Annotated in this window: 238 protein-coding genes, 4 tRNA genes and 3 pseudogenes (1 of these 245 cut by a window edge); 113 read left to right on the top strand and 132 right to left on the bottom strand. The window is 67.1% G+C overall.

Annotation, left to right across the window (positions count from 1 at the left end; translation table 11 throughout):
- The 13 genes from tssM to aroC form a co-directional block, all read right to left on the bottom strand.
- On the bottom strand, nt 1-2,915 hold the 5' portion of the coding sequence (tssM, locus tag YU1_RS0103570) for a type VI secretion system membrane subunit TssM (RefSeq protein WP_029002894.1). It extends 661 nt beyond the left edge of the window; the window shows 2,915 of its 3,576 coding nt (coding positions 1-2,915); its start codon is at nt 2,913-2,915; its stop codon lies off the left edge, out of view.
- A 9-nt stretch (nt 2,916-2,924) separates the two neighbouring features.
- Complete coding sequence (gene icmH, locus YU1_RS27785) at nt 2,925-3,833, bottom strand: type IVB secretion system protein IcmH/DotU (RefSeq protein WP_051356452.1); 909 nt, start codon at nt 3,831-3,833, stop codon at nt 2,925-2,927.
- Nucleotides 3,830-5,170, bottom strand: a complete 1,341-nt coding sequence (gene tssK / locus YU1_RS0103560) for a type VI secretion system baseplate subunit TssK (RefSeq protein WP_029002893.1) — start codon at nt 5,168-5,170, stop codon at nt 3,830-3,832. Before tssK ends, icmH begins: the two co-directional genes overlap by 4 nt.
- Before the next feature lie 43 nt (nt 5,171-5,213).
- Entirely contained in the window at nt 5,214-5,756 is a 543-nt protein-coding gene (gene tssJ / locus YU1_RS27780; protein ID WP_051356450.1) for a type VI secretion system lipoprotein TssJ, read from the bottom strand.
- Entirely contained in the window at nt 5,756-7,696 is a 1,941-nt protein-coding gene (gene tagH / locus YU1_RS34685) for a type VI secretion system-associated FHA domain protein TagH (protein ID WP_029002892.1), read from the bottom strand. The genes tssJ and tagH overlap by 1 nt, the downstream gene beginning before the upstream one ends.
- Nucleotides 7,697-7,955: 259 nt before the next feature.
- The gene (gene tssG, locus YU1_RS27775; protein ID WP_051356449.1) at nt 7,956-8,966 is read right to left on the bottom strand and encodes a type VI secretion system baseplate subunit TssG; all 1,011 of its coding nucleotides are present in this window, start codon (nt 8,964-8,966) and stop codon (nt 7,956-7,958) included.
- Nucleotides 8,963-10,741: a type VI secretion system baseplate subunit TssF gene (gene tssF / locus YU1_RS0103540; protein WP_029002891.1), complete on the bottom strand. Its 1,779-nt coding sequence runs from the start codon at nt 10,739-10,741 to the stop codon at nt 8,963-8,965. The genes tssG and tssF overlap by 4 nt, the downstream gene beginning before the upstream one ends.
- A gap of 3 nt (nt 10,742-10,744) precedes the next feature.
- Nucleotides 10,745-11,176 carry a type VI secretion system baseplate subunit TssE gene (gene tssE, locus YU1_RS0103535; protein ID WP_029002890.1) on the bottom strand — a complete coding sequence of 144 codons (432 nt, stop codon included), beginning with the start codon at nt 11,174-11,176 and terminating at the stop codon, nt 10,745-10,747.
- A 159-nt stretch (nt 11,177-11,335) separates the two neighbouring features.
- Entirely contained in the window at nt 11,336-12,823 is a 1,488-nt protein-coding gene (gene tssC / locus YU1_RS0103530; RefSeq protein WP_029002889.1) for a type VI secretion system contractile sheath large subunit, read from the bottom strand.
- A 64-nt stretch (nt 12,824-12,887) separates the two neighbouring features.
- A complete protein-coding gene (gene tssB / locus YU1_RS0103525) occupies nt 12,888-13,391 on the bottom strand; it encodes a type VI secretion system contractile sheath small subunit (RefSeq protein WP_029002888.1) in 504 nt (167 codons plus the stop codon).
- A gap of 38 nt (nt 13,392-13,429) precedes the next feature.
- Nucleotides 13,430-15,115 carry a type VI secretion system protein TssA gene (gene tssA, locus YU1_RS0103520; protein ID WP_029002887.1) on the bottom strand — a complete coding sequence of 562 codons (1,686 nt, stop codon included), beginning with the start codon at nt 15,113-15,115 and terminating at the stop codon, nt 13,430-13,432.
- Between the two features lie 179 nt (nt 15,116-15,294).
- Nucleotides 15,295-16,230 (bottom strand): bestrophin family protein, encoded by a 936-nt coding sequence (locus YU1_RS0103515; RefSeq protein ID WP_029002886.1) that lies wholly within the window; start codon nt 16,228-16,230, stop codon nt 15,295-15,297.
- A 50-nt stretch (nt 16,231-16,280) separates the two neighbouring features.
- Nucleotides 16,281-17,393: a chorismate synthase gene (aroC, locus tag YU1_RS0103510; RefSeq protein ID WP_029002885.1), complete on the bottom strand. Its 1,113-nt coding sequence runs from the start codon at nt 17,391-17,393 to the stop codon at nt 16,281-16,283.
- Between the two features lie 226 nt (nt 17,394-17,619).
- Between aroC and YU1_RS0103505 the strand changes: the two genes are divergently transcribed.
- Nucleotides 17,620-18,957, top strand: coding sequence for a hemolysin family protein (locus tag YU1_RS0103505; protein ID WP_029002884.1), 1,338 nt, complete (start codon nt 17,620-17,622; stop codon nt 18,955-18,957).
- 30 nt (nt 18,958-18,987) lie between these two features.
- Here the strand turns inward: YU1_RS0103505 and YU1_RS0103500 are convergent, their stop codons facing one another.
- The 4 genes from YU1_RS0103500 to fabI form a co-directional block, all read right to left on the bottom strand.
- Nucleotides 18,988-19,578 carry a histidine phosphatase family protein gene (locus YU1_RS0103500; protein ID WP_029002883.1) on the bottom strand — a complete coding sequence of 197 codons (591 nt, stop codon included), beginning with the start codon at nt 19,576-19,578 and terminating at the stop codon, nt 18,988-18,990.
- Nucleotides 19,575-20,030, bottom strand: coding sequence for a hypothetical protein (locus YU1_RS27770; protein ID WP_156921946.1), 456 nt, complete (start codon nt 20,028-20,030; stop codon nt 19,575-19,577). The genes YU1_RS0103500 and YU1_RS27770 overlap by 4 nt, the downstream gene beginning before the upstream one ends.
- Before the next feature lie 38 nt (nt 20,031-20,068).
- Nucleotides 20,069-20,614: a hypothetical protein gene (locus YU1_RS27765; RefSeq protein WP_051356447.1), complete on the bottom strand. Its 546-nt coding sequence runs from the start codon at nt 20,612-20,614 to the stop codon at nt 20,069-20,071.
- Nucleotides 20,615-20,695: 81 nt separating this feature from the next.
- The gene (gene fabI, locus YU1_RS0103485) at nt 20,696-21,523 is read right to left on the bottom strand and encodes an enoyl-ACP reductase FabI (RefSeq protein ID WP_029002882.1); all 828 of its coding nucleotides are present in this window, start codon (nt 21,521-21,523) and stop codon (nt 20,696-20,698) included.
- Between the two features lie 147 nt (nt 21,524-21,670).
- On the opposite strand from fabI, the gene YU1_RS0103480 reads away from it, so the two are divergent.
- Nucleotides 21,671-21,747, top strand: a tRNA-Pro gene (locus YU1_RS0103480).
- 327 nt (nt 21,748-22,074) lie between these two features.
- Nucleotides 22,075-22,151 (top strand) — tRNA-Pro (locus YU1_RS0103475).
- A 109-nt stretch (nt 22,152-22,260) separates the two neighbouring features.
- Here the strand turns inward: YU1_RS0103475 and YU1_RS0103470 are convergent.
- The 4 genes from YU1_RS0103470 to YU1_RS27760 all read right to left on the bottom strand — a co-directional run bounded on the left by YU1_RS0103470 (nt 22,261) and on the right by YU1_RS27760 (nt 25,104).
- Nucleotides 22,261-22,923 carry a DUF3313 domain-containing protein gene (locus YU1_RS0103470; RefSeq protein WP_051356446.1) on the bottom strand — a complete coding sequence of 221 codons (663 nt, stop codon included), beginning with the start codon at nt 22,921-22,923 and terminating at the stop codon, nt 22,261-22,263.
- Nucleotides 22,924-23,404: 481 nt separating this feature from the next.
- Nucleotides 23,405-24,013: a TetR/AcrR family transcriptional regulator gene (locus tag YU1_RS0103465; RefSeq protein WP_029002880.1), complete on the bottom strand. Its 609-nt coding sequence runs from the start codon at nt 24,011-24,013 to the stop codon at nt 23,405-23,407.
- Nucleotides 24,014-24,209: 196 nt separating this feature from the next.
- A complete protein-coding gene (locus YU1_RS33930) occupies nt 24,210-24,446 on the bottom strand; it encodes a hypothetical protein (RefSeq protein WP_029002879.1) in 237 nt (78 codons plus the stop codon).
- A 133-nt stretch (nt 24,447-24,579) separates the two neighbouring features.
- Nucleotides 24,580-25,104, bottom strand: a complete 525-nt coding sequence (locus YU1_RS27760) for a hypothetical protein (protein WP_051356445.1) — start codon at nt 25,102-25,104, stop codon at nt 24,580-24,582.
- 180 nt (nt 25,105-25,284) lie between these two features.
- On the opposite strand from YU1_RS27760, the gene YU1_RS0103450 reads away from it, so the two are divergent.
- Nucleotides 25,285-25,536: a Nif11 family protein gene (locus tag YU1_RS0103450; protein ID WP_029002878.1), complete on the top strand. Its 252-nt coding sequence runs from the start codon at nt 25,285-25,287 to the stop codon at nt 25,534-25,536.
- Nucleotides 25,537-25,554: 18 nt separating this feature from the next.
- Here the strand turns inward: YU1_RS0103450 and mgtE are convergent, their stop codons facing one another.
- Both mgtE and YU1_RS27755 read right to left on the bottom strand, forming a co-directional pair.
- Entirely contained in the window at nt 25,555-26,916 is a 1,362-nt protein-coding gene (mgtE, locus tag YU1_RS0103445) for a magnesium transporter (protein ID WP_035713546.1), read from the bottom strand.
- Nucleotides 26,917-27,342: 426 nt separating this feature from the next.
- A complete protein-coding gene (locus tag YU1_RS27755; RefSeq protein ID WP_051356444.1) occupies nt 27,343-28,497 on the bottom strand; it encodes a glycosyltransferase family A protein in 1,155 nt (384 codons plus the stop codon).
- Nucleotides 28,498-28,998: 501 nt separating this feature from the next.
- Here YU1_RS27755 and urtA point away from each other — a divergent pair.
- From urtA to YU1_RS0103375, 13 genes are all read left to right on the top strand, one after another.
- A complete protein-coding gene (gene urtA / locus YU1_RS0103435; protein ID WP_051356443.1) occupies nt 28,999-30,297 on the top strand; it encodes an urea ABC transporter substrate-binding protein in 1,299 nt (432 codons plus the stop codon).
- Between the two features lie 219 nt (nt 30,298-30,516).
- Nucleotides 30,517-32,151, top strand: coding sequence for an urea ABC transporter permease subunit UrtB (gene urtB, locus YU1_RS0103430; protein ID WP_051356442.1), 1,635 nt, complete (start codon nt 30,517-30,519; stop codon nt 32,149-32,151).
- Between the two features lie 8 nt (nt 32,152-32,159).
- Nucleotides 32,160-33,284 carry an urea ABC transporter permease subunit UrtC gene (gene urtC, locus YU1_RS0103425; RefSeq protein ID WP_035713544.1) on the top strand — a complete coding sequence of 375 codons (1,125 nt, stop codon included), beginning with the start codon at nt 32,160-32,162 and terminating at the stop codon, nt 33,282-33,284.
- 5 nt (nt 33,285-33,289) lie between these two features.
- A complete protein-coding gene (gene urtD, locus YU1_RS0103420; protein ID WP_029002873.1) occupies nt 33,290-34,039 on the top strand; it encodes an urea ABC transporter ATP-binding protein UrtD in 750 nt (249 codons plus the stop codon).
- A 228-nt stretch (nt 34,040-34,267) separates the two neighbouring features.
- Complete coding sequence (gene urtE, locus YU1_RS0103415) at nt 34,268-34,963, top strand: urea ABC transporter ATP-binding subunit UrtE (RefSeq protein ID WP_029002872.1); 696 nt, start codon at nt 34,268-34,270, stop codon at nt 34,961-34,963.
- Nucleotides 34,929-35,822, top strand: coding sequence for an urease accessory protein UreD (locus YU1_RS0103410; RefSeq protein ID WP_084539633.1), 894 nt, complete (start codon nt 34,929-34,931; stop codon nt 35,820-35,822). The genes urtE and YU1_RS0103410 overlap by 35 nt, the downstream gene beginning before the upstream one ends.
- 10 nt (nt 35,823-35,832) lie before the next feature.
- Nucleotides 35,833-36,456: an urease subunit gamma gene (locus YU1_RS27750; protein ID WP_084539632.1), complete on the top strand. Its 624-nt coding sequence runs from the start codon at nt 35,833-35,835 to the stop codon at nt 36,454-36,456.
- On the top strand, nt 36,453-36,809 hold the full coding sequence (locus tag YU1_RS0103400; RefSeq protein ID WP_029002870.1) for a GFA family protein: 357 nt from the start codon (nt 36,453-36,455) through the stop codon (nt 36,807-36,809). The genes YU1_RS27750 and YU1_RS0103400 overlap by 4 nt, the downstream gene beginning before the upstream one ends.
- A gap of 9 nt (nt 36,810-36,818) precedes the next feature.
- Nucleotides 36,819-38,534, top strand: coding sequence for an urease subunit alpha (gene ureC, locus YU1_RS0103395; RefSeq protein WP_156921945.1), 1,716 nt, complete (start codon nt 36,819-36,821; stop codon nt 38,532-38,534).
- 105 nt (nt 38,535-38,639) lie between these two features.
- Nucleotides 38,640-39,239: an urease accessory protein UreE gene (locus YU1_RS0103390; RefSeq protein ID WP_245263214.1), complete on the top strand. Its 600-nt coding sequence runs from the start codon at nt 38,640-38,642 to the stop codon at nt 39,237-39,239.
- Nucleotides 39,232-39,939: an urease accessory protein UreF gene (locus tag YU1_RS0103385; RefSeq protein WP_029002867.1), complete on the top strand. Its 708-nt coding sequence runs from the start codon at nt 39,232-39,234 to the stop codon at nt 39,937-39,939. The genes YU1_RS0103390 and YU1_RS0103385 overlap by 8 nt, the downstream gene beginning before the upstream one ends.
- Nucleotides 39,936-40,574 carry an urease accessory protein UreG gene (ureG, locus tag YU1_RS0103380; RefSeq protein ID WP_029002866.1) on the top strand — a complete coding sequence of 213 codons (639 nt, stop codon included), beginning with the start codon at nt 39,936-39,938 and terminating at the stop codon, nt 40,572-40,574. The genes YU1_RS0103385 and ureG overlap by 4 nt, the downstream gene beginning before the upstream one ends.
- 67 nt (nt 40,575-40,641) lie before the next feature.
- Entirely contained in the window at nt 40,642-41,280 is a 639-nt protein-coding gene (locus YU1_RS0103375; protein WP_035713540.1) for a DUF938 domain-containing protein, read from the top strand.
- On the opposite strand, the gene YU1_RS0103370 is transcribed toward YU1_RS0103375, so the two are convergent.
- From YU1_RS0103370 to YU1_RS0103350, 5 genes are all read right to left on the bottom strand, one after another.
- The gene (locus YU1_RS0103370) at nt 41,275-42,174 is read right to left on the bottom strand and encodes an MBL fold metallo-hydrolase (RefSeq protein ID WP_029002864.1); all 900 of its coding nucleotides are present in this window, start codon (nt 42,172-42,174) and stop codon (nt 41,275-41,277) included. The genes YU1_RS0103375 and YU1_RS0103370 overlap by 6 nt on opposite strands.
- A gap of 21 nt (nt 42,175-42,195) precedes the next feature.
- Nucleotides 42,196-44,352 (bottom strand): methylmalonyl-CoA mutase, encoded by a 2,157-nt coding sequence (gene scpA, locus YU1_RS0103365; RefSeq protein ID WP_029002863.1) that lies wholly within the window; start codon nt 44,350-44,352, stop codon nt 42,196-42,198.
- Nucleotides 44,353-44,443: 91 nt separating this feature from the next.
- A complete protein-coding gene (locus YU1_RS0103360) occupies nt 44,444-46,282 on the bottom strand; it encodes a methylmalonyl-CoA mutase family protein (RefSeq protein WP_029002862.1) in 1,839 nt (612 codons plus the stop codon).
- Nucleotides 46,283-46,307: 25 nt separating this feature from the next.
- The gene (locus tag YU1_RS0103355; protein WP_029002861.1) at nt 46,308-48,335 is read right to left on the bottom strand and encodes an acetyl-CoA carboxylase biotin carboxylase subunit; all 2,028 of its coding nucleotides are present in this window, start codon (nt 48,333-48,335) and stop codon (nt 46,308-46,310) included.
- Between the two features lie 120 nt (nt 48,336-48,455).
- Nucleotides 48,456-49,988, bottom strand: a complete 1,533-nt coding sequence (locus YU1_RS0103350; protein WP_029002860.1) for an acyl-CoA carboxylase subunit beta — start codon at nt 49,986-49,988, stop codon at nt 48,456-48,458.
- Between the two features lie 215 nt (nt 49,989-50,203).
- On the opposite strand from YU1_RS0103350, the gene YU1_RS0103345 reads away from it, so the two are divergent.
- On the top strand, nt 50,204-51,625 hold the full coding sequence (locus tag YU1_RS0103345; protein ID WP_029002859.1) for a helix-turn-helix domain-containing protein: 1,422 nt from the start codon (nt 50,204-50,206) through the stop codon (nt 51,623-51,625).
- A 3-nt stretch (nt 51,626-51,628) separates the two neighbouring features.
- On the opposite strand, the gene YU1_RS27745 is transcribed toward YU1_RS0103345, so the two are convergent.
- Complete coding sequence (locus YU1_RS27745; protein ID WP_051356441.1) at nt 51,629-52,777, bottom strand: glycosyltransferase family 2 protein; 1,149 nt, start codon at nt 52,775-52,777, stop codon at nt 51,629-51,631.
- Nucleotides 52,778-53,241: 464 nt separating this feature from the next.
- Between YU1_RS27745 and YU1_RS27740 the strand changes: the two genes are divergently transcribed.
- Both YU1_RS27740 and YU1_RS0103330 read left to right on the top strand, forming a co-directional pair.
- Nucleotides 53,242-53,751 carry an SH3 domain-containing protein gene (locus tag YU1_RS27740; protein ID WP_051356439.1) on the top strand — a complete coding sequence of 170 codons (510 nt, stop codon included), beginning with the start codon at nt 53,242-53,244 and terminating at the stop codon, nt 53,749-53,751.
- Nucleotides 53,752-53,959: 208 nt separating this feature from the next.
- Nucleotides 53,960-55,315, top strand: a complete 1,356-nt coding sequence (locus YU1_RS0103330) for a glutamate--tRNA ligase (protein WP_035713537.1) — start codon at nt 53,960-53,962, stop codon at nt 55,313-55,315.
- A gap of 85 nt (nt 55,316-55,400) precedes the next feature.
- On the opposite strand, the gene YU1_RS27735 is transcribed toward YU1_RS0103330, so the two are convergent.
- Nucleotides 55,401-56,573, bottom strand: coding sequence for a DUF2865 domain-containing protein (locus YU1_RS27735; RefSeq protein WP_156921943.1), 1,173 nt, complete (start codon nt 56,571-56,573; stop codon nt 55,401-55,403).
- A gap of 106 nt (nt 56,574-56,679) precedes the next feature.
- Nucleotides 56,680-57,777, bottom strand: a complete 1,098-nt coding sequence (locus YU1_RS0103320; protein ID WP_029002857.1) for a TRAP transporter substrate-binding protein — start codon at nt 57,775-57,777, stop codon at nt 56,680-56,682.
- Nucleotides 57,778-57,952: 175 nt separating this feature from the next.
- Between YU1_RS0103320 and YU1_RS0103315 the strand changes: the two genes are divergently transcribed.
- Complete coding sequence (locus tag YU1_RS0103315; RefSeq protein ID WP_035713536.1) at nt 57,953-58,492, top strand: CreA family protein; 540 nt, start codon at nt 57,953-57,955, stop codon at nt 58,490-58,492.
- Nucleotides 58,493-58,517: 25 nt separating this feature from the next.
- On the opposite strand, the gene YU1_RS0103310 is transcribed toward YU1_RS0103315, so the two are convergent.
- Nucleotides 58,518-58,868 carry a hypothetical protein gene (locus YU1_RS0103310; protein ID WP_051356434.1) on the bottom strand — a complete coding sequence of 117 codons (351 nt, stop codon included), beginning with the start codon at nt 58,866-58,868 and terminating at the stop codon, nt 58,518-58,520.
- Between the two features lie 447 nt (nt 58,869-59,315).
- Between YU1_RS0103310 and cysS the strand changes: the two genes are divergently transcribed.
- The 3 genes from cysS to cimA are packed head-to-tail and all read left to right on the top strand — an operon-like array spanning nt 59,316 to nt 62,850.
- A complete protein-coding gene (cysS, locus tag YU1_RS0103305; RefSeq protein WP_029002854.1) occupies nt 59,316-60,704 on the top strand; it encodes a cysteine--tRNA ligase in 1,389 nt (462 codons plus the stop codon).
- A complete protein-coding gene (locus YU1_RS0103300) occupies nt 60,701-61,204 on the top strand; it encodes a GNAT family N-acetyltransferase (RefSeq protein ID WP_029002853.1) in 504 nt (167 codons plus the stop codon). Before cysS ends, YU1_RS0103300 begins: the two co-directional genes overlap by 4 nt.
- Nucleotides 61,201-62,850 carry a citramalate synthase gene (cimA, locus tag YU1_RS0103295; RefSeq protein ID WP_051356432.1) on the top strand — a complete coding sequence of 550 codons (1,650 nt, stop codon included), beginning with the start codon at nt 61,201-61,203 and terminating at the stop codon, nt 62,848-62,850. Before YU1_RS0103300 ends, cimA begins: the two co-directional genes overlap by 4 nt.
- Before the next feature lie 12 nt (nt 62,851-62,862).
- On the opposite strand, the gene YU1_RS0103290 is transcribed toward cimA, so the two are convergent.
- From YU1_RS0103290 to YU1_RS0103275, 4 genes are all read right to left on the bottom strand, one after another.
- Complete coding sequence (locus YU1_RS0103290; RefSeq protein ID WP_029002851.1) at nt 62,863-63,495, bottom strand: hypothetical protein; 633 nt, start codon at nt 63,493-63,495, stop codon at nt 62,863-62,865.
- Between the two features lie 206 nt (nt 63,496-63,701).
- The gene (locus tag YU1_RS0103285) at nt 63,702-64,394 is read right to left on the bottom strand and encodes a hypothetical protein (protein WP_156921942.1); all 693 of its coding nucleotides are present in this window, start codon (nt 64,392-64,394) and stop codon (nt 63,702-63,704) included.
- Entirely contained in the window at nt 64,391-65,530 is a 1,140-nt protein-coding gene (locus tag YU1_RS0103280) for a hypothetical protein (protein WP_029002849.1), read from the bottom strand. Before YU1_RS0103280 ends, YU1_RS0103285 begins: the two co-directional genes overlap by 4 nt.
- A 157-nt stretch (nt 65,531-65,687) precedes the next feature.
- Nucleotides 65,688-66,299, bottom strand: coding sequence for an LOG family protein (locus YU1_RS0103275; protein WP_029002848.1), 612 nt, complete (start codon nt 66,297-66,299; stop codon nt 65,688-65,690).
- 144 nt (nt 66,300-66,443) lie between these two features.
- On the opposite strand from YU1_RS0103275, the gene YU1_RS27730 reads away from it, so the two are divergent.
- The 13 genes from YU1_RS27730 (at nt 66,444) to YU1_RS0103210 (ending at nt 80,883) form a co-directional block, all read left to right on the top strand.
- Nucleotides 66,444-66,827 (top strand): ArsR/SmtB family transcription factor, encoded by a 384-nt coding sequence (locus YU1_RS27730; RefSeq protein ID WP_051356430.1) that lies wholly within the window; start codon nt 66,444-66,446, stop codon nt 66,825-66,827.
- Nucleotides 66,820-68,793, top strand: coding sequence for an ABCB family ABC transporter ATP-binding protein/permease (locus YU1_RS0103265; RefSeq protein ID WP_035713532.1), 1,974 nt, complete (start codon nt 66,820-66,822; stop codon nt 68,791-68,793). The genes YU1_RS27730 and YU1_RS0103265 overlap by 8 nt, the downstream gene beginning before the upstream one ends.
- Before the next feature lie 199 nt (nt 68,794-68,992).
- Entirely contained in the window at nt 68,993-70,747 is a 1,755-nt protein-coding gene (locus tag YU1_RS31745) for a glucosamine inositolphosphorylceramide transferase family protein (protein ID WP_051356426.1), read from the top strand.
- Between the two features lie 69 nt (nt 70,748-70,816).
- Nucleotides 70,817-71,557: a phosphatidylserine decarboxylase gene (locus tag YU1_RS0103255; protein WP_280790687.1), complete on the top strand. Its 741-nt coding sequence runs from the start codon at nt 70,817-70,819 to the stop codon at nt 71,555-71,557.
- Nucleotides 71,558-71,564: 7 nt separating this feature from the next.
- Nucleotides 71,565-72,407 (top strand): CDP-diacylglycerol--serine O-phosphatidyltransferase, encoded by an 843-nt coding sequence (gene pssA, locus YU1_RS0103250; protein ID WP_029002845.1) that lies wholly within the window; start codon nt 71,565-71,567, stop codon nt 72,405-72,407.
- Between the two features lie 221 nt (nt 72,408-72,628).
- Nucleotides 72,629-74,251, top strand: a complete 1,623-nt coding sequence (locus YU1_RS0103245; RefSeq protein ID WP_029002844.1) for an ABC transporter substrate-binding protein — start codon at nt 72,629-72,631, stop codon at nt 74,249-74,251.
- Between the two features lie 101 nt (nt 74,252-74,352).
- Nucleotides 74,353-75,366 (top strand): ABC transporter permease, encoded by a 1,014-nt coding sequence (locus YU1_RS0103240; RefSeq protein WP_029002843.1) that lies wholly within the window; start codon nt 74,353-74,355, stop codon nt 75,364-75,366.
- Nucleotides 75,363-76,256: an ABC transporter permease gene (locus YU1_RS0103235; RefSeq protein ID WP_029002842.1), complete on the top strand. Its 894-nt coding sequence runs from the start codon at nt 75,363-75,365 to the stop codon at nt 76,254-76,256. Before YU1_RS0103240 ends, YU1_RS0103235 begins: the two co-directional genes overlap by 4 nt.
- 11 nt (nt 76,257-76,267) lie before the next feature.
- Nucleotides 76,268-78,049: a dipeptide ABC transporter ATP-binding protein gene (locus YU1_RS0103230; RefSeq protein WP_051356425.1), complete on the top strand. Its 1,782-nt coding sequence runs from the start codon at nt 76,268-76,270 to the stop codon at nt 78,047-78,049.
- An 8-nt stretch (nt 78,050-78,057) separates the two neighbouring features.
- A complete protein-coding gene (locus YU1_RS0103225; protein WP_029002840.1) occupies nt 78,058-78,300 on the top strand; it encodes a DUF4089 domain-containing protein in 243 nt (80 codons plus the stop codon).
- Complete coding sequence (locus YU1_RS0103220; protein ID WP_029002839.1) at nt 78,297-79,718, top strand: AtzE family amidohydrolase; 1,422 nt, start codon at nt 78,297-78,299, stop codon at nt 79,716-79,718. The genes YU1_RS0103225 and YU1_RS0103220 overlap by 4 nt, the downstream gene beginning before the upstream one ends.
- Before the next feature lie 13 nt (nt 79,719-79,731).
- Nucleotides 79,732-80,121, top strand: a complete 390-nt coding sequence (gene hpxZ / locus YU1_RS0103215; RefSeq protein WP_029002838.1) for an oxalurate catabolism protein HpxZ — start codon at nt 79,732-79,734, stop codon at nt 80,119-80,121.
- A gap of 48 nt (nt 80,122-80,169) precedes the next feature.
- Nucleotides 80,170-80,883, top strand: a complete 714-nt coding sequence (locus tag YU1_RS0103210; RefSeq protein WP_029002837.1) for a GntR family transcriptional regulator — start codon at nt 80,170-80,172, stop codon at nt 80,881-80,883.
- A 103-nt stretch (nt 80,884-80,986) separates the two neighbouring features.
- Here YU1_RS0103210 and YU1_RS27720 read toward each other — a convergent pair whose 3' ends face one another.
- Together YU1_RS27720 and atzF are read right to left on the bottom strand one after the other, a co-directional pair.
- Entirely contained in the window at nt 80,987-83,071 is a 2,085-nt protein-coding gene (locus YU1_RS27720; RefSeq protein ID WP_051356422.1) for a glycosyltransferase family 2 protein, read from the bottom strand.
- A gap of 192 nt (nt 83,072-83,263) precedes the next feature.
- Nucleotides 83,264-85,075 carry an allophanate hydrolase gene (atzF, locus tag YU1_RS27715; RefSeq protein ID WP_051356416.1) on the bottom strand — a complete coding sequence of 604 codons (1,812 nt, stop codon included), beginning with the start codon at nt 85,073-85,075 and terminating at the stop codon, nt 83,264-83,266.
- 349 nt (nt 85,076-85,424) lie between these two features.
- Here atzF and YU1_RS0103195 point away from each other — a divergent pair, with 349 nt between their 5' ends.
- From YU1_RS0103195 to YU1_RS31730, 7 genes are all read left to right on the top strand, one after another.
- Nucleotides 85,425-86,432, top strand: coding sequence for an LLM class flavin-dependent oxidoreductase (locus tag YU1_RS0103195; protein WP_029002836.1), 1,008 nt, complete (start codon nt 85,425-85,427; stop codon nt 86,430-86,432).
- An 80-nt stretch (nt 86,433-86,512) separates the two neighbouring features.
- Nucleotides 86,513-87,190, top strand: a complete 678-nt coding sequence (locus YU1_RS0103190; protein ID WP_029002835.1) for a sulfite oxidase-like oxidoreductase — start codon at nt 86,513-86,515, stop codon at nt 87,188-87,190.
- Nucleotides 87,191-87,516: 326 nt separating this feature from the next.
- Complete coding sequence (locus YU1_RS31740; protein WP_198018809.1) at nt 87,517-91,599, top strand: methyltransferase domain-containing protein; 4,083 nt, start codon at nt 87,517-87,519, stop codon at nt 91,597-91,599.
- A 134-nt stretch (nt 91,600-91,733) separates the two neighbouring features.
- Nucleotides 91,734-92,720, top strand: a complete 987-nt coding sequence (locus tag YU1_RS27705) for a glycosyltransferase family 2 protein (protein ID WP_084539648.1) — start codon at nt 91,734-91,736, stop codon at nt 92,718-92,720.
- Nucleotides 92,721-92,822: 102 nt separating this feature from the next.
- Nucleotides 92,823-93,944: a hypothetical protein gene (locus YU1_RS0103175; protein ID WP_029002833.1), complete on the top strand. Its 1,122-nt coding sequence runs from the start codon at nt 92,823-92,825 to the stop codon at nt 93,942-93,944.
- A 7-nt stretch (nt 93,945-93,951) separates the two neighbouring features.
- Entirely contained in the window at nt 93,952-94,431 is a 480-nt protein-coding gene (locus YU1_RS31735) for an MBOAT family O-acyltransferase (protein ID WP_051356412.1), read from the top strand.
- Entirely contained in the window at nt 94,425-95,357 is a 933-nt protein-coding gene (locus YU1_RS31730) for an MBOAT family O-acyltransferase (protein WP_198018808.1), read from the top strand. The genes YU1_RS31735 and YU1_RS31730 overlap by 7 nt, the downstream gene beginning before the upstream one ends.
- 83 nt (nt 95,358-95,440) lie before the next feature.
- Here YU1_RS31730 and YU1_RS0103165 read toward each other — a convergent pair whose 3' ends face one another.
- The 7 genes from YU1_RS0103165 to meaB form a co-directional block, all read right to left on the bottom strand.
- Nucleotides 95,441-97,165, bottom strand: coding sequence for a hypothetical protein (locus tag YU1_RS0103165; protein ID WP_210163751.1), 1,725 nt, complete (start codon nt 97,163-97,165; stop codon nt 95,441-95,443).
- Between the two features lie 464 nt (nt 97,166-97,629).
- Nucleotides 97,630-97,704 (bottom strand) — tRNA-Gln (locus tag YU1_RS0103160).
- A 191-nt stretch (nt 97,705-97,895) separates the two neighbouring features.
- On the bottom strand, nt 97,896-98,678 hold the full coding sequence (locus YU1_RS0103155; protein WP_029002831.1) for an enoyl-CoA hydratase-related protein: 783 nt from the start codon (nt 98,676-98,678) through the stop codon (nt 97,896-97,898).
- Nucleotides 98,679-99,221: 543 nt separating this feature from the next.
- Entirely contained in the window at nt 99,222-100,022 is an 801-nt protein-coding gene (locus YU1_RS0103150) for a TIGR02186 family protein (protein ID WP_084539627.1), read from the bottom strand.
- Nucleotides 100,019-100,972: a sulfite exporter TauE/SafE family protein gene (locus YU1_RS27695; protein ID WP_035713527.1), complete on the bottom strand. Its 954-nt coding sequence runs from the start codon at nt 100,970-100,972 to the stop codon at nt 100,019-100,021. Before YU1_RS27695 ends, YU1_RS0103150 begins: the two co-directional genes overlap by 4 nt.
- Nucleotides 100,969-101,640 carry a pyroglutamyl-peptidase I gene (locus tag YU1_RS27690; RefSeq protein WP_051356409.1) on the bottom strand — a complete coding sequence of 224 codons (672 nt, stop codon included), beginning with the start codon at nt 101,638-101,640 and terminating at the stop codon, nt 100,969-100,971. The genes YU1_RS27695 and YU1_RS27690 overlap by 4 nt, the downstream gene beginning before the upstream one ends.
- Entirely contained in the window at nt 101,640-102,659 is a 1,020-nt protein-coding gene (gene meaB, locus YU1_RS0103135) for a methylmalonyl Co-A mutase-associated GTPase MeaB (RefSeq protein WP_084539626.1), read from the bottom strand. The genes YU1_RS27690 and meaB overlap by 1 nt, the downstream gene beginning before the upstream one ends.
- Nucleotides 102,660-102,824: 165 nt before the next feature.
- Between meaB and YU1_RS0103130 the strand changes: the two genes are divergently transcribed.
- Nucleotides 102,825-103,025, top strand: a complete 201-nt coding sequence (locus YU1_RS0103130) for a CsbD family protein (protein WP_029002828.1) — start codon at nt 102,825-102,827, stop codon at nt 103,023-103,025.
- A gap of 76 nt (nt 103,026-103,101) precedes the next feature.
- On the opposite strand, the gene folK is transcribed toward YU1_RS0103130, so the two are convergent.
- The 3 genes from folK to YU1_RS0103115 all read right to left on the bottom strand — a co-directional run bounded on the left by folK (nt 103,102) and on the right by YU1_RS0103115 (nt 104,894).
- On the bottom strand, nt 103,102-103,578 hold the full coding sequence (gene folK / locus YU1_RS0103125) for a 2-amino-4-hydroxy-6-hydroxymethyldihydropteridine diphosphokinase (protein WP_029002827.1): 477 nt from the start codon (nt 103,576-103,578) through the stop codon (nt 103,102-103,104).
- Nucleotides 103,575-104,417, bottom strand: a complete 843-nt coding sequence (gene folP, locus YU1_RS0103120) for a dihydropteroate synthase (protein ID WP_029002826.1) — start codon at nt 104,415-104,417, stop codon at nt 103,575-103,577. Before folP ends, folK begins: the two co-directional genes overlap by 4 nt.
- Before the next feature lie 93 nt (nt 104,418-104,510).
- The gene (locus YU1_RS0103115; RefSeq protein ID WP_029002825.1) at nt 104,511-104,894 is read right to left on the bottom strand and encodes a hypothetical protein; all 384 of its coding nucleotides are present in this window, start codon (nt 104,892-104,894) and stop codon (nt 104,511-104,513) included.
- A 146-nt stretch (nt 104,895-105,040) separates the two neighbouring features.
- Here YU1_RS0103115 and YU1_RS0103110 point away from each other — a divergent pair, with 146 nt between their 5' ends.
- The 5 genes from YU1_RS0103110 to YU1_RS0103090 all read left to right on the top strand — a co-directional run bounded on the left by YU1_RS0103110 (nt 105,041) and on the right by YU1_RS0103090 (nt 111,305).
- Nucleotides 105,041-106,591: a helicase HerA-like domain-containing protein gene (locus YU1_RS0103110; protein WP_029002824.1), complete on the top strand. Its 1,551-nt coding sequence runs from the start codon at nt 105,041-105,043 to the stop codon at nt 106,589-106,591.
- A gap of 158 nt (nt 106,592-106,749) precedes the next feature.
- Entirely contained in the window at nt 106,750-107,184 is a 435-nt protein-coding gene (locus YU1_RS0103105) for an ANTAR domain-containing protein (protein ID WP_029002823.1), read from the top strand.
- Between the two features lie 177 nt (nt 107,185-107,361).
- A complete protein-coding gene (locus YU1_RS0103100; RefSeq protein ID WP_029002822.1) occupies nt 107,362-108,741 on the top strand; it encodes a dipeptidase in 1,380 nt (459 codons plus the stop codon).
- A gap of 83 nt (nt 108,742-108,824) precedes the next feature.
- A complete protein-coding gene (locus tag YU1_RS0103095; protein ID WP_035713522.1) occupies nt 108,825-109,808 on the top strand; it encodes a zinc transporter ZntB in 984 nt (327 codons plus the stop codon).
- A 108-nt stretch (nt 109,809-109,916) separates the two neighbouring features.
- Complete coding sequence (locus tag YU1_RS0103090; RefSeq protein WP_029002820.1) at nt 109,917-111,305, top strand: esterase-like activity of phytase family protein; 1,389 nt, start codon at nt 109,917-109,919, stop codon at nt 111,303-111,305.
- Between the two features lie 136 nt (nt 111,306-111,441).
- Here the strand turns inward: YU1_RS0103090 and YU1_RS0103085 are convergent, their stop codons facing one another.
- Nucleotides 111,442-113,070, bottom strand: a complete 1,629-nt coding sequence (locus YU1_RS0103085) for an ArnT family glycosyltransferase (protein WP_051356408.1) — start codon at nt 113,068-113,070, stop codon at nt 111,442-111,444.
- 347 nt (nt 113,071-113,417) lie between these two features.
- Nucleotides 113,418-114,014 (bottom strand): superoxide dismutase, encoded by a 597-nt coding sequence (locus YU1_RS0103080; protein ID WP_029002818.1) that lies wholly within the window; start codon nt 114,012-114,014, stop codon nt 113,418-113,420.
- A 191-nt stretch (nt 114,015-114,205) separates the two neighbouring features.
- Between YU1_RS0103080 and YU1_RS0103075 the strand changes: the two genes are divergently transcribed.
- Complete coding sequence (locus YU1_RS0103075; protein WP_156921940.1) at nt 114,206-115,132, top strand: hypothetical protein; 927 nt, start codon at nt 114,206-114,208, stop codon at nt 115,130-115,132.
- A 142-nt stretch (nt 115,133-115,274) separates the two neighbouring features.
- Here YU1_RS0103075 and purU read toward each other — a convergent pair whose 3' ends face one another.
- The 5 genes from purU to YU1_RS0103050 form a co-directional block, all read right to left on the bottom strand.
- Nucleotides 115,275-116,144: a formyltetrahydrofolate deformylase gene (gene purU / locus YU1_RS0103070; protein ID WP_029002816.1), complete on the bottom strand. Its 870-nt coding sequence runs from the start codon at nt 116,142-116,144 to the stop codon at nt 115,275-115,277.
- Nucleotides 116,145-116,244: 100 nt separating this feature from the next.
- Complete coding sequence (locus YU1_RS0103065) at nt 116,245-116,853, bottom strand: sarcosine oxidase subunit gamma (protein WP_029002815.1); 609 nt, start codon at nt 116,851-116,853, stop codon at nt 116,245-116,247.
- On the bottom strand, nt 116,846-119,809 hold the full coding sequence (locus YU1_RS0103060) for a sarcosine oxidase subunit alpha family protein (RefSeq protein WP_029002814.1): 2,964 nt from the start codon (nt 119,807-119,809) through the stop codon (nt 116,846-116,848). The genes YU1_RS0103065 and YU1_RS0103060 overlap by 8 nt, the downstream gene beginning before the upstream one ends.
- Nucleotides 119,806-120,072: a sarcosine oxidase subunit delta gene (locus YU1_RS0103055; RefSeq protein ID WP_029002813.1), complete on the bottom strand. Its 267-nt coding sequence runs from the start codon at nt 120,070-120,072 to the stop codon at nt 119,806-119,808. The genes YU1_RS0103060 and YU1_RS0103055 overlap by 4 nt, the downstream gene beginning before the upstream one ends.
- 7 nt (nt 120,073-120,079) lie before the next feature.
- On the bottom strand, nt 120,080-121,333 hold the full coding sequence (locus YU1_RS0103050) for a sarcosine oxidase subunit beta family protein (protein WP_029002812.1): 1,254 nt from the start codon (nt 121,331-121,333) through the stop codon (nt 120,080-120,082).
- Nucleotides 121,334-121,482: 149 nt separating this feature from the next.
- Between YU1_RS0103050 and YU1_RS27685 the strand changes: the two genes are divergently transcribed.
- Nucleotides 121,483-122,448 carry a GlxA family transcriptional regulator gene (locus YU1_RS27685; RefSeq protein WP_035713513.1) on the top strand — a complete coding sequence of 322 codons (966 nt, stop codon included), beginning with the start codon at nt 121,483-121,485 and terminating at the stop codon, nt 122,446-122,448.
- Between the two features lie 199 nt (nt 122,449-122,647).
- The gene (locus YU1_RS0103040) at nt 122,648-123,055 is read left to right on the top strand and encodes a cupin domain-containing protein (RefSeq protein ID WP_029002811.1); all 408 of its coding nucleotides are present in this window, start codon (nt 122,648-122,650) and stop codon (nt 123,053-123,055) included.
- A 53-nt stretch (nt 123,056-123,108) separates the two neighbouring features.
- Here YU1_RS0103040 and glnT read toward each other — a convergent pair whose 3' ends face one another.
- From glnT to YU1_RS27675, 6 genes are all read right to left on the bottom strand, one after another.
- The gene (gene glnT, locus YU1_RS0103035; protein ID WP_051356407.1) at nt 123,109-124,458 is read right to left on the bottom strand and encodes a type III glutamate--ammonia ligase; all 1,350 of its coding nucleotides are present in this window, start codon (nt 124,456-124,458) and stop codon (nt 123,109-123,111) included.
- A gap of 92 nt (nt 124,459-124,550) precedes the next feature.
- Nucleotides 124,551-125,888 carry an FMN-binding glutamate synthase family protein gene (locus YU1_RS0103030; protein ID WP_029002809.1) on the bottom strand — a complete coding sequence of 446 codons (1,338 nt, stop codon included), beginning with the start codon at nt 125,886-125,888 and terminating at the stop codon, nt 124,551-124,553.
- A gap of 14 nt (nt 125,889-125,902) precedes the next feature.
- Complete coding sequence (locus tag YU1_RS0103025) at nt 125,903-126,625, bottom strand: protein glxC (protein WP_051356406.1); 723 nt, start codon at nt 126,623-126,625, stop codon at nt 125,903-125,905.
- The gene (locus YU1_RS0103020) at nt 126,622-127,521 is read right to left on the bottom strand and encodes a class II glutamine amidotransferase (protein ID WP_029002807.1); all 900 of its coding nucleotides are present in this window, start codon (nt 127,519-127,521) and stop codon (nt 126,622-126,624) included. The genes YU1_RS0103025 and YU1_RS0103020 overlap by 4 nt, the downstream gene beginning before the upstream one ends.
- A gap of 100 nt (nt 127,522-127,621) precedes the next feature.
- Entirely contained in the window at nt 127,622-128,281 is a 660-nt protein-coding gene (locus YU1_RS27680; protein ID WP_051356405.1) for a helix-turn-helix domain-containing protein, read from the bottom strand.
- A 256-nt stretch (nt 128,282-128,537) separates the two neighbouring features.
- Nucleotides 128,538-131,399: an autotransporter serine protease gene (locus YU1_RS27675; RefSeq protein WP_198018807.1), complete on the bottom strand. Its 2,862-nt coding sequence runs from the start codon at nt 131,397-131,399 to the stop codon at nt 128,538-128,540.
- A gap of 194 nt (nt 131,400-131,593) precedes the next feature.
- On the opposite strand from YU1_RS27675, the gene YU1_RS33925 reads away from it, so the two are divergent.
- Both YU1_RS33925 and YU1_RS0103000 read left to right on the top strand, forming a co-directional pair.
- Entirely contained in the window at nt 131,594-132,610 is a 1,017-nt protein-coding gene (locus tag YU1_RS33925; protein WP_051356403.1) for a helix-turn-helix domain-containing protein, read from the top strand.
- Between the two features lie 161 nt (nt 132,611-132,771).
- Nucleotides 132,772-132,847 (top strand) — tRNA-Phe (locus tag YU1_RS0103000).
- Nucleotides 132,848-132,874: 27 nt separating this feature from the next.
- Here the strand turns inward: YU1_RS0103000 and YU1_RS27665 are convergent.
- The 51 genes from YU1_RS27665 to YU1_RS32530 all read right to left on the bottom strand — a co-directional run bounded on the left by YU1_RS27665 (nt 132,875) and on the right by YU1_RS32530 (nt 165,114).
- Entirely contained in the window at nt 132,875-134,095 is a 1,221-nt protein-coding gene (locus YU1_RS27665) for a tyrosine-type recombinase/integrase (RefSeq protein ID WP_245263213.1), read from the bottom strand.
- A 14-nt stretch (nt 134,096-134,109) separates the two neighbouring features.
- On the bottom strand, nt 134,110-134,391 hold the full coding sequence (locus tag YU1_RS27660) for a helix-turn-helix transcriptional regulator (protein WP_035713511.1): 282 nt from the start codon (nt 134,389-134,391) through the stop codon (nt 134,110-134,112).
- Entirely contained in the window at nt 134,388-135,011 is a 624-nt protein-coding gene (locus YU1_RS0102985) for a hypothetical protein (RefSeq protein WP_156921939.1), read from the bottom strand. Before YU1_RS0102985 ends, YU1_RS27660 begins: the two co-directional genes overlap by 4 nt.
- Nucleotides 135,008-135,454: a thermonuclease family protein gene (locus YU1_RS27655; RefSeq protein ID WP_051356402.1), complete on the bottom strand. Its 447-nt coding sequence runs from the start codon at nt 135,452-135,454 to the stop codon at nt 135,008-135,010. Before YU1_RS27655 ends, YU1_RS0102985 begins: the two co-directional genes overlap by 4 nt.
- The gene (locus tag YU1_RS0102975) at nt 135,454-135,747 is read right to left on the bottom strand and encodes a hypothetical protein (RefSeq protein ID WP_029002805.1); all 294 of its coding nucleotides are present in this window, start codon (nt 135,745-135,747) and stop codon (nt 135,454-135,456) included. Before YU1_RS0102975 ends, YU1_RS27655 begins: the two co-directional genes overlap by 1 nt.
- On the bottom strand, nt 135,744-136,187 hold the full coding sequence (locus YU1_RS0102970; protein WP_029002804.1) for a hypothetical protein: 444 nt from the start codon (nt 136,185-136,187) through the stop codon (nt 135,744-135,746). Before YU1_RS0102970 ends, YU1_RS0102975 begins: the two co-directional genes overlap by 4 nt.
- Nucleotide 136,188: 1 nt before the next feature.
- A complete protein-coding gene (locus YU1_RS27650; protein WP_156921938.1) occupies nt 136,189-137,700 on the bottom strand; it encodes a hypothetical protein in 1,512 nt (503 codons plus the stop codon).
- Nucleotides 137,697-138,767: a hypothetical protein gene (locus tag YU1_RS0102960; protein WP_029002802.1), complete on the bottom strand. Its 1,071-nt coding sequence runs from the start codon at nt 138,765-138,767 to the stop codon at nt 137,697-137,699. The genes YU1_RS27650 and YU1_RS0102960 overlap by 4 nt, the downstream gene beginning before the upstream one ends.
- A complete protein-coding gene (locus YU1_RS0102955; protein ID WP_029002801.1) occupies nt 138,757-139,353 on the bottom strand; it encodes a hypothetical protein in 597 nt (198 codons plus the stop codon). Before YU1_RS0102955 ends, YU1_RS0102960 begins: the two co-directional genes overlap by 11 nt.
- A 254-nt stretch (nt 139,354-139,607) precedes the next feature.
- The gene (locus YU1_RS0102945; protein WP_029002800.1) at nt 139,608-140,234 is read right to left on the bottom strand and encodes a J domain-containing protein; all 627 of its coding nucleotides are present in this window, start codon (nt 140,232-140,234) and stop codon (nt 139,608-139,610) included.
- A complete protein-coding gene (locus YU1_RS27640) occupies nt 140,231-140,716 on the bottom strand; it encodes a hypothetical protein (protein WP_156921937.1) in 486 nt (161 codons plus the stop codon). Before YU1_RS27640 ends, YU1_RS0102945 begins: the two co-directional genes overlap by 4 nt.
- Nucleotides 140,716-141,090 carry a DUF4326 domain-containing protein gene (locus YU1_RS0102935; RefSeq protein WP_051356400.1) on the bottom strand — a complete coding sequence of 125 codons (375 nt, stop codon included), beginning with the start codon at nt 141,088-141,090 and terminating at the stop codon, nt 140,716-140,718. Before YU1_RS0102935 ends, YU1_RS27640 begins: the two co-directional genes overlap by 1 nt.
- Nucleotides 141,083-141,601 (bottom strand): ASCH domain-containing protein, encoded by a 519-nt coding sequence (locus tag YU1_RS0102930; RefSeq protein WP_245263212.1) that lies wholly within the window; start codon nt 141,599-141,601, stop codon nt 141,083-141,085. Before YU1_RS0102930 ends, YU1_RS0102935 begins: the two co-directional genes overlap by 8 nt.
- Nucleotides 141,602-141,732: 131 nt before the next feature.
- Nucleotides 141,733-142,092 carry a hypothetical protein gene (locus YU1_RS0102925; RefSeq protein WP_029002797.1) on the bottom strand — a complete coding sequence of 120 codons (360 nt, stop codon included), beginning with the start codon at nt 142,090-142,092 and terminating at the stop codon, nt 141,733-141,735.
- Nucleotides 142,089-142,535 (bottom strand): DUF2493 domain-containing protein, encoded by a 447-nt coding sequence (locus YU1_RS0102920; protein WP_051356399.1) that lies wholly within the window; start codon nt 142,533-142,535, stop codon nt 142,089-142,091. The genes YU1_RS0102925 and YU1_RS0102920 overlap by 4 nt, the downstream gene beginning before the upstream one ends.
- The gene (locus tag YU1_RS27635; protein ID WP_084539622.1) at nt 142,535-143,044 is read right to left on the bottom strand and encodes a zinc-finger-containing protein; all 510 of its coding nucleotides are present in this window, start codon (nt 143,042-143,044) and stop codon (nt 142,535-142,537) included. Before YU1_RS27635 ends, YU1_RS0102920 begins: the two co-directional genes overlap by 1 nt.
- On the bottom strand, nt 143,041-143,436 hold the full coding sequence (locus YU1_RS0102910; RefSeq protein WP_035713502.1) for a dihydrofolate reductase: 396 nt from the start codon (nt 143,434-143,436) through the stop codon (nt 143,041-143,043). The genes YU1_RS27635 and YU1_RS0102910 overlap by 4 nt, the downstream gene beginning before the upstream one ends.
- Entirely contained in the window at nt 143,433-144,266 is an 834-nt protein-coding gene (locus YU1_RS31725) for a hypothetical protein (RefSeq protein ID WP_051356397.1), read from the bottom strand. The genes YU1_RS0102910 and YU1_RS31725 overlap by 4 nt, the downstream gene beginning before the upstream one ends.
- The gene (locus tag YU1_RS0102900) at nt 144,263-145,369 is read right to left on the bottom strand and encodes a phage Gp37/Gp68 family protein (RefSeq protein ID WP_029002794.1); all 1,107 of its coding nucleotides are present in this window, start codon (nt 145,367-145,369) and stop codon (nt 144,263-144,265) included. Before YU1_RS0102900 ends, YU1_RS31725 begins: the two co-directional genes overlap by 4 nt.
- A complete protein-coding gene (locus YU1_RS0102895) occupies nt 145,369-145,722 on the bottom strand; it encodes a hypothetical protein (RefSeq protein WP_035713499.1) in 354 nt (117 codons plus the stop codon). Before YU1_RS0102895 ends, YU1_RS0102900 begins: the two co-directional genes overlap by 1 nt.
- On the bottom strand, nt 145,715-146,071 hold the full coding sequence (locus YU1_RS27625) for a DUF7736 domain-containing protein (protein ID WP_035713496.1): 357 nt from the start codon (nt 146,069-146,071) through the stop codon (nt 145,715-145,717). Before YU1_RS27625 ends, YU1_RS0102895 begins: the two co-directional genes overlap by 8 nt.
- Nucleotides 146,064-146,330: a hypothetical protein gene (locus YU1_RS0102890; RefSeq protein WP_029002792.1), complete on the bottom strand. Its 267-nt coding sequence runs from the start codon at nt 146,328-146,330 to the stop codon at nt 146,064-146,066. The genes YU1_RS27625 and YU1_RS0102890 overlap by 8 nt, the downstream gene beginning before the upstream one ends.
- Nucleotides 146,331-146,348: 18 nt before the next feature.
- Nucleotides 146,349-146,969 carry a hypothetical protein gene (locus YU1_RS0102885; RefSeq protein WP_029002791.1) on the bottom strand — a complete coding sequence of 207 codons (621 nt, stop codon included), beginning with the start codon at nt 146,967-146,969 and terminating at the stop codon, nt 146,349-146,351.
- A 258-nt stretch (nt 146,970-147,227) separates the two neighbouring features.
- Complete coding sequence (locus YU1_RS0102880) at nt 147,228-147,650, bottom strand: hypothetical protein (RefSeq protein WP_029002790.1); 423 nt, start codon at nt 147,648-147,650, stop codon at nt 147,228-147,230.
- 11 nt (nt 147,651-147,661) lie between these two features.
- Nucleotides 147,662-149,707, bottom strand: a complete 2,046-nt coding sequence (locus YU1_RS27620) for a YfaP family protein (RefSeq protein WP_051356396.1) — start codon at nt 149,705-149,707, stop codon at nt 147,662-147,664.
- The gene (locus YU1_RS0102870) at nt 149,707-149,919 is read right to left on the bottom strand and encodes a hypothetical protein (RefSeq protein WP_029002789.1); all 213 of its coding nucleotides are present in this window, start codon (nt 149,917-149,919) and stop codon (nt 149,707-149,709) included. The genes YU1_RS27620 and YU1_RS0102870 overlap by 1 nt, the downstream gene beginning before the upstream one ends.
- Nucleotides 149,919-150,110, bottom strand: a complete 192-nt coding sequence (locus tag YU1_RS33345) for a hypothetical protein (RefSeq protein WP_156921936.1) — start codon at nt 150,108-150,110, stop codon at nt 149,919-149,921. Before YU1_RS33345 ends, YU1_RS0102870 begins: the two co-directional genes overlap by 1 nt.
- A gap of 3 nt (nt 150,111-150,113) precedes the next feature.
- Complete coding sequence (locus YU1_RS0102860) at nt 150,114-150,314, bottom strand: hypothetical protein (protein WP_029002788.1); 201 nt, start codon at nt 150,312-150,314, stop codon at nt 150,114-150,116.
- A 2-nt stretch (nt 150,315-150,316) separates the two neighbouring features.
- Nucleotides 150,317-151,441, bottom strand: a complete 1,125-nt coding sequence (gene dnaN, locus YU1_RS0102855; protein ID WP_029002787.1) for a DNA polymerase III subunit beta — start codon at nt 151,439-151,441, stop codon at nt 150,317-150,319.
- 9 nt (nt 151,442-151,450) lie between these two features.
- Nucleotides 151,451-152,860 carry an AAA family ATPase gene (locus YU1_RS0102850; RefSeq protein ID WP_198018806.1) on the bottom strand — a complete coding sequence of 470 codons (1,410 nt, stop codon included), beginning with the start codon at nt 152,858-152,860 and terminating at the stop codon, nt 151,451-151,453.
- A complete protein-coding gene (locus YU1_RS0102845; protein WP_029002785.1) occupies nt 152,857-153,456 on the bottom strand; it encodes a 3'-5' exonuclease in 600 nt (199 codons plus the stop codon). Before YU1_RS0102845 ends, YU1_RS0102850 begins: the two co-directional genes overlap by 4 nt.
- The gene (locus tag YU1_RS0102840) at nt 153,453-154,862 is read right to left on the bottom strand and encodes a hypothetical protein (protein WP_029002784.1); all 1,410 of its coding nucleotides are present in this window, start codon (nt 154,860-154,862) and stop codon (nt 153,453-153,455) included. The genes YU1_RS0102845 and YU1_RS0102840 overlap by 4 nt, the downstream gene beginning before the upstream one ends.
- Nucleotides 154,859-155,782, bottom strand: coding sequence for a PD-(D/E)XK nuclease-like domain-containing protein (locus tag YU1_RS27615; RefSeq protein WP_051356395.1), 924 nt, complete (start codon nt 155,780-155,782; stop codon nt 154,859-154,861). Before YU1_RS27615 ends, YU1_RS0102840 begins: the two co-directional genes overlap by 4 nt.
- Nucleotides 155,779-156,006 (bottom strand): hypothetical protein, encoded by a 228-nt coding sequence (locus YU1_RS33340; protein WP_156921935.1) that lies wholly within the window; start codon nt 156,004-156,006, stop codon nt 155,779-155,781. The genes YU1_RS27615 and YU1_RS33340 overlap by 4 nt, the downstream gene beginning before the upstream one ends.
- Nucleotides 156,003-156,239 (bottom strand): hypothetical protein, encoded by a 237-nt coding sequence (locus tag YU1_RS0102830; RefSeq protein WP_029002783.1) that lies wholly within the window; start codon nt 156,237-156,239, stop codon nt 156,003-156,005. The genes YU1_RS33340 and YU1_RS0102830 overlap by 4 nt, the downstream gene beginning before the upstream one ends.
- Nucleotides 156,236-156,757 (bottom strand): hypothetical protein, encoded by a 522-nt coding sequence (locus YU1_RS27610; protein ID WP_084539620.1) that lies wholly within the window; start codon nt 156,755-156,757, stop codon nt 156,236-156,238. Before YU1_RS27610 ends, YU1_RS0102830 begins: the two co-directional genes overlap by 4 nt.
- 5 nt (nt 156,758-156,762) lie before the next feature.
- Entirely contained in the window at nt 156,763-158,097 is a 1,335-nt protein-coding gene (locus YU1_RS0102820; RefSeq protein WP_029002782.1) for an AAA family ATPase, read from the bottom strand.
- 36 nt (nt 158,098-158,133) lie between these two features.
- A complete protein-coding gene (locus YU1_RS0102815) occupies nt 158,134-158,571 on the bottom strand; it encodes a hypothetical protein (protein WP_029002781.1) in 438 nt (145 codons plus the stop codon).
- Nucleotides 158,558-158,746: a hypothetical protein gene (locus YU1_RS0102810; RefSeq protein WP_029002780.1), complete on the bottom strand. Its 189-nt coding sequence runs from the start codon at nt 158,744-158,746 to the stop codon at nt 158,558-158,560. The genes YU1_RS0102815 and YU1_RS0102810 overlap by 14 nt, the downstream gene beginning before the upstream one ends.
- Entirely contained in the window at nt 158,746-158,892 is a 147-nt protein-coding gene (locus YU1_RS33335; RefSeq protein WP_156921934.1) for a hypothetical protein, read from the bottom strand. Before YU1_RS33335 ends, YU1_RS0102810 begins: the two co-directional genes overlap by 1 nt.
- On the bottom strand, nt 158,893-159,126 hold the full coding sequence (locus tag YU1_RS0102800) for a hypothetical protein (RefSeq protein ID WP_029002779.1): 234 nt from the start codon (nt 159,124-159,126) through the stop codon (nt 158,893-158,895).
- Complete coding sequence (locus YU1_RS0102795) at nt 159,126-159,461, bottom strand: hypothetical protein (RefSeq protein ID WP_029002778.1); 336 nt, start codon at nt 159,459-159,461, stop codon at nt 159,126-159,128. The genes YU1_RS0102800 and YU1_RS0102795 overlap by 1 nt, the downstream gene beginning before the upstream one ends.
- On the bottom strand, nt 159,455-159,604 hold the full coding sequence (locus YU1_RS33330) for a hypothetical protein (protein WP_156921933.1): 150 nt from the start codon (nt 159,602-159,604) through the stop codon (nt 159,455-159,457). Before YU1_RS33330 ends, YU1_RS0102795 begins: the two co-directional genes overlap by 7 nt.
- A complete protein-coding gene (locus YU1_RS0102785; protein ID WP_210163750.1) occupies nt 159,604-159,873 on the bottom strand; it encodes a hypothetical protein in 270 nt (89 codons plus the stop codon). The genes YU1_RS33330 and YU1_RS0102785 overlap by 1 nt, the downstream gene beginning before the upstream one ends.
- Before the next feature lie 2 nt (nt 159,874-159,875).
- A complete protein-coding gene (locus tag YU1_RS0102780) occupies nt 159,876-160,655 on the bottom strand; it encodes a methyltransferase (RefSeq protein WP_198018805.1) in 780 nt (259 codons plus the stop codon).
- Between the two features lie 5 nt (nt 160,656-160,660).
- Nucleotides 160,661-160,858, bottom strand: a complete 198-nt coding sequence (locus tag YU1_RS0102775) for a hypothetical protein (protein WP_156921932.1) — start codon at nt 160,856-160,858, stop codon at nt 160,661-160,663.
- On the bottom strand, nt 160,855-161,052 hold the full coding sequence (locus tag YU1_RS0102770; protein ID WP_029002774.1) for a hypothetical protein: 198 nt from the start codon (nt 161,050-161,052) through the stop codon (nt 160,855-160,857). Before YU1_RS0102770 ends, YU1_RS0102775 begins: the two co-directional genes overlap by 4 nt.
- A 789-nt stretch (nt 161,053-161,841) precedes the next feature.
- The gene (locus tag YU1_RS34205; protein WP_156921931.1) at nt 161,842-162,876 is read right to left on the bottom strand and encodes an FkbM family methyltransferase; all 1,035 of its coding nucleotides are present in this window, start codon (nt 162,874-162,876) and stop codon (nt 161,842-161,844) included.
- A 41-nt stretch (nt 162,877-162,917) separates the two neighbouring features.
- Nucleotides 162,918-163,709: a class I SAM-dependent methyltransferase gene (locus tag YU1_RS27605; RefSeq protein ID WP_198018804.1), complete on the bottom strand. Its 792-nt coding sequence runs from the start codon at nt 163,707-163,709 to the stop codon at nt 162,918-162,920.
- Nucleotides 163,710-163,782: 73 nt separating this feature from the next.
- A complete protein-coding gene (locus YU1_RS0102750; protein ID WP_029002772.1) occupies nt 163,783-164,040 on the bottom strand; it encodes a hypothetical protein in 258 nt (85 codons plus the stop codon).
- A 339-nt stretch (nt 164,041-164,379) separates the two neighbouring features.
- Nucleotides 164,380-165,114, bottom strand: coding sequence for a LexA family transcriptional regulator (locus YU1_RS32530; protein ID WP_084539617.1), 735 nt, complete (start codon nt 165,112-165,114; stop codon nt 164,380-164,382).
- Nucleotides 165,115-165,187: 73 nt separating this feature from the next.
- Between YU1_RS32530 and YU1_RS0102735 the strand changes: the two genes are divergently transcribed.
- Nucleotides 165,188-165,430 carry a hypothetical protein gene (locus YU1_RS0102735; protein ID WP_029002771.1) on the top strand — a complete coding sequence of 81 codons (243 nt, stop codon included), beginning with the start codon at nt 165,188-165,190 and terminating at the stop codon, nt 165,428-165,430.
- A gap of 63 nt (nt 165,431-165,493) precedes the next feature.
- Here YU1_RS0102735 and YU1_RS0102730 read toward each other — a convergent pair whose 3' ends face one another.
- On the bottom strand, nt 165,494-165,835 hold the full coding sequence (locus YU1_RS0102730) for a hypothetical protein (protein ID WP_156921930.1): 342 nt from the start codon (nt 165,833-165,835) through the stop codon (nt 165,494-165,496).
- 126 nt (nt 165,836-165,961) lie between these two features.
- On the opposite strand from YU1_RS0102730, the gene YU1_RS0102725 reads away from it, so the two are divergent.
- The 16 genes from YU1_RS0102725 to YU1_RS33320 are packed head-to-tail and all read left to right on the top strand — an operon-like array spanning nt 165,962 to nt 176,441.
- On the top strand, nt 165,962-166,465 hold the full coding sequence (locus tag YU1_RS0102725; protein WP_029002769.1) for a hypothetical protein: 504 nt from the start codon (nt 165,962-165,964) through the stop codon (nt 166,463-166,465).
- Entirely contained in the window at nt 166,462-166,791 is a 330-nt protein-coding gene (locus YU1_RS0102720; RefSeq protein ID WP_029002768.1) for a LexA family protein, read from the top strand. Before YU1_RS0102725 ends, YU1_RS0102720 begins: the two co-directional genes overlap by 4 nt.
- Nucleotides 166,788-167,300 carry a GcrA family cell cycle regulator gene (locus YU1_RS34880; RefSeq protein WP_156921929.1) on the top strand — a complete coding sequence of 171 codons (513 nt, stop codon included), beginning with the start codon at nt 166,788-166,790 and terminating at the stop codon, nt 167,298-167,300. Before YU1_RS0102720 ends, YU1_RS34880 begins: the two co-directional genes overlap by 4 nt.
- A complete protein-coding gene (locus tag YU1_RS0102710) occupies nt 167,294-167,482 on the top strand; it encodes a hypothetical protein (RefSeq protein ID WP_029002766.1) in 189 nt (62 codons plus the stop codon). Before YU1_RS34880 ends, YU1_RS0102710 begins: the two co-directional genes overlap by 7 nt.
- Nucleotides 167,479-168,192: an MT-A70 family methyltransferase gene (locus YU1_RS27595; protein ID WP_342446982.1), complete on the top strand. Its 714-nt coding sequence runs from the start codon at nt 167,479-167,481 to the stop codon at nt 168,190-168,192. The genes YU1_RS0102710 and YU1_RS27595 overlap by 4 nt, the downstream gene beginning before the upstream one ends.
- A 9-nt stretch (nt 168,193-168,201) precedes the next feature.
- Nucleotides 168,202-168,861, top strand: coding sequence for a hypothetical protein (locus YU1_RS31715; RefSeq protein ID WP_029002765.1), 660 nt, complete (start codon nt 168,202-168,204; stop codon nt 168,859-168,861).
- The gene (locus YU1_RS0102695) at nt 168,861-169,460 is read left to right on the top strand and encodes a hypothetical protein (protein WP_029002764.1); all 600 of its coding nucleotides are present in this window, start codon (nt 168,861-168,863) and stop codon (nt 169,458-169,460) included. The genes YU1_RS31715 and YU1_RS0102695 overlap by 1 nt, the downstream gene beginning before the upstream one ends.
- Nucleotides 169,457-169,693, top strand: a complete 237-nt coding sequence (locus tag YU1_RS0102690; protein WP_029002763.1) for a hypothetical protein — start codon at nt 169,457-169,459, stop codon at nt 169,691-169,693. The genes YU1_RS0102695 and YU1_RS0102690 overlap by 4 nt, the downstream gene beginning before the upstream one ends.
- Nucleotides 169,690-170,142, top strand: a complete 453-nt coding sequence (locus YU1_RS27585; RefSeq protein WP_051356392.1) for a hypothetical protein — start codon at nt 169,690-169,692, stop codon at nt 170,140-170,142. The genes YU1_RS0102690 and YU1_RS27585 overlap by 4 nt, the downstream gene beginning before the upstream one ends.
- Nucleotides 170,139-170,327 (top strand): hypothetical protein, encoded by a 189-nt coding sequence (locus tag YU1_RS0102680; protein ID WP_029002762.1) that lies wholly within the window; start codon nt 170,139-170,141, stop codon nt 170,325-170,327. The genes YU1_RS27585 and YU1_RS0102680 overlap by 4 nt, the downstream gene beginning before the upstream one ends.
- The gene (locus tag YU1_RS0102675) at nt 170,324-171,316 is read left to right on the top strand and encodes a hypothetical protein (RefSeq protein ID WP_029002761.1); all 993 of its coding nucleotides are present in this window, start codon (nt 170,324-170,326) and stop codon (nt 171,314-171,316) included. The genes YU1_RS0102680 and YU1_RS0102675 overlap by 4 nt, the downstream gene beginning before the upstream one ends.
- 25 nt (nt 171,317-171,341) lie before the next feature.
- Nucleotides 171,342-173,456 carry a DNA cytosine methyltransferase gene (locus YU1_RS0102670; RefSeq protein WP_029002760.1) on the top strand — a complete coding sequence of 705 codons (2,115 nt, stop codon included), beginning with the start codon at nt 171,342-171,344 and terminating at the stop codon, nt 173,454-173,456.
- Nucleotides 173,453-174,289, top strand: a complete 837-nt coding sequence (locus YU1_RS0102665; protein ID WP_029002759.1) for a DUF6551 family protein — start codon at nt 173,453-173,455, stop codon at nt 174,287-174,289. The genes YU1_RS0102670 and YU1_RS0102665 overlap by 4 nt, the downstream gene beginning before the upstream one ends.
- Nucleotides 174,267-174,653 carry a winged helix-turn-helix domain-containing protein gene (locus tag YU1_RS34680; RefSeq protein WP_029002758.1) on the top strand — a complete coding sequence of 129 codons (387 nt, stop codon included), beginning with the start codon at nt 174,267-174,269 and terminating at the stop codon, nt 174,651-174,653. Before YU1_RS0102665 ends, YU1_RS34680 begins: the two co-directional genes overlap by 23 nt.
- On the top strand, nt 174,650-175,864 hold the full coding sequence (locus YU1_RS0102655; RefSeq protein WP_029002757.1) for a phosphoadenosine phosphosulfate reductase domain-containing protein: 1,215 nt from the start codon (nt 174,650-174,652) through the stop codon (nt 175,862-175,864). The genes YU1_RS34680 and YU1_RS0102655 overlap by 4 nt, the downstream gene beginning before the upstream one ends.
- A 10-nt stretch (nt 175,865-175,874) precedes the next feature.
- Nucleotides 175,875-176,441: a hypothetical protein gene (locus YU1_RS33320; protein ID WP_156921927.1), complete on the top strand. Its 567-nt coding sequence runs from the start codon at nt 175,875-175,877 to the stop codon at nt 176,439-176,441.
- 116 nt (nt 176,442-176,557) lie between these two features.
- Here the strand turns inward: YU1_RS33320 and YU1_RS0102650 are convergent, their stop codons facing one another.
- Nucleotides 176,558-177,226, bottom strand: a complete 669-nt coding sequence (locus tag YU1_RS0102650; RefSeq protein ID WP_156921926.1) for a hypothetical protein — start codon at nt 177,224-177,226, stop codon at nt 176,558-176,560.
- A 63-nt stretch (nt 177,227-177,289) separates the two neighbouring features.
- Nucleotides 177,290-177,526 carry a hypothetical protein gene (locus YU1_RS0102645; RefSeq protein ID WP_029002755.1) on the bottom strand — a complete coding sequence of 79 codons (237 nt, stop codon included), beginning with the start codon at nt 177,524-177,526 and terminating at the stop codon, nt 177,290-177,292.
- A 53-nt stretch (nt 177,527-177,579) separates the two neighbouring features.
- Between YU1_RS0102645 and YU1_RS27580 the strand changes: the two genes are divergently transcribed.
- From YU1_RS27580 to YU1_RS0102575, 13 genes are all read left to right on the top strand, one after another.
- Nucleotides 177,580-177,933, top strand: a complete 354-nt coding sequence (locus YU1_RS27580; protein ID WP_051356391.1) for a hypothetical protein — start codon at nt 177,580-177,582, stop codon at nt 177,931-177,933.
- Nucleotides 177,924-179,630 (top strand): SNF2-related protein, encoded by a 1,707-nt coding sequence (locus tag YU1_RS0102635; RefSeq protein WP_051356390.1) that lies wholly within the window; start codon nt 177,924-177,926, stop codon nt 179,628-179,630. Before YU1_RS27580 ends, YU1_RS0102635 begins: the two co-directional genes overlap by 10 nt.
- On the top strand, nt 179,627-180,094 hold the full coding sequence (locus tag YU1_RS0102630; protein WP_029002753.1) for a hypothetical protein: 468 nt from the start codon (nt 179,627-179,629) through the stop codon (nt 180,092-180,094). Before YU1_RS0102635 ends, YU1_RS0102630 begins: the two co-directional genes overlap by 4 nt.
- 17 nt (nt 180,095-180,111) lie before the next feature.
- The gene (locus tag YU1_RS0102625) at nt 180,112-180,330 is read left to right on the top strand and encodes a hypothetical protein (protein ID WP_029002752.1); all 219 of its coding nucleotides are present in this window, start codon (nt 180,112-180,114) and stop codon (nt 180,328-180,330) included.
- The gene (locus tag YU1_RS31710) at nt 180,327-181,439 is read left to right on the top strand and encodes a DUF7146 domain-containing protein (RefSeq protein WP_029002751.1); all 1,113 of its coding nucleotides are present in this window, start codon (nt 180,327-180,329) and stop codon (nt 181,437-181,439) included. The genes YU1_RS0102625 and YU1_RS31710 overlap by 4 nt, the downstream gene beginning before the upstream one ends.
- Entirely contained in the window at nt 181,426-182,784 is a 1,359-nt protein-coding gene (locus YU1_RS0102615; protein ID WP_029002750.1) for a replicative DNA helicase, read from the top strand. Before YU1_RS31710 ends, YU1_RS0102615 begins: the two co-directional genes overlap by 14 nt.
- Before the next feature lies 1 nt (nt 182,785).
- Nucleotides 182,786-183,847 (top strand): hypothetical protein, encoded by a 1,062-nt coding sequence (locus YU1_RS0102610; RefSeq protein ID WP_029002749.1) that lies wholly within the window; start codon nt 182,786-182,788, stop codon nt 183,845-183,847.
- A 189-nt stretch (nt 183,848-184,036) separates the two neighbouring features.
- Nucleotides 184,037-184,327, top strand: coding sequence for a hypothetical protein (locus YU1_RS0102605; RefSeq protein ID WP_029002748.1), 291 nt, complete (start codon nt 184,037-184,039; stop codon nt 184,325-184,327).
- Between the two features lie 91 nt (nt 184,328-184,418).
- Entirely contained in the window at nt 184,419-184,562 is a 144-nt protein-coding gene (locus tag YU1_RS33315; RefSeq protein ID WP_156921925.1) for a hypothetical protein, read from the top strand.
- Between the two features lie 65 nt (nt 184,563-184,627).
- On the top strand, nt 184,628-184,768 hold the full coding sequence (locus tag YU1_RS0102595; protein ID WP_245263211.1) for a hypothetical protein: 141 nt from the start codon (nt 184,628-184,630) through the stop codon (nt 184,766-184,768).
- Nucleotides 184,769-184,817: 49 nt separating this feature from the next.
- Nucleotides 184,818-184,985, top strand: coding sequence for a hypothetical protein (locus YU1_RS33310; RefSeq protein WP_156921924.1), 168 nt, complete (start codon nt 184,818-184,820; stop codon nt 184,983-184,985).
- Between the two features lie 378 nt (nt 184,986-185,363).
- Entirely contained in the window at nt 185,364-185,612 is a 249-nt protein-coding gene (locus YU1_RS0102580; protein ID WP_029002745.1) for a hypothetical protein, read from the top strand.
- Nucleotides 185,609-185,824 carry a hypothetical protein gene (locus tag YU1_RS0102575; protein WP_029002744.1) on the top strand — a complete coding sequence of 72 codons (216 nt, stop codon included), beginning with the start codon at nt 185,609-185,611 and terminating at the stop codon, nt 185,822-185,824. Before YU1_RS0102580 ends, YU1_RS0102575 begins: the two co-directional genes overlap by 4 nt.
- Nucleotides 185,825-185,885: 61 nt before the next feature.
- Here the strand turns inward: YU1_RS0102575 and YU1_RS0102570 are convergent, their stop codons facing one another.
- The 12 genes from YU1_RS0102570 to YU1_RS33305 all read right to left on the bottom strand — a co-directional run bounded on the left by YU1_RS0102570 (nt 185,886) and on the right by YU1_RS33305 (nt 192,216).
- On the bottom strand, nt 185,886-186,206 hold the full coding sequence (locus YU1_RS0102570) for a hypothetical protein (protein WP_029002743.1): 321 nt from the start codon (nt 186,204-186,206) through the stop codon (nt 185,886-185,888).
- Nucleotides 186,207-186,208: 2 nt separating this feature from the next.
- Nucleotides 186,209-186,664 carry a hypothetical protein gene (locus tag YU1_RS0102565; RefSeq protein ID WP_029002742.1) on the bottom strand — a complete coding sequence of 152 codons (456 nt, stop codon included), beginning with the start codon at nt 186,662-186,664 and terminating at the stop codon, nt 186,209-186,211.
- The gene (locus tag YU1_RS0102560; RefSeq protein WP_029002741.1) at nt 186,661-187,059 is read right to left on the bottom strand and encodes a hypothetical protein; all 399 of its coding nucleotides are present in this window, start codon (nt 187,057-187,059) and stop codon (nt 186,661-186,663) included. The genes YU1_RS0102565 and YU1_RS0102560 overlap by 4 nt, the downstream gene beginning before the upstream one ends.
- A complete protein-coding gene (locus YU1_RS27570; protein WP_051356389.1) occupies nt 187,056-187,490 on the bottom strand; it encodes a hypothetical protein in 435 nt (144 codons plus the stop codon). Before YU1_RS27570 ends, YU1_RS0102560 begins: the two co-directional genes overlap by 4 nt.
- Before the next feature lie 210 nt (nt 187,491-187,700).
- The gene (locus YU1_RS0102550; protein WP_029002740.1) at nt 187,701-187,958 is read right to left on the bottom strand and encodes a transcriptional regulator; all 258 of its coding nucleotides are present in this window, start codon (nt 187,956-187,958) and stop codon (nt 187,701-187,703) included.
- A 372-nt stretch (nt 187,959-188,330) separates the two neighbouring features.
- Nucleotides 188,331-188,822 (bottom strand): hypothetical protein, encoded by a 492-nt coding sequence (locus YU1_RS0102540; protein ID WP_029002739.1) that lies wholly within the window; start codon nt 188,820-188,822, stop codon nt 188,331-188,333.
- Nucleotides 188,819-189,391, bottom strand: a complete 573-nt coding sequence (locus YU1_RS31705; protein ID WP_051356388.1) for a hypothetical protein — start codon at nt 189,389-189,391, stop codon at nt 188,819-188,821. Before YU1_RS31705 ends, YU1_RS0102540 begins: the two co-directional genes overlap by 4 nt.
- On the bottom strand, nt 189,388-190,245 hold the full coding sequence (locus tag YU1_RS0102530) for a hypothetical protein (protein WP_029002738.1): 858 nt from the start codon (nt 190,243-190,245) through the stop codon (nt 189,388-189,390). Before YU1_RS0102530 ends, YU1_RS31705 begins: the two co-directional genes overlap by 4 nt.
- A 58-nt stretch (nt 190,246-190,303) precedes the next feature.
- Entirely contained in the window at nt 190,304-190,606 is a 303-nt protein-coding gene (locus YU1_RS0102525) for a hypothetical protein (RefSeq protein WP_029002737.1), read from the bottom strand.
- Between the two features lie 4 nt (nt 190,607-190,610).
- Nucleotides 190,611-191,612, bottom strand: coding sequence for a hypothetical protein (locus YU1_RS0102520; RefSeq protein ID WP_035713483.1), 1,002 nt, complete (start codon nt 191,610-191,612; stop codon nt 190,611-190,613).
- Complete coding sequence (locus YU1_RS0102515; RefSeq protein WP_029002735.1) at nt 191,609-191,962, bottom strand: hypothetical protein; 354 nt, start codon at nt 191,960-191,962, stop codon at nt 191,609-191,611. Before YU1_RS0102515 ends, YU1_RS0102520 begins: the two co-directional genes overlap by 4 nt.
- A gap of 110 nt (nt 191,963-192,072) precedes the next feature.
- Nucleotides 192,073-192,216 carry a hypothetical protein gene (locus YU1_RS33305; protein ID WP_156921923.1) on the bottom strand — a complete coding sequence of 48 codons (144 nt, stop codon included), beginning with the start codon at nt 192,214-192,216 and terminating at the stop codon, nt 192,073-192,075.
- Between the two features lie 312 nt (nt 192,217-192,528).
- Here YU1_RS33305 and YU1_RS0102505 point away from each other — a divergent pair, with 312 nt between their 5' ends.
- The 28 genes from YU1_RS0102505 to YU1_RS0102375 all read left to right on the top strand — a co-directional run bounded on the left by YU1_RS0102505 (nt 192,529) and on the right by YU1_RS0102375 (nt 218,601).
- Nucleotides 192,529-193,104, top strand: coding sequence for a hypothetical protein (locus tag YU1_RS0102505; protein WP_156921922.1), 576 nt, complete (start codon nt 192,529-192,531; stop codon nt 193,102-193,104).
- A complete protein-coding gene (locus tag YU1_RS34815) occupies nt 193,104-193,310 on the top strand; it encodes a hypothetical protein (protein WP_342446981.1) in 207 nt (68 codons plus the stop codon). Before YU1_RS0102505 ends, YU1_RS34815 begins: the two co-directional genes overlap by 1 nt.
- Nucleotides 193,311-193,328: 18 nt before the next feature.
- Nucleotides 193,329-194,825 (top strand): terminase TerL endonuclease subunit, encoded by a 1,497-nt coding sequence (locus YU1_RS27560; protein ID WP_342446980.1) that lies wholly within the window; start codon nt 193,329-193,331, stop codon nt 194,823-194,825.
- Nucleotides 194,826-194,839: 14 nt separating this feature from the next.
- On the top strand, nt 194,840-196,171 hold the full coding sequence (locus YU1_RS27555; RefSeq protein ID WP_084539614.1) for a phage portal protein: 1,332 nt from the start codon (nt 194,840-194,842) through the stop codon (nt 196,169-196,171).
- Between the two features lie 11 nt (nt 196,172-196,182).
- The gene (locus YU1_RS0102490) at nt 196,183-197,106 is read left to right on the top strand and encodes a head maturation protease, ClpP-related (RefSeq protein ID WP_084539613.1); all 924 of its coding nucleotides are present in this window, start codon (nt 196,183-196,185) and stop codon (nt 197,104-197,106) included.
- A gap of 25 nt (nt 197,107-197,131) precedes the next feature.
- Nucleotides 197,132-198,553 (top strand): phage major capsid protein, encoded by a 1,422-nt coding sequence (locus YU1_RS0102485; RefSeq protein ID WP_084539612.1) that lies wholly within the window; start codon nt 197,132-197,134, stop codon nt 198,551-198,553.
- A gap of 54 nt (nt 198,554-198,607) precedes the next feature.
- On the top strand, nt 198,608-199,000 hold the full coding sequence (locus YU1_RS0102480; protein ID WP_029002731.1) for a hypothetical protein: 393 nt from the start codon (nt 198,608-198,610) through the stop codon (nt 198,998-199,000).
- Between the two features lie 3 nt (nt 199,001-199,003).
- Entirely contained in the window at nt 199,004-199,984 is a 981-nt protein-coding gene (locus YU1_RS0102475) for a glycosyltransferase family 9 protein (RefSeq protein WP_029002730.1), read from the top strand.
- Nucleotides 199,981-200,280 (top strand): hypothetical protein, encoded by a 300-nt coding sequence (locus YU1_RS0102470; protein ID WP_029002729.1) that lies wholly within the window; start codon nt 199,981-199,983, stop codon nt 200,278-200,280. Before YU1_RS0102475 ends, YU1_RS0102470 begins: the two co-directional genes overlap by 4 nt.
- Entirely contained in the window at nt 200,277-200,909 is a 633-nt protein-coding gene (locus YU1_RS0102465; protein ID WP_029002728.1) for a hypothetical protein, read from the top strand. Before YU1_RS0102470 ends, YU1_RS0102465 begins: the two co-directional genes overlap by 4 nt.
- Nucleotides 200,909-201,295: a hypothetical protein gene (locus YU1_RS0102460; protein ID WP_029002727.1), complete on the top strand. Its 387-nt coding sequence runs from the start codon at nt 200,909-200,911 to the stop codon at nt 201,293-201,295. The genes YU1_RS0102465 and YU1_RS0102460 overlap by 1 nt, the downstream gene beginning before the upstream one ends.
- Nucleotides 201,295-201,951: a hypothetical protein gene (locus YU1_RS0102455; RefSeq protein ID WP_035713478.1), complete on the top strand. Its 657-nt coding sequence runs from the start codon at nt 201,295-201,297 to the stop codon at nt 201,949-201,951. Before YU1_RS0102460 ends, YU1_RS0102455 begins: the two co-directional genes overlap by 1 nt.
- Before the next feature lie 3 nt (nt 201,952-201,954).
- A complete protein-coding gene (locus YU1_RS0102450) occupies nt 201,955-202,242 on the top strand; it encodes a hypothetical protein (RefSeq protein ID WP_029002725.1) in 288 nt (95 codons plus the stop codon).
- On the top strand, nt 202,242-202,655 hold the full coding sequence (locus YU1_RS0102445; protein WP_029002724.1) for a phage tail terminator-like protein: 414 nt from the start codon (nt 202,242-202,244) through the stop codon (nt 202,653-202,655). The genes YU1_RS0102450 and YU1_RS0102445 overlap by 1 nt, the downstream gene beginning before the upstream one ends.
- A 164-nt stretch (nt 202,656-202,819) precedes the next feature.
- Nucleotides 202,820-204,289, top strand: a complete 1,470-nt coding sequence (locus tag YU1_RS0102440) for a phage tail tube protein (protein ID WP_029002723.1) — start codon at nt 202,820-202,822, stop codon at nt 204,287-204,289.
- 62 nt (nt 204,290-204,351) lie between these two features.
- The gene (locus tag YU1_RS0102435; protein WP_029002722.1) at nt 204,352-204,774 is read left to right on the top strand and encodes a hypothetical protein; all 423 of its coding nucleotides are present in this window, start codon (nt 204,352-204,354) and stop codon (nt 204,772-204,774) included.
- Between the two features lie 92 nt (nt 204,775-204,866).
- Entirely contained in the window at nt 204,867-205,106 is a 240-nt protein-coding gene (locus YU1_RS27550; RefSeq protein WP_156921921.1) for a phage tail assembly chaperone, read from the top strand.
- 7 nt (nt 205,107-205,113) lie between these two features.
- Nucleotides 205,114-207,321: a phage tail length tape measure family protein gene (locus YU1_RS0102425; RefSeq protein ID WP_029002721.1), complete on the top strand. Its 2,208-nt coding sequence runs from the start codon at nt 205,114-205,116 to the stop codon at nt 207,319-207,321.
- A complete protein-coding gene (locus YU1_RS0102420) occupies nt 207,308-209,536 on the top strand; it encodes a phage tail tape measure protein (RefSeq protein ID WP_029002720.1) in 2,229 nt (742 codons plus the stop codon). Before YU1_RS0102425 ends, YU1_RS0102420 begins: the two co-directional genes overlap by 14 nt.
- 3 nt (nt 209,537-209,539) lie before the next feature.
- Entirely contained in the window at nt 209,540-210,196 is a 657-nt protein-coding gene (locus YU1_RS0102415; RefSeq protein WP_029002719.1) for a hypothetical protein, read from the top strand.
- Nucleotides 210,196-210,765, top strand: a complete 570-nt coding sequence (locus tag YU1_RS0102410; protein ID WP_029002718.1) for a hypothetical protein — start codon at nt 210,196-210,198, stop codon at nt 210,763-210,765. Before YU1_RS0102415 ends, YU1_RS0102410 begins: the two co-directional genes overlap by 1 nt.
- The gene (locus YU1_RS27545; protein WP_051356386.1) at nt 210,762-211,163 is read left to right on the top strand and encodes a DUF6950 family protein; all 402 of its coding nucleotides are present in this window, start codon (nt 210,762-210,764) and stop codon (nt 211,161-211,163) included. The genes YU1_RS0102410 and YU1_RS27545 overlap by 4 nt, the downstream gene beginning before the upstream one ends.
- A 2-nt stretch (nt 211,164-211,165) precedes the next feature.
- Entirely contained in the window at nt 211,166-214,810 is a 3,645-nt protein-coding gene (locus tag YU1_RS0102400; RefSeq protein WP_029002717.1) for a phage tail protein, read from the top strand.
- A gap of 13 nt (nt 214,811-214,823) precedes the next feature.
- Nucleotides 214,824-215,123, top strand: a complete 300-nt coding sequence (locus tag YU1_RS33300; protein ID WP_156921920.1) for a hypothetical protein — start codon at nt 214,824-214,826, stop codon at nt 215,121-215,123.
- Between the two features lie 41 nt (nt 215,124-215,164).
- Nucleotides 215,165-216,703: a tail fiber domain-containing protein gene (locus YU1_RS31700; protein ID WP_051356385.1), complete on the top strand. Its 1,539-nt coding sequence runs from the start codon at nt 215,165-215,167 to the stop codon at nt 216,701-216,703.
- Nucleotides 216,704-217,123: 420 nt separating this feature from the next.
- Nucleotides 217,124-217,870 carry a peptidoglycan-binding protein gene (locus tag YU1_RS27535; RefSeq protein ID WP_051356384.1) on the top strand — a complete coding sequence of 249 codons (747 nt, stop codon included), beginning with the start codon at nt 217,124-217,126 and terminating at the stop codon, nt 217,868-217,870.
- A 57-nt stretch (nt 217,871-217,927) separates the two neighbouring features.
- Nucleotides 217,928-218,236 carry a Pam3-gp28 family putative phage holin gene (locus tag YU1_RS0102380; protein ID WP_029002715.1) on the top strand — a complete coding sequence of 103 codons (309 nt, stop codon included), beginning with the start codon at nt 217,928-217,930 and terminating at the stop codon, nt 218,234-218,236.
- A 20-nt stretch (nt 218,237-218,256) separates the two neighbouring features.
- Entirely contained in the window at nt 218,257-218,601 is a 345-nt protein-coding gene (locus tag YU1_RS0102375; protein WP_156921919.1) for a hypothetical protein, read from the top strand.
- Nucleotides 218,602-218,789: 188 nt separating this feature from the next.
- Here YU1_RS0102375 and YU1_RS0102370 read toward each other — a convergent pair whose 3' ends face one another.
- From YU1_RS0102370 to YU1_RS33295, 5 genes and pseudogenes are all read right to left on the bottom strand, one after another.
- Nucleotides 218,790-219,170, bottom strand: a complete 381-nt coding sequence (locus YU1_RS0102370; protein WP_156921918.1) for a hypothetical protein — start codon at nt 219,168-219,170, stop codon at nt 218,790-218,792.
- A 109-nt stretch (nt 219,171-219,279) separates the two neighbouring features.
- Nucleotides 219,280-219,627, bottom strand: a complete 348-nt coding sequence (locus tag YU1_RS0102365; RefSeq protein ID WP_029002712.1) for a hypothetical protein — start codon at nt 219,625-219,627, stop codon at nt 219,280-219,282.
- A pseudogene (locus YU1_RS0102360) lies at nt 219,624-219,964 on the bottom strand (transposase); the annotation flags it as partial. The pseudogene YU1_RS0102360 and the gene YU1_RS0102365, both read right to left, overlap by 4 nt.
- Nucleotides 219,965-219,989: 25 nt before the next feature.
- A pseudogene (locus YU1_RS32525) lies at nt 219,990-220,190 on the bottom strand (transposase); the annotation flags it as partial.
- A 127-nt stretch (nt 220,191-220,317) separates the two neighbouring features.
- Nucleotides 220,318-220,588: pseudogene (locus tag YU1_RS33295) on the bottom strand (IS701 family transposase); the annotation flags it as partial.

Here is a 220,588-nt window from a genome sequence, read left to right as displayed (position 1 = left end):
GGCAGCACGTCTTGTTTCCAGGCCTGGTTCACATTCTGGTAGGCCAGCCCCAGCAGCGTCGACCACGCGCTGTCCCCCACCGCCTGCAGGATGGTGCGGACCGGCTCCGGCCGCAATGCGGAATCCGCCCGGAGCGCCGCGAAGGCGTCGTTCTTCTGGTCCTTCACCCGCGCCGCGACGATCTGGAACGCCGCCACCGAGGGCTGCGGCGCGTTGGCGACGCCGGAGAGCACGCCATAGACATTGCTGAGCAGGTCGCGGATGCGGCCCAGCGCCGGGGCCTGTCCGGAGGGGCCGGGGCTGGACAGCTGGATCAGCGGGATGAACGGCTGGGTGATGGTCTTGCCCGGCCACGGCCCCTCGCCGAGCGCGGCGGTGGTGGCGGCTCCCGTGGCGGCCCCGCCCGCCTTGCCCGCGGCCACCGCCAGCGGGGAGACCGGCACGGTGACGCCGGCGGGCGGCGGCACGTTGCTCTCCTGGCCCGGTGGCGGCAGGTCGGTATTCTCGCGCACGCTCGCCACCAGCGCGTCGATGGGCGATTGCGGGCCGGCGAGATTCTGCAGCACCGCCAGCGCCCGCGGCATGTCGGTGAAGCGCACCGGCGTGACGCGGGCGAGCGCCCCCTGCCAGGTGGCCACGTAATCCTTCACGTAGCGATCGGCGATCTGGCGGGCCAGCGCCTGGGCCTGCGGCTGGCTGGTGCCGCCCGCCACCCAGTCGGCGCCCAGTTCCTCGCTCACCAGCACGGGAAGCTGGGTGAGGAAATAGCTGTAGAAGCCCGGCCGGGTGAACAGGCCGGGAATGACGAGGCCGCCGCTGGCCTGCGCGTCCGGCGTGCCGGTGAGGCTGCGCGCGCCCACCACCTGGCCGAGGTCGATGGCCTGGAGCGTGGAGGATTCATAGCCCTCGCGCAGCAGCCGGGCGTAGATCTGGTCCACCTGCGGCACCTTGGCCAGCCGCGCGCGGGCGTTGGCGATCAGCGCCTGGTTGAGCGCGTAGGGCTTGGGCAGCAGCGCCATCAGCGCGGCGAGGTGCTCGGACATCTGCGCCTGCCGCGCGGTGTCCAGCGGGAAGGCCTGCACCGCCTCGTTCTTGGCGAACTGGGTCATGGTGGCGCGGTCGAAGCGCTGCGGCTCGCCCAGCATGAGATAGTTGCGCAGCGCCACGCGCAGGTCGTCCAAAGCGGCGGGGGTGGCGGCGCGCTGGTCCTGGTCGATGCGCGCCTCCAGCCGGCCGGCGAGGCTGGGCAGCAGGCGGTTCACCAGCAGCCGGTCATAGGCCGCCTGGGAGGCGGCGCTGAGGCGCGGCACGGCGCTGAGGCCGAAGCTCTCGGTGCTGACCCAGGCGTCGTCGCCGCTGGCGATGGCGTCGATGCGGCCCGCCGCGTTCAGCACCGGCAGCAGCTCGGCGAAGCCGGCGCGCGGCTGGAGGCGCACCAATTGGTGGTCGAGATCGTCCAGCGCGACACGGGTCTCGCCGATGCGGATCTCGCTCTGGGCCGAGCCGAAGATCCAGGTGGAGCCGAGGCCGAGCGTCACGGCGGCGGTGGCCACATAGGCGAGGCCGCGCACGGTGGAGAGCCGGCGCTCCAGCTTGCGGTTGACGCCCGCCAGCCCCTGTTCCTCGAACACCACGTCGGTGAGCACGCGATTGATGAAGAAGGCCTTGCCCTTGCCGCTGAACGCCAGCTGCCGGGAGCCGGCGAGGCCGAAGTTGCGGCTCATGGCGCCGAGCAGCCGGTCCACCGGCGTGCCTTCCTGGGTGCCGCTGGTGAAATAGACCCCGCGCAGGATGGGGCGCATCTCGAAACGGCTGGCCTTGAACACCTCGGAGACGAAGCCGCCCAAGGGATCGCGCAGGCTGGCGAACTCCTTGGGGAAGGTGAAGATGCGGCAGCGCCGGGCGATGCTGCGCTCCTGGTGGATGAGGCGCATCAGCCGGCTTTCCAGCCGCTCCGCCAGGGCCATGAAGCGGCGGTCGAAATCCGCGCCCGGCTGCGCGGTGGGCTCGTCCAGTTCGAAGGTGGTGCCCCAGGCCTGGGCGCGGCCGACGTCGTCCAGCTCCTCGAAATATTCGCTGAAGCCGCTGATCAGGTCGCACTTGGTGAACAGCACGTAGACCGGCACCGACATGCCGAAGAAGCGCATCAGTTCCTGCAGGCGCTTCTTCACCGCGTCCACGTGGCGGCGGCGCATGGCCTCGTCGCCGGCCACCACGTCGGCGAGGCTGATGGCGACGATGACGCCGTTGATCGGCCGGCGCGGGCGGTGGGTGCGCAGCAGCTCCAGGAAGCCGCGCCAGGTGGCCTTGTCCACCTCGCTGTTGACGTCCTGGGTGGTGTAGCGCCCGGCGGTGTCGATCAGCACCGCCTCGTCGGTGAACCACCAGTCGCAATAGCGCGTGCCGCCGACGCCGGCGACGGGGTCGTCGCCCACCCGCTCAGCCAGCGGGAAGGTGAGGCCGGAGTTCTTCAGGATGGTGGTCTTGCCGGCGCCGGGCGGGCCGATGATGACGTACCACGGCAGCTGGATCATGTAGTTGGCGCCGGACACCTTGCCGATGGTGGTGTCCTTCAGCACCCGCATGGTGGCTTCGAAGCGCTCGCGGATCAGCTCGATCTCGTCGGAGGACTGCTCGCTGGCCAGCGTCGCCAGCCCGTCGGTGTCCAGCAGGTTGCGGATGGCCAGCGCATTGGCGCGGCGGGCGAGCAGGATGCGCGCCAGCATGGCGCCGAAGGCGATGACGAACAGCGCCGCGATGGCGCCGGTGCGCGCGCCGATGCCGGCCAGCGGCGTCGCCCCGGCGATGCCCACATGGGGGCCGACGAACCAGATCAGCACCGCCAGGCACAGCAGGCCCAGCAGGATCAGGAGCGTGCGCACCCGCAGCAGTTCGGTCAGGGCGGCGTTGAGCATCGGCTTTCCTCAGGTCTTCGGCGCGCCGATGCGCTCAAACCGCGTTTCGATGGGCGTGAGGCCCTGGTCCAGGCGGAAGGCGAACAGGCCGTAGACCCCGACCAGCAGCGCGCCCGCCACCGCGAACACCACCCACAGCGGCAAAGCGGTGCGCAGCGTGCGGCGCACGGAGACGCCCTGCCATTGCGGCGACAGCTCGTCGGGCGCGGCCTTGACGAGGTTGCGCCACACCCGGCCCAGCTCGGTGCGCAATTCGTCGAGCTGGTACTGGCCGCCGTCCATCACCCGGTACTTGCCCTCGAAGCCGAAGGCCAGGCACAGGTCGATCAGCTTCAGCAGCGCCAGGTGCTGCTGCGGGTTGGCGCGCACCCGGTCAAGGATGGCGAACACCTTCTCGCCGCCCCAGGTCTCGCCGTGGAACTGGTTGAGCAGGCTGTGGGTGCTCCAGTTGCTGGCCGCGCCCCAGGGCGTGGTCATCACCGTTTCGTCCAGCAGCGAGCACAGCACGTAGCGCGCGGCGCTGACGTCGGCCACCCGCGCGCCCAGCTTCACCGCGCGCTCGTCGAACCTCTTGATCTGCGCCACGGTCTCTGTGCGCAGGGCGTTGACATCCGCATGGTCCACCGCCTGCCGCAGCTGCGCGACGAGCGCCAGCAGCGGCGTGGCGGCGGCGGCGATCAGCTCCTCCGGCCGGCTGGCGTCGGCGGAGAGCGGCAGCTCCGCCAGCAGGCCGGGGCCGGGCGGCGGGGCGTTCTGCGGGGAGGGCGCGGGGCGCAGCGGCGTGCCGCCCATCTCCGGCGGCGGGCCGGGCACGGGATCGCGCGGGGCGGCGCGGCCCACGGGCACCGGGCGATGGCCGATGACGGTCGGCTCGTCGTCGCCGAGGTCGGCTGTTCCCCTGTCCGCCGCGTTGGTCACGACTGCCCCGCCCGGATGGCCCAGAACTCCAGGTGGAGGTCGGGATAGTCGCCGCTCACATGGAAGGCGAAGGCGGCCGAGCGGGCGAGGCTGCGCCACAATTCGACGCTCTGGTCGAGCTCGAAATAGACCGCGCCCTGGAGATAGGGCAGTTCGCGCGGCGCCACCGGCAGCGAGCGCAGCGGGATGCCCGGCAGTTGCAGGTTCACGAGGTCGCGGATCTGCTCCACCGAGCCGATCTTGGTGGTAGCGGGCAGCTGGGTGCGCAGCGTCTCGTGCGGGATGCCGGCGCTGGCCACCAGGATGAACCGCCCGCCGGAGAAGATGGTGCGGTCCATGATGGTGGCGGTGCGGATGCCGTAGCCGCGCTCCTGGAGCGGCAGAGGCACCACGTTGCGCTCGATCACCACGTTGAGCGCCTGCCGGAGCGCCGCCAGCACCGGCTCGATGCTGGCTTCCAAATTGTCGTGCAGATAGGCCGGCAGGGCCGGCACGCGGCGGCGGTGGGTGTCGAAGGTGGAGAGGTCGCCGACCAGGCGCACCATCTCGCGGAACAGCACCTCCGGATGGCAGCCGGGCAGGTGGGCGAGGTGGTGCAGCACCGCATCGGTGCCGTTCATCACCCGCAGCACCAGCACGTCCACGAGGCCGGCGCTGTCGGCGGCCATGCGGCTCGGGTCGGCGCGCTCGGCCAGCGCCTCGGCGCGGTTGTGGACGAGGCCGTGCACCTCGGTCAGCACCTGCACCAGCCGGGTGGAGGCCTGATAGTCGAGGCACGGCGGGATGTGGGTGGGCGAGAGCTGAACGACGCCGGTGGGCTCCACCTCGGCGATGCGCGCCACCGGCAGGACGATGAGGTCGTCCTGCGCCTCGCCCTCGAACAGCAGGCCGACATTGAGGCGGCCGACGCGGATCTCCACCGGCTCGCGGTCGGGCGCCGAGGTGTCGCGCACCGCGTGCTCGGCGGCGCGGAAGCGGCGCTGGGCGGCGCCCGGCTCGACGATCTCGCCGCCGTCGCGGGCACGCGCCGGCACGGCGAGGAACACCCGCGCGCCCTTCAGCCCGGGCGGCACCCGGCGCGGCGGGGGCGGCGGCATCTGGCCGGGGATGTCCAGCGTGGTGCCGTCGGGCAGCACGGCGAGGCAGCGCGAGACCGCGACCTGCCCGAGGCGGAGCATTTCCGCGTCGATCTCCAGCTGCCGCAGGCCCCAGGCGAAGGGGGCGAGGCCGCGCACACGCGCCTCCAGCGCCTGCTCCAGCCAGCGGTCGTGCTGCTGGAAGTGCTGCGGCTTGACGAACATGCCTTCCGTCCAAAGCGGTTTGCTCGTCAGCGACATGGGGACCTGCGCTCCGGATGTGTCTGGCCTGCGGATCGGATGGTCACTGGCCGAACCATCCCTTGCCGCGGGTGGCGTTGAGTTCCACGCTCACCGCCAGGCTGGTGAGCTGGACCAGGAAATAGTTGGTCTTGCCCGGCACCACCTCGACGATGGCGCGCCACTGGGCCGAGTTGATGTTGCGGAAGCCGGCGATGACGCCGAGGAACTTCACGTCGCCGGTGATCTGGTGGTCCACGTCGCGGGTGGTGCCCGGCAGGATCTCCACCTCCTGCTTCGACAGCATCTCCGGCCCCAGGCGGGTGACGTCGCTGTCGAGCAGTTCGAAGAAGCTGGCGCTCATGAAATTGGTCTGCGCCTTGAGGTCATACAGCTTGATGACGGTGGGCGAGGGCGTGCCGTCCTGGTTTGGATTGACGTTGGCATCGGCGCGGATGGTGATGACCGTGGGCGTGATCACCGGCGGCGGCGGCCCCGGCGCGGCGCAGGCGCCAAGGCCTCCCAGCAGCGGCAGCGCCGCCAGGCGCACGAGGACGGCGCGGCGGGTCTCCAGCTCCACGGCCTCGCGATTTCGGCCGTGATGCATCAGGGGTCCCTCCGGCGCGGATTGTGTTGGTGAGGATCCTGATGGCGCAGATCCTGGCTGTGGTGCGCATAGGCGCGGGCGAATTCCTCCCCCACCACTTCCGGGCTGATGACGTCGAGCGCGTCCACCAGCCGTTCGTGCATGGCGAGGTAGCGGTCCCACAGCCGGCCCTTGTCCAGCTTGCGGCCGAACAGGCCGGGGTTGGCGGCGGCCTCGCCCTCCACCTCGAAGGTGACGGCGGCGGGGCTGACGCGCTGGAGCAGGCGGGCGATGGTGGCCTGCATGGCCTCCATGGCGGCGATCTCATGCACCTTCACGTCGTCGAAGCCGGCGCGGGCGGCCTGCGCCGGCGCCAGGAAGCCCGGCGCGCGCTGCACCAGCGCCTTGTCCAGCGCCTCGCGGCCGGAGGCGCAGAACTTGAACGGATTGTTCTCCACCGGCTTCAGGCGGGTCTGGTCCAAATGGAAGCCGTCCTTGATCAGCCGCCGGGCCTCCAGCACCGCCACCAGCCCGTCCGCCATCTCCAGCAGCAGGCCGGCGACATCGGCGAACAGCGCCGCGCGGGCATGGGGCGGGAGGCTGGCCCCGTCGAGCCCGAGCAGGGCGAACAGCGGCTCGGCCGGATCGCCGCCCGGCGGCAGCACGCCGGCCGGCAGCGGCGGCAGCGGGGCCGGTATGGGCAGAGCCTGCGGCGCTGGCGTGGGCTGAGCCTGCGGCGCCGGGGCTGGCGCGGCCATGCGGGCGGCGGGCAGCGCTGCGGCGGGCAAAGCGGTGGCGTCCTCGCGCGCCGGTGCCGCGTGCGGAGGCACCGGGCCGGGAGCCGCGCCGCCGCGCGCCGCCGCGCGCTGCCGCAGCAGGGAGACGGGGTCCGGTGCGCCGGTGCCCTCGGCGGGGGCGCGGGTCGAGACGCCGCGGCTGATGCTCAGGGGCGCCTCGGCGCCCGGCGGCGCGGCGGGGAGCGGCGGCAGGTCCGCGCCGGGCAGCGCGGGCTGCGGCGCGGGCCTTGGCATCAGTCCCGCCAGATCGTCGAGGAAGCCGGCGGGGATGGCGCCGGCGGGCGGGGCGGGGGAGGCTGAGACGGGCGAGGTGAAGGCGAGCGCGGGCACGGCGGGGGCGAAGGCCGGTGCCGGCGGCGCGAAGACGGGCGGCTCCGGCGCCTGTGCCAAGAGCGGCTGCGGCGGGGCGGGCGGCACCGGCGGCGGGCCCAGGGGGCCGAGCGCGAAGTCGGCGGGGATGATCCCCGCCGGGGCCGGAGCGGCGCCGAAGGCGGGCGGCGCCATCGGCGGGGCGGCGGGCGCAAAGGGGGGCTGCGGCGGCTGCGGCGCGGCGGCGGCCGGGCGGCTGCGGCTGTCCAGCAGGTCCCGCCAGCCGGAGGTGGTCTCGCCCGACTTGCGCACCAGGCCGAGCTCGAAGAAGGGGTTGTCGCCCTCCGGGGCGGTGTCGGCGCCATCCAGCGCGGCCAGCGGGTCCAGCGGGCGCTGCGGCGCCGGGGCGCGATAGGCGGAAGCGGCGGTGCGCGCGGGCGCCGCCGGCCAGAGCGGATCGGCGAACGGGGCGGCCGCCGGCGGCGCGGAGGCGGGCGCCGCGGCCCAGCTCTCGGGGCGCGGGCGCGCGTCGGTCTTCAGGATCTCGACGCTGATGACATAGGTGCCGAGATAGAGCGTGTCGCCGCTCACCAAAGCGGCGCTGTTGCCGCGTCCCAGCGGGGCGTCGGTGGTGTTCACGTAGACGCCGTTGGTGCTCAGGTCCACCACCACGAAGCCGTGGCCGGTATGGCGGATCTCCGCATGGCGGGCGGACACGGTATGCGTGGAATCCGGCAGGCGCCAATCGCAGGTTGTGGCGCGGCCGATGACGCCGCCCGCCTGCTCGAAATCCCGGAAGGCATCCGCGCCAAGGCTCTGCTGCTGTTCGCTGGTGACGGTCAGCCGCGCTCGCAAACCCACTCTCCCGTCGCTGCCCCCGCAGCCCGCCGACGCGCATCCCGCAGCCTCCGTGCCGGCACCCGAAACCTCCGGGGCCATGACACGCCACCTGCCGGACCGCCGCCGGTCCCAGACCCAGACGCCGGTTCCTCGCCGCGCCCGGTCCGGTGGTCGCCGCGCCCGTGCGCGCCACCGGCCGGACCGATCCGCGGCGGTACCTTCGTCGCGAACGGTGACAGGGCGATAACAGGCGGGCGGATCACGCACATATCCGTCACAGGGTTGCCATGCGGCGGTCGCCGGCGAAGTCGGCGGAGCCGGCCTGGTCCGGCGCCGGCGCGGCCCAGGTGTCCCAGCCGAGCCGCCCGGCGCCGAGCACGAAGGCGGGCACGGCGCCGGGCTTAAGCTCCAGGCGGATGTCGAAGGCGAGCGGGTCGCGCAGCGAGAGTTCCACCAGGTCCACCACGGCGGCGAAGGCCGGCTGGTCCGGCAGCGCGGCGCGGAAGGCGGCCTGGTCGAGCGGGCCGATCACCACCCGGAACATGCCGGTGTCGTCGGTGATCTCCGCGCCGGCGATGAAGTCGCCGCCCAACTCCGGCGGCGTGTCGCCGAGGCGTGAGCGCTTGTCGGGCGGGATCACCACCGTGCGCCTGACGAACTCCTCGATGCGCACCGGCAGGCCGCTGCAATGGGAGATGACGCCGGCGATGATGGAGGCGGACAGGCTGTGGCAGCTCAGCAGCCCGGCGTAGGGCAGCAGCGCCGCCCGGTGGATGGTGCTGGCGGCGGGCATCAGCCCGATCAGCGCCGACACCGCGCGGGAGATGGCGTCCTCCGCCCCGGCGCGATAGCGCAGGTGGTGGCGCTGGTGCTTCCAGATGCGCACCAACAGGCCGGTGAGGCGGTGGTTGAACAGATCGAGGAACAGGCCGAGCGACCCCGCCGCCCCGTCGCTGCCGATCACCCGCTCCGTATAGGCGGGCGGCAAGGGCGAGGACGGCCCGTAGAGGCCGAGGAAGTTCACCTGCATGTGGGCGTGGCCGTTGGCCGCGTCCCAGGTCAGCGCCTCCACCTCGCCCGGCGGATAGCCGAGCGAGGGATTGGCGCCGAAGCGCAGCCGTTCGCGCGCCGGATCGCCGGTGGCGCCCAGCGGCGGGGCATCCGGGAACAGCCGCTCGAAATGCAGCGCCAGGGCGAAGAAGGCGGCGTTCCGGGCATCGAGCGCGTCCAGCGCCTCCTGGTCGATGGCGGGGCCGTCCGCCCCGGGCCGCAGGCTCCCGCTCACAGCGGCTGCGCCGTGCCGCGCCGCGCGTCCCAGGCGTAGCGCACGTTGCTCTCGCTGCCGCGGATGGAGAACTGATGGACGCTGTTGATGGTGGCGAAAGCGCTGAGCATCCGCTCAAGAACGCAGCCCAGCAGGAACATCTCCGCCTCGCCGCCCACCTTGCTCTCCTGGCACACCAAAGTGAAATGCCGCACCCGCACCGGCACGCCGCGCATCACCAGGTCGCCGCTGCCATGCTCGAACTGCTCCAGCCCGTCGAGCAGCAGCTCCAGCCGCCGCCGGGCCTGCTCGTCCTGCACCGCGCGGAAGTCGAAGGTGGCGATGAGCTGCTTCAGCGTGGTGACGTCGGCGATGGAATTGAAGTTGCAGGCGAGGCCCGCCACCAGCCGCCACAGCAGCCCGTCCGCCAGCGGCGGGGGCACCTCGCCGGTGACGCGGGCGATGTTCTCGACGGCGAGGCCGGAGGGCGTGTTGGCCCCCGGCTGGTCGATGGCGCCCACCGGCAGGCGCTCGGCGAGGCGGCCGCTGGAGCAGGTCAGTTCCAGACTCACCGTCTCGGCCTCGGGGAGGACGCGCCCATCCAGCCGGTTGACGAAGGAGATGTAGTGGTCGATGCGCCGGCCGACCACGGCGGGGGTGATGCGGGTGCGGTAGTAGGCGGCGCCGGCCCGGCCGCCGCGCGCGTGACCGGGGGAAGCCGGGCTGCCGGGAATGTCGTGGCGGAAGGATTCGAACGGCACGTAGTCGATGCGCTCGGACGCGCCCTGCACGAAGCCGGAGACCTGGGTGATGTCGTGGATGGACAGCGCCGGCCCGTCCAGCGGCGTGATGCGGTATTCGGTCTTGGCGACGTCCACGTGGATCGGCGTGCCGGCGGCGGGGAACAGGTTCACCGCCGGGGTGCAGTTGAGGCGCACCGCGTCGCGGCCGACACGCACCTGCTGCGGCAGCGGCCGGTCGAACACGAACAGCAGGTCGAGGGCGCGGGCGGGGGTATCCGCCACCGCCGCGAGGCCGGCGATGTCCACATAGAGGAACTTCTGCGGCACCAGCAGATATTCCTGCAGCAGCCGGAACCCCTCCACCGCGTTCTGCGGCTGCGCCAGCACCGCCTCGCCGGGGCCGAAGCCCACTGGCGCGACGCTCGCGGGCGGAAGGGTGGCGAGCGTCTCGTCGCCGGCGCGCACCACGATGCGGCGCAGGTGGCGGCGCATCCACAGATAGAGCGTGCGCCCCACCAGGGGATCGTGGTCGGCGCTCAGATGCAGGCGCAGCGGCGCCTGCGCCAGCGCGGCGAAGCCCGCCTGGGGCAGGGCGGCGAGGCCGATGGTCAGTTCGGCGGCGGTGGCGGTGTTCTCCAGCTCCACCCGCGCCACGTCCAGCGGCAGCACCTGGAGCGGATAGCAGGTGATGAAGGGGCAGGAGGTGCCGTCGATCGGGCGCGAGCGCACCTGCGTGCCGCGCGGCACCAGGGTCGGGGCGCCGTCGCCGCCGCCGGTCTGGCGGAAGCACAGGGTGGTGGTGGGCGCGACGGGCTGGAGATAGGCCGGCCAGATCAGCCGCAGCAGGCCGTGCACCAGCTCCGGCAGGTCGTCGTCCAGGCGCTGGCGCAGGTTGGCGGTGAGGAAGGCGAAGCCCTCCAGCAGGCGCTCCACGTCGGGGTCGGCGGCCTTGCGCGAGAGGAAGCCGGCGAGCTTGGGGTTCTCGCGGGCGAACATGTCGCCGAGGTCGCGCAGATAGGCGAGCTCGTCCTCGTAATAGCGGTTGAGCGCCATGGCCTATCCCATCACCCGGACGAAGCCGTCATTGTTGAGCACCGTGTCGAACGACAGGCGCTCCACCTCGTCTCCCACCACCAAAGCGGCGTGGATGCGGAAGGCGAGGCGCAGCGGGTTGGAGCGGTCCGGCACATGGCGCACGGACACGCCGGACAGGCGTGGCTCGAACGCCTCGATCTGGCCGCGCACCGCATTCGCGATGATGGCGATGGCGTCGGGAAAGCGGCCCACCAGGCCGTTGAAGTCCGGCATGCCGTAGTCCGGCCGCACCTGGCAGCAGCCGGCCCGCGAATTGAGCACGGCGCGCATGTTGATGAGCACGCTGTCCAGCAGTTCCGAGGAACTGGCGAACTCCCCGCCGAGCCGCAGCGGCGCAGCCGTGCCGCCGGCATCGGCGGCGATCAGGCGCTCCACCAGGGTTCGCTGGGCCATCGGACCTTCACCATGCGCGGGGGCGGCGCTACGCGCGGCGCCGGAGGAGAAAACGAGGAGCGGGCGCGAGGGCGCGCCGGCCCGGGCCGGCGCACGCCATCGGCGGGATCGCCCGTTCGACACCCGGGCGCCGTCGCGGGAACGGCGCCCGGAGCGGCATCACGACTTGTCGAGCTTGCCCTTCAGGGTGAGCGTGAAGTCAGCGCCCATGTATTTGAAGTGCGGCTGCACGGCCATGGCGACGCGGTACCAGCCCGGCTCGCCCTGCACGTCCTCCACCTGGATGGAGGCGGCGCGCAGCGGCCGGCGGGAGCGCACCTCGGCGGAGGGGTTCTCCTGGTCGGCCACATACTGGCGGATCCACTTGTTGAGCTCGGTCTCCAGCTCGACGCGGGTCTTCCAGCTGCCGATGTTCTCGCGCTGGAGCACCTTGATGTAGTGCGCCAGGCGATTGATGATGAACATGTAAGGCAGCTGGGTGCCGAGCTTGTAGTTCAGCTCGGCTTCCTTGCCGTCCTCGCTGTTGCCGAAGAACTTCGGCTTCTGCACCGAATTGGCGGAGAAGAAGGAGGCGTTGTCCGTGCCCTTGCGCATGGTCAGGGCGATGAAGCCCTGCTCGGCCAGCTCGTATTCGCGCCGGTCGGAGATCAGCACCTCGGTGGGCACCTTGCTCTGCAACTGGCCCATGGCCTCGAAGGTGTGCAGCGGCAGGTTCTCCACCGCGCCGCCGGACTGCGGGCCGATGATGTTCGGGCACCAGCGGAACTGGGCGAAGCTGTCGGTGAGGCGGGTGGCGAAGGCGTAGGCGGCGTTGCCCCACAGATAGTTGGCCGTGGTGCCGGAGGACGCCTCGTTATAATTGAACGACTTCACCGGGTTGCTGTCCGGCCCGTAGGGCAGGCGGAGCAGGAAGCGCGGGGCGGTGAGGCCCACGTAGCGCGCGTCCTCGGTCTGGCGGAAGCTGTTCCACTTGGCGTATTTCGGCCCCTCGAAGATGGACTGGAGGTCCTTGAGGTTGGCCAGTTCCTCGAACTGGTCGACGCCGAACATCTGGGTGCTGGCGGCGCCGATGATCGGGGCGTGGGACATCGCCCCGACGCTCGCCATGTACTGGAGCAGCTTGATGTCCTGCGCGCCCGGGCCGTAGTCGAAATTGGTGATGACCGCGCCGATGGGCTGGCCGCCGAACTGGCCGTATTCGGCGGTGTAGACGTGCCGGTAGAGGCCGGAGCGCACGATCTCCGGGCTGTCGTCGAAATCGGCCAGCAGCTCGTCCTTGGAGGTGGAGAGCATCTCGATCTTGATGTTCTGGCGGAAGTCGGTCTTGTCCACCAGGAACTTCAGCCCGCGCCAGGCGGATTCCAGCTGCTGGAAGTTCTCGTCGTGCAGGATGGTGTCGAGCTGGGCGGACAGCTTCTGGTCGATGGCGGCGATCATCTGGTCGACGACGGCGCTGTTGACCTTCTCGTCGCCGCGGGTCGGCTTCAGCAGCTCGGCGACGAAGGCGGCGACGCCGCGTCGGGCGACGTCATAGCCGTCGTCGCTGGGGCGCAGCTTGGTCTCCAGCAGGATCTGGTCGAGCATGGAGGGCTCGGCGGCGGTGGTGACCGCGCCGGCCTGGAGTTCGGCGGAGGCTTCGGTGCTCATGGATCACGTCTCCTAGGGGCTCGACCGCGCCGGGCGCAGGTCGCAGCGGGTGAGCGGATGCGGGTCAGGCCTTGTCGCTGTCGGTGCCGGCCTCGCCGGTCAGCTCGCTGAGGAAGCGCTGGCGGGTGGCCTCGTCCTCGATCACGCTCTGGATGATCTTGCGGAACGCCGGGATGTTGCCGAGCGGGCCCTTCAGCGCCACCAGCGCCTCGCGCATCTCCAGCAGCTTGCTCAATTCGGGCACCTGCCGGGCCACCGCCTCCGGCTCGAAATCCTTCAGCCGGTCGAACTTCAGGTTCACCGACACCTTCTGGTCGGCGGCGCCGTCCTCCAGCCGGTTCGGCACAGAGAGGTCGAGGGCGAGGTCGTGGCCCTTCAGCACGTCGTCGAAATTGTCCTTGTTGATGTTCACCAGCGGGCGTTCCTCCACCGGGCGCTCGTCGGCGCGCAGGGTGTAGTCGCCCACCACCAGCAGCTTCAGCGGCAGCTCCACCTCTTCCTTGGCGTTGCCGGTGGCGGGCCGGTAACGGATGTTGACCCGTTCCTTCGGCGCGACGGATTCACTCATGGTCTTGGCTCCCCGGCTTCATCGGCTGGCGTGTTGGGTTACGAATGGACGAACCGCGCGGCGGCCCGCAGGTCGAGATGGGCAAGGCGCTGCTGAGCGGCTTCCAGCGCCGTGCGCAGGCGCTCCTCGCCCAGCACCTTGGCGGCGGAAGGGTGCTTGAGGGCGCGCATGGCGAGGCCCGCCGCCTTCAGCGCCAGGGCCGGCTCCCACAGGTCCAGCGTGCGGGCGTCCGCGACCGCCTGGAGGTGCACCACCAAAGGCAGCGCCACGCCTGGCAGGTCCATGTCCAGGCAGAGCTGGGCCTGGAGCGCCTGGATGTCGAACACCTGCCGGCCGTCGCGGGCGCGCTCGCGGGCGGCGGCGAGGCGGTCCAGCGCCTCGGCCTTCCTGCCGTTGGCGGCGAGTTCGCGCACCTCACCCTGGAGCTCGGCCAGATCCTCGCCCGGCGCGTCGGCGGCGACGGCTGCGCCCGCGCCGGCGTGCTGCGACAGCCAGTCCCGCGTGGCGGCGTCGGCGAACGGGGTGCCGTCGGAGAAGGTCAGGTCCACCAGTTCGGGCAGGCGGCGCACGAAGCCGGTGGTGGTCTCCAGCACCGCGCCCACCGCCATGCCGTAGCGCGGGCCCAGCAGCGCCAGCGCGTCGCAGACCAGGCGGCTGGCGTCGAGCCAGAATGGCGCCGAGCCGATCATGGCCTCCAGATTGCGCACCACCGCCTCGTGCTCGCCGGCGCGATGCAGCGCCTCGATGCTCTGGAGGCGCTGGGCGCCGGGCGGAAACAATTGCGTGGTGCCGCCCTTGGCCTCCGGCGGCACGGTGATGTCGAGCCAGGCGGCCATGCGCGCGAGGCGGTAGCTGCGCGGGTCGGCGAGGTCGGCGTCGCGCAGCACGGCGGCGTGCTGGCGCATGCTGTCGGCCAGGGCGCTGAGCGCGCGCTCCATGTCCGGCCCGGCGCCGCCGGCGGGCGGGGCGGGGGGCGCGGCCGCCGGGGGCGGCACGTGCGCCGCCGGCGCCGTGGCGGATGCCGGCGCGGCCGGCGCATCGGCGGCGCGGGCGGGCTCTGCCGGCGGCGGCGCGCTGGCGGCGGCTTCCGCGGCGGCCGATGCTGCCGTGGCCCGGGCGGCGGCCTCGGCTTCCGCAGCCGCGGCGCGGGCCAGCATGTCCTTGGCGTCGCCGGCCTTGGCGCGCACCGCGCGCACCAGTTCGCCGATCGCCACCTGTTCCTTGGCGAGCTTCTCCGGCAGCAGGCGTTGCAGGTCTTCCAGGATGGCGCTGGCGTGCAGGACGGCGGACGCCTCGTCGGCCTCCGGCTTCATCTCCGCCACCAGGGGCGTCAGGCGGACGGTGAGCCATTCCAGCGCCCCGACCCGCGCCCGCTCGCGCTTGGGCAGGATGGCGTCCCAATGGTCCGCCACCATGGGCGCGAGGGCGGAAAAGCCCACCGCGATGCCGCGCCAGCGCTCCTGCTGGGCCAGCGCGTAGATGGTCCACACCACCACCAGCAGGTCGCGGCCGCGATGGGTGATGAGGTCGAGCCCGCCGTCGGCGACCTTGCCCCAGCGCACGCCGCCGGGGCCTTCGGTGTCGATCAGGCGGACCTCGGCCTCGATGTCCTCAAAGGCGGGGTCCTCGCGCACGTCGGCGCCGAGCGGGGCGTTGGCGGACAGCGGCGCCTGCAAGGCGGCACAGCGCGCGTCCTCGAAGACCGCGATGGAGAGATCGCTCATTCCCGCCCAAGTCCGCACCCTGCGGGCAGCCCCCGCGGCCGACGCATCGCGGCTCTTTCTGGCCGGGTTGTTTGACGGTGGTATGAAGACCAGAACGCGGTTTCACGACAGTTACGCCGGCCGGAGCAAGGCCCGGCGGCGCCGCCGCGCCCCGGGCTGCTGGCGGTGTCCCGGCCTCGTCACATCAGCACGAAATCCACCGGCGCGGGCAGGGGCGGGAGGTCGGTCTCGCCAAGCGCCTCGCGCAGGTTGATGGCGATGGTGTCGGCGATGGCGGCGATGGGCAGGTCGTTGGGCAGCTCGCCGAACGGCTCCTCCAGTTCGTCACTCAGCATGTCGAGGCCGAAGAAGGTGTAGGCCACCATGCCGGCGGCGAACGGGGCAAGCCAGCCGATCAGGTCGGCGAAGCCGAACGGCAGCAGGAAGCAGAACACATAGGCGGTGCGGTGGAGCAGCAGGGTGTAGGCGAACGGCACCGGCGTCGTCAGGATGCGCTCGCAGGACGCCACCGCCGACGCCAGATGATTGACCGTGCCGTCGATTATCGAGAATTCGATGTCGCTGAGCAGCCCCTGCCGGCGCGCGTCCGACAGCGTGGCGCCGATCCGGCGCAGGATGAAGTCGGGGCGGTTGCGGCTGGCCTGGATGCCCGCCCGCGCCTCCTCGGGCAGGTGGGCGAAGATGCGCCGCGCGTCGCCGCCGGGGCGCAGGTGCATCAGCAGCGCGTAGGTCAGGCTGATCGCCAGATGGACCAGTTCGGCCCGCGTCCGCTCGCCGCGTCCCTCGCCGCGGCCTTCCAGCAGGATGGTCTGTCGCGCGAGCGTGCGGCAGGCGATGACCAGTTCGCCCCACTGCTTGCGCGCCTCCCACCAGCGCTCGTAGCAGGCGCTGTTGCGGAACCCCAGGAAGATGGACAGCGCGATGCCGATCAGCGCGAACGGCGCGCTGCTGACCGCGGGGACGAATTGCGGGAAGTATCGGTGGCCCAGGACGACAAGGCCGGACAGGATCATCACCAGAAGGATCTGCGGATAGATGCGTTCCAGCATCGCGCCGCTCTTCCAGCGAAAAATGAAGAAAACCGAGAACAGGTTCGGTTTTTCACGCACAATCATGGGGGAATCTCGGTTCTTGGCTGGCCTGCATGGCTGCGGCCGGTATTCGCTCAGCGCGGGAAGGGCCAGACCGGATTGGCCCCCACCTGGCCGCGATGGCGCAGCAGGTGGTCGGCCAGCACGCACAGCACCATCGCCTCGCCCACCGGCACGGCGCGGATGCCGACGCAGGGGTCGTGGCGGCCCTTGGTGACGAGGTCGGTCTCGGCGCCGAACTTGTCCACCGTGCGGCGGGGCGTGAGAATGGAGGACGTCGGCTTCACCGCGAAGCGCGCCACCACCGGCGCGCCGGTGGAGATGCCGCCGAGAATCCCGCCCGCATGGTTGGAGAGGAAGGCCGGGTGCCCCTCGTTGCCGGCGCGCATCTCGTCGGCATTCTCCTCGCCGGTGAGGCGGGCGGCGTTGAAGCCCTCGCCGATCTCCACGCCCTTCACCGCATTGATGCTCATGAGCGCGGCCGCGAGGTCGGCGTCCAGCTTGCCATAGATCGGCGCGCCGAGGCCGGCGGGCACGTTCTCGGCGATCACCTCCACCACCGCGCCCACCGAGGAGCCGCGCTTGCGGATGGCGTCGAGATACTCGGTCCACAGCGGCACCGTCTCCGGGTCCGGGCAGAAGAAGGGGTTGTTGGGCACCTCCGTCCAGTCCCAGCGCGCCCGGTCGATCTCGATCTCGCCGATGCGGGTCAGCGCGGCGCGCACCACCACGCCGGGCAGCACCTTGGCGGCCACCGCGCCGGCCGCGACGCGGGTCGCGGTCTCGCGCGCCGAGGAGCGGCCGCCGCCGCGATGGTCGCGGATGCCGTACTTGATGTCATAGGTGAAGTCCGCATGGCCGGGGCGGTAGCTGCCGGCGATGTCGGAATAGTCCTTGGAGCGCTGGTCCACATTCTCGATCAGCAGCGCGATGGGCGTGCCGGTGGAGACGAGGCCGCCGTCCTTGTGCTCCAGGGTGCCGGAGAGGATGCGCACCGCGTCCGGCTCGCGCCGCTGGGTGGTGAAGCGCGAGGTGCCGGGGCGGCGGCGGTCCAGCGCCTCCTGGATCTCCTCCAGCGTGAAGCGCAGGCCGGGCGGGCAGCCGTCCACCACGCAGCCGATGGCCGGGCCATGGCTTTCGCCGAAGGTGGTGACGCGGAACAGGTGCCCGAACGTATTGAACGACATGAGGCTTGGCTTCCCTCGCATTCCCGGCGGTCGCGGGCCGCCGGGGCTGCTGCTGTCTAGATCAGCTTCCGCGACACGGCAACGCGCGCGGCGAAATCGCCGGGCCGGTCTCGCGCCGCGCGGCGCCTGCCCATGCGGGAAGCGGGCCACCTTTTTGGCCGCTGTCACGCACAGGAGCGACAAGCTGTGTTATGCAGGATGTGACGGAAGGCGCCACATCTCTCCCATGCCCATTCTCGAAATCGCGATTGTTCTGTTTCTCGTCCTGTTGAACGCCATTCTTGCCGCGGCCGAGCTGTCCATCGTCTCGGCCCGCCCCGCGCGGCTCCAGCCGCGGGCCGACGCCGGGAACAAGGGCGCGCAGGCGGCCCTGCTGCTGGGCGCGGAGCCCGGGCGCTTCCTGTCCATCGTGCAGATCGGCATCACCCTCATCGGCATCCTGGCCGGCGCCTTCTCCGGCGCCAGCCTCGGTGCCTATCTCTCGGAGGTGCTGCTCGACGCCGGCCTGCCGCATTCGGCGGCGGACCCGCTGGGCTATGCCATCGCGGTGGGCGGCATCACCTATGTATCGCTCATCATCGGCGAACTGATCCCCAAGCGTCTCGCCTTGCAGAATCCCGAGCGGCTGGCCTGCGCGCTGGCGCCGCTGATGCTGCGGCTGTCGAAATTCTCCGCCCCCGCGGTGTGGGTGCTGGACGCCTCCGCCCGCGCCGTGCTGCGGCTGCTGGGTGAGAAGGACCGCAAGAAGGAAGGCGTCACCGACGAGGAGATCCGCGCCATCATCACCGAGGCGGAGACCGCCGGGGTGATCGATCCCGCCGAGCGGCGGATGATCTCCGGCGTCATGCGCCTCGCCGACCGGCCGGTCACCGCCATCATGACGCCGCGCCCGGACGTGGAGTGGGTGGACATCTCCGCCGCGCCGGAGGAGATCCGCGACGCGCTGCTGGAAAGCCCGCACAGCCGCCTTCCGGCCTGCGAGGGCTCGCCGGAGGAGACGGTGGGCGTGATCCAGGCCAAGCAATTGCTGGACGCCTATCTGCGCGGCGAGACCCCGGACCCGCGCGGCTTCGTGCAGACCGTGCCGTTCGTGGTGGAGACCGTGGGGGCGCTGGAAGCCATGCGCATGCTGCGCGGCGCCACCGTGCCCATGGGCATCGTGGTGGACGAATATGGCGACATGGTCGGCGTCGTCACCGGCTACGACCTGCTCGCCGCCATCACCGGCACGGTGCTGGAGCAGGATCTGGCGGGCGGAACGGAGGGGCAGGGCGACGAGCCGCACGTGGTGCAGCGCGCCGACGGCTCCTATCTCATCTCCGGCGAGACCCCTGTGGACGAACTGCATGACGTGCTGGGCGTGGAGATCGAGACCGACGGCCGCTTCCACACCGTGGCCGGCTTCGCGCTGGCGCAGATCAAGGAGCTGCCGGAGGTGGGCGCGGTGTTCGACGCGCTCGGCTGGCGCTTCGAGATCGTCGACATGGACGGCCGGCGCATCGACAAGCTGCTGGTCTCCCGCCCGCCCATGCTGCACCGCCAGAAGACCATCGACGCGGTGTAGCACCGGCGCGGCGAAGTCGTGCGGGGCGCTTTAGTCCGCCACCTCGAACAGGCCGCCTTCCAGCACGTAGATGGCGCCCTGGCGGATGGGAACGAGGGCGGCGTCCTGCGCCGGCATGCCGGCCTTGGCGTGCAGCAGGGCGCGGATCACCCCGCCATGGGTGACCACCACCGCGTCGCCCCTGACGCGGTCGACAGCGGCACCCGCCCGCTGGCTCAGCATCACATAGCTCTCGCCGTCCGGCGGCACGAAGCTCCAGGGGTCGAGCTCGCGCGTCCGCACCGCCCGCGCGTCGCGGCGGCGGATTTCCGGCCAGGTCATGCCTTCCCACTGGCCGAAGGACAGTTCCGCCAGTTGCGGGTCGTGGGCGAAGTCTGAGGCCGGAAGCTCCAGCGTGGTGCGCAGGATGCGCATGGTCTCCAAGGCCCGGCTGAGCGGGCTGGAGACGAAATGGAGGCCCTCCACGCCGCCGGCGAGCTGGGCCAGCACCCGGCCGACGCGCGCCGCCTGGGCACGGCCGAGGCTGTTGAGGGGAATGTCGCGCCGGCCCTGCAGCCGGCCGGCCACGTTCCAGTCCGTCTCGCCGTGGCGGACCAGGAAGAGGCGGCGCGGAGCGCTCATCGGGCCGGCAGCGTCAGATAGTGGTCGTACCACTGGCCGAGCGGCGGGTAGCTGACGCGGATGTGCGCCGTCCCGGTGCCCGTGCCGCGCACCACCATGCCCGGCAAGCGCCGGCCGAGGCAGACCAGATAGCCATAGTCGGTGCCGGTGACCACATAGGGGCCCGGCGCGATGGAGAGCTTCACGCCCGGCGAGGTGGTGACCACGGTGATGGTGGGCAGCCCGAGGTCGGTGCACTGCTGGTTGGCGGTGCCGGCGGCGAACAGGATGCCGTCGCTGCCGCCGCCGGTGAAATAATTCACCACATAGGCGTCGGGGTCGTTGTCGTGGCCCTCGGCGGCCGCGCCCGGGGCGGGCAGGGCGAGGGCGCCCGCCGCCGTCATGCCGGCCGCGAGGAGGCCGGCCGCGACGATGGCGCCGAAGCGTCGGTTCAGGTCCTGGCGTGCGTTCATGTCCATCCCCCCAACACTCCCGCGCCTGTGCCGGCGGCTCAGAGGCCGGGCACCTGCACCACATGGTCGTACCAGGCGCCGAGGTGCGGATAGGTCACCCGCAGGGTGACGCTCGCCCCGCCCTTCGGCAGGCGGCCCATGTAGCGCACCACCGCGCCGGACACCGGGCGGCCGAGGCAGCGGGTGGAGCCGCCGTCGATATCCTGCGCCACGAAAGTGCCGGGGCTCACCGCCAGCTTGGTGCCCGCCGGGGCCGACAGGATCGCGATCTGCGGCCGCTGCTCGGCCTGGCAGTTGAAGTCCACGGTGCCCGCCGCGAAGATCGGCACGCCGCTCTTCGTCCCCTTCACCACCCCGCCGGACAGCGCCGGCCCGTCGGCGATCATGTAGCCGAGGCCGTATTCCGAGGGCATGGAGTAATTGGGGAAGAAAGCGCCGCCGGAACCGAAGAAGCGGTCGCGCAGCGGATACTGCTCCAGCGTCGGCAGGCCTTCCGGCGCCCCGAGCGTGGAACCGGCCAGCGCGGGGAGGACGGAGCCGGCGAGGAGAAGGGCCGAAAGGGCGCAGCGCAGCATCCGCATCATGACATCTCCTTGAAACCCGGGCGGTATCCGGCCGGCCTTGCGGCTTGGGCGGACCGCCCTACGCGTGACTTCGGCGCACCCTCACTCGCGCACGAGCGCCAGGTCCGGCGCGTCGGGGTGCTTCATGCCGACGATATGATAGCCCGCATCCACGTGATGTATCTCGCCCGTAACGCCGCGGGAGAGATCGGACAGCAGATAGACGCCGGTGTCACCCACCTCGTCCGTGGTCACGGTGCGGCGCAGCGGCGAGTTCAGCTCGTTCCACTTCAGGATGTAGCGGAAGTCGCCGATGCCGGAAGCGGCCAGCGTCTTGATCGGGCCGGCGGAAATGGCGTTGACGCGGATCTGCTTCGGGCCGAGGTCGGCGGCAAGATAGCGCACGCTGGCCTCCAGCGCGGCCTTGGCGACGCCCATGACATTGTAGTGCGGCATCCACTTCTCGGCGCCGTAATAGGTCAGCGTCAGCAGCGAGCCGCCGTCGTTCATGATCTTCTCCGCCCGCTGCGCCAGCGCAGTGAAGGAGTAGCAGGAGATGAACATGGTCTTGGTGAAATTGTCGGCGCTGGTGTCCACGTAGCGCCCGTCCAGCTCGTCCTTGTTGGAGAAGGCGATGCAGTGGACCAGGAAGTCGATGGAGCCGAACAGTTTTTCCGTCTCGGCGAACACCGCGTCCATGGTGGTCGGATCGGTGACGTCACAATGGCCCACCAGATGGCCGCCCAGCTCGGCGGCGAGCGGCTCCACGCGCTTCTTCAGCGCCTCGCCCTGGTAGGTCAGCGCGATCTCCGCGCCCTGCGCGCGCGCCGCCTTGGCGATGCCGTAGGCGATGGAGCGGTTGTTGGCGACGCCGAAGATCAGCCCGCGCTTGCCCTTGAGGAGACCGCTCGCGCTGTCGTTCGTCACCATGTCCCAGTACTCCACTGCTTGAAATTCGGCCCGTATGACAGGGCGGCGCTTCCTATGACACGCGCGCCGTGGGGGTTCAAGCGAGGGGCGCACGAGATCGCCCTTGCGCCGGGCGCAAGGTGCGTGCTAGACGCAGCCCCCTGAGTTCGGAGTGTAGCGCAGTCTGGTAGCGCACCACGTTCGGGACGTGGGGGTCGCAGGTTCAAATCCTGCCACTCCGACCAGTTTTCTCCGGCTCTTTCCAAACTATGGCCTGATGGCGACACGGATCGGCTTGCTCTCGCCGGTGCGTCGGCGTGCGCGGTTTTTTCCGGCGATGTGGACGGGCGGCGGCGCATTTTCGGACCGGCTGGATCATCTGCCCCAAGGGCATGGTGTCCGGTGATTCGCGGCGCGGGCCGAAGCGGAACGGGCGGTGCATGGCGGGCCTGCGCCCCGCGCGGGCGGGCCGTTCCGGTTCGTTGCTGCCGCTTCCTGGGGAGAGACGCGCTTTTCCGCGCCAAGGCCATTCACCCGGAGGCGGGCGCGTGCTAGTCGCTGCGGCCTGGGTTCGGAGTGTAGCGCAGTCTGGTAGCGCACCACGTTCGGGACGTGGGGGTCGCAGGTTCAAATCCTGCCACTCCGACCAGCTCTCCAAAGCCCGGTTTTCCTCAAGCTTTCATCCTGGCGCCGATGCGGCGCGGGGCCTTGCGTGCGGCATGGCCGGCGCCCGCCCCGGGACGCGCGCCGGCGGTGGATCACTGCAATTCGGCGAGCAGGGCCTCGGCGCCCTTGTCGATGCCCACCTTCGAGGCCGCCAGCGGGCCGAAGCTGGCGGGAATGTCGTAGGGGTTGGGATACTGTTTCGACACATAGGCGGCGAGGAGCTGGTTGGTCTTGGCGTCGTGGATCTCCACCGCATAGATGACCGCGCCGGTCAGCGTGCCTTCGCCGCCGCGCGCGGTCTGGAGGCCGTTGTAGACGCCGCCGGCGATGTCGAACCGCGACAGGGTGGCGAGCACCGGGGGGGTCGCCGTGGCGCCGGTCAGGGTCAGCTTGAGGCGCAGCGTGTGCGGTCCGGGCGCATTCACCATCAGGAAGCGGCTCCGCAGCTTCTCGGAGAACTGGGCCTGCATGTAGCCGGCGAGCGCGACCTTGTCGGCGTCGGTCATGGTGCCGAACTGCTGGTCGGGCCCCTGATAGATGGCCACGGGATCGACGATGATCTTCTGATACTGCCGCCAGTCCGCATTGCTCGCGTAGCGGTACGGCATCCGCCCGGACTTGTCCTGCGCGTTGCGCTCCAGCTGGGCGGAGGAGGCGATGCCGGAATATTTGACCGGCTCGGCGGTGCCGCAGCCGGCGAGGGCGAGGCAGAGCGCGGCGGCGGCAAGCCGGGGGGCGGTGATCGGGAGAGGCATTCGGATGTCCTGTTCGTGCGGGGGAGGCTGCGGCGGCACGGCACGCCGGACGCAGCGGGCTCTGCCTCGGCGGCGCACGCGGGCATTCGCGCCGGAGCGCGGGCAGCCGGATGCGTTCCGCGACCCGGCGGTGCCGGGCGCGGGGGCCGCAAAAGCGGAGGGATGGCATGTGGGAGCAGATCCCGGCCCGCCGGCCGAGGGCGGTGGCCGACGGACCGGGATCAGAACGCGCGCCTTAGAATGAAGGGCCGGGCTGCAAGGGGCGGCGCCACGCGCACGGGTCGCCGGTCAGGCAAGTGACCGATCGCGCGGATCCTGCCGCCTCCGGCGGAGGCCGGAAGCGCCCCACCACAGGCTCGTCCCCTTTCAGTCTCTCGCTACGTTGGGTGAACCGTAGCATTGATGGGACGAGTTGCAAACCGTCTGGTCGGTTTTTTTAAAAGATGATTTTTCCCGATGGCGGCGAGACCGGGGCGTCCGGTCAGGCGTCCTGCTTGCGGCGGGCCGCTGGGCGCGGCTTCGAGGGCTTGCCTTGCGCGGTCCACGCTTCGGCATCAAGCAGGCGGGCGAACAGCCGGTCCCGGTCCGCCGGGCTGAGCGGGGACATGCCCAGCATCGTGGTCAGGGCAAGTCCCAGAGCGGCGGACCAGCGCAGCAACGCGAGATCCGGGTCGGCGGCTTCCGCCTTGATGCCCTCCACCCGCTCGGCGCTCCGCTCGCGGGAAATAGACAGCAGGCCCGGATCTTGGGCCAGCGCGCCGAGGATGGCGAAGAAGACCGAATGCGGGTCGCTGGTCGTCTCGCGGATGGTGACGATCTGGGAGGCGAGAACCTGTTCCGGATGCTTTGCGCCGGGCCCAGATTGGTAGGCTTTGGAGAAAACGTCGAAGTGGGCGATCTGGTGCTCCAGCAGCGCCTTGAGCACGGCTTCCTTGGTGCGGAACTGGTGCATCAGTCCGCCCTTGCTGATGCCGCTCTCGCGGGCGATGGCGTCCAGCGTGAGCCGGCCGGGCCCGTCGCGGGCGATGATGGTCAGCGCCGCATCCAGGATGGCCTTTCGGGACCGCTCCGACCGGGTGTTGTTGTCCATGCCGTCTCCAATGCCCGGTCACCAAGTTTCGGTGCCTGGGTCTTCCTGTCCATACTCGATATAGGGCCGGCGTGACCATAAAAACAGACTGTGCGGTCTGTTTTCGGCGCGTTTCCGCATGCTCCTGCGTCAACCGCAATGAAAAACCCCGCCCCTCGCGAGAGGGACGGGGCTGATGTGCGACGACGCGGCGCGATCAGCGCTGGGTCGGGTTGCGGTCCGGATCCTGGCGCTTGCTCGGGTCCATGCCGCCGTGCTGGCCGCCCTGCTGTCCGGGCTGGCCCTTCTGGCCGCCCTGCTGGCCCTGGCCGCCGCCGGTCTGGCTCTGCTGGCCCGGGTTCTGCCGGTTCGGGTCCTGCTGGCGGTTGGGATCCTGGTTCTGGCCCTGGCCGGGGTTGCGGGTGTCGGCATTGCGATTGTCGGGATTGCCCATGGGTGGTGTCCTTCGCATTATCGTTGCTCGCCCCAGGACATCAACGTCGACCGTCTGCGGTCGTTCCAGCTTGGCCGTTGATTTTCAACGGTTTTGGGTCTGTCCGTCGCATGCGGCGGCCGCCCCCGCCTGTCTACCAGCGCGGGCGGCAGTGCAGGCCGCCATAGGGGCCGCGCCAGCAGCCGCCGCCGCCGGCGCCCACCCACCAGTCGATGAACAGGCTGGCGTCCGCGCCGGCTTCCGGCTTGGTGTCGCCCAGCACGCGATAGCTGTAGGTCAGGGTATCGCCGTCCAGCTTGGGGGCGGTGAGCTCGACCACCGCGACCACCACCTTGCCGTTCACCGTGGTGGACAGCGTGGCGTTGGGCGGGTCGCGCTGGAAATCGCCCTTGCCGCCGGTCCAATAGGATATGAAGCCGGCGGTGCTGGCATCGCCGGTGAGCCGTTCAGGCCGGTCGGAGAACATCACGATCTGCGGCGAAACGCCCTTCAGCGTCAGCGTCTTGCCGTCGATGCTCGCCGAGTCGGCGGTGACGACGAACAGCCAGTTGGCCTGCGGCATGGCGATGTCCGCCTTGGGATCGGGCGCCGGGCCGTCGGCGGCGTGCGCGGCGCCGGCGACCAGCAGCGCCGCCATCATCGTGGTCCAGAACCTCATCGCCCGCCTCCCCCGTCATCCCGCGCACCTTACCCGTTCGGCGCCGTGCTGCGAACGGGCAAGGGGTTGCCCCGGACCTGTGGCACACTGTCGAGGCCAAGACGCGGCCGGGACCCGCAGCGGAACATCCCGGCGACCTTGGCCGTTGTTGCACCCGAAGGTCACACAGGGAGAACACCCATGTCGCAAGCCGATCTCGAACGCCTGAAGGCCGACGCCTCCGGCAATACGGGGCTCGCGGAAGTGCTGATGGAGGCGATCCCGGGCTTCGCTTCGCCGGAGGACGCCGTGAACTTCCTCGCCACGCGCGGCTTCGAGATTTCCACCCGCGAACTGACCGATGCCGCTGCCACCGAAGCGCGGCAGGACACCCGCATCGGCAAGGACGAGGGCGCCTACGGCGCGCTGCTGCGCTTCATGGTGGAACGCTGAGCCGCCCTTCGGAGCGGCCTAGAGGATGGTGCCCTTGAGGAAGAGGTAGGCGACGCTGAAATAGATGATCAGCCCGGTGACATCCACCAGCGTCGCCACGAACGGCGCCGAGGCGCTCGCCGGGTCGAAGCCCGCCCGTTTGAGGATGAAGGGCAGCATGGAGCCGGCCAGCGAGCCGAAGGTGACGATGCCCACCAGCGCCGAGGCGATGGTCATCGCCAGCAACTGCCAGTGCGGGCCGTAGTCGAACAGCCCCAGCCCCTGCCACACCATGATGCGGATCATGCCCAGCACGCCGAGGATGGCGCCGAGCGTCATGCCGGTGGGGATCTCCCGCAGGGCGACGCGGAACCAGTCCCTCAGCCGCACCTGGTGCAGCGCCAGGGCGCGGATGATGAGGGAGGTAGCCTGCGAGCCCGAGTTGCCGCCCGAGCTCATGACCAGCGGCACGAACAAAGCGAGCACGATGGCCCGCTCCAGTTCGTCCGAGAACACCTGCATGGCGCTGGCCGTGAACATCTCCGAGACGAACAGGATGCACAGCCAGCCGGCGCGCTTCTTGATCATCTCGGCAAAGCTGATCTGCATGTAGGGCTCGTCGATGGCCTCCATGCCGCCCATGCGCTGCACGTCCTCGGTCTGGTCCTCGATCATGGCGTCGATGACGTCGTCGAAGGTGCAGATGCCGATGAGGTGGCCGGTGGAATCCACCACTGGAATGGCCAGAAGGTCGTATTTGGCGATCAGCCGGGCCACGTCCTCGCTGGAGGCGAAGGGCGTGGTGGTGATCGGGGCATAGGGCTGCGCCACCGAGGCGATGGGCGCGCCGGGCTCGCCGGAGATGAGGCGACGCAGCGTCACGATGTGCAGCAGGCGGCGCGTCACCGGGTCGAGCACGTAGATGGCGTAGATGGTTTCCCGCGTCCGCTCCACCAGGCGGATATGGTCCAGCGTCTGCTGCACCGTCCAGCTCGCCGGAACGGTGACGAACTCCGTCGTCATCAGGCCGCCGGCGGTGTCCTCGGGATAGGTGAGCAGATGCTCGATCGCGCCGCGCGCCTCGGGGCTGAGCCGGGCCTGGAGCCGGGCGCGGACCTCCTCGTCCACCCAGCGCAGCACGTCGGCGGCGCGGTCGGTGGACATGCCCTCCAGCAGCGCCACCGCCTTGTCCGGCGACAAGATCTCCAGCATTTCGGAGGCCCATTCGAAGGTCGGCTGGTCGAGCACCTCTACCGCCCAGTCGAGCGGCAGGCGATCGACGAATTCCGCCGCCTCGGCCGGAACCTGGCTGTTGAGATATTCCACCGTATCGGCCACGTGCGCGCGGCTGATGCGCGGCAGCGAAACGGGCGCCGGAGGGCTGGCGGTCTCAAGCTTCATCAGGGGCTCCCCCCGGGGCGGTGCGTCGTGAAGGGCGAAGCCGGATGCCGCCGGACCGGACCCCGCCCGGGCCTGCGGGCGGCGACCGTCACCGGCGCCAGGAAGGGAGCGTTCCCCCGCCGGCCACCCATGGCTGCGGAATGGAGCGGGCTCTCTGGCTGCATGAGGCTGCGCCCCGCGCATAAAGCTCAAAGCGTGCCGCGTGACAATCCTGCCCCGAGGCAAAGCGCAGCGGGGCGTGCATTTGTCCCCGGCGGACGGTGGGATGCGGAACGCCTCCCCTCCAGCAGCGTTATCTCGACAGCAACCTGACAGGAGGATCGGTCATGCGCGGGTTTGTTCTTTGGCTTCTTGGCGTTCCGTTCTCGGTGATCGTGCTGCTTTACTTGTTCAACGTGCTCTGAGCCGGGACACGGGGCGGGCGCCTCAGCGCCCGTCGTCCGGCCCCGACCGGCCGGTGAGCTGCCGCAGGCCGGCACGCAGCCGCATCTCGGCGATGAGCGCCATCGCCCGCGCGGTCTCCAGCGTGAGCTGCGCGGGAGCGAGCGGATGCGGCGTCAGCAGCGGGCTGATGCCCTCGAGCGTCGCCCAGATCTGCGGGAAGCCGGGCAGGGCGGCGAGCTTGAACGCGTCGATGGCCGAGATGCGCAGCTGCCCGGCCCAATTGGTCACGCTCCACAACTGGCCCGTCGCATGCGCCTTGCGCAGCGTGCGGCGCAGCCGTGCCCGGCGCACCACCTGGGCCACCGGCTCCAGTTCCAGCGTGCCCTGCATGCTCTGGCCCTCGCTCCAGGCGCGGAAGCGCGCGCCGATGCCGCCCGCGTCGATCCGCCAGGAGGCGGACACCTGCGCAGCCGGATCGTGCCGCACGATGCAGCCGCCGCGGCGCAGCGCGGTGACGAGGGCGCGGCCGGAACCGGCCGCGAGCGTGGGAATGCCGCCCGCCTTCACATAGGGGCCGACCTGCACCGCCAGGCTGGCGCTGGAGGCCTCGCGATGGACCGGCCAGGGGTTTTCCGGGTCCGGGTCGATGCGGTGGTCGATGTCGGAGATCAGCCGGGCATAGCGCTGGGCGGCCTGATAGCGCCGCCACAGGGGCGCGGGCAGGCTCTCGGCCGCGTCCATCTCCACCCGGCCGGCGACGGCATCCGCGCCCCGGGCCAGAGCGGCGAGGTTCGCCGCCACCCAGTTGGGCGCCGCGCGGGCATCCGCCTCGGTGGTCAGGATGGCGCCGTCCGGCATGCCGGAGGTGACGAAAAGCGAGGCGGCCGCGTCCATCACATGGCGGCGCGCCCAGGCGGCGCCGTCGCGGTCCGGCGGCAGGTCGATGGACAGGATGCGCAAGGGCAGGGGCAGGGTCTCGCCGGCCGCCACCGCCACCTGCTCGGTGCGGTCGACGCAATTGTGCAGCAGGACGATGGTCGCGAAGTCGGGCGCGTCGCGCTGCGCGGCGAGCGCGGCGAGGCAATCCATCAGACGGGTTTCCTCGTCCTTCACCGGAATGGCAACGATCGCCTTGGGCGCCACCAGCACCCGGCGGGGCGGTGCCACCACGCGAAACGACAGGGGGGTATCCGACATCTCCGACCATCCCGCTCCCCCGGCACCCCGGGGGCTGGTGTCCGCGTTCCCGGACGCTATGGCGGACCCGTTCCGCCCCGCTTCCGGAGATTGGTATGGACACGCCGGGTTTCAACCGGCCAGCGCGCCCGCTTCGCGCAACCGAAAATAGCGCGCCCGATGATCCCGTTGGCCCGGCCGTGGCGCGGGCCGGGCGGGTCGAGACCGCTGCGCGGCCCGCCATCCCTTCCACCGCACGGCTTCCCCGCCCCGCATGTGCCGTCAGGCACCGGGCCGGCCCCTGCCTCCTCTACCCACTCAGGGTCGCATGAAGCTTGCGTTCATTTTGCCTAAAATGTGGGCGAATGTTCAAACGCTAGCCGATGTCGGTGCCTCTGCATGCCTTTTGGGCTGTCGCTTGCTTGGGCAGGCAAGCCTTGGGCAGCACAACCGCCGTGGCACGCTGCTTGCTGTTCTCGCCCGGCTGGCGTGCGTCAGCCGAACTCAACGGGGAGAGAGCGAATGCTTGGTTTGCTGGGAAGAGCGGCCAAAGGACTGGGGGCATTGGCGGCGGTGGCCGCGGTCGCGGGGTCCGTGGGGACGGCCTCTGCGCAGGAGACGATCAAGGTCGGCGTGCTTCATTCTCTGTCGGGCACCATGGCGATCAGCGAAACCACGCTGAAGGACGCCGTGCTCATGATGATCGAGGAGCAGAACAAGAAGGGCGGCGTGCTCGGCAAGAAGCTGGAGGCGGTGGTCGTGGACCCGGCCTCCAACTGGCCGCTGTTCGCCGAGAAGGCGCGCGAGCTGATCACCAAGGACAAGGTCTCGGTGGTGTTCGGCTGCTGGACCTCGGTGAGCCGCAAGTCGGTCCTGCCCGTGTTCAAGGAATTGAATTCCATCCTGTTCTACCCGGTCCAGTACGAGGGCGAGGAGAGCGAACGGAACGTGTTCTACACCGGCGCCGCGCCGAACCAGCAGGCGATCCCGGCGGTGGACTATCTGGCCAAGGAAGAGAAGGTCGAGCGCTGGGTGCTGGCGGGCACGGACTATGTCTATCCCCGCACCACCAACAAGATCCTGGAAGCCTATCTGAAGTCCCGCGGCGTGAAGGCCGAGGACATCATGATCAACTACACCCCGTTCGGCCAGTCCGACTGGCAGACCATCGTCGCCGACATCAAGAAGTTCGGCTCGGCGGGCAAGAAGACCGCCGTGGTCTCCACCATCAACGGCGATGCCAACGTGCCGTTCTATAAGGAATTGGCCAATCAGGGCATCAAGGCCACCGACATCCCGGTGGTGGCGTTCTCGGTGGGCGAGGAAGAACTCGCCGGCATCGACACCAAGCCCCTCGTCGGCCATCTGGCCGCCTGGAACTATTTCGAGAGCATCAAGACGCCGGAGAACGACGCCTTCATCGCCGCCTGGCACGCCTTCACCAAGAATCCGAAGCGCGTGACCAACGATCCCATGGAAGCCACCTACATCGGCTTCAACATGTGGGTGCAGGCGGTGACCAAGGCCGGTACGACGGACACCGACAAGGTGATCGCCACCCTGCCCGGCACCAAGCAGCCGAACCTCACCGGCGGCGTCTCGGAGATGCTCCCGAACCACCACATCACCAAGCCCGTCTTCATCGGCGAGATCCAGGGCGACGGCCAGTTCAACGTGGTGTGGAAGACCGACGGCCTCGTTCCCGGCGAAGCCTGGTCGAAGTATCTGGAAGGCTCCAAGAATCTGGTGGCCGACTGGGTGAAGTACAATTGCGGCAACTACGACACCACCAAGAACACCTGCCTCGGCGCCGCCAAATAGCGCTCCGGCCGCGTGCCTTGGGGCGGCTCCCGGCTTCGGCCGGGGGCCGCCTTCCGGTCCCGGCGGCTTCGTCCGGGCCGACCGGACCCATGCCGTGCCTTGCCCCGCGGAGCTTCGCCTTTGCCGTTTCCGCCGCCTGCCGCGCGCCGCGCCGGCGGATGCATCGGGGCAGCTTCGGGCCTTTCGCGTGAACACCCGCGCGCAGAGCAGGACCATCCGATGAGACTCTTCCGCCGCCTGCTCTCCGCCGCGCTGCTCCTGGCAGCGGCGCTTCTCATTGCCTGGGCCGCCCCCGCCTCGGTGCGCGCGCAGACCGCCGGCGGCGACCTCGCCCCGGCGCTCGCCAAGATCGCCGCCGACAGCTATTCCGACACCGAGGCGGCCTTGGTGCTGCTCTCCGCCAGCACCAATCCGCAGGCCGGTGTCATCGTTGCCGCCTTGTCCGACGGCCGCCTGCTGGTCGATCCCGCCACCAAGGCGGTCTATGTCCGGGCGAAGGCCGGCGATGCACTGGCCGACGCCGCAACGGGCGCGGCGGTGAGCGTAGCGCCCGCCGGCCTGAAGCCGGTGCGCCTCAACAATCGCGTGCGCCGGGCCGCCGAGGCGGCCGCCGGCGCGCTGTCGCTGCTGGCGCCGGACCCGGCCAAGCGCCTGGAGGCGGCGGGCGCGGTGTTCAAGTCGCGCGACGCGGCGGCGCTGCCGACGCTGGACGCCGCGCTCGCCAAGGAGACCGTGCCGCAGGTGCGCGACGCGCTCCAGCAGGCCAAGGCCGCCATCCTCGTCACCTCCTCCAGCGCCAGCGAGGCGGACCGGCTCGCCGCGGTGAATCTGGTGGTGGCGCGCGGCGACCAGGAGGCCCTGGCGCTGCTCGCCAACCTGCCCGCCGACGCGCCCGCCTCGCTGAAGGCGGCGGCGGCGAACGGCATCGCCAAGATCAATCGCTCGCTCGCCATCTGGAGCGTGGCGCAGAACGTCTGGTACGGCCTGTCGCTCGGCTCGGTCCTGCTGCTGGCGGCCATCGGCCTTGCCATCACCTTCGGCGTCATGGGCGTCATCAACATGGCCCATGGCGAGATGGTGATGCTGGGCGCCTACACCACCTATGTGGTGCAGGACGCCATCCGCACCGATGCCCCCTGGCTGTTCGGCTGGTCGCTGGCCATCGCCTTGCCGCTGGCCTTCCTGTTCACCGGCGTGGTGGGCATCGTCATCGAGCGCACGGTGATCCGCTTCCTCTACGGCCGCCCGCTGGAGACCCTGCTCGCCACATGGGGCATCTCGCTGATGCTCCAGCAGGCGGTGCGATCGGTGTTCGGGCCCACCAACAAGGAGGTGGGCGCGCCGTCCTGGATGTCCGGTGCCTTCCAGGTGGGGCAATTGTCCATCACCTACAACCGGCTCTGGATCATCGTCTTCGCGCTGCTGGTGTTCTTCGCGCTCCTGGTGGTGCTCAAGCGCACCTCGCTCGGGCTCTATGTGCGCGCCGTCACCCAGAACCGGCGCATGGCGGCGGCCATGGGCATCCGCACCGGGCGCATCGACGCGCTCACCTTCGGCCTCGGCTCCGGCATCGCCGGCATCGCCGGGGTGGCGCTGTCGCAGATCGACAATGTGAGCCCCAACCTCGGCCAGGGCTACATCATCGACAGCTTCATGGTGGTGGTGTTCGGCGGGGTGGGGAACCTCTGGGGCACGCTGGTGGGCGCGCTGACGCTGGGCGTCGCCAACAAGCTGCTCGAACCCTTCGCGGGGGCGGTGTTGGGCAAGATCGCGCTGCTCGTCTTCATCATCCTGTTCATCCAGAAGCGCCCGCGCGGCCTGTTCGCGCTCAAGGGCCGGTCGGTGGAAGCATGAGCGGAACCATGCGCAGCTTGGGCATCCTGGATCGCCGCGGCTTGATCTTCATCGTCCTGGTGCTGGCGGCGGGCGTGCTCATCCCGCTCGCCAACCTTCTCGCCCCGGCGGGCAGCCCGTTCCACGTCTCGGACTATCTGGTGCCGCTGCTGGGCAAGTATCTGTGCTACGCGCTGCTGGCGGTGGCGGTGGATCTGGTGTGGGGCTATTGCGGCGTGCTCTCGCTCGGCCACGGCGCCTTCTTCGCGCTCGGCGGCTATGCCATGGGCATGTATCTGATGCGCCAGATCGGCCCGCGCGGCGTCTATGGCAATCCGGTGCTGCCGGATTTCATGGTGTTCCTGAACTACAAGGAACTGCCCTGGTTCTGGCTCGGCTTCGACCATTTCGCCTTCGCGGCGCTGATGGTGCTGGTGGTGCCGGGCCTGCTCGCCTTCGCGTTCGGCTGGTTCGCCTTCCGCTCGCGCGTTACCGGCGTCTATCTCTCCATCATCACCCAGGCCATGACCTTCGCGCTCATGCTGGCCTTCTTCCGCAACGACATGGGCTTCGGCGGCAACAACGGCCTCACCGATTTCAAGGACATCCTGGGCTTTTCCATCACCGCTGGCACCACGCGCGGGGCGCTGTTCTTCGCCTCCGCGGTGGCGCTGGCGGCAGGCTATCTGCTGTGCCGGGCGCTGGTCACGTCCAAATACGGCAAGGTGCTGGTGGCGGTGCGCGACGCGGAGAGCCGCACCCGCTTCCTCGGCTACAAGGTGGCGAACTACAAGCTCCTGGCCTGGACCGTCTCGGCCATGCTGGCCGGTGTCGCCGGCGCGCTCTATGTGCCGCAGGTGGGCATCATCAATCCGGGCGAGTTCGCCCCGGCCAACTCCATCGAGATGGTGATCTGGGTGGCGGTGGGCGGGCGCGGCACGCTGGTTGGGGCGGCGCTCGGCGCGCTGGTGGTGAACGCGGGCAAGACCTGGTTCACCGGCGCCTTGCCGGAGGCCTGGCTGTTCGCGCTCGGCGCGCTGTTCGTGGTCGTCACCTTGTTCATGCCGCGCGGCATCATCGGCCTGTGGGGGGACCTCACCTCCCGGCTGCGCAAGCCCGCCGGTCCCGTGCCCGCGCCCAAGCCGGCGGAGTGAGGCCGATGGAACCCGTCACCCAGTCGCTGCTCTATCTCGACGACATTTCCGTGGTGTTCGATGGTTTCCGGGCGCTCAACAAGCTCTCGCTGACCATCGAGGAAGCGGAGATGCGCGCCATCATCGGCCCCAACGGCGCGGGCAAGACCACGATGATGGACGTCATCACCGGCAAGACCCGCCCGACGGCGGGCGAGGCGCTGTTCGCCGGCATCTACGACCTCACCACGCTGGACGAGGCGGACATCGCCCAGCTCGGCATCGGCCGCAAGTTCCAGACCCCCACCGTGTTCGACATGCACACGGTGGAGGACAATTTGCTGCTGGCGGTGAAGGCCGACCGGCGGGCCTTCGCCAACATCTATTGGCGCCGCCGGGCGCACGAGCGCGCGCGCATCGACGAGTTGCTGGAGCGCATCCGCCTCAAGGACCAGCGCTTCCGCAAGGCCTCGGAGCTGAGCCACGGGCAGAAGCAGTGGCTGGAGATCGGCATGCTGCTGGCGCAGGAGCCGCGCCTGCTGCTGGTGGACGAGCCCGCCGCCGGCATGACCGACCAGGAGACGGCGGACACCGCCGAACTGCTGCGCGACATCGCCAAGACCCGCGCCGTGGTGGTGGTTGAGCACGACATGCAGTTCGTGCGCGACCTCGACGTGAAGGTGACGGTGCTGCACGAGGGCTCGGTGCTGGCCGAGGGCTCCCTCGACCAGGTGAGCGCCAATGAGCGCGTCATCGAAGTCTATCTGGGGCGGTGAGGGGATGGCGTACCCTTCGATTGTCCGTTCCGGCCTGCGGCCGGCCCCCACCCAACCCTCCCCCGCAGGCGGGAGAGGGCTTTGCGTCTCGCGCGCGGAAAACTCCCGCTCCCGCTTGCGGGGGAGGGGCGGGGTGGGGGCCGCGCGCGAGCGCGGATACCGTCGTCCGCGGCTGAAGCACTCCGTCCCGCGCCAGGCGCGCAATCCCCTGCTGAGCGGAGGCTCCTTATGCTGAAGGTCGAGAATCTCGATCTCTATTACGGCGCCGCCCACACGCTCCGCGACGTCTCGCTGGAGGCGCGGAAGGGGCAGGTGACCTGCGTGCTCGGGCGCAACGGCGTCGGCAAGACCTCGCTGCTGCGCGCTATCGTCGGCCAGCAGCCGATCGCCGGCGGCACCATCGCCTTCAACGGCCGCGACATCACCCGCATGCGCACCTACGACCGGGCGGCGCTCGGCATCGGCTTCGTGCCGCAGGGACGCGAGGTGTTCCCGCTGCTCAGCGTGAAGGAAAACCTGGAGACCGGCTACGCCCGGCTCAAGGGCAAGGACAAATACGTGCCGGACGAGGTGTTCGAGCTGTTCCCGGTTCTGAAATCCATGCTGGGCCGGCGCGGCGGCGACCTCTCCGGCGGCCAGCAGCAGCAGCTTGCCATCGGCCGGGCGCTGGTGACGCGGCCGAGCCTCCTGGTGCTGGACGAACCCACAGAGGGCATCCAGCCCTCCATCATCAAGGACATCGGCCGGGCGATTTCCTATTTGCGCGACAAGGGCGACATGGCCATCGTGCTCGTGGAGCAGTATTTCGAGTTCGCGCGCGAACTGGCCGATTCCTTCATCCTGATGGAGCGCGGCGAGGTGGTGGCGCGCGGCGACAGGAGCGGGCTTGATGGCGACGACGTCCGCCGCCTCATGGCGATCTGAGACGGCACCGGAGACGGCGATACCGGAGCGGGTGACACGGGAGACGGCACCCCCGCCGCGCCGCCAGCGCAGCGAAGGCTGCGTGCGGCTCGCCGCCAACGCCATCGAGGGCCTGACCCGGATTTCCGACGTGGCCGAGGCAGGCGCGCTGCGCGTGCGCATGCCGCGCGGCGACGGGCCGGCGCTGGAGGGGGTCTTCGTCAACACCGCCGGCGGGGTGGCCTGCGGCGATCATTTCACCATCGCGGTGACGGCGCAGGCGGGGGCCCATGTGGTGCTCGCCACCCCGGCCGCCGAGAAGGTCTATCGCTCCGACGGCGAGACCGCGCATATCGACGTCCGCCTGACCGTGGCGGCGGGCGCGCGGCTGGACTGGCTGCCGCAGGAAACCCTGCTGTTCGATGCCGCCCGGCTGGCCCGGCGCTTCACCGTGGACCTGGCACCGGACGCCACCGTCCTCGCCTTCGAGGCGCTGGCCTTCGGCCGCGTGGCGCGGGGCGAGGAGATGCTGTCCGGCCATCTGGAGGACCACTGGCAGGTCACGCGCGGCGGCGGCCTCGTGTATGCGGACGCCCTGCGCCTGTCCGGCCCGATCGCCGACCTGCTGCGCCGCCCGGCGGTTGCGGCCGGCAACCGGGCGTTGGCGACCTTTCTTTATGTAGCCCCCGATGCCGAAGCACGGCTGGACGAAGCCCGCGCGCTCATGGAAGGTGCGCACAGCGAATGCGGCGCCAGCGCGTGGAACGGCCTTCTGGCCGCGCGCTGGCTGGCGCCCGATATCGACACCCTGCGGCGGGACGCCGTCGCATTCCTGACCGCCTTTCGCGGGGCGCCCATGCCCCGGGTCTGGGCCTTATGAGGAGACTGCCGTGCTGCTGACGCCGCGGGAGAAGGACAAGCTCTTGATCGCCATGGCCGCCGAGGTGGCCCGCAAGCGCCTTGCGCGCGGCGTGAAGCTCAACCATCCGGAGGCCATCGCCCTCATCACCGACGCGGTGGTGGAAGGCGCCCGCGACGGGCGCACGGTGGCCGAACTGATGGAGGCCGGCGCCCGCGTCATCACCGCCGACCAGGTGATGGAGGGCATCGCTGAGATGATCCATGACATCCAGGTGGAAGCCACCTTCCCGGATGGCACCAAGCTCGTCACGGTCCATCACCCCATCCGCGGCAGGGCCTCCACCGACGTGCCGGGCGAATTCATCACCGCCCCCGGCGACATCGTGTTCAACGAAGGCGCCGAACGGGTGACGGTGAGCGTGGCCAATACCGGCGACCGGCCGATCCAGGTCGGCAGTCACTATCATTTCTACGAGACCAACCCCGGCCTGGTGTTCGAACGCGAGAAGACGCGCGGCATGCGGCTCGACATCACCCCCGGCACGGCGGTGCGCTTCGAGCCCGGCGCCACGCGCGAGGTCACGCTGGTGCCGCTCGGCGGCAAGCGCGAGGTCTACGGTTTCCGCGGCGAGGTGATGGGGAAGCTGGGATGACGCTCAAGCATTATGCCGGCAGTTGCCAGTGCGGGGCGGTGACGTTCGAGGCGGGTCTCGACTTGGACCGGACGGTGACGTGCAATTGCTCGCGCTGCCGCCGGGTCGGCAGCATCCTGTCCTTCGCGCCCGAGGCCGGCTTCACGCTGAAGTCGGGCGAGACGGCGCTCAGGGAATACCGCTTCAACACCCACAAGGTCGCCCATCTGTTCTGCGCCTCCTGCGGCATCCAGCCGTTCGGCCGGGGGATCGCCCCCAATGGCGACCGCATGGTCGCGGTGAATGTCCGCTGCCTCGATGGGGTGGACCTGAAATCGCTGACCCCGCACGAACATGACGGCGCAAGCGCGTAAGGAATTTCCATGACCCAGGCCCGGCTTTCCCGTTCGTCCTATGCCCACATGTTCGGCCCCACCACGGGCGACAAGGTGCGCCTCGCCGACACCTCGCTCTACATCCAGGTGGAGAAGGACTTCACCGTCCATGGCGAGGAGGTGAAGTTCGGCGGCGGCAAGGTGATCCGCGACGGCATGGGCCAGAGCCAGGTGGCCAATGCCGACGGCGCGGTGGACACCGTCATCACCAACGCCGTGATCCTCGATCACTGGGGCGTGGTTAAAGCCGATGTCGGCCTCAAGGACGGGCGCATCTTCAAGATCGGCAAGGCCGGCAATCCGGACGTGCAGGCGGGCGTCGACATCATCATCGGCCCCGGCACCGAGGTGATCGCGGGCGAAGGCAAGATCCTCACCGCTGGCGGCTTCGACAGCCACATCCATTTCATCTGCCCGCAGCAGATCGAGGAGGCGCTGGCCTCCGGCGTCACCACCATGCTCGGCGGCGGCACCGGGCCGGCCACCGGCACGTTCGCCACCACCTGCACCCCCGGTCCCTGGCACATGGCCCGGATGATCGAGGCGGCGGACGCCTTCCCGATGAACCTGGCCTTCGCCGGCAAGGGCAATGCCTCCCAGCCCAAGGCGCTGGAGGAAATGGTGCGCGCCGGCGCTTGCGCGCTGAAACTGCACGAGGACTGGGGCACCACGCCCGCCGCCATCGACTGCTGCCTCTCGGTGGCGGACGCATTCGACGTGCAGGTGATGATCCACACCGACACGCTCAACGAGAGCGGCTTCGTGGAGGACACCATCGCCGCCTTCAAGGGCCGCACCATCCACGCCTTCCACACCGAAGGGGCGGGCGGGGGCCACGCGCCGGACATCATCAAGGTGGCCGGCCTGCCGAACGTGCTGCCGTCCTCCACCAATCCGACCCGGCCCTACACCCGCAATACCATCGACGAGCATCTCGACATGCTGATGGTGTGCCATCACCTCTCGCCTTCGATCCCCGAGGATCTGGCCTTCGCCGAGAGCCGCATCCGCAAGGAGACCATCGCGGCGGAGGACATCCTGCACGACATCGGCGCGCTCTCCATGATGAGCTCAGACAGCCAGGCCATGGGCCGGGTGGGCGAGGTGGTGATCCGCACCTGGCAAACGGCGGACAAGATGAAGCGCCAGCGCGGCGCCCTGCCGGGCGAGAGCGGCGATAACGACAACCTGCGGGCGCGCCGCTACATCGCCAAATATACCATCAACCCGGCCATCGCCCATGGCATGTCGCGCCACATCGGCTCGGTGGAAGCGGGCAAGCTCGCCGATCTCGTGCTGTGGTCGCCGGCCTTCTTCGGCGTGAAGCCGGACCTCGTGCTGAAGGGCGGGGCCATCGCGGTTGCGCAGATGGGCGATCCCAACGCCTCCATCCCCACGCCCCAGCCGGTGCACTACCGCCCCATGTTCGGCGCCTATGGCCGGGCCCGCACCCACACCAGCCTGACCTTTGTCTCCAAAATGGCGGTGGAGGACGGCCTGGCGGCCCGGCTCCAGACCGCCAAGACGCTGGTGGCGGTGGAGAATGTGCGCTCCGGCATCGGCAAGAAAGACATGGTGCTGAACGGCGCGACGCCCCAGATCGAGGTGGATCCGGAGACCTACGACGTGCGCGCGGACGGCGAACTGCTGATCTGCGAGCCGGCGGATGTACTTCCCATGGCGCAACGCTACTTTTTGTTCTAAGCGAGGCGGGATAAGAGGCCTGCGCGCGGGAGGGCGCGCCACCGGAGCAGCACTATGATCCGTTCGACCAAGATTGTCCGGCACCTGGGCGTTCGCTTGGACCTTGTGGCCGATACCATCACGCTCGACCACCAGGGGCGCCACCGGCGTCGCGTCACCCTGACCGCGGATGGCGGCCTGGAGTTCCTGCTCGACCTCGACCGCGCCGTGGTGATGGACGACGGCGACGCCATGGAATTGGAGGACGGCCGTCTTGTCCAGGTGAAGGCGGCGCCCGAGAAGATGCTCGAGGTGACTACCTTCAACCCGCTGCGGCTGATGCGTGCGGCTTGGCACCTGGGCAATCGCCATGTGCCGACCGAGATCACTCCGGAGGCGATCTACATCATCGAGGACGCGGTGATCGAGAGCATGCTGCGTGGCCTGGGCGCCTCCACCAAGCAGGTGGTGCGTCCCTTCAAGCCGGAGCGCGGTGCCTATGAGGCCGCCCTGGCCCACAGCCTGGATGGCGAGGAGGCCGGCCACGCCGAGGGCTCGGAGCATCCGCACCACCACACCACCGACGTGCGCAAGGGCGAGACCATCGCGCAGCACGGCCCGCTGGGCGAGCGCTATGTCGAGCAGGCCCATAACCACGAGCATGATCACGACCATGCGCATGGCGAAGGCTGCGGCTGCGGGGACCACAAGCATACCCATGACTGATGCCGGCGGGGCGGACGGCCCCGCGCCGCAAGGCGCGCTGGCGCTGTTCGCCTGGCTCTCCCCCGGCTTTCCGGTCGGGGCCTATGCCTATTCCCATGCGCTGGAATGGGCGGCGGAAGCCGGCGACGTCACCGACGAGGCGAGCCTGAAGTCTTGGCTCGCCGATCTTCTCCTGCACGGCTTCGGCCGCGCCGACGGCATCCTGCTGTGCCACGCCTATGCGGCGGGTGCGGCGGGCGATCTCGCCGCGCTGGCGGCGGTGAACGCCCGGGCAGTGGCGCTGGCCCCTTCCGCAGAACTGCGGCTGGAGACCAGCCAGCAGGGCCGCAGCTTCCTCGATGCGGTGAAGGCGGCCTGGCCGCGTCCCGGCCTTGATGCCGCGGCGGCGGCGCTTCCCCCGGATGTGGCCTATCCCGTCGCGGTGGGCTATGCGGCCGTCGTTCACGGCGTGGCGCAGGCGACCGTGCTGGAGGCTTTCCTGTTTTCCGTCATGCAGACCCTGGTGTCGGCGGCGCTGCGGCTCGCGCCCATCGGCCAGACGGCGGGCACCCGCGTGGTGGCCGGGCTGATGGCGCCGGTTCAGGCGCTGGCCGTGGACATTCCCGGCCTCACGCTGGATGATCTCGGCACCGCCACGTTCCGGGCCGACCTTGGCAGCATGCGGCACGAAACCCAATATACGAGGCTGTTTCGATCATGAGCGGATCCGGCACGAGCGCGTCCAGCAACGGCCCCCTGCGGGTGGGCATCGGCGGCCCGGTGGGGTCGGGCAAGACGGCGTTGATGGAAGCGCTCTGCAAGACCTTCCGCGACCGCTACAATATCTGCGCCATCACCAATGACATCTACACCAAAGAGGACGCACGCCTCCTCACTGTGGCCGGCGCCCTGGAGCCGGAGCGCATCCTGGGGGTGGAGACGGGCGGCTGCCCGCATACGGCGATCCGCGAGGATGCCTCCATCAACCTGCGCGCGGTGGCGGACATGCAGGCGAAATTCCCCGGCCTGGAGATCGCCCTGATCGAGAGTGGCGGCGACAATCTCGCCGCCACCTTCTCGCCGGAGCTTGCCGATCTGACCATCTATGTCATCGACGTGGCTGGGGGCGAGAAGATCCCGCGCAAGGGCGGGCCGGGCATCACCCGCTCCGATTTTCTGGTGGTGAACAAGACCGACCTTGCCCCGCTGGTGGGCGCCGACCTCTCCATCATGGAAGCGGACACGCAGCGCATGCGCGCCGGCCGGCCTTACGTCTTCGCCGCCATCCGCCACGGCAAGGGCGTGGCGGAGGTGGCGGAGTTCATCGAGAAGGCGGGCGGCCTGACCGCCGCCTGATCGAAGGCCGGAGATTCGCATTTTCCGCCGCGCTGCGGGCGCGGCGCCTTGCCGCCGGAGCACGTCCATGGCCGACCCCTCAGCGCTGCCGACCGGACCCGCCGATGCGGCCGGCCGCCTCGTATTGCCGGCCGCCGCGCGCAACCGCGATCCCATCCTGGGCGTCCTCGGGCCGCTTCTGCCGGCGTCCGGCCTCGTCCTGGAGATCGCCAGCGGCTCCGGCGAGCACGCGGTGCATTTCGCCCGGGCGCTGCCCGGCATCGTCTGGCAGCCGTCGGACCCCGTCGCCGAGGCGCGAACCTCCATCGCCGCCTGGACCGCGGCCGAGCGCACGCCCAACGTCCGCCCGCCGCTGGCCCTGGATACGGCCCAGTGGCCTTGGCCGCTGGACCGCGCGGACGCGATCGTATGCATCAACATGATCCACATCAGTCCCTGGGGGGCGACGCAGGGCCTGATGCGCGGCGCGGGCGATCTGCTGCCGCCCGGCGGCGTGCTCTATCTCTACGGGCCCTATCTGCGCGCTGGCATGCCCACGACCGAGGGCAATCAGGCGTTCGACGCCGACCTCAAGCGCCGGAACCCGGCCTGGGGCCTGCGGCTGCTGGAGGATGTGGCGGCTCTTGCCGCCGAGCACGGCCTCAGGCTGGAGCAGGTGACGGAGATGCCGGCGAACAACCTTTCGGTGGTGTTCAGGCGCTCATGAGGCGGACGGCGCCGCCAGGTCGCACAGCTTCTCCACATTGGCCCGATGCACCGCCGCATAGGGTTCGAAATACTCCACCATTCCGGCCGCGAACTCGTCCGCCAGGAATTCCTTCAGCTCCAGGGCCGCCAGCGCCGGATAGGTCTGGCAGGCGAGCAGGCGGTGCAGATAGGTGCGCGTCGCGGCGATCAGGCTGGGCGAATAGCCGCCGGCGGCGATGGTCTCGGGCGCGCCGTGGTTGGGCAGGATGCTGGTGAGTGGCCAGTGAGCCATCTCCGCCAGGTTCTCAAGATGGATCGCGAGGCGGTCAGGCTCATCCACGTAGGTGATGGGGTCTTCCAGCGTGTCGCCGGCCAGCAGCAGGCCGTCCGGCAGCAGCGCCACCGTGCCGTCGCGGCTGTGAATGTCTGCCTGCCGAAGTGTGACCCGAACGGTGCCGACCTGGAGTTCAAGCATGCCGGTGAAGGTGCGGTTCGGCAATACGAGGGGGCAGATGGGCGGGTCGCCGGCTTCCAGGGCCGCACGCTTCTCGGTGAGGATCTCGGCGGTGAGCGTGTTGGCGATAATCTCGCAATCGGCGAACACCTCGTTGCCCGCCACATGGTCATCGTGCCAGTGGCTCAGCACCACGGTGAGGTGCCGTGCCCCTTCCGCTTCCACCGTGCGGCGGATGATGCGGGCATGCTCCAGCGAGACGTGGGTGTCATAGATGAGGGCATGCTCACCGGAAACCACTGCATAGGAGCAGATGCCGAGCGCGTAGGCGCCGTCGTCCAGCCAGTTGGGGGCTTCGCTCCACAGCCGTGCACCCGGGACGCGCCCGTCATAGAAGGCGAGCACGTTCGAGGCGGGCCGGAGCACACGCAGGGTCGAGCCGGGAGAGGCGAAGGTCATGGCGGCCTCCCGTGCCGCGATCTATTCGGCAGCTTCCTGCGCATGCCCCAGGCGATGGGCGAGGGTGGCGAGCAGGTCGCGCGCGGCGTCCGCGATCACCGTGCCGGGCGGGAAGATGGCTTCCGCACCGGCGGCCTTCAGCGCGTCATAGTCCTGCGGCGGCACCACGCCGCCCACCACCACCATGATGTCGCCGCGCCCTTCCGCCTCCAGCGCGCTCTTGAGCGCGGGCACAAGGGTGAGATGGCCGGCGGCGAGCGAGGAGATGCCCACCACGTGCACGTCATTCTCCACCGCCTGCCGGGCGGCTTCCTCCGGCGTGGCGAACAAGGGGCCGATGTCCACGTCGAAGCCGAGATCGGCGAAGGCGGAGGCGATCACCTTCTGGCCGCGATCGTGGCCGTCCTGGCCCACCTTGGCCACCAGGATGCGGGGGCGGCGGCCTTCATTGTGCTCGAACGCCTCGGTCAGGCGCTGCACCTCGCCCACCTTGTCGGTCATGGCGCCGGCCTCCCTCTTGTAGACGCCGGAGATGGCGCGGATTTCCGCCCGGTGGCGGCCGAACACGCTTTCCAGCGCGTCGGAAATCTCGCCGACGGTGGCCTTGGCGCGGGCGGCGTCGATGGCGAGCGCCAGGAGATTGCCATTGCCCTTCGCACCGTTGGTGAGCGCCTCCAGCGCGCTCGCGACGCCCTGCGGGTCACGCTCGGCCTTCAGGCGCCTCAGCTTCTCGATCTGCGCCGTGCGCACGGCGGAATTGTCCACCTTCAGCACGTCGATGGGCGTCTCGCGCTCGGGCTTGTACTTGTTGACGCCCACCACGGTCTGCGCGCCGCCGTCGATGCGGGCCTGGGTGGTGGCCGCCGCCTCCTCGATGCGCAGCTTGGGAATGCCGGCCTCGATGGCCTTGGCCATGCCGCCCAGCGCCTCCACCTCCTGGATATGGTCCCACGCCTTGGCGGCGAGGTCGGCGGTCAGCTTCTCCACGAAGAAGGCGCCGCCCCAGGGGTCGATCTGGCGCGTGGTGCCGCTCTCCTGCTGGAGCAGGATCTGGGTGTTGCGGGCGATGCGGGCGGAGAAGTCGGTGGGGAGCGCCAGGGCCTCGTCCAGCGCATTGGTGTGCAGCGACTGGGTGTGGCCCTGGGTGGCGGCCATCGCCTCCACCATGGTGCGGATGACGTTGTTGAACACGTCCTGCGCGGTCAGGCTCCAGCCGGAGGTCTGCGAGTGGGTGCGCAGCGGCAGGGACTTCGGGTTCTTTGCCCCGAGGTCGGTCATCAGGCGGGTCCACAGGAGGCGGGCGGCGCGCAGCTTCGCCACCTCCATGAAGAAGTTCATGCCGATGGCCCAGAAGAAGCTGAGGCGCGGCGCGAAGGCGTCGATGGGCAGGCCGGCTTTCGCCCCCGCGCGCACATATTCGACGCCGTCCGCCAGCGTATAGGCCAACTCCAGGTCCTGCGTCGCCCCGGCTTCCTGCATGTGGTAGCCGGAAATGGAGATGGAGTTGAAGCGCGGCATCTCCTTCGAAGTGAAGGCGAAGATGTCGGAGATGATGCGCATGGAAGGTGAGGGCGGATAGATATAGGTGTTCCGCACCATGAATTCTTTGAGGATGTCGTTCTGGATGGTGCCGGAAAGCTTGGCCGCCGGAACGCCCTGTTCCTCCGCCGCCACCACGAACAGGGCCAGGATCGGCAGCACCGCGCCGTTCATGGTCATGGACACGCTCATCTGGTCCAGCGGAATGCCGGAGAACAGGGTGCGCATGTCATAGATGCTGTCGATGGCCACCCCGGCCATACCCACGTCGCCGGCGACGCGCGGATGATCGCTGTCATAGCCGCGGTGAGTGGCGAGGTCGAAGGCCACCGAGAGGCCCTTCTGCCCGGCCGCGAGGTTGCGGCGATAGAAGGCGTTGGAATCCTCCGCCGTGGAGAAGCCGGCATATTGCCGGATGGTCCACGGCTGGGTGGCGTACATGGTGGGGTAGGGGCCGCGCAGGAAGGGTGCGATGCCGGGATAGGTGTCGATGAAGGACAGGCCTGCGATGTCCGCCGGGCCGTAAAGGCCCTTCACCGGAATGCCTTCCGGCGTCATCCAAGGCGCGGGCGCATCGGCCGGCTGCGCAAGGTCCGGCGCGCGCCAGGCGATCTCGGCGAAGGCGGGCAAGCGGCTCATGGCGGTCATCCTACCTTATTTCGGGCCTTATCGCGCGGCCCGTCCTTGATCCCTTGGTCCGGCAACCCGCCGGCCCGCTCCCGTCCGCGTCTCAGCGCCCGCCGATCCGCAGCGCCGCATGCGCCTCGGTCAGCGCCGCGAGCACGTCGCAGCCTGCCGAGATGAAGCCGTCCACGCCCGCCGCCCGCCAGGCGGCCTCGTGCTCGCCGCCCCGGCCGGCGAGCCAGACCTGGGCCGCGCCGGCATTCTTGAGCGCGGTGGCGGCGGCAGTGGCGTCGGCGGCATAGATCTCGTCGGAGGAGGCGAGGCAGGCGACGGGCGTGCCGGAGACGGCGAAAGCGGCAACCACATCATCGAGACCCGCATAGCCGTCGGTGACGGTGACGCCGAGCCCGCCGGCCTCGAACAGCGCCTTGGCGAAGCCCGCGCGGGCGGTGAAGGCGGCGATCGGGCCGAGCGTGGCCAGGAACACGTGCGGGTTGCCGGCCTGCTCGGCCGCATCGCGCAGCGCCTCGAACGGCTCGGCGAGGCGGTGGGGGGCAAGGGCCTTGTCGGTGGGCGGGTTCTCGCGCGCCGGGACGGGGGCCAGCACCTCCGGCACGCCCTGGCCGAGGATGGGGAATTCCGACGTGCCGGTCAGCGGCTCCTTGCGGGTGGCGATGTCCCTGGCGCGGCGGTCGCGGGCGGCGGCGATCTCCCCCGGCCACCAGCCGCTTTCCAGCGCGTCGGCGAGCCCGCCCTGGCGCTCGATGGCGCGGAACAGTTCCCACGCCGCTCCGGCGAGGCCGTCGGTATGGGCTTCCACGGCGCCGGCGCCCGCGCTCGGGTCGGCCACGCGGTGGAGTTGGCTTTCCTCCAGCAGGATAAGCTGGGTGTTGCGGGCGAGGCGGCGCGCCTGGGCATCCGGCAGGCCGAGGGCCTGGGTGAAGGGCAGCACGGTCAGGCTGTCCGCCCCGCCGACACCGGCGGCAAAGGCGGCGATGGTGCCGCGCAGCAGGTTCACATAGGGATCGCGCCGGGTGAGCGAGCGCCAGGCGGTGGTGGCGTGCACCTTCAGCGGCGTCTCCGGCAGGCCCGCCTCGCGCAGCACCGCGCCCCACAGCAGGCGGATGGCGCGGAATTTGGCGATGGTGGCGATCTGGTTCACGTCGGCGGTGAGCGCCACGTCGATGCGTCGCGCCGCTTCCTCCAGCGGGAAGCCGCCGGTCTCCAGCGCGCGCAGATAGGCCACGGCGGCCGCCAGCACGGCGGCTAGTTCCTGGGCATCGGTGGCGCCGGCGGCATGGTGCACGGCGCCGTCCGCCCGCAGCAGCGGGCCGGAGAAGCCGCGCGCCTTCAGCAGCGCGGCGGTTTCCGCCACGCGATGCGAGAGCATGGCCCACGGCATGGGCGCGGCGCCCACGGCGGCGAGGTCGGCCAGCGGATCGAGGCCGAAGGAGACGTCGAGCGCGGCCGGGTCGAGGTCGCGCTCCGCGACCAGATCGGCATAGGCAAGGGCATTCTCGCGACCCCGGAAGCGCCCGCTTTCCAGCCTGACGCCGATGAGGTCCAGCATTACGCCGCCGAGGATGTGCCCCAAAGGGGCTCCGCCGGGCAGGCCGAAGCCATGGGCGGCGGGGGACGAGGCGAAGACCAGGGTGAGGCCCGAGGCCCCGCCCTCCAGATCCTCGATCGCCTGGGCATTGGCGGCGGCGGGGTCCGGCTGGTCGACGCGGGCGCTGATGGTCCAGGGCGCGCCCGCCGCGCGGCCGGCGACGGGTTGGGCATTGGCCTTGCGCACCGGCAGGGCGTCGAGGGCGAGGCCCTCGGCGGTGCGGGTAACGAGGCGCTTGTCATAGGGCGCGCCCTTCAGCACGCCGTCCACGAGCTTCAGCCAGTCCTCGCGCGTGACCGGCGCGAGGTCGGTGGCGAAGGGGAGGGGTGCGGTCATGGTGTCGCCCTCATTTGCCTCGCCGTCAGGCGAATTCCAGGATCACCGCGTCCACGGCGAGGCTGTCGCCGGCCTTGGCATGCACAGCCTTGATGGTGCCGTCGCGTTCGGCCCGCAGCACGTTTTCCATCTTCATGGCTTCCACCACGGCCAGCGCCTCGCCCGCCTTCACCTCCTGGCCGGGGGTGACGGCGATGGAGACCACGAGGCCAGGCATGGGGCAGAGCACTTCCTTGCCGCCGGCGCCGGTCACCTTCTCCGGCATTAGCAGGGCCAGCGCCGCCTCGCGCTCGGTATAGACCCGCGCCTTCACCGCCACGCCCTGGTGGGCGAGGGCGACGCCGTTGGGGATGGAGCGCACCTGCACGCTGGCGGGCTTGCCCGAGACCGTGCCGGTCCACACCAGGTCGCCCGGCTTCCAGGTGGTGAGCAGGGTGTAGGTGTTGGTCACCTCGCCGCCCCAGGTGAGCAACTGGACCTGGAAGCCGCCGTCGATGGCGTCGATCTCGGCCGACTGGAGCTGCACGCCGCCCTCGCCGGCGAGCTGCACCACGCGGCGGCGGTCGAAGGTCACCGGCGTGCCGGAGATCTGGCCGGAAATCTTGCGCTTGCGGGCGTTGAGCACGTGGTCGATGGTCGCCGCCACCGCGCTCAGCGTGTGCGCCGTCTCGCCGGCGGCGGCGCGGGGGTGGAAGCCGTCGGGATATTCCTCGGCGATGAAGCCGGTGGAGAGCCGGCCCTCGCGCCAGCGCGGATGCGCCATCAGGGCGGAGAGGAAGGGAATGTTGTGGCCGATGCCGTCGATGGCGAAGGCATCGAGCGCATCGCCCTGGGCCTCGATCGCGGCGAGGCGGGTGGGGGCGTGCGTCACTAGCTTGGCGATCATCGGGTCGTAGAACAGGGAGATTTCCCCGCCCTCATAGACGCCGGTGTCGTTACGGACGGTGATGCCGTCGTGCACGCCTTCCGCTGGCGGGCGGTAGGTCACGAGGCGGCCGGTGGAGGGCAGGAAGTTGCGGAACGGGTCTTCGGCATAGACCCGGCCTTCCACCGCCCAGCCGTTGAGCTTCACGCCGTCCTGGGTGATGGCCAGCGGCTCGCCGGCGGCGACGCGGATCATCTGCTCGACAAGGTCGATGCCGGTGATGAGCTCGGTGACCGGATGCTCCACCTGGAGGCGGGTGTTCATTTCCAGGAAATAGAAGCTCTTGTCCTGGCCGGCGACGAATTCCACCGTGCCGGCGCTGTCGTAGCCCACCGCCTTGGCCAGCGCGACGGCCTGCTCGCCCATTTGTCTGCGGGTGGCTTCGTCCAGCAGCGGGGAGGGGGCTTCTTCCACCACCTTCTGGTTCCGGCGCTGGATGGAGCACTCGCGCTCGCCCAGATAGATGACGTTGCCGTGCTTGTCGCCCAGCACCTGGATCTCGATGTGCCGGGGATCGACGATGAACTTCTCCACGAACACCCGGTCGTCGCCGAAGGAGGACTTGGCCTCGCTCTTGGCGCGGTCGAAGCCGTCCTGCACCTCGGCGCGGGAATAGGCGATGCGCATGCCCTTGCCGCCGCCGCCGGCGGAGGCCTTGATCATCACCGGATAGCCGATCTCGTCGGCGATCCTGGCGGCCTCCTCGCCATTCTCGATCACGCCGAGATGGCCGGGCACGGTGGAGACCTTGGCCGCCGCCGCTGCCTTCTTGGATTCGATCTTGTCGCCCATGGCGTCGATGGCATGGGGATTGGGGCCGATGAAGACGATGCCGGCTTCGGCCAGCGCGCGCGGGAAGGCGGCGCGCTCTGACAGGAAGCCGTAGCCGGGATGCACCGCCTCGGCCCCGGTCTGCTTGCAGGCCTCGATGATCTTTTCGATGATCAGATAGGACTGCGCCGCCTGGGGCGGTCCGATATGCGCCGCTTCGTCCGCCATCTCCACATGGAGGGCGTCCTTGTCAGCGTCGGAATAGACGGCCACCGTCTTGATGCCCATCTTGCGCGCCGTCTTGATGACGCGGCAGGCGATCTCGCCCCGGTTCGCGATCAGGATTTTCGAGAACATGCGTTCGGTCCCCAGCGCCGGAGGCGCGTATTTCGTCCCTGGAGGCCGTGACGGCCATCCTTGAGCGTCGCCGGTTCGGCGCCGCGTGGAGGCCCGGGACGCGCCCGGGCCCGACGAGCCCTAGAGCGGCAGGTTGTCGTGCTTCTTCGCCGGCAGCTCCTGCTGCTTGGAACGCAGCATGGCGAGCGCGCGGGCGATGCGCCGACGGGTGGAATGGGGTTTGATGACTTCGTCGATATAGCCCCGTTCCGCCGCCACGAAGGGCGACAGGAAGCGTTCCTCGTAATTCCGGGTCTGGGCGGCGATCTTGTCCGGGTCGCCCATGTCGGCGCGGAAGATGATCTCCACCGCCCCCTTGGCGCCCATCACCGCGATCTGCGCGGTGGGCCAAGCATAGTTCACGTCGCCGCCCACATGCTTGGAGGCCATCACGTCATAGGCACCGCCGAAGGCCTTGCGGGTGATGACCGTGACCAGCGGCACGGTGGCCTGGGAATAGGCGAACAGCAGCTTAGCGCCATGCTTGATGAGGCCGCCATACTCCTGCGCCGTGCCGGGCAGGAAGCCGGGCACGTCGACGAAGGTGACGATTGGGATCTCGAAGGCGTCGCAGAAGCGCACGAAACGCGCGGCCTTGCGCGAGGCGTCGGCATCCAGCACGCCGGCCAGCACCATGGGCTGGTTGGCGACGAAGCCTACCGTGCGGCCCTCGATGCGGCCGAAGCCGGTGACGATGTTGCGTGCGTAGGCCGCCTGGATCTCGAAGAAGTCGCCCTCGTCGACCGTCTTCAGGATCAGCTCCTTGATGTCGTAGGGCTTGTTCGGATTGTCCGGGACCAGGGTGTCCAGGCTCTCGTCGATGCGGTCGGGTTCGTCGAAGGACGGCCATTCCGGCACGCCCACCTTGTTGTTGAGCGGCAGGAAATCGATCAGCCGCCGGGTCTGGAGCAGCATCTCCACGTCATTCTCATAGGCGCCGTCGGCCACCGAGGACTTGGTGGTGTGCACCTTGGCGCCGCCCAGCTCTTCCGCCGTGACGGTCTCGTTGGTCACCGTCTTCACCACGTCCGGGCCGGTGACGAACATGTAGCTCGTGTCGCGCACCATGAAGATGAAGTCGGTCATGGCCGGGGAGTAGACGTCGCCGCCGGCGCACGGGCCCATGATGAGCGAGATCTGCGGGATGACGCCGGAAGCGATGACGTTGCGCTTGAACACCTCGCCATAGCCGCCGAGCGCGGCCACGCCTTCCTGGATGCGGGCGCCGCCGGCATCGAACAGGCCGATGATGGGTGCGCGGGTCTTCAGCGCCAGGTCCTGGATCTTGATGATCTTCTGCGCGTGCGCCTCGGACAGGGAGCCGCCGAACACGGTGAAGTCCTTGGCGAAGACGAAGACCTGCCGGCCGTTGACCGTGCCCCAGCCGGTGACCACGCCGTCGCCGGGGATCTTCTGGGTCTCCATGCCGAAGTCGATGCAGCGGTGCTGCACGAAGGTATCGAACTCCTCGAACGAGCCGCGGTCCAGCAGCAGTTCGATGCGCTCGCGCGCCGTGAGCTTGCCGCGGGCGTGCTGCGCGTCGATGCGCTTCTCGCCGCCGCCGAGCCGGGCGACGCCGCGCCGGTTCTCAAGCTCTTCCAGGATTTCCTTCATATGCAACCCCCGCCGGTTCCCCGTCGGTCCTCACTGTAGCGATGGCGAACCCTCAAGGAAAAGCCCGCTGAAGGGTTCGGGCACAAAGAATGGTACCGGCCGAAGCCGCATGCGTTGCGCCACCTCAAGGCTCGCTAGCAGGTGCAAAGCCAATGTTGAAGATGTAAAAGAACCATGATGCCAATTGTAAAAAATTAGCAATTCGAGGAGGGGCCATGCGGCAAAAGGTTTTCGCCGGCCACGCGGTGCGGCGGCTGAGGGAGAAGCTCAATCTCAAGCAGACGGAGCTGGCGACCCGCTTGCAGGTGTCACCCTCCTATATCAACCAGATCGAGAGCAACCAGCGCCCGCTGACCGCCCCGGTGCTGATCGCCATCAGCCGCGCCTTCGGCGTGGACATCACCACCTTCGGCGCCGACGACCTCGACCGCATCGTCGCCGATCTGCGCGAGACCGCCGCCGATCCCCTGTTCCGCGATCTCGATCTCGGCGTGCAGGACATGAAGGCGGTGGCCAACCTTTCGCCCGCCTTCGCCCATGCCTTTCTGCGTATGCACGTCGCTCTGCGCCGCACCGCCGAATGGCGGGCCTCGTTGGACGACATGCTCACCGCCGGGGGCGCCGGGGCGGACGAGGCCAAGCTCATCCCTTACGAGGAGGTGCGCGACTATTTCCATTACATCGACAATTACGTGGACGAGCTGGACTGCGCCGCAGAAGACCTCGCCGAGCGCCTCGGCGTGCTCGCCGGCCATGACCCCGCCGCCGTCTTCACGGCCCATCTCGCCCGCGCCTATCAGGTGAGCGTGGAGGCGGGGCCGACCGATCCGCAGGCGCCGCTGTCGGCTTATGACGCCAGGGCGAGGCGCCTTGTGCTGTCCGGCGCGCTGGCGCCGCAAGGCCGGGCCTTCCGCCTCGCCGCCGCCATCGCGCAACTGGAGCATGGGGCGCTGGTGGACCGGCTGCTGGCGAGCGCCGGCTTCCGCAGCCAGACGGCGGGGGAGATCGGGCGGCTGGCCTTGCTCAACTATGTGGCGGGTGCGCTGATCCTGCCCTACCGCCGTTTCCTCGCGCTTGCCCGTGCGCGGCGGCACGATCTCGACCGGCTGGTGCTGGAGACGGGGGCGAGCCTGGAGCAGGTGTGCCACCGTCTCTCCACCCTCCAGCGGCCGGGCGCGCGGGGCGTGCCGTTCTATTTCGCCAAGGTGGACCGGGCGGGCAACACAGTGAAACGCCACAGCGCCACCCGCTTCCAGTTCGCCCGCCATGGCGGCGCCTGCCCGGTGTGGAACGTGCACCAAGCCTTCGAGGCCGGCGGGCAGACGCTGGTGCAACTGGGCGAGATGCCGGACGGCGTGCGCTATCTCTGCCTTGCCCGCGGCATCTCCACGCCGACGCTGCGCTACGGCCAGCCGCCGCGCGTCCATGCGCTGGCGCTGGGCTGCGAGGTCTCGTTCGCCGACGACATGGTCTATGCGGACGGGCTGGACATGAAGGCGGCGCCGGTGGCGCGGCTCGGCGTCTCGTGCCGCATCTGCCCACGGCGCGACTGCGACCTGCGCGCCTTCCCGCCGCTCGATCGCGACATCCGCACCGATCCGGCGGTGCGCGGTGTCATCCCGTTCGAGATTCTGTGAGGCTCAGAAGGTGCGGCCGTTGCGGGCGGGGGTGGCCGGTGCCCGCGTGCCGAGCGGCGGCAGCTTGGCCGAGAAGCGCTCCCAGGCATAGGTGAGGCGCTTGGCGGCGTGGCGCATCACCTTGCGGTTGCGCAGCCGGATGCCCCAGTCGAGCCACTTGAGCGCCCTGCGGAACCGTCGCAGCGCGCGCGGATGGAGATAGGGCAGCAGGGTCTCAAGTTCCTCCCGCGCCTCTGGAATGGCGGCGTAATCGCAATCCTGCGTCGCCGCGCGCAGCCGCTCCACGGCGATGGCCAGGAAGCGCGGCAGCACCACCTTGGCGCCGAGGTCGTAGCCGGTGGCGGCATTGCGCGGAAACGCCTCGATCAGCTTCTGCGCGAAGATGAGGCGCGAGCGCGTCATGCGCGGCGAGCGGCTGGCCGAGGTGCCGTGCATCCGCCACGCCGAAAGGGCTTCCGGCACATAGAGGTTGAGATAGCGCGCGCGCAGCAGGCGCAGGAAGAAGTCGTCGTCCTCATAGCCGGACAGGCGTTCGTCGAACCCGCCCACGGCCTCGCTGGCGGAACGGCGGAACAGCGCGGCGGAGGGCAGGATGAACATGTCCTGCGCCAGGCAGTCGAACACGTTGGTCTTGGGGTGGACGACCCCCATGTCGGCCATCAGGCACTGGCGGGTGAGGCCGCCGGTCTCGTCCAGTTCGTCGAGGTCGCTGTAGACCCAGCCGATGCGCTCGGCGTCGGGGTGCGTGAGGAAGGGCTGCTCCAGCACTTCCAGGTGACGCGGGTACCAGAAATCGTCCTGGTCCAGCAGCGCGATGAGCGAGGAGCGGGCATGGGCGATGCCGAAATTGCGCGCGGAGGACTGCCCGCCATTGGGCTTGCTCAGCAGGGTGACGGGGAGGGTGCGCGCCAGTTCGCGCACCACGTCGGCCCCGCCGTCGGTCGAGCCGTCGTCCACCACGATGATCTCGTCCGGCGGCCGGGTCTGATTGACCACGGAGGCAATGGCCTCGGCGATGAAGCGGCGGCCGTTGTAGAGGGGGATGATGGCGGCAATGGTATGCCGCGTCTGGCTGCTGCCCTCCAGCAGCGGTCCGCCCTGCGGATCCGCAGCCGAGATCGGAACCGCCGTGCGGGTATGGGCGGGAGCCATGTGTTCCAAAATCCAAACCCCACGTCAGGTCTGCCGTTGGCGTGCGCCGGCATCCGTGCCGCGCAACCGCCGAACAGCAATGCCGCCCCGCAACGAAACGCGAAAGCTCATCCTTCGTTCCGCCGCGATCCGCAAGCGCCGGCCGAAAAGCTCTCTTTAGAACGTTTCCTTCTCGCTACCATTACCCCCGAAGCGGGCCGGCCGCAAATGCCGCAGTGGTAGCGTGGGACAGTTCCGCTGCCGGTGGGTGGTGGGTAAGCGGCGCAACCGCGGATGTTTCCCCGCTCCGACGCAATAACGCCACGGTGACACCGGACATACCTGCATCTTCCGCGATGGTCTGGTGGGCCGGGAGCATGACGATGGGTTTATCGTTGCGTAGCGCTGGGGCGGCTGCCCTGGTGTGGGTGTGTGGGGCGACGGCGGCTCTGGCCGCGCCCGGTTTCACGACGGGGAACGTGAATATGCGGGCGGGGCCGGACACGGCCTATCCGCGCGTGGCGGTGATTCCCCGCGGCCAGCCGGTGGAGATCGTCGGCTGCCTCGGCAACCAGTCCTGGTGCGACGTGATCTGGGGGCCGAGCCGCGGCTGGGTCTATGGCGACTACCTCGCTTTCATGTACCAGGGCCGCACGGTGCTGGTGCCGGAATATGCGCCGGTGATCGGCATTCCGGTGGTCGGCTTCAGCTTCAACAATTATTGGGGCTCCTATTACCGTGGCGCGCCGTGGTGGAACCAGTATGGCCGCTGGCAATACTACCAGCCGCGCCCGCGTCCCGGCTGGGGTGCGCCGCCCCCGGGGCCGGGGCCCCGTCCGCCCGGCTGGTGGCGGGACAACTATCGCCCAGGTCCCTATCCCGGACCGGGCGGCGGCTATCAGGGGCATCCCGGGTGGCATGGCCAACCGGGATGGCAGGGTCAGCCAGGATGGCAGGGCCAGCCGGGCCGCCCGCCGGGTCAGCCCGGCTGGTAGGCAGCAGCCGAGCCGTCCGCCTGCGCCCTCGCCGGCACAGCCCCGGGGCAGCAGCCGCGCGCGCCCAGCGCGCCGCCTGGCCCGCTTCAGGGCCGCCCGCCGAGCCAGTCACATCCAGCGGGGGCCTGCATGGCCCCCGCTTCCGTTCCGATGATCCGGCCCATCGCCGCATAGCCAGCCGGACGCAACCTGCTCTATAGCGTCGTCCATGCCGTACGCTCCCGCCCCCGTCTTCCGTTTTGCGCCATCGCCCACCGGGTTCATCCACGTGGGCAATGCCCGTACCGCGCTGCTCAACGCCCTGCTGGCGCGGCGGGCGGGTGGCACCTTCGTGCTGCGGTTCGACGATACGGACCTTGCCCGCTCCCGCGCCGAATATGCTGACGCCATCGCGCAGGATCTGGCCTGGCTCGGCATCCCGCCCGATCAGGTGGCCCACCAGTCCGCGCGCCTGCCGCTCTATGCCGCCGCTGCCGAGCGGCTGAAGGCGCAGGGCAGCCTCTATCCCGCATATGAAAGCGAAGACGAGCTGGACCTGAAGCGCGGCCTCCAGCGGGCTCGTGGCCTGCCGCCGGTCTACGACCGCGCGGCCCTCGCCTTGACGGATGCGGACCGGGCCCGCCTGGAGGCGGAAGGTCGCAAGCCGCACTGGCGCTTCAAGCTCGACCAGCGCGTGGTGGCCTGGGACGACGGCGTGCGCGGCCCCCAGCAGGTGGACACGGCAAGCCTGTCCGATCCGGTGCTGGTGCGGGCGGACGGCACCTATCTCTATACGCTGCCTTCGGTGGTGGACGACCTGGAGATGGGCGTGACCGACGTGGTGCGCGGCGAGGACCACGTCACCAACACGGCGGTGCAGATCGAGATCATCCAGGCCCTGGGCGGCACGGCGCCGCGCTTCGCCCACCACAATCTGCTTACCTTGCCCAATGGCGAGGGGCTGTCGAAGCGGCTCGGCCACCTTTCGCTCCGCGCCTTGCGCGAGGCGGGGCAGGAGGCGCTGGCGGTGGCCGCCCTTGCCGTACTGGTGGGCACGTCCGAGGCGGTGGTGCCGGTGGAGAGCCTTGACGTGCTGGCGGGCAAGATCGCCCTCGACCACATTTCGCGCGCGCCGGCGCGCTTTGATCCCGACGACTTGCCGCAACTGACCGCACGCACGCTGCACCATCTGCCGTTCGCGGCAGTGGAGGCACGGCTGAAAGCGGCGGGACTTGCCGCGACCGAGGCCTTCTGGCTGGCGGTGCGCGGGAATCTCGCCACCTTCGCGGACGCCGCCGAATGGTGGGCCATCTGCACCGGCCCGCTGGTGCCCGCCGATGCCGGGGATGACGCGGCGTTCCTGGCGGCGGCGGCGGCGTGCCTGCCGCCCGAGCCCTGGGACCCGGGCACCTACAAGACGTGGATCGCGCAGGCCAAGCAGGCGGGCGGGCGCAGCGGCAGGGCGCTGTTCCACCCCATCCGCCTCGCGCTTACCGGCCGGGAGACCGGACCGGAGCTTGCGGCGCTGCTGCCGGTGATGGGACGGGCGCGGGTGGAGGGCCGGCTGGCCGGAAAGCTGGCCTGAGCAATACCGGCAGGGCGCGGGTGCCGCTCGGCCCCGGAAGCGGGAATGAAGAAAGGCCGGTGAGGCTCGCTCACCGGCCCTTGTCTTATTGGCCCTGGCCGCCAGTCGCCGGCACCATGCGGACCGGCCGCTGGCCGGGCTGCTCGGAGGCGGGGGCGAGCGGAGCGGTGTTGGTCGCGGAGGTGGGATCGAGCTGGCTGTTGCTGCTGCCGCTGCGCGACGAGGACGACGCCGTGCGGCCCTTGTTGCCTGCGGCCTGAGCCGGATCGCCGGCGGGGCGCGGCTGCGACATGGCCTTGGCCTGCTCCTCGGTGACGAGGATGTCGCCCTTCTCCAGCGTGGACTGGTCGTCGAGACCGGCGAGCGCCTGGGCCCAGGACTGGCCCGGGGCGCGGCAGGAGCAGCTGGAGACGAGCTGCTTGCGATAGAGCAGGGCGCTCGGTAGCGACATGTAGGGCTTGCCCGTCACCGAGGTGGCCTGCTGGATGTCCTCGCCGGGGTTGCGATAGGTGTAGAGTTGGGCTTCCGCCGCCGGGCACAAGCGCCGGCACAGCGCATCGTCGCTGGCGAACTTCGCCGGGATGGTGGCGTAGGAGATCGGGAAATAGAAGCCGTCGCAGGTGCGCACGCACACCGTGCGGTAGGTGGAGGACTTCGGCAGGTCCATGGGCTGGACATCCATGCCCGGTGCTTCCTCCGGCTCGGAGTTCACCGGCCCGCCGAACAGGGCCTCGAAGAAATTGCGCGGGCGGGCGGCCTGCCGGGTGGGTTGCGGGCCGACGATGTTCTGCGCCGCGGCCCGGTATTGCGGGCCGCAATTGTTCTGCGCCAGCGCCATGATCAGCTGGCGGCGCTGGCCGTCCTTGTCGCCATTGGACTTGTCGAGGCTGGCGATGGAGGCCCGCAGGCGGGAGATCTGGTCGTCCACCTGGTCGCACTGCGCCGGACGGGGCGGCCCCTGGAAGATGAAGAAGCCGCGCGGGGCTTCGCAGTTCATGCCCTTGGCCTGCGCCACCAACTGGTCGAGCTGGGCCCGCATCTGCTGGGCCTGAGCGGCGCGGGCCTGGGCCGCGGGGTCGACGCCCCGGTCGAGGGTGGCGAGCGCTCCCTCCAGTTGCATGCAGGAAGGCGCCTGAGCCTGCGCGGTCACCTGCGCCTGCCCCGCCGCCTGCGGCTGCGCCGTTGCCTGAGCCTGTGCTGCCGCCGGCGCCATGGCGAGCGCCGCCATGGCCAGACCAAACCACCTTACTGCTGTCATTCTCGTCCCTGCACCGGGCCCGTTGGAGATCTAGGGCGCTTATAGCCTCCCAAGAGGCACGCCAACGATGACCAAAGTTAGGACCGCACGAAATTCTTCGTGAACGTCAGCTCCGGCCGCGCATGCGGATGTTGAAGCTGTCGTAGGAATATTCCGCGATCTGCCACCACACCAGTTGCTCGGTGCGCATGGCCATCATGCTGTCCAGCGCCTTCTTGAAGGCCGGGTTTTGCGCGGCAAGCTCGTGATACAGCTCGAACGAGGCCTTGTAGCCGGCTTCCATGATCGGCTGCGGGAAGGCGCGCAGCTCCGCGCCTTGCTGCACCAGGCGGCGCAGCGCCGGCGGGTTCACCGCATCGTACTTCGCCAGCATCCAGTTGTTCGCCGCTTCGCAGGCGTTGCGCAGGATGGCCTGGTAGTGCTTCGGCAGCTTGTCCCACTGCTCCTGGTTGATGACCAGGTGCAGCATGGCGCCGCCCTCCCACCAGCCGGGGTAGTAATAGTATTTCGCCACCTTCACGAGGCCGAGCTTCTCGTCGTCATAGGGGCCGACGAACTCTGCCGCGTCGAGCGTGCCGCGCTCCAGCGAGGGATAGACGTCGCCGGGGGCGATCTGCTGCGGCACCACACCGAGCTTGGCCAGCACCTGCCCGCCGATGCCGCCGATGCGGAACTTCAGGCCCTTGAGGTCGTCGAGCGTGTTCAGTTCCTTGCGGAAGAAGCCGCCCATCTGGCAGCCGGAATTGCCAGCCGGGATGCCGAGGACATTGTAGTTCTTCAGCACGCCGTTGATGATCTCGTCGCCGCCGCCGAAATGCCACCAGGAGTGCTGCTGGCGCGAGTTGAAGCCGAACGGCACGCCGGTGCCGAAGGCGAGCGTCGGATCCTTGCCGATGTAGAAATAGGTCGCCGTATGGGCGCATTCCACCGAGCCGGTAGACACGGCATCGAGCGCCTGGAGGCCTCCGACGATCTCACCCGCCGGGAAGGTCTGGATCTGGAACTTGCCGTCGGTCGCCTCGGCCACCAGCTTGGCCAGCATCTGCGCGGTGCCGTAGATGGTATCCAGCGAGCGCGGGAAGGAAGAGGTGAGGCGCCACTTCACCTCAGGCGCCGTCTGGGCGATGGCCGGCATGGCGACGGCGCTCGAGGCGAGCGCAGCGGTCGCGGAAGCGCCGAGGAACCGGCGGCGTTGACGATCCATGATGTCTCCAGGGCGTCTTGGTTTTGTTGCGCGATCTGGTGTCACGCCGCGCGCACGGCGTCAATGTTTCGTCGCGTGACGGGCAGCGATGGCCGGCGGCGCCGATGCCGCATCTTCTGCGGAGGCCTCGCCCTCATTATATGAGCCGGGCCACTCTGTGAGGATTGCCGTCCCCATGACCTTGCCGACCTCCATTCCGCTGCGCGGTGCCTTGGCGTTTGCCGGCGCCCTGGCCCTGAGCCTTGCCGTCACCTGCGCGGACGCCGCCTCGCAGGAGCCGGACCCGATCTTCAAGAAGTCCACGGTGTGGAAGTTCATGACGCCGGACGACAAGCTGGCGGTCTATGGCATCGACGATCCGGTCGTGGCCGGGGTCGCCTGCCACTATACCGTTCCGGAGAAGGGCGGCGTGAAGGGCATGGTGGGCATCGCCGAGGAGGTGTCCGACATCTCGCTCGCCTGCCGGCAGGTCGGGCCCATCTCCTTCAAGGAGAAGTTCGAGCAGGGCGACGTGGTGTTCCGCCAGAGCCGGTCGCTGTTCTTCAAGAAGATGCAGATCGTGCGCGGCTGCGACGCCAAGCGCAACGTGCTGGTCTATCTGGTCTATTCGGACAAGCTGATCGAAGGCAGCCCGAAGAACTCCACCTCTACCGTGCCGATCATGCCGTGGGGCGCGTCCGGCGAGGTGCCGCGCTGCGCGGACTTCGTGAAGTGAGGGCGTGGCCGGCCGTTGAGGCCGGTCAGCGGGTGCAGGCGATGGCCACCACCGGGCTCTTGGCCTCGCTCTCGCCGCGGGCGATGGTGGTGACGCCGGTGGAGCCGGTGACCGCGATGCGGCCGAAGTCCAGCGCGCGGCCATACTCATGGGTGCGGCACCAGGCGTTGGCGACTTCCGCCCCACAGGGCTCGCCATTGGCGAGGCAGGTGTCCACGCCGTAGCCGTCGGAATTCTCGATCAGGAAGATGCGGGTATCGGCGGCCAGGGCCGCGGTGCCGGCGACCAGGCTGCCGGCGATCAGCAGCCACAGGCCCGCGCTGCGCGGACGGGACGGCAGGAGCCCGGAGCGGGACCGGGAAGCGAAGCTCGTCATGGGATGGACGGCGACCTTTGATCCGGAGGCTGGGGCCTCCGCTGGGGAACCGGCAGGGACGGGATGTGCCGCAGGCCGCCCTCTCGGCGAGCGCGCGATTCCCATTTGCAGTGCAGCACGGCATAGCCTTCGCCCGGCGCGCCGGTCAACCCTCTCGGAGCGGCAGGGCACGCCTGCCCCCGTAAACGTGAAAGGGCTTGACGGCGTGCCCCCGTCCCAGCATTGTCCGCCGCCATGAACGGCCTCGGACCTTTCTCCGGCACTTTGCTGCCGATTATTTGCGGTTAGCCCTGAAAGCTGGCCGCGGCCGTCCCTTGCTGCATCCCTGACGAGGAAGAATGGACGCACCGGCCCAGCGGGACGGGAGCGTTTGGAAAGCCGTGACAAGCGGCTCGTCAGCCGCCCGGCGCCACTGCCGCCGGGCCGGCCCACAGGGGAGCGGACCAGATGGAGCTGCGGCTCTACAATACGCTGACGCGGTCGAAGGATCCCTTCCGCCCGCTCGATCCGAACCACGTGCGCCTGTATGTGTGCGGGCCGACGGTCTATGACCATGCCCATATCGGCAATGCGCGTCCGGTCATCGTGTTCGACGTGCTCTACCGCCTGCTGCGGCGGCTCTATGGGGCGGCGCACGTGCGCTATGTGCGCAACATCACGGACGTGGACGACAAGATCAACGCCCGCGCCGCCGAGCGGAACATCTCCATCCGCGACCTGACGGAAGAGACCTACGCCTGGTTCCGCGATGATACGGCGGCCCTCGGCTGCCTGCGGCCGGATGTGGAGCCGCGCGCCACCGAGCACATCTTCGAGATGCAGGCGCTGATCGAGCGGCTGGTGGCCAGCGGCCATGCCTACGTGGCCGAGGAGCATGTGCTGTTCAGCGTGCCGGCCATGCCGGAGTACGGCAAGCTCTCCCGCCGCCCGCTGGACGAGATGCTGAACGGCGCCCGCGTGGACGTCGCCCCGTTCAAGCGCGATCCCATGGACTTCGTGCTGTGGAAGCCGAGCGCCGAGGGGCAGCCGGGCTGGCCCTCGCCGTGCGGCATCGAGACCCCCGGTCGCCCGGGCTGGCATATCGAATGCTCGGCCATGTCGTGGCGCCACCTGGGCGAGACCTTCGACATCCATGGCGGCGGCATCGACCTCGTCTTCCCGCACCATGAGAACGAGATCGCCCAGTCGCGCTGCGCCTTCGGCACCGGCACCATGGCCCAGGTGTGGATGCACAACGGCTTCCTGCTGCTGGAAGGCGAGAAGATGTCGAAGTCGCTCGGCAACTTCGTCACCATCCGTGAACTGCTGGCCGACTGGCCGGGCGAGGTGCTGCGCCTCGCCATGCTGTCCACCCATTATCGCCAACCCATCAACTGGACCCGCCAGGGCATCGGCTTTGCCGCCAAGACGCTGGACAAGTGGTACCGCGTCATCGGCGACGTGGAGGCGGAGACCGGCGAGGACAATCCGTTCGAGAGCGAGATCGCCGACCGGCTGGGCGACGACATCAACTCGCCCTCCGCCATCACCCACCTGCACCATCTCGCCGAGGTGGCAGAGCATGAGGACGCCTCCTCCGCCCTCAAGCGCCGCTTCAAAGGCGCCGCCAACCTCATGGGCCTGCTGGAGGAGACGGAAACCCAGTGGCGCGCGCGCCAGCGGGCGGCGGTGGCGGTGGACCCCGAGGCCATCGCCGAGCTGATCGCCCAGCGCAATGCGGCGCGCAAGGCCCGCGACTTCTCCGCCGCCGATCATATCCGCGAGCAATTGGCGGCCCAGGGCGTGGTACTGATGGACAACAAGGACGGAACGACGAGCTGGGAGCTGGCGCGATGAGCGCGGGCGCCCCCGCCATCGCGCTGCGCCCGGCGCTGCCGGGCGACACGCCGGTGCTCGCCGCCATCCTGCGCGCGGCGGTCTTTGAGCTGACGTCGGAGGACTATGATTCCGACCAGCAGGAAGCCTGGGTCGAGGTGGCCGAGGACGAGGCGGACTTCGGCGCTCGCCTCGCCGAGCGGCTGACCCTGGTGGCGACGCGCGAGGGCGAGCCGGTGGGCTTCATCGCGCTGAAGGACAACAAGGCCATCGACCTGCTCTACGTGCATCCGGATGCGGTGGGGCAGGGGGTGGCCACCCTGCTGTGCACCGCCGCCGAAACCCTGGCGAAGGCCCGTGGCTCGCAGAGCCTCTCCGCGGACGCCAGCGACACGGCGCTCGGCTTCTTCCAGAAGCGGGGCTATGTTCCCCAGCGTCGCAATACGGTTCCCCTCGGCGCCGCCTGGCTCGGCACCACCACGGTGGAGAAGCGCCTCGGGGACGGGAGCGCGGTGCAATGACCACCAGCCTTGCCACGCCCGAGGCGGCGGTGCCCGCCGAGCATCTGGCGCCTGCCCGCGAGCGGCTCTATCTGTTTGACACCACGCTGCGCGACGGCGCGCAGACCAACGGCGTCGATTTCACCCTGGCCGACAAGCTCAACGTCATCGGCCTGCTGGACCGGCTGGGCGTCGACTATGTGGAGGCCGGCTATCCCGGCGCCAATCCCACCGACACCCAGCTGTTTGCCCAGCGCCGTGCCTCCAAGGGCAAGGTGGCGGCGTTCGGCATGACCAAGCGGCCGGGTCGCTCGGTGTCCAACGACCCCGGCGTCGCCGCTTTGCTGGCCGCCGAGGCGGACGCCATCTGCTTCGTCGCCAAGGCCTCCGCCTTCCAGGTGCGGGTGGCGCTGGAGACGACCGAGGAGGAAAACCTCGCCTCCATCCGCGAAAGCGTTGCCGCTGCGGTGGCCGCCGGGCGCGAGGCGCTGGTGGATTGCGAGCATTTCTTCGACGGCTTCAAGGAGAAGCCGGAGTTCGCGCTGGCCTGCGCGGAAGCGGCCTATCAGGCCGGCGCGCGCTGGGTGGTGCTGTGCGACACCAATGGCGGCACGCTGCCCCATGAGGTGGAAGCCATCGTGCGGCGCGTCACCGAGCGCGTGCCGGGCGACCATCTCGGCATTCATGCGCATAACGATACCGAACAGGCTGTGGCCAATTCGCTCGCCGCCGTGCGCGCCGGCGCCCGCCAGATCCAGGGCACGCTGAACGGCCTCGGCGAGCGCTGCGGCAATGCCAATCTGTGCTCGCTGATCCCGACCTTGCTGCTGAAGGGCGACTATGCGGCGCGCTTCGAGACCGGCGTGAGCACGGAGGCGCTGGCCGAGATCGGCCACGTCTCGCGCACGCTGGACGAGATGCTCAACCGCTCGCCAGACCGGCATGCGCCTTACGTGGGCGAGAGCGCCTTCGCCACCAAGGCCGGCATCCACGCCTCCGCCATCCTGAAGGATCCTTCCACCTACGAGCATGTGGCTCCGGAGACGGTGGGCAACCGGCGGCGCGTGCTGGTCTCCGACCAGGCAGGCAAGTCCAACGTGCTGGCCGAGCTGGAGCGGCTCGGGGTGGCCGTGGACAAGGCCGACCCGCGCCTGTCCCGCCTGCTGGACGAGGTGAAGGGCCGCGAGGCGCTGGGCTATGCCTATGAGGCGGCGGACGCCTCCTTCGCCTTGCTGGCGCGGCGCATGCTGCATTCGGTGCCGGACTATTTCGCCGTGGAGCGGTTCAGCGTGAATGTGGAGCGCCGCTACAATGCGCGCGGCGAAATGGCGACGGTGGCGGAAGCCATCGTGAAGGTGAAGGTGGACGAAGAGACCTTCATCTCCGCCGCCGAGGGCAATGGCCCAGTGAACGCGTTGGACGTGGCCCTGCGCAAGGATCTGGGCAAATACCAGCCCTATATCGCCGGGCTGCGGCTGACCGACTATCGCGTGCGCATTCTCAACGGAGGCACGGAGGCGGTGACGCGCGTGCTGATCGAGAGTTCGGACGAGACCGGCGCGCGCTGGACCACGGTGGGCGTCTCCCCGAACATCATCGACGCCTCCTTCGAGGCGCTGCTGGATTCCATCACCTGGAAGCTGCTGCAAAGCGGCGCGCCGGGCTGAGCCCCGCGTGTCTCAAGCGCCCGGTGCGGGGGTGGTGCCGGACGTCTGGAGTTCGATGGGGAAGGGCGAAGGCTGCCAGTATTTCTCGATTTTGAAGCTTTGGGCGGACTGCCGTTCCCATGCGGTCAGCTGGCGCGCGATGCCCGCCCGGTCGTCTTCGGCAAGCAGCGGACCGAGTTTCTGCGGAACATCGAGCAGGTCGTCGCCGCTGGGGGCGTTGCGCGGCATCAACTTCGGATGCCACAGCAGGCAGCAGGTCCGTCGCGCGCCCTCGAGGTCTCCGAGCGCGGCTTCGAACAGCAACCGGCGGGCAGGGATGGCGGCCCAGTGCGGGAATAGGGGGCGGCCTGACGCTGTCAGGTCCATGAAATCCTGAATGGACGTGATGGACCGCAATATAGGGAGGGCTACTTCTTCGATCCGTTCGGCGAGTTCTTCATCGAGGCCGGGTTCGTCAATCCGCCAGGAGTGACGCGTGCGTCGCTGTATGAATTCATCCCAGCCTATTCCGCCATTCCGGCGGGGGGCAAACATGTACGTCACGCCCCAATCCGGATCGAATGACGCTTTGTCGATGGTCCGCTTCAAATGTATGGCGCGCAGGATGTGTCCTACCGGCTTTAGGACGATATGGCGTTGCACCATGACCGCATCTGGATTCCGCCCAAGAAATTTCCGTGCAACCGTTTGAGCCTGCTTTATCGTCGTCATTGTGCGGCGGCCTCAGGCTGATTGCGGAAGGACATTAAAGGTTAGCTTTGAGCTTATCGATATGAATTTCAATACTCGGTCTTAATCAATCACCTCGCATTTCACGCGAACACAAAACCGGCTAATGGTGTCTCAAAAAATCAGGCGCCAGCGGTTGGGTCGATTTCGGGTGCTTGGGCCTCGATGGGGAAGGGCGAGGGCTGCCAGTATTTCTCGATTTTGAACGTACGAGCGGAGATTTGCTCCCACTCGGTCAGCTGGCGCGCGATGCCGGCGCGGTCGTCCTTCGCGAGCAGCGGGCAGAGGGCTTCGGGGACAATAGGACGATCATCGGTGGGGCCAGCGCTCCGTGTTGAGGCGAGTTCCTTGAGCCGGGCGCAGCATTCCCGTGCTTCTTCGAGATTGCCGAGAGCGGCATTGAAGACGAGGCTCCGTTCCACCCCGGCATCCCATGGTTCAAAGAACGTATAGGGGGCGTGGGTAAACGTCATGAAATCATCAATTGTTTGGATCGAGCGAAGAATGGGAAGGACCTTTTCGACTTCTTGCGTCAGCATCTGCTGGACGTTGGGGTTCGTCATGACCCAAGATTCATCGTCCGTGGCCCGGATCAAGACGTCCCACCGAATGCCTCCCGAAGTCCGCGGCACGAAGAGATAGGTGGCTCCGAATTGCGGCGTGAATCCCTGCGGGTCGAGCGTTTGCTCAAGATCGATGGCGCGCAGGATGTGGTGAACGGGTTTCAGCACAAGAAGGCGCCGCGCCATGAAGAGATCAGGGTTTCGTTCCAGCAGGGGCTCCGCAAGCCGTTTCATGTCTGAGATAGTTGTCATTCTGTGGGCCTTATCTCTATGACAAAAATACGGTTGGCATCTTTTTTGAATTTGTGGACGTTTTCGGCTATCTCTTTCATCCGTCCCGGAATTAATCGGCTCTTGCCTGTTTTAATATCATATACGCACACGTCGCCATTTCCAGCGTCCTCAAGTACATCGATTCGGATGGTGCCTAACCTTCCGTAAACTCCTTCTCCCTCTTGATTTGATTTAAGTAGCGATTTTTCAGCCAAATATCGTCCAGATCTGTCTTTTGATATTTTATTTTTTAGAATGGTATGTACAGCCGTGCCATATGTTGCCGGGGACGAGTATTTATTTTTATCTCCTGCGTCAATGGTGGCGGAATTCGTCTGACCTTGTACCTTTTTCATGCCTCGGCACTGGTCTCTCACTTTTTCGAAAGTCTGCTCGCCGACATAGCTCAATTCAAGCCCTTTTCCCTGGGCGCCGCTGTATTCACGCGCATTGAAGGCAATCACCGGCTGGTCGCCGCCGTTGAGCGCATTGAGCGCGGCCCTCGCGGCGAAGAGGGTGAACGCCAGTTCGACGGTCGCCGTCACGGCAGGGACCGCCAAGAAAGGCAGGAACGCCGGCTGCACCAGCGGGACCGTCTCCAGGCCGTGCTGGCCCCAGACGCTCTGGCTGATGGCCTGCCCCCGACCGTCGAACATGGTCTGGGTGTCGCCGGCATTCTCGACGATCAGGATGTTGCCATCGGCTCCCTCGATGAGGTGGCGCGTGTTCCAGGCGCTATCCCCGCCCGCCGGGGCGTATTCCGAGTAGATGCGGCTGCCGTCAGGCCCGGCCACCAGTTCGCGGGCGAGCGAACCATCCGGCCGGTAGTCCCGGCCGAGGGCGCGCCAGCCCTCGGCGTGAAGGGCGTCTTGGGTCGTATCGGCCTGCGTCGGGGAGCGGGCCTGTCCGATGCGCGCGCGGGCTGCGCCGCTGCCGCTTCCGCCGCCGTCGATCCATTGCCCGCCGATCGGCGTGCCGGCGGGTGCGCGGGGCTGGTTTTCATCGTAGCGCAGCGCCAATTGCAGGCGCAGCAGCTTGACCTGGAGGCGGATGAAGGCGACGTCGCAACGCAGCCGCAGGAGCGCGCTGTAGTCCTCGGGGTCAAGCATCGTCATCCCTCCACGCCGCGGATGCGGCGGGGAAGGAGTTTATGGGATTAAATACCTAGGCCCATAAGTCGGGTCGTCGAAAGAGTGGTGATGCTTGCAAAGTCTGGCTTTCCGGCTGGCAGGTGCGTCGAATTCTGCGCAGGGATCTCCGGGGTGCCCCGCCTCAGAGCCGGGCCACCACGTCCGCGTCGCGCGGCGTGTGCAGTTCGTCCTCGGAGACGCCGGCCGCAGCGGCGCGAAGCCGGGGCAGGATCTCGCTCACCTCCTCCGCCACCAAGAGGTTCACCGGGTTGGTGGCGTGGATGAAGGCGCTGGAGCGCATATGGTCGAGCAGGCTCAGGAACGGGTCCCAGAAGCCGCCGGTGTTGAGCACCAGGATGGGCTTCGCGTGCTGCCCGAGCTGCGCCCAGGTGAGTTGCTCCACCAGTTCCTCCAGCGTGCCCACCCCGCCCGGCAATGCCACGAACGCGTCGGCGCGTTCGAACATCAGGCGCTTGCGCTCGTGCATGTCGGCGGTGACGATCATTTCCGCCTCATAGGCGAAGGCGCGCTCGCGCGAAATCAGGAACTCCGGGATGATGCCCGTGACCTTGCCGCCGGCCAATGCGGTGGCGGTCGCCACCTCGCCCATCAGGCCGATGCCGCCGCCGCCATAGACGAGGCGGACGCCGTTGCGGGCAAGGTCCGCGCCGAAGGCCCTGGCCTGCGCGACAAAGCGCGGATCGGAGCCGTGCGAGGAGCCGCAATAGACGCAAACGCTGTGAATGCTGGCCATGGACCCTGCTGTATCGTGTGTGTTCACCAATCCGTTCCGGCCATGACACGCGGCCGGCTCCTTTCAAAATTGCCGATGGCAACGACGTCCAAATGACGTGATTGCCTTGTGATTGTCATCTTCATCGTTTATCGGCGATGAACGATGAACGCGCAGCCCCCTCCCAATGTCCCGGACCTTGGACGCGACCGCCTTGCCACGCAATTGCGGGCGCTGGCCCATCCCGCCCGGCTCGCCGTGCTGGAGACACTCGCGCGCCAGGACAGCTGCATGTGCGGCGAGATCGTTCGCGGCCTGCCCCTGGCGCAATCCACCGTGTCGCAACACATAAAGATCCTCGTCGAAGCGGGGCTGATCCGTGCCAGCGTGAGCGGATCACGCACGTGCTACTGCATCGACAAGGCTGCGCTCGCCGCCTTGCGCGACGATGTGCAGGCTCTGTTCGAAGGGCTCCGCCTGGGTGCGGCCGGTCCTCTGGATGGCATTCCGGCCGTCGCCGCAGTTTTTGAAGTGGGTATCCATGACTGATCTTTCAACGCCCCGGCCCGTGGCGGCGGCCTCCCGCCGCCGGCTGTTCAAGGGCGTCTCGGCCGCCAAGGGCGCGCTTGGCAGCACCATCGTCGCCCTCTGGCCCTATCTCTGGCCCGCCGACCGCGCCGACCTGAAGATGCGGGTGATGGCGACCTCCGTGCTGCTGTTCCTCGCCAAGTTCGCCACCATGGCGGTGCCCTTCATCTTCAAATGGGCCACCGACGCGCTGGCGCACATTCCCGACGGCCAGCACGACGCGGATTTCGCCTGGCTGCTGGCCGCCCCCGTCCTGCTGACGGTCGCCTACGGCTTCAGCCGCATCGTCATGGCCGGCATCACCCAGCTGCGCGACGGCATCTTCGCCGCCGTGGCGCTGCATGCGGTGCGCAAGCTGGCGCTGGAGACGTTCGAGCATATGCACGCCTTGTCCCTGCGCTTCCACCTGGAGCGCAAGACCGGCGGGCTCACCCGCGTGCTGGAGCGGGCGCGCGAGGGTATCGAGACCATCGTGCGCATGCTCGTGCTCCAGCTCGCCCCCACCATCGTCGAGATGGTGCTGGTGCTGGTGGTGCTGATGTTCGCCTTCGACTGGCGCTATGTGGCGGTGGTGGCGGCGACGGTGGCGCTCTACACATGGTTTACCTATGCCGCCAGCGAGTGGCGCATCGCCATCCGCCGCGACATGAACGAAAGCGACACCGAGGCCAACACCAAGGCGGTGGACAGCCTGCTCAACTACGAGACGGTGAAGTATTTCGGCGCCGAGCAGTGGGAGGGCGCGCGCTACGACAAGTCGGTGGCGCGCTACGAGAAGGCCACGGTGCGCACCTTCACCTCGCTGGCCTGGCTCAATGCCGGGCAGGCGGTGATCTTTACCGTGGGGCTCACCATCACCATGGTCATGGCCGCGTTCGATGTGCGGGCCGGGCGGCAGAGCCTGGGTGCGTTCGTCATGATCAACGCCATGATGATCCAGCTGTACCAGCCGCTGAACTTCCTCGGCATGATCTATCGCGAGATCAAGCAGGCCATCGTGGACATCGAGGCGATGTTCGGCGTGCTCGCCCGCGATCCGGAGATCGAGGACGCCCCGGGCGCCGCCGCGCTCCAGGTGTCCGGCGGCACGGTGCGCTTCGAGGATGTGCGCTTCGCCTATGATCCGGACCGCGAGATCCTCAAGGGGGTCTCCTTCGAGGTGCCGGCCGGCCGCACGGTGGCCATCGTCGGTCCCTCGGGGGCGGGCAAGTCCACCATCTCGCGCCTGCTGTTCCGCTTCTATGACGTGACCGGCGGGCGCATCACCATCGACGGCCAGGACATCCGCGAGGTGACGCAGGACAGCCTGCGCGCCGCCATCGGCATGGTCCCCCAGGATACGGTGCTGTTCAACGACACCATCGCCTACAACATCCGCTACGGCCGCGCCGGCGCCTCGGACGCCGAGGTGGTGGAAGCTGCCCGGCTGGCGCAGATCGACGCTTTCATCCAGGCCACCCCCAAGGGCTACAAGACAGAGGTGGGCGAGCGCGGGCTGAAGCTCTCCGGCGGTGAGAAGCAGCGGGTGGCCATCGCCCGCACCATCCTCAAGGCGCCACCCATCCTGGTGCTGGACGAGGCGACTTCGGCGCTGGACAGCCATACCGAGCGGGAGATCCAGGATGCGCTGGACGGCGTCTCGCGTGGGCGCACCACGCTGGTGATCGCCCACCGGCTCTCCACCGTCATCAATGCGGACGAGATCCTGGTGTTGTCGCAGGGCCGGGTGGCCGAGCGCGGCACCCATGCGGAGCTGCTGACCCGCGGCGGGCTCTATGCGGCCCTCTGGCAGCGCCAGCGCGACGCGGACGATGCCCGCCAGAAGCTCCTTGCCGCCTCCGATTCCCCTGTGCCGGGGGAACCGGAGCCGGGCACGCCGGATGAACGGCTGGTGGCGCATCACGAGGAGCCGAGCACGGCTGCCTGAGGTTTCCGGCCCTCGGCACCCAGGTAACGGCTTTGTGAGCGCGCGGGCTGGGCTTGCCGGACCGCCTGCGGCAGGTAAGGCTGCTAGAAGGCGGAACCCGCAGCGAAAAAACAGCATGGTGCGGGAAAGGCATGGTCAGCTCTGCGCGAGATGTGCAATCTAAAGCCGCGCGCTGACGTTGGGGAATAAGGGCGGGGCGGTGATCGGAGCTCTGTATCTGAAGTCCGAGAGCACCGCGCCCAAGCTGCGGATCGGGCTTCTGGTGGACGGCGACTATGTCACCGCCGCCGCTGCTGCCGTCATCGAGCATGTCCGGGCCTGCGATTTTGCCGAGATCGTCCTGATCGTGCGCCAGGAAGGTGCGCAGGCGGGCTTTCTCAAGCATCGCTCCTTGCTGGCGCGTATCTTCCGGATGCTGCGTGATCGCGCCCTGCGCCGGCGCTTCTGCTATGCCGCCTACACCAAGCTGGAAGACTGGATCGCCGGGGACAGCACCCTCGATCCCCTGCGCATGGTGGATTGCAGCCGGGCCTTCGCCGGCATCGAGAGCCTGACCGTACAGCCGCAGACCAAGGGGTTCGTGCACCGCTTCCCGCCCGAGGCGGTGGAGGCCATCCGGGCGCACAGGATCGACGTGCTGCTGCGCTTCGGGTTCAATATCCTGCGCGGCGACATCCTTGGCGCGGCCCGTTACGGCATCTGGTCCTATCACCACGGCGATCCGGAATTCTATCGTGGCGCGCCGCCGCAATTCTGGGAAATGGCCGAGCGCAACCCGCTGTCCGGCGCGGTGCTGCAAATCCTCGACGAACAGCTCGACGGTGGGCTGGTGCTGGAAAAGGGGCTGTTCGCCACCGATCTGTCCATCTCGCTGCGGCGGAACCGCGTCCAGGTGTTCTGGGGCTCGACGCATTTCGTCATCGCCAAGCTGAAGATGCTGCACGAGAAGGGGTTCGAGCACCTCATCGCCCGCGCCTATCCGCCGAGGCCGTATCGCGGGCGGCGCGCCCTGTATCGGACGCCGACCAACGGAGAGATGCTGGGCTGGCTGCTGGGCACCTTCTTCCGCAAGCTGGCCCAGCGCCTGCGGCCCCGGCAGGTGGAGCATTGGCAGATCGCGTTGCGGCGACGGGAGCCGCTGGGCGGGCTCGCGGTCAACCCGGATCAGGGGCGGGCGGATCTCACCGGCTTCCACTTCCTCGCCTCGCCCCAGGGGCATGTCTATGCCGACCCTTTCGTCTTCTGGCGGGACGAGCGACCCTACCTCTTCTTCGAGAATGACAGCTATGGCAACGATCCCGCCGTCATCTCGGTGGCGGAGATCCGCCAGACCGGCATCGGGCCGCCGCAGGTCTGCCTGAGCACCGGCAAGCACCTGTCCTTTCCCCAGGTCTTCGAATGGGACGGGGAGGTCTACATGATGCCGGAAAGCATCGAATCCGGCGAACTGGCGCTCTACCGGGTGGTGGACTTCCCGCTGAAATGGGAAAAGGCCCAGGTGCTCTGCGAGGGCAGCGTGGTGGACGCGGCCCTGTGGCGCGAGGCCGGCCTCTGGTATCTGTTCGCGACCCTGGTGGACCTGCGCAGCCGGGCCACCAGCCTGCATCTGTTCACGTCCGACACGCTGGACGGCCCGTGGCAGCCGCACCCGCAGAATCCGCTGTCGAACGACGTGCGCAGCGCGCGCTGCGGCGGCGCCCTGTTCCGCCGCGGCGGGAAGTTGTTCCGCCCGAGCCAGGACGGCTCCGGCACCTATGGCCGCGCCCTTGAGTTCCATGCCGTGGATGTGCTGACGCCGGAGGTCTATGCCGAGCACGAGGTGCTCACCATCACCCCGGACGACGTGCCCCGACGCGGACGCCTGCCGGCGACGGGCATCCACACTTATCACGAGGCGGGCGGCATCGAGGTTATCGACGCCAAGTTCCCGATGCCGGCCCGTCGGGTGATGTGAGGCCGGCCGCCGGCCGGTTGCGCCGTATCGCCATTTGACGAGGGGGCAGGGCGCTACTACCTGTGAGCGCTGTCCCGGCCGCCGCGCGGCCCCCATCCGGAGACCGGCGTGTCCCTCCTTACCTCGATCCGCAAGTCTCTCGTGCCGATCCACCGCGAAGGCTATCCGTTCATCGCCATCGCCGTGGTCATCGCCATCGGGCTGCTGATGGTCTCCACTTTCTTCGGCATGCTGGCGGTGGGGCTCGCCATCTGGACGGCGCTGTTCTTCCGCGACCCGGAGCGGGTGACGCCGCTGCGGGACGGGCTGGTGGTGGCGCCGGCCGACGGACGCATCTCCCAGGTCGGCTTGGCTTTGCCGCCGCGCGAACTCGGCCTGTCCGAGACCCCGCTGATGCGCATCTCCATCTTCATGAACGTGTTCAACGTGCATGTGAACCGCTCCCCGGTGAGCGGGCGGATCGAGAAGATCGCCTACAAGCCGGGCCTGTTCCTCAATGCCGACCTCGACAAGGCGAGCGAGGACAATGAGCGCAACGGCCTGATCGTGCGCGGCACGCACGGCCCGGTGGGCGTGGTGCAGATCGCTGGCCTCATCGCGCGGCGCATCGTGAGCTTCGTGCATGAGGGCGAGGACATCGGCGCCGGCGAGCGGTTCGGCCTGATCCGCTTCGGCTCGCGCGTGGATGTCTATCTGCCGGTCGGCACCCGCGTCCTCGTGTCCGAAGGCCAGATCACCACCGCTGGCGAAACCGTGCTCGCGGACTATACGGCCACCGCCGCCCGCGACATCGCCTTCCGCGTCTCGTGAGGGTCCGATGAGCCTGCCGTTCCCCCCGTTCGACCCCAACGGCCAGCCGCAGGAGCGGCCACGCCGCTTCGCGCGCATTCCGCTGCGCCTGCTGCTGCCTAACATGGTCACGCTGCTCGCCTTGTGCTCGGGCCTGACGGCGGTGCGCATGGCGATCGAGCACCGCATGGAGCTGGCGCTGGCGGCCATCGTGTTCGCCGCGCTGCTGGACGGGGTGGACGGGCGCCTCGCGCGGGCGCTGAAGGGCACCTCGCGCTTCGGGGCGGAACTGGACAGCCTGGCCGACTTCGTCAATTTCGGCTGCGTGCCGGCGCTCCTGCTCTATCTCTGGGGCCTCAACGAAGTGGGGTCCATCGGCTGGATCGGGGCGCTGATCTTCGCCATCTGCGCGGCGCTGCGCCTTGCCCGCTTCAATGTGATGCTGGACGATCCGGACCGTCCCGCCTTCGCCGGGGATTTCTTCACCGGCATTCCGGCGCCGGCCGGCGCCATCACCGTGCTGCTGCCGGTCTATCTGGAACTGCTCGGCCTGCCGCATGTGGGGCTGAGCGCGCCCATGGCGCTGATCTACTGCCTCGCCATCGGCGTGCTGATGATCTCCAAGGTGCCGGCGTGGTCGGGCAAGACGCTGGGCAAGCGCGTGCGCCGGGACATGGTGCTGCCGCTGTTCCTGCTGTTCGCGGTCTTCGCCGGGTTGCTGGCCAGCTATCCCTGGCTGGTGCTCTCCGTATGCAGCGTGATCTATCTGGCGATGCTGCCGTTCTCGGCTTTGCGCTACCGGCGTCTCATGGCCGAGCATCTGGCCAGCGCGCCTCTTCCCTCCGAACGCCCGGTGGACCCGGCCATCTGAGCCGGGGCCGCGTCCCCAGAAGGGCCCGGCTTGGTGCATTTGCATACAAATGCGCGTCAATTGATTAATTATCAGTCAGTTCGGCGTTCGTCGGCAGCATGAGGTCGGCACATTATCGTTGTTAAGCACATGATATATAATATGTATCAGATATAAGCATACAATTGGCATGCCCCTTGAATAGCTAGGCCTGAGTTGGCCAGAGACGGGGACCCCAGCCTATGAACCGCCGTGAGTTTCTGACATCCGCTTCCGCCACCGCCGCCGCAGCGGGCGCCACCGTGGCGGCCCCGGCCGTCTTTTCCCCGGCCAAGGCGCAGGCGCGGGCGGAGACGCTGCTGATCGTCTCCGAAAGCGGGCCGAACAATCTCGACATCCATGGCGTCGGCACCAACGTGCCCGGCTATGAGGCGAGCTGGAACTGCTACGACCGCCTCATCACCCATCCCATGAAGGACGTGAACGGCACGCCCTATTACGACCGCGACAAGTTCGAGGGCGAACTGGCCGAGGACATGAGCATCGGCGACATGTCGGTGACGTTCAAGCTGAAGAAGGACGCCACCTTCCAGGACGGCACGCCGGTCACCGCCAAGGACGTGAAGTGGTCGCTGGACCGCGCCGTCTCGGTGGGCGGCTTCCCGACCTTCCAGATGAAGGCGGGCTCGCTGGAGAAGCCGGAGCAGTTCGTGGTGGTGGACGACCGCACCGTCCGGGTGGACTTCATCCGCAAGGACCGCCTCACCATTCCCGATCTCGCGGTGATCGTGCCCTGCGTGATCAATTCCGAGCTGGTGAAGAAGAACGCCACGGCTCAGGACCCCTGGGGTCTCGAATACACCAAGCAGAACACGGTTGGCTCCGGCGCCTACAAGGTCACCAAATGGACCCCCGGCACCGAGGTGATCTTCGAGCGCTTCGAGAATTGGAAGGGCGGCCCGCTGCCCAAGATCAAGCGGGTGATCTGGCGCATGGTGCCCTCCGCCGGCAACCGCCGGGCGCTGCTGGAGCGCGGCGACGCCGACATCTCCTACGATCTGCCGAACAAGGATTTCGCCGAGCTGAAGGGCAATTCCAAGCTCAACATCATCTCCACGCCCTATTCCAACGGCGTGCAGTATATCGGCATGAACGTGACCAAGCCGCCCTTCGATAATCCGAAGGTGCGCCAGGCGGTGGCCTATGCGCTGCCTTATGACAAGATCATGGAGGCGGTGCTGTTCGGCCTCGCCAATCCCATGTTCGGGGCGCCCGCCGACTACCAGACCCAGGTGAAGTGGCCGCAGCCCACTAAGTACAAGACCGACATCGCCAAGGCCAAGGCGCTGCTGGCCGACGCGGGCTATCCCAACGGCTTCGAGACCACCCTGTCCTTCGATCTCGGGTTCGCCGGCATTAACGAGCCACTGTGCGTGCTGGTGCAGGAGAGCCTCGGGCAGATCGGCATCAAGACCACGATCAACAAGATCCCCGGCGCCAACTGGCGCACCGAGCTCAACAAGAAGGAGCTTCCGCTCTTCACCAACGTGTTCTCAGGTTGGCTGGACTATCCGGAATACTTCTTCTTCTGGTGCTATCACGGCTCGAATTCCGTATTCAACACCATGAGCTACCAGTCCGCCGCCATGGACCAGTTCATCGATGGCGCCCGCGCCGCGGCGGCCAATGGCGACAAGGCGGCCTATGACACCGACGTGAAGGGCATGGTGGATCTCGCCTTCGCCGACGTCCCCCGCGTGCCGCTGTTCCAGCCCTATGTGAACGTCGCCATGCAGAAGAACGTGACCGGCTACGAATACTGGTTTCACCGTCGCCTCGACTATCGCGCCCTGCAGAAGGGCTGAGGCACGGAACTTGCTCCTGCGGGGGAGCGGGCCGGGACGGCGGGGGCGGCGGTCTGCCGTCCCTGCTGTCCCGCAGCCGGGAACAGGGAAGGGAGGGTGCCGTGCTGAAGCTGATTGCCAGTCGTCTCGCCACAGCGATACCGAGCCTTATCGGCGTCGTGATCGTCACCTTCCTGCTGACCCGCGTGCTGCCGGGCGATACGGCGGCCTATTTCGCCGGCCCCGCGGCGACGCCGCAGGCCATTGCCGAAATCCGCGCCAAGCTCGGCCTCGACAAGCCATTGCCTGTGCAGTTCGTGGACTATGTCTCGGCGCTGGCGAAGGGCGATCTCGGCACCTCGCTCTCCACCGGCCAGTCGGTGGCCCATGAGATCACCACGCGCCTGCCGGCCTCCGCTGAGCTGACCCTCTCGGGCCTCATCCTCGCCCTGGTCATCGCCGTGCCTTTCGGCATCGCCGCGGCGGTGAAGCAGGGGTCCTGGATCGACCACGCCTGCCGGATCATCACCACGGCGGGCGTCTCGCTGCCGGTGTTCTTCACCGGCCTGCTGCTGGTCTATCTGTTCTATTTCCGCCTGGGCTGGGCGCCCGCGCCCCTGGGGCGGCTCGACGTCTTCTTCTCCGCGCCCGAGACGGTGACGGGTTTCTACCTGATCGACAGCCTGATCGCGCTGGACGGCGAGACGTTCCGCGCCGCGCTGGCGCAACTGGTGGTGCCGGCGCTGACGCTGGCCATCTTCGCGCTCGCGCCCATCGCGCGCATCACCCGCGCTTCCATGCTCCAGGTGCTCGCGTCCGAATTCGTGCGCACCGCGCGGGCGGCGGGTCTGACGTCGAGGACCGTCATCATCACCTATGCCTTCCGCAATGCCATGCTGCCCGTGGTGACGACGCTGGGCATGGTGTTCTCCTTCCTGCTGGGGGCCAACGTGCTGGTGGAGAAGGTGTTCGCCTGGCCGGGCATCGGCTCCTATGCGGTGGAGGCGCTCATCACCTCCGACTTCGCCCCGGTGCAGGGCTTCGTACTCGCCATGGCGATCCTCTACGTCGCCCTCAACCTCATCATCGATCTTGCCTACGGCATCATCGACCCGCGCGCCCGGAGCGAAGCATGACCGCCGTTCCCTCCGCCCCCGCCCGACGCCGCTCCAGCGGCGGCCTCATGGCCACGCTGAAGCACGCGCATTACGTCATCTCGGACAATCCGGTCACCGGCCTCGCCTTCTTCATGCTGCTGGTACTGGTGCTGGCGGCGCTGGTCGGGCCGTTCCTCGTGCCCTACGATCCTCTGGCCTCCAACACCATGGCGGCGCTCCAGCCGCCGTCCGCCGCCCATTGGTTCGGCACCGACCAACTGGGACGCGACATCCTCTCCCGCGTGGTGGTGGCGACGCGGCTGGACCTGGCCATCGCCGTCTTCTCGGTGGCCCTCGTCTTTGCGGCGGGCGGCATCGCCGGCATCGCGGCCGGCTTCTTCGGCGGCTGGACGGACCGCATCGTCGGGCGCATCTGCGACACCATTATGGCCTTCCCGCTGTTCGTGCTGGCCATGGGCATCGTGGCGGCGCTGGGCAACACGGTGACCAACATCGTCATTGCCACCGCCATCATCAACTTCCCGCTCTATGCCCGTGTCGCCCGCTCGGAAGCGGCGATCCGGCGGCAGGCGGGCTTCGTGCAGGCGGCGCGGCTCACCGGCAACAGCGAGTGGCGCATCGTGCTGACGCAGATCCTGCCCAACATCCTGCCCATCATGATGGTGCAGATGTCGCTGACCATGGGCTACGCCATCCTCAATGCCGCCGGCCTGTCTTTCATCGGCCTCGGCGTGCGCCCGCCCACCTCCGAATGGGGGATCATGGTGGCGGAGGGCGCCACCTTCATCGTCTCGGGCGAATGGTGGATCGCGCTGTTCCCCGGCCTTGCCCTGATGTTCGCCGTGTTCTGCTTCAACCTGCTGGGTGACGGTCTGCGCGACATCGTCGATCCCCAGCGCCGCACGTGAGGGCCGGACCCATGCATGGCGTCGTCGATCCCGCCACCGTAGCGCTTGCCCCAGCCGAGGAGGCGCGCGGACCGCTCCTCAACGTGCGCGACCTCACCGTCGAATTCGCCACCCGGCGCGGCCTCGTGCGCGCCGTGGAGAAGGTGAACCTGACCTTGGCCAAGGGCGAGACCCTCGGCATCGTGGGCGAGAGCGGCTCGGGCAAGTCCGTCACCTCCTACACGGTGATGCGCATCCTCGACCGGGCCGGCCATATCGCGGAGGGAGCGATCACCTTCTCGGGCATCGACGTGGCCCATGCCAGCGAGCGCGAGATGCGCGACCTGCGCGGGCGCGAGATGTCGATGATCTTCCAGAACCCGCGCGCGGCGCTGAACCCCATCCGCAAGGTCGGGCACCAGATCGGCGACGTTCTACTCCAGCATGTCCAGGCGCAGCCCGGCAACGTGAAGGAGAAGGTAATCGACGTGCTCAACCAGGTGCGCATCGCCCGGCCGGAGGAGCGCTACCACGCCTATCCGTTCGAATTGTCCGGCGGCATGTGCCAGCGCATCGTCATCGCGCTGGCCCTGGCCTGCCGGCCGCAACTGCTGATCGCCGACGAACCGACCACGGGCCTCGACGTCACCACCCAGAAGGCGGTGATGGAACTGGTGACGGAGCTGACCCGCGCGAGGGGCATGTCCACGATCCTCATCACCCACGATCTCGGCCTTGCCGCCACCTATTGCGACACGGTGATGGTGATGGAGAAGGGCAAGGTGGTGGAGACCGCGCCCGCCGAGCAGATCTTCCGCAATCCGCAGCACGCCTATACGCGCAAGCTGATGCGCGCGACGCCGCGTCCGGGCATCACGCTCAAGGATCTGCTGCCGGAAGCGGAAGCGGAAGCGGGTGCCGCTCCACCTGTGGCACCGATGGTCGTGTCGGATGCGGTGCCGCTGCTGAAGGTGGAGGCCCTCGTCAAGGAATATCCCCGCCAGGGCGCACCCTCCGCTTTCTTAGCCAAGTTCACCGGCAAGGCGGTGGACCCGAAGGACGCCACCTTCCGCGCCGTGGACGGCATCTCCTTCGAGGTGAAGAAGGGCGAGAGCGTCGGTCTCGTGGGGGAGAGCGGCTGCGGCAAGTCCACCACCTCCACCATCGTCATGCGCCTCATCGATTCCACCTCCGGGCGCATCACCTTCGACGGCCAGGACATTGGCGCCATCCCGGCGCGGGAGTTCGCGCACCATCCGTTGCGCCGCCGCATCCAGATGGTGTTCCAGGACCCGACCGAAAGCCTGAACCCCCGCTACACTGCCGCCCGCGCCATCGCCGATCCGCTGCTGCGCATGGGCGGCAAGGACATCAAAGGGACGTTCGGCGGGTTCGGGGGCGGCTCGGCGCTGGAGGACAAGGTGGAGGAACTGGCCCGCATGGTCGGCCTGCCGGCGGATCTGCTGGATCGCTTCCCGCACCAGCTTTCCGGCGGCCAGAAGGCGCGCGTCGGCATCGCCCGCGCCATCGCGCTGAAGCCGGACCTCGTCATCCTCGACGAGCCCACCGCCGCGCTCGACGTCTCGGTTCAGGCGGTAGTGCTGAACCTGCTGGAGGAGCTCAAGCACACGCTGGGCATGAGCTATCTCTTCGTCTCCCACGACCTGCACGTGGTGCGCCTCTTGTGCGACCGCGTCATCGTCATGCGGCAGGGGCGCGTGGTGGAGGAGGGCACTTCCGAGCAGGTGCTCGAAGCGCCCAAGGACGCCTACACCCGTGAACTGATCGCCGCCATTCCCCATCCGCCCGTGTGAGGAACGCCATGTCCGATCCCACGATGTCCGGTCCCACGATGTCCAATTCCTCAACGCCGCTGCCGCCCCTCTCCGATGCGGCGGTGGCCGAACTTCTCGCCGCCGGCATCGCCGCCTTCGCCATCCCGGCGGAGGGCGCGTGGCGCGCGGAAGCCTTCTCCTATCTGCGCACCATCGCCGATGCGGCGCAGTTCGTGCTCGCCCATGACCTCGGCGATGAGGCCGAGCCCGCCGCGGTGTTCCGGCCATGAACGCCGCGTCCCCGGTAGACGCCGCCGCCCCCTTCGCCACGGCGCCCGCAGCTGACATCGCGGCCGCCGTGCGCGGCGGGCAGGTGAGCGCCCGCGCCGTCGTCGAGGCGGTGCTCGCCCGCATCGCCGCGCTCGATCCGAAGGTCAACGCCTTCACCGACGTTACCGGAGCGCGCGCTCGCGCGTCCGCCGACGCGCTCGATGCGCGCCGCGCCGCAGGCGGGGCGCTGGGGCCGCTGGCCGGGGTGCCGTTCGCGGTGAAGAACCTGTTCGACATCGCCGGTCTGCCGACGCGGGCAGGCTCGAAGATCAACCGCGACCTGCCGCCCGCCGCGCATGACGCCGCGCTGATCGCCAGGCTGGAGGAGGCCGACGCCATCCTGGTCGGCGGCCTCAACATGGGCGAATACGCCTATGACTTCACGGGCGAGAACGTCCATGACGGCGCCTCGCGCAATCCGCATGACCTTGCCCATATGGCAGGGGGCTCCTCCGGCGGCTCCGGTGCGGCCATCGCCGCCGGGCTGGTGCCGCTGGCGCTGGGCTCGGACACCAACGGTTCCATCCGCGTGCCCTCGTCGCTGTGCGGCATCTTTGGGCTGAAGCCCACCTATGGCCGGCTGTCGCGGGCGCATTCCTTTCCCTTCGTCTCCGCGCTCGACCATCTCGGCCCCTTCGCCCGGTCGGTGGGCGACCTCGCGCTCGCCTATGACGCCATGCAGGGCGCGGACCCGGACGACCCGGTGCAGGTGCCCCGCCCGGTCGAGCCCGTAATGCCGACGCTGGAGGCCGGCATGGACGGGCTCAGGATCGCGGTGGCCGGCGGCTATTTCCGCGCCAAGGGCATGCCGGAGGCCTTCGCGGCGGTGGATCATGTGGCAGCCGCGCTCGGCGTCACCCGCACCATCGAGGTGCCGGAGGCGGCCCGTGCCCGGGCTTCGGCCTACATCATCACCGCCGCCGAGGGGGCGAGCCTGCATGCGGGGCGCCTGCGCACGCGGCCGCAGGATTTCGACCCGGCGGTGCGCGACAGGCTGATCGCGGGCCTTGCCATTCCCGCCGCCTGGGTGGCGGGTGCGCAGCGCTTCCGCCGCCACTTCCGCGACCGCATGCTGGCGCTGTTCGATGAGGTGGACGTGATCCTCGCGCCGGCCACGCCCTGCCGGGCGCCGCAGTTGGGCCAGACCACGTTCGAGCTCGATGGCGAGACGCTGCTGGTGCGACCGAACCTCGGCCTCTACACCCAGCCCATCTCCTTCATCGGCCTGCCGGTGGCGGCGGTGCCGGTCTGGCTCGACGGGGGGCTGCCCATCGGCGTGCAGGTCATCGCCCCGCCGTGGCGGGAGGATCTCGCCTTGCGGGTGGCTCGCCACCTCGAAGCGACCGGCGCCGTGCGGGCGCCGGTGTCGAACATCTAGCTCTGGAGGTCGCGTGCAGATCAACGATCCGGTTGTGGTGGCCGAAGTGGAAGCGGCCTTCGCCCGCTATGAGGCGGCGCTGGTCTCCAACGACGTGGCGGTGCTGGACGACTTGTTCTGGGACGATGCCCGGACCATCCGCTATGGCGGCGGCGAGAATCTCTATGGCATGGGCGAGATTCGCGCCTTCCGCTCGGGACGTTCGCCGCAGGGGCTGATGCGCACCCTGGGGCGCACGGTCATCACCACCTTCGGCAGCGATTTCGCCACCGCCTCCACCTTGTTCACCCGCGAAGGCGCCCCGGGCAAGGTGGGGCGGCAGCAGCAGACCTGGGTGCGCCTTCCCGAGGGCTGGAAGGTGGTCGCCGCCCACGTGAGCGTCATTCCCGACCCGCTGCCTTGAGGGCGCGAGTTCACCCGTACCCAGAATCCAAGTAGCGTCGTAAGTCTCATGTCGACCCCCGTTTCCGAGGCCGTCACGGCCGCCTCGCCCCCGCGCCCCCGGCGCCGCCGCAGCACCGGCCGCGCGGTGACGCGCACGGAGGAGTTGCGGCTGCAGATCGCCGACGACATCGTGCGCGGCCGCATCGCCCCCGGCACCGCGCTGGAAGAGATGGAGGTGGCCAAGCGCTACGGCGTTTCGCGCACCCCGGTGCGCGAGGTGATCCGGGACCTGGCCGCCTCCGGCCTGGTGGAGACTCGCCCGCACCGCAGCGCCCTGGTGGCCAAGCCTTCGCTGGACCGGCTGCGCGGCATGTTCGACGTCATGGCGGAGCTGGAGGCGCTGTGCGCGGGCCTATGCGCCGTACATATGACCAAGGCCGAGCGCGGGCAACTGGAGGCCATCCATGCGGAACTGGCCGACCTGACCCGGCGGGGCGACGAGGCGCACTACACCTTCCTGAACGACCGCTTCCATACCTTCCTGTATGGCGGCGCGCACAATGCCTATCTGTCGGAGATCACGCTCGCCACGCGGGCGCGGCTCCAGCCCTTCCGCCGCGCCCAGTTCCGTACGTTGGGGCGCCTCGCTCTGTCCTATGCGGAGCACGATGCGGTGGTGCAGGCCATCCTGCGCGGCGACAAGGCGGAAGCGGCGAGCGCCATGCGCAGCCACATCCTGACGGTGGAAGTGGCCTATGAACGTTATGCGGAGAGCGTCTGAGCGCAGCTTCGAGGCCCGCCCGCCGTGCGCCGCCGAGAGGCGTGGCCTGGGCTGACGACCGCTCTGGCCGGGCCGGAGGCACCTTTTTGAGAGGCCCGCAGTCCTACAGGAAATCCTTCCAGGGCCGGTCGCGCCGCGAGGGCGCGCGCGCGTAGTCGCCGCTGGTGAGGGACAGGTTGGGATTGTAATAGGGGTCGTTGCGGATGATCTCGCCCCAGTGCGCCAGCATATAGGCCGTGTCGCGGGCGAAGCGCTCCTTCTTGGCCGGCGTCTCTTCCTTGCCGCGGGAGGCGGATTCGTGGTGCACCAATTCCGCGAACGGCGTCCACACGTTGCGGTAGCCGGCCGCCTGGAGCCGGAAGCACAGGTCGATGTCGTTGAACGCCACCGGCAGATCGTCCGCGTTGAGCCCGCCGGCGTCCAGGAACACCGATTTGCGCACCACGAGGCAGGCCGCCGTCACGGCTGAGACCGTGCGGGTCAAAACGGCGCGTCCGGCGCTGCCCAGCGTATCCCCCGGCTGGAACGAGAAGGCATGTCCGGCCGCGCCGCCGAGCCCGGCGACGACCCCCGCATGCTGGATCGTCCCGTCGGGATAATAGAGCTTGGCTCCCACCGCGCCCACGTCCGGGCGTACCGCGAGGCTCACCATCTCGCTCAGCCAAGCGGGATCGACGACCTCGATGTCGTTGTTCAGCAGGGCGATGACGCTGCCGTTGGCCTGCCGCGCGGCGAGATTGTTCATGGCCGAATAATTGAACGCGCCGGCGTAGGGCACTATGCGCACGCGGGCGTCGGCGCGCAGCCGGCTGAACAACTGGTGCGTCTCGTCCTCGCGGCTGGCGTGGTCGACGATGATGAGTTCGATATTGGGGTAATCCGTCTGCTCCAGGATACCCTTGGCGCAGACCGCGAGCAGGTCGGCCCGGTCCTTGGTGAGCACGATGACCGAGACCAGCGGGGCGGGCGCCGGAAGTGGGCGCACGACGCGGGACCAGGCCGGATTGCGCGGGTGGGGCTGCACCGTGCCCGCTTCGCCGCTCTGGCACAGAAGGTCCTGCGCGGCGCGCCGGCGGGCCGCTGCGGTATCGACGCCGGAACCCGGCGCCCGGCAGTGGTAGAGCAGTTCGGGAATATGCCGGATGCGTTTGCCGGAGGTGGCGGCGATGGCACGCAGGGCCAGATCGTAGCTTTCCGCGCCATCGAGGCCGGCACGGAAGCCGCCCATCTGCGACACCAGAGGCGTGCGGAAGGCTGCAAGCCCGCCGACCAGGTTCTGGCCAAGCAGCAGGTCAGGGTCGAAGCCGGTCTTGAAGTGGGGATCGCCGTGCTGGCCGGCGGAATCCAGCGTGTCCTCGTCGGAATAGAGGATGTCCACGTCCGGGGCGGTATTGATGGCGTTGGCGATCTCGTACAGCGCCGTCTCGTGCAGCCGGTCGTGCTGGCCGAGCGGGATGACGAAAGCGCCCCGGGCACCGAGGAGGGCGGCATTCCAGAGTTCGGCGGGTGTGGCGTCCGCTTCCAGCGGAAGCAAATGGACCCGGTGCTCCTCGGCGGCGACGGCGTCGAGAATCGCCCGGACGCCGGGCGCAGCGGCGGGACCGAAGGCGGCGCGGAATTCCCACAGCGGGTAGCGCTGGGCGGTGACCGAGGCCAGCGCCTCGCGAAACCATGCGTCCACGGGCGCATCCACCACCATGCACACGGACAGCAGCGGCTTGTGGGTGAAGCTGGCTATGTGCCGGCGGACCGCCGCCCGGTCGTGATCATGCAGCCGGTCCTGCCACCATACGGCCTTCGGCTCGCAGGAGGCGACCAGGGCGCATCCCTTGATGCGGCCGACGGTCTCGAAATGGACCAGCGGGTTCAGGTTGGTCTCGCCCGGGCCGAGATTCTGCCGCCGATAGGTGGCGGTGGAGAAGAACGGGCTGGGATCGCGGCCTTCCCGCGCGCCGTGGCGGACATAGTGCACGGCAGGATCGATGCGGCACTGGGCAACATCGGGGTAGGTTTCCAGATACCATCCAGCATCGAAGAACAGCGATTTCCGGACGATCGAGACGTCACTTCCCTCGGTATCGAGGTGTGGTCTCACCGTGCTCCACAGCTTCTGCAGGATGGAACGGCTCCGCGCATTGGAGTTGGTCCGTTCCAGAAGTGCGTGCTGCTCGCTGTTCCGTATCGCCATCGTCTCTGTATCCTCAGGCACTTCCCTGACAACGCAGTGAAGAGCCTCCCGCCCCACGAGGATCGTGAACTTGTGCACCGCAGCGGCCTTTCGGTCGCCACGATGAAGCCACTATAGCACAGGCTTCGGATTTGTAAGGCTTTCGCAACCATTGCGCATGTGCGAATCGCCTGCGCTTTGCGCGCGCACGATTCAAGCTTCCGGCGGTGCGTCGTCGGTGGAGATGTCGTCGTTCGCCAGATAGGCCCTGAAGCCGCCGAAGCCGGTGATGTCCGGGCAATGGGCGATTTCGACGGCCTCCGCCAGGAAACCGGCGACGATGCTGCCGTCGGCCAGTTCCACCGAGCCCAGTCCCAGCGGGGCGGGGATGGTGCCCAGCAGCCGGCCGACGCCTTCGAACGGCAGTGACCAGACCTCGCCGGTGAGCATCGCCCCGCCGTCATGGACACGGGTCACCCCAGGGCGCGGCGTTTCGCCCTCCAGCAGAGCCATGCGGTAGATCGGTGCCGTCGAGACGCTGGCGACGAACCGCCCGCCGAAGGACTGCAATTCGCCGTTCAGCGGCAAGCCGGACAGATGTGCGCCGAAGACGCAGACGTCGAGGCGCTCCGGATCCGCCGCAGGGGGGAGCGGCGGATAGTCCGCGTAAGTTCCGCTGGCGGCAAGCGGCAGGCGGGCGTCTGCGGCGAAGGCGCGGGCGATGCCTGCCACCGCCGCGTCGCGCCCGGCCGGCGCCAGGAAGGTGATGCCGTAGGGGGCGCCGGAAGGGGCAATCGCGGCCGGAACCGCCGTGCCGCACAGATCCAGCAGGTTGACGAAGTTCGTGTAGGTGCCGAGTCGGGAATTGAGGCGGATGGGGTCGGCCAGCACCGCCTCCAGCGTGTAGGCGGTGGGGGCGGTGGGCACCACGAGGGCGTCGAGCCCGGCCAGCACCGGGCGCACTGCGGCACGCAGTTCCTGCAGGCGGTAGAGGGCGCGGAAGGCGTCGGCCGCGGAGGGCTTGGCGCCGCCCTCGGTGATGGCCCGCGTCACCGGATGGACCGCCTCGGGATCGCGGGCGAGGAGATCCGCCGCCACGATCCAGCGCTCGGCGACCCAGGGGCCTTCGTAGAGCAGGCGTGCGGTCTCCGCGAAGGGCGCAAAGTCGATTTCCACCAGGCGCGCGCCGAGCTTGGCGAGGCGGGCGAGCGCGCCCTCATAGGCGGCCGCCGCGTCCGCATCGCCGAAAAACTCGCGCTGCGCCGCCGGTAGCACGCCCAGCACCGGCATCTTGGGCATGGGGGCAAGCGGCGCCACCGTCAGTTCGCGGGAGAAGGCGTCGGACGCCTCGAAGCCGCCCATCACCTCAAGCACGGCCATGGCATCGTCCACGGTCAGGGCGAAGATGGAGATGCAGTCCAGCGTGCGGCAGGCGGGCACGAGTCCGGTATTGGGCACCAGGCCCAGGCTCGGCTTCAGGCCGACGATGTTCTGCAGCATGGCCGGCACCCGGCCCGAGCCCGCCGTATCGGTGCCGAGCGCGATCGGCACGATGCCCGCCGCAACCGCACTCGCCGAACCGGAGGATGAGCCGCCGGGCACGAGATCGGGCTTGAAGACGTTGCGCGGCACGCCGTAAGGCGAGCGCACGCCCACGAGGCCGGTGGCGAACTGGTCGAGATTGGTCTTGCCGATGATCAGCGCGCCAGCCGCTTTCAGTCGCGCTACCGCCACGGCGTCGGCCGTCGGCTGATACGCGAAGGCGGGGCAGGCCGCGGTGGTGGGCAGGCCCGCCACGTCGATATTGTCCTTCACCGCGACGGGGATGCCATAGAGCGGCAGCGCCCCGGCCTTGTGTGCTTCAAGCGCGGCGGCGTCCGCCAGCACGTCGGCCTCGGGCCGCAGGGAGATGAACATGGCCGGATCGCCATGGGCCGCGATCCGCTCATAGGTGGCCCGCACCGTCTCGCTGGGGCTGCGCCGGCCGCTCCTGTGGGCGGCGAGAAGGGAGGCAACGGTGTCCATGACAACTCCTGAACGACGGGTTCCGCCCCTCAAGCACGAACCGCGCCACCGGCGGCGGATGCGTCGGGGCGGGGGCGGGCGATGGAGGGGGCTTTGTTTCGAAGGCCTCGGCCGTGGCTTCCTCCAAGCGGAAAGCAGCGGGGGGCGTAATGCGAACCCTCCAATGTGACTAATGAATAGACTTTTGATCAATTAATAATCAAAAATGTGTTCTATGCATGCAAGATTGGGTGGGCCTGCCGCCCAGGCTTCGTCGCCACTGTCCAACTGACCTCACGGCGTGGGCTTGCAATCCCGGATCGCGGACCTGATCTCAAGCGGGACATCGGGGGCCGGCCGGATCATTCGCATGACATCTCTTTCCATTCTTGACCTTGCTCCCATTCCTCAAGGGGCCACGGCGCGCGAGGCGCTGCACCGCAGCCTCGATCTCGCGCAGCATGCGGAAGCCTGGGGCTACAATCGCTTCTGGGTGGCCGAGCACCACAACATGGTGGGCATCGCCAGCGCCGCGACCTCCGTCGTCATCGGCTTCCTGGCCGGCGGGACGCAGCGCATCCGGGTCGGGGCCGGGGGCATCATGCTGCCCAACCATTCCCCGCTGGTGATCGCCGAGCAGTTCGGCACGCTGGAGGCCCTCTATCCCGGACGTATCGACCTCGGCCTCGGCCGCGCCCCGGGTACGGACCAGATGACCCTGCGCGCGCTCCGGCGCGACCCGCGGACCGCCGATAATTTCCCCCAGGACGTGCTGGAGCTTCAGGCCCTGCTCGGCCCCGCCCAGCCGGACCAGCGCATCCGTGCCGTCCCGGGGACCGGGTCGCAGGTGCCGCTGTGGATCCTCGGCTCCAGCCTGTTCGGCGCCCAGCTCGCGGCCATGCTCGGGCTGCCCTATGCCTTCGCCTCGCATTTCGCGCCGGAATTGCTGATCCCGGCGCTGGAGACCTACCGCGAACGGTTCGAGCCGTCGCGGCAGTTGCAGAAGCCTTATGCCATGGTGGGTGTGCCGGTGGTGGCGGCGGAGACGGACGCGGAGGCGCGGCGCCTGTTCACCTCCACCCAACAGAGCTTCGCTAATATGTTCCGGGGCGCGCGGGGGCAGCTTCCCCCACCCATCGACGACATCGAGAGCTATTGGACCCCCAGCGAGAAGATCCAGGTCCAGGGCATGCTCGGCCGCGCCGTGGTGGGCGGGCCGGAGACGGTGCGGGCCGGGCTGGAGGCGCTGATCGCCGAGACCGGCGCCGACGAGCTGATGGTTGCCTCCGCCATCTTCGACCATGCGGCGCGCCTGCGCTCCTATGAGATCCTCGGCGGCCTCGGCCTTGCCGCCGCGCGCCAGCCGGCCCTGTGCTGATCGCCCCTTCGGTGCTTATCATGCAATGAAGCCTCCGCCGCGCCCGCCGCGGCCGAGGCATCTTCCCGGAGGTGCCCGCCATGACCGACGCATTCGAGCCCGCCCCCGCAGGGCCGCCGGAGACCAAGCTCACCGCCACCAAGCAGCGCTGGGCCAGGGAAGGCCGTTTCCTCACCGGCCGTGTCGCCCGCTCGGGCGAGGAGCGCCTGCCGCCGGGCCAGCATCTGGTGAGGGACTGGCCGGTGCTGGACCTTGGGTTGCAACCCGACGTGCCCACCACTTCCTGGCGGATCGACGTGGACGGCCTTGTCGACCATCCGGCCAGCTGGAACTGGGCGGACTTCCAGGCTCAGCCGCAATCCCATCTCGTCACCGACATCCACTGCGTCACCACCTGGTCGCGCTATGACAACGGCTGGGACGGCCTGCTGACCCGCGACCTGCTGGCCATGGTGGAGCCGCGTGGCAACGCCCGCTTCGTGGTGATGCACAGCTACGATGGCTACACCACCAACGTTCCCATCGAGGATTTCGCGGCGGAGGATGCGGTCCTTGCCCATAGCTGGCAGGGCCAGCCGCTGTCCCGCGCCCATGGCGGACCGCTGCGTGTGGTGATCCCGCACCTCTATTTCTGGAAGAGCGCCAAGTGGGTGAAGCGCATCGAATTCATTCCCGCTGACCGCCTCGGCTATTGGGAAGTGCGCGGCTATCACGAGCGCGGCGACCCCTGGAAGGAAGAGCGCTACTCCGAGGAATAGCGTGGCCCAGGCTTCGGTGAGGTGCCGGAGTATCCCTCGTTGGCGGCATTCCGAACCGGGGCCGTTCCATATCGCGGCACCCGCCGCGATCTGGAGTGTGCCCGGTCATGTCCGTTGAGGCCCCGTGGCGCTTGGACCCTGGCAAAGAAAAAGCCATTGCGATAAGAGCGGAGCCAGCATTTGCGAGGCGTCCGCGGGGGCGGGCTTGAACGGGTGGGGTAGCCTTGGATCAGTTGGAGCGCTTCAGGCCGAGCCTTAAGGGTCAGATCGCATACGAGCACCTTCACCGTTATGCGGTCTGCCGCGAATGCGTCGGCGGGGCGGTGGTGCTCGACCTGGGATCCGGTGACGGCTACGGCACGGCGCTGCTGGGCGAGCGGGCCGCCCATGTGACCGGCCTCGATGTGGACCCCGAGGCGGTGGAAGCGGCGCGCGCGGCTTATGGGGCCGAGGGACGAGTCATGTTCGAGACCGGCTCGGCCCATGACCTGCCGTTCCCGGACGCCAGCTTCGACGTGGTCGTGTCGTTCGAGATGATCGAGCATGTGGACCGGCAGGAGCGGGTGGTCGCCGAGGTGCGGCGCGTCCTGAAGCCCGGCGGGCTGTTCATCGTTTCCACTCCCAGCCGCGAGATCTACAACCGCTTCAAGGCGCCCAACGAGTTCCACGTCAAGGAGCTCGACTTGGCGGAGTTCACGGAACTTCTCGGGGCTGCCTTCCCGCATGTGGCGATGATGGGGGAGCGCATGGCGCTGGTGTCCATCCTCGCCCCGCTCGGCGATGATCCGGCGCCCGGAAGCTATCAGGGCTATATCGGCCATTACGGTGCGCAGGACCGGCCGCGGACCGAAGCCGCGGCGGGCCAGTTTCCCGAGCCGGAATACCTTGTCGCATTCTGTAGCGACCGCCCAGTGACAGGGGCGGCGCTGGCGCATTCCGTCTTCATCGCGCCGGAGGATGACCTCTGGGTGGAGAACACGCGGGTCATGCATTGGGCCTCCGGCCTGCACGAGGAGGACGAGGTTCTGCGCCGCGAGGTCGCGGGGCTGCGCGCGGAACTGAGTGAGCTGACGCGCGACAAGGCCGCGTTCGACACCAAGCTGCGCGCGCTGGACGGCGCCTGGCGGCAGCGGCTCGCTGATGAGGGGGCCGTTGCGGCCCTGACGCTGCACGTTTCGCGCGAACTCCAGGCCAGCGCCCATGCGGTCCGGGCCCATATGCTGGCCGCGCCGGAGCGGCCCCGGCGGCGCAAGTCAGGTCTCGGCCAGTTCCGGCCGATCTGGCGCCGCCTGCAACGCCTCGGCCTGTTCGATGCCGAATGGTATGCCCGGCAGGTGGAGGGGCTCTCAGCCGGAGCGGCGCTGGAGCACTTCCGCAGCAAGGGCCTCGCCGAGGGGCGCGAGCCGCACCCGTTCTTCCATTCGCACTGGTTCGCCACGCGCTATCCCGAGCACGGCGACGGCGGCAAGCCCATCGCCGCCTATGTGCGCGCCAAGGGGCGTGAGACGCTGGCGCCGCACCCCTTCTTCGACCCGGCGCTCTACCTTTATCTCAACCCCGACGTGGCCGAGGCCAAGGCGGAGGCGCTGCGCCACTTCCTCACCTCGGGCGAGCGGGAAGGCCGGCCGGTCCATCCGCTGATCGATACTGATCGGCTGATCAGCCAGGGCGCGATGCATGCGCCTGGCGCGCCGCTGGTCCGGGCCTATATGTCCGATCCGGCATTGTTCGAGCTGTCGCCGCATCCGCTGTTCGACGCCTTCTATTATCTGCGCGAGAACCCCGACGTGGAGGCGGCGGGCATCAATCCGCTGCTGCATTATCTGGTGTGGGGGTGGCGCGAGGGGCGCTCCCCGCATCCGTATTTCCAGAACGACTGGTACCTTCAGCGTTATCCGGATGTGCGCGCAGCGGAGGTGAACCCGCTGGTGCATTTCGTCGTCAGCGGCGGGCGCGAGGGGCGCGACCCCAATCCGGTGTTCGATTCCGCATTCTACTGCCAGAACAATGCCGAGGCGCGGAACACCAACCTGATTCCGTTCCTGCATTTCCTGCGGCAGGGTAATGCCGCCAGCTTCGCTTTCTCCACCCGCCCCGACGTCGTCGCTGCGGCGGAAGCCTTCCAGCGGTCGGGCCGCACGCCGATCGAGCTGTTCGACGCCCTGTTCCAGACATCGGGCGGGGAGGCGGGCGATTTCGGCGGCGAGTTCGAGATGGGCGACGAGTGGCCGCCGGTCATCCGCCAGGGCTATGCCCTGCCGCACGGTGTCAGCGACTATCTCGCCGACACGGGCCGGCTCGCCCAGCGCCCGGTCTATAATTATCTGTTCGCCGTTGTCGCCCGCGCCCAGAGGTCGAAGCGCCCGTTCACGGAAAGCGCAGATTTCCGCCGCCTGAGCGCCCGCGCTACGGAGCTGTCCCAGGCGCGGGCCGCCCGCTTCGGCGGGGTGCCGGAGGCGTCGATCCTCATCCCGGTCTACAACAACCTCGCCGACACGATGGTCTGCCTCGTCTCCCTGCTCGAGCAGGAGTGCGACGTTGCCTACGAGGTGCTGATCGGCGACGACTGCTCGACGGACGGCACGGCGGAGGCCCTCTCCGCGGTGGGCGGCGTCGTCCGCCACGTGGGCCACGGTACCAATCTCGGCTTCCTCGGCAATTGCAATGCTACGGCGGCGCTCGCCGAAGGGCGCTATCTGGTGCTGCTCAACAACGACACCGTGATCCTTTCGGGTTGGTTGGAAGGCCTCATGCAGGCGTTCGCGGCCGACCCGCTGGTCGGCCTTGCGGGCTCGAAGCTGCTGAATTGGAACGGCACCCTGCAGGAGGCCGGCGGCATCTTCTGGCGCGATGGCTCGGCATGGAATTTCGGCCGCAACGGCGACCCGCGCGCGCCGGAATTCAACTATCTGAAGGAAACCGACTTCTGCTCCGGGGCCTCGCTTGCCGTGCCGATGGATCTCTGGCGGCAGCTGGAGGGCTTCGACCCCATCTACAAGCCCGCTTATTGCGAGGATGCGGATCTGGCGTTCCGGGTGCGTGCGGCGGGGCGGAAGGTGGTCTACCAGCCGTTCTCGGAACTGGTCCATCATGAGGGTCGCAGCCATGGGCGCGACGTGACCCAGGGCATCAAGGCCTATCAGGTGCGCAACATGGAGCGCCTGTTCGAGCGCTGGCGCCCGGTATTGGAACGCGAGCATTTCGCCAATGGCGAGCAGGTCTATCTCGCCCGTGACCGTTCCGGCCGCAAGCCGCACATCCTGCTCGTCGATCATTACGTGCCGCAGTGGGACCGCGATGCCGGCTCACGCTCGATGTATCATTACATCCGGCTGTTCCTGGACTGCGGCTTCCAGGTGAGCTTCTGGCCCGACAATCTGCATCGCGACCCGTCCTATACCTCGCAGCTCCAGGCCATGGGCGTCGAGGTGATCTATGGCGTGGACTATCTGGACCGCTTCGAGCCCTGGCTGGAGGGCGTGGGCGACAAGCTCGCCTATATCCTGCTCAGCCGTCCGCACATCTCGATCAAGTATCTCGACGCCATCAAGAAGCACTTCCACGGCAAGGTGCTCTATTATGGTATCGACCTGCACTATCAGCGGATGCAGCTCGAATACGGCATTACCGGCAATGCGGCGCTGCTGCCGGAAATCGAGACCATGAAGGCGTTGGAGCTGGGCCTCTGCCGCGAGGTCGATCTCTACATGTATCCGAGCCAGGACGAGATCGACGTGATCCGCGCGGAGATCGGCCCCGAGCATGCGGGCATTGCGCTTCCGCTCAATGTCTTCGCGGACGAGGAGATCGCCACCTTCGATCCCGAGCTGCTGGCGCGGCGTGATTCTCATACGCTGCTGTTCGTCGGCGGCTTCCGCCACGCGCCCAACGTGGATGCGGTGAAGTGGTTCATCGGCGAGGTGCTGCCGCGGATCCGCCAGGTGGATCCGCGCTATCGCTTCCTGATCGCCGGCTCGCATCCGCCCGACGACCTGTGCTCTGGCGTGTGCGAGGGGGTGCAATTGCTCGGCCGTGTCTCCGACGAGGAGCTCATGCGCCTCTACAACGAGGTGGGGGTCTCGGTGGCGCCGCTGCGCTTTGGTGGCGGCATGAAGGGCAAGGTGCTGGAAGCGCTGTCGCGGGCGACGCCGCTGGTGACGACCTCCATCGGCGTGCAGGGCATTCCCGATCCGACGCGCTTCACCGGCGTCGAGGACGAGGCCGAAGGCTTCGCCCGGGCGGTGCTGTCGATCGCGGCGGACCCGCAGGCGACGGCGAACCGGGTCCGCGAGGGCCTCGCCTTCATCCGCGCCACTTATTCAAGACGCGTGGTGGGCGAACTGATGTCGTCCGTCGTGCCCGAATTGGGCGCGCGGGACGAGGCCCCAGAAACGCGCTCAGAGAGTTAAAGTGGCCAAACTATCCACAACTCCGATTGGGTTGTCCGGGTTAGTCGGAGGATGTGGTTATGGGCATCCGCTTGACGTAGAATAGAAACCATAAACTTGTGCTGGTGCCGATGATGGATAATAGCGAAGTCACCATGATGGCGTCGATAGATGCGCAGCAGCGAATTGCTGTACTTATTCCTTGCTTAGATGAGGCTGCAACGATTGCGGCTGTAGTCGCTGATTTTCGGAAATATGTTCCGCAGGCGCGAATTTATGTCTACGACAACAATTCGACTGATGGAACAGGAGAAATCGCCGCAGCAGCTGGTGCGGTCGTTCGTCTTGAGCGGCTCCGTGGCAAGGGACACGTTATGCGGCGTATGTTCGCCGATATAGATGCCGATATCTATATTATGGTGGACGGTGACGACACCTACGATGCGGCTTCTGCACCAGCGTTGATCCAGGAACTATGTTCAGGTCCTTTTGACTTAGTAAATGGCGCGCGGGTGGATACGTCCGTAGAAGCATATCGGCCAGGGCATCGCTTCGGAAACGCTGTCCTGTCAGGGGCTGTACGGTATGTTTTTGGCACGGCTTCAAAAGATATGTTGTCAGGCTACAAGGCGCTCTCACGTCGCTTCGTGAAGTCGTTTCCTGCGTTATCAACGGGTTTTGAAATCGAAACCGAATTGCTGGTGCATGCCCTGGAACTCGGCATTTCAATCAGTGAAATATCGACGCCTTACAAGGAGCGGCCGATGGGATCAGAAAGCAAACTGCGGACATTTCGAGATGGATGGCGTATTCTGCGCCTTATAGCTTTGCTTTGCAAGGAAGAGAGGCCTTTGGCGTTCTTTGCACTGATATCGTTTGTGCTTTCCATTTTGTCCGTTGGTTTGTCGATTCCACTGTTTTATGAGTTTTTGGAAACCGGCTTAGTGCCAAGATTTCCCACAGCCATTCTTTCGGTGGGTCTGATGCTTGCCGCGATTATTGCGCTCTTTTCGGGCCTCATCCTCGATACCGTTACCCGCGGACGCCGCGAGTTTAAGCGGTTGCATTTTCTTGCTTACGACGCGGTGGGCGTGCAGGTGGGGCGCGCTGCATTGGTCGGGACGCCGGCAAGGCGGCTCTGATAAATGGGCGGGCGCTCGGCTTCCCGACAATGGATGGACTTGAAGGCCGGGCCGCCTGCAACTTGGCGGCGCGGTGAGAAACTCGGCGCGAGGGATTGATCGATGCCGATTTCCAGAGCGAGTACGTCTCGGCTTGCGATATGTCTGCAGATTTTACTCGGAATCACGCTGTTCTTTCTGGTGGACGCCGCTGTATTCCGCAGCGGCTTCTATTTGCGTTGGATCTCGCCGGCGTCCAGCCTCGGGAGCATGGTTCGCGCGATCAACGATATCGACGCGATTCCGGACGGTTCAAAATCAATACTGGTAATTGGCGACTCCCGGATTGGCGAAGGCTTCTCGGCGAAGCTCGCCGATGCCGAGGCAGTGCGTTCGGGAGCGTCCGTTACGTTTACCAGCGGAGGTGTCGCGGGGACGACGCCGCGGGTCTGGTATTATCTACTTCGTCAAATCCGAGACCCCGGTAAGCGACTGGCCGCCGTGGCGATCATGACGCCGTCCTTTCATGACAATGACGACGGCCTCCCCGCGGACAGGGTTGGCGATATTGTTTTCGTGCACACCATGTTGGGGCTGGCGGACATCGTCGATTTCCCCGCCTCGTTCTCAAGTTTTGCCACCCGCCGCGAGGCCGCCACGGCGATCCTATTCAAAGGATTATTCTACAAGAACGACATTCTCGATTTCGTTGAGAACCCCGGCAAGCGCGTCCGCGAAGCAAAGGACTGGCGCAAGGATGGACTGGAGTGGTTCTACGCCTATTCGGGCAACGGTGGCTCGCTGGCTGGGGCGACGCTGGATCTGGAGGCCGGAGAGGTCACCCGAGGCACGAGTTCCCCTCTATCTACCATTCTAGCCGATTATGCTCGGCGATTGCAGGCATTCCATGGGCGGCCTCCAGACGCCGCCACCTCCACCGCCTATCGCCGCCTCTGGTGGAGGCGGATCGCGGATCTATGCCAGAAGGCGGGGGTGAAGCTCCTGGTGTTCCGCATTCCGCGCGGCCCCTTCCATCACATGGTCGACGCTGACACTCAGCCTTCCGGCGTCCTTGCGGACCTCGCCGCGGCTGGCAAGCTGACATTGTTGCCCGCGGATGCGTTCGACAATTTTGAGCGGCCGCAATTTTTCTTCGACGACCTGCACCTCAATCGTGCGGGCCGGGAGGCGTTCTCGGTCGATCTGACCCGGGCGATCCTGGTGCATCTTCCAGCCGGGAAGTAGTCTTGAGATGCTGTTCAACTCTTTCGAATTTTGGATCTTTTTCGCGCTCGTCCTAGTTGCGGTGTATGCTGCGCCAGCGCATTGGTCGCGAGCAATTCTGGTGGTGGCCAGTTTTGCATTTTACGGCACCTGGAATCCGGTCCTGATGCTGCTGCTGGCCGGGTGCGTGGTGTTCAATTACGCTACCGCGCTCGCCATTGATCGTTCAAACGGGCGGCGGGCGCGGGCCATCCTGATTTTCACGGTCGCCGCCAATCTTTCCTTGCTTGGATTTTTTAAATATTACGGTTTTTTCATGGGGGCGGTGACTGGTCTGCTGCGTCTGCCGCCAGACGGCTTTTCCGAGCGTATCGTGTTGCCGGTTGCCATCTCATTTTATACTTTTGAGGCGATTTCATATAACGTCGATATCTACCGACGCGAACTCAGGGCGCGCAAAAGCCTCATCGATTTTGCATTGTTTATCGCTTTTTTCCCCATTTGGTAGCCGGCCCCATCATCCGACCCGCCCATTTCTTTCCCCAACTCAAGGGGCGGCCAGTGCCCTCCCGTGGCCAGATTGGCTGGGGCATGGTGCAGATCATGAAGGGGCTCATCAAGAAGACCGTATTTGCGGATAATTTCGCGATCGTCGCCAATTCGTATTTCAACGGGCAAGGCCACGGCGACATGGGGGCTGCGTGGGTAGCGACGCTCGCGTTTTCCATGCAGATCTATTTTGATTTTTCGGGCTACACCGACATCGCTCGCGGATGCGCACGGCTTCTGGGCTATGAATTCCCGACGAATTTCGAGCGTCCCTATCTGGCGCGAAGCATCGCCGAATTCTGGCACCAATGGCACATTTCGCTGTCCACTTGGCTGCGGGATTATCTGTATATTCCATTGGGTGGTAGCCGCAGTGGTTCGGGTCGCACCTATGTCAATCTCATCATCACCATGGGCCTTGGCGGGCTGTGGCACGGGGCGAGTTGGAATTTCGTGATCTGGGGCCTTTATCACGGCGTCCTGCTTGCGGTGCACCGGGCTTGGAGCCAATGGCGCGGCCCCGCCGTAAGGCCGGTAAATCCCGTCGGCTCGGCATCCGGCGTGGCGCTGACCTTCATTCTGGTCACGCTCGGTTGGGTGACGTTCCGGGCGCCCGATTTCGCCGTTACATGGAAAGTGCTGACCGATCTGTTCGCCGGTTCGATCCAGAGGGTCGAGGCGCCTATGACATTTTACGTCCTGCTGGCAATTTCCGTGATCTGGCTGGCGATCGATCGGCGCCGCCGCTTGCAGATTTGGATGAGCGAGGGAGCCGGCATCCTTGGGACCTTGAAGGTGTCCGGAGCGATGGCGCTCGCTTTGCTTGTGTTGGAACTGTTCTCACGCACCGATATTGCAGTGCCGTTCATCTATTTCCAGTTCTGAGAGCGCCGGCCCACGGGATGTACCGCGGGCGAACGATGGTAACGTCGCTGTGCCGAGCGCGCAGTCGAATGGGCGCGCGCCGGTTAAGGGCAGGGCACGTGGGCAGGCTCCGAAGCGCGCCAGCGGACGGCACTCATGACGGGCATGCCGTCACGCTGCCGGTAGACGGTGATCTCGGGCTGTCCCCACTCGACTTCGGCGATCCATTTGGGCAATCTCGTGGGATCTGCCACCCGGGCGGGCTCCGGCTGCCCTTCCACGGCACCGTCCATGATACCCAGCAATGCATCTTTCCCACGGCACAACACCTGCCGGGCTTCTTGCGGGGTGAAGGTCGTGGTTAGCGGAATGCGCCCGCGGGTGATCATCTCAAAGGCCATGAAGATGCCCCAGTCCGGAAAAAAAGCATGGGTCGGTGCCGTATTGCGCAAGCCATCTTCCGAAAAGCGCACAATGGCGTCGGACGCGAGGCCAACTCCACCGGTGCGCCCCAACTCGAACAGCATGGCTTGGCGGTTTACGAGATTGACGGCGAACAGCGGCGTCGCCAGCAGGATGACGCCGACCAGGATGATGCCTCGCGCGGCAATGTGGATGGCCAGCAACTCTACCGTCAGGGCCAAAGCGACGTAGAGGATGGGCAGAAACAGGATCGCGTGGTGAAGCCATACACGAGTGCCAAAAATCATGATCAGGGTGCTGATGCCCAAAAACAGGCCCGCAGCTACAAACAGGCCAGGTGAACGTGGCCGGCGAGCCAGGTTCAGCATCAGCCCTAGGGCCGGCACGCCCAGGAGGAGGGCCAGCCTTACATTCGGGAACGCCGACGCGACCATTTTGCGGAGCATCGCAAGGGAGGGGCCAACGTCAAGGACCGTCCATTGCACCATATTCGCAGCATACACGGCCCGCTCGGCCAGCGATAAGGGAGATGAACTGACGGCGAGCGTTTTCACGTTGCCGGTCAGAAATGCCAGGAAACCGGCGAGTCCGCCCGTCGCGATATAAACCAGGCCCAAGCCCACCACATAAGGTGATCCGCCCAGCGCGAAGCCGATGATCCACCATGTTGCCGTGCGCAGCCGGTCGGTTGAATTGCGCCAGCGCCACAGCGCGTGAAGGGCTGCGGTCGGAGTCAGGAAGGCGTGGATGAAGTACCCATAGACCGCAAAGCCCGCCAGAAAGCCGGCGGCCATCGCGACGCGAACCGTAGGCGGTGCGCCGCGATGATGCTCTACCAGTGCGATCGATAGGAATACGAACGTAATTGGAAGGAGGGTGATGTAAAATTGCGAGCGAAAACTGAACAAAAATCCTGGATCTAACGCGAGCGCTGCGAGAAAGGTGCCTGAAATTAGCAAGCGAACGCGAAATGCGCGTAAAAAAACCGCTGTAGAAATCAGTACCGCTAGTCCAAATATTATGTTCGTTAGGCGAATTCCAATTACACCTGTACCGAATAGCGCATATGAGGGTAGGCCCATATAGAAAGGTAGGGCTCCATGATATACTTGACCTATAATCGGAAATAGATCGAACAGGAGGGTGCCGGGTAGTGTCCAGGCAGGGGTCGTTGTGCCTGGATTTAAAGCGCGAACAACCGCGTAATCTGGGTTTATGGCGTCCATGTACAGGCCGGGTGCCGTGATTTCACTGATGCCGCCGATGATGAAAAGAATTATCGCTGGCGAGAATGCAATGAGCGTTGCGAAATTCGTCGGCGGGGATGATGCGGGGCGGGCTTCGATCGTCGTCGTGTGCGGCACCATCGATGGTCTCAACGGAATTGTGAGGAGCAGAATGGACAATTCCCTTAAGGGAAAAGATCGGTAAGGTCAGCCTGAAAATGCACGGCATGGTAATTCCGAGGGCTGAGGTGTCGCCGCCCGTGGGCACCATTCTGACCACGATCAGCTTGTCGACGGTGCGTTTGGCTCAGAAGAGGGTGACGGTGAGAGTGATCGGATGGTGCGCGGTTATGAGTGTTCCTTGCTTTGGCGCGGTCCTAGCCGCGGCGCGTAGAAATCGATCTACGGCCTCGTCGTCACGCATAGGTTACGCTACTCGCCTTGAGGTTTCATGGCGTGAGGCTTTGGCCGACCTTGCCGGTGTTTTGTCGGCTTCAGGCACGGGAGGGTCGAATCCGATTCGACTTCTCGATAGGTGCCTGGCTACGGCCCCTGTTGGCTGGCCTGTATGCAATGGAATTCATGCCCTGTTCCACGCGTCCAGAGCAGTGTTCAGGGTAGAGTGTCGAAAAGTAAGGGATAAGTGGCTGGGGCGCCAGGATTCGAACCTGGGAATGGGGGAATCAAAATCCCCTGCCTTACCACTTGGCTACGCCCCAATGCGCCGGCGCGGGACAATATCCGCCCCACCCGGTGCTGTCCAACGCTCCGCGCCGCCTGTGCACAACCCGCGCCGAGGGAAGCTGGGGCGCGGCTGGCAGGCGCGGGACAGGCCCGGAAAATACCGCGATGAGGCGCCAAGCCCACGGGCCGCCTGCGGCCGGCGAGGGCAGGACACGCCGGCGCCGCCCTAAGCTCCCTTGAAGCGTGGCGGGCGCTTTTCGGCGAAGGCGAGGCGCCCCTCGCGATAGTCGGCGCTGGCATTGGCGGCGGCGGTCTGGCGCTTGGCCTCGGCAAAGGCGCCGCCGCCGGCACCCTCGGCGGCACGGATGGACAGCTTGGCCGCGCGCAGCGTGAGGGGGGCATTTTCCGCCATGCGGGCGAGCAGGCGGTCGGCAGCGGCATCCACCTCCTCGGCCGGGGCGATCTGGTCCACCGCGCCAAGGGCGAAGGCGCGCTCAGCGGAGAGGCGTTCGGCGGTAAACAGCATCATTCGCGTGGCCTGGGGGCCGAACGCGCGCACCAGCCGGGCCACGCCGCGGGGATCGTAGCCGAGCCCGAGCCGGGCGGCCGGAATGGCGAAGAATGCGGTATCGGCGGCAAGGCGCAGATCGCAATTGGCGGCCAGCGCGGCGCCGGCGCCGACACATGCGCCGTGCACGAGAGCGAGCGTCGGAAAGGGCAGGGCCTGGGTGGCGGCGCACACGCCTTCCACCAGCTCGTCATACGTCTGTGCCCCGGACGCGTCGGCGCGGGTCGCGTCGAAATCGGAAATGTCCGCTCCGCCAGAAAAGGCCAGCGTGCCTTCGCCGCGAATGACGGCCGCGCGGATATCGCTGCGTGTAGCGGCCGAAGCGGCGAAATCGGCGAGGCTGCGCCACATGGCGCCGGAGATGGCGTTGCGCCGCTCGGGGTTCGACAGGACGAGGCGCGCGATGCCCTTGTCCACGGTGATGAAGACGGTGCTCGACATTCCAGGCCCCCGCGGAGCGCATCCGCGCCGGCCAGATGCCAGGCCGGCCACGCGCGTACAGTGAATGGGAGGTATGGACGTCGCACGCCCGCTGCCGTGCCTGCGGATCCCCTCCGGAACCGCTGCTTCTATGCCTTGAAAGGGCCGCCGCGCCTACCCTTAACCGCACCGTGAGATGCGCCTTGCGCGGGTGAGCGCATGCTGCTGGCGGACAAGGGTAGCGGGTGTGCGCGCATTTGTCCGGCCGGCCGGAGAGGTCGCTGCGGGTGTCAAGGTGGGGACGGCGTCCCGAAGGACGCCGTCCCACCCCCTACGGGCACCGGTCAGGGCTTGGTACCCGAAGCTCGCACGCAAACTACGATGCGTTCGTTAGCAGATATACCATGCTATACAACCTGCCGATCTCATTCCTGCAAGGAAAATGTTGAGACCTCGCTCATGTCCTGCACAAAGCTTGGACTTGGCTATACAAAAATTGCGTACATCAGGTGTTGTGCGGTTGTGGAGAGGGCCGGGAACCAGGGTGGTCCTGAGCCGGCAAGTTTAATCCCGACGAAACATCAGGTTTGCGACGAAGCCCACGGCGAGGGCGCCGCAGGCGACCGCAAGACCATAGAAAAACCCGCTATTTTCGGCGAAACCGGCAATCTGCGCTTCGAACCCGGCTTTCTCGATAGTGAAGGCCGTGTGCGCCTCCGCGAGCATGGTGCCGTCACGGAACAGTTTCGCCGCCACCTCATAGCGTCCGGTGCGGGCCCGGCCCGGCACCTGGAAGGTGGCGCGGAACGCGGTATCGGAGAGAAACAGCACGCCCTGGGGCTGCTCGCCATAGAGGCCCTCCGCGCCCTTGATGCGCAGGAAGGCAGCGCGGAACGGCTCTTCGGGCACGACGTCGGCGAAGTCGGGGCCGACCTTCTGGATCAGGATGTTGCGGGCAAGGCCGATCTGCTCCCGGCGTAGGATCTCGGGCGCGGCGATGGCATCGACCGGACGGTTCGTTGCCACCGCCAGATAGGAGGGGGTGTCGACGAAGGTGCGGCTTTCCGTATTGATCCATAGACCCAGCACCTGCGATTTGCGCCAGGTGACGGCGGTCTCATGCGGCCCGCGCACGGTGATCGCGACGTCATAAGGACCGGGCGTCGTGCCCTCGGCCACGCCGAACAGCACCAGTTCCGCGCCCGCGAAATTGGAAGTGATCCGCACGTCATGCTGGGACACCGACAGCACCAGACGCTCGGCGGCTGCCGGGCCGCCGGCGAGGCCGAGGAGAAAGCCGATGAAAAGGGCTGCTCCCGACCTTCGCGGCGTGGCGAGGCGCAGCCCGCGCGCCGTTTCGCTCATGGCCGGCCCTCCGGCTGGTGCTGCGTGGCGCGCTGCTCCTGCACGGTCACGGCATAGATGTCCCCCGGCGTGCGCACGAGGTCGTAGCCGACCCGCAGGCCGACACCGAGCACCAGCAGGCCGAGCAGCAGCCGCAGGTGCTCAGCCTTCATGCCCTGTCCCGCACGGGCGCCGAACTGCGCGCCCATGGTTCCGCCCACCATCAGGATGAGCGCGAGCACCGCATCCACCGTGCCGTTCACCGTCGCCTGGAGGACGGTGGCCATGCTCATGGTCACCAGCGTCAGCACGAGCGAGGTGCCGATCGCGGTCTGGGTGGGCACGCGCAGCATGTAGATCAGCGCCGGCACCAGCAGGAAACCGCCGCCGATGCCGAGCAGCGCCCCCAGGAAGCCGATGATGAAGCCGAGCCCGACCACCGGGATCAGCGACACATAGATGCGCGAGCGCCGGAACCGCACCTTCAGCGGCATGCGCAGGAACCAGGCCCGCGTGCCCGGCCGGCGCACCAGGGGCGGCTGTCCCGCCCGCGTCCGCGCGATGGCCCGCAGGCTCTCGCTGAGCATCAGGAGGCCGAGGGTGGAGAGCAGGGTCACGTAGGAGATGCCGATGACGAGATCCACCTGCCCCAGCGCGCGCAGCAGGGTGAAGACGGCGACGCCCGCGACCGTGCCGGCGAGGCCCCCGGTCAGCAGGACGCCGGACAGCGAGATGTCCACCATGCCTTTACGGAAATAGGACAGCGCCCCCGAGAAGGAGGAGGCGGCCATATGGGTGGACACGCTCGCCACCGCCACTGCCGGAGGCACGCCGATGAAGATCAGCAGCGGCGTCATCAGGAAGCCGCCGCCGACGCCGAACATGCCCGAGACGAAGCCCACCGCCGCGCCCAGCGCGAAGAGGGCGAACATGGCGACGGGCAGTTCGGCGATCGGCAGGTAGATCGTCATGGGAGATCGGTTCCCCGCGGGGTGATGCGGCGGCTCTGCTGCATCAATCGCACCAGAAGATTGCCCACGGCTGAGGTGAGGTTCGCCTCGTGCGCTGCCCGGCCGAGGCGCGGCATTGCCGGGATATGCACGAACACCGCCGGGACGGGTGCCGGGTTGGCCTTCAGCGCCCACAGCATGCGGAAGAAGAGCGCGTTGCACAGATAGCGCCCCGCATCCCGCGACAGCGCGGAGGGGACGGGATGCAGCGCCTGCGTCAGCAGCAGGGCGTCGGCGGTCGTGGTGAGCAGTGGCGGGGCGTCCGCCACCAAACGCCTTCCGGGAGGATGGCGGCGGGTGGCATCAGGCGCATCGGCCGCACGGTTCAACGCCCGCGTCTCGACGCACACCCGTGTCCGGCGCCCGGCGACGCCGAGCATCAGGACGGCGTCGGGGCGCACCTCGGCGAGCAGGCGCGGCGCATCGGCGATGGCCTTCCAGGTGGTGGGAAGCACCCGCACGACGATATCCAGATCGGCGAGGGCCGGCCGGGCCAGATGCCCGAGGCGCCGGGCGAGCCGTCCGGACGGATTCGACGGCATGCCGGGGAAAGGCCCGAACCCCGTCACCAGCACCCGGCGCGGCGGATGGCCATACGCGGGACATGGGGGCGGGGCGGGATGGGTCATCACAGCCCGAGCAGGGCCGCGATTTCGTTGGCCGCCAGGGTGGGGGCCAGGGTGCCGTCCGCCACGCGCGCTTCCAGGTCCGGCAGACGGGCCTTGATGGCGGGATCGGTCTTCACCTTCTCCGTCACGGCCTCCTGAAGCAGCGTCCACATCCACCGCACCTGCTGGGCGCGGCGCGTCTGGGCGAAGGCGCCGGCGTTTTCGCAGGCCGCCCTGTGCGCCATCACCTGCGCCCACACCTCGGCGATGCCGGTCTCGGCCAAGGCGGAATAGGTGAGCACCGGCGGCGACCAGAAGGGCAGGCGGGCCCCGAGCAGGTGCAAGGCGGCGCGATATTCCCCCGCCGCGGTGCGGGCACGGCCCATGTTGTCGCCGTCCGCCTTGTTGACGGCGACGATGTCGGCCAGTTCCAGCACGCCCTTCTTGATGCCCTGGAGTTCGTCGCCCGCACCGGGCAGCATCAGCACCAGGAAGGTGTCGGTCAGGTCCGCCACGGCGGTCTCCGACTGGCCGACGCCCACCGTCTCCACCAGCACCACGTCGAAGCCGGCGGCCTCGCACAGCAGCATGGTCTCGCGGGTCTTGGCGGCGGTGCCGCCCAGCGTCCCGCCTGAAGGGGAGGGGCGGATGAAGGCACCCGGGTCCACGGCGAGGCGGGACATGCGGGTCTTGTCGCCCAGGATGGAGCCGCCGGTGCGGGTGGAAGATGGGTCCACCGCCAGCACCGCCACCTTGTGGCCCTGCCCAGTGAGATAGCTGCCGAGCGCATCGATGGTGGTGGACTTGCCCACGCCCGGCACGCCGGTGATGCCGACCCGGAACGCGCCTCCGGTGCGCGGCAGCAGGGACTGAAGCAGCGCCTGCGCCCGGCGGCGATGGTCGGGGCGGCGGGATTCGATCAGCGTGATGGCGCGGGCGAGGGCCGCCCGCTCGCCGCGCGCCACCTGCGCAGCCAGAGCCGCATCGGCCGCGTTCAATGGAACGGGGGCCGGGCCGGCCGGGGCGGGCGGCGAGGTCATGGGCTGATCGTCCATCAAGGGAATCGCACCTGTAGCTGGTTCGCAGGGTGCCTGCATGAGCCAGCGATGCAAACTCCATCGGCCAACCGGCCTTCCTCCGTCAAGGGAACCGCCGGGGAGTCTGGTCCGTTGTCTCCCGGAAATTTCCTGAAAGGAGGGTCCGACATGAACTGGGATCGCATCGAAGGCAATTGGAAGCAGTTCACTGGCAATGTGAAGGCCCAATGGGGCAAGCTGACGGACGACGATCTTGCCGAGATCAAGGGCAACCGCGAGGTTCTCGAAGGCAAGCTCCAGGAGCGCTACGGCATCGCCAAGGACGAGGTGAAGCGCCAGGTCGATACCTGGAGCAAGGATCTGCACTGACCCGTCGTCGCCAGAGTAAGACGATATCGGCCCCGCGCTTGGCGCGGGGCTTTTCTTTGGGCTCCGCCCTCCGGCTTCAGACCGGCTCGATGCCGCTGCGATCGAGTCGGGCCAGCGCCGCACGCGCCGGGACGCCGCCGATGACGATGTCTGGCGCGATGTCCAGCAGCGGCACCAGCGCGAAGGCGCGTTCCATCAGCCGCGGATGAGGCAGTTCCAGGTCCGGCTCCTGCACCACCTCCTCGCCGAAGGTGAGCAGGTCGATGTCCATGGTGCGTGGGCCGAAGCGTTCCTCGCGGCTCCGGTCACGCCCGAGCTGGCGCTCCACGTCGAGGGCGAGGGTGAGCAGCGCCCGGGCGGACGGAGCGCCGTCCACCGCGATCACCTGGTTGAGATAGGGCGGCTGCGGCACCGACCCCCAGGGCGGGGTGCGATAGAGCGGCGACTGGGCGGCGATGGCGAGCCCGCCCGCCTCCAGGCGTCGGCGGGCCTCTCCGAGCGCGTCGGCCACGTTGCCCACATTGCCGCCGAGGCAGAGATAGGCCCGCGTCATCCCGCCCTGCGGATGGCTTCGGTGACCCGCGCGGCCTGCACATGGGCGGCGACGTCGTGCACGCGGATGATCTCCACCCCGGCCATCATGCCGATGACGTTGGAGGCGATGGTGCCGGGCAGCCGCTCCTCCGGCGTGGTCTCGATGACCTTGCCGATCATGGACTTGCGCGAGGTACCGAGCAGCAGCGGCAGGCCGAGTACGCGCAACTCCCCGAGACGGGCGACGCAGGCGAGGTTCTGCTCGAACGTCTTGCCGAAGCCGACGCCGGGATCGAGCACGATGCGGCTCCCGGGAATGCCGGCCTTCGCCGCCTGTTCCAACGCGCGTTCGAAGAAGGCGATCATGTCGGCGAGGACGTCGATGGTCGGATCTATCGCCTCGCGATTGTGCATGAGCACCGCGGCCGCCGCACTATCGGCCACCACCGCCGCCATGTCCGGATCGCGGGCGAAGCCCCAGATGTCGTTGATGATGGCCGCACCGGCTCGGAGCGCACGGCGGGCGACCTCCGCCTTGTAGGTATCCACCGAGATCGCGACCCCCAGCTCCGCGCTGAGCCCGTCCAGCACGGGGGCGATGCGCGCCCATTCCTCGTCCACGGAGATAACCGTATGGCCGGGGCGGGTGCTCTCGCCGCCAATGTCCAGGATGTCCGCCCCTTCCGCCACCAGCCGCCGGGCGGTGGCGCGCGCTGTTTCCGGGGCCGCACTGACGCCGCCGTCGGAGAACGAATCCGGCGTCACGTTGAGGATGCCCATGATGAGGGTGCGGTCGCCCAGGGGCAGAAGCCGACCGCGTGCATCGAGAACGCGGGCGGCCGGTGGGGTGATGCTCAAAGGGCCGGCTCCGTCATGGCAAAAGTGGCTGGCGCAGGCGATCGATGCCGCCCTTGCCGGCAAAGTGCAAGGGCTCCGGCCACCTTCCCGACTTCACAAGGCGTGGCGCAGGCCGGGGATGCCGGTGACGATCTCCTCCACCGCGCTGTCGCCGGCGCGCTCGCGGGCAAAGAGGACCACCTCGCGCACGGTGAGCTGCACCTGTGTCATGTCGAGCCCGTTGGCCATCAGCCGGTCGGCCACACCCATGAGGCGGGTGATGCCGCCGAAATGCCGCGTGCCTTCGGCATCCGGTGCCGCCACCTCGGCGGCGCTGTCGAGCATCGCCCTTGCGTCGGGTAGGGCCGAGAACAACTGCTCCAGAGCCGCGGGCGGCGCCTCGTGGTCGAGGAAGGCGAGCAGGATGGCGATGGAGGTGCGCGCCTGTGGTTCGCTCAGGCCCACGCGGGCCATGAGGCGGGCAATGAGTTCGTCCATGACAGCCCCTCTGACAGCCTCTTTGCCTCCCCCAAGGCGCCCGCATGGTGGCGGCACTCGCGGCGCCGGGCAAGCGTGGAGGGCACTTGCCCGCGATCGGGTGATCGGTCCAAGTGTAGGGGAGAAACAGCCAGGAGGGGGCGGTCATGACGCCGGATCAGGCAGGGACGGTGTTCGTCGGACGCAGCCCGGAGGCGGCCAAGGACGAGCGACTGGCGCTGCGCCTCGCCAACCGGCACGGCCTGGTCACCGGCGCCACCGGCACCGGCAAGACGGTGACGCTCCAAGTGCTGGCCGAAGGCTTCTCCCGTGCCGGCGTTCCGGTGTTCGCCTCCGATGTGAAGGGCGATCTAGCCGGGATCGCCATGCGTGGCGAGCCCAGGGATTTCCTGGTCAAGCGGGCCGAGGAGGTGGGCATCGCCTATGCGCCGGACAGCTTCCCGGTGGTGTTCTGGGACCTGTTCGGGGAGAAGGGCCATCCCATCCGCGCCACGGTCTCGGAGATGGGACCGCTGCTGCTGTCGCGGCTGATGGATCTCAACGAGGTGCAGGAGGGGGTGATGAACATCGCCTTCCGCCTCGCCGACGAGCAGGGCCTGCTGCTGCTCGACCTGAAGGACCTGCGGGCGATGCTCAGCTTCGTTGCGGAGCAGGCCAAGACCCTGACGCAGGACTACGGCAACGTCTCGGCCGCGACCGTGGGTGCCATCCAGCGCCAGTTGCTGGTGCTCGAGAACCAGGGGGGCGACGCCTTCTTCGGCGAACCGGCGCTGGCCATGGCCGACCTGATGCGGGTGGACCGCTCCGGCTACGGCACCATTTCGATTCTCGCGTCCGACAAGCTGATGGCCAGCCCGCGCCTCTACGCCACCTTCCTGCTGTGGTTGCTGTCGGAGCTGTTCGAGCAACTGCCGGAGGTGGGCGACCTGGACAAGCCCAAGCTGGTCTTCTTCTTCGACGAGGCGCACCTGCTGTTCGATGCCGCCCCCAAGGTGCTGCTGGAAAAGGTGGAACAGGTGGTCCGCCTGATCCGCTCCAAGGGCGTGGGGGTCTATTTCGTGACCCAGAATCCGCTCGACGTGCCGGATCGCGTGCTGGCCCAGCTCGGCAATCGCGTCCAGCACGCACTGCGCGCGTTCACGCCGCGCGACCAGAAGGCGGTGCGCGCGGCCGCCGAGACCTTCCGGCCGAACCCGAAGCTCGATACCGCGCGGGTCATCAGCGAGATGGGGAAGGGGGAGGCGCTGGTCTCGCTGCTGGAAGGATCGGGCACGCCGTCCATGGTGGAGCGCACGCTGATCGCGCCCCCGGCATCCCGCGTCGGCGCGATCACCGATGCGGAGCGCAAGGGCGTCCTGGCCCAAAGCCCGGTGCGCGGCATCTACGACCAGGTGCTGGACCGGCAATCCGCCTTCGAGATGCTGCGGCAGAAAGCAGCGGCACCAGAGGCGCCGTCCCGAGAGGCGACCCCTTCGGGACCATGGGGGCAGGCCCCGCGCCAGACGCCCGCACCAACGCCGGACGAAGCCCCGCCGGAGCGGTCGAGAAGCGTGCCGCGCGTTCCCCGCACAGGCTCCACGCGTATGACGACGACCGAGGTGGTGGTGCGCCAGGTGGCCCGCTCGCTGGCCTCGCAGGTCGGCACGCAACTCGGAAAAGCCATATTACGAGGTATCCTGGGCGGCAGAAGCCGTTAAGGAGGTCGGGGGCGATTTGATCCTTAGCGGGTTGATTGGCCGAACAACCCCCGGTATGATTTTCCGCGAGTCGGACGTGATTGCGGGGTTGCGTTCGGCTGGAGCTGCTCATCTCAGCGCCGGCCGCCGTGTCGGCGTGTTCCTCTTAGGAGCGCCCCATGAAGGTGTTGCCCACTGCCCGCATTCTCATCATCGACAGCAGCCCGGAGCGGCGCGAGACCACACGCGTGGGCTTGAGCGCGCTCGGCGTCGGCTCGGTCACTGAATTGTCTCTCGTCAGCGAATTGGAGCTGGGCGCGCGCGGCTATGACGTTCTCGTCATGCAGGCCGACGATGCGGAGAATGTTCCGGAAAACCCGTTCCGCGAAGCGTCCGACCCGATTCCCGCCGTGCTGGTGGTGGATGGGCCGTCGCATCTCCTGGCGCGGGTGGCGAGCCGGGCTGGCTATGACGCCGCCGTCGGCATGCCGCTGCTGCCGCGCCTGCTCTATCGCCGCATCGGTTCCGTGCTCCAGCGCGCGCGCCGCCTTGCCAAGCCTGCGGTCGCCACGCGGGCATCGGACGCCGCCCAGCCGGCCGCCGCGATCAACTGATTGCTTGCATTCCACCCCGCGTGCCGTGAGGACGCGGGGTGTTTCATTTGATGTCGCCGTTCGTTCCGGCCGCAGTGCGGCCGGCCGTTTCACTGCCTTGCCAGCGCGTCCGCCGCGGCCCAGCATGCGCCGCGAGTCGCCGAGGGGCGGCGTCGGGCCGGATGCGAGGAGAGCGGAATGGCGGGCTTGGATGACGTTTTGGGTGCGGTCGATGCGGGGCTCAATGCCAGCTTGGCGCGCCTCTCCGACTTCCTGCGCATTCCCAGCATCTCCACCGACCCGGCCTATGCCGCCGAGTGCCGCCGCGCGGCGGCATTCGCCGCCGCGACCCTGACCGACCTTGGGCTGACCGCCGCCGTGCGCGACACCACTGGCCATCCGGTAGTGGTGGGCCGCACCGATACCGGCGCCCCCCGGCGCGTGCTGTTCTACGGCCATTACGACGTGCAGCCCGTCGACCCCCTGGAGCTCTGGGAGACCCCGCCGTTCGAGCCGCGCATCGCCAGCGGGGCGGACGGCAAGACGCGGATCTATGCCCGCGGTGCCTGCGACGACAAGGGACAGGTGTTCACCTTCCTGGAGGCGCTGCGTGCGCTCAAGGGCGTCACCGGCAAGCTGCCGGTGGATGTCACCATTCTGCTGGAAGGGGAGGAGGAGTGCGGCTCGCCGAGCCTGCCCGCCTTCCTCGCCGCCAATGCCGGCGAGCTGGGCGCCGACCTCGCCCTGGTCTGCGATACGGGCATGTGGGACGCGGATACGCCGGCCATCACCACCTCGCTGCGCGGCATCCTGCATACCGAGCTCACCGTCACCGGCGCCGACCGCGACCTGCACTCCGGCCTGTTCGGCGGCGCGGCGCGCAACCCCATCCATGTGCTGGCGCGCATCCTGGCGGCGGTACATGACGACACGGGGCACATCACCATTCCCGGCTTCTACGACGATGTGCGCGAGATGCCGCAGGACGTGCGCGACGCCTGGAACCGCCTCGGCCTGACGGCGGAAGCGTTCCTCACTCCGGTGGGCCTGTCGGTCTCCGCCGGAGAGGCCGACCGCTCGCTGATCGAACAGATCCAGTCGCGCCCGACCTTCGAGGTCAACGGCATCTATGGCGGCTATACCGGGCAGGGCAGCAAGACCATCATCCCGTCATCCGCCACCGCCAAGGTCTCCATCCGCCTCGTGGCCGACCAGGACCCGGCGAAGATCGCGGCGGCTTTCCAGGCGTTCGTGAAGGCCCGCCTGCCCGCCGACTGCAAGGTGACGTTCGGCAAGAGCGAGGGCAGCCGCGCGGTGCTGGTGCCGCCGGACAGTCCGGATCTGGCCAAGGCGGAGGCCGCGCTGGCGGCGGAATGGGGCAAGACCCCGGTGGCCATCGGCTCGGGCGGCTCCATCCCCATCGTCGGGCAGTTCAAGAACGTGCTGGGCATGGACACGCTGCTCATCGGCTTCGGGCTGGATGACGACCGGGTGCACTCGCCGAACGAGAAATACGACCTCACCTGCTTCCACAAGGGGACGCGGAGCTGGGTACGCATCCTGTCCGCCCTGGCCTGAGGCCGCAGGCGGTTTCCCTTACGGCCTTCTTCCAACTGTAACGCTTCCATGTCACTGAGGGAGGTGGTGCGGGAGAGCTGGGCGTGAAGCCACTGAGTTCAGACGGGTTGCTGGATGCTTGGCTGTTTGACGGCAAGGGCGGCGCACGCCGCCTGCCGGCCGACGAGGCCCGGACCCATCGTGCCGAGGAGGGTGGCTTCGTCTGGCTGCATTTTCGCCGGCTGCCGAACCTGACCGACACGTGGCTGCACACAAGCAGCGGCATCGATCCGCATATCGTCGAACAGTTGATGGACACCCATTCCCGGCCGCGCTGCCAGGTCCTGGACGAGGGGGCGCTGCTCATCCTGCGAGCGGTGAACCTCCAGCCGAACTCGCTGCCGGAGGAGATGACGTCGCTGACCCTGTGGGTGGATGCCGAGCGGATCATCTCCGTGCAGTATCAGCCGATCTCCGCGCTGGCGGACTATATCGACGCCATGGGCCGTCGCCGGATGGCGCGGACCCAGGGCGAGATGGTCGCCGATCTCGCCACCCGGCTGGTGGAGCGGCTCGATCTCGTGGTCGCCATGCTCATCGACGAAGCCGACGATCTGGAGGACGATGCCCAACGCATGCCGGCGGGGGACGTGCTGCCCCGTGTCCTTGTGCTGCGGCGGGTGGCGATGAAGCTGCGGCGGCACATCGCCCCGCAGCGCGAGGCGCTCAACCATTTCTCCATGGAAGACGACCCGTGGATCGGCCCAAAGGACCGCAATCGCCTGCGCGACGCGGCCGACCGGGTTTCCCGCTTCTCCGAGGAACTGGACACGGTGCGCGAGCGCTCGATCCTCATCCGCGAGCAGATCGTCGATCGGCGGGCGGAACAGATGAACCAGTCCATGCTGGTGCTGGCGGCTGTGACCGTGGTGTTCGCGCCCCTCACGCTCATTTCCGGCATGCTGGGCATGAACGTCGGGGGAATTCCGGGCAATACCGACCCCGCCGCCTTCTGGGTGATTTCGGTGCTGTTCGTGCTGTTGGGGACCGGCCTGGTGCGCCTGTTCAAGCACCTGAAGTGGTTCTGAAGGCCGTCGCGCGGGATGGTAACGCTGCGTCACGGGACTGTCGTGAGGCTGTCGCCCCGATGACATGCAAAGCCGCAAGAAACGCCTGCCAACAGGAGGCGTCTTGCCATGCGGAAACTCTCTTTTTATTGCGCCGTGCTCTTAGCCGGCACCGTGTTTTCCACCCTCGCCGCGCGTGCCGAGGAAGCGGCACCGGCCTATAGCGCCGTGCTCGAGGGGCAGGTGGTTCTCCCGGCCGCGACCTTCGTGCAGCCGCCGGCGGATGCGCCGGCCGACCTGAAGGTCTCCGCCAAGTTCACCAGCGCCGACCGCACGCGCAACGACAAGGTCGGCTCGGAGGCCGGCGTGAGCGTGCTGTCCGCGAAGGAGGCCCCGCGCACCACGGGCATCTCGCTGCCGTTCGACGGGCAGGCCGTGCAGGGCTTCTCCGGCATCGTCAAGGACAGCGATGGCACCTTCCTGGTCATCACCGACAACGGCTTCGGCTCCAAGGCCAATTCGCCGGATGCCATGCTGATGATCCATCGATTGGCCATGGATTTTAAAGCCGGCACCATCGAGCGGCGCGAGACCGTCTTCCTGAGCGATCCGGACAAGAAGGTGCCGTTCCCCATCACGATGGAAGGCACCCCCAGGCGCTACCTCACCGGCTCGGACTTCGACATCGAGTCCGTTCAGAAGGTGGGCGACAGCCTGTGGTTCGGCGACGAGTTCGGCCCCTTCCTGCTCGAGACTGATCTCGCCGGCAAGGTGAAGGGCGTCTACCAGACCAAGGCCGACGGCAAGCTCGTTCGTTCCCCCGACCATCCGGCCGTGTCCACGCCCGCCAACCCGTCCCGCAAGGTGGCATTCGAGGCCGCCCGCTCCAAGGGCTTCGAGGGCATGGCCCTGTCTCCGGACAAGACCAAGCTCTATGCGCTCCTGGAAGGGCCGCTGCTCGACCCCGCGAGCGGAGAGAAGGAGAAGGTGGACGGCGTCGAGGTGCTGCGCATCCTCGAATTCGATCTGGCCAAGAAGGACTGGACCGGGCGCTCGTGGAAATATCCGCTCGCGCAGGCCGGCAATGCCATCGGCGACTTCAACATGGTTGATGCCACCACCGGCCTCATCATCGAGCGCGACGATCTGGAAGGCAGCCGCACCCAGGCCTGCGCCGAGGGCAAGGTGGCGCCGGACTGCTTCGACCGCCCCGCCAAGCTGAAGCGTGTCTATAAGGTGGAGTTCACCCCCGAGACCGCCGGCCAGCTGGTGCGCAAGATCGGCTATATCGACCTGCTCGCCATCAAGGATCCCAACGGCAAGGCCAAGCAGGGGAGCAAGGACGGCGTGCTGGACTTCCCCTTCTTCACCATCGAGGACGTGGTGATGGTGGACCCGACGCATATCGTGGTCGGCAACGACAACAACCTGCCTTACTCCGCCGGCCGCTCGCCGCAGAAGTCGGACGACAATGAGTTCGTCCTGCTGGACGTGGGAGAGTTCCTGAAGGCCAAGTGATCGGCAAGCGGGGCTTGCGGGCGAAGGCGGCACGGACCGCCTTCGCCATCCCGGACACGAAAGAGCCGGACGGCATGCCGTCCGGCTCTTTTGATTCAGGTGTCCTGCGCGTCAGGTCTCCGGGGGGCCCCGAGGGTCATTTCCCGCTGGCGAAGACGCTGGGGAAGTGGCGCCCGCGCACGTCGTAGACCTTCGCGTAGGTCACGCCCTCACGCTCCACCTTGCCGATGACCGGAGCCTGCACGTCGGCGCAATAGAACTCGCCCAGCATCAGGGCGAAGTCCGCGCCTCTGGTCTCATAGGTGGTCTCGAAGCGCGGACCCAGTTCCTCGGCCGCCGCATTGTGCGGGCCGCACACCGCCACACGGTATTTGCGCCCCTGGGGCAGGGACATGCGGTGGGCGTCCACATATTCATCCAGCTCCGCCGCAGCCTGCTTGAACGCAAGGCCCCAGTAATCGAGCATGAAGTTCGCATCCGCGCCGCGCACGCCGCCGACCAGATGGTTGTAGTAGGTGTACTGGTAGGGGTGGAGCGTGGCGAATTCCTTCACCGGCAGCGCAAAGCCAACAAGCAGGAGCGCCGCGACCGCGCCGCGCGCCGCCAGCGGGGCGCGGGAGACGCGGGTGACGAGCCACGCCACCGCCGCACCGCCCAGCAGGGCGAGGGCAGGGGTCACGAACACGAAATGCCGGATGCCGTTGTACATCACCGGACGCATGATGACGGTGATGAGGATCGGGACCGCCGCAGCGGCCAGCACGAGGACGAAGCGGGCCCGCCGAGCCGGAGCATCCTGGCCGAACAGGGCGAACACCACAGCTCCCGCCGCGCCGGCGACGGAGAAGGTGAGGAACAGCTCCGGCATCTGGATGGCGAACAGCACCGGCACATAGGTCCGCGGCATGTCAGGCACCAGCACCGGGCGGCCATCGAACATTTCGCGCCACGGGACTTCCCAGAAGTGCGAATAATATTCCAGCGCCCGCACCGGGTTGAGCGGCTCGACCACCGCCCATGGCCACACGGCGCCGAGCACGAAATAGGCCAGCGGCAAGCCGAGGGCGAGCAGGATGGCGAAGCGGGCCAGGCGGCCGGCGGCGAGGCGCAGCCCCGTGCGCCGGGTTTCCGTGGCCAGCAGGAAGGCGGCCGCGGCGAGGCAGTAGACGCCCGCCAGCACACCCAGCACGCGCGTGCCGATGGTCAGGCCGAGGCACAGGCCGAACCACGCCACCGTCCGGGGCGAGGGGGAGGGGTATTCGTCGAAGGCGCGCACAAGGCAGTAGAGCAGCGCGGCCATGGCCACGGCGAAGGGGGCATCCTTCGCGTTCATGAACATGTGGCCGTAATAGAGGGGGCAGATGGCCAGCAGCGCCATGGCGGCGAACCCGCCCGTGGGGCCGGAGAGACGGCGTCCGGTGCGCCAGACGATGGCGAGGCCGGCGATGCCGAACAGCGCGCCCAGCAGGCGGCGGACGTTGAACACGTCCACCGGGAGCAGCTTGGCGATGCCCGCGGCGAGCATGTCGAAGCCGCCGCCATAATAATACAGATTGACGAAGGAAAATACGCGCTGGTCGGTGAAGTCCGAGCCGTAATACTTCAGCAGCAGGTTGCCGTACTGCGAGTGGGTGAAGTCGTCCCAGCCCAGCCCGTAGTCCTTGAACGTCAGCACCGAGACCGCGCCGACAGCGGCGAGGAAGAGGAGGGCGACGGTATCGATCGGCGTATGGACAGGCGAACGATTAGGAGCAGCGGTGCGCATGGAGACGGAATCCAACTCGAACGAGACGCATGAGCCCGGATAAACGTGTCCGCCACGCGGCACCGAAAGGCCGCCTGTCGTTCACATGAACGTGAGCAAAGATTGATTCCATGTGCGCTTACGGGGATGCAAGAAAATTATGCATTGCGGTGCAATGATAACGCATCTTTGCTATCTCCAGGCGCAATTAGCATATTTGCGCCTCCTGCTTGTGCGGGGCTTGCGCTAAAGATTAGGCACCGGGCCGTCCCGGCACGCCCAAGCAAGGTGCTCTTCAAATTGGCACGAAAAAGGGCCGGAACAGGGAAAACTGCTCCGACCCCCAGAATAATTGCTAGCGATTGAGATCAGCCAGCTTTGCTGTACAGCTCCGCCACATACTCCCAGTTCACCAGGTGTTCGACGAACGCCTTGAGGTAGTCGGGGCGGCGGTTGCGATAGTCGATATAATAAGAGTGTTCCCACACGTCGACGCCGAGAATGGGCGTGGCGCCGTGCACCAGCGGATTCTCGCCATTCGGGGTCTTGGTTACCACGAGCTTGCCGTCCTTGACCGCAAGCCAGGCCCAGCCCGACCCGAACTGGCCGACGCCGGCGGCGACGAACTCTTCCTTGAACTTGTCGAGGGAGCCGAAATCCTCAACCAGCTTCTTCTCCAGCTCGCCCGGGATGGCGCCGCCACCGTTGGGCTTCAGCCAATGCCAAAAGTGCAGGTGGTTGTAGTGCTGACCGGCATTGTTGAAGAGGGGGGCATTCTTTCCGAACGAGCCCTTAACGATCTCCTCCAGGGATTTTCCTTCGAATTCGGTTCCCTTTAGGAGATTGTTGCCATTATTGACGTAAGCGAGATGATGCTTGTCGTGATGGTACTCAAGGGTCTCACGCGACATATAGGGCGCGAGGGCATCGTAAGAATAAGGCAGGTCGGGCAGCGTGAACGACATCTGGGGTCTCCGCGTTCGATCCGGCTGGGGCGTATGGTGGCGCGCGGCTCTGAGGGTCGCCGGCCAGCCCCAACTTCGCCCTAGATAGGGCGGGACAGGGGGGCGGACAACTTCATTTGTTCGATTTCCCGGGTTATGCGGCAATAAAGTTCCCGGCTTCGGGCCGTGGAGCGGGGGCGTGGAGTGCGGATATGTGGCGTTTTCTCGTTGCTGTGGGTGGTTTCACACTGGTCGCCGGGCTTTTAGCCATTGCGTCCGGCAGCGTCATTTTCGTCACGACGTCCGGTAACGCATTAATTTCCGCAGGCGCCATCGGCTTTACCGGCGGTGTGCTGATTGCGGCCGCAGGCTTGGTGCTGCGCGAACTGGAACGGATGCGCGATCTCCTGGAGGCGGGCGCCAGCCCCTCCCGGCCGGTGGCGCGGGCAGCGGCGTCGGCCGCCGGGGATGCGGCCATTCTCGCCGTCACGGAAGCGGTAGTGGCCGAGCCGGCCGTCAGTCCGCGCGAGCCTGCCGCTGCCGCCCATGAGCCGGCTGCGTCCCAGCCGGTGGCTCCCGAACCTGCGGCCGCCGCGCCCGAGCCGACCGCCCCGCGCCCGCGGGGCCTGTCCTTTGCCGACCGCCTGCGCCCGCCGCCGGCATCTGCGCCGGAGCCCAAAACCGGCGAGGAACCGCCGGTTGCCGAACGTCGCGGCCGCATCCTCGGCCGGCCTGGCGATGCCGAGCCCATCCCCGCCGCCCCGCGGCCCCGGTCTCTGCTCGATCGCGTCGCGCTAAGCCGCCCGGCGGAAAGGCCTGCGCCCGAGCGGATCGTTCCGGAGCGCCCGGCGCCCGAGCCGAGCCCGGTAACGCCGCCCGCGCCCGAGCCGGAAGCGGCGGAAGCCCCGGCGGAGGTACCGCCGCAGCCGGAACGGGCTGCCCAGCGCCCCTTCGGTGCGCCGCCCGCGCGTCCCGTGCCCGAGCCCGTGGTGCTGAAATCCGGCATCGTCGGCGGAATGCCCTATACGCTCTATTCCGACGGGTCGATCCACGCGGAACTGCCCGATGGCGTGGTGCGCTTCGTCTCATTGCAGGACTTGCGCGACCATATCTCGCGCTCCCAAACGCCGCTGCTATGAGCCCCGCCGGGTGGGCCCTCTGTCCCAACCGGATGCGTCTTCGCCCCGCGCTCTCTCTCTCTGGTGTCGACATGCAAACGCCCGCTCCGGCTGATCGGCCGGAGCGGGCGTTTGCATGTCGGTGGCGGGTCTTCGGCGCTGCTCAGTCGCGGAAGACCACCGTCTTCTTGCCGTTCAGCACCACACGGTCCTGCAGGTGCCACGCCAGAGCCCGCGCCAGCACCCGGCGCTCGATGTCGCGGCCCTTGCGCACCAGATCGTCCGGGCTGTCCTGGTGGCTGATGCGTTCCACGTCCTGCTCGATGATCGGGCCTTCATCCAGGTCCGACGTCACATAATGGGCGGTGGCCCCGATCAGCTTCACGCCGCGCACATGCGCTTGATGATAGGGCTTGGCGCCCTTGAAGCCCGGCAGGAAGGAATGGTGGATGTTGATGCACCGTCCGGACAGCTTGGCCGACAGTCCATCCGACAGGACCTGCATGTAGCGCGCCAGCACGGCCACCTCCGCGCCGGAGCTTTGGAAGATGCGCCACACCTGCGCCTCCTGCTCCATCTTGCTGTCCTTGGTCACCGGCAGGTGATGAAAGGGGATGCCGTCGAAATCCAGATGGGCATAGGTCTCCGGCGCGTGGTTGGAGATGATGCCGGCGATCTCCATGGGAATTTCGCCGATGCGCCAGCGATAAAGCAGGTCCGCGAGGCAGTGGTCGAACTTGGAGACCAGCAGCAGCACGCGCCGCTTCTCCGCCCGGTCGCGGAGCGTCCAGTTCAGCTTGAAGGCTTCGGCCACGTCGGCGAACGCCGCGCGGATCTCGGCTTCGCCGGCGGAGCCATCCACCACGTGGAACACCACGCGCATGAAGAAGCGGCCGCTTTCCGTGTCGTCGAACTGCTGCGCCTCCAGGATGTTGCAGCCCTTCTCGAACAGGAAGGTAGAGACGGCAGCCACGATGCCCGGGCGGTCGGGGCAGGAGAGGGTCAGGATGAATTGCGGGGTCGGCTGGGTCATGGGGACGATCCTGGCAGGAAGGCCGGCCGCGGCGCCGGAGAGAGGCGGCGCCGCGCCGGCGGGATGAGGATGGGAGGAAGCAGCGCGCGCCGCGCTGCCATCAACCTCGTCCCGTGCCCTCCAGGAAGATGCCGTATTCGGCGGCGGCCGCCGTCAGGGCTCGCAGAAAGGCCGCCGCGAACGAGCGGGCGACCGCGATGCGATAGGTCGGCGCGGCATCGGTCTGCCACAGCGTGAGACCGACAAAGGCCATGGAGGTGGTGGCCGCATCGCCGGGCGTGAAGGCGATGGGGTCGAGATCGACCGTGATGCCTTTGGCCAGGGCCTGCCGCACGCTGGGGCCGGACAGCTCGAACACCAGCAAGGCGTCGCTCTGCTCGGTGACCGCGGCCTGATCGCCTGCCGTCGCCGCGAGGCGGTCGGTCAGCGTGTCGGCCGCGGCGCCATCCTCCAGCACCAGCCAGCGTCCGGGGCCGGTGCCGATGGCGGTGAGGCCGTCCTTGAAGCACGCCTTCGGACCCGGCGGCAGGGCGAGGCCCAGTTGCGCGGCGAGCATATCCTCCGGGCGTCCCGCGCGGCGGGCCACCAGGGTTGCGGCGGCGGTGTCGGCGAGGAGGCGGGCGGTGACGCCCGCCGGCCCGTCGATGCGGCCGTGGCGCCCGGCGGGCACCAGGCGGGTGAGGGGGAGATGTTCCATAAGCTCAGACACGCAGCCGCTCCCCCTTCGGGTCGACGAAAGCCGGATCACACACTTCCACTTCCACGTCCTCTCCGCGCACCGGGTCATAGGCGCGCACCCGTTGTCCCCACCGCTCGGGCCCGTGCTTGATGAACCCGAGGCCGATCCAGGTACCGAGCGCCGGCGAGAAGGCGGTCGAGCTCATGTAGCCCTCGTCATTCTCCAGCGTGCCCTCGGCCCCGATGGCGATGAAATGCGCCCCGGCCCGCAGGCGCTTCGATGGATCGACAGGGCGGAAGCCTGCCAGGATGGGCCGGTCGGGCTCGATGAGCCCGGCGCGGCCGGCCATGACGCGACCAACGAAGTCCTTCTTGGTGGAGGCCATGCGCCCGAGGCCGAGGTCGCGGGCCGTGGTCTGTCCGTTCAGCTCATTGCCGGAGACGTGGCCCTTTTCGATGCGCATGACACCCAGCGCCTCGGTGCCGTAGGGCGTGATGCCGAAGGGCGCGCCGGCGGCCATGAGGGCGCGGGTCAGCGCCTCGCCATGCCGCGCCGGTACGGCGATCTCGTAGCCGAGCTCGCCGGCGAAGGAGAGGCGGAAGATGCGTGCCTTGGTGCCGCCCATCACCGTGCCCTGGGCGACGCCCATATAGGGCAGCGCTTCGTTGGAGACATCGAGCGGGGCATCCACCACCTTGGCCAGCACGTCGCGCGACTTCGGCCCGGAGATGGAGATCTGCGCCCACTGCTCGCTGACCGAGGCCAGTTGCACGTCCAGCTCCGGCCACAGTACCTGGAGGCAGAATTCCAGGTGCTGGAACACCTTCGCCGCGTTCGCGGTGGTGGTGGTCATGATGAAGTGCTCGGGGGCGAGGCGCGCCGTCGTGCCGTCGTCCATCACCATGCCATCCTCGCGCAGCATGACGCCGTAGCGCGCCTTGCCCACCGCCAGGGTGGAGAACGTGTTGATGTAGACGCGGTCCAGGAATGCGGCCGCATCCGGCCCCTGCACGTCGATTTTGCCGAAGGTGGAGACGTCGATAAGGCCGACGGAGGAGCGCGTCGCCTTCACCTCGCGCATCACGCTCTCCAGCCAGTCCTTTTCGCCGGGCTGCGGGAAATACTGCGCGCGGAGCCACTGTCCCGCTTCCACGAACACCGCGCCGCGCTCCTCGGCCCATTGATGGGTCGGGGTGGGGCGGGTGGGGCGGAAGTCCTTGCCCCGGTGGTGGCCGGCGATGGCGCCGATGGCCACCGGGCTGTAGGGCGGGCGGAACAGGGTGGTGCCGGTGGCGCCGATGCCCTGGCCGGTCAGTTCCGCCATGATGGCGAGGCCGGCCATGTTGGAGTTCTTGCCCTGGTCCGTGGCCATGCCGAGCGTGGTGTAGCGCTTCAGCAATTCCACCGAGCGGTAGCCCTCGCGATGGGCGAGCGCCACGTCCTTGGCCGTGACGTCGTTCTGGAAGTCCACGAAGGCGAGGCCGCGCGTGCCCTTCACCTGCCAGAAGGCCGAGATGCCGGACGGCGTGTCCTCGGCTCGCGGAGCCGCCATGGGTGCGGCGGCAAAGCCGGCTGCGGTGGCAGCGGAGGCGCCCAGTTGCGCACCATGGCGCAAGGTCTCGCCGAGCGCGAAGCGGCCGGCTGCGGCGCCCGCCACGGCGAGGCCTGCGGGTGGTGTGCCGGGCAGGAAGGCGGCGAGGCTCTCGTCATAGGTCGGCCGGCTGCCGAAATGGCTGGTGAGGTGCAGGTTCGGCGTCGTGCCGCCGGAGATGGCGAGCACTTCCGCCGCAATCGTCTCCTCGCGTCCGCCGGAGCGCACGATGACCGAGGACAGGATCTTGCCGGAGGTTGCGACCACCTCGCCGCCCAGGATGAGCCGGATGCCGAGCGCCTTGGCCCGCGCCTGCAGCGGCGCGGCCACCTCGCGGCGCACGTCGATGATGGCGGCGAGCCGGACGCCGGCCTCCGCGGCATCGAGCGCGGCGCTCCAAGCATAGTCGTTATTGGCGAACAGCACCGCCATGTTGCCCGCCGCCACGCCATAGCGCACCGCATAGGTGCGCAGGGCCTGGGCCGACATCACGCCGGGCCGGTCGTTGCCGCCGAACACGATAGGGCGGTCGAAGGCGCCGGCCGCGAGCACGGCCTGCTTGGCGACGATCTTCCACATGCGCTGGCGTGGCATAAAGGAGGCCGGCACCGCCACATGGTCGGACACCCGCTCCAGCGCGCCATAGGTGCCGCTGTCGTAAACGCCGAAGACCGTGGTGCGCGTCATGATGCGCACGTTGGGCAGGCTCGCCAGCTCGGCTTCCGCCTTGGCGACGAAGCTGGCGGCGGGCGCGCCGTCGATGGGGTGCTGCTCGCTGAGCAGCCGGCCGCCGAGGGCGAAGTCCTCATCCGCCAGGATCACCCGCGCGCCGGAGCGGGCGGCGGAGAGCGCCGCCGTCAGGCCGGCCGCGCCGGCACCGATCACCAGCACGTCGCAGAAGGTGTGGGCCTTCTCATAGGTGTCCGGGTCGTTCTCCTCCGCCGCCCGGCCGAGGCCCGCGGCGCGGCGGATCACCGGCTCGTAGAGCTTCTCCCAGAAGGCGGCCGGCCACATGAAGGTCTTGTAGTAGAAGCCCGCGCTCAGGAAGGGCGAGAGCGCGCCGTTGACCGACAGCAGGTCGAAGGCGAGCGAGGGCCAGCGGTTCTGGCTCTGCGCACTGAGGCCGTCGAACAGCTCCACAGTGGTGGCGCGCGTGTTCGGCTCGCGCCGGGCGCCGGTGCGCAGCTCGACGAGGGCGTTCGGCTCTTCCGAGCCGGCCGAGAAGACGCCGCGCGGACGGTGATACTTGAACGAGCGGCCCATGAGCCGCACGCCGTTGGCGAGCAAAGCCGAGGCCAGCGTGTCGCCGGCGAAGCCCTGGTAGCTGTTGCCGTCGAAGCTGAAGGAGACGGGCCGGGAGCGGTCGATGCGACCGCCGGAAGGAAGGCGGCTCATGGCGTCACCTCCCGGGCCAGTTCTGCGCCGGCGATGGCGTGGGTGCGGGTGTCGCGCGCGACCACCACCCAGGAGCGGCAGCCGGAGCCGTGGTACCACAATTCCTTGTGGGCGCCGGCCGGGTTGTCACGCAGGTAGACATAGTCGTGGAAGGCGTCTTCCGCGCCGGGCGCGGCGGGATCGGGGCGCTTGACCGTGGCATCGCCGAGATAGGCGAATTCATGGGCGTCGCGGAGCCCGCAATAGGGACAGGGAATGCGCATGTGAGCCTCAGTGCAGGTTCGGCTGCGCGCCGACCCCCTTCTCGTCGATGAGATGTCCGGTGCGGAAGCGGTCGAGCCGCATGGCGGCGTTGCGCGCATGGGGCGCGTCCTTGGCCAGCGTCCAGGCGAAGCACCAGCCGGAGGCCGGCGTCGCCTTGAAGCCGCCGTAGCACCAGCCGGCGTTCAGGTAGAGGCCGGGGATGGGTGTCTTGTCGATGATGGGGGAGCCGTCCATGGACATGTCCATGACGCCGCCCCAGGAGCGCAGCAGACGCACCCGGCCGATGCGCGGAATCAGGGCCATTCCGCTCTCGGCCACATCCTCCACCACCGGCAGGTTGCCGCGCTGGGCGTAGGAATTATAGCCGTCGATATCGCCGCCGAAGACGAGGCCGCCCTTGTCCGACTGGCTGATGTAGAAGTGCCCGGCACCGAAGGTGATGACGCCGTCGATGAGCGGCTTCAGCCCCTCGGAGACGAAGGCCTGGAGCACGTGGCTCTCGATGGGCAGGCGCATGTCCAGCTTCGCGGTCAGGCGCGAGGTGGAGCCGGCGACCGCCAGGCCCACCTTGCCGGCGCGGATCGGGCCGCGATTGGTCTCCACGCCCACCACGGCGCCTTGCGCGTCGCGGATAAAGCCGGTGACTTCGCAATTCTGCACGATGTCGACGCCGAGCCTGTCGGCCGCGCGGGCATAGCCCCACACCACCGCGTCATGGCGGGCGGTGCCGCCGCGCCGCTGGAGCAGGCCGCCCTTGACGGGGAAGCGGGCGTTCTCGAAATCGAGGAACGGATACATGGCGCGCACGCCGTCCTGGTCCAGCAGTTCGCTGTCCGCACCACTCATGCGCATGGAATTGGCGCGCCGGGCGTAGGCGTCGCGTTGCGCGTCGGTGTGGCAGAGGTTCAGCACGCCGCGCTGGCTGACCATGGAGTTGTAGTTGACGTCCTGCTCCAGGCCTTCCCACAGCTTCATCGACCATTCGTAGAACGGCTCGTTGCCGGGCAGCAGGTAGTTGGAGCGGATGATGGTGGTGTTGCGCCCGGCATTGCCGGAGCCGATCCAGCCCTTCTCGATCACCGCCACATTGCGGATGCCGTGTTCCTTGGCGAGATAATAGGCGGTGGCGAGGCCGTGGCCGCCGCCGCCCACGATGATGACGTCGTAGCTGGGCTTCGGCGCGGCATCGCGCCAGGCGGGCTTCCAGCTCTTCTGGCCCGTGAGGGCGTTGGCGAGCAGGCTCAAGACGGAATAGCGCATCTTCGATCCCAATGGGCCGCCCGCGAGGGGCGGGAAGCGTTGGCGCGGGGCGCCGTCCGCTATGGATCGCGCATCCGCCCTCTGGCATCATGCCCGAAAGCGACGCTTTGTTGACCAAAAACGACACCACGCCGGAAAGGACGCTCCCCATGACGGCCGCTGGCCCGCGTACCTATGGATTCCTGCTGCTGCCGGACTTCGCGCTTCTGACCTATGCCTCGGCCATCGAGCCGCTGCGGGCCGCAAATGCGCTCTCGGGCCGCGATCTCTATCGCTGGCGGCACATCTCGGCCGACGGCCAGCCGGTGAAGGCGTCGAACGGCGTGGCCATCGCGGTGGACGAGCGGGTGGGAGAGAACTTGGCCCTCGATGCGCTGCTGGCATGTGCGGGCGGCAATCCGGCCCGCTTCCGGCACAAGCCGACCTTCACCTTCCTGCGCCGCCTGGCGCATCGGGGCGTGATGCTGGCCGGCGTATCGGGCGGGCCGTATGCGCTGGCGCGCGCCGGCGTTCTGGAGGGCCATCGCTGCACGGTGCACTGGGAGCATATCCCCGCCTTCACCGAGGAATTTCCCCAGCTCGACGTGCGCCGCACGCTCTATGAGATCGACCGTGACCGCGTCACCTGCGCCGGCGGCATCGCCACCCTCGACATGATGGCCGACCTGATCGCCCGAGACCACGGGCCGGTGCTGGCCAATGCCGTCTCCGAATGGTTCCTGCGCACGCAGGCGCGCCCCGCCTCCAACGCCCAGCGCATGGCGCCGCGCGAGCGCTTCGGCATCGGCAACGCCAAGGTGCTGGGGGTGCTGGGCGAGATGGAGACGCGTCTGGAGGAGCCCGCCTCGCGCGAGGACCTGGCACGGAGCGCCGGCATTTCGGTGCGCCAGCTGGAGCGCCTGTTCGCGGATCATGTGGGGGAGAGCGTCGGCGCGCACTATCTCGCCGTGCGGCTCGACCGCGCCCGCTCCCTGCTGCGGCAGACGGCGCTGCCGGTGGCGGAGGTAGCCATGGCCTGCGGCTTCGTCTCCACCAGCCACTTCTCACGCGCCTACAAGGCTCGCTTCAGCCAGCCACCGAGCACCGAGCGTGGCGCCCGTTCCGCCTCGGCGTGAGAGGGGGCATGTCGGGCGGTGGGCCTGACCGGGCTCGGGAAGGGGCGGTTTGATCGGCCTGCCTTGCAAGCCGAACGGAGCGTGCTTTAGCCTCAACTCCGGTTCCGAGCAAAACCAAGCGGGACCGGACAAGAACCGCCGGGAATTAAGGCGGGGGCACGCCGCGCGCAAAGAAGCGGCACGTCGGAGGGAGAGAGACATGCTCAGCAGACGAGGGTTCGTGTCGTGCGCCATCTGCACGGCGGTGGGCTTTGCCGCGATCGCCGAGGATGCCGGTGCGCAGACGCCGGGCGTCACGCGCACGGTGCTTCAGAAGACCGAGTATCCGGGCGAGAAATATGTGTCGATCCTGATGGTGGCGGAGTTCGACGCCAACCTGAAAGTCGCCCGCCACACCCATCCCGGCCTTGAATCCACCTATCTGGTGGCGGGCGGCGGCACGCTGTCCGTGAAGGGTCAGCCGGACCGGGTGATGGCTGCGGGGGAGGGGTTCCAGGTTCCCGCGGAAGTGCCTCACAGCTTCCAGGTGGGGCCAGAGAAGGTGCGCCTCGCCATCACTTATGTGGTGGAGAAGGACAAGCCGCTGGCCTCGCCGGCACCCGAATAGCCGCAAACGAAAGCCCCGGCGCCAGGGGCGCCGGGGGCTGGGTTGGGCGCGGCTCAAATATCCAGTGTGTTGTCCCGCTCCCACTGGGTGAGATGGCGGGAATAGGCGTTCCATTCCTCGGTCTTCAGCTTGAGATAGCCGTCCACCAGCGGGGCGCCGAGGGCGTCCTTCAGTACCTTGGACTTTTCCAGCGCGCGCATGGCGTCCAGCAGGTTCAGCGGCAGGCGCTTGGCGCCCTTCACCTTGTGGCCGTCGGTATACATGTTGATGTCGAGCCGCTTGCCGGGATCGCGGCCGTTGGCGATGCCGTCGAGGCCCGCCGCCAGCACGCCCGCTTGGAGCAGGTAGGGGTTCGCCGCGCCGTCCGCGAGGCGGAACTCGAAGCGTCCCGCATCGGGAATGCGGATCATGTGGGTGCGGTTGTTGCCCGTGTAGGTCACGGTGTTCGGCGCCCAGGTGGCGCCGGAGACGGTGCGCGGGGCATTGATGCGCTTGTAGGAATTCACCGTGGGATTGGTGAGGGCGCACAGCGCGTCCGCATTGTGGATGAGGCCGCCGATGAAGCTGTAGCCTAGGTCGGAGACGCCCAGTTCGCCCTTGGGATCGGAGAAGGCGTTGGCGCCCGTCTTCCACAGCGACACGTGCACGTGGCAGCCCGAGCCGGTGAGGTTGATGAAAGGCTTGGGCATGAAGGTGGCGCGCAGGCCGTGTTTCTCGGCGATGCTCTTCACCATGTATTTGAAGAACACGTGTCGGTCGGCGGTGAGGAGCGCGTTGTCATAGTTCCAGTTCATCTCGAACTGGCCGTTGGCATCCTCATGGTCGTTCTGGTAGGCACCCCAGCCCAGCGCCAGCATGCTGTCGCAGATCTCCTTGATGACGGCGTACTGCCGCATCAGGGCCGACTGGTCGTAGCAGGGCTTCACCGCCGTATCGGCGCCGTCATGGATGGCGGAGCCGTCTGCGGTGGTGAGGAAATATTCGCACTCCACCCCGCTCTTCATCTCGTAGCCGAGGGCTTCCGCCTTGGCGAGCTGGGCCTTCAGCACCGTGCGCGGGGCTTGCGCCACCGCCTGGCCGTCCATCACCAGATCGCTGGCCAGCCAACCCACTTCCGGGTTCCAGGGCAGCTGGATGAGCGAGGACGGGTCCGGCACCGCGAACAGGTCCGGGTCGGCCGGGCTCATGTCGAGCCAGGTGGCGAAGCCGGCGAAGCCCGCACCGTTCCGCTGCATCTCGCCGATGGCGGCGGCGGGCACCAGCTTGGCGCGCAGGCCGCCGAACAGGTCCACATAGGAGATGAGGAAATACTTGATGCCGCGCTCCCGCGCGACCGCCTCGAGGTCGGCTGCCGCCGACGAGCGACCTTCCGCGTCCTTCACCTGCTTCGGCAACCGGGCCATGTGTGTGTTCCCTGGAAAGATGGTCTGTCTGGAAGGCTGATCTTTGCAAAAGCCGCGCCGCGGAAGCCGCGGCGCGGTTCGGGATGAGGCGATCAGTAAGTGCCGCCCTTGCCCGGAATCCATTCGGTGCCTGCCAGCGGCACGCCGGCCATGGCGGCGGCCTCGATGGTGAGGGCCACCAGGTCCTCCGGCTCCAGATTGTGCAGATGGCTCTTGCCGCAGGCCCGGGCGATGGTCTGGGCCTCCAGCGTCAGCACGCCGAGATAATTGGCGAGCCGCCGCCCGGCCTTCACCGGATCGAGACGGGCGGACAGGACGGGATCCTGCGTGGTGATGCCCGCCGGATCCTTGCCCTCGTGCCAGTCGTCATAGGCGCCCGCGGTGGTGCCGAGGGCCTCGTATTCGGCCTCGTGCACCGGGTCGTTGTCGCCCAATGCCACGAGGGCCGCGGTGCCGATGGCCACCGCGTCGGCACCCAGCGCCAGGGCTTTGGCCACGTCGGCGCCGTTGCGGATGCCGCCGGAGACGATGAGCTGTACCTTGCGGTGCATGCCCAAATCCTGCAGCGCCTGCACGGCAGGGCGGATGGCGGCCAGGATCGGCAGGCCCACGTGCTCGATGAACACGTCCTGCGTCGCCGCCGTGCCGCCCTGCATGCCGTCCAGCACCACCACGTCGGCGCCGGACTTCACCGCCAGCGAGATGTCGTAATAGGGCCGGGAGGCGCCCACCTTCACATAGATGGGCTTTTCCCAGTCGGTGAGCTCACGCAGTTCCTCGATCTTGATCTCAAGATCATCAGGGCCGGTCCAGTCCGGGTGGCGGCAGGCGGAGCGCTGGTCGATGCCGGCGGGCAGGGTGCGCATGCCGGCGACGCGCTCGGTGATCTTCTGGCCCAGCAGCATGCCGCCGCCGCCGGGCTTGGCGCCCTGGCCGATGACGATCTCGATGGCATCCGCCTTGCGCAGGTCGTCCGGGTTCATGCCATAGCGCGAGGGTAGATACTGGTAGACCAGTGTCTGCGAACTCTTGCGTTCCTCCGGCGTCATGCCGCCGTCGCCGGTGGTGGTGGAGGTGCCCATGGCGGTAGCGCCGCGCCCCAGCGCTTCCTTGGCGTTCGCCGAGAGCGCGCCGAAGCTCATGCCGGCGATGGTCACCGGCGTCCTGAGATGAATGGGCTTCTTGGCGAAGCGGGTGCCGAGCACCACGTCGGTGCCGCACTTCTCGCGATAGCCTTCCAACGGATAGCGCGAGACCGAGGCGCCGAGGAACAGCAGGTCATCGAAGTGGGGGAGCTTCCTCTTCGTGCCGCCGCCCCGGATGTCGTAGATGCCGGTGGCCGCCGCGCGGCGGATCTCCGCCAGCGTGTGCGGGTCGAAGGTGGAGGAGAAGCGGGGGAGGGTGCGGGGCACGTTGTTGTGCGCGGTCATGATGCTCTCACCCCTCAGTACGCATCGACATTGTCGATGTGGAAATTGTAGAGGCGCCGGGCGGAGCCATAGCGCTTGAACTCGGAGACATCGACCGTGCCGGCCAGGCCGGCGGCAGCGAGCTTCTCGGCGAGCAGCGCCTTGTGCTCGTCGCGCATGTCCTTCTCGATGCAGTCGGCGCCGAGGCTCTTGACCGCGCCGCGCACGAAGAGCTTCGCCTCGTAGAGGCTGTCGCCGAGCGCATCGCCGGCGTCGCCGAACACGATCAGGCTGCCGGCCTGCCCCATGAAGGCGCTCATGTGGCCGATGGAGCCCTTCACGATGATGTCCACGCCCTTCATGGAGATGCCGCAGCGGGCGCCGGCATTGCCGTCGATCAGCAGCATGCCGCCGTGCGCGGTGGCGCCGGCCGCCTGGCTGGCATCGCCTTTCACATGCACGAAGCCACCCATCATGTTCTCGGCGACACCGACCCCGGCATTGCCCTGGATGGTGACGCGGGCCTGCTGGTTCATGCCGGCGCAGTAATAGCCCACATGGCCGGCGATCTCGATCTCCAGCGGGGCGTTGATGCCCACGGCCACCGCGTGGCGACCGTTGGGATTGAGCACATGCCAGCGCCGGGCGTTGGTCTCGACGCCGGCCTTGTGCAGCGCCGCGTTCAGGTCGCGCAGCGGCTGATCGGCGAGATCGAAGGTGAGGTCGGCGGCCAGGGGGGCGGTTGCTTGGGCGTTCATGCTGCGCGGTCCCAGAAATAAACGGTGGCGGGCTCGGGCTCGAACACCTTGGCCTTGGCGATGCCCGGCAGGTCGACGAGGGCCCGGTATTCCGAGCCGAACGCCACATACTGGTCGGTCTCGGCCATCACTGCCGGCTTGCAGGCGATGGGGTCGCGCAGCACGCCGAAGCCGCTCTCCGTGCCCACCACGAAGGTGTAGAACCCGTCCAGGTCCTCCAGCCCGGCCTTGAGGGCTTCGCCGAGGCTCGCACCCTGGCGCATGCGCCAGGTGAGATAGCCGGCGGCCACCTCGCTGTCGTTCTGCGTGGCGAAGGTGAGGCCCTCGCGGGTCAGGTTGCGGCGCAGGTCGTTATGGTTGGACAGCGAGCCGTTGTGCACCAGGCACTGGTCGGCGCCGGTGGAGAAGGGGTGGGCGCCCGCCGTCGTCACCGCGCTTTCGGTGGCCATGCGGGTGTGGCCGATGCCGTGGGTGCCGCTCATCTTGGAAAGGTCGAAGCGCTGGGCCACCTCGCTCGGCAGCCCCACTTCCTTGAAGATCTCCATGCGGGCGCCGGAGCCCACCACAGCGACCTCGGGATGGTGCGCGGCAAGCGCGGCGCGCACGGCGGTCTCGCTGGCGGCGGGGATCTCGATGACGGCATGGGTGGCGCGGACGCTGAGGCCCGGCACGCCGCCGGCGGTCACCGACACGCCGCGGGCAAGATCCTCGAAATCATAGCCGGGCGCGGCGCGCAGCGAGAGCTTCACATGGTCCGGCCTGCCCGTGCCATAGACTGCGAAGCCGGCGCTGTCCGGCCCGCGGTCGGTCATCACGCAGAGCATGGACGAGAGCATCTGTCCGAGCTGCGGCTCCAGCGCGGGGTCCTTCAGAAAGATACCGACAATGCCGCACATGGCACACCTCCGTCGCCCCGGAGGGCTCTGGAAAAGGTGGTACGACGGGTCGGGAATGCCGTCAATAAGGGGAATAAAATTTTCTTCTAAGGAAAATATGTCAGGCGTTTTCGCGGCTGTAGACGATCACCGACAGATAGGTCATCGGCCGCTTGATCAGGTCCTCCGGGCCGTGCGCCGCGGCAGAATCGAACATGAGGGAATCGCCCGGCCGAAGATGGTAGGTGCGATCGCCGTGGCGATAGATCACTTCGCCGCTCAGCATGTGGATGAACTCCACCCCGCCGTGCCGGAACCCCGTATAGGGCACCGCTTCCTCGGTCAGAGTGATGAGATAGGGCTCGACCACGATATCGCCGCCGAGGCCGTGGCCCAGCAGTTCGTATTGATGGCCCACCTTTGTGCCCCGCCGCTCGATCACCACGCCCTGGCCAGCACGCACGAAGGAGCAGTCGCGGCGTTCCTCGAAGGCGGAGAACAGCGCCGTGATCGGCACGTTCAGTGCTCGCGCCACCGCTTGAAGCGTGGAGAGGGACGGGGAGATCTGGCCGTTCTCGATCTTCGACAGCATGCCGACGGAAATGCCGGCCGCATTGGCGAGATCGGACACCGTGAGATCGAGCTGGCGGCGCACTGCGCGCACCTGAATGCCGAGCGCCTGTTCCAGGCTGGTGGCCCCGGCGGCCGGGGCGCCCGAGCCGGTGATGAAGGCCGTGGGCTCGGCGTCGTCCTTCGCCGCTCTGGTCTTACGCTCTGGCACGCTTGTTCCCCTTCAGCCCGAATGCGCCAGCCCGGCGCTCCGGGCTCCCCGCCCGCACTCATCAAAGAAGACACCGATGTGTGTGGGAGTGCAAACCGAACATGCGTCAGGCCGCGCTCGGGTGAGCGCGGCCTGACGGCTCTTCCTGCTGTTTGGACCGGCGCGCCCCGGGTAATCCGGAGCGCATGGCGGGGGAGAATGCGGCGACCCCACCCCCTGGTCGCCGCCTCCCCCCGCCCCCGCAACCCGCGCCGCTTTAGAAAGCGACGCGCAGGTTGGCCTTGAGCGTGGAATCCTGTGCATCCTGCGCGATCACGCCATCATAGGCCATCGAGGCGGTGATGGAGTCGCTGAAGGCGTAGGCGAGCCCGAGGTTGAGAGCGAGCGCGTCCTTGGCGATGGGCGTGCCCGACACCAGGAAGGGGTTGGATCCGCTGAACCACATGACGGCGCCGGTGTCGGTGTCGCCGAAGGCATGCTGCCAGCCGAGCTTGGCGCTCGGGGTGAGCTTGCCGTTGCCGAGCGCCACGTCGGTGCTGACCCGCGCGCCGAAGGTGGTGAGCGTGGTGGTCATGCCGAGCGTCGAGCCGGCGAGGGCGGCGGCACCGCCGGTCTCGCCGAAGGCGTCGAAGTCCTGCTTCACATACGCCACCTGGGCGAAGGGCGAGAGCTGCACCTGGCCGACGTTGAAGCCGTAGGACAGCTCGCCGAACACCTGGGTGGTGTTGCCGTCATAGCTGCTGTTCAGCTGGTTGGAGAGCGCGCTGAAGGCGACCGTCCGGCTGGTGTCGATATTGTTCCAGCTATAGGCCACCCCGTACTTGGCCAGGAAGGCGCCCGCCTGGGTGGAGCCGTAGAGGGCCAGATCGGTGTGGCTGTTGTCGACGCTGGAGCTGAGGCTGCCCACATCGCCGGACGACTGGCCGACGCCGAGGGCGATGCCGAGGCGGGTGGTGTTGAACACTTCCACGTCGGCGCCGCCGATGAAGCCGCTCTGGGTCCAGTCCAGCTTGTAGGCTCCGTCGCCCGAGGCATTGCCCCAGCCGCCGTAGCCGGTGGCCCAGATGGCGATGTTGAGGCTCCTGGAGAGCTGGGCGGTGTCGGTATTCGCCTTGGCGGCGGTGGAGCCGTCCAGGCGGTCGAAAATGGCGGTGCGGATCTGCCGCGCATCCTCGAACGTCTGGGCGGCCACCGAGGCGTGGGCCTCGCCGGAGAGCTGGGCGAAGGCCGTGGGCAGGGCCGCCGGCGAGAGCGTGTAGAGGTTGCCGAACAGAATGCCGGTGACGCCGCTCATGGTGACGCCGGCGGTGGGGCGGAAGCTGTCGAGCGCGCTGCCGACCGCATTGGTGTTGGCGGTGCTGGCGAGGCCGTTGGCCGCGAGGGTGCCGTAATAGAGCGGCGTGACCACGAGGCTGAGGCTGGTGGAGGAATAGAGCGCGTCGAAGCGGGTGGAGGTCGGCAGGCCGCTGGTGGGTTGGCTGATGCCGGAGAAGGAACCGGTGAGGCCGGCGCTGGCCAGGAGCACCGTATAGGTGCTGCCGAGGCTCGGTGTGTAGGTGTTGGTGGCGCTGCCGGTGATGCCGCGCAGGGTGGGGGCGATGGTGCCACCATAGAGCGTCACGGTGCCGGTGGAGCCGGTGGTGACGAGGCGGGAATAGTTGCCCGCGCCGGTGCCTGTGCCTGTGCCGTCGATATCCGTCTGGAAGGTGGAGCCGGACAGGAAGGCGACCGGCCCGGCCACGGTGAGGGTTCCGGGCGAGTTGCCCGGTGCGAGGCGGCCGAGGACGGCGACCGAATTGTTGATGGTGCCCGTGCCGCGCAGGGTGCCGGCGGAGCCGACGGCCACCGGCGAGACGATCGAGCCGTTCACCGACAGGATGCCGCCTTCCACATAGGTGTTGCCGGTGTAGGTGTCCTTGCCGGTGAGGAACAGGGTGCCGGAGCCGGACTTGATGAGGCCGCCGGTGCCGGAGATGTCGTTGGCGAAGGTGGAGGAATAGCCCTTGGTGTCGACCGTCACGGTGGACACGAACTGGCCGTAGCCGAGCACGGCCTTGGCGGCGTTCACGAGGCCCCAGCCATAGACTTCGTCGACGCCGGGAGCGCCGAGATCGGTGGCGGTGGTCAGCAGGGCCTGCTGCAGGTCATAGGCGGTGAACCAGGGGAAAGCTTCCTTCACCAGCGCCGCTACGCCGGAGACGACCGGGGTGGCCATGGAGGTGCCGGACTTGTCGCCATAGCCATCATAGGTGCCGGTGCCGGTGCCGACGGTGACGGTGGAATAGATATCCACGCCCGGCGCGGAGAGGCACCAGTCCTTGGCGACACCGCAGCGGTTGCTGAACGATGCGATGGTATTGGTCGAATCCACGGCCGCGACCGCGAGCCAGTTGTTCTTCAGCTCCGGCACCAGATAGGGCATGCCCGCGAGCACGTCGGGGCTCGTCTGGGCCTCGTTGCCGGTGGCGAACACCATGAGGGTTCCGGCCGCGGCCGTGGCCTTCATCGCTGCGATCATGTTGGGATAGAGGGCTTCCGCCGTCGCGCGGGTATACTCCGTCACGTTGCATGGCGGGGCATAGACCCCGGCGCAATTGTTGAGGCCAATGCTGTTGTTGACGATCGGCACGCCGAGCTTGGCAAGATAGAGCCAGTTGGCGGCGAAATAATTGTCCGGATTGGTGGCGGCGGTATTGTAAACCGTCGGAACCAGTGTCGCGTTGAAGGCGACGCCTTGCATTTCCACGCCGTTGCGCGCGGCGGCGATAATGCCGCCGACATGGGTGCCGTGGCTGCCCGGGTCGGTATCATGCTCCTCGTTCGCCAGGATCGGGATATTGTTGGTAAAATCGTAGCCATAGAGGACCCGCCCGGAGAACTCCGGGTGGCTCGCATCGAGGCCGCTGTCCACCGTGCCTACCAGCACGCCGGCGCCGGTATATCCCAGCGCATAGGCCCCCGCGGCATTGACCTGCGCCAGGGCAGCGGATTTGTAATATTCCGCTGTTCCCCACACGCTCGCGCTCTGGGCATAGGCGTGTGAGGCCATGAGCGTGGCAGCGGTGACGATCAGCCAGCGCCGTGTGCGCAGATCCGTGAACAAAGAAGACCGGGACATGTCTTTCAAACGCCTCATGCGGGAAGGGCGGAATTATGCGATCGACACGTAGCCCAGCGGCTCTGTCGGCGCATTGACCAGGAATCCCAAGACTTGTCCTGGCGTCCCAAACGGCGCTTGGTCGTCATTTACCGGTCTCCGGCTTTTGCTTATTGCTCCTTCCGACGTTCGCCTCCCCCCGCAAAGGCAGACACATGGCTGAAGATCCCCTGATCCCGTGCCAGCGCTTCAATAGCCGCATGCTCGATCCGCACTTGGGATACGAGGGCTGGCGCCAGGTAGTGGCGCCGATCTTCGACGTGACGCCCGGCGTGCCGGACCAGCCGTTCAGCGCGAATTACGAGGCCTATCACCTCGGTGACATCCTCGTGGGGGTCGGTGCGTTCGACGCGACGCATTTCTCCCGCAGCCGCACGCGCCTGCGGGCCGACGGGCTCGACCATGTGATGGTGCAGCTCTATCTGGAGGGCGGCTACGCTGGAGATCTCGGCGAGCGCTCGGTGGATGTCGTGGCCGGGCAGATCGTGACCCTCGATCTGGCGCGGGAGCTGCGCACGTTGTCCGTGCCCTCGGTCAACATCACCGTCGTCATCCCCCGCGACCATATCGCCGGGCGCGTGTTTCCGCACGGCCCGCTGGCGCCGGGCGCGGAAAGCGAGATCCTGGGCGGGCTGTTCGCCGACCACCTGCGGGCGCTGACGCGGCATTTGCCCGTGCTGCGTCAATCGGCGGCGTCCCACGTGGCCGAGGCGACCGTCGCACTCTATCGCGCCGCGCTTGCCCCGACGCCGGATGCACTGGAAGCCGCCTCCGAGCCCATCCACGACGCTCTCCTGTTGCGCGCCCGGCGGTTGGTGGAAGCGCGCCTGACCCATGACGATCTGACCGCTGAGACGCTGGCCGCAGGGCTGCGCGTTTCACGCTCGACGCTTTACCGGCTGTTCGAGCCGTTCGGCGGGGTGGCGGCCTATGTGCTCGACCGGCGGCTGGCACGGGCGCGGGCGGCGCTGCGCGATCCCACGAACGCGCGACGGGTCGGGGAGATTGCCGCCGCCTGCGGCTTCGCCGACCCTTCGCACTTCTCCCGGGCCTTCCGTCGCCGCTTCGGCGTGACGCCGGCGGAGGCGAGACGCGATGGCGGCAGTGAGATCGCCATCAATCCAATCCCGGAGCGGGCCGACCTCAGCCCCTGGATCCGCACGCTGGCCTGAAGCGGGGCGGCCGCAGAGGCCGGGCGGCATTGGGTTTCATCGGCGCTAAGGGAGCGGAAGGGCGGGGCATCCACAGGCGCAATCTTGCTGCCCGGCCCCTATGGACAGGCCGCATCGGAGCTTTTATACACGCGGCTCCGATCCGGTCTCGCACCGGCGGCGCCCAGGTAGCTCAGTTGGTAGAGCATGCGACTGAAAATCGCAGTGTCGGTGGTTCGATTCCGCCCCTGGGCACCATCATCATTTTAAGACAATAAAAATCAATCACTTAGAGCCAGAATTATCCGAACCGCGAAGAAGGTTAGGATAATCTGTTCCGGCTTCGTCCTCGCGCTCGCCCTCCGGCGGCGCCTCGGCGATGTCCTCGATGCCATCCAGGTTGCCGAGATCGATAAAGGGCATCCCGGCGCCGGCCAGCTTTCGCCGGTTGGCCCGCCGGGTGTAGATCGCCGCCTGCTTCGGGCTCTCCCACCCATACATCGCCATCAGCTGATGTTCCGTCGCCCCGTTCTCGGCGGCGATCGTCGCGCCCGCCTTGCGCAGGCCATGGGCCGAACAATGGGGCAGGCCCGCCTCATCGCAGCGCTTCCGGAACCAGTTGCCGAAGCCGTTGGCTGTGAAAGGGCGACCAAACGCGGTGACTAGGAATGCCAGGTGCCCGAGGTCGGATGCCTCGATCACCGACGCCAGGATCGGCAGCACAGGGATTTCGCGATCCTTCCGGATCTGCGTGGCGCCCTTCGTCTCGGCAAACCGGAGCCAGCCGTTCCGAATCATCTGCGGGCCGAGCTTGACCACGTCGGACCGCCGCACGCCGCTGAACAGGAGGAGCGCCAGGGCGAGGTGGGCCTTGCTTCCAAGCGGATGGCGGACCGCAAAGGCCTGCACCTCCTCGATGGTCCAAGTGTGGAACCCATCTGCCCGCCCCTTGAGGTAGGGTACGTCGCGCGCTGGGTTGAGGCTGACCATGTCCGGCTCGGCCTTGATCGCCCAAGCGAACACCTGTCGAATCGCCTTGACCCGGCCATTTGCCGCCTCGGGCAATCCGGCCTTGCGGTCGCGCAGCACGCGGACGCCCTTGGCGCTGATCTGCTCGATGCGCAGATCGGCGAAGACCGTCACGGAGCCGGGCGCCGTAGGCTCCAGTAAGCAGTGCTCCAGGATGCCCCGCCGAACGGTGCGCGTGGATGGCCCGAGCTGGCGGAACTCGCCGGAGGCGAAATACTGCGCGCAGAGCCAGCGGAATGTGCCGACCGTCGGCTGCGATGTCGCCCGCACTTTGACTGCCGGCGTGTCTGCCGGTCTATCGCCCACCGTCGCCTTCATCGCCCCGTGATAGGCCCGCGTGAAGCCCTCTGGCGGCGTCTCGCCGCGCGGATAGAAGGGCAGTTCGATGCGCTTCTCGCCCGGCCGGCGCCGGAAATAGATCCGCTCCTTGCCGTGGCGATCACGCTCGCGGCAGGTGTACCGGAACTTGGCGTCCACGTGCGCCTCCAGATTCAAACACGGAAATCCACGAGCTCGACGTTTGAACCGTCCCATGCAGCATTGGCCACGGTCGATCCGGCATTTGGCAGCGCGCTGAAGGCCGTGTCCAGTTCGTATCTGTCCCACACCGTGCGGGTGTTCATGCGCTTGGGCGGCGGCATGCGGCCGTCGCGGATCATCTCGTCAAGGAGACCCGGGGACACGCCGATATAGGCGGCAGCTTCGACCCGCGAGAGGCCGCGGGGCGGCAGGCTGCCGGGCAGGACATCGCGCCGATGCGGGGTGGTGCTCATGGCCTCGTCCCTTGCCCATCTGCCAATGCGCGCAGCATGGCGCGCGTGCAGATCATCTGGAATCCCTGCGGCTGCACCTCCACCACGTAGCGGGAGCCGCCCTTGGTGGTCTGGTAGACGCTGACGACCTGGCCGACATAGCGGGCCTCGCCGGCGTATTTCTCAACCTGGTCGCCCAAGCCGAAGGCCGTGCCATCGGGCTCCCGCGCCGCCGACGGCTCGCTAGGGGCCTGTCTCCCGAGCTTCGGCGCCACGGTGTCGCGCCAGGCCTGCCAATCGGCGTCCACGATGGGGAAGATGACGCCCACGATGGCTTTCCAGGATGCAACCGCCGCGCGGGAGGCGGCGTCGCCGGAGCCATCCTCGATATGGCGCAGCGCCGCCCGGCAGGCCTGCACCAGCAGGGACCAGGCCTCCACGCCCGCTGCGCGGTCGCTGCGCTCGGCGAACTCCATGGCGCCGATGATCGCTGGATGCAGGGCGGCGCACTCCCGGCGCATGCGCGCCAAGTCCTCGGTGGCGCCATCGGCGGCCAGGACGGCGCGGGCGATGCGCACCAGCCGGTAGAGAGCCAGCCGGTGGCCGGTGTCATCGGGGTGGGACGGCGCGGCCTGCGTCATGGCCGCGCCCCGCACCAGTTGGCGGCCGGCGGGCGGTGGCGCCAGTCGAAGGGGTAGGGGCGGGCGAGGCCCTCGGCGATCAGGATCGCGCCCACGTCGCGCCCCGCGGCCGTCAGCGTGCCGCAACGCCGCCCGTAATTGCAGGCGGGCGTGCCCTGGGTGCCGGGCCGGCAGGAGCACGCCACCTCTTCCAGGTCGGCCCCGCCGGCGGCGATGATCTGGCGCAGGCGGGCCGCCGCGCGGTTCGCGAGCTCGCGCTCGGCCGGGCACCGCGCGCGGGGCCCCTTCTCAGGGGTGTCGAAGCCCACAAGGCGATAGTGGACGGCGCCCACGGCGACGGTGTCGCCGTCGATCACCCGCATGGTGGCGGGCGAGACGGGTGCCGCGAACGCGGGCAGGCTGAGCAGCAGCAGGATGGCGGCGATGGACTGGCGGATGGCCATCAGCAGACCTCGTCGAAATAGCGGTTTAGGAGATCGCTGGTGAATGGCGGCGCTCCGGCCGACGCCATGAACGCATCGGCCTCGCTCGCCTCGCCGGCGCAGACCAGTTCGAGGTCCTCGTCCGACAGCCCGGCGAGCCATGCGTCGATGGCCGGCAGGAGATCCTGCGGCTGCTGCGACAACCACCGTGCGATGTCGCTCCGCACCTCCTTCTCCGGTCGGTCGCGGTGCAGTCCACCATTGTCCAGCACGATGAGGAACAGGGCGCGGGTGATGCCGGGATAGGTGCTCATCGCCCTGCCTCCGTCTTGCCGTCAGGGGGGATGAGGGTCATGGCCATAGCCGTCAGGGTGTCGCGATCCTCCCCGTCCGGCAGGTTGGCGAGGATTTCGGAAAGGTAGAGGGCATCCACGGCGCGGCCCTCCAGCGTGTTGGATAGGCCGTTTTCGAGATAATAGGCCGCTTCTTCTTCCGCGCCGTACCGTGTCAGGTCGGCGCTAAGGTGTGCGCCGCAGCCGGAGCAAGTTGGCATGCTGTCCTGCTCGCGCCGCCATCCGCCATCGAGGACATAGTCGTCGCGGTTCTTGCGGTCATGGCGGCGAAGGTGGCGGACCACGGCGCGGGCACAATCGCGGCACCAGTCTCGGCCATCGTCGGCGCCACCAACCCAGTGCAGCGGCTTTGTAGGGGCAGCTATGGCGTCGAGAGCCGCACCGAGTTCGTAGCGGTCCATCTCATACCTCTCCCGAGCTATCGGTTATGCCGGCTGCGGAGAGGGCGGCGCTGGCGGCCTTATGCATAGCGAAACGCACCGAGCTCGACGCATCAGGCGCAATTATGCGGTCCACTATTGCCCACGCATCGACCTCAGGGATCGGCGCGGAGGGGGGGGCCGCGAGCATGGCGTTCCAGATATCAGGAACGTCGGCGAATACGGTCTCAGCCTTGGCGAGGGCTTCAAAGTGCGCCTCCACCATGGGTTCGGTTGGTACTATAGGCACCAACTTCCACCCCGCCGGCACGGCGCACGCCACCGGCTCCACAATGGGCTGGGGCGTGAGCACGAGGCAGGAGCGGACAAAATTTGCATGATGCATACCGACATCAGCCATTGCTCCATCTGGAGACCTGGCATAGCCAACAACACCTGCGCCGCTCCATTTCCAGCCGTTTTCATCCGCACAACGCACGGTGTAGCCTGTCGGAACGGTGTGATAGTCGCCGTTCCAACTCGGCATATGAGACTTGTGCCACTCCTGCGGCTTCACCCCCACATCCCCGGCTACGGGGGAGGAAGGGGCGGGCGAGCCGATCGGCGTCGGCGCCGCGATCTGATCACGCCGGCCATGGGCCGCCGCTGCACCGCTGATAGCCGCAGCATGCTCGCGCATCCGCGTGGCGACGGCGGTGAAGCCTTCGGATAGCGCGCTCGCCGTTGCGAGGGCGGTGAAGTCCTGCGCGCCCTGCGCCGCGCCGATCGATGCGTTCCAGAAGCATTCGAGCGCATCGGCGAAGGCAGTGAGCGCTTCCTGCGCATCGGACGGCGGCGGCGGGGCCGCCCCGCGCAGGGCCGCAGCAAGTTGCTCCGCCTCGGGGATGGGCATGACGCCCAGCTCGCAGGTATGGCGCCCCTGCGCCTTCCAATGCGCCGCCGTGCCGTCCAGGCGCCGGGCGAACTCCTGCATCGCATCCGGCGGGGCCGGCCGGACCGGCTCCACCTGGGGCACAGGCGCCGCGATGACGGCTCGCATTGCCTCTTCAGCCGTTTTGCTTTCCGCCCAGGAGAGCGCGTGGCCCGCGTCCCACCCGCTGCCCGGAGCCGTTCCCGCTAGCGCCCGCAGGGCTTCGCCTGTGAGAATGCCGGACGCCTTCCACGCGAGGATTTCTCCGCACCGTTCACGCAAGTCGGCAGGTGCGGCCGACACGGGAGGGGTGGGCACGGCCTCCGGCGGCGCCGGCTGTACCAGTGCCCCCTGCTTCAACGCCTCCAGCACGGCGAGATGCACCTGCGCCTTCCACTGGCCGGCGGAGTAATGCCCCTTGGGCGCCAGGGCATCGATGATGGCGGCGGCATCGAGCGCGATCTGGTCGAGGTCCCTGGCTGATTCTACCGGCATCGGGAAGAATGCTTCGTGAGGGCAGGGGTGTAGGACGATGCCGCTACAGGATTTGCACCCGCTTTTCGGATATCGCTTACCCTCGTCGCGCAGGCGGTTCCTACAATTGGTGGGGCGCGTGTCGGTCATCGCCCGCCCTCCGAACCGTCGGGAATGCCTGCGGCCTTGAGGGCGGCGTCAATGCGGGCGAGCATGTCGGCCTTGCGCTCACGGCCTCGCGTGGTGTTGGGCTCCCAATAGATCAGCCCGTTGCGACGAATTTCGTGCAGAAGGTCGCGAAGTGGGGGCTCCGCCAGCTTCACCACGCCCTTGTCATCGTGGTCGCCTTGCGGGTCGAGGTGCTGCCGGACGACATCGATGTCGGCCTTGAGGTCGGCGATCTGCTCGCGCAGGCCCGCGTTCTCCTTCTCCAGTAGCTCGCAGTGCGCCGCGTCGAGGATGGTATTCGGCTCGATCTCCAGCCTCATCCGCATCTTCTCCGTCCCACTGGGGGCCAGCTCTGGTTTGGAGGCGGTAACGATGGTCCCACGAGTGAAATCGTGCCGCCTCAATTTGGAGCTGCCCAGGTTGAATACGACCTCTCCTGACAGATTCGGGGGCGCCGAGACGCGCTCTCCGCTGACCTCGTCGGGGTGCTTCCCGGTCTCGACATAGGTCAGGATAACGTCGGCCTCCCTGTCGCCGCAGACCAGACCTTCTAGTTCGCCTTCGATCGCGGCTTGCAGCCGGCTGATCCGGACGTCGCGCGAGGTCATAGACTTCAACGGCAGGTATTCGCCTTGGTCGGCCGGCATGCCGGCGCTCCCGACGGTTGCCGCAGGCACGTCCGGCACCTTCTTGACCGGCCACGCCTCCATCTTGTCCGCGTGCTCCAGCGCCGCCGCCACCATGTCCCCAGCGACGCCGGCCCGCGCCGCGAGCGAGGCCCGCTTGCGGACCACGGCCGCGCCGAGCGCGTCCTGCCCCCGGATCAGGAAGACGGGCTCGTCGGCGGGAATGATGCGGGTTGTGCCATTCGTGATGATCGAGACCATTCCGGCGGGGAGCGACGGGGATTCCACGATATTTTCGACGCGAGTAAAAATGTCGTCGTTGAAGGCGATGCGATCCACCATGATGTCGAATACCTCTTGAGGCGTCCGATTTTCGATGCCGATGATCGGCCTGATAATGACCACGCGAGGATCAATGCTCATTGGAAATCTCCGCTATGCTTGAGGCTCCCTCGGGCGGCAGCGGCTGCCCCAAGAGCCATTCGATCGTCTGGTCTTTCCAGGCGAGCAGCTCGACCTTCGCGTGCCCGATGGCGCGGACCGCCGCGCCGGCGACCTGCTTCGTGTAGATCTCGTCCATGATCGCGAACTGCGCCTGATGGCGGGTCACGATCCGGATGTTCAGCGAGCCGGCCCGGATGTCCCGTCGCAGGGATGGGCAATGTCGGACGCTGATCTGGGCGCATTCCTTGTGCAGGAGAGGCTCGACCTGGAGGATGTTCAGGCCGGTGGCGCCGTTCGCGCGCGGCCGGGCATGCGAGAGCGACACCTTCGTGCGGTTCCGTAGCGAGTTGCCGCAGAGATCGCAGAGCCCTTCAGCAATGACCTCGCGCTGGCGCTGGGCATGCGGCTTGCCGAACAGAGGCCTGCCCTCGCCGCGGGCCACGCCCTGGCAGATCGCGCGACGGCCGGCGGCGTGCCGGCACGGTGCAACGTGCATGCCCTCCTCGCCGCTCCAGGAGACCGTGTACGGGACCGGCACCTTGCCGAAGAAGAGATGCTCAGCCATTGGCGCTGTGCTTCTGGGCGAGTGCCGTCCTGCCGGCTTCGGTCAAGGACCAGTCCGTGAACCTCCCATCCCGACTGAACGTGGCCCATCCCTTCCTTCGCCACTTCTGGCGGATGCGATCGGCCTCATCGGCGGCGGACCAGAGATGTGGACCGGGAGGAATGGCTCTCCACATGTCGTCTACCGTCCATGGGGCAGTCTGTTTGAGAGCCCACGATACGGCAGCGGCAACGGCGCTGGCGCGATAGTCTGCATCAGCCACGATTCATCTCCTTCAGCGCCGTGTCACGGGCAACGTTGAGTTCGGACATTGCGGCATCAGATCCGCCCGCATCCGAGTGCGCTGTGCGCGCCTTGGCCCGGTATGCGGCATCAATCTCGCCGCGCGTGGCCGATCTGGAGACGTTCAGCACTTCCCACCATGGCCTGGTCGCGCCGGGCGCGGGCAGGGCGGTGAAGCCGGCGAACATCTCGGAGATGCTGGCCACGCCGTGACGCTCGATCGCACGGGTCGCCTCGATGTGCGCCGCGATGGCGGCGATGTTGTCGGCCACCTTCTCGTAGGTGTCGCAGGGCATCGCGTGCGGCCGGCCCGCCAACTGGAAATAGAGGCAGACGCCGGGGTCAATCGGTTCCTTCGCACCGGACCTCGGCAGACCGTCCTGGCGAAGCTCGACGTTGCTGCTGATGACTGGAAGGCAGCCACCAATTCGATCAATCTCGCCTTGCAGGCGCTTGACAGCGTCTGCGACCGACAGAGATCTTTTGATCTTCCACCGCTCATCAGGGTTGGCGATCTTGTTGAACTTTCCGGTCTTCCGCTGCGACGGCGCTCGGCGCGGTCGCCCTGCGGGCCACGAAAGGGGATAGGCGGTTGTCATGATCCGCTCCTGTGAGCCAATCCGGCGGCGTTGCGCGCGTCCCTGATGACTGCGGTCATCGCGCGGATGATGAAATCCTCGGGCTGCTTCAGGTCGCGCAGCGTCTTGCTCAGCGAGTAGAGGTTGTCGGCCACGCGCAACGGGCTGATGCCCTTGCGCTGCCACCAGGCCTCTTCGCCATGCCGGTGCTGTGCTTCGGTGGCGTCGGTATGCAGCGCGTGCGAAAGCGGGACGGTCCATCGATCATCCGGCTTGGCAGCGCCGGGGTTGACCTTGCCGTGCTCCGCATCCGAGAAGCGGATATGTGCGGCATCGACTCCGCCGAGTTGGCCGGTGATCAAGCATGGCAGCATGCGAACCAGGTCGAGGTGTGCGCGATCCTGCTGTCGCCCACGGGCTCGCCTCTGCATCCGTGATTTCGCCGGCGGGTCCATGCGCTGGCGCAGCGGCCCCCAGCCGTCGGTGGGTTCGACCTTCGCCATCACGTCGCCGCCTCTCGGGCTTGGCTGTTCGCCACCCTCAACAGCACATCGCCGTGGCACGCGGACCCGAGGGAGCACCAGCAGGCGAGGTTCATCCCCTGGATCTCGTCCAGGCTCTCCAAGGCGGTCGTGCGGGCTTTGCGTTGGGCATCCAAGCTTGCCTTGCTGGTCAGGCAGAAGGTGCCGGCCAGGAGATGCTCGTAGAGGTCGACGCATTCATCCACAGTGCCGTCGATGCCGACCACGAAGGGATTGCCGAGGGGCGTAGAGCGGTCGACCTTGATGGCGAGCAGACCGTTCAGATCGCGGCTGGCCTGCTGCAGGTTGAAGCCCTTCAATCTGGACAAGCGCATCCTGCGAGGAAGTTCAGCCATGGGGCACATCCGTGGTCACCGCGGCACGGATTGCATGCGCGACCTGCGCCCGGATGCCCTCATCCAGTTCGAAAAACCCGAGCTTTCCCCTGCATGGGATCAGCGGCAGTGCAAAGGCGTCGCGGAGCACGAAACCATAGCGGCCGAAGAACCAATCACTGTCCATCTCGGTGACACAGTCGACGATCCGGGCCATGCCGACCACGCCGCCGCGCGGCAAGCCGCGCTCCCTCGGTTCATCCATGTCCAGCTCTACCTTCGAGATGCCGGCATGAACGATGATCCAGCCACGGCGTCTGGTCGGCCAGTCGCGGTTCTCGACATCCTTGCCGTCATGGAAGATGTGGTGCGGGTATGGCTGCCGGATGCTCAGGGCTGAGATATCGCCCGCGGCAACGCGAGCGGCGAGTGCGACAAGATCAGGCATTGGCGCCTTCTCCTGTTCACCTGCTGGAGGGATGGCCGGAGAATGGATGTTGGGTATGGAGGAGATGACGGTGGGGGCCGCCATCTCCTCCGCTCCGCCGGCGGGTGCGGGGGACACCTCCGGCGAACACTCGCGACCGCAAATCTCGCAGCCGCCATCATGGTGCTCCCCGTCAAGGCAGACGGGGCAGAGGGGAAGGGTGATTGGGAGCGCGCTCATGCCACCACGCCCCTCGCTTTGGCGATGGCTGCCTCCATTCGCGCCCACGCCTCCTTCAGCAAGGCGGCCTCGCCGTCGGAGATCTTGACCCAGATCCCGTCGTAAACGGTTGACAGGTGCTCGGCCGCGGCCAACAGGTCAGGCGCGGCGGCGATCGTATTCGCGTGCCTGGTCAACTCATCGTGTGACCAGTTGGTCCGGCCGCCGGGCCGGTAAAGCGGGCTCTGGCAGATGGGAAGACACGATCCGTGCGGCGACGCCGTGATCTCGAACCCGACACGCGCGCTGTCATAGGTGTTCCAGCAGATGTTCCAGTGGCTCGTGGTCGGCACAGGGCTGCCGTCGGTGATGGTCATGCGACCTCCGTTGCTTCTTTCGCGGGGATACGCTGGATTTCCGCGCCGGCGGCCCGGGCGATGGCCAGCATGGATGCAGTGCCTTTGCCACCAGGAAAGGCGATGACTCTGTCCGGCTTCCCATCGGCGATCATCAGCGCGTTCCGCCGCGGGCCGGCCGAGCGGTCCACTCCATGGCGGCGGCCGTTCGGGTACCGGTTGGCCTTGAACTCGATCACCGGAACGCCGTGGCGCTCAGCCCACTTCTTGGCCCAGTAATCGGCGCCGCGCTGGCCGCCCTGGATCAGCACCGTGAAGTGGTACTGCTGATGCAGGCGGGTGAGCGTGGAATTGACCAAGTCGCGTTCCGCCCTGGCTTTGGCCTGGAGCTGCGGCAGGGCGCCGGGCTCGATGTCGCGGGGGAGGTTGCCGAAGGTGCGGCCGCCGCAGACGAGGATGCGCATCAGGCCGCTTCCTTCTGCTTCAGAGCCCAGGCCCTGATCTCGGGATAAGTGATGCCCTGGAGTGCTCGCCACGCAGCGCGGCAGCGTTCGATGTCGAACAGCCCGGTGTGGCACTCGTCCCTCGGAATCCCGAGCCGGTGGGACATGAAGTCGTAGACGCGCACCCTCGCCTTGGCGCGTATCCGCCGGCGGCTGCGATCGTTCGCAGCGCCATACTCGCCGCTGACGTCCGCCGTCCGCCAAAGCGGGTCGATCATCTGCTCGTGCAGCTTCGAGCGCGCGACGCGCAGTTCAGCATCCGCCGGCGTGCCCAGCGGACGTGTGCCGCCGGGATGGCATCCGACATAGGCTCCGCAGCCGTCGCATTTCCAGATCGGCTTGAGGTGCAGATCGGGCCGATGCTGGTAGATCTCGCTGCCGTCGGTCAAGCGGGCGGCGTTACCGCACGCCGGGCAGATCGGTGCCGGTCCGGAGGTCGGTGTCACGGCTGAGCCGCTGCGGGCAATCATCGCGCAGGCTCCCACAGGGGCGGCATCCAGGTGTCGGCCGGCCCGTCATAGTCGATGCGCGTGATGACGCAGGTTCGCACGAGCGGCATGAAGGCGCGATAGGTGCGTGCGCCGCCGGCGATCCAGATCGGCGAGCCCTTCGCCCAATGCGGCTGCTTGATCCCGGCGAGGAACGCGGCTGGCTCCTCCTTCCCGTCCCAGATGGCGACGTGGCGCTTCGGCAGGGTACCGACCGCTTCGGCGGTGCGGCGGCCCACGATGACGGTGCAGAAGGTTGTGTTGTTGCGGAAGAACGCGAGGTCAACCGGATCGCGCCACGGCAACTCGTCGTCGAGACCGAGCTGCCCCCGGCGGCCGACGGCCGCGATGAGTCGAATGTCAGCAATGCTCATCTGCAATTCTCCATCGCCGACGCCACCTGCGCGGATGCTCGCGCGTGAAGGCTGGTGTCGCCTTCCGCGAGGAGCGGCAACAGCATCTCGATCTCCGAGCGGTAGAGCCTGGCGAAGCTGCGGTCGTGCCGGACGATGGATGTCGTGTTGTCGATGATGTCCGCCAACTTTACGGTCTTGGCTGCTGGGGACGCCTTCGCCGAGTGGGCACGGTCGATCGCGCGTCGCACCTGCCGGTTGCCATCCGACTTTGTGGAGGGGTCCGTGAGGTCATCCACCAAGGCGGCAACGGTGTCGAGCCCGCCCGTCTTGTCGAGGAGATCGCGCACTCGGACCGCCCGCGGGTCCATCTTGAAGGTGTAGCCCTCCCGTCCGGCCGATTGCGTCGGCTGGTAGGTCCCCGGCAGCAGCGGAAGGAACTCCGATGTCATCGCGCGGGGCAGGGGCGGCAAGCCGGCGGCGACCTTGCGCGCGTGGCGCACCAGGTCATCCATCCCGGCATCGGACACGACGGCGAGGCGCGCGAGCCCGACATGAAGGTTGCCGGCGGGCGTTGCCACCTTGCGCTGGAAGCGGAAGACGAACTGGCGACCGTCCGCCTGGAGGCGGAGCGTGTTCGGCTCTGTCCAGTTGCCGGCATCCCGCGCCTTGCACGCTTCGTCGTGGAGCATCTTCAGGTGCGCGGTGACCGCGGCTGCCTGGGGATCGGGCTGACGGTCGGGGTGCCAAGCAAACAGGAGATCGTGGTAGACGGCGCGGATCGTGTCCGCGGCCGGGAACAGCCGGGCGTAATCGGTCGGGGGGACCGCGAGGATCTGCTGCGCGTTCATGAGCGCATCTCCGGCATGCCGTTGTGCTCGCGCCCGTCCAGCAGCCGGCCGGCGGAGCGCTTGCCGATCCGACCCATGTTCAACCCGTCAGGGAAGACGTGCACCAATGAAGGATTGGCCTCTGCGCGCGCCTGAAGCCGGCAGTTGGCGAGCGTGTCCGCGAACAACACGCTCGGCGGCGCCCACTCTCCCCACTGCTTGAAAAAGAACGGGACGCCGGCAGTCGCGCATCGGTCGCGAATGGCCCGAGCCCAGTCAGGATGCATCGGCCGCGCGCCGGGGCCGCTCTCGCCGCCTACGATGATCCAGTCGATGGTTGTGTGGATGATGCCGCACCTTGGGCATTGAGCGTCGCGGCGAGGGAACGCGCCCCCTAATGCACCCGCGTAGCCGCATCCGCGGCACGGCTGGTCGAACGATAGCCACTGCCGAAAGACGAGCTGCCCCAGCAGCGGCTCGGCGCTGACGAAACGCACGGCCGCCGGCGTCGCCAGCAGATCCGGCACCCGCTCATCGGCCCGGCGCTGGTCCTCGGCCGAAACGCCAAGCCAGACCTTCGGGAGCGGCCATAAGCCAAGACGGATCCGCACGCCGGGTGGTGCAAACTTGTCATGTGCCGGGTCAGCGATCAGGACGACTGCCAGCCGCATCGCGACAGCCATATCGCAGGCGAGCTCATAGACGCGGCGGACAACGCTCGGGTCGGACATATAAGCCCGCATCCGTGCGGCGCGCTTCGTGAGCACCTGGAAAGTGTGGTGCGGCGCCAGCGCCATCACCGCGAAAACGCAGTCGATCCATTCGTCGGTGACATCCTCATGAAAGAGGTCACCCATGGAATTGACGAAGATCTTCCGGCCGCGCCGCCAGCTCAGCGGCTGGGTGAGGATGTGCTCGGGTGCGAGCGCGACTTTACCGGTCCAGACCGGATTGCCCTTCACCACCTGCGTGGTGCCGGCATAGTGCGAGCCGGGTTGCATGGCTTCGATCCGCCGCGCCATCGACATGGCGTAGCAGTTGGTGCAGCCGGGCGAGGTGACCGAGCAACCGACGATGGGATTCCATGTGTCGGTGCACCATTCGATCTTTGACTTTCCGGCCATCAGGAGTCCCCGTCTTCGTCTTGCGTGGGACGGTGGCGGCTGTGCAGGCCGGCCACCATTTGCAGCGCCTCGGCGCGCGTGGCGCTCTTGCTGGACCGGGGGCGCAGCAGGTCGTTGCGGTATTGGACGATCGCGGCCAGCCACACCTCGGCATCGGCGATCTCATCGAACATGACGGTGTGCCAGGATCCGGCCACGTTGAGGTGGACTTGCGCGCCCATCTCGCCCGTCTGCCGGTTCGGCTTATTGCTGATCCGCGCGCCGTCGATGTTCTGGATCTGGATCCAGTCGCCGGACGGAAGGCGGTAGAGGTCGGAGGCGTGCTCCGGAGCAGCGAAGGCGGGCTCAGTCATTGGCGCCTCCTGCACCTGCGGGCCGACGTAGCGCTTCATTCAGCGTGTCAAGGGGCGATGCACCGCGCTGCCGATTGCCAGAGACCATCGGGATGGCTGCACCGTACTTCGCGAGCAGTCCGTCAGCACAGGCCCGCCAGTCCTCCGGATGGGTGGTTGGCATGTCAGGGTATTGCGTCACGATTTCCGGCGTGATCGCTCGCGACATCTGCGGAATCTCATGCGTCCATACCTGATGCCCAACGATGAATTCGATGGCGGCATGAGCCGCACCGAAATCATCGATCATCAGCGTTCCGCTCGTGATGGAGGCGAGAACGCGGGGATCGAAGTACTTGGTCTCAGCCATGGGCCGCCTCCCGCACGTAGAGGCGGCGGGCGGTGCTGGCGCGGCTGTCGCCGCAGTCCAGGACGCGCGCCAGCAGTTCGGCGTGTTCGTCGTCCGTCGCCGCCTTGACCAGCGTGCAGTCGGACAGGCGCGCTATGCCATTCGGCCAACCGCACCATGCGAGGTCATTGGTCGCGTAATCAGCCCAGGCCACCACCCATGTTTCGTCGGATGGGGTGTGGTGGACATGGTCGCCGCAGCGGATCATGTGCTCAGCCATGGGCGTGCCCTCCAACGCTCAAGCCGTCACCCTTGCCAGGGCATCGCGGATGCGCGCCTTTTCGGCCTCCAGCGCCTCCTTGTGCTTCGCGTTGATGAGCGCGCGGATCTCCACGATGGCCGCGTTGGTGGCCTTCTCGATCTCGGTCGTGAAGGTCCTGGCCATGTGCCGGTTGGCCAGCCACGTGATGCGGGGCTCGGAGCGGTAGGAATCGCGGGTCGGCTTGCCCTCGCTATCCACGCGCTCGGTCAGGTATTCTCGTCCGTAGAGCCCGATGAATTCGCGCATCGTGACCGGCTTCTTGTCGCCGAAGGCCGGCGTGACGGGCTGATCGATGATCTCGGCGGTAATCCCTGCGAGATGCTGATCGACCTTCTCCACCGTGAGCGCGACGCAGCGCTCCTCGATCAGCTTCGCGAGCTTGTTGGTGCCGTAGTTGCCGACGATGAGGCGAGCGGCAGCTTCGACGATGAGGTCATCCATGTCGCGCTTGGTGTAGTCGCGCATCGAGACATGGAACTCGATCCCGACGTGCTCCCTCTCCGTGGTCGCCACCATGCTGGTGGGCACGTCCCGAGGTTCAGACCCGCTGTCCCATTCGTTCTCGGCCATCTCGTAGGTGCTGGTGATCTCGGCCATGTGGCTTGTTCCAATCTCGTTCTGCTGATGGCGGAGCGCCGCAACGCTCCGCCGGATTTAATGGCTTGCCGTGCCTGGCTAATCCCACGGCCTTCTCGCGGTGCTGGGCGGTCGACACGAGTTGTGTCCGGCACCGTTGCGGCGGGCCTCGACAGGACAGGAGGGGGACCTTCACCACCAGACCCCTCACGTCCTCGATGATCGGCGCGACGAAGGCGCAGATGAGCAGGGAGAACAGCAGCATGTGGTCGCTGCCGGTCACGCTCCGCCGTCGATCGCGGCGAGCTCCTTGAGGATGTCTTCCCGCGACATGCTCGCGAGCGCCGCGTCCTCCTTGGAGGCGAGTGCGTCGACCAGCTTGCGCCGCTTCTCCAGGCGCGCGGTGGCGGCGTTCTTCTCGTCCGCCTCCTTCAGCTTGGCGGTGATGATGTGCTTCACGATGTCGAGCTTGATTTCCAGATCGGCCTTGCGCGAATCCGGCGCGATCGAGACGAAGGAATCCTCGGAGATGCTCCGAAGTTCGGTGTTGATGGTCCTGGCCACGCCGTCGAGGTCGGCCTTGACGTCGCGGATGGGTCCGCACGCGACAAGGGGAAGATCCCAGACCTGTTCGGCGGTGAGTTCGCCCTTGATCGAGGGAAAGCGGAACTTCTTGCGGGCCGCGGTTTCGAAAATGCTCATGGTCCCTCTCCTCAGAAAGTGATGGCGAATGCCTTGTTGATGCAGTCCCCCTTCGCCACCACGGTCACCTGGTCGTGACGGGTGGAGGAGAAGCCGACGCCTGAGAGTTGCTCGGTTTCCGGGGCGCACTTCGACTTGGCGCCGAGCACCTCGAAGACCTTCCTGTGCGGGTCGAGGGCCGGCGACAGGAATTCGTTGTAGATGCCGCGGGCCGGCGAGGGGTTGCGGCAGTCCTTGAGGAAGAAGAACCAGTGCTTGTTCCCGGTGGCCTGGCCATCCCAGTGGTTCGGGCTCGCCATCAGCGTATCGACGGGGACCAGCGTTCCGGTCTTGACGCCCCACTTCTCTTGCGACAGCGATCCAGACTTCAGACCCGCGCCGATGCCGGTCATCGCCAGAGTGCCGTGCAGCACCTCAAGGGAGAGGGCATTGACGAGGCCGCTCACTGCGCGCTCATAGGTGAAAGTGTCCACCTTGCCGCGGTGTTCGACCTCGAGCACGAAACCGATGTCGATCGACTCCCGGCGCGTGAACTGATGGACTTGGATCAGGTACCGGCCGTCGCGCAGCGGGCGCACCCAGGAGAGATTCTCCACCGGATCACGGACCAGGTTGCTGACGTTCATATCGACGTCGAGGATGCCGCACTTGTCGCCATAGAAGACGTGCCGGCCGGAGGGCTCGATCACGTGAAGATCGAGGTCGTCGGTGTTGAACCAGGCCAGCGAGACGCGCAGATCGGCATCGACATTGCCGCCGGCACGCTTCACGCGCTGCTTGATCGAGTCCGCCGCATCGCCGTCGTAGGACCATGCGAACCCGTTACCCCATTTGAACAGCTTTCCAGCATCGGCATGGACCGGCGCCGTCAGGCTCATGAAGTTCTGGAGATGCTTGTTCTCCAGCAGCAAGCCGATGGAGGTGGCCTGCGGCACGATCCGGGAGAGAAACTCCTCGATGGCGATCGGCTCGGCGCCCTTGACGTCGTTCATGACCGGCTTGACCGCTTCCATCAGCAGGCCGGCCAGGCCGTCCTTCATCGCCCCGCGGACCGAGTTGTCGACGAACAGGACGTTGTTCACCGAGACATCCGACATCCGGGCGAAGCGGCGCTCGACGGCGCTCTCGAGGCCCAGATCCTTCAGCTTGGTGATGGCATCGCTGATCATCCTCGGCGTGATGAGCGCGGTCGGGCGCTTGTAGTTCTGCGGCGCCACCTTGGCCTCGTAGGAGCGCACGGCGTGGTCCAGATCGACACCGGCGGCGATGTCCTGCACGAGGGTCCCAATCACGGTGTTGCGGAAGCGCGCCGCGGGTCTTCCGACGTGGGCCCAGATGAAGGCATCCTTCTCGCTGGCCGATCTCTCGCGGGGATAGCGCGCATGAAGGTTGAGGAACTCCAGCACCTGGTGCTCGAACTCCGCGCCACGATACAGCGCATTGTCCTGGATCAGGTCGACGACGGTCTCGATGCTGTCGGCGGAGAGTTCCTCGAGGCCCCGCCGGAGCACCTGCGCGGTCGCCCCGACCTCACCGCGGGCGGCATCGGGCGCATCGGACCGGAACCGGCTCGGTACGTCGCAGAAGAAGTGATGCCAGCGGCGCGTGACACCTTCCTCACGGAGCTCGTTCGTATGGTGGGCGCCGAATTTGAACTCCTTCGTGCGGAACACCGTCGAGATCGGCCTGGACAGCACATGCTCAGCGAGCTTGGCGGCCACCACGTCGAAGGGATATTCCAGGCCGGCCACGTCCCAGACGGTGCTGATCTGGCCACACTGGAGGGAAACCAGATGCCCGACATTGCGCACGAAATTCTTGCAGCACGAGCAGTCGTGTTCCGTGCGCACCCGGAAGATCGGGTTGGTGCCATCCGGGTAGGCCGCCAGATAGACGCTGAAGAGGTCGCCGGCGTCGACGGCATAGAGCTCTCCGCCCGCCATCTCGCGGAATCGGCGCTCGATGGCGTTGGCAAAGTCGTGGAACTCGCCGTGGGCCTTGGCAGCATCCGCCGCCGCGGCAATGACGTCGGCCCGTTCGTAGGTGTCGGTGCTCATTAGTCGCAGTCCTCATGAGGAGGGAAGGGGGACAGAGCGAGCACCACGTCCTCGAAGCGTTCGCTCTCATTGCAGTTTAAATCGACGTCTTCCTCGGTCGCGGTGATCCAGGCGCTCACGACGAGCACGCTGTTCTCGGCTCCGCTCCAGCCCCACTCGACGGTCGCGGTGCGCCCGTCGTCGAGGGCAAAGTCCTGGAAAAAGGTACGCATCACCGTGGCACCGGCGCCGGCGCGGGATAGCGCGCAGCGAGCTGATCGAGCGGCATGCGCGCTTCATCCGCCGGGAGCGGATACTGCGCGAGCACGCGGTGCATCACTCCCGCATAGTCCTTGTGCGGCAGCTCATCCCATCTCTGCGGCGTGGGCCCGCGAAGTCCGGGCATCCAAACGAGAACAGCCATGGCTCAGACTCCCGCCAGGAGGCGTGTGAAGAAGGCGATGATCACCGCCACCCCGAGCAGCGGCAGCACGGCGGAGCCGTTCATCTTCTCGACGTCGCTACCGGCCGGCGCTGCGCCATACTTCAGCAGCGCGTAGAATGCGCCCAGCACGAAGAACGCCGTCACGCCGTAGCCGATCAGGGCGATGATGATGGTGCCGATCATGCTCAGACCCTCATCGGCATGAGCACGAATAGCGACGGGGCTCCGTCGGTAGACGCTTGGAACGTGGTCGGGCTGCCGGCGTCGGCCATCGCGACCCTGATATTGTCGGACTCAGTGGCACCGAGGATGTCGAGCGCGTAGTTGGCGTTGAAGCCGATATCGATGCTGTCACCATCGTAGTCGACGTCCATTTCCTCGATCGCACTGCCCATATCGGGGGAGGTCACGGAGATCTCCACCCGCCCCGGCTTGAACGAGAATTTGACGGCCCGGCTCCGTTCGCTGCTCATGGTCGCGACGCGATCGACGGCCGCGGCGAAGTCGACCCTGTCGATGATGGCCACCAGGTTGTTGCCCTGCGGCACGACGCGCGTGTAGTCGGGGAATGTGCCGTCGATCAGCTTGGACGCCAGAACGGTGGTGCCGGTGGTGACCTTCAGCTTGGTGGCGCTGATCTGGAGCTTGATCAGTTCCTTCCCCCGCCCCTTCGTCAGCCGCGAGATCTCAGCAACGGTCTTCCTGGGGATGATGATGCCCGGCATCCCCGCTGGTGCGGCGATATCCACCAGGTCATGCTGCGACAGTCGATGCCCATCGGTGGCCACGCCTCGGAGGATGCGCTTCTCGCCCAGTTGCAAGCCGTGGAAATAGATGCCGTTCAGATAGTATCTGGCCTCTTCCGTCGAGATCGCGAAGGCGAGCTTCTCGAACATCTGGCTCAGTACGGTCGCGGGGATCTCCACCTCCCAAGGGCAGTCCGCGACATTCAGATCCGGAAAGTCCGACGAGGGCTGCGTCAGGAGTGTCGCCTTCGACCGCCCCGACTTGATGACCATCTGGCTCTCGGTCTTGCCGGTCTCAATGGTCACGTCGGCGCCCGCAGGAAGCTTCTTCACGAAATCCGTGAAGGTCACCGCCGGCAGCGTCGTCTCGCCCGTGCTCCCGACCGATGCCGGTAGCCTCGTGGTCGCCTGCAGGTCCAGATCCGTGGCGGACAGTTCCAGGGCGTCGCCGAGCGCGGCCAGGCGCACGTTGGCGAGGATCGGGATGGTGTTCCGGCGCTCGACGATGCGGACGATGCGGTCCAGGCCGAAGAGCAACTCGTCGCGAGCGATCGTGAGTTTCATCGGGTGCCTTCAGTGCTTGACTGCGTTGCCAGACGCGGAGAGCATCAGCGGCTCGAACTTCTCGATCACCGCCTCGTCGATGCCGTGCGCGGTGCAGAACTCATCCAGCGCATAGGACTGGTTCAGGCCCTTGTTCTCGGCGAACACGGCGAGCACGGCGGCTTTGATGTCGTTGAGGGAGATGCCACTCGGCGTGCCGCCACTGGCCATGTCGCGCTGAAACGCATTCGTCTTTGCACGCTCCACGAGCCCCACCACCATCGCCCCGCTGACGATGTCACCGAGATGCAAGAAGCTGGGGCCGCCGGCATGGCGGATGCGGAACAGTTTGAGTTCGGTGTCGAAGACGCTGTCAGCCAGGTAAGAAGCGGCCGTCTGCGGGAGCATGTGGAAGGCAAGCGGAGCGCCGGCCAGTTGCCGCGCGGCGATGGCGGTGACGCCCTCGATGTCCGGACGCTGGACCCGGATCTTCCGATCACAGCGCCCGTCGCGCAGCACGGCAGCATCGATCCGATCAGGGCGGTTCGTCGCCAGGATGACGAAGGCTCCGGAGTCATCCAGGCCGTCCATCTCCGTCAGGAAGGTGGCGACGTTGGATTCCTCCCAAGGCAAGGCCCGCCGGCCGCTGGTGTCGTCCCGGCTGGGGATGATGGCGTCGGCTTCATCGATGAACGCCACCAGCGGAAAGCCATGCAGTTGCTTGAAGGCGCGGGCGTAGGCGAAGATGTTCCGGATGATGTCCTCGGTCACGCCGATATAGGGACTCTGGATCTCCGGCCCCTTGATCGAGAGGATCGTGTGCTCAAGGTCCGCGCTGCCGTGCAGCTCCGCGACAATGCTGGCGGCGGCCTTGCCGAACATCGTCTTGCCGCAGCCGGGCGGCCCGTAGAGCAGGACGCCCTTGGAGAGCTTCATGCCGTAGTGGGCATACAGGTCCTGGTGCTTGATCGGATGCTCGATCGCCTCCTGCAGCGCTCGCCGCGCGTCCAGATTGCCGACAACGTCGTCCCAGCCGACGTTGTGCTTCGTCTTGAGGAAGAAGCGCTTCACCTTCTCCCTGAGGCGCCGCTCGGTCTCGCGCACCTGCTGCTTCGTATCTCTTGGAGTCGACGCCCGGTTCATAATTCGAAGGGCTTCGGTGAAGCCATAGCGATCCGACGAGCGGCTGAAAAACTCGTCGGCAAGAATTTTGATCACTTCCTCATTTGGGCCGTTTAAAGTCATGTTGTCCCCCTCATTAAACAGAGCTTCGCCACCGGAGCCGTCTTTCGGCATGCAGATCGCGCACTCGGGATTTCCGCAGCCCTGGATGTGTTCCGCGCGGGGACCGGGTTCGATCTGTACCTTCCTGACACGCCCTCCATTGGAGAGCCGCCGTTCGAAGGGGCTCATCTGGTCCGCCGGCTTTTTCGCGCTCATGCTGCGGTCTCCACGGCGTTGTGGTCGCATAGCCAGGCCCAGAGCCTGCGCGTGCGCTGCAGGTCGTCCTTCGCGCTGTGCTCGCCGGCGCGCGGCGGCTCGCCCAGCAGGATGGAACTGGCCTCGTCGAGCGACGGCCACTTGAACCCGCCGTCATCGAACACCGACGGAATCCGGCAGAAAGGCGTGGCGAGCTTCATCGTGTCGTGGAACGTGAGCCCCGGCCGCGTCCAAAGGCGGGAATCCTTGCCCCGACGCATGAGGACGCTCGTCACCACATCCCGGTCGAACCCAATGCCGTGCCCGACCACGCATTCAGCCTGGGCCGCGAGCCAGCACAGGACGGCCAGCACCGCCACTTCAGGCACGCCATGCTTGGCCGCCTCGCGGGACGACACACCGTGCACGGCTTCCGCGCCGGCGCGTATCTTGCGGCCTTCGGCGCGGATCGGGAGGTTGATCTCCTGATCTGGGCGGCCCGGCACCGCGAGCACGGCGGCGATGGAGACGCACCAGGGCTGCGACAGGTCGTCGAGCGCCAAGTCGCGCTTGAGCAGGTCGGACGTCTCGCAGTCCACGAAGAGGATCGCGGTCACGCGACACCTCCGAGGTGCTGCTCGACCAGGCCGTCGACGAGGTCCGCAATCTCCGCAGCCGCGATGGAGCCTTCGATCCGCCGCTCGTGAAGGGCGAAGATCTGGCGGACCACCCCCATATCAGCCGCGCCGGGCTGACCTCGCAGGCTGGCGATGATTGCTTCCCCGGCCTTCTGGCCGAAGTTGGTCAGGCTGACCTTCTTGGTCGCCCGGGCCAGCGCCAGGGAGTAGGCGCTGAACATCTCCGCGGTCATGGAGGGGGTGGAGGACGGGTCAGCATCGGCCAGGGGGGCAGTTGGCCGCGATGCGTTCCCGTCCTCCGTCTCGCCGATGGCGGTCGGCGAGATCTCAGAAGCTGTGGCGGGTTGCTCTCCACCTGCCGAAGTCACGCCAGGATCCGCAGACGTTTGCGTGCTTCCGTTGTCCTGGCCGCTGGACGGCCGGCTTGCACCGGCGAGGGCCTGGTCCTTCACATGATCGCCTCCCGTGCTAGTGGACGCCGGCTTCGTGTTGGCGGTGCCGCCGGCGAAGTTGTCCCGCACGCCTTCGGGATTCCTGGCGGGCTCAGCCGTGCGCGTGTTGGCCGCCGCGCTGGTCTCGCTCCGGCCGACCGTTTCCATCTCGCGCTGGATCTTGTCCATCGAGAAGCCGGCGTTGAGGCCTGGGGACGGCAGGGCGGCGGCCTGCGACTGCTGAAGGCGCGCGGCCAATCCGCTGGCTTCAGCCCCGCCGATGACCGCGGCGCGTCGGGCGCGGGCGTCGTCGGCGAGATCCTGTAGCTCGTCATCGGAATAGACGCCGAGCAATAGGGCGGGCTCGTTGATTCGCGTCCAATCCCGCGTGCCGCGATAGATGAGCTGGCGCCTATAGGCATTGGGAGTCCAGGGTGAGCCGTCCCCGGTGGTCTTCCATTCAGCGACGGAGCCGTCCAGCATCCGCACGCCGCGGATCTGCGCACCGGGGACGAGTTCCTTCTCCTGCTGCTCGGTGAGTGCGACGTCTGTGAGCCAGATCCGCTGCTGTTCGCCTTGGCCATTGAAGTAATGGTGGAGGCGGACACCCGCCTTGCTCTCGATAACGGCCGCGATGAGCTTGCCTTCGTAGCAAAGCCGGCCATGCACGACTGACACGCATTGGGCGACCGCAAAAGGATCCATTCCCCATCGGAAAGCTTGGTTCACCACCAGGAAGCAGTTCGCAAAGACGCTCTCGTATGGCAACCGTACCCGCTCCCGCTTCGGCCCCGTCATGTAGAGGGACTCTGGGATCAGGGACGATTGCGCCATGATCGTCGCGATGCGCTGCATCTGTTCGAACATCGCGGTGTCCAGCATGGGCACAGCGTCGATAACCTGAGGGCGTTCGGCGCGCCGCGGGCGCTCGGTCATGGCGACGTCCTGGCTCACGATGCGAGCTCCTGTTCCAGGAAGGCGCGGCGGGCTTCGTTGCGCTTCCGCATCCAGTCGGAGATGTAGATCGAGCGGGCATCGGACTGCGTCCCGCCGGGGCCGGGCCACTTCCCGGTTTCCAGGCAGTGCGCGATGGTGCGCAGCGCCACCTGAAGGTCGATATCGGCCATGTCGATGTCGGCGGGAGGGATCTCGACGACCGACACACAGAACGGCGCAGTCTTCTCGACGAAGACGAGGTTGAAGCTCACCATCTCCACGCCGAGTACTTCCCGCGCGGCGCGGCGCACGACGGCGGCCTGCATGTCGTATCGGTAGTCGCCAATGGTGCGCTGGATGTCGTCCGGCGCGACGCTCGTGGTCGTCTTCAGATCGGAGAAGTCGCCGGAGTCCGTCGGGATCGCGTCGGGCCGAGACTTCAGCCAGATGCCGGTTTCAGGGTCGCGCCACAGCAGCGAACGTTCGATCTCGCCGTTGAGGATGCCGTGCTGCACCAGAGGGTGGGTGGCGAGGCTCCCTGCCATGCCGCTGATCAGGTCCAGATCCGCGGGGACCAGCACGGTCTTGCGTTCCAGCGCCTGCTTGGCCTTCCACTCCTGGGACGCCTTGGTGCGCCAGTCCGGGAACTCTGAAGGCCGGACCGAGAAGATCCTTCGGAAATCGGCCTCGCCCAAGATCAAGTGGTGCGCCGCCCGGCCGAGCGCGAAGTGACCCTTGTCCTTCTGCTCATCACGGTTCGGATTGAGCGACGACTCCGCCCAGAAGTGCGCCGGGCTCACGGAGAAGACGGTACGGAGGCCAGAAGACGACACCGACGGCCCGTCGCAGGGCTGCGCATGGTAGTCCTCCATGGGCAGGTCATAGACGCCGGCCTCGGCGATCTTCTTGCCCGGGGCGATGGTGCGGACCTCGATCATGCGAACCTCTTGGCAGCTTCGGATTCGGGATAGGTGGCGATGAAGCCTCCATGCATCGGCTTCCAGGCCCAGTTCGGGATCTGCCGGCCGTCCTTCAGATCAAAGGCTCCATCGCACCGCGGGCAGAAGAAGTGCGGACCGCCAGCGCGCATGTAGGCGATGGGCTTTCGACCACAGCACCGGCCTTCGGCGTCGATGGAGCGGGGAGGGACGATCTGCGTCACCGAAGGATCCCTTCCGCCCTGGCACGGCCCGCCGTCATGTCGATGATGACGAGATAGGGCTCGCCATCGACTGGCGAGACCTCGATGCCGCACAACGCCATCTCGACGCTGCGGCCGTCCTCCAGGCGGAGCCGGATGCTGCGGTTGCCCCAGTCCAGGCGCTCGGCTCGGATCGATACGTGCTCGTCGTCGCGCAATGCCGGCCGCGCCAGGGGGAGATAGATGCCGGTCACTGTTCGCCGCCCTCCGTGCTCTCGCTGAGCGACTGGGGCTTCACGACGGAGTTCGTCATCAGGCTCGGCAAGCCGATATCGGCGGCCGGCAAGACGGCACCGGACTCGAGCTCATTGTTGGTCCAGTTGCCGTCGTCGTGAGCGGCCCAGTCGAAACCGACCGCCTCGGAGATCGCCCGGAGCTGCGGCTTCCCGTAATGGGTGTAGCGGCCGAGATCGACGTCGTGCCCGAGGAGCCAGAGCCACGCGGTCATGTGATCCAGGGACCGCATAGCGGAAAGTCCGCGGCGGTTGTTGGCGTTGCGCCAGGCGAAAGGCAGATAGCTCACGATGCGAGCCAGCACGGCGTCGGCATCGCGCGGGGCCTGCTCCCATGACCAGGCATTGGCATTCCGGTCCAGGAACTGCGATGCGGTCTCGAAAGGGAGCGTCGCGACGAGGTCGCTCGCCTTGAAGCCAAAGTGATCCAGAGGCGTGATGGCCTTGACCCTGGCGATGATCTCGTCGTCGGTGCGCATGGATGTCACTCCGCCGCCTGGAGGGCCGGGGCCTTCACAGTCCCGTCCTCGAACACCACGGCCGCCGGGCCGGCGCCCCTGACCTGTTCCATCCAGATCTGGAAGTCGTGCTTCTCAGCCATCTCCCGCAGGATCTGCATGCCATCGTCGTCGAGCCGATCGCCGTCGCGGACACGAATGACGCGCAGCTTCGGGCTCATGGCCATGGCGATGGCGATGCTGGCGCGCAGTTGCTGGGCATCGCAGGCCTGTTCGAAAGGAACGCCGTTCAGAAGGACAAACCCGTCACCGAACTCGATACCGGGGACCGGCATGTCAGACGCGGCGATGATCTCCTTCACGCCCTCCTTGCGGTCCTCCATGACCTTGGTCAGCCGGATGGACTCCTCCTCGAGGCTGGCGGCCTTGGCCTCCAGATCCTGCCGCCGCGTCCGCGCATCGACGGCGGAATTGATCTGCGCGGCGGCCTCGATCTTCTGGCGGATCGACGTCGTGTCGACGGGCTCGGGGAGCGGCTCCGCGCTCTCGAACTTCAAGCGCAGGTCAGCGACCGAGGCTTCATGCTCCACGGCCTTCCGATCTTCCTCATCCGCCTGGCGCCGCAGCTCGGCGGCATGATCCCGGTATCCGGCCGCGATCTCGGACTGCCGCACGATGTCGGCGGCGGCCTGCTCCCGCCGGGCCTTGCGGGTCTCGATCAACGTGTTGTGGACGCCGGCCTGGTCCAGTTCCTCCACGAGGGCCGCGGTGTCGACACGCTCCTGCGGGGTGCCGGCCGGCACGTCGATGCCCACGGCCTGCGCCCGGAGGTTCTTGGCGCTCCGGTTGATGTCGGTGCGGTTATCGAAGTCGGCCTTGTTCTGGCGGTCGATCTCCTCGAAGTCCACGCCCTGCACGAACTGGCGCAGCGTCTTGAACTGGTCCTGGGGCTTGCTGCGGAGGAACTCCAGCGGGTCCATGGTCAGAGCGCCGACCAAGGCATCCATGACGGCCTGCCCGGACTGGAACCGCGCGCCGCTCTCCGCCTCGACCTTCAACGTCGTGGTCGGCTTCAGCTCCTCCCCCGTCTCGGGGTCCTTCTTCCGGCTGAAGGTCCGCGTGACCGTCATCTCCACGTGCTTGTCGCCCAGGGCGAGGACGATCTTCCCGCTGTCGGCGCCATGCCGGATCGGCTCGGCCTGGATGTGCCGCGCGCCTTCGATGGCCCACCACAGCGCATCCAGGCAGGACGTCTTGCCGGAGCCGTTCTTGCCGGTGAGCTGAACCAGGTGGCCGTCGGGCGAGATGTCCGCGACGACGATGCGCTTGATGTCGTTGATCAAGAGGCGAAGGATTTTCATGGGGCGTCCTCGGGATTCGATTTCGGGGGAGGGGCGCTATTCGGCGGCGCGCAGGTCTTCGACGGCAGGATCGGCGTCCGGTGCATTCCGTTCGAAGGCTTCGGCCTCCTTGAGGAACCCGAGCGCCTCGCTGACGAGCCGGTTCGCGCGCTGTCGAAGTTCGGCGGCCGCGGCGGCGCGGCGGGCCGCTTCGTCCAGGGGCATCTGCTCAACAACCGCAGCGACCGCGCCGCCAAGCGAGATGGCACTGAAGGTCGGGCGCTGGGATGCAATGGGCGGTGTCATCGACCGCTCCAGGTCGAGCGCCGTCTCGAGGTCCGCGATCAGCGTCTGCTGTTCCTCGACCATGTGGCGGAGCTCGGTATTGACGCTCCACTTCCGCCACAGCCCGAGAAAGACGCCGAGCAGCGCGACGACGACATAAGCGACGGCGGTCGTGACGGGATTGGAGATCAGGGCATCAAGGCCGGGCATATCGGGATCCCTTTCTCTTGAGCTCGTGGGCAGCGAGGAACGACTGCACCTTGGCGATCGTGGTGGCGGTGTCTCGCAGCGCCTGCTCGGCGAGCGCGAAGCACGATGTCGGAATGCGCGGCTCCCCCATCACCAGGATCGGGATCGCCAAGTCGTCGAGGAGCGGGGTGTTCATCAGCCGCCGCTCCCATCGTCGCTGCCGTCGGGCTGGCGGCGCGCCTTGAGGAGGCAGTCGACGAACCACGCCGTCAGGAAACCGAGCGCTGCGATGCTCGTGCAGATCGCGATGACCGCCAGGACGACGATGATGACGAGATCCATTCAGACCTCCGCCGGCTCAACGTGGGAGAGCGCGACGCAGCCGCCCCCGCCGATGACTTGGACCACGGCGGTGTGCCCGCTGAGGACATAGGCGCCGGGCAAGGCGACCTCGACGACCTTGCCCGGCCCGTCATGCAGGAGGCCGGTCCACACCCGCACCTTCGATCCCACAGGATGCCGGGTGTTGAAGTGGTCACACTGCTTCGCCATCGCGGTCTGGCTCGGCCGGCGCATCACCGGATCTCCGCCTTTGAGAGAACTGAAGCCCTTTCAATGGCGCAGTCCGCAATGACCTTGACGGTCTTGTGAAGGTCCAACGCGGTGCGGGCATTCGCGGCCACGGGGGAGAGCGCGGATAGGCGCTGGAGCGTGTCGATCAGATCGGCGTAGGAATTGGTCGCCTGAACGATAAAGTCCGCCTTCTCCCTGAAGTCGGCTTCGCCGCCCAGCGTCGGCCCGAACATGATGCCGACGTTGCTGCAATCGGCCCCACCGAGGTCCATCGCGCGGCCCATCTTGGTCGGCACGGCGTGGATCGGGAGCCATGAAGGATTCTGCATGGTCAGCACTCCCGCTTCGTGAGCGCCGCCGCGACCGCAAGCGGCAGCATGGCGATCTGGATGGAGGTGGCCCACCAGAGCAGGCCGAGGACGACCGGAGACGGCATGGGGCGCAGGCGCGGCTGGAACTGAATGACGGTGGCGGAGCGCATCACTTGCCCTCCACCATCGGCACGTATCCGGCGCGCAAGGTCTTCTCACTCACCCGCGTCTTGCGGGGGTGATCCAGCGCGGTGCCATGCATGTCGGTGAGCGTCTCGGCGAGGTAGCGCCCGTCGGATTCGATGCCGATGATCCGGATCGTGCGCTTGTTGGTGCCGACCCGCGTCACGTGCTTCGTGTCGTTGTCGCCGTAGGTATCGCGGAGCACCTGCCCGATCGGGAAGGCGGTGCCGCCCTGGTTGTCTTTCGAGCCCATCACGATCAGGCTCCCTTCGCGTTGAGCACCGAGGCCGGCGCATCGAACAAAACCAGGGCCGTGTTCACGCTGGTGCCTGCCGCCTTGAAGGAATCTGCCGGCAGGCCCGCGATCGTGCCGCCGCGCTCGGCGACGAACTCGCGAAATGCCGTGGCCTTGAGATCACCTGGGAAGGAGATGCCGGCGCTCATGATCGCGACGAGGCGGCCGCCGGGCTTCAGGAACTTGGCTGCATGCCGCACATGGTCGATGTCGGCCTGGCGCGCGAACGGTGGGTTCATCACCACGCGGTCATAGACCGGCGCGGGATCGGCGCCGAGGAAGTCGCGATGGACCACCATGTCGAGGCAATACAAGGCGCGGCCGCTTGCCTTCGCGAGCGCATCGCAGCGCTTGGCGTCGATCTCGTAGCACATGACCATCGCGCCGAACGCCGCGGCGGCGAGGGCGATGTTGCCAATTCCGGCGCTCGGCTCGAGCACCTTCATGCCCGCCTCGATCTTCGCCAAGGCAACCAACCGTGCGGCGAGCGCCGGCGGCGTGTCGAACTGCCCGAAGTCCTGTTTCACCCGTTGGACTTCGCCGGTCAGCAGGATCGGTTCGATCGCATCGGCGGCATCGCCGTCGAAGACGTGGCCCTTGGCCTTTCGGTCCCATTTTCCGCCGGCGGCCTTCAGGACCTTGTCGAGGGCGATATAGGTCTGGCGATCCAGTTGTCCCGAGAGGCGCAACTCGGATCCGCTCATCTCGGAGACGCTGAGCAGCGCCAGATGTTCCTGGGACACTCGCATCACCATGCCCCCCACAAGGTGTGGGCGGTGTTTTCGTAGCGGTCGTTCTCGCGCAACTCCGCCTCGGTCATCGGCGCCGCCACGGCGGCGGCCAGGATACGGGCGACCTCGGTCTGGTGCAGATCCGGCAGAGCCCCGGGGCGGGGCCGCCGCGCGGTGGCGGTGGAGTGGGGCCGCGTGGCCTGGACGGCGCTCACGCCAGCCAACCCTGGCCGAGGTCGGCCTGGAGGTCGAAGATCTCGTCCTCGATCTTCTGGAGGGCATGCCGGATGCGCAGGGTGCGCTTGCTCGGCTTCTGACCGTGGCACCGGGCCTCGGCCCGCTGGCGGTCGTAATGGGCGGTGCGGGCCTTGGCCTTCACTCGCCGGATCTGCCGAAGGATTTCGTTCATCTCGACCCCCATCCATTGCCCTTGGATGGTCGAACGCTACGCAGTGTAGCGATTTATGTCAACACGCCATGTAGCGATTTTTGAGCGATGTGCGTACTGTGCTCTGGGACGATTCGGCAGCGAGCCATCGACTGGGGCTACCCCTGAAGCTGGACGATGCGGATCCCGCCTGGGTCAAAAGCCCAAGCCTGATCGACAAAATCGTCCTCTCTCCCCCGCGTTGGGTGCCGGCTGTGTAGGGCTGGGGAGATGCTTGAGCTACCGAGGCGCTGGCTGAAAAAGGGACGGATCAGAGCTCAGCCCGTAACGAAGCGGGCGATCCCGACGCAGGGCGCGGCGGACGAATTCGGAGTCAGGCCACAGCGATGCGCCCCATAGGGCTGTGGCTCGCCAGCAGCGAAAGCAACTCAGCGAGCTGAGCTGTGGCAGGGACCCCGACGTGCATGACGATCGTTCCGGCCGAGATGCTGGGATGACGGAAGGGCCAGGCGCCCGCATGCACGCCGGGAGTTTCCTGCCATCCCGTGCAATCTAGTGAGCTAAGAGAGATACACCTAAACTCCAAGGTGTCCTGTAAGACGGTTATAGTCTTTTGAACAACATCAGAAATAAGTCATCGGATGATCTGTACGCGCGACGTGCCTGGAGTGGTGTCCGACCAGCGAAATGGCGCCATCGATAGTCTGACGCACATGATCGGGCTGGATCTGTCCAGATGAATCCGGCCCGTCAGCATCTTGATGCCACGTTGCGGAGCAGAATCATGCACAACCGCGATCCGGTGCCATTTCATCCCTTGCGTAGCACCAAGTCTATGAAGTCGTTGCGCGCGATGATCGCGGGAATCGAACTGACGCAGAATGGAGTTTCCGCACCGTGATTATCGAGGGCGAAAATTGAAAATCCATGTGACCGTATATCGGCGATGAACGCCGATGGATCCTGGCCCAGTGAGACGTATCGCCCTGGCGAAAACTCAATCAGCACAGTCAGTTTTTCAAGAGACGCAATCGTCTGTTGCATTCCGCGCCACACGGAATACTCGTAGCCTTCAACGTCAATTTTTATCATGGAAGGCGTGATGCTCCTTCCGATCGTCCCCTGAGCCTCAGCTATCGCTGTGTCCAGGCGCGCGACAGTGACCTGGTCCGCCGGTCTGCTACCGTCGCCGAAACCAGGTTCGAGCGACGACGAACCGCTGGAGTTTGCCATGTGGCCGAGGGTGCCGACTTCCTCTCGTTCGCCGATGGCAATGGCCTGAACGAACGAGATCGGCTTGTAGGCGTTCATTTCAAGGCTGGCCCGCACGAGCCTCGCCAACCTTGCCTGTGGTTCGAATGCGAGCACAAGCCCCTGTGCTTGGACGATCCTGGATGCCAAAAGTGAGAAATATCCAACGTTCGCGCCGACATCGAGGAACACGTCTCCTTCATGGAGATTGTCGATCATGAACTGAGTAATATGTGGCTCCCATATTCCAAGCATCAATACAGATGGGGATATATGCAGATCTGATGCATCCAAAAGGATTGCATCTCCGTACCATAATTGCGAAATGACTGTATCATTTCCAAGATATGCGTTCGTTGGAATAAATCGTTTTCTTGGGTATGGAGTAATGCGGGCGACTTTATCTCTCGTCCTGGAAAACTTTCTAAGAATCCGATTTACGAACGACATCTTGCCTTCCCCGGGGCCTCGTGGTCCCGGAGAATGTTGGCGGAACAGGTTGGGATTGTCTATCTCAGCTATATGTGGCCGGCTGAACAGCGCCGAAGCCTCCACCTCTGCGCAAGTTGCCAGTTCGGCAGGCAGCGTAGCCACCGGCGGGTCGCGGCCCTTCCGTCTGTCCGCGTTCTGATCAATCAGCCTTTGCGGATCACGATGAGCATGGAAGTGAATAGATCGCCGTGCCCCATCAGCTTTAGGTGTGTGCGCCCCTCCACCTGACGCAGAGGCTCGTCATAATTGAGGTCGTGATGATGCGTCCCGGCATCGAATTCTATAGGTTCCAAGCCGCACCTAAGATGGCGGAGAGAATATTCGAGATCTTCCATATCCCGCCGCCGATAGATGACCGATGGACCCCGAGTTTTCGTCTTTACGTTTGATCCGACGTTATACTCGGTTGTATGTACCGCGATGCCGCCGGGCTTCAGAAATCGCATGGCGTTGCGCACGAAGTCCATGCCGGCGCGCAAACTCCCCAGATGCTCAAGCGCGCAAGCGCTCCATAGGAAATCGTAACTACCGACGCCCAAGCTGTCCTCCAGTTTGCGCATATCCGCAGTGCGGAACGACACCCGGGCGTCAAAGGTCTGGCGGTCCACGATGCTTGGGTGGTGGAGAGCGTCGAGCGAACTCGCGTGCTGGCCGTACCGGAGCCAATTGGCCTCCAGCTTGGCGGGGTCCAGGTCAGTGGCCACCACGTCAACGCCGCATGCAGCGAAATAGGACGACAACACCTCCTTGCCGACGGCGAAGCCCAGGCCGCGGCGGCCGGGCCCGAGCATGTCCCTCTCCTCAAGTGCGGCTGCGATGATGCAGAATTCCCAGGGCTTTCGATGGAGCCAGCCGACCAGACCCATCTTCTCGGCCAACCGCCGGTACCAATCCGTTTCAAAATGCTCATATCGGCAAACTGAAGAGCTCGGCATTGTCCCCCACTCACAATGTTCCAAGGCAATTCCGTCGAGCTTTAGCATTGCCGCTGGGTGGCACGCTACGTCACTACTCCACGACGCCGGACGCCTCGAAGTCCTCGGGGATATGGCCGAACCTGGCGAGCACTTCTGGTTCGCCCCACTCGCCGAGATCCGCGTCAGGCGACGTGCGCGACCATGCGATCACGCCGAGCTTTTTAGCTTTCAACTTCTTGGCGACTTGCTTGGCGTGGGCCGCCGATCGGCACTCCCGCGGCTCGTCGGCGGTGAAGCCTTCCTCGCACCGCTCGAACGCCTGGACCACATAAAGCGTCATCGCTCCCATCACGCTGCCTCCTGTGTGACGCGCGCAGGGAATGCCTTGACAGTGAACGACTTTCCCGGATTGCCATTGAGCGAGCACGTTGTGCACTTCAGCCGGCGTGAGAAGGTCGAAAGAGAGGTCGACGGCCCGCATCCGATACGCGCGAACTCGCGGTCGAACCACACGGCGGTACGCCCGCAATCCCTGCAGACAAGCAGCACCGATGAGCAGTCGCCCAGGCTCATATCTCCACGTCCCCCCGGCATCCCCACACACTCCGCGTTCGCGTTATGTTCTCATTTTGGATGCGCTTTTTCGACGAGTCGAATCGATTCTGCGGGGAGCCAGAGCTTTTTGCACTCAGCCCATTCCGGCGCTGAACACGCGGTGGACGGCAATCACCCGCTCGGCCGGGAACCGTAGGATCTTGTCCTGTCCCTCCGGCGGGTTGAGTTGCTCGAGCACGAGCTCCTTGGCGTTCTTGGAGATGAACTTCTTCACGTAGCCGTAGGGCGGATCGCCGTCGTCGCCCTGGATCTGAGCCAGGACATAGTTGCCTCGGCTGACGGGCAGTCCAGGGTGAATGAGCAGCAGCTCTCCGTGCTCATATCGGGGGGCCATAGACTCCCCGGAAATATAAATCCCGTAGGCGCCGACGACGTTGGTGAGTGCCGGCGGGCAGAAAACGTCCGCGACCTTCTGCCCGTTCAAAATGAACCTGCCGTCTTCGTTCATCCCACCCGCCGCCTGTCCGAACACGGGTAGCATACGGGGCGGGAACTGCATCGGTATAGGGAATGAAGCATCCGGCTTTGGTAGGAGGACATTACGGGCCGGGACCGGATCGACCGCTGCACGTGCAGAGCCGGTTGGTCCGAACAAGATGAACTCGGCAGTGACGTTGCCAAAGCGGCGGGCGTACCTGATCGCGTCGTCCTGGCCGATCGTGCGAGTTCCGTTCTCGTGCGCGCGATAGGAACTCTCCGGCCAGCCGTTCGAGAGGGCAGCATCGCGCGCGGATTTGAACCCTGCCGTTTCACGGGCTTGTTTCAAGCGGGCCCCTTGGGCGCCGCGCTCTGGTGTTGCTTCAGCCATAGATACAAATCGTAGCGGCTAGATCGCTACACGCCGTATTGACCATCAGCGATACCTGTTGTAGCGATATGGCATGGATACGTTCGCGAAAGTCTTCGAGCTTCTTGGCGACAGCGCAGCGGAGACGCTGGGTGTGGAGGCCGGCCATCTGCGCACGATGAAGGCGCGCGGATCGATTCCCCCCGAGTACTGGGCAAAGGTCCAGCAGGCCATCTGTGCCAAGGGCGAGACGATCTCGCTGGAGCAACTGCAGGAGATGCGCAGCAAGGCGCTCCGCCCCAGCGCCAACCGCAGGCGCGCCGGTGTAGCGGCATGAGCCGCGTCTGCGACCTCATGGTTGAGGTGTTGCGCCGGTCCCATCTGGCGCAGCACCCCACCATCAGCCTTGGCCCTGCTTCAGATATCGATCGACGTCTCCCCGGAGAGAGGCTGCAATCGCTCGCAGCGTCTCCGGCGCAGGGCCGGTCTCGGCGAACAGGTCCGCATGGGCCTCGAGCTGGTCGATGACACCGCTGATGCTCACAGCGGCGTCCTCGCCCGAGATCACGCCCGCGCCAATCAGGGCGCGGAACATGCCCTGCTGGATCTCCAGCATCGCATGCTGGACCGCCCCGATGTGGCGGACCAACTCTTCGACTTCGTCTGCATCCATGTGTGCCATCCATCGCCCCCTTGCCGCGATCCGTGCTTGTCGGCCGATCGTGTCCTGGTTGGCGTTCATCTCTCCAATCCCCTCGGTTGTCACTTCCAACGCTGTCGAAGCTATGCGGCGGGAGGTGCCAGATGCTGGGAAACTTGGACCAGTTCCTGGGAAATTTTCCCAGGACTTGGCGTTAGCGGGGCGGCCATGACCGACCCGACATATGACGAGTTCGTCAACAGCATCAACGAGATCTCTCCGCCGAAGCGGCTTGGCTTCACGCTCAAGGAAGCATTCGACGAGGTCTCGGCGAAGACCGGGATTGGCGCACGTCGCTTGCGCCGGATCTGGAACAAGGAAGCCAAGCCGTCGGGCGAAGAGATCCTCTCGCTACAGGCGGCGGCGCGCGCGTCCAGGGCGCTCCGGCGCCAGGCCGAGGAGCACGCTCGCTACGTCGAAACCCAGAAGAGCTTGAGCCATGAGGGGCGCAATGTCCGAACCGCATCCATCCTCGCCGCCGACGCCGCCGACATTCTCGCCACTCTGCAGGTGGTTCAGGAAGGTCTTGCCGCCCTTCGTCCTGGAATGGTTGGCCGTGAGATCATCCAGCAAGTCGAAGCGGTACGCGGACAAGTCCTTTCGCTGGCTTCTGCGGGCCCAGTTCTGGGCCAGCCTGAACGACCGATGAGCGGATCGGACCTGGCGTCATGACACCGCAGCAGCACCGCGCCCTCCTGTTCATCCGCAAGTTCTGCGCCGATCGCGGCTATCCACCCTCGTTGAGCGAGATCGGCGCCGAGCTCGGCCTCAAGGCGCGGTCGAGCGCGAAGCGCGTGGTGGATGCCCTGGTCGCTGCCGGTGCGGTGAATGCCGAGCGCGGCCGAAGCAGATCCCTCTGGCCGGCTGACCCGGCGATCAAGGTTCCGCTGCGGGCCGAGGTGCGCGTCGCGCTGGAGGCCTTCGCCAAGGCGCAGAGCATCAGCCCAGAGGTCGCCGCCGCGGAGGCCATCAGCGCTTACCTTGGAGCTTCATCATGAGCGTCTGGTCGGAGGAGGTGTTGGCCGCCGCCGAGCCCCTGGTGCGCGCCGGCGAGACGTATGGGCGCGTCGCCTCCGTCGTGAGCCAGCAGTTCGGGGTGGTGATCACGCGAAATGCGATGATCAGCAAGGCATCGCGCATGGGATGGGTGCAGGCCAAGAAGGAGCCTGTGGTCATCGGCGCCAGGGTGACGCCGGCGCGGCGCGGGAAGAAGCCGGTCTGTGCCGCGTCGCCGCCCTTGAGCGCGCCCGCGCCCGCTGCCCCGCCGCCCGTTGCGGCACCCGAGCCGCCTTCGCCCGGCGCATCTCGCTTCGGGCCCGGCGTGCCGTTGATGACGGCCAAGGCTGGGGAGTGCCGGTACATCTTTTCCGCGACCAATGAGGATGGTGCCATCTGCTGCGGCCGCCGTGTCGTCCCTGGTACGTCCTGGTGCCCGAGTTGCTCGGTCAGAGTGTTCGAGCCCAGGCAAAGCAGAGACGCAAAGCCGAAAGTGGTGGCGTCATGGTGATGGCACTGAAGATGTTCGCCAGGTTCCTCTTCCTGAACCGATGGAGGTTTACCGAGGTCGTCACCATTTCATACGCGTCGATGTTTGTGGGCAGCGAGTTGTGGTGGGCTGCCTTCTTCGTCTACGTGGGCGGCCTTGTGGTTTCAACCGTCGGAAGATGGGTCGCCGAGGATCTGCGATGAGCCACAACTGGGTCTTCGGCGATCTGCGGCCGCTGTCGTTTGGGCTGATCATGGCCGATCCGCCTTGGCGGTTCGACACCTGGTCGGTCGAGGGAAAGAAGCACAAGAGCCCCGAGGGGCATTACGAGACCATGGCGATCGAGGAGATTGCTGCGTTCCCGGTCAATCACCTCGCCACCGGAGACTGCATTCTCTGGCTCTGGGGCACGCACCCCATGATCGACCAGCAGATCGAAGTGGCCAGAGCCTGGTGCTTCAAGTTCGTCACCACCGGCGTGTGGGTGAAGCGCACCAAGACAGGGAAGCTGGGCTTCGGCACAGGCTACAGGCTCCGGTCCGCGTCGGAGCCGTTCATCATCGCGACCAATGGTGACCCGGAGACGTGCAAGTCGGTGCGCACGGTGATCGAGGGGCCGCTGCGCTCGCATTCGCGCAAGCCTGACGTAGGCTACAGCGAGGCCGAGCGTCTTGTTCCCGGCGCCGTGAACCGTGCCGACCTCTTCTCCCGGCAATCACGCCCTGGTTGGCAAAGCTGGGGCAAGGAAATCGGCAAGTTCGATGACCCGGAGGCCGTGACCGCTCCGCGTCGCGAGATCGTCGGCATTAAGCCGGCCAACGTCATCACCGACGAGATCAACGAGCCAGCGCTCTTCGGCGCTCTGCCTGAACAGCGGCGTCAGCAGGACCGCGACTCCATTCCTGCTGAATAGGAGAAGAACATGGTGCAGCGTGGCCGCCCGAAGGGCAGCAAGAACAAACCTAAGGTCGTGACGCCGGCTGCCGCCGCGCCCGGTCACAATTCAGGCGAACTGTCCGACGAGCAGAGGCAGGCGCTGACGCTCCAGCACAAGGGGCAGTACGTGAAGGCGCTGGCCGCCAAGAAGGCGGCGGATGCTGCGCTGAAGAACGTGTGCAAGAAGGCCAAGTCGGAGCTGGGCGAATATGCCGTCGACGACATCAAGTTGGCGATCGAGCTCGACACCGACGAGGGCATCGCCCGGCTGAAGGCCGACATGGAGCGTCAGGCCCGGATGGCGCGGTGGTTCGGCCTTCCGCTCGGCAGCCAGGCCGGCCTGTTCAGCGAAGACCGGACCCCGGTCGAGGACAAGGCCTTCGCCGAAGGCAAGCGGGCCGGCATGGGGGCGGAGTTGCGCTCGGCTCCCTCCCGCTATCCGCAGCAGGTCGCGGACCGCTGGTATGCCGGCTACGACGCCGGCCAGAATGTCGTCCGCGCGGACATGAAGGACGCCTTCACGGCTCCGACCGTGCCGGGGGATGGCGATCCCTTCGACGACGTCCTCCCCGACGAGGGCGAGATCGATGACGACTCCGAAGGCGAGAGCGACGTCGAGACCGAAGACGAGACCGAGACGGCCTGATGATCGTCGCCGGCCTCGATGGAGCCACGACAAGCGGCCTCGCCATCATGGATGGCGAGCGTCTGCTGCATTGGGAGGCCCACCGTCCGAGGGGCAAGGAGGATGCCGAGATCTTCCATGGCTTCAGGATGTGGCTGCGGCCGACGCTCGTGTCCTTCGGCGTCGAGTTCCTGGCGATGGAGGAGCCCCTCCCTACGAATCTTGAGCGGACCGAGATCGTGTTCAGCCAGTCCGATGCCTTCAGCTCGAAGGCGCGGAAGATCAAGAAGCCGATGTCCAGCATGGGAACCTATCGCAGGCTCTACGGGCTGGCTGGCCATGCCCGCGAGATCGCATTCGACTTGAACATCCCATGCGAGGAAGTGAACCAGCGGGAGTGGCGTCAGGCCTTCCTCGGTGTTCGCGGCGCCCCGAAGGGGACGAGCGATGCCAGCGCCTGGCTCAAGGACAGGGCCGTGCAGCAATGTCTGCGCCTGGGCTACGACGTGAAGAAGAAGGACGCGGCAGAAGCCGTCGGCATCGCTTTCTGGGGACAGGGGCACCTGAAGTTGGCGGACGCCGGGATCAGGCCGGGCGACCTCTTCGCGAGGACGGCATGACCGCGCACGAGCCCGTGACGACCCTTGAGGATCTCGCCAGCCTCGACGAGGCGGAAATGTTGGACGGCTATCGCGATGGCCGTGCCGGCGAGCCGGCGCCGGGCGGCAATCGCTCCCGGTCCTATTGGCATGGCTGGCGGAACGGTGCCGTGGACGGCCGCCATCGAACGATTGATCAGCACCAGGTCGATCTTGCGTACCTCGTGGTCTCCAAGCAGCGGAGGCCGGCATGAGCCTTCCCGCAATCCTCTATCACGGGACGTCCAGTTGTTATCTGGGCAGCATTCTAAACGTCGGGCTTCAGCCCTACAGGCAGTATGGGGCAGGCGCCCGAGGCTTCGTCTGCCTGACGGATGAATTCGCCGTCGCCGAGCACCACGCGAGGCACATGGCCGAATGGGATGCGGACGTCGCCGAGGCCGACTGCGTGGACGGCGCGGCGGCCGTTCGTCCCCTCGTCTTCCAGATCCCCACCGATCGGCTGCCGCGGGGCGGATTCGTGATGGAGCGCGGTTTCATCGTGCGCGGACCGTCCGCCGGCCGCGCCGCCGGTTCATCGCTGCCGCAGCGCAGGTGGAATTGGTTTTCCCTACTGAAGCACACCGGCGCTGTCGGCTACTGCCGCCCTATCGCGGTGACGATGCACGACGTCCTGTGGCTGCCGGAGGGCATTGCGACATGAGCGACCCGAAGAAGCTGCGCAGGAGCTCGGCCGAATACACGAAGATGGCGGATGCCGTGGACACCTTCGTGAGCCGTGGCGAGCGGATGCGGCCGGTCGAACGCCAGCACCTGCGGCCGGACGCGGAGAAGGCCATCCAGTTCCTCCGTGATGCCGCGACCTGGGCGAAGGGGAGGGGGGAATGAAGGCCACCGGCCGCGTGCTCCCGTCCATAATCTCAGCGGAGATCGTTCGCCTACCGTCGCCGGGCCGCAGGCCAAAGGTGACTGACCTGCAGATCAAGGAGGCCTTCCTCGCCGGACGGTCGGACGAGCAGATGGCCAAGGCCTTCGGCATCTCCACCGGCTATGTGCGCATCAAACGCCTCAGCCTGAACTTGAAGCGGCCCACAGGGCGGCGGGCCGGCGGGGTCGAACCAATCCGCAAGGCCGACCGTCCGGCGCTGTCGAGGTTCGAGCCGAAGGTGGCCACCACCGAACGCGCGGTCATGCCGCCTGTGGACCACGCGGCGCTCAGCGAAGCGCGCTCCGTCTACCCGACGACGGTGGTGTCGCCCCGCGGGCTGCCCAACCTTCTGGTCTCCGGCAAGAACCATTGGAAGATCGGCGAACGGATCATGAAGGGGCCCTGGTCCGGCTTCCCAGTCTTCACGCTCACGCTCGAGGAGCGGGCGACCTGCCCGAGTTCGTGCCGGCATTGGCGGTCCTGCTACGGAAATCACATGCACCACGCCAACCGCGTGGAGCACGGCGCGGACATGGAAGAGCGGTTGGCCGCAGAGGTGGCAGTGCTGTCGTTCCGGTATCCGGCGGGCTTCGCGGTTCGCCTCCACGTCCTTGGGGATTTCTACTCGGTCGGCTACGTCAAGCTTTGGGCCGCGCTGCTCGACCGCCACTCCGAACTCCACGTCTTCGGCTTCAGCGCCAGGTGGCAGGTCGAGAAGGACCCGATCGCCGCTGCCCTGGTGGCCCTGGTGAAGAAGCGCTGGGCCCGGTTCGCCATCCGCTTCTCCAATGCGCCGATCGATGAGTGCTCGACCATCACGGTGGAGCATCCGCTTCAGGTGCCGGACGACGCGATCCTCTGCCCGCAGCAGGTCGGTAAGACCGACTCCTGTTCCACTTGCGCCCTGTGCTGGTCCTCGACCAAGCGCATCAGCTTCCTCCAGCACTGAAGGCGAACATGAGCGAGATGGCCTCATGAACGTGCATGTCCAACGAGCCACTTTGCATGAACTGGTGATCGATAGCTTCGCCGGTGGCGGGGGCGCCAGCACCGGCATTCGCATGGCGCTCGGGCGCGATCCGGACATCGCCATCAACCATGACCACTTCGCCATGGCGATGCATCGCATCAACCACCCGGCCACGCGCCACCTGCTCCAGGACGTGGCGACGGTGGACAGCGTCTCCATGTGCGCGGGCCTGCCCATCGGCATGCTCTGGATGTCGCCGGACTGCACCGACCATTCCAAGGCCAAGGGCGCGGCGCCGCGCCGGGATGGCGACCGCACCACGCGGGGCATCGGCTGGGCCATCGTCGGCTGGATCAAGGCCCTGCCCAAGTGGCAGCGGCCGCGTGTCGTCTTTCTCGAAAACGTCGAGGAATACGTGGATTGGGGGCCGCTCCAGCCCGACGGAAAGCGCTGCCCGGTGCGCAAAGGCGAAACGTTCAAGGCTTTCTGCGCGGCGTGGGCGGATCTCGGCTATGGCCAGATCGAATGGCGCCAGCGGCGGGCTTGGGGCTCGGGTTCTGGCACCATCCGCAAGCGCCTCTACATGATCATGCGCCGCGATGGCGAGCCCATCGTGTGGCCCGAGTCGACGCACGGCAACCCGACCGTGGCGGAGGACGCGGCGCGCATCGCGGCCGGCACGCTCAAGCCCTGGGTGACGGCGGCCGACTGCATCGACTTCACGTTGCCCATCCCCTCGATCTTCGACAGCAGCGCGGAAATCCATCGCAAGCTGGGCATCCGCGCCAAGCGCCCGCTGGCGGACAAGACGCAGGCCCGCATCGCCAAGGGCGTGCGGCGCTATGTGCTCGATGCGGCGCGGCCCTTCGTGGTGAAGGTGAACCACACCGCGCGCGATGAGGCGCGCGACCGAGCGACGGACGTGCCGCTCACCGCCATGACCGGCAAGCGGGACGATGCGCTCGTCATGCCCTTCGTGGCCTATGCCCAGCAGGGCGGCGGACTGCGGGCGCCGGATGCGCCAGTGCAGACCATCACGGCATCGCGCAAGGATCAGAATGCTCTCGTCGCCCCCGTGCTGGCGGGGTGTGGCGGCCGGGCCGGCCAGTCCGAGCCGCGCCCCGGCGATGTGCCGGTGCTCACGCAGACGGCCAAGGCTGACCTGTGTGTGGTCGCGCCTTATCTCGTGCCCCGCTACGGGGAGCGGCCGGGTCAGGAGCCGCGCACGTATACGGCGGATGTGCCGGGGCCGACCCCGGTGCCCACTGGCAATGAGGGCAGCCTCGCTGTGGTCCATCTGTCCCGCCAGTTCGGCGCGTCGGTGGGCTCGGATGCCGGCGAGCCGGTTGGCACTGTCACGGCGGGCGGCGGCGGCAAAACCGCGCTGGTGGCGGCTTATGTGGCGCAGCACAACGACGGGCCGCGCCCTGGTGCCCCCGGTCATCCAGCCGATGAGCCAGCCTCCACCATCACCGTGACCGGCAGTCAGCAGTCGCTTGTCACTGCCCACATGCTGACGCTGCGCGGGAGCGAGCGACGGGATTCTCCGGCGGACGTGCCGGTGCGCACCCAGTCCGCCGGCGGTCAGCATGACGCGCTCGTGTCCCTGCCGCTGATGACCGTCTATTACGGCACCGATGACGATGGCGCCTCGGTGGTCGATCCGATGCGCACGGACACCGCCAAGCCGCGCTTCGGCCTCGTCCAGGCGGAGGCAGCACCACCGCCCTTCGGCGCCGAGCATGAGGCGCGGGCGCGCCAGGTGGCGGACTTCCTGCGGGCGCACGGCTGCTGGGATGGCGGCGATCTCGTCACCGTGGACATCGACGGGGCTACCTTCGTGGTGGTGGACATCTGCATGCGGATGCTCACCCCGCGAGAGCGCTACAACGCCAACGGCTTCCCGCGCGACTACATCATTGACCATGGCCTCGACGAGGACGGCGAGGTGATCCGGTTCAGCCTGGAGCAGCAAGGGCATATGTGCGGCAACGCGGTGTGCCCGACCGAGTCCCGCGCTTTGGTGGCGGCGAATTATCAGCCGCGCGAGGTGCGCGCGCCGCGCCGGCGCCCACCTGCTCACGGTCAGGCGTCGCTCTTCCTTGAGGCAGCGGAATGACGCAGATCCGCCCCATCTCTCCGCTGGTCTTTCCCGACCTTACCCCTTCGGTCGCGATCACCGCGGCTCCCCGGTTCATCTGGATCGCGCCGGAAAAATTGCTGGTCGACGATACCTATCAGCGCAACCTGTCCGAGCGATCCATGCGTCTGCTTCGCCGGATCATCGGCGAGTGGGACTGGCGCCGCTTCAAACCGCCGGTGGTGGTTGAGATCGACGGCGCGTTTCATGTGCTCGACGGCCAGCACACTGCCTTGGCAGCGGCGTCGCATCCCGACATTGCGGAGATCCCGGTCATGGTGGTGGAAGCTGCGGATCTGCTCCAGCGGGCCCGGGCATTCATCGGGCACAATCGCGACCGCATCTCGGTCACGCCAACCCAACTCTTTCACGCGGCCGTGGCGGCCGGTGACCCTGATGAGCAGACCATCCAGCAGGTGTGTGAGCGGGCCGGCGCGCGGGTGTTGAAGGTTCCGCCCGCCAATGGTGCCTATGAGGTGGGCGACACCATGGCGATCTCCACCCTCCGCTCCATGTGTTCGCGCCTCGGCGCGATGAAAGCCCGGCAGGTGGTGCAGTGCCTGGTGGAAGCGAAGTGCGCGCCGATCTCGGCCGATCTGCTCAAAGCGGCCAGCGAACTGCTGCACGGTGCGGATTATGCCGGCGAGGTGGAGTCCAGCGATCTCGCCACCGCGATCCGCGGCATGGGTCCTTCGGCTGACCGAGAGGCCGCACAGTTCGCTGCGGCGAAAGGCATGCCGCGCTGGCGTGCGCTGATCGTCGTCCTCTATCGCAATACGAGAAGGCGCCATGGATCTCGCAGCAAGGCTTGAGGTCGTGGTGGCCGAGAACGAGGTGCTGCGCGAGCGCGTGGCGCAACTCGAAGGTCTCCTAGGCTGGCGGATCGTCGTCCCCATCGAATGGTGGCTCACCAAGGCCGAGGTGGTGGTGATGGGTGCGCTTACGGCACGTGACATGGCAACCAAGGACTTCCTGATGGCGGCGCTCTATCACAACGACGGCCGCGACGCCGCGAACGAGAAGATCGTGGACGTCTTCATCTGCAAGATCCGGAAGAAGGTCGCGCCCTTCGGCGTCGTCATCACCACCGTGTGGGGGCAGGGATACTCGCTCGATAAGGAAACGCGCCGGCGGCTGAAAGGCGGATTGCCGGCAGCACGGGAGTTGGCTGAATGACCGCACAACCAACACTATTCGAAGGGTCGAAGCGGCTCGCCTATGATGAAGCTGTCGAGTTCACTGTCGCGTCGATGCAGGCCTATGGCCCGCTGCATGACCATTGGGCCATCGCTTGGTCAGGCGGCAAGGATTCCACGGCGACGCTAACCCTCATCGTGCACCTGATTGATGTCGGACGGATCGCCCCGCCGAAGTCCCTTACGGTTTTCTACGCCGACACTCGCCAGGAGCTTCCGCCCCTGTACATCTCCGCGACGCGGATCATGGCGCAGCTCGCTGCGCGCGGCATCCATTGCGAGGTGGTGCGCGCGCCCTTGGACAAGCGTTTCCTCGTCTACATCCTGGGACGGGGCGTGCCGCCCCCGAACAACAACACGCTGCGCTGGTGCACTCGGCAGATCAAGATCGACCCCATGGCCGATGCGCTCGAGGCGAGGCTCGCCAGCATCGACGGCCAGGTGCTCATGATCACCGGCGTTCGCGAGGGAGAAAGCGCGGTGCGCGACCAGCGCATCACCATGTCCTGCGGGACGAACGGGGCTGAGTGCGGGCAGGGCTGGTACCAGAAGCTGCTGCCGGAGGCGAAGGGCATCCGTGGCCGGCTTGCGACCCTTGCGCCCATCCTGCACTGGCGCGTCTGCAACGTGTGGGACTGGCTGCGCATCTACGCGCCCATGGAGGAATATGGCGGCTGGGAGAGCGCGGCCGTGGCAGATGCCTATGGCGGCGACGAGGCGGAGGAGATCAACGCGCGCACCGGCTGCGCCGGCTGCCCATTGGCCTCTAAAGACTTGGCGCTGGACACCATACTGCGCGCCCCCCAGTGGGCCTATCTGGCGCCGCTGAAGGGGCTGAAGCCGCTCTACCGGGAACTGCGGGAACCGAAGAACCGGCTGCGGCAGCCCGGCGGCGAGAAGCGCAAGGACGGCTCGCTGGTGAAGAACCAGCAGCGGCAGGGGCCGCTGACATTCGATGCCAGAATGATGGCGCTGAACCGGATCCTGACGATCCAGGACGAGGTGAACGTCGCCGCCGTGGCCCAGGGTCGCCCGCTGATCGACCTGCTCAATGCTGAAGAGGAATCCCGAATCCGCGAACTGATCGCGGCCAAGACGTGGCCCAATGGCTGGGATGGGGACGAGCCGAATGCCGACATGCCGATGGATTCCGTCTATGCCGACGGCACCGTTCAGCCGTTGCTGATGTGAAGGCGACATCATGACCAAGATCGCCACTACCTCCCCGTCACCCCCGAAGATGGCCCGCGTCGAAGTTCAGCCATTCCTGATCGGCTCGGGTTGGATCGAGGTCCGTGATGGAGACGACACCGCGCGGGCGATCTTCGAGCGCCATTATTCAGCCGGCGATCATCGATCCCGCACACGGCCCAAATTGATCTGTGGCCCGGGCCAGAAGCTGATCCTGGTGAGTGCGGACGCGGGCGCCCTTTGCGTTTGGCGCAGATCAGAACACCGAGCTGACGGACAGTCCGGCGTGAACTGCGCCGTCTATCGCCGTGAGGTCGGTGGCGGCGCCAGTTCGTTGCTCCTGGCGGCTATGGCGAGAGCCTGGGCGAGGTGGCCGGGCGAAAGGCTGTTCACGTTTGTCGATCCGCGGGAGGTGAAACCCACCTTTCGTGCGTCCTGGCCGACATGGGGACATTGCTACTATCAGGCAGGTTGGCGGTTCGCCGGCATGTCGAAGAAGCGCCTTCACGTCCTTGAATGCCTGCCAGCCTGGGTGGGGGAGCGGCTCCCGCGGTGCGAAGCGGGGTGCGGGCTGTGACCGATCCGACACCAGATCTGCCGTCCGTCGGTGCGACCGAGATCGCCGCTATCATGGCGGCAATCGCGTGGTGTAGGCGGATGTCTGCGCAGGGGAATGTCTACGAATTTGACAAGCTATTGCATCTTCTTTCGCCGGCCTCTGCGTTGACGCAGGATGTCGCCCGAGAATACCTGCCATGGTCTACGAGAGCGCCGCTTGGCACCGATCTCGTCCAGTTCCCGGTCGCACAGCGATTTGATCTGCCTCAGGTTGTCGATGATGGGCTTCCAGGTTCTGGCGACGTCCGCAACGGGATGGCGGTGATATCGCGTATCTTCGACTTGCCGCGGAATCAATCCGATCGCGCCGACGACGTCTATAAGACGAATTTGAATATCGTCTCCAACTCGCCAAAAACTATCACCTTCAATGGCTGCGATCATAGCACTGAGATCGACTTGAAAGTAAATCAGGTCGCTCTGATCAAAGCTGGACACGTTATCTTTGTGCTTTTCATAAACGTCGTTCATGTGCCGGATGTAGGTGGTAAGGACCTTGTCCACCGCCCTGAGTGCCAAAGCCTTTCGGGCCGTCGCCTCATCAGCATTAGCCTTCACCTCGACCATAGCGGCGTGGAAAGCCATGTATCCGGCCGCGAGCGTCAGGATGCCTCCGACAAGTCCTCCGGCAACGCCGCCGGCAAACCCGATCCATGGCTCTCCGAAGCCGTTGAGCCAAAGGGCGAAGCCAACGACCAAACAGGCCGCGACCGCGCCAGACAGCGCGCCCACAGCAATTGTCATGCGCATAATCGATTGCCCCCCCACGTACCACGCGCGCCCGTTCGCAGGGGCCCAGCAAAGACCCTACCACCAGCGCTTCCATTCGGCATGGCGTGCCTGCCAGACGCGCCATGCCGCAAGGCCGGCCTCGAGCGGGACGGGGATCTCCTCGCCGTCATCGGTGCGGTGCCCGGCCTCGATCTGTGCGGCCACCACGGGCCAGAACTTCTCGACCGCCAGGGCGAGCGCCGCCCCGGACCAGTTCGCCTGAAGTTCCCGCTCGCACACCGCTCGGGCGATGGCTTCAACGTTGCTGCACATGCCTGCCAGGATAGCACGACTTCCGGCGCGCCGATGAACCTCGGGGGCGCGTCGTGAGCCATATCGGCATCATCGTGGAGCTCCTCCGTCGCCGTCGTATTGACCTCACGGACGAGAAGCGGACGCAGGCCGATATCGAGCAGATCCTCGTGGAGTCAGCCATCCCGTTTGAGCGCGAGAAGCGCTTGGCGCCGGGAGATATCGTGGATTTCCTCGTGGCAGGCGGCCTCGCCATTGAGGTGAAGACAGGCGGGTCGAAGGCTTCGATCTATCGCCAACTCCTGCGGTATGCCAGCCATGAGGCGGTCACCGCGATGCTCCTCGTCTCGAATGTGCCCATGACGCTGCCGCCGCTAATCAACGGCAAGCGCGCGGCGGTCGCATCGCTGGGGGCCGCATGGATCTGATCCGCACCGTTCCTGCTCTGCGCCCGGTCGGCAAGCTGCGTCTCGAGGGCCGGACCTGGGTCATCGACGAATTGGAGCCGCACGTCTGCATCCGCCTGAAGCAGATCTTCCCGCGAATCCCCAAGACATCGACGTCGCCCTTCAAGCTCGGACACGACGCCGCGACTTGCGCGGACCTGGAGTGGTTCACCAGCCGCTATAGCTTCACCATCAGCGACACGGACCTTGGCGAGCTCAAGGGTGGGCGGTCGCTGTTCGAACGCAGTGCGGCGGAGATGGAACGCATCTTCCTGCCAACATGGACGCCGCCCGCGGTGGCCGCCGGGCTGAAGCCGGGCCAGGACGGCCGGCGCTACCAGCACGAGGCGGTGGAGATGTGGTACCGCCGCGGCTCGTTGCTGCTCGGCGACGTCGGCGGACTTGGGAAGACCTATGTCGGCGGCCTCGCCTGCCTGCGGCCCCGCGCTCTGCCGGCGGCGATCGTGGTTGAGGCCCATCTCCAGCGCCAGTGGAAGGAAAAGCTGGAGGCGTTCACCACGCTGCGCTGCTACAGCGTCAGGGGCACCATGCCGGACCGCGAGCGCCTGCCCGGCGGCGACGTCTACATCTTCCGCTATTCGCAGATCCGAGGGTGGGCCGACGTGTTTGCGCAGATGCGCATTCCGACGGCCATCTTCGACGAGATCCAGAAGTTGCGCACCGGCGAGCAGTCGGACATGGGTGCCGCCGCCAAGGTGCTCGCCGACAATGCGACACGCCGCCTTGGCCTCACCGGCTCGCCGATCTATGGCTACGGCATCGAGATCTATGACGTCCTGAAGTTCATCGACCCCAACGTCCTGGGTGATCGTTACGATTTCATCCGAGAATGGGCGCCTGACGGCAGGCACCTGAAGGACCCGAAGGCGCTTGGCACCTATCTCCGGGAGCAGCATGTCTACCTGCGCCGGACCAAGGCCGACGTCGGGCAGCAGATGCCGCCGGTCAACCGCATCATCCACACCGTCGAGCACAATCAGAAAGACCTCGACGCGGTGGAGCAGATCGCGCGCCAGCTCGCCATCACTGCGACATCCGGCTCGTTCACCGAGCGCGGCGAGGCCGTGCGCGAACTCGACTGGCGGCTGCGGGAGGCTACCGGCATCTCCAAGGCGCGCAGCGCAGCGGGCTACGTCCGGCTGCTGTTGGAGAACGATCAGCCGGTGCTGCTCGCGGGCTGGCACCGCGAAGTCTATTCGATATGGCTGGAGGAACTGAAGGACTTCAACCCGGTCATGTACACCGGATCGGAGTCCCCGGCGGCCAAGGACCGAGCGAAGAAGGCTGCGATGAACGGGGACACCAACCTCATGATCATCAGCCTGCGATCCGGGGCCGGCCTGGATGGTCTCCAGTATCGCTTCAGCGACCTGGTGGTGGGCGAATTGGATTGGTCGCCTGGCGTGCATCAGCAACTCATCTGGCGCCTTGATCGCGAGGGCCAGGAAAATCCGGTATCGGCCCACTTCCTGGTGAGCGAAGACGGCTCCGACCCGGTGGTGATCTCCCGCCTCGGCATCAAGTCGAGCGAGCAGCATGGCGTGAACGATCCGCACCTCGCCCCGGAGCCCGTCCACACCGACGTCAGCAACCTCGTGGCGCTGGCGCAGCGCTATCTCGAAAAGGGAGCCCGGCAGAACCGGGGCGCAGCAGAGTGATCCAGTTGACCGACAGAGAAATAATTGAGCTCACGCTCCCGCCACAGATCTTCCTCGGCGTGGTGATGAACGGCGTCGATCCATCCAAGGAATCGATGGCCGCTGTGGAGTTGCTGATCGACGCCACGGCCGAGATACTCGAACCCTATCCGAGGCCGGTTCGCAAGAAGTTGTTGCGTCGTTCAAAGCGCGCTCACGACGACGCAACAGCGCCATACCGAGAGCCGGGGCAGCCAGTGGCGCTTCTGGGCCTGGTCTCCTTCTACTGGTTGCAGGCCCTGGTCGATCAGCGGTTCTTCGTGGTGCCCGAGCACTCGACCCTCCAGCGTGGTCTCGACCTGGTGCTGCCGGCGCTCTCGCCCGCGGCCAGGGATGCTGAGTTTGACGCGCTCGCCCACGCGGAGGTGCCGAACTCCCTGCGCCGCCTCCAGGCGCTCGGCTATTTCCGGGGCGTCCGGGCGTGAACGGGCGACTGCTCGCAATGGACGAGGTTGCGGCGCGGCTGCGGCGCGGCGACTTCATCCACATGGAGTTTGTGGATGGAGCGCGCCAGTGGTGGTTCGAGGGGCCGTATGAGGTGGTGGAGGACATGGTCATTCAGCTGTTGACCGCGGGCCCGCCGGCCGTCCGGCTGGTCGAGGCCGGAGATTGCCTTTTCGGGATGAGCAGCAACTCGCAGACGTGGAAGGCTGCCCCGTGAGAGACGACGCAGATGAGATCAGCGACCGGCTGGCCGCCGATATCAAGGCGGTCCTCAACAAACTCAAGCCTGGCTGGCGGGAGGTGCGCGGTCGCGGATACCTGACGCCGAAGGAGAAGGATCTTGGCTCGTTCCAGGTGCATATCTCCGGTGCGAAGCAGGGCCAGTGGTACCGGCATTCCCGGAAGATCGGCGGAGGCGTCATCAAGTTGGTGGCCTACCTGTTGTCGGGCAACGAAAGTCCGTCGAAGGAGGACTTCAAGGACGCGTTCCAGTGGGCGCGCCGCCATCTCGGGATGACCCAGGAGGCGGAGACGGAAGAGGCCAGCCAGCGCCGACAGGAGGCGGCCCGCCGACACCAAGCCGATCGGGAGCGTGCCCAGCGGCGGGATGAAGCGGTCCGCCGGCGCAAGGCTGAGACCGCGCAGGAGGTTTGGGCGCAGTGCCTCCCCATCGCTGGCACCCTCGCCGAGAAATATCTCAACCTGCGCGGAATCCCGACCCCGCCCTGTGGGTGGCCTGACGTCCTCGGTTTCCACGACAGGCTGGAATGGGAGCTCGGGTCCGTTTGGGAGGACAAGCGCAAGGTGCAGGACGGGCCCTATTTCCCCTGTCTTGTGGGCCGGGTTCAGGATGCGGTCGGCGACACGGTCGCGGTGTGGCGCGTGTTCCTCGACCCGCTGACCGGCGGCAAGGCGCCCGTGGACAACCCCAAGGTGGGGATGGGGCCGGCGGGCGGCGGCGCGGTGCGGATCGGCGGCCTTGGCCCGGAGATCGGCGGGGGAGAGGGCATGGAGTCTTCCCTCGCGGCGTGGACGATCGAAGGCTACCGATTTCCGATCTGGGCTACCCTCTCAACTTCCGGGATGATCGGGTTTGAGCCGCCGATGGAGGTGAAGCGCATCCGCATCTATCCCGACGGGGATCTGCCGCAAGAACAAAACGGGATGATCCGTGCGCCTCCTGGCCTGGAGGCGGCCCGGAAACTGCGGGACCGGATGATCCTGGCAGGGGTGCCGACCGGCATCGAAGAGCCGCCCTTCAACGCTGATTTCCTCGACGTCCTGAACAGCCTGACGAAAAAAGAAGACAGCCATGGCCAAGCGTGAGTCCACCCTGGTGAATATCCCAGCCGAGAAAGCTGTCATCGGCGCAGTCTTGCGATCTGAGTCCGCCTACTGGCAAGTCGCCGACCTGTTGCGGGCGGATCAGTTCTACCAGCCGATCCACCAGCAGATATATGGCGTGGTCCGGGACATTTGCGAGGAGGGCAAGAAGCTCTCGCATCCCCTCGTGGTGAGCCGGCTGCCGGAAGAGGATGAGGAAGGCAACTCGCTCGCCTCCTATCTTGCCGTGCTGCTCAAGAATGCCGACGAGGTTGGCAGCCCGCTGGACTTCGCCGGCGACGTGGCCGATATGGCAGCGCGGCGGACGCTGGTCCAGATAGCCGACTGGATGAGCAAGCAGGCCCGATCATTTGACAAGAGCCCGACGGACATTGCGGCGGAGGCTGAGTCCGGTCTCAACGACGTGATGCACGCGGCCGCCCCTCGCCGGCCGCGCCGCCTCAACGACATCGTCCACAATGTGCTGACGGCATCGAACTCGGCGCGCGACGGAGGGTCGCTCCCCGGGTTCGGCACGGGCCTGCTCTCCGTCGACGAGATCCTCGGCCGCATCCTCCCTGGTGATCTCGGCTTCATTCTGGGCAGCCAGGGCGACGGCAAGTCGGCCCTCGCATCGCAGATTGGGGTGCACGCTTCGCTGAGCCGGCCGGTGCTGATGTTCCAGTTCGAGATGACCGATGAGGTCCAGGCCGCAAGAGAGATATCCGCGGCGTCGGGCATATCCGTTGGCGACCTGCAGGAGGGGGCATTCGACTTCGCCCAGCGGGATAGCCTCGTGGTGGCCGAGCAGAACCTGAAGGCGCACGACTTCTATATCTACGACCAGCCGAAACAGACTATACGGCAGATCCGAGCCCACTGCCTGGCTATGAAGCGAACATCAGGGTTGGGCATGGTGATCATCGACCAACTGGACAAGATCAAGCCGCAGGGCCGGCACAAAGATCGGTTCGAGAAGATGGCGGAGCTAACGGGCGATCTGAAGGACCTTGCGAAGGACCTCAGGGTTCCGGTGGTTGTGCTGGCGCAACGCACCCGAGGGGCGCAGCGTCGCGACGATCCGACACCGCATATATTGGACGCCGATGCGCCGAGCATCGAGCGTGACGCGGACTGGGTCCTGGCGGTTTGGCGAGAGGAGAGCTGGCTCCGGCAGAACCGGCCCGATCAGCGGCAGGGCGGCGCGAAGGAGGACGAGTGGCTGGCCAAGCTGCGTCGGGCGGCGAATACCGCGAAGGTGATCGTGCTGAAGCGCCGGCGCGGCAAGGCGAATGAGGAACGCGAGTTGGCGTGGGACGGCCGCGTGACACGTTTTCGGGAGCAGTGAGATGGCGAAGCTGACGATCGCACAAGACCTGATCGACGAGGCGAGGGCCGCCCGCTGTGAGGCCGATGCAGCCCGGGCCGAGCGCAAGCTCCAGGCGCAGATGATCAATATGCAGCGAACGTCCGCCCGCGCAAGGGCCGCCTACGAACTGGATGTCGAGCGAGCCGCAAAGCGCGAGGCGGACAGGCAGCAGATGTACGACGATGTCCGGGCGGTGCTCGAGCATGAGGCCGGCAAGGAAACGGCAGGCGCACTGGCGATCCGCGAGAGGATTAAGCGGCAGGCCCGGGCCAGCGAGCAGGCACGGAAGGCTGGAGATCCGCTCAACCTCACCAAGCACACCAAGGGAGCCCGCAAGCCCCCCCGGGTGGACCACAACATCGTCCTGACCGAGGTCAAGGATCCGAACGATAGCGGCCGTGTCGTCGTAGCCAAGAACTTCGGCGAGTCCATCGTGACGCGTTGGTTTCGGAGTGGGATGATCGACGCGGACGAAATGGCCGCGGCGGAGTGGTTCAGGGCCAGGTATGAGGCCGCTAACATCGGCACGATCAAGGCCCAGGACTTCGGCAAGCCGGTCACCGATGGCGGGTTGCCTTCGTCGACCATGAGCGACGCAGCGCTGATGGCGGCGGCGGACGTGGCCGGAGCAGCCGATGCGGTCCGCGCGGCCGCCGGCATGCGAGCATACCTGGTGATGGAAGACCTGGTGGGCAAAGGCGCGCCACTGAAGGACGTGGCGCCGAAGTGGTCGACGCTGAAATATAAGATCGCTGACGGCTATATCATCGGCATCACGAAGGATGCGCTCGAGGCAATCGCCAAATGGAGGGGGCTGGTCGCGGCGCCGATGCCGAAGATGAAGAAGCAGGTTGATGGGCGCGGGAGCAAGGTCGTCGCGCCGGCTATTCTCGTCAGCCATGATCCCGTCGCACCGCCGATCATAACGGAAATTGATAAATTCGGACAAGTAGTTGAGACGAAGTTGTCACGTGATCTCAGGGCAGAGTCCGAGCGCCGGAGGGAGCAGAGGTTGAAAAATGTTCCGGTCTCATCGCGGTGAGTGCTTGACGCAGAATCCGATGGTCGGCATAAATATGGACGATTCGAGAAGAGCGCCCGGCCGGAGACGGCTCGGGCGCTATCCATTTCAGGCCCCGATTTGCCTCCGGCTGAATGATCAAAAAGTGGCCGTAAATGGCGAGGCAGTTTCGAGCGTGGACGCCAAGCAGGCAGGCGCTGAGGCCGAGTGATGACCACGATGATCGAGCGCGTTGCTGAAGCGATCTACGCCGCCGAAGAAAACCAGACGAAGCCGAAAGGCGGTGACTGGCGGCCGATGACGCTCTCCGACGAAGACGAGAAAATTCGCGGCATGTACCTCGCCTATGCTCGCGCCGCCATCATCGCGATGTGTGAGCCAACGGAGGCGATGATAGGTGCTGCCGAGCAGAGGGCCAGAGAAGTCTGTGCGCACTTGGAGATCGCACCGGGGAGCATCTGGGAAGAAATGATCGGTGCCGCGCTCGATGATCGGCGGTGACCTGACGGGCTCTCCCCCAGGCGGAGAAGTGCGGGCGGGTACTGCCTGATAGGGTGGATCTGGCCCGCCTCGGCAACCAGGGACATGAGCTATGACCACTGGCAGCGTGTGGGTTGACGGGCTCATACTGGCGAACGTCCTGCTCTTCGTCTTGTCCCTGATAGGGAACATCAACCGCCTCAACGCCCGCGTGGAAGCGCTGGAGAAGAAGCTCGGCATTCCCACGACAGACTGAGGATCACGCGCCATGCCGGCGCGGATGGTGGTCCCTTCGCGCATCTGTCTCCCCACCTCCTGGAGGTGAGCCGCCCGATCGGCAAACTGGCCGAGAAGATGGACGCGGAGTTACCCGACGGCGCTGAGAAGTCGGCTGGCCTGCGCAAGCTGCTGGAGGCCAAGGACTGCCTGGTGCGCGCCAAGCTGGAACAGCCGGAGTCCTGACGCCCAGGCGCCGCTCCGCGATCACCCACACGCAGGAAGAAGCTCCTCCATGCTTGAGACGTCCTACGTCCGCTCGTCCGATGGCTCGGTCATGCTGGAATATGCCCCTGGCATGTTCGTCTCGGCGTACATGGCCGATCTGCTGGGGCTGATTGATCCGGCGGTCGTCAAGGCCGCGGTGAAGCGGCACAGGTCCGGGGCGCGTCTCGCAGCTTGAGGTGGACCCGAGTGACCGCCCGCAGAAGCGAGCTCTACCCCACCGCCATCGGGGGATCGGCATGACGCGCGTGAAGTGCCTTCCGCCCCGGCTCGGTAGCGCATCGGTTCGGATCTCCGCACCCCCGCCGAAGCTCACCGATCCCCACTATGGCACCCAGGCCCACAAGACTTGGGCCGCAGAGGTGATCCGCCGGGCAGGCGGCGGCTGCCAGTGGCCGGGATGTGACAGGGCCCAGCCAAAGCACCGGATGTTCGCGGACCACATCGTCGAGCGGCGGGACGGCGGCGCCGAGTTCGATGTCGCCAACGGACAGTGTCTCTGCGGGGCTCACCACTCGATGAAAACCGCCGCCGAGCGTTCGAAGAGGACACGTTGATGCAGATCGGGCACGTGGATGGCGCGACGCGGATCGCCGGCGAGAGCCAGGGATACCAGGGCCTGCCCATCCGCGACGAGATCATCAACTGTAGCGTCGGCGGAGAGGGCACCCCGGCCATGATCACCGCATGGTTTCCCACACCGGATGAGATCGCCCGCATCGTCGCCGGCGCCCCGGTGCTCTCATCGATCATCGGAACCACTCATCCTCCGATCATGCTCACCGTCGGCGCCCCGCCGCGATGACCGGCGTGATCGACAAGGTCGAAGTGCTGGACATCCGAGATGGCGATACGCTGGTGCTTGGCGTCCGAGATAGGATCGACGCGGCCGCCGAAGAGAGGCTGCAGCGGGAGCTCAAGGTGTTCCTGCGCAAGCGAGGCCTGGCCGTGGAGGTGTTGGTTCTGACCGACGGTATAAGCCTGTCGGTGCTGCGCGAAGCAGCGGGGCGGACATAGGCTCGAGCGGGGGTATGACGGGCACAGGTCCGAGGAGGGGATTGGGCACCTGGGATATGTCTCAGTCTTCGGTGGGTGTGCGCCGGTTCTTGCGCAAAAGCGCCATGGACGCCCGGACCTGCGCGAGGCGCTCCGGCGCGCTGGCATAGTCTGCTTGGTAGGCCTGATAGGCGGGGTCGTCTTTCCGGCGGGCGTAGCGCTCCGGCCCGATCGCCCTTTGCCGCTCGCGCTCCCGCTCGACAAAATCGGGATCGAGCGCCTTGCGCACCGTGTACAGGCTGACGCCGAGCGTCGCCGCAATGTCCTTGCGGCCGTGCCCCTGGCTGGCCAGGCGGCGGATCTTGGCGTGCACTTTGGGATCGATTGTTGGTTTGCCGGCCATCGCTAGTCCCTCATCTCCGTCCAGGTCCAGGCCACGCACCACTCCATGTCGCCGGTCCACGACAGCGCGTCCGGCCGCAGCACGATCATCGGGTGCAGCACCGCGGCGCACCAGGGCGCAGCGGGCATGTCCGCGATGTCCACCGCAAGCTCACGGCCCATGCGGTACACCTCATCCCAAAGTCGCTCCGCGCCGCGCGAGCGCAGGGCGACCGCGAAGGTGAGGATCGGCAGGCCACTGCGGTCATCCCAAACAGTGAGCAGGAGGTGGGGGCCGTATGCGTCGCCGCTGATGGAGATGTCGGGCGGCCCGGGCACCAGGGGGATGCGCGCGCTATGCTGCGCCAAGGCCTCGGCAATCACCAGGCGCAGCGTGGAGCGAACGGCTGGCTCGACCTCTCCCGCCTCAGAGCGCCGGCGGTGCCCAGTGTTGAGCGTGATGTGCGAGATATAGGTCACGCGGGCATCCGCCTTAGCTTGCGACTGGGGCGCTTGCCGGGATTGAGGCAATCCCACAGGCAACGCCGCCACTCTCCGACGAGGCTGAGACACCCCAAGTCGTAAGGGTGCCAGCCGACCTCATGCCAGTCATCGGCCTCCCACAGGACACCCCAACGCCAGTCGGACACGATATAGCTCCGCAGCAAACCGGCACCGGGGGCGTCGACGACGACGGTTAGTACGTCTTGCCACATGCTCGCTCGCGCGACTGGAGGGTCCAAAAATCCAAACGGGCGGAGGGCGAGGACGCGCCGGGAAAGTGCCTCGATGGCGGCTATTGCTTCGGCTTCCGCCCCCGGCGGCGTCGGCCGCCAGGTCGTCGGTTGGCCGGCGACGGCGACGAGGACGGTCATTGCGCCGTCACCTTGTGGGCGGACAGGAGCAACTCGCGTGCGGGGCGGCCCTTGTTGTCGATCCAGTAGCGGGCGGCCGTATTGGCCCCGATGACCTGGAGGAGCACGGCGGCGCGCTCCTCATACTCCGCCACCTTGTCCTGCGCCTCGGCTTTAACACGCAACGTGGTGAGATACTCCATCACCTCACCCATGATCTCGGCCCGGATTGTGCGCGCCCAAGCGACTTGCTTGTCGGAGCCGGTCAGGGCGGGCAGGTCGTGCTCGACCTCGACAGCCTCGATCGCGGCCATCTTGTCCAGCTTGGCGCAGGCGGAGCAGCGGCCGGCACGCTCGGCCCAGGCGATGTATGAGTGGCGCTGGGTTTCCTTGCCCACCAACTGGCGGGTCTCGGTGTGGCCGCAAGAAAAGGTGATGTCGTACTTGGCCATGGGCCTGTCTCCTGCCCCCGTTGCCCGAGGCGCGGCGCCAGCGGCTGCTGACATGGAGGAAAATGTTACAATCCACGCGTATCGTCAATTGGCGGGGACACAAGTTCGGCGTGTTGTTCCATCGGGTCGGTTCCGTTGAAACCTCAATATTCGGACGTGGCCGCCGCAGAAATTGATCCGAGCAGGGGGCACAGATCCGAGCGGGGTGGATCAGTCGGCCGGCGCGACATGGTGCGCCCGCCCGGCCGCATTCGGATCCTCGTCGAGCATGTCGGCCGGCACCCCAAAGCGGATGAACATGACCAGCAGGCGTGACTGGGCTGGCGTAAGGAAGCCGTCTCCGCTTTCGATGCGCCGAATCATCTTGGAGATGTTCGCCGTCTTTCCGCCCAGGCCCAGGGCGATCCCGAGTTGCGCGGTGGACAGGCCCAGGCGCTGGCGCGCTTCCTTGATCTCGTCCCCGGTCATAGCGTGGCGCCCGTCCGCTCGTTCGCATGGCGGGGCTGTCGTCTCCAACGGCGGGCCCCTCAGTGCCAGAACGATAGCACAGCGCGCGCCAAGCCCAATGCGCCGCTCCGCCGGCGCTGCGTGCCGCTCCGCATGGCCTCAATGTGCGGGGCTAACTCCCTGAGGGAGGCATAGATTCCTTCGACGCGCTGATGCGTCTCGGCGAGCTCAAGGGCGAAGGCGGATCGGTCCATCGTGCATCCTCTGGTGTGCCGGGCATAGGCGCCCGACCACGCCGCGCACCTGGTGCGGCATGAACTGGCGTCTCTGGTCCCTCGGGCACAGGCCCGAGAGGGGGGAGAAGGGTTGGCCGGACACAGGCCCGAGCGGGGGTTAAGCCTCGCGCGGTCCCTGGGTGGCCAGCGCGAAGGCTACGCGGGCGAGCGCATAGACCAGGGCCGGAATGGCGACGCCGAGGGCGGCGGCGGCATAGAGCTGCCATCCGTCCATCGGCAGGGCGAATGCCAGGGCATTGAGCGCAGCGGACATGCCCAGCGTCCCAGCAATGGCCGGCTGAGCAAAGCGCGCCACGCTGCGCCGGACGGCTTCGGTCGAAGCGCAAAGCATGGCCAGTTCCGAGGCGATGAAGCCCAGGTCGACGCCAGTGGCCATGGCCCATGATTCGGCCGGCGGCGCCTGCGTCACCAGGTGGATGCCGTGGGAGAGGTGGGACAGGGACAACCCCGTCAGCACCACGGCCACGGCCGCCGCACCGGCAGCCGCCACGCGCTGGCGATTGATCCGAGCGAGGGAGACGCGCCGCGCCGGCTTGGGCGGCACCTCGGGAGGCCGGAGCCTGCGAACGTTGGAAGCGGAGCGCGTCATGCGTAGGAACTCCAGCCGACGGGCTTCACCACCTTGACGCCGGCCACGTCCTCGACGGCGGCGGGCGTCGCGAGGCGGCAGGAGTCGATACGGATGCCGTGCGGTTGCGCAAGGCGGCGGATCGGCTCCCCGACATAGGAGCCAGGGAGGGGCACGGCCTTGCCCTGGCTCCATCCCGTGTCAATCCGTTCCTGCGCCAGCTCGCGCAGGATGACGAATTTCCCCTTGACCTCGATCACCTCGAAAAATTCGCGGTTGGTCTGCTCGTATCCCCAGCAGGTTCCGAGGACGTCCCCCGGCTTGCACGCCGGCCGGTAGGCCTTTCGTTCTTCCTGCCGCTGGCGCTTCACGGCCATCGCGGCGCGCCGGGCCTCGAACGCCGCGCGGATGGAACGCTCGCGGTCCAGCGCGCTTCGGTAGCTGTAGGCGCTCACCGGCTTGGACTGGTTGCCCACGTAGACGCAAGCGATGGGCCTGCCCCGCCGCTCGTAGACGAACGCCACGGCATCGGACAGTTTGTCGGAGACCTTGACGGCGCCGGCAGGGGTGAATCTGGCGCGCGGGCTCATGCCGCCACCTCGCCGGCACCGGCCACGACGCAGAGCGCGACCCTGGACGTTGAGCCGAGGTAGGTTCGCATGATCGCGGTCACCGGCGGGCGCGGCGGGCGCCGCATCTCCGTTTCGAGCGCACGCAGTTCAGCGAAGTCGGCGCCATCCGCCGCCGCTTCCGCGATGCGGGCCTGAATGGCCAGTTCCTTGGTGTTCGCGCCCGGGTCGAGCATGAGGCGGCGCAGGCACGCCGCGATGAAGCGCAAGCGGAGGATCTCCGCGCGCTTCTTCTCGGGCAAGTCGGCGAGCCGGGCCACCTCGGCCGCGACGTCAAACGTGCCGCCGCGAAGCTCCTTCGTCCGCTCGTTGGCGTCGCCGATGTCATAGAGAGCACCGGGCGCCTCAATGGATATGATGGCGGGCACCACCACCACCGCCCGGATTCCTTCGGGATACGCCTTCAGGAGACCGGAGCGGCACAGGACGCGGTTGCGATAGAACTCGCACGCCACGCGCGCCGCACGACCGATATTGAGCGGCTTGCGCTTGGCGGTGACGGCAGGCGCCCGCACCTCGGTCCCGTCTGCGAAGGTGAAGACGACCACGGGCGAAGGCAGGTCGCTTCGGAAGTTGCGCGGAATGGCGTGATCCTCCCACGCGGTGAATTCCGGTGCCGGTTCCGCCTCCGGTGCCGCCGGAGCCCCCTTGGCGCGCGGCGCGGGGAGCGCAGCAGCGAGCATATCGGCGACGGTGCGCCAGTCGGCGACGGGATCCAGCTTCGCCGCGTCATAGGCTGCCAGGGCGACGGTGCGGCGCTCCAAAGCGGTGCGCGCGGGGCGGGCAGTGAAGGCGTCAAGGCCGGTGTGGTGCATGATCGTGCTCCTATGGTGAGGCGGGCTGAAGCGCCCTGATCGGTTGAGGGGAAGGGGACTATCGGGCGGGTGCCCGCTGGCGCGCCGGCGCGGGCACCAGCATCGTGGTGGTGTGGCCGTAAGTGTTCGGCCCGTGGTCGTGGTAGGCCAGCCGGCCGGCGGCATGCAGCTCGTCCAGGGCGGCATGGATGCGCGGCCAGTGGCTGTTGTGGTGCCAGTCACCGAGGCCCAGGGCGGCGGAGACGGCGTGCCAATCCCAATCGATCGCCAGCAGCGGCGAGAATGAGCAGGGGTGAGCGTCTGCCTCGCACCAGCGCAGGACGGCGGAGGCATCAGGGGAGAGGGTTGCGGGAGCGCTCATGGCTTTAGGCCTCCGTGAGTTGAAGCGCGGAGACGACGCATTTCGCGGCGTGCCGGCCGGCATTATTCAGGTGTCGTTGCCAGGCACCTTCGGAAGGCGCCCAGCGGAACCCTTGACGCTTCAGTACCGCCCGCGTGGCGTCGTCCGGCTTACCGGGGAAGATGAGCTGAATGCGGGCGGCGTCGGGATTCTCGACCACCTCCAGCGCGCCGGCGCTGGTGTTGTGCCTCATCGACACCGTGCCGCGCTCCCGATTGGCCTCAATGGCGCGCAAGCGGTCCTCGAGCCGCTTGATTTCGGCGAGCTCGCCAGACAAGGCGTAGGCGGGAAAGCCGCGCCCCATCCACGACTGCGCAGGCACGACGCTGGCGCGCGCCGTCGCCTCGCGCCAGCCCGTCACGTCGACCACGGCTTGCACCATGGCTTCAACGTCATCGCCCTTCGCCGACCGAATGGCCGCGTTCGCCGCCTTCATGGCGGCGTGTAAGGCGCGGTGCTTCTCGATCTTGGCGCGGATCAGTTCGGGCGCGTCGGGGTTCGCGGCGCGGCTCGCCCCGCCGGGGACACCGTGCGGGAACGCTACGCGTTCGACTGCCTTACGGGCGGCGGCGGCATGGTCGCGGGCTGCCCGATACGCGGCATCGGCCCAACGCAGGCGCTTGGCGTTCCGGTCCACCGGGAAGCGGGAGGGCCCGACCACGAACCACGACATGCACCGCGCATCCATATTCCAGGCGCGGCGCGTCAGGTGGACATGCCAAGACGCGAACCGCTCCAGTTCCGCCGGGGCGTCCAGCGCGCCGCCGGAAGCCACCAGCGCCGCGACATAGGCGCCGAACCCGTTCAGCCTCTCAGCGAGCGCGCCCAACTCATGCCGTGCGCGTCGCTCCGGGATCTGAGACAGGGCGTCCCACGCCGTCTCAATCTGCTTGACGGTGAGGGAGAGGGAGAAGGTGCCGGCGGAGACCGTCAGCACGTCGCCCGTGAAGGTCGCGAGATCGCTCATAGCCAGCCCCTCCGCACGATGCGCCAGGACAGGCGCCACACCAGCGGAGCAGCCCAGGCGAGGCAGGGCGGCAGGGTCCATAGCGCGACGCCGTCCACCGCGTTGAAGAACTCCACGGCGCCGCCGGCCACGTGCTCATAGTCGAGAGTGCGGGGCGCGCGGCCCGGCTGCCCCTGGCGCCAGCCGCCGAAGACGATATCGGCCTCGATCACGTCCGCCGCTTCAGCTGCTGTGACGCCAAGGGCCAAGGTGACCGGCTTCCCGGTGTGCTCCAGATCACCGAACCGCAGCACGGCGCATCCGCCTGCGCTGCTGGTGGTGGCGTAGAGGCCATACAGCAAGGTCTCCATGATCTCAGGCCTCCAGGAACGCATGCTTGCGGGAGATGGCGGCGCGGCGCTCCGACCGACGAATGCGGAGGCGCGGGTTGCTGTGTCTGTCGTGTCTCATGTCCGCCCCCTCACTTCTGCCGGCGCCAGGTGGCGTGCGTGGTCACGCTGTCGAAGGCCAGGAAGCCACCGTCAGCACGGGTAATGACCACCGCCCAAGGGGCGTGACGCTTCGCGGTGGAGCGGGAGGCGCAGGGGATGAAAGTGGGTCGCATGTCACGGTCTCCTATTGAGGCGGGCTGAAATGCCCTGGTGACGCCCATATGAGGGCACGGCCGAATTCGACGGTCAAGTAGTCGACAATAAAAAATGGAAGATAAATCCCAATTCCCAACCAACTCCGGCAATAGCGCGCCGCCTCGACGGAGTTGAGATATGGCCTGCGGCGTCGACCAAGGGGGAGGGGGGCGAAAACTCCAGAAAGGCCTGGGGCCTCCACCGCGTAGGGCAGTCACTTGTAGGTTTTATTCTTGAGGCGTCGAACTGCTGCGCATCTGCGCAGGGTGCGCATTTCCGGCTGGTGATCGATGGCTCGCAGCAAGAAGATCGACTGGGCATCCATCGAACGCGAATTCCGTACTTCTTCAATGAAGGTGCGGGAAATCGCCCGGGCGCACGGCATCGCGGAGAGCTCCATCCGCCGGCGCGCCAAGCTTGATGGCTGGTCGCGCATCGCCGCCGATTTCGCGCAGGCAGATGCAGAAAAGTCGGCGTTCGGAAAGGTCGAAGAATTCAACCTGTCTGATATTCGGATACTTGCGAATACTTACAGCATCCCGGCCGTCGTTGAGGACCAGTTCGATCTATCGAAAGCTGCCCGTTCGCTCGCGTATCTGGCGCTCGTGTCGCTCGCGCACCTCACCGCCACCGCCAAGAGCGAGGCTGTGCGCCGGCAGGCCGCGCATGAACTGCTCAGCTGGGGCTTCGGCAAGCCGTTGGGCATCGCGGATGGCGACGGGGCTCCCCGGACGAGCCGCCAGCAGAAAGCAAAGTCGCTCGGCAAGAAGGAGGCGCTGGTGGAGGCGGCGAATAACCCCGACACCGCGACCGCCATGGGCAAAATGATGGCACAACGCGCGGCCGCGGTACGCCGCTCTCACTGATGTGGGACCTGTCCTGTCGGGATTGGGAGCGCCGCATCGTCGAGCGCACCACGCTGGTGCCCGATCTGCCGCTCTTTCTGGAAGAGGCAGACGCGGGCCAGGCATTCTACGACGGATTAGTGCTGCCAGACGTGCCCGACCAACCGCTTCTGCGGGATGCGTCAGGTCAGTGGTTCAGGGATATCGTCCGCGCGCTCTTCGGCTAGCGCGACCCGGCGACCAACGTGCGCCATATCCGCGAGATCTTCGCGCTGGCGCCGAAGGGCAGCAGCAAGACCAGCTACAGCGCCGCGCTTATGCTCGTGGCGCTGCTCATGAATATCCGGCCGCGGGCCGAGTTCCTGCTCGTGGCGCCGATGCAGTCGACAGCTGAGCTGGCATTCAGCCAGGCCGCCGGCATGATCGAAGCTGATCCGGTGCTGCTGAAGCGGTTTCACATTCGGGACCACATCAAGCAGATCGAGGACCGAACGAACCGCGCGAAGCTCAAGATCAAGACGTTTGACCTGAAGGTCCTCACCGGGCCCAAGCCGGTCGGCGTGCTGATCGACGAACTTCATCTGCTCGGCAAGGAAGCCAAGGCAGCAAAGGTACTGCGCCAGATCCGCGGCGGCCTGGAGAAGAACACCGAGGGCTTCCTGATCTTCACCTCGACGCAGAGCGACGAGGAGCCGACCGGCGTCTTCAAGGACGAGCTGATGATCGCTCGCATGATCCGCGACGGAAAGCGGGCCGGCCGGATGCTCCCGGTCCTCTACGAGTTCCCTGCGCGGATCGCCAAGGACGAGGACTTGTGGTCTGACCCGGCGAACTGGCCGATGGTCATGCCCAACCTGGGCCTATCGGTGCACTTGGAGAGCCTCAAGCAGGACCTTTCGGACGAGCGCGAGAAAGGCGAGCACGCCGTCAAGGTGTGGGCCTCTCAGCACCTGAACATCGAGATCGGGCTCGGTTCCAATTCTGGGGCTTGGATCGGGGCGAAGTTCTGGTTGCGTCGTGCCGACAAGGACATGGCCGAGGCTACGCCGACGGAGCGACTGCAACAACTGCTCGATCGTTGCGAGGTCGTGGTGGTCGGCGTCGACGGCGGCGGCATGGACGACCTTCTGGGAATGGCCGTGATCGGTCGCGAGAAGGACACCCGACGGTGGCTGCTGTGGAACCATGCCTGGTGCCACCGCTGCGTCTTGACCGAGCAGCGTAAGAGCATCGCGTCGAAGCTCGAGGACCTGGCGAAAGCTGGCGTGCTCACGATCATTGAGGACGACTCCGACGAGGACGTTCAAGGGGTCGCGGATATCGTCGAGCAGATCAGTCGAGCCGGACTGCTTCCGGAGGAGCGTGGCGTCGGCGTCGATCCGTCAGGCGTCAACGACATCGTCGACGAGCTGACGCTGCGCGGCTTCACGAATTCCACGGACGAGGCGGCAGGGCTGATCGTGGGCATCCGGCAGGGCTTCACCCTGCAGAACGCGATCAAGGTGACGGAGCGCCGCCTGGCGAAGGGCAGCCTGGTTCATGAGGGAAGCCCTCTGATGTCCTGGTGCGTGGGCAACGCGAAGCAGGAGCAAAAGGGCAACTCCAAAATGATCACGAAGCAGGCGGCCGGCGTGGCGAAGATTGATCCGCTCATGGCGACGTTCGATGCCGCCTCGCTCATGAACCTGAACCCCGAAGCAGTGGGCAGCGCGTATGCGACCCGCGGCTTCCTGGTCCTCTGACGGGAGCGTCGAATATGGGTCTGTTCGACATGCTCCCTTGGGCTGGCAGGGCCCGCTCGCCGGTGTCGCCCCGGGCCGAGGGAGAGATGGTATCCGTGGGCGATCTGAACGACCCGAAAATCCAGGAATTTCTCCGAAACGGGGGCTTTTCCACGGAATCCGGCGCGACGGTGAACCCGAACTCCGCGCTGAAGGTCGGGGCCGCCAATCGTTGCACGAACCTGATCTGTTCGGCAGTGAAGACGGTCCCCATCGATATCAAGCGCAGGGACGGAAAAAAGCGCATCGATGCCTCCGATCACCCCCTCTGGACGGTGCTGCGGCGGAAGCCGAACGACTGGCAAACGCCCAGCCAGTTCAAGCAGTACATGCAGCTCTGCACGTTGAACCGCGGCAACGCCTATGCCCAGATCGTGCGCGGCGCCGGCAAAAGGATCATCGCGCTGAACCCGCTCAATCCGGATCGGATGGACGTGAAGCAGGCCGATGACCTGTCCCTGAAGTTCAAATTCACCCGAGCGAATGGCGGGATCATCAACTTCGATCCCTCGGATATTCTGCACCTTCAAGGCATGAGCACCGACGGCTTCACGGGCCGATCGGTGATCGGATTCGCTCGCGAGTCCCTGGGCCTCTCGATCCAGACGGAGAAGCACGCCGCGAAGCTGTTCAAGAACGGGATCTCGCTGGGCTCGATCTTCCGCCACCCGAAGAGGTTCGCCGACAATGGCGTGGTGGAGCGCTTGAAGGCGAGCCTGGAGGAGTTCCGCGGCGCCGAGAACGCCCACAAGGCGCTCTTCCTGGAAGAAGGGATCGAGCGGGAGGGCGTCGAGATGAACTCGGTGGACGCCCAGTTCATCCAGACCCGCGAGATGACGCTCCTCGAGATCGCCATGTTCTACGGCGTACCGCCGCATCTCCTTGGCCTGACCACGAAGACGACATCCTGGGGCTCCGGCATTGAGCAGCAGAGCATCGCGTTCGTGGCCTACACGCTGCAGGACTGGTTCACGATGTGGCAGGAGGCGCTGGAACGCGACTGCATGTCGGCCCAGGACGACGCCGACCTCTACATCCGCCTGAACCCGGCCGGCTTGATCCGCGGGGACATCAAGACCCGCTATGCGGCATACGCCATCGGCCGGCAGTGGGGCTGGCTGTCGGTGAACGACGTCCGTGAGAAGGAAGACATGGACCCGGTAGAAGGCGGCGATGCCTACAACGTCCCGCTCAACATGACCTCGCTGGATGCGATGAACGTCATCAATGCCTTGGGCAATTTCGGCGGCGGCGCCGAGATGATGGCGATGCTCAACGACACGCTGCGACAGCCGCAGGCCGCCTGAGAGGGATCCACATGCTCACGAATATCCCGCGCGCGGTCGTCGGCCGCGTGAACGCCGAAGCGCGGCCGCCGCGCATCGATATCTCCAATCCCCGCGACGACATCGTCGGCACGCCGACCGTCCAGGCCCTCGCCAGGTGGCAGGCTGGCGTCCGCGCAGCCGTGGAGACCGACAACGTCGTCCGGATCTTCGGGGTGATCGGCGAGGACTGGTGGACCGGGCTCGGGAACACGGTCGGAACGGTGTCGGATCGGCTCAATGAGATCGGTGATCGCGACATCGAGGTCCACGTCAACTCGCCGGGCGGCGACGTCTTCGAGGGCATCGCGATTTACAACCTCCTCCAGTCGCACACGAAGAACGTGACGGTGAAGGTCCTGGGCTTGGCCGCCTCGGCCGCGTCGATCATCGCCATGTGCGGCGATGAGCGTCTGATCGGTGCGGGTGCATTCTTCATGATCCACAACGCGTGGGTGATGGCGATGGGCAACCGGCACGACCTGCGCGACGTTGCCGACTACCTCGAGCCGTTCGATGCGTCTCTGCGCGACATCTACGTCGCCAGGTCCAGCCAGTCGGCTTCGGACATTGAGAAATGGATGGATGAGGAGACCTTCCTCAACGCATCGCGGTCGATCGAACTGGGCTTCGCGACCGGCGGCCTGTCGAAGGATGACGTCACCGAGGACAAGGCCACCACCGAGCAGGCGCGGACAGCCAACGCGGCCCGCCAGATGGAAGCGGTCCTCACGAAGAAGGGGGGCATGACGCGCTCTTCGGCGCGCGCCCTCATGAAGGATCTGGTCAACGGCAAGCCGGGCGCTGCCGCAGGCCACGGAGGCATGCCGGGCGCTGCCACCCCGAGCCAGCCGGGCGCTGGAGACACCGAGGCCCTCCTCGCAGCCGCGTCGCTGCTGATGACCCTCAAGAACTGAAATCTATCACTTCGAGGCAAAAGCCATGACCATTCACAATCACCGCCTGCTGGGCGGAACGGCTCCGCGTGCCTTGGTTGGCGCGGTGCGCGCCGAAGGTCCCTCCATCGCTGAACTGCTGGGGCAGATCAATGCCTCGGTCTCCAGCCAGAAGGAAGAGCAGAAGTCGGCCTATGCGACCCTGACCAAGACCTTCGAGGACTTCAAGGCCGCGAACGATCAGGCCCTGGCCGACATCAAGGCCGGCAAGACCGACGTCGTGACCAACGAGAAGGTCGACCGCATCAACGCTGATATCACTGCGGCGGCCGAGAAGGTCTCCGCCGCGACCGCCAGCATCAAGGCCTTCGAGAAGGACATCGACGAACTGTCGAAGAAGATCGCCGCGATGCAGACCGGCGCGGGCACCGCGGCCAAGGCCGATCCCCGGATGGCCAACGCGCACGCCGCGGAATACTGCGAGAAGTTCTCCGCCTATTTCCGCAACGGCGAACGGGCGCTGGATGGCGGTGAGCGGGCGCTCCGCGACCTCGGCGTCAAGGCCGCGATGATGAGTTCCTCCGACACGGACGGCGGCTTCACTGTCCGCCCGGAGATGGAGACGGCCATCGACGAGACCCTCAAGGAAGTCTCGCCCATGCGCCAGATCTGCACCATCCGGCCGATCAGCGCCACCAGCTACAAGAAGCTGGTGAATCAGCACGGCACCGCGTCCGGCTGGGTGGGCGAGGGCGACAGCCGGCCGCAGACCGCCGGCGCGAACCTCTCCGAGATCGAGTTCCCGGCCATGGAACTCTACGCCATGCCGGCGGCGAGCCAGACCCTGCTGGACGACTCCTTCGTGGACATCGGCTCGTGGCTGGCGTCCGAGGTGGAGCTGGAATTCGCCGCGCAGGAAGGCAGCGCCTTCGTGGCCGGTGACGGCGTGAAGAAGCCGCGAGGGTTCATCGGCGGCTACACGCCGGTCGCCGACGCCTCGTATGCCTGGGGCAAGGTCGGCTACGTCGCCACCGGCGGCGCCGGAGACTGGGCTGCGACGGACAAGGCCAACGCCCTGATCGACCTCTACACCGCGCCCAAGACTGCCTACCAGCAGAACGGCACCTTCGTCATGAACCGCAAGACGCTCGGTGCCGTGCGGAAGCTGAAGGACGGTCAGGGCAATTACCTCGTCAACGTGTCCTTCCGGGCCGACGGCGCGGTGATGGAAGTCCTCGGGCGCCCCGTCGTCGAGATGCCCGACATGCCGGACATCGCCGCCAACTCCTACTCGATCGCCTTCGGCGACTTCCGCCGCGGCTATCTGATCGTGGACCGCGTCGGCGTGCGCGTGCTTCGCGACCCCTACACCGCCAAGCCCTATGTGCTGTTCTACACCACCAAGCGCGTCGGCGGCGGCATCCAGAATTTCGAGGCCATCAAGCTGCTGAAGTTCGCCGCGAACTGAATGGAGGCGGCCTCGCGCCGCCTCTCCTCCCCATCTTCGTGAAGGAGCGCCACCATGCGCGATATCAAGTCCTCTCAGGATGTGCAGCCGAGCCTGCACCCCGCCGCCCGCACCAACGGCACTGCCACCGGCTCGACCGTCGATCTCCAGGGCTTCAACGGCGCGATGCTGGTGTTCAGTGCCGGAGCCTGGACCGATGGCAGCCATACCCCGGCCCTGCATGAGTCCGACGACGGCACCACCTTCATCGCCGTCGGCACCGCCGATCTCCTGGGCACCCTGACCGCCGTCAGCGGCACCGCCCAGCAGAACGCGGTCCAGCGTCAGGGATACATCGGCAACAAGCGCTATCTGCGCGCGATGCAGGTGACCGCCACGGCGACGACGGGCGCGCTGACGTCCGCCGCCATCGTTCGCGGCCGGCCGAACGTGGCGCCGGTCGCCTGAGGCGTGGATCGCCTCCTCATCATCCGGTACGGCGGGTTCGGCGACGCTCTCCAGGCGGCGTCGATCCTGCCGCACCTCAAGGGGCGCGGGTTCCACATCACCTGGGACACGTCTGAGCAGGGATTCGAAGTTCTTCGCTCCGACCGCCTCATTGACGCTCTGCTGATCACGCCGGCGGGGTCCGTTCCGGAAGAAGCACTGCCGGAATATTGGAACGCTCGGTCGAATGGGTTCAACCAGGTGATCAACCTGTGCGAATCCGTCGAGAACGACAGCCTGCTGTTGCCCACGCGGCTCGGCTTCTATCACGACGACGCCACCCGCCGACGGCTCTACGGCGATGTGAACTATGTGGAGCGGATTCATGCCGTCGCAGGTGTGGCTGGCCCGTTCCTCCCGCGCTATTGCGCTTCCGACGACGAACTGCGCGCGGCCGCCGGTTCTGTCGCCGGCGCGCCTGCTGTGGTCCTGTGTTTGGCCGGATCGGCCGAATACAAGGTTTGGCCGCATGCCGGGTCGTTCGCGTGCCGGCTACTGGAAGCGACGGGCGCAAGGCTGTTCCTCGCCGGCGGAATCCGGGATGCCCATCTGGCTCAAGCCGTGCTGTCCTTGGTGGGCGATGCCCGCCCGGGCGATCTCGGTCGAGTTGTCGATCTGACCTCGGCGCCGATCCGCCAGACACTGGCGATAAGCAGCTTGGCGGCTGCCGTGGTCGGCCCCGAAACCGGCATCACGAATGCCGTGGCCGGCTTCTCGAACCGCAAGGTTGTGCTGCTGTCGCATTCATCGCCCAGGAACCTCACTGCCCATTGGCGGAACACGGTGGCTATCGAGCCCAGTGTCGCGTGCCACCCCTGTCATCGCCTGCACCAGACCACCAAGTTCTGCCCGCGCGGGCCGTCAGGGTTCGCGGCGTGTGCGGATGCCGTGCAGCCCGAAGACGTGCTCGTCCACGTCGTCATCGCCCTGGAGACAGCCCCATGACCGAGATGAAGACGGTGGTCGTGACGCAGCGCTTCCTCGGCGTGCGGGATGGGAGAGTCCATCCCGAATGGATCGAACTGGGGGAGATCGTCTCCGGCGACCTGGCGGTGGCCGCAGAGCACGGCGGTTGGACCGGCGATGCACCGACGCGTGGCGCCACGGCGGAACCTGGAGCACCGGAGGGCGATGATCTGGTGGTCAAGCATGCCGGCGGCGGCCGCTGGTGGCTGGTGCGCGGCGAGGATCGTGTGAAGGGGCCATTTGCCAGCAAGGCAGAGGCGGAAGCGGCGCGATGATCACGGATCTGCGCATCACCCAGGCCGCGCCAGACCGCGGGTTGTTGTCGATCGAGGAACTGCGCGCGGCCGCTAGCGTCTCGGACAGCACGCAGGATGCGAGCCTGTTGAGGACCGGACTGGCCGTGGCCGACACGATCAGCGGTTGGTGTTGCGTCGCCGGAGCCGGCATCGCGGCGCCAACCCTGCGCCAGGAGACCCTCGCGCAGACGTTCTGGCCGAAATGCGCGGTTGAAAGCCTGATCCTGGCGCGTCGCTTCCTCGGCACCGTCAGCGTCGTCGAGAACGGCGCGACGCTCAATGCTGCGGATTTCTTCGCCAACGAGCGGGCGGGCGTCCTGACCCGGCTGAACAATGGCTCTCCGTGCCGGTGGCAATCTGGCATCGTGGTGGTGACCTATCAGGCCGGCTTTGCCGACGTGCCCACCGATCTCGCCGAGGTGGCAGCCGAGATGGTCTCCCGGCGTAGCGGCACCGCGCGCGATCCCATGCTGAAGCGGGAACGGGTGGACGTCGCCGGGATCGAGCAGGTCGAGCGCGAATATTGGGTTGATGCGGCTGCCGCGGTCGATATCACCCCGGACATGGCCGATGTGCTCGGCCGATACAAAACGATCCAGGTGGGCTGATGCGCCTCGATGACACCCCCGCTGGCATGATTGCCCGGCTGGATGCGGCGCTGGGGCGGCGGGGGCAGGGGATCACGCTCAAGCGGATGTCCGGCGCCGGCCAGGCGCGCACGTCCGTCGACGTCGACTGTCGGGCCTTCGTGCGTGATTTCGACCCCTCCGAACTGATCAACGGCATGGTGCAGGGCACCTCGGAGGTCGTCATCTCACCCAGCGAAATCATCGTCGCCGCATGGGAGAGCGGTCGGCCAGCCGGCCAGGATGCGAACGTGCCCATGGCCGGCAACATGGTGACGATTCGGGGTAAGGACCGCCGCGTGATGGCTGCGGAGCCCTTCTACGCGAACGACACGCTGGTGCGGATCAGAATGGCGGTGGAAGGCTGATGGCCGTCACCTTCAAGATCGACCCCATCGGTCGGGACGAGATCCTATTTCTGAGCCAGGACATGACCCCGCAGTCCCGCAGCCAGGCGCTGGCCGATTTTGCCCGCCAGAACCTCTCTGAGGCCCTGGCCAGCAACACGGCGGCCTTGGGCTGGACGCCAACCTACGACACATTCGTGGACGGCCGCCCAGGCGCATCTGAGGAGCAGGTGCAGCCGGACGGCGAGATCGTCTACGAGTTCCATCTGATGAACGAGATGTTTGAGTGGATCGGCGAGATGCTGGTCACCCACTCACCGTCTCGCACCGGCCGGTACCAGGACTCCTTCGTGTTCACCGCAGACGGGACAGTCGTCGCGCCGGGGGCGCCACTGCCGGAGGCCGAGGAATACGTGTTCACGAACGTCCAGCCCTATGCCCGCAAGATCGAGCGTGGGCTGTCCGATCAGACGCCGGATGGCGTGTTCCATGTCGTCGCGGCGATGGCGCAGGGCCGGTTCGGCAATCTGGCCCGGATTCACTTCGGCTACCGAACCCCGCTCTTCGGTGCAATCGAGGAATGGGCCTCACGCACGTCGATGGAAAGCCCGTACCGCCGGGGCGCGCAGCGGGATGAATGGCTGCGCCGGCAGCCGGCGATCGTCATTACGAGGTGAGCCATGTCGATGACCCTGGACGAGGCCTTGGCGGCGCACGGCGGCGCTGTGCAGCGCGTGCGTGCGCTCGAGGAGGAACTGCGCCACGCCCAGCCCGCCACCAAGGCGGACATCGACGCTATCCTGGCCTCGCTGGCTGACCTGAAGGTATTGGTTCGAGCGAGCACCGCGCCCATCGTCCAGTCGTCGGAGGTGCTTGCATTCGAGTTGGCTGAACACCGGCGCTCCCTTCCGGCCATCGCCGTGCGTGCAGTGCATGAGGCGCGCCGCAACAACCACTGGCTTCGCTGATGGCCTCGGGCGCCGTCAAGGCCGCCGTCCGGGCGCGCCTGGCCGATAATTGGACCCGCTGCGAGGTCTTCTACCCCAACGGGCCCGAGGCCGAGGTGCCTACCGGAGGCACGGAGTTCCTATCCGTGCAGTTCCCTGTGTCCAGCGAGAAGCAGATCACCGTCGGAACTCCTGGCGACAACGTGTTTCGAGAGGAGGGCGGCATCCGCTTCGTCCTCTCGATCCCGCGCGACGCCGGCACCGAGGAATATGACCCCTGGATGGACGAGCTGGCGGCGCTGTTCCGAGGCAAGCAGTTCGGCGTCGTCACCACCTACGCCCCGTCATCGGCCGTTCTCGACGACCGGAACGCCGATGGCGCCTATTTCAAGCTGGCCATAGCGGTCCCGTACTACGCGGACCTCTTCGCCTGACCTCGATCCCGCTCATGCGGGCCGCCCACATGCTCCTTGGGCAAGAGCAGCCGCCAACTTCGAGATGAAGTCGGCATTCCCAGCCGGATCACGGTGCGCGGCCTCGCCGCCACCGACCCCCAGCGTCGCGATGACGCCGGCCTTCCCAGATGGAGCCCCCTATTATGGCTTTGCAGAGCACCAACCGCGTGCGCGTCGGGCGCGTGCGCGAAACGACCTATGGCGTCGTTCCCACCTCGCCGGTCTTCAAGGCCCAGCGCCTCACCTCCAACGCCCTCGCCGGGAACCCGCAGACCACGGTCTCGAATGAGATCCGGTCCGACCGCCAGGTCACGGACCTGATCCTCACCGGCGTGCAGGCCGGAGGCAATCAGGCCGGCGAGCTCTCCTTCTCGGCTGCCGACGATGACTTTGAGGAGGCCCTGCAGGGCACGTGGCTCAACAAGCCCTCGGTCACCGTTCTCACCGCCGACACCGAGATTTCCGACGTCTCGGCGACCACGCTCACGGTCGCCTCCGGCGGTGCCGCCTTCAAGGCCGGCCATATCTGCCTCCTGTCGGGCTTCCCCACCCCCGCGAACAACAAGCTTGCCCGAGTGGCAAGCGCCACTGCCACGTCCGTGGTGTTTCCCGCGTCGACATTCCTGCCGGAAACCGCGCCGATTCCGGTCGGCGCCGTCCTTCGCTCGGTGGGCTTCGAAGGCGCCTCTGGCGACATCGTCGCGACCGTCACCGGCGGGAATGCGCTCACGTCGACCGTGCTCGACTTCACCACGCTCGGGCTCAACAAGGGAGAATGGGTGAAGATCGGCGGCGGTTCGGCGGCGGCGAGCTTCGCCACGGCCGCGAACAATGGTTGGGCCCGCGTCTCGGACATCTCGGCGAACCGGCTGTCCCTCGGCATCGTCCCGTCGGGCTGGTCGGCGGACACGGGCACCGGCAAAGCGCTCCAGGTCTTCGCCGGCGACTTCCTGACGAACGGCACGAACCTCATCTCCAGCGCTTTCGAGCGGCAGTATCTCGACCACAGCCCGGTCACCTACGAATACCTGACCGGCCAGTGCATCGACCAACTCTCGATGTCGGTCCAGCAGCAGGCGATCGTCACCTATGAGGTGACCTGGCTTGGCTCCAACGCGACGACCGCGACGACCCGGGCGAGCGGCGCCAGCGACCTTGCGGCTCCGGCCAAGCAGGTCCTCAACGCATCTGCCGATGTGGGGCGGATCGCCTTCGATGGGTCCGCCATCACCGGCCCGAACTACGTGATGAGCGCGAATTTCTCCATCAACAACAACCTGCGTCGCCAGAACGCGGTCGGGAGCATCGCGGCCATCGGCGTCGGCAACGGCGAGTTCAGCGTCACCGGCACCCTGGAGACCTATTTCGGGGACGCGAGCATCCTCGCGAAGATCATGGGCAACAGTCTGACGTCCTTCGATCTCCGCGTGGGCCGCACCGATGGCGGGAAGGAGAAACTCGCCTTCGACTTCCCCGCGATCAAGCTGTCTTCGGGCTCGCCGAGCGTGTCCGGCAAGAATGCCGACGTGACCATCTCCGCCGGCTTCCAGGCGATCATGGATCCGGTCCTCGGCTACACCATGTCGGTCGGGCGTCTCTGGTACACGCCCTGATCGTCCAGTCATCGCCGGCGGAGGGCGTCTCCTCCGCATCCTCCACATGGCATGGGTGATTTATGGACGTTGCGAAGCTGAAGATGGTCGGAAACCGCGTGCTCAATGGCGCCTGGGTCAAGGACATCCCGCTGGATGGCTGCGATGACCTGGCGCTCAAGGTGCGTGGGCGGGACAATGTGGATGCGCGCCGCCTGCGCACGCGGTTGGTCGAGGAACTGAGCCTCCCAGCCGGTGCGGACATCCCGCTCGAGGATCTCGACCGCATCGGCATCGAAGTCATCGCAGGGGCGATCCTTGTCGACTGGAACCTCACCACCGAAGGCGCGGCGCTGCCCTGCACCCCGGAAGTCGTGCGCGAGCTTCTGGCTGATCCGGACTGCGGCCGCATGCTCGCGGAAGCCGCGCTCTACGCCTCGGCTGTGGTCGCGCGGACTGGCGCGGAGTCCTTCGAGGACGCGGCAAAAAACTCCGAGACGCCCTGATCTGGCAACTGGATTGGGGCGGCAAGGCCGACGCCATCCTCCGGGCCGCCGGCCCGGAGGGCAAAAACCTGCCGTTCATGCAGGACCGGGTGATGCCTGATCCGCGGCACTCCTTGGTGTGGAGCGCCTTCTTCGACCTCTGCGGCGACCGGCCCGCCGGGATGGGCTTCGTGGGCCAGATCCCGTTCTCAGCGATCGACCGCTACGCCGCCCGCTACGGCATCACCGACATCGATGAATTCGAGACGTTCCAGTCGCTCCTGCGGGTGATGGACGCCGCCTACGTGCGGCGCGCTGCGGAACAGATCGAAGCCGCATCCCGCCGCCGATAGGACAATCATGCCCTCTGTCGAGCTGATCAAACGCATCCGCACCGTCGCCACGACGGAGGGCATGGACAAGCTCGTGGCGGAGCTGCGTTCGGCGGCCAATGCCAACACGCGGTTCGCCGAGTCCGGCAACGTCGTCTCCTTGGCGACGGCTAAGCTCGGACGGGAGCAGTTGTCGGCCGCCAAGGCGATCGAGAGCACCGAGAAGCGCGTCGATGCCCAAGTCAGGAATCTCATTGCCTATCGGCGCGAGGTGGCCAACGTCGCGCTTGCCCTGCAGGAAGGCATTCGCACACAGGAGGAAGCCAACCGCATCCTGGATCTCGCCGCGATCAAGTATCACCAGGTCGGCGAAGCGCAGGATTTCCTGATCCAGAAGCAGGAGGATCTTGAGCGGCGGGCCCGTGCACTGCGCGAAGCATTGGACCCCGTGTATGCCGCGCAGAATAGGTTCAATGCTGCAATCAACGAGGCCGAGGACCTCTATACAGCAGGTGCAATAGCTGTAGGTGTATATGAGGAAGCGACCCGTCGCGCGGCGCAGACTCTTCGCGAGGCGCAGGTTGGTATCGTTCAGGCTGCGAAGCAGCAGAATGATGCGGCACAGACTGCCTTCAACACGTCATTCGGTGTGCGAGACGACTTCGATAGCAAGAAGCGCGAAGCGGACATTGCCGCCTATGGACAGGCCCTGAATGCCACCAGGGCCGAGTTCGACCCGCTTTTCGCAGCACAACTGAAATATCGCGGCCAGCTCGATCGCCTGAGCAGTGCTCTGCGGTCTGGAGGGATCGACCAACAGGTCTATTCAGCCAGGCTGAAAGAAACCAAGGCGGCCTTCGTCGAGACCATGGCCTCGATGGACAGGATCAGCGCCTCCACGCGCAGCGCGCGAGAGGCGGCGGCGCAGGCTGCTGCCGGAGCGGCATCGCAGGCGACCCTCACCGAGCGCGTGCGAGCCTTCGCGTTGGCCGCCGACCCAGCCTTGGCATCTCAAGAGAAGCTAAATGCCGCACTGGCGGAGGCTGAAGATCTCTACACCTCAGGTGCTATTTCGTTCGATCTGTATTCCCTCGGTGTCGCCAGGGCACGGGGCGAAATCGATCGAACTGGCGAGTCCGTTCGAAAGCTCGCTGACGCTCAGGCGGACCTGGAGCGCAGGGCTGTTTCGCTGCGTGAATCGCTGGATCCGGCTTATGCGGCGCAGAACGACTTCGGCGCCGCCGTCCGGGAAGCACAGGATCTCTACACTTCAGGCGCCATTTCGATTGACGTCTACAACGAGGCGATCAAGCGCGCTGGACGATCGCTGCGCGCGGCGCAGGTTGATGTCGTCCAAGAGGCCAAAGCAAAGGCGGATGCTGCGCAGGTCGCATTCAACACCTCGTTTGGTGTCCGGGACGATTTCGGCAGCGAGAAGCGTGCTGCCGACATCCTCGCCTATGGAGAGGCACTGGACGCGACCAGGGCGAAGTACGATGCCGCGTTCGCTGCGCAGCGCGAATATGACCAGTTCGTCGTCCAGGCAAAGGCGGATCTGGCCGCTGGCGCGATCTCGGAGGACGTCTATCGCACTGCGATCGAGAAGCGCACCATCGCGATGCAGTCGGCCAGCGCGGTGCAGGAAGCCGCAAGCCGCGCCGCGCGCGCCGAAGCCGCCACCTCGGCCCAGGCGAAGTTCAACAGCAGCTTCGGTATCGGCACGAAGGCGACCGACAATGGCGCCACCAATCCAGAGGTGGGCTCGGCCTTCGCTGATCTCAACCGGCTGCGCTTGGAATTCGTCCCGCTGGAGAAGGCTGCGGCGCAATACCAGGACCGCCTGAAGCAGTTGAAGCTGCTCAAGCCGCATATGGACGCCGACGAATACACCGCGGCGCTCCTGCGCGAGGAAGCCGCCTACAAGCGGGTGGTGAAGTCGATCGAGGAGTCTGGCAGCGGAGCCTCGAAGAGCTTCCGGCTGACCGGCTACGAACTCACGAATCTCGCCTACCAGTTCAATGACATGGCAACGATGGCCATGTCTGGTTCGAGTGCGTTCCAGATCGTCGCCACCCAGGGCGGCCAGTTCTACCAGATCCTGGCGGGCAGCCGGGGCGGACTGACCGCCGGCGTTAAGAACCTCGGCAACGTCATGGCTGGCCTTCTGACGCCCACGCGCTTGGCCGGGGGGGGCACTCGCCGGCGTCAGTCTCGCCGCCGTCATGGCCTATCGTGATTGGAGCACGACGTGGAACGCGCTCGATAATTCTCTCCAGGGGCTGGGCAAGACCACCCGGGCGAGCGTTCATGATCTTGAGGATTTCGCCACGGCCGGCGCGCGCGCGGCGCGCACTACGGTCTCCTCGGCCATGGAAATGGCAGCGGCATATGCGGCGACCGGCAGGACCGGCCGCGAAAACTTTACCGACCTGATCGCGGTCACGAACAACTACGCGACACTGACCGGGAAATCAGCGGCCGACGCGGCGAAGCGGTTGGCCGCTGCCCTGGCCGATCCTGCTGCCGGTGCGGAGGATCTGGACAAGGAGCTCAACTTCCTCAGCCAGTCGGAACTTGATCTGATCAAGTCGACCGCTGCGGCCGGCAAGATCGTCGAGGCGCAGCGGCTGATCATCGTCGCTCTCAATCGTGATCTGCCCGATGCCAACCGCAATCTCACGTGGTTCGGCGACAAGTGGCTCATCATCGCGAACAATGCCAGCCAGGCCTACGCGAGCCTCGGCAAGGCGCTCGGATTGGTGGTCACGAAGCCGGACATCGATACGCAGATCGGGGAAGCCGAGAAGCGTCTGGCGAATGCCAAGAATCTTGCCGAGAGCGGCAGCTCCAAGCTCTATCGCGATCAGGGCGCATCGCTGGCCGCGCAGGCCGAGCGGGAACTGATCGAACTGCGCAAGCAGCGGACCGAGGCGACCGAAAGGGCGGCCAGGGCGGAGAAGGATCTCCAGGAGAAGAAGGGCGCAGCGATCGCTGAGTCACGCGATCCGCGGATCGCCGACCTCCGGAAGATTGAGGAGAATATCACCACCGTCAACCGCGCGTTGGACAAGGCCGAAGCCGACCAGTTCGAGAAAATGTGGTCCGCCGATGCGGGAGTGTCGGAAGCGTCCAGACGGGTTGATACCTACAAGGAAGCGCTGAGCGGGCTGGTGAACCAGCGCAACGCGCTCGTCGGTTCCGACGCCAACCTGATCTCCTATTCCGAGCAGCTTACGCGCCGACGGGAACTCGAACTTGCCGTGACCCGTGCGCAGACCTCGGAGGAGAAAAGCCGGGCCCAGGCTGCTCTGAAAGCGGCCGACGCGGCGGCCAGCGGTGCGGGCGACGAACAGGTCAACGCAATCAAGACTGACGCGTTGCTCAAGTCCCAGGCCGAGACCTATGCGCAGTTGGCGATGGCGCAGAAGGAGCGCATGCGCAGCGCCGGAGAGGCTGTCACCGCCCAGGAGTTGGAGGCGCAACTCGTCGGAAAGACGGCCGGCGAGGCAGCAGTCCTGCGCGCCAACTACCGAGATTATGTCGATCTCCAGAGAGAGGCGGCGCTGGCCGGCACCGGCTTCGATGCCGCCAAGTACGAGGCCTTGAAACGCCAGAACGAGGCGCTGCGCGAGCAGGTTGACCTCACCGCGAAGTTGACCCTGCGCGACCAGGCGCAGTTCGACATCGACCAATTGGGCCGGACGAAGACAGACCAGACCATTGCGTCGGCACTGCGCTCCGCCGGCCAGCCCGTGGACCTCTCGTCCTACGAGGCCGGGCTGATGCGGGCGCGGGAGACGTTGACCGGCCTCAAGGATACGTCCCGAGACGTCTTCAACAGCATCATCACGGACATCCGCAATGGCGCTTCTGCCGGTGAGATCTTCGGCAACGTGCTGAACAAGGTCGCGGACAAACTACAAGATCTGGCGGTCGATCAACTCACGTCGGGGCTGTTCGGCAATAGCAAGTCGGGCAGCAGCGGACTGTTGGGCTCGTTCCTTGGCGCTTTCACCGGAGGCGGTTCTGGATCGGCTGCGGTCAACGTCGTGGGCGGGGCCGGAGCGATGGCGGTGCCCACGTTCTTCGCCGATGGCGGTCCGATCCGCGGGCCCGGAACCGGGCGTTCGGACAGCATTCTCGCCTGGGTCTCGAACGGCGAATACATCGTCAACGCTGCTGCGGCTTCCCGCAATCGCTCGACCCTCGACATGATCAACTACGCGCCGCACTTCGCCTCGGGCGGAAGCGTCAACGGAGGCGTTGTTCAGTCGTCTTCCGGGGAGCCGAGCGTCGCTTTCGGCGATACCCAGATCATCGTCCAGGGGAACGCAGACCAGGACGCGATCAACCAGATCCGCCTTGAGCTGGCCGAGCACAGGAGGCTGATGCCGTCTGTCGCCGTGAGTGCCGTCGCCCAGGCCCGCAAGAACCGCATGCCGGGGGTTTGAACCATGGCGATCACCTATCCCCGCGTCTATCCGTTCAGCGTCGCTGCCATCGCGGCCCCGTTGGTCTTCACCCCGTCCCGCGCGCAGAACACCACCCGCACGCGGGGCGGAGCCGTGCAGACGGCGGAGCGCGGACGCTCGCTATGGAGCATCGACGCGAAGACGACCATCCTCAATCCGGCGCAGTTCGAGGAGATGCAGGCCTGGTTCGATAGCCTCCGTGGCGGGCTGAACACCTTCATCTTCTACGACCCTGCCCGCGCACGTCCGCGGGCCTATCCGGGCGTCGGATGGTCCGGCGTGACCCGGCATAGCGGGCTGCCGTTCACCGGGAACTGCACCCTTCAGTCCGCTTCCGGCTACACCGTGCAGCTCAGCGACCTGCCGACATCATACGTGCTCTCCGCCGGCGACATGCTCTGCTGGCTGTGGGGCTCGACGCGGACGTTGCACCGTGCCGTGGAGACGGTCACCGCGGTCAACGGCGCGCTCACCGTGCAGGTGGAGCCTGACGTGCCTCCAGGCAGCCCCACGTTCGCGCAAGTGGCCCTGGAGACGGCCCACGCCGTGTTCCGGCTGGTGGACCCGTTCCCCGCGCCGCCGCGCGTCACCTACGGCGGCGACCAGATCGCGTTCAAGGCGATGCAGGCACTCTACTGATGGCACGTGCATTCGGTGCTGCGACGCTGGCTCTGCTCGACGGGCCGGCGCTGGTGGACCGCGACCTGGCGGTCATCGCCATGCCCGAGGGTACCTATGGCTTCTGGAGCGACGTCTACAGCGCGCAGTTTCCGGGATATTGGCCCGGCGTGACGTTCACTGGATCCGGGTCTCTGATCTCGATCACGCCGGTCATCCAGTCCCTCGCCGACGGCGTCCAGTCGATGACCGCGACGCTCTCCGGGCTGGCGAGCGACGTGCTGGTGACCATCGGCGAATACAACCTCCATCGCGCGAAGGTGCAGGTCGCCCGCGCGCTCTATGACCCCACCAGCCGGTCACTGGTGGCGGTGCACACCGTCTTTCGCGGCTTCGTCGATCGCGACGAGGTGCGCGAGAGCAGCGGGGAGGCGACGTTCGTCCTGGAATGCGTCTCCCGCGCCCGCGAGCTGGACCGGGCGACGAACCGCAAGCGGACGCACGCCGACCAGCAGCGGACCTATGGCGGCGACCAGGGCTTCGCCTTCACGACGAAAACAGCGAGCACCAAGCTGGTGATGGGGCGATGAGAGCGCGCGTCGAAAACTGGCATGCCCGCCTGACCGCGGTCATCGCCCGGTATGAATGCCTGCCCTTCGCCTGGGGGACTTCGGACTGCCTCACGTTCGCCGCCGACGCGGTCGAGGCCATCACCGGCAGGGCGTTCGATCGCCCGTCCTATAGCACGGCGGCGCAGGCCCGGCGCGTGATGCGGAACATGGGCGCCGCGGATGCCGGTGACGTGATCGCCTGCTTTTTCGACGAGATCGCGCCGGCCATGGCCCATGTCGGCGACCTCGCCGTGGTGGTGGACGAGGAGGGCCGCCGGGCCGGCGCCGTGTGCCTCGGCGACCAAGCCATTGCCAAGTCGAGCTTCGGTCTCGCCCGCGTGCCCCGCACGTCCATGCTCCGAGCATTTGCGATCTGAGAATGCGCCTCCTGCTGCTGATCACCGCCGCGCTCGTCATGGCGGCCGGGCCGGCGTGCGCCGATCCCATCTCCACGGCCCTTGTCGCCGGCGTGACCGCGCTGGGGACCGCCGGAACGGTCGGCGGCGCCATCGGCACTTTCTTGGTCAATACCGCTCTCGCGACGGGCTTTTCGTACCTCGCCCGGGCGGTGATGCCGAAGTCGTCGACCAAGGCTAGCGCGTCCACCAGCCAGCAGACGCTGAACCTGACGATCAACGCGGATCTGCCGCGCCAGCTCGTCCTGGGGGCCCGCGCCGTCGGCGGGTCGCTGCACTATTTCTGCAAGTTCGGGCCGCAGAACGAAAACGTCGACCTGATCATCGTGCTCGCTGATCACGAGATCGCCAGCCTGGAGAAGCTGTGGGTCAACGGCATCGGCGTGTCGATGCACATCGACGAGAACGGCTACCAGGACGTCCCGGAATTTCACGACAAGTACGGCATCTCGATGCTGTCGTTCCGGCTCTACAAAGGCACGCCCGGGCAGCCGGCCGATGCCGAGGTGATCGGAGATTCCGGTGGCCAGTGGACGTCCGGCCACACGCTGAGCGGCTGCGCATACGTCAAGGTCCGCCTCGTCTTCAATCCCGACGTCTGGGGCGGCGAGCTGCCGACCTTCCTGTGGCTGGTCCGGGGCGCGAAGCTCTACGATCCGCGCAAGGACAGCACCATGCCGGGCGGCTTCGGCGCGCACCGCTGGGGCAGCCCCGAGACCTATGAGTTCGCCGACAGCCTGGAGCTGTGCCGCTACAACTACCTGTGCGGCATCTACAACAACGGCGACAGGTGGTTCGGCGTCGGCCTCGCCGCCGATGAGATCGACACGGCGAAGTCCATCGCGGCGATGAACGCCTGCGAGGAGATGGTGCTGTGCCGGGACGGCACCTATGAGCCGCGCTATCGCTGCGCCGCCGTCATCGACGCCGACGAGGACCACGCCAGCGTCCTGGCCAAGTTCTCGACCGCCTGCGCCGGCAGCATGCCGGACCTCTCCGGCATGTACGCGCTCCAGCCCGGCGTGGCGCAGATCCCGGTCATCGGCTTCACCGACGCTGACCTGATCGATGGCGCCGACCTCACCGGCTCGCGATACCAATCCCTTGGGGACGTCGCGAACGAGGTGACCGGGACCTGGGCGGACGTCACCGCGCTCTACCAGAGCGGCTCGGTCCCCACCCGCTTCAGCTATGACGACGAGGCTCTCGACGGCGGATACCGCCGGTCGGCGGCCTATGACCTCTCGTTCATCTATTCGCAGTCGCAGGGCCAGCGCTGCCTGGAAATCTACCGCCGGCTGGCGCGCCGCCAGATCACCCACACGCTCACCCTCCGGCGCCGCTACGCGGTCCTGGAGGCCGGCGACTGGATCACGTGGACGTCCGATAAGTTCGGCTATGTGGACGGCGTGTTTCGCGTCGAGGCGCTGACGCTGAACGACGACTGGACCGTGACGCTTCAGATCCGCCAGATCGACGATGCGGTCTATGCCTGGAGCGTGGCGGACGAACTGGACCCGGCCAATCCGACCAGCCTGCCGTCCGCCGGGCCGCCGGCCGATATCGTGGTCAACGTCCAGGTGGCCACCGCCCAGGTCAATTCCGTCGATGGCACGCAGGTGCCGGGCATCCGCGTGACCTGGAACCCGATCACCGATCCCACTGTCTATGGCCTGGTGATCGAGTATCGCCGGGTCGGCGATGCGCCGTGGCAGACCTATGTGGCGGGCGAGACGCAGGTGCGCGAGGGCACGGCGACCATCACCGCCGGCATCGTCGGCGGCGATTTCTACCAGGTGCGCATCACGGCGCTCACGTCGCCGCGCCGCGTGGTGGACGTGTCCGCCATCGCCACCACCTCCAGCAACACGGTGGAGGTGATCGTCAACCGCGCCTTGGTTTCCGCTGTCGCGGAGGCGGTGCAGCCGGGCTCGATCACCAATGACGCGCTCGCCGCGCTGACCCGCCAGCAGTTCGACAAGGCGGTGATGGACCTGGACGCGGCCACCGTCGCCATGGTCGTGCAGATGGTGGATGACGACGCGCGGCTGTCCCTCCTCTCCAGGGCGACCGGCAAGCTGAGCGCGGACGTGGCGGCTGGCCTCAACCCGCTTTCGGCCGGTATCGAGCGCATCGACCAGGTCCAGGCCGCGATGGAACTGGCCATCGCGCAGACGCAGACCACGCTCGATGCTCAGATCGCCGGCGTCGCCACCGAACTGACCATCGAGGAGAGCGCACGCGCCTCGGCGGACAATGCGCTGACGACGCAGATCACCACCGCCTCGGCGCAACTGGGCGATGCCATCGCCGTGGTGCAGGACCAGATCGAGGCCATCGCCACGGCATCCGAGACCACGGCGCGGGACACCTATGCCCTCTCCGTCGTGGACCTCCAGAACGCCGATGACGCCGCCGTGGCCGCGTTCGTCGAGGCCGTGGCGCGCGGCGCCGGCGATGCGGAGCTGCGGCAGGTGGCGCAGTTCAATTCGGCGGGCATCCAGGAGGTGCGCACTGCCACCGTCGCCAACGGTGCGGCCATCGCCACCATCCAGACCAACCTGACGGCCGAAACCTCGGCGCGGCAGGCGGCGATCCAGACCGTGCAGCAGGCCCGCGCCGACGGCGACGCGGCGGTGGCTTCGCAGATGACGGCCCTGGTGGCGCAGGAGACCGCCGCCCGGGGCGCGGCCATCCTCACCGAGACCTCCGCCCGCGTCGCCGGGGACAATGCCAGTGCCGCTGCGATCAGCACGCTGGTAACGCAGGTCAACGCCAACACGGCGGCAATCAGCACCGAGACGACGGCACGCACGAACGCGGACAGCGGCTTGTCGTCCAGCATCACCACGGCGCTGGCGCGGGCGAATGGCGCGTCGGCGACAGGCCAGTTCGGCATCGTGGCCACCGCCGGCGATCTCGGCGCGGCGGTGAGCTATAGCGTGATGCTTCAGGCCGGCTCCGTTTGGGGCGGCATGCGCTTTGACGTCATGTCGGGAGGGAGCTCGCGCATCCTGCTTCATTCGGGGTCGTTCCAACTCTGGGATGCATCGTCGGGATTTATAACCCCTGCGTTCGACTATTCCGGCGGGTATTTCGCGCTCAATGGCAACGTGCGGGTGAACGGAAACCTTGTTGTCACTGGATCAATCTCGTCCGCTCAGATCAGCGAAGGCGCGAACCTCGGCGCGCAAGGTATTGCTGCCGCATCTCAGAACTTCTCCACCGGCGCGACCGACTGGTTTTATGTCGGATCAGAAATCGTCCTGAACACGCCGACAAAGGGCGGGTACACCTATCCTATGGTGCATCTGCGATGGGCCAGCTCGGTCACAAGTCTCGGGGGTAGCTCTGGAAGCTTTGCCCAGGGAAGCTACTCATTCAGAATCTTGTGCAACGGCGTTGTTGTCTATGAAGTTGATCCCGTTGTCTCGTACAGCGTTGGACCGTCTACTGGTGCCGGTCAGGGCGCGACTGACTTCTTCTACATGTCCACGGCCGGGACGCAGATGTATTTCCAGCTTCAATTTAAGCACAATATGTCGAGTGTCGGCGGAGCGGTCGGAAATCTATTTTTGAAGGTTGCTGCGTCTGCCTACGGTAGATGAAGGTGGAGGCAATATGGAAATACATGCTGATACATCATTCAACCCGCCTCGTCTGATTGGATACGTCGTTATCCTTGATGGCGAAGCGGTTTCGGATGTCACTTACGCCAGCGAGGAGGACGGCATTGTCGTGCGCGCTCAGCGCGACGAGCAAGGCGTGATCCGGGTGCTCGCCGGGCATTACAAGGTGGATGTGCTCAACGGCGCCGTGCAGATCCGCCAGATCGAGGGCGCGGTCGTGAACCCGACCTATCAGGTCGTGGCCCCGCAGTGGCCGGCAACCGAAGGCCCGCCCGCTCCCCCCGCAGAGTGATTCCCTCCGGACTTGGTGGGCTCGCATAGAAGGAGGCGGCCATGCCGCAGATCGACAAATACACCGCCGGCTCGGTGGCCGTCACCAATGGCAGCAGCACCGTCACGGGCACGGCCACAGCGTGGGTGACCAACGGCATCGATTATTCCGTGCTCGCCGGCCATGACATCGTGATCGGCAACTTCATCGCCAAGATCACGGCGGTGAACAGCAACGGCACGCAGCTCACCATCGTGCCGGCCTATACCGGCGCCACGGCGGCGGGCCTCGCCTATGCCATCTATCGCACCAGCTATCTCCAGACGCCGGCCGTCATGGGCGCGGTCCAGTCGGTGCTGGCCAAGGGCGGCAGCACCGCGCCGCTCGCCGCGCTCTACGTGGACAGCGGCGGCATGCGCGCGGCGCTGCGCGACGACGGCTCGGGCAATATCGGCATCTATGCCGGCGGCACCGGCGTCGCCGACGGTTCCATGGTCCAGGCGGCCAAGTACGACCGCGCGGCGGGGCGTTGGAGTTTCAATGGCGCGCTCGGGGTGAGCGGTGGCGACGTGACCTTGACCCGCGACACCGGCGCGCTCTCGTGGCTGTCGTCCGCCGGGCGGGGTTGGCGCGCCTATAACCAGTCGACCGGATCGACCTTCGGTGGACTGTCCTTCCAATACACGTCCGATGCCTTCGCGACCACACTCACCGAAGCGCTGATCCTCCAATCCACGGGCAACGTGCGGGTGATCAACAACCTCGGGGTCAACCAGGCGTCGCCCGCCGCCCGGGTCCACGCGACGGCGGGCAGCTCGACGGGCGTGCGCGTGGATGTGACCGCATCCAGCGGGCCGCCGATCCAGTTCTACAAGTCAGACGGCGCCACGAACCAGAAGTATTGGGACTTCGCTATCAATGCGAATGGAACTGTCGGTACTCTGCGGCTTGTGAGCGACGATTACACCGCGGCGACGCCCGTATTCGATGTGTCCCGCACGGGCATTACCAACGGCGGCGTCTACTACGCCGGCGGGCTGTATCCGAACGCCGACAACTCTCTCCCGCTCGGCAATGCCTCGCTGCGATGGGGCGTCATCTTTTCGGCTACCGGCGCCATCAACACGTCGGACGCGGCCCTGAAGACTGGCCTGGCGCCGGGAGCGGCGCCGCTGCCGATCGCCGACGATGTGCTGGATGCCTGGGGCGACGTCCACGTCGTGGCCTATCGCTTCATCGACGCGGTCGCGGCGAAGGGCGAGGCGGCGGCCCGCATCCATCATGGCTGGATCGCGCAGGAGGTGGAGGCGGCGTTCGCCGCGCGCGGGCTCGACGCGGCGCGCTATGGCTTATTCTGCCGTGACGAGATCACCGCACGCGAGGAGATCGCGACCACCCTGCAGGTGGACGAGACCGACCCGGAAACGGGAGCCGTCGTGACGCGCGCCTATCCCGACAAGGAGATCGTCGAGACACCGGCCGGCGAGAGGCTGGGACTGCGCTATGACGAATGCCTGGTGCTGGAGGCCGCATGGGCGCGCCGTGAGATCGCCCGCCAATCCGCCCGCATTGCTGCCCTGGAGGCGGCCGCCTCTGTCTGAGCGTGAGGCTTGAACGTCACGGTCGGGTGACACCGGATTCTGGTTCGCTTGGACCGATGCCACCCGACCGAAGCGCGTTATGACCCGGAACGCGCGTCGTAAAACTATGCCCTTCGGATCGGTCGAGCAAGAAAATGATCGATTCCGCACATTATTTACCTGTGTAATAAAATCAGCGCCACGCGAAATCCCGATATAGCGAAGACAGTCAGAATAGCTATAAATGGAACTGCTCCCATAGGCATTCTCATGTGCGCCCCCTTAGGCATTTCTAGCGATGAATAGCTTGAGGTTGCCGCCATCGCCATCCCCTGAGACGTACTTTAACCTATCGGAACTGGCTTGCGGAGTCCTAAGCCTGTCCCTCGCACGCCTGTCGGCCGATGGATCTGATCTTCCCCTGAAAATCCGGAGAGCATCATGCCGACCTTCAGCGCCTTGAAGGGCGAATACGCACGTCTGTGGTCTACCATGCAGATCGTCCCCACCAGGGCGGCGGCGGCCGACGCGATGGCCAAGCAGATCATCGCGGGCAAACCCCGTTACTTGGCGGTCACCGCCGCCACGGGGGTGCCCTATCACGTCATCGGTCTCATCCATGCGATGGAGGCGAGCCTCAGCTTCTCCACCCATCTGCACAATGGCGACCCCCTGACCGCCCGCACCAAGCAGGTGCCGAACGGGCGGCCGAGGACGGGCTCGCCGCCGTTCCCGTGGGAGGCGAGCGCGGCGGATGCCCTGCGGTATGACGGGCTCGACACGGTGAAGGAGTGGAGGGCCGAACGCATCGCCTTCGTGCTCGAAGGCTACAACGGGTGGGGCTATCGCAACTTCCACCCCACGGTGCTCTCCCCCTACCTGTGGAGCTTCTCCAGCCACTACAGCAAGGGCAAGTATGGGGCCGATGGCGATTGGGGCGCCGGCCTGGTGTCGCAGCAGTGCGGCGCCATGGTGCTGCTGTCGCGCCTGATCGCCCTGGACCCGAGCATCCAACTCGCGCCTTCGGGCGAGGTCGCGCCCGACATGGACGTGGAAGACCTGCAACTGGCCCTCAACGTCTTCGGCTACGGGCTGGAGCCGGATGGGCGCTACGGCCCGAAGACCGATGCTGCCCTGTCCAACTTCGAATCCCGGCTCGCCGCCTTCAAGGCGCGGCGCGCCGCCTGATCCCGCGCCCGGCCGGGCTCGCCCGGGCACTCTCTCCCCCCACCATTGAGGCTCATCATGTCCAATATCGCGTCTGCCGTCCTCGCGGCGGCTGCGGCTGCTGCCGCGCGTCCCGATGTCCCGCTTGCCGCGGGCGACGTGGCGCCCGTCGCCGCTGCCATCACCGAAGCCATGCCTGCGCCGGCGGGGCTCGAAACTCTGTGGCCGCAGCTCGTGCGCTACGCCATCGCCATGGCCGGCACGGCGCTGGCCGCGCGCGGCCTCGGCGAGGCGGCCGACTGGCAGGCCCTGTCCGGCGCGGTGATCGCCGTCGCCCCCGTGGTCTGGCGTATCGCCGCGACCCTTCTCGCCCGGCGCGCGGTCTGACCTGAAAGGTGGTGGCGGAGATGGCTGACGTGCCCCCTCCCGGTGAGCCGGCCCTGTACGGGATCAAGCTCGCCTATCTGATCGCCGGCGCGGCGGGCGGCATCGTCCGCTCGCTGTCCAAGCCCGGCGGTGGGCTCATCGGGCTCATCTCCGCCACCGTCGCCGGCATGCTGCTGGCCGGTTATCTCTCGCCGGTGGTGGCCGTGCACGCCGCTCGCTGGATGGCGTCGCCCGACCTCACTGCCGCCAGCGTCGAAGGCATGGTCGGCTTCCTGCTCGGCCTGTCCGGCATGACGGGCGTGGAGGTGGTCATTCGCCGGGTGTTCCGCCGCCTGCCGTCGCCACCGAGCGGGGAGGGCCGTTGATGGCCTATTCCCCTCTCCCTGACGATGTGCTCCAGCGGGCCGTGGAACTGCTGGCCACGCACGGCTCCGAGCGCAAGGCCGCCAAGGCGGCGGGCTTGAGCCGGACCACGTTTCAGCACCACGTGCGCTGTGCCGCCGAGTGGGGCCTCATGGGCGCCAGGCCCGTGCTGCACGGCTTTCCCATCAGTTCAGTAGCTCCCCGGAGCGTCCGCCGGCTTCTGCGCCGCGGACAGGATCTTGGTCTGGATCAGGCTGGCGATCTCCAACCATTCCGTGTTCCAAGCCATGGCCGATTGTTGGAGGAAGGCGGCTTCCCTGGACAGCAGGTTGGCCGGGCCGTCCTCGCGGGAGAGGTCCGCCAGCAGGTTGACCTGGGCCTGGATCTCGCCGGCGGTGAACTTCTGCAGATGAGTGGAGACCGCCAGCGGCGTTTCGAACCAGAAGGCCTGCATGGCAGCCAGCGGCCAAGCACTGGGCGTAGCCACCCCCGGCTGGAACTTGCTCCATTGCTCCTGGAAAGAGCGCATACCGTCTTGAAGCGCGGTCGAGAAAGTGGAAGCGTCAGTCATCGCTAGTCCTCCACGCGGTGAGCACAAAGCTTAACACAAGCTGCACACGAAACCTTGCGCGGAATCAAGGGCGCCTCGGGCCGGGCGCTTTAGCAGGCTGTTGAAGAAGTCAGTCCGGCTCGCAGACGAAGCCTGATTCGTCGCCGCTGTGTATGTAGAAATGGCCGATGAGGCGTCCGGCGGTGCCGATTTCCACCCAGCCCCGGCCGCAGATCGGGTCGGTTTCGTCGTGACCTTCCCAGGAGAATTCCGCGCAGGCGGTACCACCCCGTGCACCGTAGCGGACATCTAGCCAGCTCTTGAGGGCGTCGAAGACGATTTCGCCGTCGGTGTCGCCCTCGAAGGTGATGTGGGCGGGCTCGACCAAGTCGAGGTAGTCCCGGTCGGGCCAGGTGTCCATCTCGACGATGCGCCAACGCCCCTTGAAGGCCTTGGCCAGGGCGGACTTGGGCTTCATGCAAGCGCCTCCCCGGCACGCAGCTTTGGTAGCCGCACCAGATTGTAGGCGGCGGCCGTGAAGGCGAAGGCCCAGTCCACCTTGTCCAGCCCGCGCAGCTTGGTCTTGCGCATTCCGGCCACCGTCTTGATCCAGCCAAAAGCTTCCTCGATGCGCTTGCGGATGCGGATGGACGCGGCGTAGCTGGGGCGCCGGGTGGTGCGCTTGTCGATGGCCGAGCGCCGCCGGTTGGTGTTCTGCGCCACATGGGCCGGACGTTCAGCGTGCGCAGTTCCTCGACGATGTCGGCTGCGTCGTAGCCCCGGTCGGCGCCGAGTGTGATGGCGCGGGGGCGGTCGCCCCAAGAACAGTTCGAACACGCCAGCCTGGCGTAGCCGCCAGGACCTTTTCCAGACGCTGTTCCAGGAGCCGTACTCGGCCGGCAGGGCGCGCCAGGAGGTGTTGTGCACGGTGAAATAGTGCATGGCTTCGAGGAACTTGCGGTCATCCCGCCCCTTGTCGCCGCGCCGCGAGCGGCAGGCGCGGAACACCTTAAGCGCCACCGCCCAATCCTCGTCCGTCATCCGCGTCAGCATGGTCGATCTCGCCAAAAGCGGACCCGCTATGAATCACCGAAGCAGGCGGAAGGGAATCCCCCTCCGCTGCGACACCGTCAAATCCGTCCACACTGCCTAGCACTACTTTGGCATTTTACGTCTGAAGCGCGCCCTGCATTGTGGACATCTGAGTGTGTCCGGCTTGAAGATCTGATCCAGGATGGCCTGCCGGATTGCCGGTAGGGTCGGCCGCGGAGGTGGGCCGGAGATCCTTTTTCCCCCCGCTCGCCTGACCAAGGCGTTGGTTCTGAAGGAAGGCGTAGGCGATCATCGTCATCACGGCGTGCCTGTGCAGTCCGCTCCAGGACCGGCCCTCGAAGTGATCGAGCCCGAGTTCCTCCTTCAACTGCTGGTGGGCCTGCTCG

Origin of the sequence: Azorhizobium doebereinerae UFLA1-100 (assembly GCF_000473085.1) — a bacterium.
In the GTDB taxonomy this organism is placed as follows: Bacteria; Pseudomonadota; Alphaproteobacteria; order Rhizobiales; family Xanthobacteraceae; genus Azorhizobium; species Azorhizobium doebereinerae.
The sequence above is the reverse complement of the archived record's forward strand: the minus strand, read 5'-3'. Positions and strand labels throughout refer to the sequence as shown.

Bases quoted from the DNA above. Each gene is read 5' to 3' on its own strand.
- tssK (WP_029002893.1), bottom strand. From the start codon at position 5,170: ATGTCGCTGACGAGCAAACCGCTTTGGACGGAAGGCATGTTCGTCAAG.
- tssJ (WP_051356450.1), bottom strand. From the start codon at position 5,756: ATGCATCACGGCCGAAATCGCGAGGCCGTGGAGCTGGAGACCCGCCGC.
- tssF (WP_029002891.1), bottom strand. From the start codon at position 10,741: ATGGCGCTCAACCGCTATTACGAGGACGAGCTCGCCTATCTGCGCGAC.
- tssE (WP_029002890.1), bottom strand. From the start codon at position 11,176: ATGGCCCAGCGAACCCTGGTGGAGCGCCTGATCGCCGCCGATGCCGGC.
- tssC (WP_029002889.1), bottom strand. From the start codon at position 12,823: ATGAGCACCGAAGCCTCCGCCGAACTCCAGGCCGGCGCGGTCACCACC.
- tssB (WP_029002888.1), bottom strand. From the start codon at position 13,391: ATGAGTGAATCCGTCGCGCCGAAGGAACGGGTCAACATCCGTTACCGG.
- tssA (WP_029002887.1), bottom strand. From the start codon at position 15,115: ATGAGCGATCTCTCCATCGCGGTCTTCGAGGACGCGCGCTGTGCCGCC.
- YU1_RS0103515 (WP_029002886.1), bottom strand. From the start codon at position 16,230: ATGATTGTGCGTGAAAAACCGAACCTGTTCTCGGTTTTCTTCATTTTT.
- aroC (WP_029002885.1), bottom strand. From the start codon at position 17,393: ATGTCGTTCAATACGTTCGGGCACCTGTTCCGCGTCACCACCTTCGGC.
- YU1_RS0103505 (WP_029002884.1), top strand. From the start codon at position 17,620: ATGCCCATTCTCGAAATCGCGATTGTTCTGTTTCTCGTCCTGTTGAAC.
- YU1_RS0103500 (WP_029002883.1), bottom strand. From the start codon at position 19,578: ATGAGCGCTCCGCGCCGCCTCTTCCTGGTCCGCCACGGCGAGACGGAC.
- YU1_RS27770 (WP_156921946.1), bottom strand. From the start codon at position 20,030: ATGAACGCACGCCAGGACCTGAACCGACGCTTCGGCGCCATCGTCGCG.
- YU1_RS27765 (WP_051356447.1), bottom strand. From the start codon at position 20,614: ATGATGCGGATGCTGCGCTGCGCCCTTTCGGCCCTTCTCCTCGCCGGC.
- fabI (WP_029002882.1), bottom strand. From the start codon at position 21,523: ATGGTGACGAACGACAGCGCGAGCGGTCTCCTCAAGGGCAAGCGCGGG.
- YU1_RS0103470 (WP_051356446.1), bottom strand. From the start codon at position 22,923: ATGCCTCTCCCGATCACCGCCCCCCGGCTTGCCGCCGCCGCGCTCTGC.
- YU1_RS0103465 (WP_029002880.1), bottom strand. From the start codon at position 24,013: ATGGACAACAACACCCGGTCGGAGCGGTCCCGAAAGGCCATCCTGGAT.
- YU1_RS33930 (WP_029002879.1), bottom strand. From the start codon at position 24,446: ATGGGCAATCCCGACAATCGCAATGCCGACACCCGCAACCCCGGCCAG.
- YU1_RS27760 (WP_051356445.1), bottom strand. From the start codon at position 25,104: ATGAGGTTCTGGACCACGATGATGGCGGCGCTGCTGGTCGCCGGCGCC.
- YU1_RS0103450 (WP_029002878.1), top strand. From the start codon at position 25,285: ATGTCGCAAGCCGATCTCGAACGCCTGAAGGCCGACGCCTCCGGCAAT.
- mgtE (WP_035713546.1), bottom strand. From the start codon at position 26,916: ATGAAGCTTGAGACCGCCAGCCCTCCGGCGCCCGTTTCGCTGCCGCGC.
- YU1_RS27755 (WP_051356444.1), bottom strand. From the start codon at position 28,497: ATGTCGGATACCCCCCTGTCGTTTCGCGTGGTGGCACCGCCCCGCCGG.
- urtA (WP_051356443.1), top strand. From the start codon at position 28,999: ATGCTTGGTTTGCTGGGAAGAGCGGCCAAAGGACTGGGGGCATTGGCG.
- urtB (WP_051356442.1), top strand. From the start codon at position 30,517: ATGAGACTCTTCCGCCGCCTGCTCTCCGCCGCGCTGCTCCTGGCAGCG.
- urtC (WP_035713544.1), top strand. From the start codon at position 32,160: ATGCGCAGCTTGGGCATCCTGGATCGCCGCGGCTTGATCTTCATCGTC.
- urtD (WP_029002873.1), top strand. From the start codon at position 33,290: ATGGAACCCGTCACCCAGTCGCTGCTCTATCTCGACGACATTTCCGTG.
- urtE (WP_029002872.1), top strand. From the start codon at position 34,268: ATGCTGAAGGTCGAGAATCTCGATCTCTATTACGGCGCCGCCCACACG.
- YU1_RS0103410 (WP_084539633.1), top strand. From the start codon at position 34,929: ATGGCGACGACGTCCGCCGCCTCATGGCGATCTGAGACGGCACCGGAG.
- YU1_RS0103400 (WP_029002870.1), top strand. From the start codon at position 36,453: ATGACGCTCAAGCATTATGCCGGCAGTTGCCAGTGCGGGGCGGTGACG.
- ureC (WP_156921945.1), top strand. From the start codon at position 36,819: ATGACCCAGGCCCGGCTTTCCCGTTCGTCCTATGCCCACATGTTCGGC.
- YU1_RS0103385 (WP_029002867.1), top strand. From the start codon at position 39,232: ATGACTGATGCCGGCGGGGCGGACGGCCCCGCGCCGCAAGGCGCGCTG.
- ureG (WP_029002866.1), top strand. From the start codon at position 39,936: ATGAGCGGATCCGGCACGAGCGCGTCCAGCAACGGCCCCCTGCGGGTG.
- YU1_RS0103375 (WP_035713540.1), top strand. From the start codon at position 40,642: ATGGCCGACCCCTCAGCGCTGCCGACCGGACCCGCCGATGCGGCCGGC.
- YU1_RS0103370 (WP_029002864.1), bottom strand. From the start codon at position 42,174: ATGACCTTCGCCTCTCCCGGCTCGACCCTGCGTGTGCTCCGGCCCGCC.
- scpA (WP_029002863.1), bottom strand. From the start codon at position 44,352: ATGAGCCGCTTGCCCGCCTTCGCCGAGATCGCCTGGCGCGCGCCGGAC.
- YU1_RS0103360 (WP_029002862.1), bottom strand. From the start codon at position 46,282: ATGACCGCACCCCTCCCCTTCGCCACCGACCTCGCGCCGGTCACGCGC.
- YU1_RS0103355 (WP_029002861.1), bottom strand. From the start codon at position 48,335: ATGTTCTCGAAAATCCTGATCGCGAACCGGGGCGAGATCGCCTGCCGC.
- YU1_RS0103350 (WP_029002860.1), bottom strand. From the start codon at position 49,988: ATGAAGGAAATCCTGGAAGAGCTTGAGAACCGGCGCGGCGTCGCCCGG.
- YU1_RS0103345 (WP_029002859.1), top strand. From the start codon at position 50,204: ATGCGGCAAAAGGTTTTCGCCGGCCACGCGGTGCGGCGGCTGAGGGAG.
- YU1_RS27745 (WP_051356441.1), bottom strand. From the start codon at position 52,777: ATGGCTCCCGCCCATACCCGCACGGCGGTTCCGATCTCGGCTGCGGAT.
- YU1_RS27740 (WP_051356439.1), top strand. From the start codon at position 53,242: ATGCGGGCGGGGCCGGACACGGCCTATCCGCGCGTGGCGGTGATTCCC.
- YU1_RS0103330 (WP_035713537.1), top strand. From the start codon at position 53,960: ATGCCGTACGCTCCCGCCCCCGTCTTCCGTTTTGCGCCATCGCCCACC.
- YU1_RS27735 (WP_156921943.1), bottom strand. From the start codon at position 56,573: ATGACAGCAGTAAGGTGGTTTGGTCTGGCCATGGCGGCGCTCGCCATG.
- YU1_RS0103320 (WP_029002857.1), bottom strand. From the start codon at position 57,777: ATGGATCGTCAACGCCGCCGGTTCCTCGGCGCTTCCGCGACCGCTGCG.
- YU1_RS0103315 (WP_035713536.1), top strand. From the start codon at position 57,953: ATGACCTTGCCGACCTCCATTCCGCTGCGCGGTGCCTTGGCGTTTGCC.
- YU1_RS0103310 (WP_051356434.1), bottom strand. From the start codon at position 58,868: ATGACGAGCTTCGCTTCCCGGTCCCGCTCCGGGCTCCTGCCGTCCCGT.
- cysS (WP_029002854.1), top strand. From the start codon at position 59,316: ATGGAGCTGCGGCTCTACAATACGCTGACGCGGTCGAAGGATCCCTTC.
- YU1_RS0103300 (WP_029002853.1), top strand. From the start codon at position 60,701: ATGAGCGCGGGCGCCCCCGCCATCGCGCTGCGCCCGGCGCTGCCGGGC.
- cimA (WP_051356432.1), top strand. From the start codon at position 61,201: ATGACCACCAGCCTTGCCACGCCCGAGGCGGCGGTGCCCGCCGAGCAT.
- YU1_RS0103290 (WP_029002851.1), bottom strand. From the start codon at position 63,495: ATGGTGCAACGCCATATCGTCCTAAAGCCGGTAGGACACATCCTGCGC.
- YU1_RS0103285 (WP_156921942.1), bottom strand. From the start codon at position 64,394: ATGACAACTATCTCAGACATGAAACGGCTTGCGGAGCCCCTGCTGGAA.
- YU1_RS0103280 (WP_029002849.1), bottom strand. From the start codon at position 65,530: ATGACGATGCTTGACCCCGAGGACTACAGCGCGCTCCTGCGGCTGCGT.
- YU1_RS0103275 (WP_029002848.1), bottom strand. From the start codon at position 66,299: ATGGCCAGCATTCACAGCGTTTGCGTCTATTGCGGCTCCTCGCACGGC.
- YU1_RS27730 (WP_051356430.1), top strand. From the start codon at position 66,444: ATGAACGCGCAGCCCCCTCCCAATGTCCCGGACCTTGGACGCGACCGC.
- YU1_RS0103265 (WP_035713532.1), top strand. From the start codon at position 66,820: ATGACTGATCTTTCAACGCCCCGGCCCGTGGCGGCGGCCTCCCGCCGC.
- pssA (WP_029002845.1), top strand. From the start codon at position 71,565: ATGAGCCTGCCGTTCCCCCCGTTCGACCCCAACGGCCAGCCGCAGGAG.
- YU1_RS0103245 (WP_029002844.1), top strand. From the start codon at position 72,629: ATGAACCGCCGTGAGTTTCTGACATCCGCTTCCGCCACCGCCGCCGCA.
- YU1_RS0103235 (WP_029002842.1), top strand. From the start codon at position 75,363: ATGACCGCCGTTCCCTCCGCCCCCGCCCGACGCCGCTCCAGCGGCGGC.
- YU1_RS0103230 (WP_051356425.1), top strand. From the start codon at position 76,268: ATGCATGGCGTCGTCGATCCCGCCACCGTAGCGCTTGCCCCAGCCGAG.
- YU1_RS0103225 (WP_029002840.1), top strand. From the start codon at position 78,058: ATGTCCGATCCCACGATGTCCGGTCCCACGATGTCCAATTCCTCAACG.
- YU1_RS0103220 (WP_029002839.1), top strand. From the start codon at position 78,297: ATGAACGCCGCGTCCCCGGTAGACGCCGCCGCCCCCTTCGCCACGGCG.
- YU1_RS0103210 (WP_029002837.1), top strand. From the start codon at position 80,170: ATGTCGACCCCCGTTTCCGAGGCCGTCACGGCCGCCTCGCCCCCGCGC.
- YU1_RS27720 (WP_051356422.1), bottom strand. From the start codon at position 83,071: ATGGCGATACGGAACAGCGAGCAGCACGCACTTCTGGAACGGACCAAC.
- atzF (WP_051356416.1), bottom strand. From the start codon at position 85,075: ATGGACACCGTTGCCTCCCTTCTCGCCGCCCACAGGAGCGGCCGGCGC.
- YU1_RS0103195 (WP_029002836.1), top strand. From the start codon at position 85,425: ATGACATCTCTTTCCATTCTTGACCTTGCTCCCATTCCTCAAGGGGCC.
- YU1_RS0103190 (WP_029002835.1), top strand. From the start codon at position 86,513: ATGACCGACGCATTCGAGCCCGCCCCCGCAGGGCCGCCGGAGACCAAG.
- YU1_RS27705 (WP_084539648.1), top strand. From the start codon at position 91,734: ATGATGGCGTCGATAGATGCGCAGCAGCGAATTGCTGTACTTATTCCT.
- YU1_RS0103175 (WP_029002833.1), top strand. From the start codon at position 92,823: ATGCCGATTTCCAGAGCGAGTACGTCTCGGCTTGCGATATGTCTGCAG.
- YU1_RS31735 (WP_051356412.1), top strand. From the start codon at position 93,952: ATGCTGTTCAACTCTTTCGAATTTTGGATCTTTTTCGCGCTCGTCCTA.
- YU1_RS0103155 (WP_029002831.1), bottom strand. From the start codon at position 98,678: ATGTCGAGCACCGTCTTCATCACCGTGGACAAGGGCATCGCGCGCCTC.
- YU1_RS0103150 (WP_084539627.1), bottom strand. From the start codon at position 100,022: ATGAGCGAAACGGCGCGCGGGCTGCGCCTCGCCACGCCGCGAAGGTCG.
- YU1_RS27695 (WP_035713527.1), bottom strand. From the start codon at position 100,972: ATGACGATCTACCTGCCGATCGCCGAACTGCCCGTCGCCATGTTCGCC.
- YU1_RS27690 (WP_051356409.1), bottom strand. From the start codon at position 101,640: ATGACCCATCCCGCCCCGCCCCCATGTCCCGCGTATGGCCATCCGCCG.
- meaB (WP_084539626.1), bottom strand. From the start codon at position 102,659: ATGACCTCGCCGCCCGCCCCGGCCGGCCCGGCCCCCGTTCCATTGAAC.
- YU1_RS0103130 (WP_029002828.1), top strand. From the start codon at position 102,825: ATGAACTGGGATCGCATCGAAGGCAATTGGAAGCAGTTCACTGGCAAT.
- folK (WP_029002827.1), bottom strand. From the start codon at position 103,578: ATGACGCGGGCCTATCTCTGCCTCGGCGGCAATGTGGGCAACGTGGCC.
- YU1_RS0103115 (WP_029002825.1), bottom strand. From the start codon at position 104,894: ATGGACGAACTCATTGCCCGCCTCATGGCCCGCGTGGGCCTGAGCGAA.
- YU1_RS0103110 (WP_029002824.1), top strand. From the start codon at position 105,041: ATGACGCCGGATCAGGCAGGGACGGTGTTCGTCGGACGCAGCCCGGAG.
- YU1_RS0103105 (WP_029002823.1), top strand. From the start codon at position 106,750: ATGAAGGTGTTGCCCACTGCCCGCATTCTCATCATCGACAGCAGCCCG.
- YU1_RS0103100 (WP_029002822.1), top strand. From the start codon at position 107,362: ATGGCGGGCTTGGATGACGTTTTGGGTGCGGTCGATGCGGGGCTCAAT.
- YU1_RS0103090 (WP_029002820.1), top strand. From the start codon at position 109,917: ATGCGGAAACTCTCTTTTTATTGCGCCGTGCTCTTAGCCGGCACCGTG.
- YU1_RS0103085 (WP_051356408.1), bottom strand. From the start codon at position 113,070: ATGCGCACCGCTGCTCCTAATCGTTCGCCTGTCCATACGCCGATCGAT.
- YU1_RS0103080 (WP_029002818.1), bottom strand. From the start codon at position 114,014: ATGTCGTTCACGCTGCCCGACCTGCCTTATTCTTACGATGCCCTCGCG.
- YU1_RS0103075 (WP_156921940.1), top strand. From the start codon at position 114,206: ATGTGGCGTTTTCTCGTTGCTGTGGGTGGTTTCACACTGGTCGCCGGG.
- purU (WP_029002816.1), bottom strand. From the start codon at position 116,144: ATGACCCAGCCGACCCCGCAATTCATCCTGACCCTCTCCTGCCCCGAC.
- YU1_RS0103060 (WP_029002814.1), bottom strand. From the start codon at position 119,809: ATGAGCCGCCTTCCTTCCGGCGGTCGCATCGACCGCTCCCGGCCCGTC.
- YU1_RS0103055 (WP_029002813.1), bottom strand. From the start codon at position 120,072: ATGCGCATTCCCTGTCCCTATTGCGGGCTCCGCGACGCCCATGAATTC.
- YU1_RS0103050 (WP_029002812.1), bottom strand. From the start codon at position 121,333: ATGCGCTATTCCGTCTTGAGCCTGCTCGCCAACGCCCTCACGGGCCAG.
- YU1_RS27685 (WP_035713513.1), top strand. From the start codon at position 121,483: ATGACGGCCGCTGGCCCGCGTACCTATGGATTCCTGCTGCTGCCGGAC.
- YU1_RS0103040 (WP_029002811.1), top strand. From the start codon at position 122,648: ATGCTCAGCAGACGAGGGTTCGTGTCGTGCGCCATCTGCACGGCGGTG.
- glnT (WP_051356407.1), bottom strand. From the start codon at position 124,458: ATGGCCCGGTTGCCGAAGCAGGTGAAGGACGCGGAAGGTCGCTCGTCG.
- YU1_RS0103030 (WP_029002809.1), bottom strand. From the start codon at position 125,888: ATGACCGCGCACAACAACGTGCCCCGCACCCTCCCCCGCTTCTCCTCC.
- YU1_RS0103025 (WP_051356406.1), bottom strand. From the start codon at position 126,625: ATGAACGCCCAAGCAACCGCCCCCCTGGCCGCCGACCTCACCTTCGAT.
- YU1_RS0103020 (WP_029002807.1), bottom strand. From the start codon at position 127,521: ATGTGCGGCATTGTCGGTATCTTTCTGAAGGACCCCGCGCTGGAGCCG.
- YU1_RS27675 (WP_198018807.1), bottom strand. From the start codon at position 131,399: ATGTCCCGGTCTTCTTTGTTCACGGATCTGCGCACACGGCGCTGGCTG.
- YU1_RS33925 (WP_051356403.1), top strand. From the start codon at position 131,594: ATGGCTGAAGATCCCCTGATCCCGTGCCAGCGCTTCAATAGCCGCATG.
- YU1_RS27660 (WP_035713511.1), bottom strand. From the start codon at position 134,391: ATGAGCACCACCCCGCATCGGCGCGATGTCCTGCCCGGCAGCCTGCCG.
- YU1_RS0102985 (WP_156921939.1), bottom strand. From the start codon at position 135,011: ATGACGCAGGCCGCGCCGTCCCACCCCGATGACACCGGCCACCGGCTG.
- YU1_RS27655 (WP_051356402.1), bottom strand. From the start codon at position 135,454: ATGGCCATCCGCCAGTCCATCGCCGCCATCCTGCTGCTGCTCAGCCTG.
- YU1_RS0102975 (WP_029002805.1), bottom strand. From the start codon at position 135,747: ATGAGCACCTATCCCGGCATCACCCGCGCCCTGTTCCTCATCGTGCTG.
- YU1_RS0102970 (WP_029002804.1), bottom strand. From the start codon at position 136,187: ATGGACCGCTACGAACTCGGTGCGGCTCTCGACGCCATAGCTGCCCCT.
- YU1_RS27650 (WP_156921938.1), bottom strand. From the start codon at position 137,700: ATGACCGACACGCGCCCCACCAATTGTAGGAACCGCCTGCGCGACGAG.
- YU1_RS0102960 (WP_029002802.1), bottom strand. From the start codon at position 138,767: ATGAGCATTGATCCTCGCGTGGTCATTATCAGGCCGATCATCGGCATC.
- YU1_RS0102955 (WP_029002801.1), bottom strand. From the start codon at position 139,353: ATGGCTGAGCATCTCTTCTTCGGCAAGGTGCCGGTCCCGTACACGGTC.
- YU1_RS0102945 (WP_029002800.1), bottom strand. From the start codon at position 140,234: ATGACAACCGCCTATCCCCTTTCGTGGCCCGCAGGGCGACCGCGCCGA.
- YU1_RS27640 (WP_156921937.1), bottom strand. From the start codon at position 140,716: ATGGCGAAGGTCGAACCCACCGACGGCTGGGGGCCGCTGCGCCAGCGC.
- YU1_RS0102935 (WP_051356400.1), bottom strand. From the start codon at position 141,090: ATGGCTGAACTTCCTCGCAGGATGCGCTTGTCCAGATTGAAGGGCTTC.
- YU1_RS0102930 (WP_245263212.1), bottom strand. From the start codon at position 141,601: ATGGCGGCCCCCACCGTCATCTCCTCCATACCCAACATCCATTCTCCG.
- YU1_RS0102925 (WP_029002797.1), bottom strand. From the start codon at position 142,092: ATGACCATCACCGACGGCAGCCCTGTGCCGACCACGAGCCACTGGAAC.
- YU1_RS0102920 (WP_051356399.1), bottom strand. From the start codon at position 142,535: ATGCGCATCCTCGTCTGCGGCGGCCGCACCTTCGGCAACCTCCCCCGC.
- YU1_RS27635 (WP_084539622.1), bottom strand. From the start codon at position 143,044: ATGATTGCCCGCAGCGGCTCAGCCGTGACACCGACCTCCGGACCGGCA.
- YU1_RS0102910 (WP_035713502.1), bottom strand. From the start codon at position 143,436: ATGAGCATTGCTGACATTCGACTCATCGCGGCCGTCGGCCGCCGGGGG.
- YU1_RS31725 (WP_051356397.1), bottom strand. From the start codon at position 144,266: ATGAACGCGCAGCAGATCCTCGCGGTCCCCCCGACCGATTACGCCCGG.
- YU1_RS0102900 (WP_029002794.1), bottom strand. From the start codon at position 145,369: ATGGCCGGAAAGTCAAAGATCGAATGGTGCACCGACACATGGAATCCC.
- YU1_RS0102895 (WP_035713499.1), bottom strand. From the start codon at position 145,722: ATGACTGAGCCCGCCTTCGCTGCTCCGGAGCACGCCTCCGACCTCTAC.
- YU1_RS27625 (WP_035713496.1), bottom strand. From the start codon at position 146,071: ATGGCTGAGACCAAGTACTTCGATCCCCGCGTTCTCGCCTCCATCACG.
- YU1_RS0102890 (WP_029002792.1), bottom strand. From the start codon at position 146,330: ATGGCTGAGCACATGATCCGCTGCGGCGACCATGTCCACCACACCCCA.
- YU1_RS0102885 (WP_029002791.1), bottom strand. From the start codon at position 146,969: ATGGCCGAGATCACCAGCACCTACGAGATGGCCGAGAACGAATGGGAC.
- YU1_RS0102880 (WP_029002790.1), bottom strand. From the start codon at position 147,650: ATGAGCATTTTCGAAACCGCGGCCCGCAAGAAGTTCCGCTTTCCCTCG.
- YU1_RS27620 (WP_051356396.1), bottom strand. From the start codon at position 149,707: ATGAGCACCGACACCTACGAACGGGCCGACGTCATTGCCGCGGCGGCG.
- YU1_RS0102870 (WP_029002789.1), bottom strand. From the start codon at position 149,919: ATGCGTACCTTTTTCCAGGACTTTGCCCTCGACGACGGGCGCACCGCG.
- YU1_RS33345 (WP_156921936.1), bottom strand. From the start codon at position 150,110: ATGGCTGTTCTCGTTTGGATGCCCGGACTTCGCGGGCCCACGCCGCAG.
- YU1_RS0102860 (WP_029002788.1), bottom strand. From the start codon at position 150,314: ATGATCGGCACCATCATCATCGCCCTGATCGGCTACGGCGTGACGGCG.
- dnaN (WP_029002787.1), bottom strand. From the start codon at position 151,441: ATGAAACTCACGATCGCTCGCGACGAGTTGCTCTTCGGCCTGGACCGC.
- YU1_RS0102850 (WP_198018806.1), bottom strand. From the start codon at position 152,860: ATGAGCGCGAAAAAGCCGGCGGACCAGATGAGCCCCTTCGAACGGCGG.
- YU1_RS27615 (WP_051356395.1), bottom strand. From the start codon at position 155,782: ATGATCGAGGTCCGCACCATCGCCCCGGGCAAGAAGATCGCCGAGGCC.
- YU1_RS27610 (WP_084539620.1), bottom strand. From the start codon at position 156,757: ATGCGCACCGACGACGAGATCATCGCCAGGGTCAAGGCCATCACGCCT.
- YU1_RS0102820 (WP_029002782.1), bottom strand. From the start codon at position 158,097: ATGAAAATCCTTCGCCTCTTGATCAACGACATCAAGCGCATCGTCGTC.
- YU1_RS0102815 (WP_029002781.1), bottom strand. From the start codon at position 158,571: ATGCCCGGCCTTGATGCCCTGATCTCCAATCCCGTCACGACCGCCGTC.
- YU1_RS0102810 (WP_029002780.1), bottom strand. From the start codon at position 158,746: ATGAACACCCCGCTCCTCGACGACTTGGCGATCCCGATCCTGGTGATG.
- YU1_RS33335 (WP_156921934.1), bottom strand. From the start codon at position 158,892: ATGGATCTCGTCATCATCGTCGTCCTGGCGGTCATCGCGATCTGCACG.
- YU1_RS0102800 (WP_029002779.1), bottom strand. From the start codon at position 159,126: ATGCGCCGGCCGAGCCAGACCGCGATGGCGAAGCAGTGTGACCACTTC.
- YU1_RS33330 (WP_156921933.1), bottom strand. From the start codon at position 159,604: ATGCGCTCCGCCACCGTCATTCAGTTCCAGCCGCGCCTGCGCCCCATG.
- YU1_RS0102770 (WP_029002774.1), bottom strand. From the start codon at position 161,052: ATGAACGAAATCCTTCGGCAGATCCGGCGAGTGAAGGCCAAGGCCCGC.
- YU1_RS27605 (WP_198018804.1), bottom strand. From the start codon at position 163,709: ATGCCGAGCTCTTCAGTTTGCCGATATGAGCATTTTGAAACGGATTGG.
- YU1_RS0102750 (WP_029002772.1), bottom strand. From the start codon at position 164,040: ATGGGAGCGATGACGCTTTATGTGGTCCAGGCGTTCGAGCGGTGCGAG.
- YU1_RS32530 (WP_084539617.1), bottom strand. From the start codon at position 165,114: ATGGCTGAAGCAACACCAGAGCGCGGCGCCCAAGGGGCCCGCTTGAAA.
- YU1_RS0102735 (WP_029002771.1), top strand. From the start codon at position 165,188: ATGGATACGTTCGCGAAAGTCTTCGAGCTTCTTGGCGACAGCGCAGCG.
- YU1_RS0102730 (WP_156921930.1), bottom strand. From the start codon at position 165,835: ATGAACGCCAACCAGGACACGATCGGCCGACAAGCACGGATCGCGGCA.
- YU1_RS0102725 (WP_029002769.1), top strand. From the start codon at position 165,962: ATGACCGACCCGACATATGACGAGTTCGTCAACAGCATCAACGAGATC.
- YU1_RS0102720 (WP_029002768.1), top strand. From the start codon at position 166,462: ATGACACCGCAGCAGCACCGCGCCCTCCTGTTCATCCGCAAGTTCTGC.
- YU1_RS34880 (WP_156921929.1), top strand. From the start codon at position 166,788: ATGAGCGTCTGGTCGGAGGAGGTGTTGGCCGCCGCCGAGCCCCTGGTG.
- YU1_RS0102710 (WP_029002766.1), top strand. From the start codon at position 167,294: ATGGTGATGGCACTGAAGATGTTCGCCAGGTTCCTCTTCCTGAACCGA.
- YU1_RS27595 (WP_342446982.1), top strand. From the start codon at position 167,479: ATGAGCCACAACTGGGTCTTCGGCGATCTGCGGCCGCTGTCGTTTGGG.
- YU1_RS31715 (WP_029002765.1), top strand. From the start codon at position 168,202: ATGGTGCAGCGTGGCCGCCCGAAGGGCAGCAAGAACAAACCTAAGGTC.
- YU1_RS0102695 (WP_029002764.1), top strand. From the start codon at position 168,861: ATGATCGTCGCCGGCCTCGATGGAGCCACGACAAGCGGCCTCGCCATC.
- YU1_RS0102690 (WP_029002763.1), top strand. From the start codon at position 169,457: ATGACCGCGCACGAGCCCGTGACGACCCTTGAGGATCTCGCCAGCCTC.
- YU1_RS27585 (WP_051356392.1), top strand. From the start codon at position 169,690: ATGAGCCTTCCCGCAATCCTCTATCACGGGACGTCCAGTTGTTATCTG.
- YU1_RS0102680 (WP_029002762.1), top strand. From the start codon at position 170,139: ATGAGCGACCCGAAGAAGCTGCGCAGGAGCTCGGCCGAATACACGAAG.
- YU1_RS0102675 (WP_029002761.1), top strand. From the start codon at position 170,324: ATGAAGGCCACCGGCCGCGTGCTCCCGTCCATAATCTCAGCGGAGATC.
- YU1_RS0102670 (WP_029002760.1), top strand. From the start codon at position 171,342: ATGAACGTGCATGTCCAACGAGCCACTTTGCATGAACTGGTGATCGAT.
- YU1_RS0102665 (WP_029002759.1), top strand. From the start codon at position 173,453: ATGACGCAGATCCGCCCCATCTCTCCGCTGGTCTTTCCCGACCTTACC.
- YU1_RS34680 (WP_029002758.1), top strand. From the start codon at position 174,267: ATGGATCTCGCAGCAAGGCTTGAGGTCGTGGTGGCCGAGAACGAGGTG.
- YU1_RS0102655 (WP_029002757.1), top strand. From the start codon at position 174,650: ATGACCGCACAACCAACACTATTCGAAGGGTCGAAGCGGCTCGCCTAT.
- YU1_RS33320 (WP_156921927.1), top strand. From the start codon at position 175,875: ATGACCAAGATCGCCACTACCTCCCCGTCACCCCCGAAGATGGCCCGC.
- YU1_RS0102650 (WP_156921926.1), bottom strand. From the start codon at position 177,226: ATGACAATTGCTGTGGGCGCGCTGTCTGGCGCGGTCGCGGCCTGTTTG.
- YU1_RS0102645 (WP_029002755.1), bottom strand. From the start codon at position 177,526: ATGTGCAGCAACGTTGAAGCCATCGCCCGAGCGGTGTGCGAGCGGGAA.
- YU1_RS0102635 (WP_051356390.1), top strand. From the start codon at position 177,924: ATGGATCTGATCCGCACCGTTCCTGCTCTGCGCCCGGTCGGCAAGCTG.
- YU1_RS0102625 (WP_029002752.1), top strand. From the start codon at position 180,112: ATGGACGAGGTTGCGGCGCGGCTGCGGCGCGGCGACTTCATCCACATG.
- YU1_RS0102615 (WP_029002750.1), top strand. From the start codon at position 181,426: ATGGCCAAGCGTGAGTCCACCCTGGTGAATATCCCAGCCGAGAAAGCT.
- YU1_RS0102610 (WP_029002749.1), top strand. From the start codon at position 182,786: ATGGCGAAGCTGACGATCGCACAAGACCTGATCGACGAGGCGAGGGCC.
- YU1_RS0102605 (WP_029002748.1), top strand. From the start codon at position 184,037: ATGACCACGATGATCGAGCGCGTTGCTGAAGCGATCTACGCCGCCGAA.
- YU1_RS33315 (WP_156921925.1), top strand. From the start codon at position 184,419: ATGACCACTGGCAGCGTGTGGGTTGACGGGCTCATACTGGCGAACGTC.
- YU1_RS33310 (WP_156921924.1), top strand. From the start codon at position 184,818: ATGCTTGAGACGTCCTACGTCCGCTCGTCCGATGGCTCGGTCATGCTG.
- YU1_RS0102580 (WP_029002745.1), top strand. From the start codon at position 185,364: ATGCAGATCGGGCACGTGGATGGCGCGACGCGGATCGCCGGCGAGAGC.
- YU1_RS0102575 (WP_029002744.1), top strand. From the start codon at position 185,609: ATGACCGGCGTGATCGACAAGGTCGAAGTGCTGGACATCCGAGATGGC.
- YU1_RS0102570 (WP_029002743.1), bottom strand. From the start codon at position 186,206: ATGGCCGGCAAACCAACAATCGATCCCAAAGTGCACGCCAAGATCCGC.
- YU1_RS0102560 (WP_029002741.1), bottom strand. From the start codon at position 187,059: ATGACCGTCCTCGTCGCCGTCGCCGGCCAACCGACGACCTGGCGGCCG.
- YU1_RS27570 (WP_051356389.1), bottom strand. From the start codon at position 187,490: ATGGCCAAGTACGACATCACCTTTTCTTGCGGCCACACCGAGACCCGC.
- YU1_RS0102550 (WP_029002740.1), bottom strand. From the start codon at position 187,958: ATGACCGGGGACGAGATCAAGGAAGCGCGCCAGCGCCTGGGCCTGTCC.
- YU1_RS0102540 (WP_029002739.1), bottom strand. From the start codon at position 188,822: ATGACGCGCTCCGCTTCCAACGTTCGCAGGCTCCGGCCTCCCGAGGTG.
- YU1_RS31705 (WP_051356388.1), bottom strand. From the start codon at position 189,391: ATGAGCCCGCGCGCCAGATTCACCCCTGCCGGCGCCGTCAAGGTCTCC.
- YU1_RS0102530 (WP_029002738.1), bottom strand. From the start codon at position 190,245: ATGCACCACACCGGCCTTGACGCCTTCACTGCCCGCCCCGCGCGCACC.
- YU1_RS0102525 (WP_029002737.1), bottom strand. From the start codon at position 190,606: ATGAGCGCTCCCGCAACCCTCTCCCCTGATGCCTCCGCCGTCCTGCGC.
- YU1_RS0102520 (WP_035713483.1), bottom strand. From the start codon at position 191,612: ATGAGCGATCTCGCGACCTTCACGGGCGACGTGCTGACGGTCTCCGCC.
- YU1_RS0102515 (WP_029002735.1), bottom strand. From the start codon at position 191,962: ATGGAGACCTTGCTGTATGGCCTCTACGCCACCACCAGCAGCGCAGGC.
- YU1_RS33305 (WP_156921923.1), bottom strand. From the start codon at position 192,216: ATGCGACCCACTTTCATCCCCTGCGCCTCCCGCTCCACCGCGAAGCGT.
- YU1_RS0102505 (WP_156921922.1), top strand. From the start codon at position 192,529: ATGGCTCGCAGCAAGAAGATCGACTGGGCATCCATCGAACGCGAATTC.
- YU1_RS34815 (WP_342446981.1), top strand. From the start codon at position 193,104: ATGTGGGACCTGTCCTGTCGGGATTGGGAGCGCCGCATCGTCGAGCGC.
- YU1_RS27555 (WP_084539614.1), top strand. From the start codon at position 194,840: ATGGGTCTGTTCGACATGCTCCCTTGGGCTGGCAGGGCCCGCTCGCCG.
- YU1_RS0102490 (WP_084539613.1), top strand. From the start codon at position 196,183: ATGCTCACGAATATCCCGCGCGCGGTCGTCGGCCGCGTGAACGCCGAA.
- YU1_RS0102485 (WP_084539612.1), top strand. From the start codon at position 197,132: ATGACCATTCACAATCACCGCCTGCTGGGCGGAACGGCTCCGCGTGCC.
- YU1_RS0102480 (WP_029002731.1), top strand. From the start codon at position 198,608: ATGCGCGATATCAAGTCCTCTCAGGATGTGCAGCCGAGCCTGCACCCC.
- YU1_RS0102470 (WP_029002729.1), top strand. From the start codon at position 199,981: ATGACCGAGATGAAGACGGTGGTCGTGACGCAGCGCTTCCTCGGCGTG.
- YU1_RS0102465 (WP_029002728.1), top strand. From the start codon at position 200,277: ATGATCACGGATCTGCGCATCACCCAGGCCGCGCCAGACCGCGGGTTG.
- YU1_RS0102460 (WP_029002727.1), top strand. From the start codon at position 200,909: ATGCGCCTCGATGACACCCCCGCTGGCATGATTGCCCGGCTGGATGCG.
- YU1_RS0102455 (WP_035713478.1), top strand. From the start codon at position 201,295: ATGGCCGTCACCTTCAAGATCGACCCCATCGGTCGGGACGAGATCCTA.
- YU1_RS0102450 (WP_029002725.1), top strand. From the start codon at position 201,955: ATGTCGATGACCCTGGACGAGGCCTTGGCGGCGCACGGCGGCGCTGTG.
- YU1_RS0102445 (WP_029002724.1), top strand. From the start codon at position 202,242: ATGGCCTCGGGCGCCGTCAAGGCCGCCGTCCGGGCGCGCCTGGCCGAT.
- YU1_RS0102440 (WP_029002723.1), top strand. From the start codon at position 202,820: ATGGCTTTGCAGAGCACCAACCGCGTGCGCGTCGGGCGCGTGCGCGAA.
- YU1_RS0102435 (WP_029002722.1), top strand. From the start codon at position 204,352: ATGGACGTTGCGAAGCTGAAGATGGTCGGAAACCGCGTGCTCAATGGC.
- YU1_RS27550 (WP_156921921.1), top strand. From the start codon at position 204,867: ATGCCTGATCCGCGGCACTCCTTGGTGTGGAGCGCCTTCTTCGACCTC.
- YU1_RS0102425 (WP_029002721.1), top strand. From the start codon at position 205,114: ATGCCCTCTGTCGAGCTGATCAAACGCATCCGCACCGTCGCCACGACG.
- YU1_RS0102420 (WP_029002720.1), top strand. From the start codon at position 207,308: ATGGCCTATCGTGATTGGAGCACGACGTGGAACGCGCTCGATAATTCT.
- YU1_RS0102415 (WP_029002719.1), top strand. From the start codon at position 209,540: ATGGCGATCACCTATCCCCGCGTCTATCCGTTCAGCGTCGCTGCCATC.
- YU1_RS0102410 (WP_029002718.1), top strand. From the start codon at position 210,196: ATGGCACGTGCATTCGGTGCTGCGACGCTGGCTCTGCTCGACGGGCCG.
- YU1_RS27545 (WP_051356386.1), top strand. From the start codon at position 210,762: ATGAGAGCGCGCGTCGAAAACTGGCATGCCCGCCTGACCGCGGTCATC.
- YU1_RS0102400 (WP_029002717.1), top strand. From the start codon at position 211,166: ATGCGCCTCCTGCTGCTGATCACCGCCGCGCTCGTCATGGCGGCCGGG.
- YU1_RS33300 (WP_156921920.1), top strand. From the start codon at position 214,824: ATGGAAATACATGCTGATACATCATTCAACCCGCCTCGTCTGATTGGA.
- YU1_RS31700 (WP_051356385.1), top strand. From the start codon at position 215,165: ATGCCGCAGATCGACAAATACACCGCCGGCTCGGTGGCCGTCACCAAT.
- YU1_RS27535 (WP_051356384.1), top strand. From the start codon at position 217,124: ATGCCGACCTTCAGCGCCTTGAAGGGCGAATACGCACGTCTGTGGTCT.
- YU1_RS0102380 (WP_029002715.1), top strand. From the start codon at position 217,928: ATGTCCAATATCGCGTCTGCCGTCCTCGCGGCGGCTGCGGCTGCTGCC.
- YU1_RS0102375 (WP_156921919.1), top strand. From the start codon at position 218,257: ATGGCTGACGTGCCCCCTCCCGGTGAGCCGGCCCTGTACGGGATCAAG.
- YU1_RS0102370 (WP_156921918.1), bottom strand. From the start codon at position 219,170: ATGACTGACGCTTCCACTTTCTCGACCGCGCTTCAAGACGGTATGCGC.
- YU1_RS0102365 (WP_029002712.1), bottom strand. From the start codon at position 219,627: ATGAAGCCCAAGTCCGCCCTGGCCAAGGCCTTCAAGGGGCGTTGGCGC.